The sequence below is a fragment of the Streptomyces sp. NBC_00328 genome, from assembly GCF_036139655.1.
GTDB lineage: Bacteria > Actinomycetota > Actinomycetes > Streptomycetales > Streptomycetaceae > Streptomyces.
Genome location: NZ_CP108013.1, coordinates 8264738 through 8495423, shown reverse-complemented (window position 1 = coordinate 8495423; position 230686 = coordinate 8264738). Strand labels below are relative to the sequence as shown.

The 230686-nt window shown below is 71.6% G+C and carries 185 protein-coding genes, 3 tRNA genes, 9 pseudogenes and 1 riboswitch (2 of these 198 cut by a window edge); of the genes and pseudogenes, 70 read left to right on the top strand and 127 right to left on the bottom strand.

All coding sequences use genetic code 11. The features are described from left to right. On the bottom strand, positions 1–2577 hold the 5' portion of the coding sequence (gene lysX, locus OG485_RS37150; protein ID WP_328672948.1) for a bifunctional lysylphosphatidylglycerol synthetase/lysine--tRNA ligase LysX. The gene continues 702 nt to the left of window position 1, outside the view; 2577 of the gene's 3279 nt are visible here — the first part of the coding sequence; the start codon lies at positions 2575–2577; the stop codon falls past the left edge of the window. 102 nt (positions 2578–2679) lie between these two features. On the opposite strand from lysX, the gene OG485_RS37145 reads away from it, so the two are divergent. Further along, on the top strand, positions 2680–3144 hold the full coding sequence (locus OG485_RS37145) for a universal stress protein (protein WP_328672946.1): 465 nt from the start codon (positions 2680–2682) through the stop codon (positions 3142–3144). 66 nt (positions 3145–3210) lie between these two features. On the opposite strand, the pseudogene OG485_RS37140 reads toward OG485_RS37145, so the two are convergent. Further along, a pseudogene (locus tag OG485_RS37140) lies at positions 3211–3564 on the bottom strand (CapA family protein); the annotation flags it as partial. Positions 3565–3617: 53 nt separating this feature from the next. Between OG485_RS37140 and OG485_RS37135 the strand changes: the two are divergent. From OG485_RS37135 to OG485_RS37115, 5 genes are all read left to right on the top strand, one after another. Then, a complete protein-coding gene (locus OG485_RS37135) occupies positions 3618–5264 on the top strand; it encodes a recombinase family protein (protein WP_328672945.1) in 1647 nt (548 codons plus the stop codon). A gap of 343 nt (positions 5265–5607) precedes the next feature. After that, positions 5608–5796 (top strand): hypothetical protein, encoded by a 189-nt coding sequence (locus tag OG485_RS37130; protein WP_328672942.1) that lies wholly within the window; start codon positions 5608–5610, stop codon positions 5794–5796. Positions 5797–7139: 1343 nt separating this feature from the next. After that, positions 7140–7421, top strand: coding sequence for a hypothetical protein (locus tag OG485_RS37125; protein ID WP_328672941.1), 282 nt, complete (start codon positions 7140–7142; stop codon positions 7419–7421). Positions 7422–7816: 395 nt separating this feature from the next. Next, positions 7817–8275 carry a phage terminase small subunit P27 family gene (locus OG485_RS37120; protein WP_328672939.1) on the top strand — a complete coding sequence of 153 codons (459 nt, stop codon included), beginning with the start codon at positions 7817–7819 and terminating at the stop codon, positions 8273–8275. Positions 8276–8536: 261 nt separating this feature from the next. After that, positions 8537–9706, top strand: a complete 1170-nt coding sequence (locus OG485_RS37115; RefSeq protein WP_328672938.1) for a phage major capsid protein — start codon at positions 8537–8539, stop codon at positions 9704–9706. A gap of 159 nt (positions 9707–9865) precedes the next feature. On the opposite strand, the gene OG485_RS37110 is transcribed toward OG485_RS37115, so the two are convergent. Continuing rightward, positions 9866–11080, bottom strand: a complete 1215-nt coding sequence (locus OG485_RS37110) for a helix-turn-helix transcriptional regulator (RefSeq protein ID WP_328672937.1) — start codon at positions 11078–11080, stop codon at positions 9866–9868. Positions 11081–11772: 692 nt separating this feature from the next. On the opposite strand from OG485_RS37110, the gene OG485_RS37105 reads away from it, so the two are divergent. Further along, on the top strand, positions 11773–11976 hold the full coding sequence (locus OG485_RS37105; RefSeq protein WP_328674866.1) for a hypothetical protein: 204 nt from the start codon (positions 11773–11775) through the stop codon (positions 11974–11976). 40 nt (positions 11977–12016) lie between these two features. Here OG485_RS37105 and OG485_RS37100 read toward each other — a convergent pair. Next, positions 12017–12832 (bottom strand): annotated as a pseudogene (locus OG485_RS37100) (CapA family protein); the annotation flags it as partial. 275 nt (positions 12833–13107) lie between these two features. Here OG485_RS37100 and OG485_RS37095 point away from each other — a divergent pair. From OG485_RS37095 to OG485_RS37085, 3 genes are all read left to right on the top strand, one after another. Beyond that, positions 13108–13656, top strand: coding sequence for a sigma-70 family RNA polymerase sigma factor (locus tag OG485_RS37095; protein WP_328672935.1), 549 nt, complete (start codon positions 13108–13110; stop codon positions 13654–13656). Between the two features lie 135 nt (positions 13657–13791). Then, positions 13792–14307, top strand: a complete 516-nt coding sequence (locus OG485_RS37090; protein WP_328672934.1) for a hypothetical protein — start codon at positions 13792–13794, stop codon at positions 14305–14307. 220 nt (positions 14308–14527) lie between these two features. Beyond that, positions 14528–15208 (top strand): anti-sigma factor family protein, encoded by a 681-nt coding sequence (locus OG485_RS37085; RefSeq protein ID WP_328672932.1) that lies wholly within the window; start codon positions 14528–14530, stop codon positions 15206–15208. 52 nt (positions 15209–15260) lie between these two features. On the opposite strand, the gene OG485_RS37080 is transcribed toward OG485_RS37085, so the two are convergent. The 3 genes from OG485_RS37080 to OG485_RS37070 all read right to left on the bottom strand — a co-directional run bounded on the left by OG485_RS37080 (position 15261) and on the right by OG485_RS37070 (position 19659). Then, positions 15261–16121 (bottom strand): Fpg/Nei family DNA glycosylase, encoded by an 861-nt coding sequence (locus OG485_RS37080; RefSeq protein WP_328672931.1) that lies wholly within the window; start codon positions 16119–16121, stop codon positions 15261–15263. A 55-nt stretch (positions 16122–16176) separates the two neighbouring features. Further along, positions 16177–18252 carry a SpoIIE family protein phosphatase gene (locus OG485_RS37075; RefSeq protein WP_328672929.1) on the bottom strand — a complete coding sequence of 692 codons (2076 nt, stop codon included), beginning with the start codon at positions 18250–18252 and terminating at the stop codon, positions 16177–16179. A 78-nt stretch (positions 18253–18330) separates the two neighbouring features. Continuing rightward, positions 18331–19659 carry a DUF6777 domain-containing protein gene (locus tag OG485_RS37070; protein ID WP_328672926.1) on the bottom strand — a complete coding sequence of 443 codons (1329 nt, stop codon included), beginning with the start codon at positions 19657–19659 and terminating at the stop codon, positions 18331–18333. A gap of 115 nt (positions 19660–19774) precedes the next feature. Here OG485_RS37070 and OG485_RS37065 point away from each other — a divergent pair, with 115 nt between their 5' ends. After that, positions 19775–21205 carry a lipase maturation factor family protein gene (locus OG485_RS37065; RefSeq protein ID WP_328672924.1) on the top strand — a complete coding sequence of 477 codons (1431 nt, stop codon included), beginning with the start codon at positions 19775–19777 and terminating at the stop codon, positions 21203–21205. A 103-nt stretch (positions 21206–21308) separates the two neighbouring features. Continuing rightward, positions 21309–21758: a hypothetical protein gene (locus OG485_RS37060; protein ID WP_328672922.1), complete on the top strand. Its 450-nt coding sequence runs from the start codon at positions 21309–21311 to the stop codon at positions 21756–21758. A gap of 19 nt (positions 21759–21777) precedes the next feature. Here the strand turns inward: OG485_RS37060 and OG485_RS37055 are convergent, their stop codons facing one another. Genes OG485_RS37055 through OG485_RS37045 form a run of 3 tightly spaced genes read right to left on the bottom strand, consistent with a single transcriptional unit; the run spans position 21778 to position 24892 of the window. Continuing rightward, positions 21778–22779, bottom strand: a complete 1002-nt coding sequence (locus tag OG485_RS37055; RefSeq protein WP_328672920.1) for an aldo/keto reductase — start codon at positions 22777–22779, stop codon at positions 21778–21780. Continuing rightward, the gene (locus OG485_RS37050; protein ID WP_328672919.1) at positions 22776–23540 is read right to left on the bottom strand and encodes an SDR family NAD(P)-dependent oxidoreductase; all 765 of its coding nucleotides are present in this window, start codon (positions 23538–23540) and stop codon (positions 22776–22778) included. The genes OG485_RS37055 and OG485_RS37050 overlap by 4 nt, the downstream gene beginning before the upstream one ends. Next, positions 23537–24892, bottom strand: coding sequence for an enolase C-terminal domain-like protein (locus tag OG485_RS37045; protein ID WP_328672916.1), 1356 nt, complete (start codon positions 24890–24892; stop codon positions 23537–23539). The genes OG485_RS37050 and OG485_RS37045 overlap by 4 nt, the downstream gene beginning before the upstream one ends. Positions 24893–25099: 207 nt before the next feature. Here OG485_RS37045 and OG485_RS37040 point away from each other — a divergent pair, with 207 nt between their 5' ends. Beyond that, on the top strand, positions 25100–26440 hold the full coding sequence (locus tag OG485_RS37040; protein ID WP_328672915.1) for an amidase: 1341 nt from the start codon (positions 25100–25102) through the stop codon (positions 26438–26440). Positions 26441–26645: 205 nt separating this feature from the next. Here OG485_RS37040 and OG485_RS37035 read toward each other — a convergent pair whose 3' ends face one another. Then, positions 26646–26822, bottom strand: a complete 177-nt coding sequence (locus tag OG485_RS37035) for a hypothetical protein (RefSeq protein WP_328672913.1) — start codon at positions 26820–26822, stop codon at positions 26646–26648. A gap of 526 nt (positions 26823–27348) precedes the next feature. Between OG485_RS37035 and OG485_RS37030 the strand changes: the two genes are divergently transcribed. Both OG485_RS37030 and OG485_RS37025 read left to right on the top strand, forming a co-directional pair. Further along, the gene (locus OG485_RS37030) at positions 27349–27861 is read left to right on the top strand and encodes an HD domain-containing protein (protein ID WP_328672912.1); all 513 of its coding nucleotides are present in this window, start codon (positions 27349–27351) and stop codon (positions 27859–27861) included. A 103-nt stretch (positions 27862–27964) separates the two neighbouring features. Beyond that, the gene (locus tag OG485_RS37025) at positions 27965–28786 is read left to right on the top strand and encodes an SDR family oxidoreductase (protein WP_328672911.1); all 822 of its coding nucleotides are present in this window, start codon (positions 27965–27967) and stop codon (positions 28784–28786) included. A 9-nt stretch (positions 28787–28795) separates the two neighbouring features. Here OG485_RS37025 and OG485_RS37020 read toward each other — a convergent pair whose 3' ends face one another. From OG485_RS37020 to OG485_RS36995, 6 genes are all read right to left on the bottom strand, one after another. Next, on the bottom strand, positions 28796–30310 hold the full coding sequence (locus OG485_RS37020) for an SDR family NAD(P)-dependent oxidoreductase (RefSeq protein ID WP_328672909.1): 1515 nt from the start codon (positions 30308–30310) through the stop codon (positions 28796–28798). 100 nt (positions 30311–30410) lie between these two features. After that, positions 30411–31739, bottom strand: coding sequence for a wax ester/triacylglycerol synthase family O-acyltransferase (locus OG485_RS37015; protein ID WP_328672907.1), 1329 nt, complete (start codon positions 31737–31739; stop codon positions 30411–30413). Positions 31740–31894: 155 nt separating this feature from the next. Then, the gene (locus tag OG485_RS37010) at positions 31895–34228 is read right to left on the bottom strand and encodes a GH92 family glycosyl hydrolase (protein WP_328672906.1); all 2334 of its coding nucleotides are present in this window, start codon (positions 34226–34228) and stop codon (positions 31895–31897) included. Positions 34229–34553: 325 nt separating this feature from the next. Further along, the gene (glgC, locus tag OG485_RS37005; protein WP_328672904.1) at positions 34554–35783 is read right to left on the bottom strand and encodes a glucose-1-phosphate adenylyltransferase; all 1230 of its coding nucleotides are present in this window, start codon (positions 35781–35783) and stop codon (positions 34554–34556) included. Positions 35784–35866: 83 nt separating this feature from the next. After that, complete coding sequence (gene glgA, locus OG485_RS37000; RefSeq protein ID WP_328674794.1) at positions 35867–37018, bottom strand: glycogen synthase; 1152 nt, start codon at positions 37016–37018, stop codon at positions 35867–35869. 154 nt (positions 37019–37172) lie between these two features. Further along, positions 37173–37904, bottom strand: coding sequence for a (2Fe-2S)-binding protein (locus tag OG485_RS36995; protein ID WP_328672902.1), 732 nt, complete (start codon positions 37902–37904; stop codon positions 37173–37175). Positions 37905–38132: 228 nt separating this feature from the next. Between OG485_RS36995 and OG485_RS44115 the strand changes: the two are divergent. Beyond that, positions 38133–39023: pseudogene (locus OG485_RS44115) on the top strand (DMT family transporter); the annotation flags it as partial. A gap of 601 nt (positions 39024–39624) precedes the next feature. Here OG485_RS44115 and OG485_RS36985 read toward each other — a convergent pair. Continuing rightward, a complete protein-coding gene (locus OG485_RS36985; protein ID WP_328672898.1) occupies positions 39625–40839 on the bottom strand; it encodes a transglycosylase family protein in 1215 nt (404 codons plus the stop codon). 499 nt (positions 40840–41338) lie between these two features. Between OG485_RS36985 and gndA the strand changes: the two genes are divergently transcribed. After that, positions 41339–42778 (top strand): NADP-dependent phosphogluconate dehydrogenase, encoded by a 1440-nt coding sequence (gene gndA / locus OG485_RS36980; protein WP_328672896.1) that lies wholly within the window; start codon positions 41339–41341, stop codon positions 42776–42778. A gap of 129 nt (positions 42779–42907) precedes the next feature. Here gndA and OG485_RS36975 read toward each other — a convergent pair whose 3' ends face one another. The 4 genes from OG485_RS36975 to panD all read right to left on the bottom strand — a co-directional run bounded on the left by OG485_RS36975 (position 42908) and on the right by panD (position 45327). Further along, a complete protein-coding gene (locus OG485_RS36975) occupies positions 42908–43132 on the bottom strand; it encodes a hypothetical protein (RefSeq protein ID WP_328672893.1) in 225 nt (74 codons plus the stop codon). 633 nt (positions 43133–43765) lie between these two features. Then, positions 43766–44509, bottom strand: coding sequence for an aspartate/glutamate racemase family protein (locus OG485_RS36970; protein WP_328672891.1), 744 nt, complete (start codon positions 44507–44509; stop codon positions 43766–43768). After that, the gene (locus OG485_RS36965) at positions 44509–44853 is read right to left on the bottom strand and encodes a GNAT family N-acetyltransferase (RefSeq protein WP_326784217.1); all 345 of its coding nucleotides are present in this window, start codon (positions 44851–44853) and stop codon (positions 44509–44511) included. The genes OG485_RS36970 and OG485_RS36965 overlap by 1 nt, the downstream gene beginning before the upstream one ends. Before the next feature lie 54 nt (positions 44854–44907). Next, complete coding sequence (panD, locus tag OG485_RS36960; protein ID WP_328672888.1) at positions 44908–45327, bottom strand: aspartate 1-decarboxylase; 420 nt, start codon at positions 45325–45327, stop codon at positions 44908–44910. Positions 45328–45851: 524 nt separating this feature from the next. Here panD and OG485_RS36955 point away from each other — a divergent pair. Beyond that, complete coding sequence (locus OG485_RS36955; protein ID WP_328672886.1) at positions 45852–46256, top strand: FKBP-type peptidyl-prolyl cis-trans isomerase; 405 nt, start codon at positions 45852–45854, stop codon at positions 46254–46256. 388 nt (positions 46257–46644) lie between these two features. Here the strand turns inward: OG485_RS36955 and OG485_RS36950 are convergent, their stop codons facing one another. The 4 genes from OG485_RS36950 to OG485_RS36935 form a co-directional block, all read right to left on the bottom strand. After that, positions 46645–47304: a nucleotidyl transferase AbiEii/AbiGii toxin family protein gene (locus tag OG485_RS36950; RefSeq protein ID WP_328672885.1), complete on the bottom strand. Its 660-nt coding sequence runs from the start codon at positions 47302–47304 to the stop codon at positions 46645–46647. Continuing rightward, positions 47301–47663: a hypothetical protein gene (locus OG485_RS36945; protein WP_328672883.1), complete on the bottom strand. Its 363-nt coding sequence runs from the start codon at positions 47661–47663 to the stop codon at positions 47301–47303. Before OG485_RS36945 ends, OG485_RS36950 begins: the two co-directional genes overlap by 4 nt. A gap of 1289 nt (positions 47664–48952) precedes the next feature. After that, the gene (locus OG485_RS36940) at positions 48953–49303 is read right to left on the bottom strand and encodes an ANTAR domain-containing protein (RefSeq protein ID WP_328672881.1); all 351 of its coding nucleotides are present in this window, start codon (positions 49301–49303) and stop codon (positions 48953–48955) included. A gap of 70 nt (positions 49304–49373) precedes the next feature. Continuing rightward, positions 49374–49736: a hypothetical protein gene (locus OG485_RS36935; protein WP_328672879.1), complete on the bottom strand. Its 363-nt coding sequence runs from the start codon at positions 49734–49736 to the stop codon at positions 49374–49376. A 401-nt stretch (positions 49737–50137) separates the two neighbouring features. On the opposite strand from OG485_RS36935, the pseudogene OG485_RS36930 reads away from it, so the two are divergent. Next, positions 50138–50452: pseudogene (locus OG485_RS36930) on the top strand (YhjD/YihY/BrkB family envelope integrity protein); the annotation flags it as partial. Between the two features lie 204 nt (positions 50453–50656). Further along, the gene (locus tag OG485_RS36925; RefSeq protein ID WP_328672878.1) at positions 50657–51535 is read left to right on the top strand and encodes an MOSC domain-containing protein; all 879 of its coding nucleotides are present in this window, start codon (positions 50657–50659) and stop codon (positions 51533–51535) included. A 6-nt stretch (positions 51536–51541) separates the two neighbouring features. Here OG485_RS36925 and OG485_RS36920 read toward each other — a convergent pair. The 3 genes and pseudogenes from OG485_RS36920 to OG485_RS36910 form a co-directional block, all read right to left on the bottom strand. Next, positions 51542–52354: pseudogene (locus tag OG485_RS36920) on the bottom strand (IS5 family transposase). 296 nt (positions 52355–52650) lie between these two features. Further along, complete coding sequence (locus tag OG485_RS36915; RefSeq protein ID WP_443048839.1) at positions 52651–54633, bottom strand: amino acid transporter; 1983 nt, start codon at positions 54631–54633, stop codon at positions 52651–52653. Between the two features lie 165 nt (positions 54634–54798). Beyond that, positions 54799–55011, bottom strand: a pseudogene (locus OG485_RS36910) (ISL3 family transposase); the annotation flags it as partial. Positions 55012–55191: 180 nt separating this feature from the next. Here OG485_RS36910 and OG485_RS36905 point away from each other — a divergent pair. Both OG485_RS36905 and OG485_RS36900 read left to right on the top strand, forming a co-directional pair. Continuing rightward, positions 55192–55563: a phage holin family protein gene (locus OG485_RS36905; protein WP_443048838.1), complete on the top strand. Its 372-nt coding sequence runs from the start codon at positions 55192–55194 to the stop codon at positions 55561–55563. Next, a pseudogene (locus OG485_RS36900) lies at positions 55560–55667 on the top strand (DUF3618 domain-containing protein); the annotation flags it as partial. The gene OG485_RS36905 and the pseudogene OG485_RS36900, both read left to right, overlap by 4 nt. A 229-nt stretch (positions 55668–55896) precedes the next feature. Here the strand turns inward: OG485_RS36900 and OG485_RS36895 are convergent. Together OG485_RS36895 and OG485_RS36890 are read right to left on the bottom strand one after the other, a co-directional pair. Continuing rightward, positions 55897–57414 carry a hypothetical protein gene (locus OG485_RS36895; protein ID WP_328672872.1) on the bottom strand — a complete coding sequence of 506 codons (1518 nt, stop codon included), beginning with the start codon at positions 57412–57414 and terminating at the stop codon, positions 55897–55899. A gap of 349 nt (positions 57415–57763) precedes the next feature. Next, the gene (locus tag OG485_RS36890; RefSeq protein WP_328672870.1) at positions 57764–57904 is read right to left on the bottom strand and encodes a hypothetical protein; all 141 of its coding nucleotides are present in this window, start codon (positions 57902–57904) and stop codon (positions 57764–57766) included. Between the two features lie 557 nt (positions 57905–58461). Here OG485_RS36890 and OG485_RS36885 point away from each other — a divergent pair. The 8 genes from OG485_RS36885 to OG485_RS36850 all read left to right on the top strand — a co-directional run bounded on the left by OG485_RS36885 (position 58462) and on the right by OG485_RS36850 (position 75141). After that, positions 58462–65697 carry an SDR family oxidoreductase gene (locus OG485_RS36885; RefSeq protein ID WP_328672869.1) on the top strand — a complete coding sequence of 2412 codons (7236 nt, stop codon included), beginning with the start codon at positions 58462–58464 and terminating at the stop codon, positions 65695–65697. A gap of 128 nt (positions 65698–65825) precedes the next feature. Further along, positions 65826–70520: a polyketide synthase gene (locus OG485_RS36880; protein ID WP_328672867.1), complete on the top strand. Its 4695-nt coding sequence runs from the start codon at positions 65826–65828 to the stop codon at positions 70518–70520. Next, positions 70517–70852 carry an acyl carrier protein gene (locus OG485_RS36875; RefSeq protein WP_328672865.1) on the top strand — a complete coding sequence of 112 codons (336 nt, stop codon included), beginning with the start codon at positions 70517–70519 and terminating at the stop codon, positions 70850–70852. Before OG485_RS36880 ends, OG485_RS36875 begins: the two co-directional genes overlap by 4 nt. A 3-nt stretch (positions 70853–70855) precedes the next feature. Next, a complete protein-coding gene (locus OG485_RS36870; protein WP_328672863.1) occupies positions 70856–71677 on the top strand; it encodes an alpha/beta fold hydrolase in 822 nt (273 codons plus the stop codon). Beyond that, positions 71674–72948: a glycosyltransferase gene (locus OG485_RS36865; protein ID WP_328672862.1), complete on the top strand. Its 1275-nt coding sequence runs from the start codon at positions 71674–71676 to the stop codon at positions 72946–72948. The genes OG485_RS36870 and OG485_RS36865 overlap by 4 nt, the downstream gene beginning before the upstream one ends. Beyond that, positions 72945–74177 (top strand): methyltransferase domain-containing protein, encoded by a 1233-nt coding sequence (locus OG485_RS36860; RefSeq protein ID WP_443048837.1) that lies wholly within the window; start codon positions 72945–72947, stop codon positions 74175–74177. The genes OG485_RS36865 and OG485_RS36860 overlap by 4 nt, the downstream gene beginning before the upstream one ends. Positions 74178–74320: 143 nt before the next feature. Next, the gene (locus OG485_RS36855) at positions 74321–74791 is read left to right on the top strand and encodes a hypothetical protein (RefSeq protein WP_328672861.1); all 471 of its coding nucleotides are present in this window, start codon (positions 74321–74323) and stop codon (positions 74789–74791) included. Then, complete coding sequence (locus tag OG485_RS36850; RefSeq protein ID WP_328672860.1) at positions 74788–75141, top strand: transcriptional regulator; 354 nt, start codon at positions 74788–74790, stop codon at positions 75139–75141. The genes OG485_RS36855 and OG485_RS36850 overlap by 4 nt, the downstream gene beginning before the upstream one ends. Before the next feature lie 100 nt (positions 75142–75241). Here OG485_RS36850 and OG485_RS36845 read toward each other — a convergent pair whose 3' ends face one another. From OG485_RS36845 to OG485_RS36830, 4 genes are all read right to left on the bottom strand, one after another. After that, complete coding sequence (locus OG485_RS36845; protein ID WP_328672859.1) at positions 75242–75628, bottom strand: GntR family transcriptional regulator; 387 nt, start codon at positions 75626–75628, stop codon at positions 75242–75244. Further along, the gene (locus OG485_RS36840) at positions 75621–76412 is read right to left on the bottom strand and encodes a hypothetical protein (RefSeq protein ID WP_328672858.1); all 792 of its coding nucleotides are present in this window, start codon (positions 76410–76412) and stop codon (positions 75621–75623) included. Before OG485_RS36840 ends, OG485_RS36845 begins: the two co-directional genes overlap by 8 nt. A 310-nt stretch (positions 76413–76722) precedes the next feature. Then, on the bottom strand, positions 76723–77592 hold the full coding sequence (locus tag OG485_RS36835; RefSeq protein ID WP_326784236.1) for a PRD domain-containing protein: 870 nt from the start codon (positions 77590–77592) through the stop codon (positions 76723–76725). Between the two features lie 111 nt (positions 77593–77703). Next, a complete protein-coding gene (locus tag OG485_RS36830; protein WP_328672857.1) occupies positions 77704–79800 on the bottom strand; it encodes a glucose PTS transporter subunit IIA in 2097 nt (698 codons plus the stop codon). Between the two features lie 632 nt (positions 79801–80432). On the opposite strand from OG485_RS36830, the gene OG485_RS36825 reads away from it, so the two are divergent. Then, complete coding sequence (locus OG485_RS36825) at positions 80433–83642, top strand: alpha-L-rhamnosidase (protein WP_328672856.1); 3210 nt, start codon at positions 80433–80435, stop codon at positions 83640–83642. 66 nt (positions 83643–83708) lie between these two features. On the opposite strand, the gene OG485_RS36820 is transcribed toward OG485_RS36825, so the two are convergent. After that, positions 83709–85610: an ABC transporter ATP-binding protein gene (locus tag OG485_RS36820; RefSeq protein WP_328674792.1), complete on the bottom strand. Its 1902-nt coding sequence runs from the start codon at positions 85608–85610 to the stop codon at positions 83709–83711. Between the two features lie 333 nt (positions 85611–85943). Here OG485_RS36820 and OG485_RS36815 point away from each other — a divergent pair, with 333 nt between their 5' ends. From OG485_RS36815 to OG485_RS36805, 3 genes are all read left to right on the top strand, one after another. Beyond that, positions 85944–86927, top strand: a complete 984-nt coding sequence (locus OG485_RS36815) for a lysylphosphatidylglycerol synthase transmembrane domain-containing protein (RefSeq protein WP_443048836.1) — start codon at positions 85944–85946, stop codon at positions 86925–86927. Positions 86928–87055: 128 nt separating this feature from the next. After that, positions 87056–87820, top strand: a complete 765-nt coding sequence (locus OG485_RS36810) for a crotonase/enoyl-CoA hydratase family protein (protein WP_328672855.1) — start codon at positions 87056–87058, stop codon at positions 87818–87820. Positions 87821–88239: 419 nt separating this feature from the next. After that, positions 88240–89328: a mechanosensitive ion channel family protein gene (locus tag OG485_RS36805; RefSeq protein WP_328672854.1), complete on the top strand. Its 1089-nt coding sequence runs from the start codon at positions 88240–88242 to the stop codon at positions 89326–89328. 60 nt (positions 89329–89388) lie between these two features. Here OG485_RS36805 and OG485_RS36800 read toward each other — a convergent pair whose 3' ends face one another. Next, the gene (locus OG485_RS36800) at positions 89389–90942 is read right to left on the bottom strand and encodes a M1 family metallopeptidase (RefSeq protein WP_328672853.1); all 1554 of its coding nucleotides are present in this window, start codon (positions 90940–90942) and stop codon (positions 89389–89391) included. Between the two features lie 318 nt (positions 90943–91260). Here OG485_RS36800 and OG485_RS36795 point away from each other — a divergent pair, with 318 nt between their 5' ends. The 3 genes from OG485_RS36795 (at position 91261) to OG485_RS36785 (ending at position 95773) form a co-directional block, all read left to right on the top strand. Beyond that, positions 91261–93480, top strand: coding sequence for an NADP-dependent isocitrate dehydrogenase (locus OG485_RS36795; protein WP_328672852.1), 2220 nt, complete (start codon positions 91261–91263; stop codon positions 93478–93480). A 173-nt stretch (positions 93481–93653) separates the two neighbouring features. Further along, complete coding sequence (locus OG485_RS36790; RefSeq protein ID WP_328672851.1) at positions 93654–94715, top strand: right-handed parallel beta-helix repeat-containing protein; 1062 nt, start codon at positions 93654–93656, stop codon at positions 94713–94715. 29 nt (positions 94716–94744) lie between these two features. Beyond that, on the top strand, positions 94745–95773 hold the full coding sequence (locus tag OG485_RS36785) for a methyltransferase (RefSeq protein WP_328672850.1): 1029 nt from the start codon (positions 94745–94747) through the stop codon (positions 95771–95773). A gap of 85 nt (positions 95774–95858) precedes the next feature. On the opposite strand, the gene OG485_RS36780 is transcribed toward OG485_RS36785, so the two are convergent. The 7 genes from OG485_RS36780 to OG485_RS36750 form a co-directional block, all read right to left on the bottom strand. Then, positions 95859–96191: a TcmI family type II polyketide cyclase gene (locus OG485_RS36780; protein ID WP_328445616.1), complete on the bottom strand. Its 333-nt coding sequence runs from the start codon at positions 96189–96191 to the stop codon at positions 95859–95861. Between the two features lie 30 nt (positions 96192–96221). Then, positions 96222–96701: an SRPBCC family protein gene (locus OG485_RS36775; RefSeq protein ID WP_326784245.1), complete on the bottom strand. Its 480-nt coding sequence runs from the start codon at positions 96699–96701 to the stop codon at positions 96222–96224. 1 nt (position 96702) lies between these two features. Continuing rightward, the gene (locus OG485_RS36770) at positions 96703–96963 is read right to left on the bottom strand and encodes an acyl carrier protein (protein ID WP_326784246.1); all 261 of its coding nucleotides are present in this window, start codon (positions 96961–96963) and stop codon (positions 96703–96705) included. A 29-nt stretch (positions 96964–96992) separates the two neighbouring features. Continuing rightward, positions 96993–98240 (bottom strand): ketosynthase chain-length factor, encoded by a 1248-nt coding sequence (locus OG485_RS36765; RefSeq protein WP_328672849.1) that lies wholly within the window; start codon positions 98238–98240, stop codon positions 96993–96995. Continuing rightward, a complete protein-coding gene (locus OG485_RS36760) occupies positions 98237–99505 on the bottom strand; it encodes a beta-ketoacyl-[acyl-carrier-protein] synthase family protein (RefSeq protein ID WP_328672848.1) in 1269 nt (422 codons plus the stop codon). Before OG485_RS36760 ends, OG485_RS36765 begins: the two co-directional genes overlap by 4 nt. Next, a complete protein-coding gene (locus OG485_RS36755) occupies positions 99502–99984 on the bottom strand; it encodes a cupin domain-containing protein (protein ID WP_328672847.1) in 483 nt (160 codons plus the stop codon). The genes OG485_RS36760 and OG485_RS36755 overlap by 4 nt, the downstream gene beginning before the upstream one ends. A gap of 67 nt (positions 99985–100051) precedes the next feature. Next, entirely contained in the window at positions 100052–101176 is a 1125-nt protein-coding gene (locus OG485_RS36750; RefSeq protein WP_328672846.1) for a SchA/CurD-like domain-containing protein, read from the bottom strand. Between the two features lie 234 nt (positions 101177–101410). Between OG485_RS36750 and OG485_RS36745 the strand changes: the two genes are divergently transcribed. Continuing rightward, positions 101411–103078, top strand: coding sequence for an FAD-dependent oxidoreductase (locus tag OG485_RS36745; protein ID WP_328672845.1), 1668 nt, complete (start codon positions 101411–101413; stop codon positions 103076–103078). Positions 103079–103311: 233 nt separating this feature from the next. Here the strand turns inward: OG485_RS36745 and OG485_RS36740 are convergent. Further along, positions 103312–103461, bottom strand: a pseudogene (locus OG485_RS36740) (LysR family transcriptional regulator); the annotation flags it as partial. Between the two features lie 13 nt (positions 103462–103474). Here OG485_RS36740 and OG485_RS36735 point away from each other — a divergent pair. Together OG485_RS36735 and OG485_RS36730 are read left to right on the top strand one after the other, a co-directional pair. Beyond that, a complete protein-coding gene (locus OG485_RS36735; RefSeq protein WP_328672844.1) occupies positions 103475–104446 on the top strand; it encodes an EamA family transporter in 972 nt (323 codons plus the stop codon). 41 nt (positions 104447–104487) lie between these two features. Further along, positions 104488–105171, top strand: a complete 684-nt coding sequence (locus OG485_RS36730; protein WP_328674790.1) for an NAD(P)-dependent oxidoreductase — start codon at positions 104488–104490, stop codon at positions 105169–105171. A gap of 131 nt (positions 105172–105302) precedes the next feature. Here OG485_RS36730 and OG485_RS36725 read toward each other — a convergent pair whose 3' ends face one another. Next, the gene (locus OG485_RS36725; RefSeq protein ID WP_328672843.1) at positions 105303–106121 is read right to left on the bottom strand and encodes a LuxR C-terminal-related transcriptional regulator; all 819 of its coding nucleotides are present in this window, start codon (positions 106119–106121) and stop codon (positions 105303–105305) included. A 450-nt stretch (positions 106122–106571) separates the two neighbouring features. Between OG485_RS36725 and OG485_RS36720 the strand changes: the two genes are divergently transcribed. Next, positions 106572–109544 carry an ATP-binding protein gene (locus tag OG485_RS36720; RefSeq protein WP_328672842.1) on the top strand — a complete coding sequence of 991 codons (2973 nt, stop codon included), beginning with the start codon at positions 106572–106574 and terminating at the stop codon, positions 109542–109544. 8 nt (positions 109545–109552) lie between these two features. Here OG485_RS36720 and OG485_RS36715 read toward each other — a convergent pair whose 3' ends face one another. From OG485_RS36715 to OG485_RS36680, 8 genes are read right to left on the bottom strand one after another with little or no spacing between them, the layout of a single operon-like run. Continuing rightward, a complete protein-coding gene (locus OG485_RS36715; protein ID WP_328672841.1) occupies positions 109553–111067 on the bottom strand; it encodes a hypothetical protein in 1515 nt (504 codons plus the stop codon). Beyond that, a complete protein-coding gene (locus OG485_RS36710; RefSeq protein ID WP_328672840.1) occupies positions 111064–112761 on the bottom strand; it encodes a hypothetical protein in 1698 nt (565 codons plus the stop codon). Before OG485_RS36710 ends, OG485_RS36715 begins: the two co-directional genes overlap by 4 nt. Next, positions 112758–115040, bottom strand: a complete 2283-nt coding sequence (locus tag OG485_RS36705; RefSeq protein WP_328672839.1) for a hypothetical protein — start codon at positions 115038–115040, stop codon at positions 112758–112760. The genes OG485_RS36710 and OG485_RS36705 overlap by 4 nt, the downstream gene beginning before the upstream one ends. Then, complete coding sequence (locus OG485_RS36700) at positions 115037–116116, bottom strand: LLM class flavin-dependent oxidoreductase (protein ID WP_328672838.1); 1080 nt, start codon at positions 116114–116116, stop codon at positions 115037–115039. The genes OG485_RS36705 and OG485_RS36700 overlap by 4 nt, the downstream gene beginning before the upstream one ends. A gap of 21 nt (positions 116117–116137) precedes the next feature. Further along, the gene (locus OG485_RS36695) at positions 116138–117451 is read right to left on the bottom strand and encodes a M16 family metallopeptidase (RefSeq protein ID WP_328672837.1); all 1314 of its coding nucleotides are present in this window, start codon (positions 117449–117451) and stop codon (positions 116138–116140) included. Next, complete coding sequence (locus OG485_RS36690; protein ID WP_328672836.1) at positions 117448–118749, bottom strand: M16 family metallopeptidase; 1302 nt, start codon at positions 118747–118749, stop codon at positions 117448–117450. The genes OG485_RS36695 and OG485_RS36690 overlap by 4 nt, the downstream gene beginning before the upstream one ends. Beyond that, complete coding sequence (locus OG485_RS36685) at positions 118746–119504, bottom strand: ABC transporter permease (RefSeq protein ID WP_328672835.1); 759 nt, start codon at positions 119502–119504, stop codon at positions 118746–118748. Before OG485_RS36685 ends, OG485_RS36690 begins: the two co-directional genes overlap by 4 nt. Then, the gene (locus tag OG485_RS36680; protein WP_328672834.1) at positions 119501–120544 is read right to left on the bottom strand and encodes an ATP-binding cassette domain-containing protein; all 1044 of its coding nucleotides are present in this window, start codon (positions 120542–120544) and stop codon (positions 119501–119503) included. Before OG485_RS36680 ends, OG485_RS36685 begins: the two co-directional genes overlap by 4 nt. Positions 120545–120928: 384 nt before the next feature. Between OG485_RS36680 and OG485_RS36675 the strand changes: the two genes are divergently transcribed. The 9 genes from OG485_RS36675 (at position 120929) to OG485_RS36635 (ending at position 132793) form a co-directional block, all read left to right on the top strand. Beyond that, complete coding sequence (locus OG485_RS36675; protein ID WP_328672833.1) at positions 120929–121132, top strand: hypothetical protein; 204 nt, start codon at positions 120929–120931, stop codon at positions 121130–121132. A 136-nt stretch (positions 121133–121268) separates the two neighbouring features. Continuing rightward, positions 121269–122321, top strand: coding sequence for a hypothetical protein (locus tag OG485_RS36670; protein WP_328672832.1), 1053 nt, complete (start codon positions 121269–121271; stop codon positions 122319–122321). After that, positions 122318–124897, top strand: coding sequence for a hypothetical protein (locus OG485_RS36665; RefSeq protein ID WP_328672831.1), 2580 nt, complete (start codon positions 122318–122320; stop codon positions 124895–124897). Before OG485_RS36670 ends, OG485_RS36665 begins: the two co-directional genes overlap by 4 nt. Further along, positions 124894–126627, top strand: a complete 1734-nt coding sequence (locus OG485_RS36660; protein ID WP_328672830.1) for a hypothetical protein — start codon at positions 124894–124896, stop codon at positions 126625–126627. The genes OG485_RS36665 and OG485_RS36660 overlap by 4 nt, the downstream gene beginning before the upstream one ends. Further along, positions 126624–128591 carry a YcaO-like family protein gene (locus OG485_RS36655; RefSeq protein ID WP_328672829.1) on the top strand — a complete coding sequence of 656 codons (1968 nt, stop codon included), beginning with the start codon at positions 126624–126626 and terminating at the stop codon, positions 128589–128591. Before OG485_RS36660 ends, OG485_RS36655 begins: the two co-directional genes overlap by 4 nt. After that, on the top strand, positions 128588–130126 hold the full coding sequence (locus tag OG485_RS36650; protein WP_328672828.1) for a hypothetical protein: 1539 nt from the start codon (positions 128588–128590) through the stop codon (positions 130124–130126). The genes OG485_RS36655 and OG485_RS36650 overlap by 4 nt, the downstream gene beginning before the upstream one ends. After that, positions 130123–131073 (top strand): thiopeptide-type bacteriocin biosynthesis protein, encoded by a 951-nt coding sequence (locus OG485_RS36645; RefSeq protein WP_328672827.1) that lies wholly within the window; start codon positions 130123–130125, stop codon positions 131071–131073. The genes OG485_RS36650 and OG485_RS36645 overlap by 4 nt, the downstream gene beginning before the upstream one ends. Further along, positions 131070–132020, top strand: coding sequence for an ABC transporter ATP-binding protein (locus OG485_RS36640; protein WP_328672826.1), 951 nt, complete (start codon positions 131070–131072; stop codon positions 132018–132020). Before OG485_RS36645 ends, OG485_RS36640 begins: the two co-directional genes overlap by 4 nt. Then, positions 132017–132793: an ABC transporter permease gene (locus OG485_RS36635; protein WP_328672825.1), complete on the top strand. Its 777-nt coding sequence runs from the start codon at positions 132017–132019 to the stop codon at positions 132791–132793. The genes OG485_RS36640 and OG485_RS36635 overlap by 4 nt, the downstream gene beginning before the upstream one ends. 134 nt (positions 132794–132927) lie before the next feature. On the opposite strand, the gene OG485_RS36630 is transcribed toward OG485_RS36635, so the two are convergent. Next, positions 132928–133329, bottom strand: a complete 402-nt coding sequence (locus tag OG485_RS36630; RefSeq protein WP_328672824.1) for a hypothetical protein — start codon at positions 133327–133329, stop codon at positions 132928–132930. A 36-nt stretch (positions 133330–133365) separates the two neighbouring features. Beyond that, a complete protein-coding gene (locus OG485_RS36625; RefSeq protein ID WP_328672823.1) occupies positions 133366–134013 on the bottom strand; it encodes a TetR/AcrR family transcriptional regulator in 648 nt (215 codons plus the stop codon). Between the two features lie 153 nt (positions 134014–134166). On the opposite strand from OG485_RS36625, the gene OG485_RS36620 reads away from it, so the two are divergent. Together OG485_RS36620 and OG485_RS36615 are read left to right on the top strand one after the other, a co-directional pair. After that, positions 134167–135633: an MDR family MFS transporter gene (locus OG485_RS36620; RefSeq protein WP_328672822.1), complete on the top strand. Its 1467-nt coding sequence runs from the start codon at positions 134167–134169 to the stop codon at positions 135631–135633. Positions 135634–135652: 19 nt separating this feature from the next. After that, positions 135653–136045 carry a helix-turn-helix domain-containing protein gene (locus OG485_RS36615; RefSeq protein WP_328672821.1) on the top strand — a complete coding sequence of 131 codons (393 nt, stop codon included), beginning with the start codon at positions 135653–135655 and terminating at the stop codon, positions 136043–136045. 60 nt (positions 136046–136105) lie between these two features. Here the strand turns inward: OG485_RS36615 and OG485_RS36610 are convergent, their stop codons facing one another. The 5 genes from OG485_RS36610 to OG485_RS36590 all read right to left on the bottom strand — a co-directional run bounded on the left by OG485_RS36610 (position 136106) and on the right by OG485_RS36590 (position 141073). Beyond that, positions 136106–137299, bottom strand: coding sequence for a cytochrome P450 (locus OG485_RS36610; protein ID WP_328672820.1), 1194 nt, complete (start codon positions 137297–137299; stop codon positions 136106–136108). Positions 137300–137309: 10 nt separating this feature from the next. Next, positions 137310–138497, bottom strand: a complete 1188-nt coding sequence (locus OG485_RS36605; RefSeq protein ID WP_328672819.1) for an NAD(P)/FAD-dependent oxidoreductase — start codon at positions 138495–138497, stop codon at positions 137310–137312. Positions 138498–138634: 137 nt separating this feature from the next. Continuing rightward, entirely contained in the window at positions 138635–138853 is a 219-nt protein-coding gene (locus OG485_RS36600) for a helix-turn-helix domain-containing protein (protein WP_328672818.1), read from the bottom strand. Continuing rightward, positions 138850–139917, bottom strand: a complete 1068-nt coding sequence (locus OG485_RS36595; protein WP_328672817.1) for a hypothetical protein — start codon at positions 139915–139917, stop codon at positions 138850–138852. The genes OG485_RS36600 and OG485_RS36595 overlap by 4 nt, the downstream gene beginning before the upstream one ends. A 670-nt stretch (positions 139918–140587) precedes the next feature. Continuing rightward, positions 140588–141073 (bottom strand): nuclear transport factor 2 family protein, encoded by a 486-nt coding sequence (locus OG485_RS36590; RefSeq protein WP_328672816.1) that lies wholly within the window; start codon positions 141071–141073, stop codon positions 140588–140590. 160 nt (positions 141074–141233) lie between these two features. Between OG485_RS36590 and OG485_RS36585 the strand changes: the two genes are divergently transcribed. The 5 genes from OG485_RS36585 to OG485_RS36565 all read left to right on the top strand — a co-directional run bounded on the left by OG485_RS36585 (position 141234) and on the right by OG485_RS36565 (position 146632). Next, positions 141234–141365, top strand: coding sequence for a putative leader peptide (locus tag OG485_RS36585; protein WP_328445677.1), 132 nt, complete (start codon positions 141234–141236; stop codon positions 141363–141365). 132 nt (positions 141366–141497) lie between these two features. Next, complete coding sequence (locus tag OG485_RS36580) at positions 141498–143123, top strand: ABC transporter substrate-binding protein (RefSeq protein ID WP_328672815.1); 1626 nt, start codon at positions 141498–141500, stop codon at positions 143121–143123. A gap of 31 nt (positions 143124–143154) precedes the next feature. After that, on the top strand, positions 143155–144108 hold the full coding sequence (locus OG485_RS36575; RefSeq protein WP_328457938.1) for an ABC transporter permease: 954 nt from the start codon (positions 143155–143157) through the stop codon (positions 144106–144108). After that, a complete protein-coding gene (locus OG485_RS36570; protein WP_443048835.1) occupies positions 144105–145019 on the top strand; it encodes an ABC transporter permease in 915 nt (304 codons plus the stop codon). Before OG485_RS36575 ends, OG485_RS36570 begins: the two co-directional genes overlap by 4 nt. Beyond that, on the top strand, positions 145016–146632 hold the full coding sequence (locus OG485_RS36565; RefSeq protein WP_328672814.1) for an ABC transporter ATP-binding protein: 1617 nt from the start codon (positions 145016–145018) through the stop codon (positions 146630–146632). The genes OG485_RS36570 and OG485_RS36565 overlap by 4 nt, the downstream gene beginning before the upstream one ends. A 147-nt stretch (positions 146633–146779) precedes the next feature. Here OG485_RS36565 and OG485_RS36560 read toward each other — a convergent pair. Beyond that, positions 146780–146853 (bottom strand) — tRNA-Pro (locus OG485_RS36560). 172 nt (positions 146854–147025) lie between these two features. Beyond that, a complete protein-coding gene (locus OG485_RS36555) occupies positions 147026–147949 on the bottom strand; it encodes a LysR family transcriptional regulator (protein WP_328672813.1) in 924 nt (307 codons plus the stop codon). A 71-nt stretch (positions 147950–148020) separates the two neighbouring features. On the opposite strand from OG485_RS36555, the gene OG485_RS36550 reads away from it, so the two are divergent. Continuing rightward, positions 148021–148926, top strand: a complete 906-nt coding sequence (locus OG485_RS36550; protein ID WP_328672812.1) for an SDR family NAD(P)-dependent oxidoreductase — start codon at positions 148021–148023, stop codon at positions 148924–148926. A gap of 67 nt (positions 148927–148993) precedes the next feature. Here OG485_RS36550 and OG485_RS36545 read toward each other — a convergent pair whose 3' ends face one another. The 4 genes and pseudogenes from OG485_RS36545 to OG485_RS36530 form a co-directional block, all read right to left on the bottom strand. Continuing rightward, positions 148994–149761 carry an NPP1 family protein gene (locus tag OG485_RS36545; protein ID WP_328672811.1) on the bottom strand — a complete coding sequence of 256 codons (768 nt, stop codon included), beginning with the start codon at positions 149759–149761 and terminating at the stop codon, positions 148994–148996. A 356-nt stretch (positions 149762–150117) separates the two neighbouring features. Next, positions 150118–151212, bottom strand: a complete 1095-nt coding sequence (locus OG485_RS36540) for a maleylacetate reductase (RefSeq protein ID WP_328672810.1) — start codon at positions 151210–151212, stop codon at positions 150118–150120. Beyond that, positions 151209–152696, bottom strand: coding sequence for an RNA-guided endonuclease InsQ/TnpB family protein (locus OG485_RS36535; protein WP_328672809.1), 1488 nt, complete (start codon positions 152694–152696; stop codon positions 151209–151211). Before OG485_RS36535 ends, OG485_RS36540 begins: the two co-directional genes overlap by 4 nt. A gap of 288 nt (positions 152697–152984) precedes the next feature. Continuing rightward, positions 152985–153302 (bottom strand): annotated as a pseudogene (locus OG485_RS36530) (dioxygenase); the annotation flags it as partial. Between the two features lie 261 nt (positions 153303–153563). Here OG485_RS36530 and OG485_RS36525 point away from each other — a divergent pair. After that, positions 153564–154100 carry an NUDIX hydrolase family protein gene (locus OG485_RS36525; protein ID WP_328445692.1) on the top strand — a complete coding sequence of 179 codons (537 nt, stop codon included), beginning with the start codon at positions 153564–153566 and terminating at the stop codon, positions 154098–154100. 149 nt (positions 154101–154249) lie between these two features. Here OG485_RS36525 and OG485_RS36520 read toward each other — a convergent pair whose 3' ends face one another. The 21 genes from OG485_RS36520 to OG485_RS36420 all read right to left on the bottom strand — a co-directional run bounded on the left by OG485_RS36520 (position 154250) and on the right by OG485_RS36420 (position 175963). Further along, positions 154250–155014, bottom strand: a complete 765-nt coding sequence (locus OG485_RS36520) for a crotonase/enoyl-CoA hydratase family protein (RefSeq protein ID WP_328672808.1) — start codon at positions 155012–155014, stop codon at positions 154250–154252. A 55-nt stretch (positions 155015–155069) separates the two neighbouring features. Beyond that, positions 155070–155663, bottom strand: coding sequence for a TetR/AcrR family transcriptional regulator (locus tag OG485_RS36515; RefSeq protein WP_328672807.1), 594 nt, complete (start codon positions 155661–155663; stop codon positions 155070–155072). An 89-nt stretch (positions 155664–155752) separates the two neighbouring features. Continuing rightward, positions 155753–157135, bottom strand: a complete 1383-nt coding sequence (locus tag OG485_RS36510) for a phosphotransferase family protein (protein ID WP_328672806.1) — start codon at positions 157133–157135, stop codon at positions 155753–155755. After that, the gene (locus tag OG485_RS36505) at positions 157128–158315 is read right to left on the bottom strand and encodes an acyl-CoA dehydrogenase family protein (RefSeq protein ID WP_328672805.1); all 1188 of its coding nucleotides are present in this window, start codon (positions 158313–158315) and stop codon (positions 157128–157130) included. Before OG485_RS36505 ends, OG485_RS36510 begins: the two co-directional genes overlap by 8 nt. 45 nt (positions 158316–158360) lie before the next feature. After that, a complete protein-coding gene (locus OG485_RS36500; RefSeq protein ID WP_328672804.1) occupies positions 158361–159137 on the bottom strand; it encodes an SDR family NAD(P)-dependent oxidoreductase in 777 nt (258 codons plus the stop codon). A 64-nt stretch (positions 159138–159201) separates the two neighbouring features. Beyond that, positions 159202–159948: an enoyl-CoA hydratase/isomerase family protein gene (locus OG485_RS36495; RefSeq protein WP_328672803.1), complete on the bottom strand. Its 747-nt coding sequence runs from the start codon at positions 159946–159948 to the stop codon at positions 159202–159204. Beyond that, positions 159945–161114 (bottom strand): acyl-CoA dehydrogenase family protein, encoded by a 1170-nt coding sequence (locus OG485_RS36490; protein WP_328674788.1) that lies wholly within the window; start codon positions 161112–161114, stop codon positions 159945–159947. The genes OG485_RS36495 and OG485_RS36490 overlap by 4 nt, the downstream gene beginning before the upstream one ends. Before the next feature lie 21 nt (positions 161115–161135). Next, a complete protein-coding gene (locus OG485_RS36485; RefSeq protein ID WP_328672802.1) occupies positions 161136–161897 on the bottom strand; it encodes an SDR family NAD(P)-dependent oxidoreductase in 762 nt (253 codons plus the stop codon). Further along, positions 161894–163102 (bottom strand): thiolase family protein, encoded by a 1209-nt coding sequence (locus OG485_RS36480; protein WP_328672801.1) that lies wholly within the window; start codon positions 163100–163102, stop codon positions 161894–161896. Before OG485_RS36480 ends, OG485_RS36485 begins: the two co-directional genes overlap by 4 nt. Before the next feature lie 103 nt (positions 163103–163205). Beyond that, on the bottom strand, positions 163206–164393 hold the full coding sequence (locus tag OG485_RS36475) for an alpha/beta hydrolase (protein WP_328672800.1): 1188 nt from the start codon (positions 164391–164393) through the stop codon (positions 163206–163208). After that, positions 164390–165508: a homogentisate 1,2-dioxygenase gene (locus OG485_RS36470; RefSeq protein ID WP_328672799.1), complete on the bottom strand. Its 1119-nt coding sequence runs from the start codon at positions 165506–165508 to the stop codon at positions 164390–164392. Before OG485_RS36470 ends, OG485_RS36475 begins: the two co-directional genes overlap by 4 nt. Positions 165509–165676: 168 nt before the next feature. After that, positions 165677–166060, bottom strand: coding sequence for a nuclear transport factor 2 family protein (locus OG485_RS36465; protein ID WP_328672798.1), 384 nt, complete (start codon positions 166058–166060; stop codon positions 165677–165679). Next, a complete protein-coding gene (locus OG485_RS36460) occupies positions 166057–167013 on the bottom strand; it encodes an SMP-30/gluconolactonase/LRE family protein (protein WP_328672797.1) in 957 nt (318 codons plus the stop codon). Before OG485_RS36460 ends, OG485_RS36465 begins: the two co-directional genes overlap by 4 nt. A gap of 62 nt (positions 167014–167075) precedes the next feature. Next, positions 167076–168176, bottom strand: a complete 1101-nt coding sequence (locus OG485_RS36455; RefSeq protein WP_328672796.1) for an SMP-30/gluconolactonase/LRE family protein — start codon at positions 168174–168176, stop codon at positions 167076–167078. Between the two features lie 152 nt (positions 168177–168328). Further along, complete coding sequence (locus OG485_RS36450; protein WP_328672795.1) at positions 168329–169867, bottom strand: class I adenylate-forming enzyme family protein; 1539 nt, start codon at positions 169865–169867, stop codon at positions 168329–168331. Next, the gene (locus OG485_RS36445) at positions 169861–171120 is read right to left on the bottom strand and encodes a CaiB/BaiF CoA transferase family protein (RefSeq protein WP_328672794.1); all 1260 of its coding nucleotides are present in this window, start codon (positions 171118–171120) and stop codon (positions 169861–169863) included. Before OG485_RS36445 ends, OG485_RS36450 begins: the two co-directional genes overlap by 7 nt. Positions 171121–171471: 351 nt before the next feature. Further along, positions 171472–172122 (bottom strand): GntR family transcriptional regulator, encoded by a 651-nt coding sequence (locus OG485_RS36440; protein ID WP_328672793.1) that lies wholly within the window; start codon positions 172120–172122, stop codon positions 171472–171474. 70 nt (positions 172123–172192) lie between these two features. Further along, entirely contained in the window at positions 172193–173086 is an 894-nt protein-coding gene (locus OG485_RS36435) for a hydroxymethylglutaryl-CoA lyase (protein WP_328672792.1), read from the bottom strand. Positions 173087–173127: 41 nt separating this feature from the next. Next, positions 173128–174360: a CaiB/BaiF CoA transferase family protein gene (locus OG485_RS36430; RefSeq protein WP_328672791.1), complete on the bottom strand. Its 1233-nt coding sequence runs from the start codon at positions 174358–174360 to the stop codon at positions 173128–173130. Positions 174361–174974: 614 nt separating this feature from the next. Next, positions 174975–175676, bottom strand: coding sequence for a 2-phosphosulfolactate phosphatase (locus OG485_RS36425; RefSeq protein ID WP_328672790.1), 702 nt, complete (start codon positions 175674–175676; stop codon positions 174975–174977). A gap of 213 nt (positions 175677–175889) precedes the next feature. After that, positions 175890–175963 (bottom strand) — tRNA-Pro (locus tag OG485_RS36420). 99 nt (positions 175964–176062) lie between these two features. Here OG485_RS36420 and OG485_RS36415 point away from each other — a divergent pair. From OG485_RS36415 to OG485_RS36405, 3 genes are all read left to right on the top strand, one after another. Further along, complete coding sequence (locus OG485_RS36415) at positions 176063–176587, top strand: DUF309 domain-containing protein (RefSeq protein WP_328672789.1); 525 nt, start codon at positions 176063–176065, stop codon at positions 176585–176587. A gap of 77 nt (positions 176588–176664) precedes the next feature. Beyond that, a complete protein-coding gene (gene cobF, locus OG485_RS36410) occupies positions 176665–177435 on the top strand; it encodes a precorrin-6A synthase (deacetylating) (protein WP_328672788.1) in 771 nt (256 codons plus the stop codon). Positions 177436–177510: 75 nt separating this feature from the next. Next, positions 177511–179595, top strand: coding sequence for an MDR family MFS transporter (locus OG485_RS36405; protein WP_328672787.1), 2085 nt, complete (start codon positions 177511–177513; stop codon positions 179593–179595). A 28-nt stretch (positions 179596–179623) separates the two neighbouring features. Here the strand turns inward: OG485_RS36405 and OG485_RS36400 are convergent, their stop codons facing one another. Further along, positions 179624–180397: a sulfite exporter TauE/SafE family protein gene (locus OG485_RS36400; protein ID WP_328672786.1), complete on the bottom strand. Its 774-nt coding sequence runs from the start codon at positions 180395–180397 to the stop codon at positions 179624–179626. Between the two features lie 195 nt (positions 180398–180592). After that, on the bottom strand, positions 180593–181780 hold the full coding sequence (locus tag OG485_RS36395) for a thiolase family protein (RefSeq protein ID WP_328672785.1): 1188 nt from the start codon (positions 181778–181780) through the stop codon (positions 180593–180595). Positions 181781–182092: 312 nt separating this feature from the next. Here OG485_RS36395 and OG485_RS36390 point away from each other — a divergent pair, with 312 nt between their 5' ends. From OG485_RS36390 to OG485_RS36380, 3 genes are all read left to right on the top strand, one after another. Continuing rightward, on the top strand, positions 182093–182905 hold the full coding sequence (locus OG485_RS36390; protein WP_328672784.1) for an SAM-dependent methyltransferase: 813 nt from the start codon (positions 182093–182095) through the stop codon (positions 182903–182905). 147 nt (positions 182906–183052) lie between these two features. Continuing rightward, complete coding sequence (locus tag OG485_RS36385; RefSeq protein WP_328672783.1) at positions 183053–183808, top strand: CBS domain-containing protein; 756 nt, start codon at positions 183053–183055, stop codon at positions 183806–183808. A 330-nt stretch (positions 183809–184138) separates the two neighbouring features. Beyond that, the gene (locus OG485_RS36380; RefSeq protein WP_328672782.1) at positions 184139–185875 is read left to right on the top strand and encodes a GAF domain-containing sensor histidine kinase; all 1737 of its coding nucleotides are present in this window, start codon (positions 184139–184141) and stop codon (positions 185873–185875) included. Between the two features lie 27 nt (positions 185876–185902). Here OG485_RS36380 and OG485_RS36375 read toward each other — a convergent pair whose 3' ends face one another. Beyond that, positions 185903–187720, bottom strand: a complete 1818-nt coding sequence (locus OG485_RS36375) for an ABC transporter ATP-binding protein (protein WP_328672781.1) — start codon at positions 187718–187720, stop codon at positions 185903–185905. Positions 187721–188275: 555 nt separating this feature from the next. Between OG485_RS36375 and OG485_RS36370 the strand changes: the two genes are divergently transcribed. After that, complete coding sequence (locus tag OG485_RS36370; RefSeq protein ID WP_328672780.1) at positions 188276–189292, top strand: DNA-directed RNA polymerase subunit alpha; 1017 nt, start codon at positions 188276–188278, stop codon at positions 189290–189292. Positions 189293–189699: 407 nt separating this feature from the next. Here OG485_RS36370 and OG485_RS36365 read toward each other — a convergent pair. The 14 genes from OG485_RS36365 to OG485_RS36300 all read right to left on the bottom strand — a co-directional run bounded on the left by OG485_RS36365 (position 189700) and on the right by OG485_RS36300 (position 202358). Then, a tRNA-Pro gene (locus tag OG485_RS36365) sits at positions 189700–189773 on the bottom strand. A gap of 57 nt (positions 189774–189830) precedes the next feature. Then, entirely contained in the window at positions 189831–191222 is a 1392-nt protein-coding gene (locus OG485_RS36360) for an MFS transporter (protein ID WP_328672779.1), read from the bottom strand. A gap of 145 nt (positions 191223–191367) precedes the next feature. Further along, on the bottom strand, positions 191368–191727 hold the full coding sequence (locus OG485_RS36355) for an MmcQ/YjbR family DNA-binding protein (RefSeq protein WP_328672778.1): 360 nt from the start codon (positions 191725–191727) through the stop codon (positions 191368–191370). Between the two features lie 139 nt (positions 191728–191866). Further along, positions 191867–192400 (bottom strand): GNAT family N-acetyltransferase, encoded by a 534-nt coding sequence (locus OG485_RS36350; protein ID WP_328674787.1) that lies wholly within the window; start codon positions 192398–192400, stop codon positions 191867–191869. Continuing rightward, a complete protein-coding gene (locus OG485_RS36345) occupies positions 192400–192972 on the bottom strand; it encodes a helix-turn-helix domain-containing protein (RefSeq protein WP_328672777.1) in 573 nt (190 codons plus the stop codon). The genes OG485_RS36350 and OG485_RS36345 overlap by 1 nt, the downstream gene beginning before the upstream one ends. A gap of 40 nt (positions 192973–193012) precedes the next feature. After that, positions 193013–193918, bottom strand: a complete 906-nt coding sequence (locus OG485_RS36340; RefSeq protein ID WP_328672776.1) for a LysR family transcriptional regulator — start codon at positions 193916–193918, stop codon at positions 193013–193015. Between the two features lie 80 nt (positions 193919–193998). Beyond that, positions 193999–195192: a glycine C-acetyltransferase gene (locus OG485_RS36335; RefSeq protein WP_328674786.1), complete on the bottom strand. Its 1194-nt coding sequence runs from the start codon at positions 195190–195192 to the stop codon at positions 193999–194001. Positions 195193–195211: 19 nt separating this feature from the next. Further along, positions 195212–196240 (bottom strand): L-threonine 3-dehydrogenase, encoded by a 1029-nt coding sequence (tdh, locus tag OG485_RS36330; protein WP_328672775.1) that lies wholly within the window; start codon positions 196238–196240, stop codon positions 195212–195214. Positions 196241–196635: 395 nt separating this feature from the next. Further along, positions 196636–197223: a GAF domain-containing protein gene (locus tag OG485_RS36325; RefSeq protein ID WP_328672774.1), complete on the bottom strand. Its 588-nt coding sequence runs from the start codon at positions 197221–197223 to the stop codon at positions 196636–196638. Then, positions 197220–197819 (bottom strand): GTP-binding protein, encoded by a 600-nt coding sequence (locus tag OG485_RS36320; RefSeq protein ID WP_328672773.1) that lies wholly within the window; start codon positions 197817–197819, stop codon positions 197220–197222. Before OG485_RS36320 ends, OG485_RS36325 begins: the two co-directional genes overlap by 4 nt. Next, entirely contained in the window at positions 197797–198168 is a 372-nt protein-coding gene (locus OG485_RS36315) for a DUF742 domain-containing protein (protein WP_328445765.1), read from the bottom strand. The genes OG485_RS36320 and OG485_RS36315 overlap by 23 nt, the downstream gene beginning before the upstream one ends. 2 nt (positions 198169–198170) lie before the next feature. After that, entirely contained in the window at positions 198171–198605 is a 435-nt protein-coding gene (locus OG485_RS36310; RefSeq protein ID WP_328445767.1) for a roadblock/LC7 domain-containing protein, read from the bottom strand. 71 nt (positions 198606–198676) lie between these two features. Beyond that, entirely contained in the window at positions 198677–200794 is a 2118-nt protein-coding gene (locus OG485_RS36305) for a sensor histidine kinase (protein ID WP_328672772.1), read from the bottom strand. A gap of 346 nt (positions 200795–201140) precedes the next feature. Then, positions 201141–202358 carry an MBL fold metallo-hydrolase gene (locus tag OG485_RS36300; RefSeq protein WP_328672771.1) on the bottom strand — a complete coding sequence of 406 codons (1218 nt, stop codon included), beginning with the start codon at positions 202356–202358 and terminating at the stop codon, positions 201141–201143. A 410-nt stretch (positions 202359–202768) separates the two neighbouring features. On the opposite strand from OG485_RS36300, the gene OG485_RS36295 reads away from it, so the two are divergent. From OG485_RS36295 to OG485_RS36285, 3 genes are all read left to right on the top strand, one after another. Then, the gene (locus OG485_RS36295) at positions 202769–204388 is read left to right on the top strand and encodes a thiamine pyrophosphate-binding protein (protein ID WP_328672770.1); all 1620 of its coding nucleotides are present in this window, start codon (positions 202769–202771) and stop codon (positions 204386–204388) included. Beyond that, complete coding sequence (locus OG485_RS36290; protein ID WP_328672769.1) at positions 204385–205566, top strand: glutamate dehydrogenase; 1182 nt, start codon at positions 204385–204387, stop codon at positions 205564–205566. Before OG485_RS36295 ends, OG485_RS36290 begins: the two co-directional genes overlap by 4 nt. Before the next feature lie 137 nt (positions 205567–205703). Further along, positions 205704–206324, top strand: a complete 621-nt coding sequence (locus tag OG485_RS36285) for a TetR/AcrR family transcriptional regulator (protein ID WP_328672768.1) — start codon at positions 205704–205706, stop codon at positions 206322–206324. 219 nt (positions 206325–206543) lie between these two features. Here the strand turns inward: OG485_RS36285 and OG485_RS36280 are convergent, their stop codons facing one another. Together OG485_RS36280 and OG485_RS36275 are read right to left on the bottom strand one after the other, a co-directional pair. Then, positions 206544–207329 carry an SGNH/GDSL hydrolase family protein gene (locus OG485_RS36280; RefSeq protein WP_328674785.1) on the bottom strand — a complete coding sequence of 262 codons (786 nt, stop codon included), beginning with the start codon at positions 207327–207329 and terminating at the stop codon, positions 206544–206546. Between the two features lie 271 nt (positions 207330–207600). Further along, positions 207601–208587, bottom strand: a complete 987-nt coding sequence (locus OG485_RS36275; protein ID WP_328672767.1) for a M23 family metallopeptidase — start codon at positions 208585–208587, stop codon at positions 207601–207603. Positions 208588–208591: 4 nt separating this feature from the next. After that, a riboswitch (cyclic di-AMP (ydaO/yuaA leader) is annotated at positions 208592–208754 on the bottom strand. A 641-nt stretch (positions 208755–209395) separates the two neighbouring features. On the opposite strand from OG485_RS36275, the gene OG485_RS36270 reads away from it, so the two are divergent. Beyond that, positions 209396–210193 carry a tyrosine-protein phosphatase gene (locus OG485_RS36270; protein ID WP_328672766.1) on the top strand — a complete coding sequence of 266 codons (798 nt, stop codon included), beginning with the start codon at positions 209396–209398 and terminating at the stop codon, positions 210191–210193. 22 nt (positions 210194–210215) lie between these two features. On the opposite strand, the gene OG485_RS36265 is transcribed toward OG485_RS36270, so the two are convergent. The 20 genes from OG485_RS36265 to OG485_RS36175 form a co-directional block, all read right to left on the bottom strand. After that, entirely contained in the window at positions 210216–210332 is a 117-nt protein-coding gene (locus OG485_RS36265; RefSeq protein ID WP_037618597.1) for a DUF6126 family protein, read from the bottom strand. 26 nt (positions 210333–210358) lie between these two features. Then, entirely contained in the window at positions 210359–210997 is a 639-nt protein-coding gene (locus OG485_RS36260) for a helix-turn-helix domain-containing protein (RefSeq protein WP_328672765.1), read from the bottom strand. Positions 210998–211141: 144 nt separating this feature from the next. After that, complete coding sequence (locus OG485_RS36255) at positions 211142–212542, bottom strand: aspartate aminotransferase family protein (RefSeq protein WP_328672764.1); 1401 nt, start codon at positions 212540–212542, stop codon at positions 211142–211144. Beyond that, positions 212539–214491, bottom strand: coding sequence for a 1-deoxy-D-xylulose-5-phosphate synthase (dxs, locus tag OG485_RS36250; RefSeq protein ID WP_328672763.1), 1953 nt, complete (start codon positions 214489–214491; stop codon positions 212539–212541). Before dxs ends, OG485_RS36255 begins: the two co-directional genes overlap by 4 nt. Positions 214492–214518: 27 nt before the next feature. Beyond that, entirely contained in the window at positions 214519–215676 is a 1158-nt protein-coding gene (gene ispG, locus OG485_RS36245; protein WP_328672762.1) for a flavodoxin-dependent (E)-4-hydroxy-3-methylbut-2-enyl-diphosphate synthase, read from the bottom strand. Between the two features lie 4 nt (positions 215677–215680). Further along, complete coding sequence (gene hpnH, locus OG485_RS36240) at positions 215681–216703, bottom strand: adenosyl-hopene transferase HpnH (protein ID WP_328552270.1); 1023 nt, start codon at positions 216701–216703, stop codon at positions 215681–215683. A gap of 5 nt (positions 216704–216708) precedes the next feature. Next, entirely contained in the window at positions 216709–217350 is a 642-nt protein-coding gene (locus OG485_RS36235; RefSeq protein WP_328672761.1) for a phosphorylase family protein, read from the bottom strand. 1 nt (position 217351) lies between these two features. After that, on the bottom strand, positions 217352–219355 hold the full coding sequence (gene shc / locus OG485_RS36230) for a squalene--hopene cyclase (protein WP_328672760.1): 2004 nt from the start codon (positions 219353–219355) through the stop codon (positions 217352–217354). 152 nt (positions 219356–219507) lie between these two features. After that, the gene (locus OG485_RS36225) at positions 219508–220620 is read right to left on the bottom strand and encodes a polyprenyl synthetase family protein (RefSeq protein WP_326790707.1); all 1113 of its coding nucleotides are present in this window, start codon (positions 220618–220620) and stop codon (positions 219508–219510) included. Between the two features lie 14 nt (positions 220621–220634). Next, on the bottom strand, positions 220635–222041 hold the full coding sequence (gene hpnE / locus OG485_RS36220; RefSeq protein ID WP_328672759.1) for a hydroxysqualene dehydroxylase HpnE: 1407 nt from the start codon (positions 222039–222041) through the stop codon (positions 220635–220637). Then, positions 222038–222169, bottom strand: coding sequence for a DUF6380 family protein (locus OG485_RS44110; protein ID WP_443048971.1), 132 nt, complete (start codon positions 222167–222169; stop codon positions 222038–222040). Before OG485_RS44110 ends, hpnE begins: the two co-directional genes overlap by 4 nt. An 8-nt stretch (positions 222170–222177) precedes the next feature. Next, positions 222178–223128 carry a presqualene diphosphate synthase HpnD gene (gene hpnD / locus OG485_RS36215; protein WP_328672758.1) on the bottom strand — a complete coding sequence of 317 codons (951 nt, stop codon included), beginning with the start codon at positions 223126–223128 and terminating at the stop codon, positions 222178–222180. After that, complete coding sequence (gene hpnC, locus OG485_RS36210) at positions 223125–224027, bottom strand: squalene synthase HpnC (protein ID WP_328672757.1); 903 nt, start codon at positions 224025–224027, stop codon at positions 223125–223127. The genes hpnD and hpnC overlap by 4 nt, the downstream gene beginning before the upstream one ends. A gap of 369 nt (positions 224028–224396) precedes the next feature. Continuing rightward, entirely contained in the window at positions 224397–225176 is a 780-nt protein-coding gene (locus OG485_RS36205) for an ABC transporter ATP-binding protein (protein WP_328672756.1), read from the bottom strand. After that, positions 225169–226098, bottom strand: a complete 930-nt coding sequence (locus OG485_RS36200) for an ABC transporter permease (protein ID WP_328672755.1) — start codon at positions 226096–226098, stop codon at positions 225169–225171. The genes OG485_RS36205 and OG485_RS36200 overlap by 8 nt, the downstream gene beginning before the upstream one ends. 97 nt (positions 226099–226195) lie before the next feature. Further along, entirely contained in the window at positions 226196–227041 is an 846-nt protein-coding gene (locus tag OG485_RS36195) for a glycosyltransferase family 2 protein (protein ID WP_443048970.1), read from the bottom strand. Positions 227042–227073: 32 nt separating this feature from the next. After that, positions 227074–227853: a CDP-alcohol phosphatidyltransferase family protein gene (locus tag OG485_RS36190; RefSeq protein ID WP_328672753.1), complete on the bottom strand. Its 780-nt coding sequence runs from the start codon at positions 227851–227853 to the stop codon at positions 227074–227076. Continuing rightward, entirely contained in the window at positions 227831–228892 is a 1062-nt protein-coding gene (locus tag OG485_RS36185; protein ID WP_328672752.1) for an iron-containing alcohol dehydrogenase family protein, read from the bottom strand. Before OG485_RS36185 ends, OG485_RS36190 begins: the two co-directional genes overlap by 23 nt. Then, positions 228880–229632: a phosphocholine cytidylyltransferase family protein gene (locus tag OG485_RS36180; protein WP_328672751.1), complete on the bottom strand. Its 753-nt coding sequence runs from the start codon at positions 229630–229632 to the stop codon at positions 228880–228882. Before OG485_RS36180 ends, OG485_RS36185 begins: the two co-directional genes overlap by 13 nt. Then, positions 229629–230686, bottom strand: the 3' portion of a protein-coding gene (locus OG485_RS36175; RefSeq protein ID WP_328674784.1) for a DUF5941 domain-containing protein. 739 nt of this gene lie beyond the right edge of the window; the window shows 1058 of its 1797 coding nt (coding positions 740–1797); its start codon lies beyond the right edge, outside the window; it ends in the stop codon at positions 229629–229631. Before OG485_RS36175 ends, OG485_RS36180 begins: the two co-directional genes overlap by 4 nt.

The window sequence follows — 230686 nt, the reverse complement described above, 5'->3', positions numbered from 1 at the left end:
GTAGGAGACACCCTCGTTGCGGAAGGTGCGGCCCATCTCGAACACCTTCTCCATGCCGCCGACGCACAGCCGTTTGAGGTAGAGCTCGGGCGCGATGCGCAGATAGAGGTTCAGGTCGTAGGCGTTGATGTGGGTGGTGAAGGGACGGGCGTTGGCTCCGCCGTGGATCTGCTGGAGCATCGGGGTCTCGACCTCCAGGTAGCCGCGGTCGAGCAGCCCCTGGCGCAGCGCCTGGACGGCGGTGGAGCGGGCGCGGACGACGTCGCGGGCCGCGGGGCTGGACACCAGGTCGAGATAGCGGCGGCGCACCTTCGCCTCGGGGTCGGCGAGGCCCTTGCGCTTGTCGGGCAGCGGGTGCAGGCATTTGGCGGTGAGCCGCCAGGAGGTGACGAAGACCGTCGGCTCGCCGGAGTCGCTGGCGCCCGCGAGACCGTCGGCGCTGATGTGGTCGCCGATGTCGATCACCTGCCGGAAGCGGTCGAGCGCCGAGCCGGACTCCTTGCGGGTGAGGGCGATCTGGAGGTCACCCGACCAGTCGCGCAGCACGGCGAACAGGAGGCCGCCGAAGTCGCGTACGAGCATCACGCGTCCGGCGACGGTCACGTCCTCGCCGCCGCGGACGTCGGCCAGGACATGGGTGCGCGGCGGGATGCCGACCGGGTAGGGGTCGGTGCCCTCGGCGCGCAGCCGGTCGAGTTTGCGGTACCGCACGCGGACCTGGTCGGGCAGCCCGGTGGTGAGGTCCTCGCTCCCGGCCCCGCCGTCCGCGTCGAGGCCGAGGGCCGCCAGCGACGGCAGTCCCGCGGTCGTGGCGGGTGCGGGTCCCCCCTTCGGATGCCCCTTGCCCCACAGACTGCGCAGCGAGGGCACGGAGACGAAGCCCTCGGCGATGGCGGAGGCCATGCCGATGCGGGCGAGGGCGCCGGTGTCGCCGTAGCAGATGAAGCGCGGGTACCACTCCGGGTGGTACTTGGCGTTGGAGCGGTACAGGGCCTCGAGCTGCCACCAGCGGGAGAAGAACAGCAGCAGTCTGCGCCAGAGTCTGAGCACCGGGCCGGCGCCGATGCGGGCGCCCTCCTCGAACACGGAGCGGAACACGGCGAAGTTGAGGGAGATGCGCCGGACCCCGAACTTGCCGGCGACCGCGCACACCTCCGCGACCATGAACTCCATGACGCCGTTGGGCGCGCTGCGGTCGCGGCGCATCAGGTCGAGGGAGATGCCGTCGCGGCCCCAGGGCACGAAGGACAGGAGCGCGAGGAGCTTGCCGTCGGACCCCATCGCCTCGACGAGCAGACAGTCGCCGTCCTCGGGGTCGCCGAGCCGGTCGAGGGCCATCGAGAAACCGCGCTCGGTCTCCGTGTCGCGCCAGGCGTCCGCCCGGCCGACGATCTCCTCCATCTCGCTGTCGGTCAGGGTGGAGTGCCGGCGGACCCGGCAGGTGGCGCCGGTGCGTTTGACGCGGTTGACGGCCTGCCGGGTGACGCGCATGTCGCGGCCGGACAGGTCGAAGCCGGCGACGTGCAGGATCGCCTCGTCGCCGAGCTGGAGGGCACCGAGCCCGGAGCGCGCGAACGCCTTGGCGCCCTCCTCGGACGCGCCCATCGCGGCGGGGGCCCAGGCGTAGCGGCGGGCGATGTCCAGCCAGGCGGCGATCGCGTGCGGCCAGGCCTCCCGGTCGCCGACGGGGTCACCGCTGGCGAGGCACACTCCGGCCTCGACCCGGTAGGTGACGGCCGCCTTGCCGCTGGGCGAGAAGACGACGGCCTTGTCCCGGCGGGTGGCGAAGTAGCCGAGGGAGTCGCCGCCTCCGTACACCTGGAGCAGGGCGCGGATACGGGACTCCTCGTCACCGTGCAGGGCCGCGACCAGACGCTGGGAGCGGAAGAGCGTGGCGGCCGCGTTGAGCAGGGCCAGAGCGCCGAACAGGCCGAGCACGAAGAACAGCCAGCGCGGCGGACGGCCGTCGAACGAGCGCCCGGAGACGAGTCCGCCGCAGACCCGGTTGGCGGCCCACAGCAGCCGCTGGCCCTCCGCCAGGGTGCCGGGGAACAGTTCGACCAGACCCCAGCCGAGCAGGATCGCCACGACGAGTCCGGTGACCAGGACGAGCAGGGCCCGTCGTACGGCGGCGCGCCGCGAGTCGGCGTAGAACTCCCGGCGGGCCACGATGAGCAGGGCGAACAGGAGTCCGCAGACGATCAGCGAGGGGATCGAGGCGGCGTACAGGCCGGCGGCGATCCCGAGGATGTCGGTCAGGACGAGCAGGCCGAGGTAGACGACCACGAGCCACCAGGCGATCTTCTTGCGGGCGGCCGTCGCGGCGGCGAGCAGGAAGAGGAAGACGGCGTACGCGAGGTTGGCGCTGACCGGGATGATCAGAAGGTCGAGGAAGCGCACGACCGGGCGCAGCAGCGCGCGCAGCGGGGGTATGAAGGCGAGCAGGGTGCAGAGCAGACCGATGGCGACGAAGAAGGCCGCGAATCCCTCGGGCACCTTGCTGAGGAAGCCGGTCCCGGGCGGCCGTGCCGGGCCGCTGGCGGTCTTCGGCGGGCGGGCCTCCACGGTGGCACTCATGGATCCGACTGTAGGAAGAGCGACGGCGCCCCGCCCGTCGAGCGGATCTCGGCGGCTCCCCCCGGGGCAGGCGGATCAGCGGGTTCCGATAGCCTCGCAGCCGTGACGGAAGAGCAGCACGCGCATCGGTTCGAGCGCGGGACGGACGGTCCCAAGGTCATCGTCGTCGGTGTGGACGGCTCCGACTCCTCGTTGCGCGCCGCGGCGTACGCCGGTGGTCTGGCGCGGCGGCAGCGGGCGCTGCTGGCGGTGGTCTACGTCAAGCCGGTGATGGCGGCGGGAGCGGCGCTCGGGGTGCCGGTCGCGGAGACGACGGACGAGATCGCCGAGGATCTGGTGCAGTACATCCGCGACGCCGCCGAGCGGGTGAAGGACATATTCGATGTGCGCTGGGAGTTCCACACGTTCCGCGGCGACCCCTTCAACGGCCTGGTCACCGCCGCGGACGAGCTGAAGGCGGACGCCGTGGTGGTCGGGGCCTCCGAGCAGTCCGGGCACCGGATCGTCGGTTCGGTGGCGGTCCGGCTGGTGAAGGCGGGCCGCTGGCCGGTCACGGTCGTGCCGTAGGCGGTGCGGCGGGAGTGCCGTGGAGGGTCGCCGTGCGGATGCCGTGCCGGTGGCCGCGCTCCCGCGTCATTCGGCCATGACGAGGCCGGACCGGCCCGCGCCCCTGCCGAGGACGACGTCGCGGATCCGGTCGCGGACGGCGCCGACGGTGGCGCCCCGCTCCAGCGCCGCGTCCAGGTCCACGACCCGGCCGGCGTCGAGGTCGAAGGCCAGCGGGACGAACTCGGCCTTCGTCACCTCCCACCGCTGTGAGCGCCGCGCGGGCGGGGAGAAGGTGAAGCGGCCGAGGGTGCTCTCGTTGCCGCGCGGGTCCTGGACGCCCCGGTCGTTGTACATCTCGCCGGCGATCTGATCGCCCGTGCCGTAGACGACCCAGGTGCCGTTGACCTTCTCGTACGCCTGCGGGACATGGGAGCGGGTGCTTGCAACAGGTGCAGGCGTAACGGGAAAGGCCGTCAGGCACAATGGAATACATGCACGAGGAGACCGTAGAACGCGAGCGGTGGGGCATATTGGCGCGCAAGTCCAAAGTCCTCGGCGAGGCAGACGCCCGCCGGGAACTCAGCACCGATGCGCAGATTGCGCAGGGCCGCCGGGCTGCGGAACGGGAAGGCGCTGACGTCCCGTCAGAGTTCATCTGGACAGAGCTTGGCTCCGCGTTTAAGGCGCGTCAACGAGATGAATTCGAAGCCGCTCTAGCGGCACTCGCGGCCGGAGAAATTAACACCCTCTGGTGTTATGACCTCTCCCGATTCTCTCGCAAGGGCGCCGACGACCTGATTGGCATTCTGCGCCCCGGCAAGGGTCGCGTGATTTTCGACTATGACGGACTCGACTCCTCTAACCCGCGCGACCGGCGATGGATCATCAATCGCGCAGAGGAAGCCCGCGAATACTCAGAGCGGCTGTCCGCCAACGTCAAAAACACCAAGCGGCTACAGCGCGATTCCGGCAAGTGGCTTAGCGCCTCCTCGTACGGCTACACAGTCCACCCCAAGACCCGGAAACTCCACCAAGACCGCAGCACCGAGGCTCACGAGACGTGCCCCGCTGCCGTTGTCTTCCGCATATTCACCGAGACAGCCGAAGGTGGAGTGGAAAACAGCCTGCGCAAAATCACTGCCCGGCTGAACAGCGACGGAATTCCCGGTCCTGCGGGCGGCACGTGGAATGTCACGGCCGTCTACCGCATCGCCCTGCACCCCGTCTACGAGGGTTGGCAGATTCTCAGTCAATGGCCTGCGGGTGCACACGCATACGTCTACCGCGACAAGAACGGCGAGCGAATCAGCGTCACCGACGAACCCATTGTGTCGGCCGAATTGGCGGCGCGCGCACGGGCTAGCGTCCGCAAAAGCAAGAATCCCGCGTTCACTGGAGCGCTCCCCCAACCCACAGCCGCCGCTCACACCCTTACCGGTCTTCCCCGGTGCGCCGGTTGTTACGGCTCATCACAGAAGACAGCGGGGGCATGGATGTGCGGCAAGCATCGTCGCTCGCCCGGTTCGTGCCCTGCTCCTGTCTCGCTCGATGGCGGGCACCTTGACCCGTGGGTAATCGAGACGTGGAAAAGTCGCCTTGCTTCGCTAGACACGGGCGATGAGGCAGACATGGAACTTGCCATGGCCATTACGGCCCGCTGGTCGGCCCTACAGGCGCCGGAAGAGACTGCCGATGCAACAGCGGCCCGGCGCGCCCTGGCAGAGGCTGAGGCAGCCCTACAGGATCTAGTGGATGGCCGGTATAAGCGCAAGGAATTCGAAGGACCCATGCGCAGGCTGTACCAACCGATGCTGGACGACGCGCTATCCGTAGTTTCGGCTGCCAAGGAAAACGCAGATCAGTACAGCGCGGGCCCTCTTGTCTGCCCGTTCATCGGGGACCGCGAATTGGTGGATGAGGCGTGGGAGACAACGACTCAGGACACCCGTCGCGCGTTGCTGGCGCTGGCGATTAACTGTGTGGTCATCCGTAGGCGGCCGGACGGCCCCATGCCGAATCGTTGGACACCGCTAGACGTTACGGAGCGTGCAGAAATCTACTGGCACGGCGACCCGCTACCGCCGAAACTTGCCGAAGCGCTTAAGCGTCGCCGGGGTGGACGGCGCAAGACGAAGTAGACCAAAGGCAACTTGAGAAGCCCCGTTCGATCTCCCAGGATCGGGCGGGGCTTTCTTGCGTCCCCAGGTATCCGCCCAGCGACCCCGTGAGCCTCTTCTAGCCCCGCTTGGCCCCCTCGGTCCGGCGGGGCTTGTTCGTGCCCTCAGATGGGCGCGTGCGCCTTTTCGGTGTCCTTCCGTGAACTCCATTCCCGGTCGTTTCTCATTACCTGACGGCCTGTCAGATAAGGCGCAGCCGGCCTGGGGTCCTGATAGGGCGTCAGATTCCGAATCTAGCGAACCATAGAGGCGCCCTCTCAAATGGTCTTAGGAAGAAGAATAGTAAGCGGAGAGAGGTACTGACGTGAGCGCAGACAAAGTATTTGAACGCATCCTGTCGTGGGTATCCGAGGACACTCACCGGGGGAGGCTGGCACGCGCGTTTCAGGGCAACCTGGGCGACAGTCCAGAGCTGCAAGCGAAGCGCATTGGGTTGCTGTCCATCTATCTGGAACGCGAAGCGCACAGCAAGCGGGGGCTCTCACTGGTCTAGGGCGAGCACCCCGAGACGTAAGCCGTCTGGTTACGTGACCAGACGGCTTTTTCTTGGCCTTATTTCGTCTCGTTTCGTCGCACCGCAACGGGAATTCCGACCCGTTTCGTCGCGCTACCCAATCATTCCGTCCCCGTTCTGTTCCCGGAAATCGAGGTTCCGTCTCATTACGTCTCCAGGAGAAACATTGACCACAGACTTGATTGTTGCGCTGCGTAACGCCGAATCTCTCGCATGGGAAGCCATCGCGAAGCCGTCTGAGGCCACGGCCGTACACCAGGCCATTACGGCAGTGCTGCGTATCGCTGAGAAGCAAGTCGCCGAACTCCGCTGCGAGGCGCCTACCTGTCAGAACGTCATTGAGTACGGCGGGGTAGGACGTCCTCGGCGCTTCTGTGCTGACCGTTGCCGGAAGGCAGCGCATAGGGCGAATCGGCGGCGCTGAGACAGCGGAGAAGGTTGGGCTGACGACTACTCTCTGTGGTTGTTTCTAATCCCGATCTGTTGTTATCGAATCTGAGTATCCAAGAAGAAACCCAAAGGGAAACCTAGAACCTGTAACACGTCATCGAGATAAGGAACAACCCGTGATTGGCTTCTACGACAGCCCGGTGTGTCAGGAGCAGGGGTGCGAGGAGTGGTTGACCGGCCGACAGACCCGGTTCTGTTCAGCGAAGTGCCGAATGCGTGCCCACCGTCGCGCACGCGCCACCCTGCCCGCTGAGAAGGTTTGTGTCCTATGCGGTGCCGCTTTCCGGCCGCTGAGAGGTAAGCAGACGTACTGCGATTTCGAGAACGATGCAGACGACACATGCGCCGTCATGCAGAGCGAGCGGCAATCCCAGCGGCTATCTCTGGACTCGGAGCGCTGGGAGAAGAAGTGTGACCATTGCGGCGAGTCAGCCGGATGGGATGGCGTAGGCCGACCGCGCCGCTTCTGTTCAAGTCGCTGCAAGACGGCGCACTATCGGGCGAGGGTATAACGCATTCGCAACGAAAAAGCGCGCTGTCATGCATTTGTGCAGGTCAGAATTTGGCGGACTAGACATGCCCTCTCTAATGGTTGTGAGAGCGGGATTCCCGCGCCAACACATAACCGGCGGACCGAGTGGCCCGCTCTCATGTCAACTCCCAAATTTGGGAGCTGCGAACACGCCCGGTCGGATGCCGATTTTCCCGGGTCGTACTCACTCCCCGAACATGCCGGGTAAAGCATGTGACTAAGAGCCCGGTTGCGCCGGACTTCCGCTGCGGACCGGCATCCGTGCAGCAGGAGTCAATGCAACCGGGCTCTTTCGTATTCCCAGGGATTCACGGGATTCACGCGAGGGCAGGCAGTAATCATGGACGCGTACGATCTCTTGGTCGCTCAGTGCACCCAATTCAACGAGGGTGCCCGCCTTTACCACGGTGCCCGGCTCGCCGGTCTGGAGCAACGATTGGCGCGGTTGGAAGAGACGACATTCCGAGCGGTCGAGATAGCGGCAGACCAAGGCAACTCAGCGCGCTGCACTGAACTGCTGGGCAACCTTGCAGAACTGCGGGATATGGCCAACGAAATGTGGGACGAGATCGAGCGTCCGTGTCCAGACTGGCGCCGCTTTTACGAGGAGGCACGCGCGTGACACCACCGCTTCGCATCTGCCGAACCTGTCGGCAGACACGTTCAATCTTTGACTTCAACAGTCCTAAGCGTGGCGTGCATTGCGACGGGTGCCAGAAAGATAAGGCGCTGGACGGGCTGTACAGAGTCTGGGCAGCAAGCTTCAGTCGTTGAGGCACCTCCCAAATTTGGGAGCAGCACAGCGGCTGTGAAGCGCTCTGAGGCACCCCGGCAGGTATGGGGGGCGACATGTCAGGGGGCAGGGGGAGGGCAAAACTTGACGGCTCCCCTCCCGGCACCCCCTCCCTTCGTGAAACTTGAATGCGCCTGGTAATCGCCGAAAAAGGCACAAGCGCTACGCAGCGCGCTGCATTGGCGCACATTTTCACGTAATCCCAAGCAAAGAGGTGCATCGATATGCGGGGAGCTATTCCCAATACCCCCACGCTGCGCCTCTTGCGCGGGCAAGCGGGCAAGGCTGAGGCTCAATCCCTCGTCCGGCCCGTCGAGGACGCTCCTGCGGCCCCTGAGGGGCTTTCTAGCGAGGCTTCGGCCGAATGGTCGCGGGTGGTTCCGGAGCTGTACGCGCGGGGCGTATTCGACCCCGTCCTAGACCATGCATTCATGGTCGTCTATTGCTCGGCATGGGCTACCTACATTGCAGCGATGAGTGAGCTAGCGGCAAGCGGCCTTACCGCTGATGGTTACCGAGGGCAGGTCAAGAAGTCTCCCGCCCATCAAATCGCGCGTGACTCTGCCGCGCTGATGGTGACATTCGGAGCGCGCTTCGGCCTTAACCCGCTGGACCGTCAGCGGCTCCACATTCCCTCTCAGGACACGCCCGATGATTCCGAGATTTCCGGGCTGCTGAGCTAGGCGCAGATAGAGCGCCGCTTTGAATCTTCCGGCGGCTGTGTGTCAGCGCCGCCGGGGGCACGGGATGGTCAAGCGCTTTGGGCGAGCGCATAGCGAAGTAGCACGGTCCGGACTCCTCTCCTGACCGGGCCGTGCTGCTCTGCGACCCGCTGAATTGACCAATTCCCAAAGCCCAAATTCCCGCCTAATTGCTCGGGCCGAGCCGGCCTGGGCAATTCGTCATGCCCATCCCGGGCCCATTCCTGATTCTAGGAGACAATTGTGAATTACCAGAAGTTCGCTGAAGGTGCGCTAGAGAAGCGTGCTGCGGTTATCGGCGAGATGCGCTCTGTTCGCGAAAACTCCAAGCTATCCGATGCCGAAAAGCGTAAGCGGATCGATGAGCTTGACCTAGAGGCGAACCGTTTCGAGGCTGAGGCCCGAGACTACGTCGAGCGCGCTGAGCGTGAGACCGAATCGCGTTCCACTATCGCCCGCTTCGGTTCTGCGCTGACCGGCCGTTCCGAGCGTGCCGAGATCCGCGACGAGGGCGACGAATGGCGGGGGCTACTGCCGTCCGGCAACGAATACCGCACGCTGATTGCGGGTGGTTCGCCGTCGGCGGGCGGCTATGCGGTTCCTGCAACCGTCGCTGATAAGTGGGTTGAACACCTACGAAACTCTTCGGTCTTCCTAAAGGCCCCGGGTGTCAACGTGCATCGGTTTGAGGGCGGCTCGTTTGTGCTGCCGTCGTTGACTAGCTCTAGCACTCCCGGTGTGACTGCGGAGGGTGCAAGCATTGCTGAGAGTGCGGCGACTTTCGCTGGGCTGACTTTCGCGCCGCAGAAGTACGCGGATTTCTACAAGGCGAGCAACGAGGTTATCAGCGATGCGAGCGTGGATATGCGCAACCTTATCGCTGGGGTCATGACGCGTAACCTCGCAGCTAAGGTCGACCTGGACTGCTTCCAGGGCACCGGCACTTCGCAGCTAACCGGTCTCACTAAGTCCGGTGTCGCTACTGCGGTGAACCTGGCGGTAGGCAACACGGTCGTTAAGTGGGACCACGTAATCAGCGCGTACAGCGATATCGAGGGTATCGGCGCGACGCCTGGGGTCATCTGGGCGTCTCCCGATATGGCTAAGGCGCTACGGACTGAGCGGGAAAACTCCACCAACGGCGGTTATCTGGCGGGCCAGGTTACCGACCCTGTGGCTAAGGCTGGTGTCGGTCTTCCGCTGCTTGTCTCGGCGAACCTTCCGGCTAAGACCGTCATTGTTGCTGACCCCACCCGGGTCCACATTGGCGTGCGCTCGGATGTGGCTGTCGCCATGTCTGAGGAATTCCTTTTCGATAAGGACGCTGTGGCGTTCCGTGCCACGTTCCGTGTGGCCGGTCTCGCGGTCGATAACCCTGCTGCGGTTGTCGTAATCAAGGCTTCCGCGACCTAAAAAGACTCCCCGGTTTGGCGGCCGGGGTAGCGCCTGACGGCGTAATCCATGGAGAGAGCCCCTGCTCTGTCACTGGGTGCAGTTCCCAAATTTGGGAGCTGCTATCCGGTGGCCGAGCAGGGGCTTTCTTGCTTTAGCTGACTACCCGTCAGTTCATATCTAGGCTGTCTCATGCTCGGCGAGCAAGGCGGCGACTTCCGGCACATCTGCGTAATCCCGCAAGCGACCGAGGATGACGCGCACCCGTTCCGCTGTTCTTTCTGACGGGATATCAGATGCCAGCGTGATGACTCGTCCGGCAACTGCCGCCGCTTCCTCTGGTTCGCCCCCGTCGGCGAGTGCCACGACTAGCCATGACATGTACAGCGCTAGTTCCCGAGCATGGGTTGCGTCATATCCGCTGAGCACTTCCCGGAGCAATGGAACGGCACGCAAGGGTCTGCGGATCTCGGTAAGGACCCGGCTTTCCATGATCCGCAGCTCGCCGTGATCGACCCAGTAAAGCCAGGGCACCGATTCCACGTCCTCGCTGTCCTCGCTGAGTGCTTCCTCGGCCTCGCCTAGGGCGCGCATGGCTTGCTGCCCGTTCTCGATTCCACCGGCTTTCGTATGGGCCCATGCGACCCGGTCCCAGTACAGCGCGCGAGCCTTTGGCGGAGCATCGGGCCCGGCATCATTCAGCGCCGCACGGGCCAGCGTCAGACCCTCGGACTCCCGCCCGGTGTTGCTCAATTGGTAGGCCAGGCTCCCGGCGAGATTTCCGGCAAGGGTGTGGTCCTCAGCCTGTGTGGCAGCGCTCAAACCGAGTCTGTAAATGCGCTCTGCCTCGCTGTGCTGTCCGGCGTCGCTGGCAATCCAACCGGCGATCTGCGCCAACTCGCCGATCTGGCGCAGCAATTGGCGCCCTACCTCGCTGCTGTGGCTGCCTTCCCGGTAGAGCTTCACTGCGGAGCGCAGTTCCCGGAGCGCGGGGCGGATGAGATCACCCCCGGCTAGCACGTCATCGGCGAGCCGTAGGCCGTGCACGCGTTGCTGCAAGTCGTCCACCTGGACCATGCCGACACGGCGCCCTGTACGGCCGTCTGCGGGGCTTAGCGGGTCCCCTTCGGGCAGGAAGTCGGCCAGCGTCGGCAGCGGCGACTCAGCGGGCTCTAGGGGTGCGCGGAGTACATCGACGGAGACGCCGAGAGCGGCAGCGATAAAGGGCAACCACTCCCGGGGAGTTCGCCGCCCGGTTTCCCACCTGCTGACTTCCTGACGGCCGACCGGCTCGCCGATCACACCGGCCGCCCGGCAAACCTCATGAGCCAAGCGAGCTTGACTCCAGCCGCGTTGCTCACGCAGACGTTTGATGTTGGCCCCGATGCTCCCCATGGCGTCGATTCTGGCCTACAGGGCGCGGTTCCTGGCCTACATCGGGGCAGACAGTGGGCCGCTAGTCGCTGATCGTTTCCGGGCGGAGCCTGGACGGCATGACAGAGCCCCAGCGATATCCCACAGCGCCGGTCGAGTTGCCGCTGATTCCGGCGCCGGACGCCGAACCTGTGGCCGGTTGCGATGTGTGTTTAGCGCTGGATTCACAGCGGACGGGAGCCCGAATGCGTGGGGATCTATCCAAGGCCAGTGACTTGAATGTGGAGATCCGCAGACACGCGCACGGGGGATGAGTGCGCCACCGGCCTATCACCCGAAGCCACGTGCCGGGCGAACGGGCGGAGAAGAGCCGTGGTCGCTGTGGAAGTACGGGAATCTGTGCGGCTGCTGCGCAGGGTCCGGCGAGATCTGGTGTGACGGCTGCTGCGGATTCGATGGCTGTCCGCGCTGTGGCTGGACCAAAAAGCGGCCATGCCCCGAATGCGTCGGCGGAAGTGCGGAGCCGATCCGGTGGTGAGCCGCCGCCCCGTAGCGGCCCGGAATCATCACGAGCGGCTACGGGGTGCGTCCAGTCCTCAGCGCTGACTCAGAGCGGCGCGAGGGGTGCGGGTTCCCGGCCTCGCTCGTGTGCTTCCCCGAGGCATTTTGCCGTTTGCCGGAATCTGACGAACTGCCGACCCTAGTATTCGATCATGAACGGATACCAGATGACGGAACGCCAGGCCGTCTATGTCGCCGCCCAGCTTCAAACCATGGGTACCGATTGCGTTGCCATGCCTGAGGAATCGCCCGGCGGAACCTGGCGGGTCTACAGCGACACGGCGCGTACGCGGGACCTGAGCGCCGAGGGTGTGGACGCTGTGGCGGCTAGGTACGCGTTCGGGCCTGCCGCATAAGTGCAGGTCAGCGGACTGCCGCACGTACGCCTGTACGTGTAACATGGCCCCGGGTGCCGAGGATCAGGTCGATGTCGGGCCGGCCGCCGGTGCGGGAGGCGGTGAGCTGTCTGCTCAGCCACAGTTGGCGCTCGTCCGGCCCGTCCTGCCATTCGGCTCCCCAGCCGAGGGAGACGACGACCACGTCGGCGCCGGCTCTCCGGGCGGCCCGGGCGTCCGCGACGATCCGGGCGGGGTCGGTCGGGCCGACCGCCCAGGGCTGTCCCTGCGGCAGCGGATGCCCGTCGGTGTCGTCGGTGTACGCGAGATGCGCGACGCGGGCGCCGCCCGCCCGCATCAGGGTGACGGCGGTCGCCTCCCGCTCGCCGCGGGCCGATCCCGGGTGCCGCACGCCCGCCCGGTCCAGCGCGTCCAGGGTGAGCCGGACTCCGTCGGCGCCGTCGTCCAGCGTGTGGCTGGAGGCGGTGGAACAGGAGTCGTAGCCCGTGGCGGCGAGCCCCTCGGCCACCTCGGGAGGGGACTTGGAGACGGACGGGCCGGTGGGGTCGCCTTCGGTGTCGTGCACGGTCCGCAGGTGACAGATCGCCAGGTCGGCCCGGGAGACGAGGGGCTGGACGCCGGCGAGCATGGGCCGGAAGTCGTATCCGGTGCCTCCCGCGTCGGAGCCGGCCCGTTCGAGGACCGAGCTGTCCGGCAGGACGCCGCCGCCGGCGACGAGGGTGAAGGCGCGGGCGGCTGGGGGTCCGGGCCTCCCGCCGGGGTGCCGCGCGGCCGTGTCGTGGGCCTGGCTGGTCACCGCGGCCGCGATGAGGGCGGCCGCGAGGGCCAGATGGATCTGTCGCGCGCGTGTGATCATGCCGGGCCCCATGCGGTCGCATTTACTTACTAATAGATACGCATCCACGTATACGGGCCGCCCGCGGTCAAGGAGACACCACCGAGGCTCACCCGTTCGGCGTTCACGGGCATGCCCGCCGGGGCGAACGGCGGTACGAACACGGCAGTCCCGGAATCCGCGGCTCCACCTCGGCCGACCGTTCGGCGCACCGTTCGCCGACCGCTTCGACCGCCCACCGCACAACCGTGTCCCCGGTCTGTCCGCGCGGGGCCCGGGGCGCTGGCATACACGCCATGACGGCCGGAACCACCACCATCACCCGCAGGACGACCGCCGAGCACGAGCTGGCCGCGCTGCAACGCGAGCACGGCCGCCCCCTCTTCGCCCTGCTGCTGCGCCTGTCCGACGGCGACCGCCAGCGCGCCGAGGACCTGGTGCAGGAGACGTTCGTCCGCGCCTGGCAGCATCCAGAGGCCCTGCGCGCCGACGACTTCGACTCCGTACGGCCCTGGCTGCTGACCGTCGGGCGGAGGCTGGCCATCGACGCGCGGCGGGCCCGGCAGGCACGGCCTCCGGAGGTCGGTGACGCGATCCTCGACAACGCGCGGGTCTGTGCCGATCACGCCGAACGCTCGGCGGCGGCACTCGATGTGCGAGAGGCTGTGAAGACACTCACTCCCGAACACCGTGAAGTCCTGGTGCTGGTGTACTTCCAGGGGGCCAGTGTGGCGGAGGCCGCCGCGGCGCTCGGGATTCCGCCCGGTACGGTGAAGTCCCGCGCGTACTACGCGCTGCGCGCCCTGCGCCGGGTTCTTCCGGGATACGCGGCCGACCTGCGGTGAAACCGAAGGCTTAGTCAAACCTCCGTAAAGCGCCTTGCCGAGGACCATGGTTGAGCAATCAGCTTGCCTCATCCGTTTTCCGGACTGGGGCCCGGGGTCGGGCGACGCGCACGCACCGGAGGAAGGCAGGAAGGGATGCTGCACAGAGGGCAAGAGAGCACGGACGGCACCGGTGGGGGCGAACTCACCGTACCCATGGCCTGGTTGTACGCCGAGTACATCGCCGACGAACTGCTGCGGACGGGCGACCTGATGCCGCCCACCTCCTTCGAGTTCCGCGCCGGGCGCGACGCCCTCGCGCTGACGATCTTCCTGTCCGACAGCAGCGGCGAACTCTCCGGGATCCGGGTCATCACCCAGCTGGAGACCTGGCTTTCGCTCACGGCGTACGACCAGCCCTGGCACACCTGGGTGCGCGAGCACCTGGCGCAGCGCGCGGCCGAGTCCACCGGATGCGCCGGGCCCGATCCCGATCTGGAGCTGGCGTCCGCGGCCTGGCGGTGGCTGGAGGAGACGGAACTGCTCGCTCCGGACCTGGACGCGGTGCCCGGCGGCGGCTCCGTGCCTGGTGAGGACGACGGCCCCCAGGTGTGGACGGCGGCCTGGCGGCTGGGGCTGCCGCTCGGGCATCTGGCCATCCACCTCTTCTGAGGGCGGCCGTGACCGCGCCGGAATCACTTCCGGCGGCGGCCGCGACCGCGCCGGGAACAATTCCCCGGTGCTCGCACCAATCCGCGAGCGCCCCCGCTCCGAACGTCTTGACCCCGATTCCTGACGAGTCTTGAGTGATTCGACGGTCTGATGCGTACCCGTGGGCAACAGCAACACCACTCACAGTCCGCACCAACGCCACGAGGATTCGGTATTCGGTATGAGGTCCCTGGAACGGCATCGCGACGTCGGCGCCTATGCGCTCGGCGTGCTCGGCGAGGCGGAAGCCTTCCGCTTCGAGGACCACCTCGTGGAGTGCGCTCAGTGCACGGCGTTCGTCAGCGAGTACCGCCCTGCCACACGGCAGTTGATGCTGTACCGGCGGTCGACGCCGCGCAGCGTCCACCCCTTCGCCGCCCCCGGGCCGCGGCTGCTCGACCGGCTGCTCGGCGAGGTGGCCACGCGCAACCGGGCCCGGCGCCGGCGCCTCCTGTTCGCCCTGGCCGCCTCCGTGGTCCTCGCGACGGGCGGACCCGCGCTCGCGCTCGTCGTCGGTCACGACTCCCCCAAGGGCACGGTCGCCGCGGCCGACCCCCCGTCGAGCCAGATGGCCAGGACCGACGCGGAGACCGGCGTCTGGGCCCAGGTGACGACCCGCGAGCGGCTCTGGGGCAGCGACATCGAGGTCGAGGTCAAGGACGCCAAGGGTCCCCGCTCCTGCGAGCTCGTCGCCATCGGCAAGGACGGCTCGGAGCAGTCGGTGACGAGCTGGATGGAGCCCGCGGACAACGAGGCCCCCCTCACGATGCAGGGCGGCTCGTCGATGCGGTCCGACGAGATCCGCCGGTTCGAGGTGCGCACGGCGGACGGCGAACACCTCGTGACGCTCAACTCCCCCTGAGCGAAACCCGTTTCACCGCCCGGGGCACCGAGGGACCGCCCGCACGGTCCGTCTACTTGAGCAGCCGGGACATCCGCCGGTCCGCCAGCGGCTTGCCGCCCGTCTGGCAGGTCGGGCAGTACTGCAACGAGGAATCGCTGAAGGAGACCTCGCGGATGGTGTCACCGCACACAGGACAGGACTCCCCCGTTCGCCCGTGCACGCGCAGACCGCTCTTCTTCTCCGACTTCAACCGCCCGGCGGCCAGCCCGTGGGAGCGCTCCACCGCCTCGGCGAGCGTGCCGCGCAGCGCCTCGTACAGCTGCCGGGTCTCTTCGGGGGTCAGCGAGGAGGCGATCTTGAAGGGGGACATCCGGGCGGCGTGCAGGATCTCGTCGCTGTAGGCGTTGCCCACACCCGCGATCAGGCTCTGGTCGCGGAGCGCGCCCTTGAGCCGGCGCCGCTCGCCCTGGAGCAGCCCGGCGAACCGCTTCTCGTCGAAGTCGTCGGCGAGCGGGTCCGGGCCGAGCCGCGCCACGCCGGGAATCCGCTCCGGGTCCTCGACGACGTACACGGCGAGCCGCTTCTGGGTGCCCGCCTCGGTGAGGTCGAAGCCCTCGCCGGTCTCCAGCGCGACACGCAGCGCGAGGGGGCCCTTGCCGGGCTTGGGCGGGCCGTCGGGGAGTATGTCCTTCCAGTGCAGCCAGCCCGCGCGGGCCAGATGCGTGACAAGGTGCGGGCCGTCCGTGCCGATGTCCAGGAACTTGCCGAACCGGCGGACGGCCGTGACCTCGCGCCCCTCCAGGGCGGAGACGGGAGGGTCGTACGTCTTCAGGACGCTGACGGCGACGGGCAGCACGCGCACGACGCGGCGGCCGACGAGACGTTCGGCCAGGAAATCCTTGAGCGCTTCGACCTCGGGCAGTTCCGGCACACGTCCAGAGTGCCATCCGGCGCCGACGACGCCCGGGACCGGACGGCGCCGGACGTCAGGTGCGCTCCCCGACCATGAACTCGCACCACACGACCTTGCCGCCGCCGCGCGCCTCGACACCCCACACGTCGGTGAGGCGGTCGACGAGCAGCAGTCCGCGGCCCGAGACACCGGACTCGCCCGCCTCGCGGCGGCGCGGCAGCGCGCTGGAGGAGTCCTCGACCTCGACGCGCAGTCTGCGGTCGGATCCGGACAGGACGCGCAGGGTGACGATGGCCGAACCCTCGGTGTGCATGAGGGTGTTGGTGATCAGTTCGTCGGCGACCAGCTCGATCTCGTCGGCCCGGTCCCGGGCTCCCCACGCGCGGACGGCGGCCCGGATCATGTGGCGGGCCTCGCTGAGCGCCTCCGGGTCGCCGGGCGCCACATGCTGCTGGAGGCGTCCGCCCGAGCGCTGGTCGATCAGCCCGTGGCGGCGCAAGAGCAGCAGGGCGACGTCGTCGTCGCCGCCGCGGTCCTCGGCCATGTCGATGAGCCGGTCGGCGAGGTCGCTGACGTCGTCCGGGCCGCCGCGGATGAGTTCGCCGAGGATGCGCATGCCGTCGTCGAGGTCGACGCCCGGCTCCTCGACGAGCCCGTCGGTGCACAGCAGCAGGGTGTGTCCGGGGTCGAGCTCGACGGTGGAGACCGGGTATTCGAGGCGTCCGAACTCGGCGGACAGGCCGAGCGGCAGGCCGCCTTCGAGGGGCAGCCGCCGGCAGGTCCGGTCGGTGGAGCGGACGAGCGGGTCGATGTGGCCGGCCCGGACGAGCTGGGTCACCCCGGTGGACAGGTCGATCTCGGCGTACAGGCAGGTCGCGAAGCGGTCGGTGTCGAGTTCGTGGAGGAAGACCGAGGCACGGGCCATCACGGTGGCCGGGGTGTGGCCCTCGGCGGCGTAGGCGCGCAGGACGATGCGCAGCTGGCCCATGACGGCGGCGGCGTGCGTGTCGTGGCCCTGGACGTCGCCGATGACGGCGCCGACGCGTCCGCCGGGCAGCGGGATCAGGTCGTACCAGTCGCCGCCGATGTCGCGGCCGAGCGAGGCGGAACGGTAGCGGACGGCGATGTCGGCGCCGCTCACGCTGGGGATGGAGCGCGGCAGCATGGCCTGCTGCAGGCCCTGGGCGAGGTCCTTCTCCTGCTCGAAGAACATGGCCCGCTGGAGGCTCTGGGCGATGCTGCTGCCGAGCGCGACGAGGACGTTGCGCTCGTCCTCCGAGAAACCGTGCCGGTCGTTGTAGAGCAGGCCGATCGCGCCGATGGGGCGCGCCTGCACGATGAGCGGCAGATAGGCGGCCGAGGTGATCTTCAGGCCGGTGATGTTCGGCCACAGGAGCGGATACGACTCGGCGAACTCCTCGGGCGACTCGATGAAGTGCGGTGCGAGGGTCCGTACGACCTCGTTCATCGGGTACTGCGCGTCCAGGCGGGTGACCCGGGTGCCGGGGACGTAGCTGTGCTCGGGGCCGGTGGCGACCATGCGGATACGGCCGGACTCCACCAGGCCCATGACCAGGCTGGCCGCCCCGAGGTGGGTGAGGCCGTGGGTGTCCTGGAGCACGTCGATGACGTCCTGCACGGTGACGGCGTGGGCCAGCGCGGCCGTGGTGAGCTGGACGACGCTGGTCTGCTGGCGCCGTACCTCGTTCTGGGCGGCCTGTTCACGGCGCGCCGCGCTCTCGTCGAGCTCCGCCGTGGCGTCACGGACGATGCCGATGATGCGGCGCGGCCGGCCGTTGTCGTCGCGGCGGATGTAGCCCTGGGTGTGGGTCCAGCGCACAGCTCCGTCGCGGCGGCGGATACGGAAGTAGGCGCCGTAGTTCTCGCTGCCGTCCTTCAGGGCGTGGGAGACCATCGTGTCGAGCCGCCGCGCCTCGGCCGGCGGGACACGTATGCCCAGGGTGGCGGGCTGCCCGTCGTATTCGTCCGGGCGCATGTCGAAGACCTCGTGGGCCTGGGCGTCCATCTGCATCAGACCGGTGTCCAGGTCCCAGTCGAAGCTGCCCATGCGGTTGAGCGCCAGGATCGGATCCGGGTGGGCGGGCCAGTCGTCCGGGAGTGACAGGGCGCTCGCTCCCCGATCAACCATGGGGCCACCATGCCAGTATTTGCCCGATTGTTCGACTTCTGGGGGGCCTCGTTCCGGGCCCCCCGGACGTGAGGGCGTTCACCTGCCGGGGGTGTCGGCCGAGACGTCGAAGACGCTGTCCGGACCGGTCGGCCCGTCGGGGATCAGCCCGCCGTCGGGTGCCTCGGGGCTGTCCGGGCCGGTGTCCTCGGTGGGGGTGCCCGGCCCGTCGGACGGTTCCCGCGGTGCCGGGGGCTCCGGTGAGCCGGAGCGGCCGGGGTCGGCCGGGCCAGTCGGCGGAGCCGTGGCGTCGCCCGAGGGGGCCGCGGTGGTCGCGGGCGCCGTCGTCGGCGCCGCCGTGACGGTGGCCGAGGGGCAGTGCGAGGGCTCGGCACTCGGGCGCGCGGAGCGGCCCGGCCCGGCCACGTCCATGGCGGCGCCGTCCGTCGGCACGGCGGTGGGCGCGGTGTCCGGCCCGGTGCTCTCGTCCGGGGTGCCCTCCCCTGTCCCCGGTGTCGGCGTCACCGTCGCGGTCGGCGTGGGGCAGTCGGACGCGGAGGCGTCGGGGGACGGGCTCCGGCCGCCCGGGGAGGTGCCGGCGGAGGGCTCGCGCGCGGTGGCGGAGTCGTGCGGCAGCGGGTCCGGGCTCTCGGGCGGCGGTACGGCGTGGTCGTGCCGGTGGCCCTCGTACCCGACCGGCCGCTCGATCCAGGTGTGGTCGGCGACGTCGACGATCGTGATGTCGGTGATGACGGCGGGCGCCGGCGTCACCGTCACGACCTGGGCGGGCCGGTACCAGCTCCAGGGCCTGCCCCGGGTGTCCGGGTTCCCGTCGGCCTTTGTCGGCCGGCCCAGCGGGTTGCCGCAGGCGCAGCGGACCCGGGGTACGCCCCGGTCGTCGACGAGGACGGCCGTGCCGGCCTGGAGGACGGCCTGGAAGCCGGTGGCCTGCCCCGCGGCGAACCCGTGGTCCGTGACGCCGGTGTCGGCGCGGAGCACGACCGGGGTGAGCCCGCGCAGATAGTCCGGGACGGACTCCGGGGAGATCCCGGAGAGTTCGGCGAAGACGCGGGCCCTGGCCCGGTCGGCGGCGAGGAACCTGATCTGCTGGGCGACATCGCAGCTGCCGGCGTTGCGGGTGCCGCCGTACAGGCCCGGGGTGGCACCCGAGACGGTGCGCGCCCCCCGGGTGCCGGTGGGCGACGGTTGCGGCGTTCGGGTGACGGACGGCGGGGGCGCGGGGGCGGTGTCGGTGGGCGCCGTGAAGGGGTCGGGCCCCTGGACCGCGAGGGGCTGGAGGAACACCTCGCCGCCGGTGGATCCGTTCGGCGCCGTGCCCCCGCCACCGGCGCCACAGCCCGCGACGACAAGGAGTGCCGCCGCGAACGCGCAGGTCGCGACAAAGGTCCTGGTGGGTATGTGCACCACGTCTCTCCCGTCCGTCCCGGGCAGTTGGTGCCTCATTGTCTGCGTCACTCTCTTGGCGCACGCAAGCGGAAATCGGTCACCCAGCGTCACAATGGAGGGGAGAGGAGCACCCGCCATGGAGTGGTTCGTCGCACCCGACTACTGGCTGAGCCGGCTGGTGTTCCAGCGGGGGCTGGCCGTGCTGTATCTGGTCGCGTTCCTGGGCGCGGCCCTGCAGTTCCGTGCGCTGACCGGGGAACGCGGGATGCTGCCGGTGCCCCGCTTCGTGCGGCACGTCGCGTTCCGGGACGCGCCGAGTGTCTTCCACTGGCGCTACTCGGACCGCTTCTTCGCCGCCTGGTGCTGGACGGGCTGCGCGGTGTCGGCGGCGCTGGCCGCCGGGCTCGACGGGTATCTGCCGCTCTGGGGGGCGATGCTGCTGTGGCTCGTCCCGTGGGCCCTGTACCTGTCGGTCGTCAACGTCGGCCAGACCTGGTACTCGTTCGGCTGGGAGTCGCTGCTGCTGGAGGTGGGCTTCCTCGCGGTGTTCCTCGGCAACGACGAGGTCGCGCCACCGGTCGTCGTGCTGTTCCTCATGCGCTGGGTGCTGTTCCGGGTGGAGTTCGGCGCGGGGCTGATCAAGATGCGGGGCGACGCCTGCTGGCGGAACCTGACCTGCCTCTACTACCACCACGAGACCCAGCCGATGCCGGGTCCGCTGAGCTGGTTCTTCCACCATCTGCCCAGGCCGTTCCACCGGATCGAGGTGGCCGCGAACCACTTCACTCAACTCGTGCTCCCCGTGCTGCTGTTCACTCCGCAGCCGGTCGCGACGGCGGCGGCCTCGCTGATGATCCTGACCCAGTTGTGGCTGGTCCTCTCCGGCAACTTCGCCTGGCTGAACTGGACGACGATCGTGCTCGCCCTGAGCGTGACCGAACTGCCCGCCACCGCGCCGCACGTCGCCGCCCCGCCGCTCTGGTACGAGGTGGTCGTCCTCGTGGTGGCCGCCGGCCTGCTGGCCCTCGGCTACCGTCCGGCACGCAACATGGTCTCCCCGCGCCAGGTCATGAACCGCTCCTTCGACCCGCTCCACCTGGTCAACACCTACGGGGCGTTCGGCAGCGTCAGCCGGGTGCGTCACGAGGTGATCGTCGAGGGCACGGCGGACGAGGTGCCGCGCGAGGACGCGGACTGGCGGGAGTACGAGTTCAGGGGCAAGCCCGGCGATCCGCGGTACTGGCCGCGCCAGTTCGCTCCGTACCATCTGCGGCTCGACTGGCTGATGTGGTTCGTGGCGCTGTCTCCCGGCTACGCCGGCACCTGGTTCTCGGCTCTCGTGGAACGGCTCCTGGAGAACGACCGTGACACCCTGCGACTCCTCCGCCGCTCCCCGTTCCCCGCCGACGCCCCGCCCCGCTACATTCGCGCCCGCCTCTTCCGCTACCGGTACACGACGTGGAACGAGCTCCGCGAGACGGGCGCGTGCTGGCACCGGACCTACGTGCGCGACTTCCTCCCGCCGACCCGGCTGGAGGGCGCCGCCGAGCGAAGGGTTCCGTACTAGCCGCCTGGTTTCGCGGCGATCGGTGATCATGGGCGGTGAGTGAGCCGGTGGCCGGCGCGCCGGAGGCCGCGATCCGAAGTGTGCGTGGGCGATGGGGTGGGTCATGGGAACGGCGGGAATCGTCGAAGGGCTCTGGAAGGCCGGGGAGATGCCGCTCCGCGACGGGCTGTACCGGCCGGACGACACGGGTCTGGAGCTCCATGTCGAGGGTCCGGGGGCTTACCACCCGGATGCCGGGCAGCCGATTCCCTTCCGTGTCGGAGGACCGGTCGATGTGGCCCGGGCTCTTCAGGAACACGGCGTCGACGGGGTGGACACGTGTTTCGAGAGCCCGCTGCCGGACGGATCGGGGTGGATGTCCGGCGGGGGTGGCGGGACGGGCAACATCGGTCATCTCGCCCGTCTGGACACCGACCGCTCGTTGCGGTGGATCGCCGTGATGTTCCGCTCCAACCCGTTCGTCGAAGTGCGCTACGAGGGCATGAGCGCCGCCTTCACCAACGACTGGGGGAACCGGCTGGTGCTCGACCTCGGCGGCGCTGCCCTTGGCTGACGCCGCCGACGGACCGGGATCAGGCGCGGTGGACGCGGGTCGTCTCCCGTCCGGGGAGGGGTGCGGCGGCGGGCAGCAGGCCTTCCGTGTGCAGTTCGCGCCAGAAGTCCGGGGGCACGGGCGTCGCGAACTGCTCGGCGCAGTCGCGGACTTCGGCCGCCGAACGGGCGCCTGCCAGGACGCTCGCCACGGCGGGGTGGGCGGCCGGGAAGGCCAGGGCCGCGGCGCGCAGGGTCGTACCGTGCCGCTCGGCGATCACCTTCAGGCGCAGGGCACGGTCCAGCAACTCGCCTGGGGCGCCGGTGTAGTTGTACGTCGCTCCGGGGCGCGGGTCCGCCAGCAGGCCGGAGTTGAAGGCGCCGCCGATGACGACGGAGGTGCCGCGGTCCTGGGCGGCGGGCAGCAGTTCGGTGAGCGCGCCGTGGTCCAGGAGGGTGTAGCGGCCCGCGCACAGCACCACGTCGACGTCCGTCTCGCGGACGAAGCGGGTGAGCATCTCCGTCTGGTTCATGCCCGCGCCGATCGCGCCGACCACACCCTGCGAGCGCAGTTCCTCCAGCGCGGGGTAGCCCTCGCGGAAGGCCTGCTCGGCGTGGTCGTCGGGGTCGTGGAGGTAGACGACGTCCACACGGTCCAGGCCGAGCCGGCCGAGGCTGGCGTCCAGGCTCCGTCGTACGCCGTCGGCGCTGAAGTCCCATACGCGGCGGTGCGTGGCGGGCACCGCGAAGCCGTCGGCCAGGTCGTCGCCGCCGGTGTCCACGGGCTCCAGGAGGCGGCCCACCTTCGTCGAGACGGTGTACTCGGCGCGGGGCCGGTCGCGCAAGGCCGTGCCCAGGCGCCGTTCGGAGAGGCCGAGACCGTAGTGCGGGGCGGTGTCGAAGTAACGGATGCCGCTCGTCCAGGCGGCGTCGACCGCGTCGTACGCCTGCTCGTCGGTGACCTCGGTGTACAGGTTGCCGATACCGGCGGCGCCGAAGGACAGCGCGCTGACGGGGACGCCGTCGGCGCCGAGGGAGTTCACCGGACCGCCTGGCGCGGCCGCAGGCCCTGCATCCCGCCGTCCACCGCGAGCGCGGTGCCGGTGGTGGATCCGGACAGCGGGCTCGCCAAGTAGGCGATGGCGCCCGCGGCTTCCGGTGCCGACACCAGACGGCCGGTGGGCTGGCGGGCCTCCAGCGCGGCGCGCTCGGCGGCCGGGTCGGCAGCGGCGTCCAGGAGCCGGCCGACCCACGGGGTGTCCACCGTGCCGGGGTTGACGCAGTTGACGCGGATGCCTTCGCCGACGTGGTCGGCCGCCATGGCCAGGGTCAGAGCGAGGACGGCGCCCTTGGACGCCGAGTACAGCGCCCGCTGGGGCAGCCCCGCCGTGGCCGCGACCGAGCAGGTGTTCACGATGGCCGCGTGCGCGGACTCCCGCAGGTGGGGAAGGGCGGCGCGGGTCGTCCGCACGATGCCGAGGAGATTGACGTCCAGGACCCGGTGCCATTCCACGTCGTCGTTGTCCTCGACGGTGCCGCGGGCGCCGATGCCCGCGTTGTTGACCAGGATGTCGAGCCCGCCCAGGTCGGCGACCGCAGCGGCCACGGCCGCGCGCACGGAGGCGTCGTCGGTGACGTCGGCCCGGTAGCCGGTCAGGGGCTTTTCGACGGCCGATGGATCGAGGTCCAGGACGGCGACCCGGGCGCCGCGGGCCGCGAGGAGACCGGCGGCGGCCCGGCCGATCCCCGAAGCGCCCCCGGTCACCAGCGCCTTGAGTCCGTCGAAGTCCTGAGAGTCCGTCATACGGCGTTTCCCTTCGGGTCGTCGGCGGTCCGCCGGGCGAGGTCGGCGGCCCAGAACGTGCCGCCGGGATAGCTGAACTCCGCGACGGACTCGGGCCGCATCGCGGCGGAGAAGCCCGGCGCGGTGGGCGCGGCGTAGTGGCCGTCGCGGATCACCACCGGTTCGGTGAAGTGCTCGTGCAGATGGCCGACGTACTCGATGACGCGGTCCTCGGTGGTGCCGGACAGGGCGACGAAGTCGAACATCGCGAGGTGCTGGACGAGTTCGCACAGGCCCACACCTCCGGCGTGCGGGCAGACCGGGACGCCGAACTTGGCGGCGAGGAGCAGGATGGCGAGGTTCTCGTTGACTCCGCCGACCCGGGCGGCGTCGATCTGGAGGATGTCGAGGGAACCCGCCTGGAGCAGCTGCTTGAAGACGACGCGATTGTGGGCGTGTTCGCCGGTGGCGACCTTGACGGGGGCCACCGCCGCGCGCACGGCGGCATGGCCGAGGATGTCGTCGGGGCTGGTCGGCTCCTCTATCCAGTAGGGCCGGCACTCTGCGAGCGCCTTGGTCCAGGTGATCGCCTCGTCCACGTTCCAGCGCTGGTTGGCGTCGACGGCGATACGGATGTCCGGGCCCACCGCGGCACGGGCGGCGCGGCAGCGGCGCAGGTCGTCCTCCAGGTCCGCGCCCACCTTCAGCTTGATCTGCCGGAAGCCCCCGGCGACGGCCTCGACGGCCAGGCGGGTCAGCTTCTCGTCGCTGTAGCCGAGCCAGCCGGGTGAGGTGGTGTAGGCGGGGAAGCCGTGTGCGCGCAGGGCCGCGGCGCGCTCCTCGGCGCCTTCCCTGCCCCGGCGCAGCAGTTCCAGCGCTTCCTCGGGCGTCAGCGCGTCCGTGATGTAGCGGAAGTCGACCTGGCCGACGAGCCATTCGGGATCGGCCTCCGCGAGCAGTTGCCACAGCGGTCGGTGCGCGCGTCGTGCGGCCAGATCCCACACGGCGTTGACGACGGCGCCGATCGCCATGTGCATCACGCCCTTCTCGGGTCCGAGCCAGCGCAGTTGGCTGTCGCCGACCAGGTCCCGGGAGAGGGAGCCGGGGTCGGCGCACAGCTCGTCGAGGGACCGTCCGAGGACGTGTCCTCGCAGCGCGTCGATCGCGGCGACCTGGACGTCGTTGCCCCGCCCGATGGTGAAGGCGAAGCCGTGGCCCTCGGCTCCGTCGGGTGCGTCGGTGCGCAGCACGACGTACGCGGCCGAGTAGTCGGGGTCCGGGTTCATCGCGTCCGAGCCGTCGAACGCGCGCGAGGTGGGGAAGCGGATGTCGTGGGTGTCGACCGCGACGACGCGGGCGGAGGTCGGGGGCACGGCGTGCCTTTCCGTCGGCGACAGGGGTCCAAGGCCGGGCGCGGAGGAATGCTCGGTCCCGAGGATCTCCCCCGGTACCCCTCCGCGTACAGCGTCGGACGCGTTTCGGCCCGAAGGCCGGGGGCCCGGAGCCTCGACGCGGCGCCCGGACTGCGGGCAGAGTGCTCCCGTAACTACTCACCAGTACGAAACGAGTGAGGAGCGCCCGTGACCACCTGGCCCGGCCGGACGGCCACCGAGATCGCCGCAGCCGTACGCGAGAAGAGGGTCACCCCCCGCGAGGTGGTGGCCGAACACCTCGCGCGGATCGAACGCCTCGACGGGCGCGTCGGCGCCTTCCGTACGGTCCGCGCCGGGGCCGCCCTCGCGGAGGCCGACGAGCTGGCCGGCAGGGACCTGGGCCGGCTCCCCCTGGCGGGTGTGCCGGTGGCGGTGAAGGACAACCTCGCGGTGCGCGGCGAGCAGACCCGCAACGGCTCCGCCGCGACCCCGGACACGCCCGCCGACGAGGATCACGTCACCGTGGCCCGGCTGCGGGCGGCGGGCGCCGTCGTGGTGGGCCTGACGAACGTGCCCGAACTCTGCGTCTTCGGCACCACGGAGGGCGTGTACGGCAACGCCCGCAACCCCTGGGACCTGTCCCGCACGGCGGGCGGCTCCTCGGGTGGCAGCGCCGCGGCGGTCGCCTCCGCGATGGTGCCGATCGCGCTCGGCAACGACGGCATGGGCTCGCTGCGCATCCCCGCCGCCAACTGCGGTCTGGTCACCCTGAAGCCGGGCCACGGGGTGATCCCCGCCGGGATCGGTCACGGCGACTGGTTCGGCATGTCGGAGAACGGCCCGCTGGCCACGACGGTCGAGGACGCGCGGCTGATGTTCGCCCTCCTCGCGGACATCGAGCCGGCCCCGCCCGCGGAGCCCGCCACCCGCAGGATCGCCGTCTCGGTGCGCAGCCCGCTGGCCGGAATCCACGTCACGCGGCCGTATACGAACGCGGCCCGGGAGGCCGCCGCCCTGCTGGCCGAGGCGGGTCACCGGGTGCGGACCGCGAACCCGCCGTACCCGCTCTGGCTGAGCACGACCTCGCTCGCGCACTGGACGGCGGGCACCGCCGTGGACGCCGAGGACCTCGACCCGCGCAGGCTGGCCCGGCGCACCCGCGTGCACGCCGCGGTCGGCCGCCGCTTCGTGACGGGTGTCCGCAAGGGGGAGCGCCGCGAGCAGTTGCGCGGACGTCTGGCGACGTTCTTCGCGGAGTACGACGTGCTGCTCACCCCGGCGCTCGCCCGGCGCGCTCCCGCCTCCGCCGACTGGCACAAGCGGGGCTGGCTGCGCAATGTCCTGGCCAACACCAACTACTCGCCGATGACCCCGCCGTGGAACCTCACCGGCTGGCCCGCGATGTCGGTTCCGTTCGGAAGGCTTCCGGGCGGCGCCCCCTGTGCCGTCCAGCTCGTCGGCCTGCCCGGCTCCGAGGCGGCTCTGCTCGATGTGGCCGGCCAGCTCGAGGTACTGCACCCGTGGCGGCGTACGGCTCCGCTCGGCTAGGAGCGGGGTGTCCGGACGGAGGGCGTTGTCGCCGGATTGGAAGGTGGCGTCGCCCGGCCGGGAGGCGTTGTCGGCCCGACGGGAGGTGGCGTCACACGTCGAAGCCGCGGCCGGTCGTCGGCCGCGGCTTCGCTTCTCGTGTTCGGCATGAGCGCGGTTCCGGCACTCCCGTGCCGGAACCGGTCGCGCCGGCTCCTGGCGTCGGTCAGTCGACGCTGGGCAGGATGTGGGGCTCGGCGAGGTCGTCCTCGTAGCCCGCGAGGCGGATCGGGGCGGACCTGGCCCACACGTCCAGGCTTCCGAGCTTGGTGTCGGACCCACCGCCGAGGTGCTCCCTGTGTTCCTTGGGGCCCTGATCGAGATTCGTCTTCTCTGGTGTCACCGCGCACTCCTTATGTGTCGGGTCACCCTCGGGACGTTAGGGCCCGGTGCTCTCGGGTCGCCTGACGGCGCTCGGGTATGAGTCGAAGCAGTTAGGGACGCGGTGGCGCCGGTAACTCGTGTGAGAGCAGGCCGTGGTGACCGGCTTGTCCCGGGACGGACCGTGGGTGTGGGTGGACCCCAGTAAGTCTGTCCGTCGGCTACAGCCTAACCAAATGAGCAGCCCCCCGCTCTATGGGGCTGAAAACGTGAGGTTACTGTCACACGTCTTCCAGAGCCCATCAGGCCACGATCTGCGGCGATTTGAAACATGATGCCCTCTTCGCGACCACCCATTCGGCTCAATATCGCCCCTGGACAGGGGCGTCGGGGCATGTCACGGGCACGCGTGGGTCACCATCGGCCGACGGCCGTCGCGCGCATCCGGCTCGAAGGCGTCACGCAGTTCAGTTCCCGTTGGCCGGTTCGCAAGGAGGCCATGCTGTGCTGTCGCACGGCAACGGCCTTTCTCGCGGGAGGACTGACGCATGGAGCTGCGCAGCGTCGAGGAGCTGATGAACCTGCTGCACGCCTGCCGGGGCGTCCACGACATTCCCGAGCTCACCCACTCCCGGCCTCACCCGGGCGGGGGAACGCCCATGTGCGACCCCGTCGATCTGCACGACCACGCCCTGCAGACCGCCGCACTGCTGCGCCGGGGCCACCCCAGCGACAAGGAACTCCAGGTCGCGGGCCTGGTGCACGACATCGGGCATCTGCTCAGGCCGGGTGACGACGCCGGGCACGCCGACCTGGCCGCCGACGCGGTACGGCCGCTCCTCGGCGAGCGCGTCTCCGGTCTCGTCCGGCTGCACGTCGAGGCGGGGCGCTATCTGGCGGCCGCGTTCGAGCACGACCCGCTGGCCGAGGACGCGGTGACCCTGCGGCAGGCGGACGACGCCGGCAAGGTCCCCGGCCTGTACGCCGGGGAACTGGAGGACTGGCGCACCCTGCTGGAGCTGGTGGCGGAACGTTCCGCGCGACTGGGAGCCGCGGACTGACAGGCGCCGGCGCGCGACCCGCGCCCGGCCGCCGGGAGCGGTCGCCGGAAGCGTCCGCCGCCAGGGCCTGTCGGCTGACGGCCCGTCATGAGACGGTACGCGGATGACGTCGCCGTACGGTCTGGAGGGCAGGGCCGCCATCGTCACCGGCGCCTCCCGCGGCATCGGTCTCGCCGTCGCCGAGGCGCTCGCCGCGTCGGGGGTGCGCGTGTGCGTGAGCGCGCGGGACCCGGACGCGGTGCGGCACGCGGCCGGACAGGTCGGCGGCATCGGCCTCGCCGGTTCCGTCACCGACGGAGCGCATCTGACGGAACTGACCGCGGTGACCCTGCGAGCCTTCGGACGCCTGGACATCGTGGTCAACAACGCGGCGACCAACCAGCCCTACGGCCCGCTCATGGACGCCGACCCCGATCGCTGGCGCGACGCGTTCGCCGTGAACGTCGAGGCACCGCTGCGACTGGTGCAGTGCGCCTGGCGGGCCTGGATGGGCGAGCACGGCGGGGCCGTGGTCAATGTCTGCACGGAGGGCGCCGGACACGTCGGCCCCCAGGTCGGCGCGTACGGCACCAGCAAGGCCGCCCTGCTCCATCTGACCGGGCAGCTGGCCGGCGAGCTGGCCCCGAAGGTGCGGGTCAACTCGGTCTCCCCCGGCCTCGTCCGTACCGAGATGGCCCGCTTCGTCTGGGAGGACTCCGAGGACGAACTGGGCGCCGGGCTCCCGCTCGGCCGCATCGGACAGCCCGAGGACGTCGCCCGCGCCGTGACCTGGCTGGCCTCCGACGCGGCCGGGTGGATCACCGGTGCCGATCTGCTGGTCGACGGGGGAACGCGGGTGAGAGCGGCCTACCCGGGCTCCCCCGCCCACGCCGTCCACGAACGGCTGCGCGCGCGGACCCCCGACGGGCGAGGGTCCGCGCCGTGACCGGCGCTCCTACCACTTGCCGGGCGCGTAGTCCTTCAGGAAGACGCCGTACAGGTCCTCGCCCAGCTCGCCGCGGACGATCGGGTCGTACACGCGGGCCGCGCCGTCGACGAGGTCGAGCGGGGCGTGGAAGCCCTCGTCGGCCAGGCGCAGCTTGTCGTAGTGCGGGCGCTCGTCGGTGATCCAGCCGGTGTCGACCGAGGTCATCAGGATGCCGTCGGTCTGGAACATCTCCTGGGCGCTGGTGCGGGTCACCATGTTCATGGCGGCCTTCGCTGCGTTCGTGTTCGGGTGTCCCGCGCCCTTGTAGCCGCGGCCGAACACGCCCTCCATCGCGGAGACGTTGACGACGTAGGCGCGCCCCGCGGCGGCCGCGCGGGCGGCTTCGGCCATCTGCGGCCGCAGATGGCTGATCAGGATGAACGGCGCCGTGTAGTTGCAGAGCTGGGTCTCGAGCAGCTCGACCGGGGAGATCTGCTCGATGGTCTGCACCCAGGTGTTGCTGTCGACGACGTCGGGGAGCAGACCGCCCGCGTCGATGGCGGTGCCGTCGCGGTGGCGGACCACACTGGCGTTGCCGGCGACCAGGGCGAGGTCGGCCACCTTCTGCGCGTCGAGACCGGAGACGCCGACGGGCAGCGCGGTCAGTCCGTCGACCGCTCCGGAGTTGAAGGCGCCGATGATCTCGCGGGCGGGCAGTTCACCGGCCGGCAGCGGCGCGCTCTCGCCCTCGACGAGCGCGGCGTAGGCGGACGGCAGCCGGCGCACGGTCTGCGTGGCGTTGTTGATCAGGATGTCGAGCGGGCCCTGCCCGGCGACGCGTTCGGCCAGGGCCACGGCCTGGGCCGGGTCGCGCAGGTCGATGCCGACGACCTCCAGGCGGTGGATCCAGTCCGCCGAGTCGTCCATGGCCTTGAAGCGGCGGATCGCGTCGTTCGGGAAGCGCGTGGTGATCGTGGTGTGCGCGCCGTCACGCAGCAGGCGCAGCGCGATGTACATGCCGATCTTGGCACGGCCGCCGGTGAGCAGCGCCCGCTTGCCGGTGAGGTCGGTGCGGGCGTCGCGGCGGGAGCGGTTCAGGGCGGCGCAGTCCTGGCAGAGCTGGTGGTAGAAGTAGTCGACCTCGACGTACCGCGTCTTGCAGGTGTAGCAGGAGCGCGGGCGCTGGAGTATCCCCGCGATCCTGCCCTCCTCCGTCACCGACGACGGCAGGATGCCCTCGGTCTCGTCGTCGATGCGCTGGGCGGAGCCGGTCGCGGTGGACTCGGTGACCTGCTTGTCGTGGGCCGTCTTGGCGGCGCGGCGCTCCTGGCGGCGGCGCTGCTTCACGGTCCGGTAGACGCCGGCGGTGGCGCGGCGCACGGCGATGGCGTCGGGGTGGTCGACGTCGATCTTCTCGAGTTCGTCGAGCACGCTGAGACAGACGGCCAGCCGCTCGGGGTCGATGCCGGGACCGAACGCGATGTCCGCCACATCTGTCGTGTCCACGGCGGGGGTCGCCCGGCCGTCCTCTGTCACCGTCATCGCTGCCGTTCCTCGGGTTGTGCGCCGCGTTCGAAACCGCGCTCGCTTTCGAAGGCGGAATTTTACGGACCAATCGCGCGCGGCACCAAACCCGTTGTGATCATGGCGTGCAAGCGGTGATCAGTACGCGCACCTCCTCGGCCAGGGAACGGGCCAGCAGATCGAGGTCGGGAACGGCCTCGGCGTCGGCCAGCAGCCCGTAGTGGACCTTGCCCCGGTAGGTCGAGACGGCCACCGCGAGGGCCTGGCCGCGGGCCAGCGGGGCGAAGGGATAGACCTCGGTGAGCGGGCAGCCGCCGAGCTTCAGCCCGAGGCTGGGCAGCGGCACGCTGGTGACGAGGATGTCGAACAGCAGCCGTGCGGCCTGGCCCACGACCGGGCCGCCGAGCCGGTGCCCGAGCGGGGGCACGTGGTCGGCGAGCAGCGCGACGGCTCCCGCGCCCCTGTTGGGTCCGGCGTCCTTGTTCCGGTCCATCGCCGTCCGTACGGCACGCAGCCGGCCGAGCGGGTCCGGGTCGTCGACGGGAAGCCGTATCAGATAGCCCGAGAGCCGGTTGCCCTGCGGCTGCGCGGTGCGCGGCCGGCGCCGGGAGACGGGGATCAGGGCGCGCGGGGAGACTCCCTCGCTGCCGTCGCCGCGCTCGTCGAGCCAGCGGCGCAGGGCGCCCGCGACGACGGCGATCAGGACGTCGTTGACGGTGCCGCCGACGGTCTTGCGGACGATGTGCACGTCGTCGAGGTCGATGACCACCCCGGCGGTGCGCCGGGTGCCGGTGGGCGACGAGGTGAGGGCGGGCGAGGACTGCGCGCCGAGTGTGGCGCGGGCCACCGACGTGCCGATGTCGAGGGCGCGGCCCACGTCGGACAGGGTGCCGCGGAGCAGACCCGGCAGCTTGCGGACGTCCGGGAAGAGCCCTCGGGGCGGTTCGGCGGGGCGCGGGCGGGGTTCCGGCAGGTCCATCGGGTCCATGATGGCGGCGGCCAGCATCAGCGCCCTGAGCCCGTCGGCGAGCGCGTGATGGAATTTGAAGAGCACCGCGAAGGACGTGCCGTCCTCGCCGGGCAGCACGTGCGCCTCCCAGGGGGGACGGCCGCGCTCCAGCGGGCGTTCCATGAGCCGGCCGGCCTCGGCGTGGAAGTCGGCGGTCGGCTTGTGGAGCAGGACGTGGTCCAGCGGCTCGAAGTCGGGCGCGGGCTCGCGGGCCGCGCCGCCGAAGGCGAGGGGTGCGGTGGGCTGCCACACGTCGCGGATGCGCATGCGCAACCCGGGGACGGCGGCGGCTCGGGCCGCGAGCAGGTCCGCCGCGTGGGCGCCGGCGGTGGGCGAGTGCGCGGCGAAGACACCGAGGGCTCCGAGGTGCATCGGGTGCCGGTCGGACTCGATGTTCCAGAACGCCAGGTCGAGTGGTGCGAGGAGGTCGGAGATCAAAGGCTTGCTCTCGCGTCGACGACGGGTGGACTTGCAGTCAAACCCGGACTGGTGATTACGGTCAAGTACGATCAAGTTACGCACAGTTAACAGCGGATTAAGTCCCGCCCCTCGGACGAGGGACGGGACCGGCCCGCCTCAGGACGGGTGGGACGTCATTTCAGGACCGGAGGTGCCGCCGAGGCGGCCGTTCCCCACTCGGACGGCTCCGGACCGACCGTGAAGCCGAGGGACCGGATGCCCTTCAGCGTGCCGGTCGTCAGATACGTACGACCGTACGACGAGCCGTCGAGGCGGGCCGACCGGATGTACCGGTCGGTGTCCGAGGTGCCCGGCGCCGTGACCGTCAGGGCACCGCGCGGGTAGTAGCGCCGGTCGAGGGTGAGGTCGACCCGCTCGAAGACGGGCGTGGACAGACCCCAGGTGTCGTAGCCGGGCTGCACCGGGAAGATCCCGATGGACGACAGGACGTTCCAGGCGGACATCGTGCCGAGATCGTCGTTGCCGGTCATGCCGGTCGGCGCGTCGGTGAACAGGGTCAGCGCCGCGTGCACGACGTCGGTCGTCTTCCAGGGCTGCCCGGTGGACAGGTAGGTGTACGGGGCGATCAGGTCGGGCTCGTTCTGCGGGTTGTACTTGTCGGCGTTGTAGTAGGCGTACGGGCCGTTGACCCAGACCTCGCGGGCTGTCTTCGCGGGGTCCTTCAGCAACTGCCCGTAGGCGAAGAACGCGTCGAGCCGGTCGTTGGCGGCCTGTTTGCCGCCGATCAGGTCGACCATGCCCGGCAGGTCCTGCGGCACGAGCCACTGGTACTGCCAGGACGTGCCCTCGTGGAATCCGACGCTCTGGGCCGGGTCGGCGGGTCCGGTGAAGGCCCCGTCGGCGTCCCGGGCGCGGAAGAAGCCGGTCGAAGGGTCGTGGATCGTGCGGTAGTTCTGGGAGCGCGCCAGGTAGCGCGCCGCGTCCTCGTCGTGGCCGAGGTCCCGTGCCATCGCGCCGAGCACGGCGTCCGACAGGGCGTACTCCAGGGTCGTGGAGGCGCCGTGGTCGTAGTCCGAGTCGCCGGGTTTGGCGTGCGGGCGGCCCTTGACGTAGGGGGCGAAGCCGTTCGCGATGTACTCCCTGTTGGCCTCGCGGCCCACGGCCGGCGAGTCGGCGGGCGGCACACCGTCGGCGTTCTTCCTCAGCGCGCGGTACGCCCGCTCCTCGTACCCCTCGAGCAGGCCCTGCTGGTAGGCGTTGGTGAGGAACGGGGTGACCGGGTCGCCGGTCATGATGTTCGTCTCGACGGTGCCGTAGCCCCACTTGGGCAGCCAGCCGCTCTCCTCGTCGATCCTGAGGACGGAGATCGCCATGTCCCGCGCCTCGCGCGGCGCCAGCAGGGCGAGCAGCTGCGACTGGGTGCGGTAGGTGTCCCACAGCGACCAGTTCTGGTAGTACGTGAAACCCTTGGCCCGGTGGATCCGCTGGTCCCAGCCGGTGTAGCGGCCGTCGGCGTCACTGCCGATGTTGGGCGCGAGGAACGAACGGTAGAGGGACGAGTAGAAGGTGCGGCGCAGGGTGTCGGCGCCGCCCTCGGCCCGGACGTCGTCGAGCCGGTCCTCCCAGGCGCGGCGGGCGGCCGCGCGGACCGCGTCGAAGGAACGGCCGCCCTCGGAACGGAGGTTGACGGCCGCACCGCGGGCGTCCACGTACGACAGCGCGGTGGTCGCCTCGACCGTGCGGTCCCCGGTGGTGTCGAAGCGCACGAAGGCCCCAGTGCGCCCGGTCGTGCCGGCCGTCTCCTTGGAGCCCTCGGTGACGGTGTCGCCGTTCCAGGTGCCCGAGGTGGTGAACGGCCGGTCGAAGCGGGTGATCGTGTACACCGTGTACGGCCCGGTCCCCTGGCAGAAGCCGCTGCCGGTGATCGCCGTGCGGACGGTCCGGTCGTCCAGGATCTCGACCTTGGTCGCGACCGTCCGGTGCAGCGACTGGCCCGCGTTCAGCAGCACGTTGGCCTTGTCGGTGGCCGGGAAGGTGTAGCGCTGCACTCCGGTGCGCGCGGTGGCCGTCAGCTCGGCCCCGATCCCGGACTTCAGGTCCGCCCGGTAGAAGCCGGGGTGCGCCTCCTCGGTGTCGTGGCCGAACTCCGCCGCGTACTGCGCGTCGTCCGTCCGGGTGATGTCCCCCGTCGTGGGCAGGACGGGCAGGTCGCCGCCGAGGCCGCAGCCGACACCCGAGAGGTGGACGAGGGAGAAGCCGCGGATGTGGTTCTGGGAATGGTCGTAGCCGGTGTTGTGGCCGGTGTCCGGGGAGAACTGCACCATGCCGAAGGGCACGGCGGCGCCGGGATAGGTGTTGCCCTCGTTCTGGGTGCCGATGAACGGATTGACCAGGTCGGTGAGTTGGCCGTCGCGCGGCTCGGCGGCCTGTGCGGTGGGCAGGGCGAACAGCGCGGAGGCTGTCACCAGTCCCGCCGTGCACAGGCGCAGGCGCCGGGTCCATCTCATGCGGGAGACCTCCGGTGGGTGATCGACATCGTTGTCCTCATGCATGGTCGGGGCGGGGGACCCGCTTTCCGGGCAACCGGAGGGATCCGGCGTGACGCGTCGCGTCGGGACGCGGCGCGTCCTGGACCGCCCCACGCGATGACATCGTTGTCAGGGTTGTACAACGTTGTCATCGACGGCAGTTGGCATGACAGCACGGGATTCCGAACCCAGTCCAGGGACATGACAAGCGAGGGCTGACAACGGCCGGAAGTCGCCGTGCCCGAGGGCACGGCGGCGGAGGCCGGCCTTCCTGGGCGGCCCGTGGCGCACCGCGCGGGCCCGGTCAGGGCACGCGCTGGCCCTTGCCCAGGGCGATCACGCCGGCCTTGGAGACCGTGTAGAGGTCGGAGTCGCGCTCCGGGTTGACGCCGATCGTCGCGCCCGGCGGTACCTCGACGTTCTTGTCGAGCACCGCGCCGCGCACCACGGCGCCCCGCCCCACCTTGACGTTGTCGTGCAGGACCGATCCCTGCACCACCGCTCCGGGATCGACGACCACGCCCGGCGACAGCACCGACCGCGTCACCTGCCCGCGGATCAGGCACCCCGCGCTGATGATGGACTCGCTGGCGATGCCGCCGGCGTTGAAACGCGCCGGCGAGAGCTGCCCCGAGCTGGTGTAGAGGGGCCAGCTCCGGTTGAACAGATTGAACGCGGGACGCTCGGCGATCAGGTCCATGTGGGCGTCGTAGTAGGCGTCGAGGGTGCCCACGTCGCGCCAGTAGCCCTGGTCGCGGGTGGTCTCGCCGGGTACGTGGTTGTCGCTGAAGTCGTAGAGCTGCGCCTCGCCCCGGCCGGTGAGCGCGGGCAGGATCGAACCGCCCATGTCGTGCACGGAGCTGTCGTCCTCGGCGTCCCGCTGGAGCGCCTCGACCAAGGCCTTGGTGGTGAAGATGTAGTTGCCCATCGAGGCGAAGACGCACCCCGGGTCGTCCGCGAGGCCCGGCGGGTCGGCGGGCTTCTCCAGGAAGCCCCGCACGCTCTGGCCGTCGGAACCGGGGGTGATGACGCCGAAGGACGACGACTCCGAGCGCGGCACCCGTATTCCGGCCACCGTCACCCCCGCACCGCTCTCGATGTGCTGGGCGAGCATCTGCCGGGGATCCATGCGGTAGACGTGATCGGCGCCGAACACCGCGACGTACTCGGGCTGTTCGTCGTGGATCAGGTTGAGCGACTGGAGGATCGCGTCCGCGCTGCCGAGATACCAGCGGGGCCCGAGCCGCTGCTGGGCCGGGACCGGGGTCACATAGTTGCCGAGCAGGCTCGACATCCGCCACGTGGTGGTGATGTGCCGGTCCAGCGAGTGCGACTTGTACTGCGTCAGCACGCAGATGCGCAGGATGTCGGCGTTCACGAGATTGGAGAGGACGAAGTCCACGAGGCGGTACGTGCCGCCGAAGGTCACCGCCGGTTTCGCCCGGTCCGCGGTGAGCGGCATCAGCCGCTTTCCCTCACCGCCCGCCAGTACGATTCCCAGCACCGAAGGTCCACCGCGCCCACCGCGCCGCATGCCGCCGCCCCTCTACGCCCGATCGGGCCGCGCCCGGCCGTCCGGACCCGCCCCGCGTTCCTGAAGTTCGCCTGTCCGAACGGTTACCCCGCTTTGAGGACTTCCTCGTACAACCGGACGGTCCTGCGGGCCACCGCGTCCCAGCCGAACTCGCCCACCGCGCGCCGCCGTCCGGCCTCGCCCATCCGCCGGGCCGTGCCGGGGTCGGCGAGCACGGAGTCCAGGGCCGCCGCGAGTCCCGCCTCGAAGTCGCCTTGGAGCGGCACGAGAAGGCCTGTCTCGCCGTGCTCGACCACCTCGGGAATGCCGCCGACCCGCGAGGCCACCACCGCCGTCCCGCAGGCCATCGCCTCCAGGTTGACGATGCCGAGCGGCTCGTACACCGAAGGACACACGAACACGGCCGCGCGGGTGAGGAGTTGGATGACATCGGGCCGCGGCAGCATCTGCGGGATCCAGTGCACGCCGTCCCGCACGGCGCTCAACTCCCGGTACAGGTCGCGGAACTCGCGGTCGATCTCCGGGGTGTCGGGGGCGCCCGCGCACAGCACCACCTGGGCGGCCGGGTCGATGTCCCGTACCGCGCGCAGCAGATGGGGCACGCCCTTCTGCCGGGTGATACGGCCGACGAACAGGACGTACGGGCGAGCGGTGTCCAGGCCGATCCGCTCCAGGACGTCGGTGCCGTGGTCGGGCCGGTACAGGGCGGTGTCGATGCCGTTGTGCACGACGCGCACTCTGGACGGGTCGAGGCCCGGGTAGCAGCCGAGGATGTCGTCGCGCATGGCGCCGGAGACGGCGATCACGGCGTCGGCTGCCTCGATGGCGGTGCGCTCGGCCCAGCTGGAGAGGGCGTAGCCCCCGCCGAGCTGCTCGGCCTTCCAGGGGCGCAGCGGTTCGAGGGAGTGGGCGGTCATCACGTGCGGAATGCCGTGCAGGAGCTTTCCGAAGTGTCCCGCGAGGTTGGCGTACCAGGTGTGGGAGTGGACGAGATCGCGGCCTTCGAGCGCGGCGGCGATGGAGAGGTCCACGGAGAAGGTGCGCAGGGCGTCGTTGGCGCCGTCGAGCGCGGACCAGGGACGGTGCCGGACGACTCCGCCGGTGCCGCCCTCGCCCCAGCAGTGCACGTCGAGTTCGGTGAGGGCGCGTAACTCCCTTGCGAGGAACTCGACATGGACGCCCGCACCGCCGTAGACGTCCGGAGGAAACTCCCGGGTCAGCAGTCCCACGCGCACACAGAACTCCCGTCCTAGCCGGCTGGTGCCCCTCATGGTCACTCAGTTGAAGCCGATACGGAAGACCGCGAGACGCAGGCCCGTGTCAGGTCCGGCCTGGCCGCCGCGCCGGGGCCGGCCGGGCATCCGTGCCGGGTCCGGCCGGGCGTCCTCGTCAGGTCCGGCCGGGCGCGGGGCGCGGTGGGCGCTCGAAGCAGCAGTCCCCGCAGACTCCGCCACCGGGCACCCGGTAGTACAGACAGCAGCTGCGGCGGCGCAGCGTCTCCGGGTCGAGGGTGCCGGAGAGGTCGGGGTGCGCGAAGAGCCCGCCGGCCAGCGTCCTCGCCCGCTCGCCCACGTCCGGGCGTCCGTGGGCGCGTGCCCAGCGCTCCAGCTGGCGGACGGTCCCGGCCAGGGCCGAGCCCGCGTTGCCCCACAGCAGGGCCGGTGAGACGCGATGGCGCGAGCGCAGGGCCGCGCTCAGCGGTACGAGGAGCCCGGCGCGCACGACCGCGTCGAGATCGGCCACGGGCCGGAAGCGGACCTCGCGCAGCCAGAGGTCGTCGGGAGCACTGGCGTCCGGGTCCCAGCTCAGGAGTTCCGGATCGAGGTCGGGCACCCGGCCGCCGAGCGCGGCCGCGCCGAGGGCGATGGACCAGAAGCGGGCCGCGAGACCCTGCTGAGCCACCGAGACCGCGACCCGCGGTTCGGGCGCCCGGATACTCTGTGCGACTTTGCGGACACGAAAAGTTACCGGATCTCCGTAAACCTCCCCCGCCGTTCCGGATCGCGGGTTCGTCCAGGCGTTCGCGAGGGTGGGCAGGGTGCCGTGCGGCGGTACGCCGGTGCGTAGTACGAAGAATCCGCCGAGCGCGTCGAGCGCCTTGAGTCCGGGGTCGAGGTCCACGAAGAGCAGTAGTACCAAGCCCCCTAGGGGTAACCACCAGTGGATCGGGCCGGGGTGTCGCCCACCCTGGGGAGGACACCGGGCGATTCGTACTCCATCGGCAGTAGGACCCAATGACTGCTCAGGGACGACGACGAGAACTAATTCGCACGGCATCGTTGTTTGCATGGAAGCCGACCGTTCGTCGCGCCGGGCCGCAGCTCCGCGCCGTTCGCAGAGGAGGGACTCATGAGTGCCCTCGCTTTGTCCGTGGTGCTCTCGTTCGTCTCAGCCGTCGCGTACGCGGGCGGCGCGATCATTCAGGAGCGGGTCGCGGTGACCTCTCCCGGCCAGACCTACGCTCCGTTGCGCAGGCCGGGCTGGTGGGCGGCCGTCGCGCTGACCGGCCTGGGCGGGCTGCTGCACGTGGTCGCCCTCGCCTTCGGCCCGCTGAGCCTCGTACAGCCGCTCGGCGCGCTGACCATCGTCTTCGCGCTTCCCATGGCGGCCCTGTTCGTCGGCCGCAGGGCCGGAGCCGCGGCCTGGCGCGGCGCGATCATGGCCACCGTGGGTCTCGCGGGCCTGCTGTCCCTGGTCGGCGCGTCCGACGCGCAGTCCCTGAGCAACGCCCAGCGCGTGGCACTGGGCGTGGTGTCGGGCGGCGCGGTCGCGGCCCTGATGGTGGCGGGGCGCGCGGCGCACCGGCACCCCGCGGTACGCAGTGTGCTGCTGGCGGTCGCGGCGGGCATCGCCTTCAGCATGTCCTCCGTGTTCACCAAGACCGTCGCGGTCGACTGGTCGCGGCACGTGTCGCTCGCCGACCTGTCGAGCCTCGCGGCCATCGGTGCCTTCGCGACGGCCGGCATGCTGATCTCGCAGGCCTCCTACCGCGGTGCGGGCCTGGAGGCGCCGCTGGCCACGCTGACGGTGGTGAACCCCGTCGTGGCTGCCGCGGTCGGCATCACGATGTTCGGCGAGACCTTCCGGTACGGCACCGTCGGCACCGTGCTCGCCCTGGGCTGCGGCGTCGTCGCGGCGGGCGGTCTGGTCCTGCTCACCATCGAGCGGATCGGCAGCGGCGAGCGAACCGCGCCCTCCGTCGCGGAGCCCGCGGAGCCCACGGTTGCCCCGGAACCCGCGGCCGTCATGGAGCCCGTAACCGTTCCGCAGCCCGTAGCCGTCGCGCAGCCCGTGGCTACGGCCGTGCCGGAGTCGGACGCCGGGCAGCGGACCGACGCGCCGCACGCTCCCACCGCCGTCCCTGTTCCGGTGGCCCTCACGGCCGCGTCCGGGCCACGGCTCCCCGGGCCGGCCGTATCGCGGCCGCGCCTCACGGAGCCCGCCGTCCCGGCCGTCGGCGGCCTCGGCGCTCTCACGGCCGCCGAGGCGGCCGTGGCGGAACTGCTGGCCGGCCTGCCCGAGCCCACCGATCCCCCCGAGGGCGCGGACGGGTTCGTACCGGCTGCGCAGCCGGGGGCCGGGAGCGTGGCACACACCGCGCGGGCGGGTGCCGGAAGCGTGCCGCAGGCCGCGCGGGCAGGCGGTGACGGTGTGGCCCCTCCTGCTCTGCGGCCCGTGGGGGCGGGTGCGTTCGTACCGGCTCCGGTCAAGGCCGCCGTGCCGACGATGGAGGTCGTCGCGGCGGGTCACCTGGAGGCCCGGGACGAGTTGCCCTACCTGACCGTCATGCTCGGTGTGCCGTACGTGCCGATCCCGTTCGTCAGCCACCACCGCACCCGAGTCAAATCCTGACACCTCCGGCCCGGAGATACGCCAACGGGTCGATGTCCGAACCGAAGCCGGGCCCGGTCCGCACCTCGAAGTGCAGATGCGGGCCCGTGCTGTTGCCCGTGGACCCCGAGCGGCCGATGCGCTGCCCGGCCACCACGCTCTGCCCGCTCTTCACGGAGATCGCCGAGAGGTGGCCGTACTGGGTGTAGCGGCCGTCGGCGTGCCGGATCACCACCTGGTAGCCGAACGAACCGCCCCAGCCCGAGCTGACCACATGGCCGGCGGCGACCGCCGCGACGGAGGTGCCGGTCGGCACGGGGAAGTCGACGCCCGTGTGGTAGCCCTTCGACCAGTGCGAGCCGGTGGCGTGGTAGGCCGTGCCGGTCGCCGCGTGCACCGGGGCGACGAGCCCGTGCGTCCCGGACCTGACGGGCGTCGTGGTGTGCGGCGACGTCCTGTCCGCCGAGGTCTTCTTCGCAGGCGCCTTCTTGCTCGGCGCCTTCTTCGCGGGCGTCCCGGTGTGCGTCTTCGACGGGCTCTTGGCCGGAGCGGGCCGGGTGTGCGCGGGGGCCTGGGTCCTGCCGCTCAGGGTGAGCCGCTGGCCCGGCAGGATCAGGTCGGGGTCGGAGCCGACGGTCGTGCGGTTCGCGGCGTACAGCCCCTCCCAGCCGCCCTGGACATGCCGGGAGCCGGCGATGCCCGAGAGCGTGTCGCCGTGCACGACGGTGTACATCTCGGCGGTCCCCGCCTGCGACTGCGGCGTGGTCTGCGGCTTCACGTCCCGCACCGACCGCTGCTTCTCCGTCCGCGGCGCGGTCCCCGCCGGGCTGATGTCGGGAGCCGCACTTCCTCGGGTCAGCCCCGCGCGGACCGAGCACACCGGCCACGCGCCGGGCCCCTGGCCCTTCAGCACCTTCTCGGCCACGGCTATCTGCTGGTCCTTCGTGGCCTGGTCCGCGCGCCCGGCGTAGGCCTTGCCGCCGTACGCCTCCCAGGTGGACCGGGTGAACTGAAGTCCGCCGTAGTAGCCGTTGCCGGTGTTGATGCTCCAGTTGCCGCTGGACTCGCAGGCGGCGACCTTGTTCCAGGTCCCGACGTCCGCCGCCTGGGCGACTCCGGCCCCCACCAGAGGGAGCGCGATCCCGGCGCCGCCCGCCGTGACGGTGAGTGAGGCGCGGTTGATCCTGTTCGGCTGATACCGGCGGTGCCGGCCGCGTACGGCCATGAGGGAGCCCCCCTAGACATGCGTCAGGAGCGGCAAAAGTAAGCGCTGGGAACAGGCCGGGACAAGGCGGCAACCGGTCGCTCCGGGAAGGCGGTCGACCGGATCCCGGGCGGTCGTCGGACCGGGCGCCCTGCGCACGGTGGGCGACCGGGCCGACGCGGCACGGGGATGCGTCGCGCACCGCGCACCGGCCCGCCGACGTCGGGTTCCCGTGTCCGGCGACAGGCGTCCGGCCCGTTCACCGGACCCGGCCGCGCGGGAACGGGGGCCGCGTCCGGGCCGCCGGACACGCCCGCGGACGGCGGCCCGCGCCGCGCGGACTGTCCGAAATCCGCCCTCGCCGTGCCGGGACGTTCCCCTGCGTGGACACCCGCGACACGTCAGGATGGCCTGGGGCAATACTGGCGAGCGGCACGGACGAGCACGACCGGCGGCATCGGTGCCGGGATGTTTCCCGTAGCGGCCAACGGACTTACCGCACTTCTTAGGAGCCAACCGAATGAGCACTTCAGCCCAGATCGGCGTCACGGGTCTCGCGGTCATGGGGCGCAACCTCGCCCGCAACTTCGCGCGCAACGGGTACGCGGTCGCCGTGCACAACCGCACCGTGGCGAAGACGAACGCGCTGGTGGAGGAGTTCGGCCACGAGGGCACGTTCGTGGCGGCCGAGACAGCGAAGGAGTTCGTGGCGGCGCTGGAGCGGCCCCGACGCCTGGTGATCATGGTCAAGGCGGGCGAACCGACGGACGCGGTGATCCAGGAGTTCGCCCCGCTCCTGGAGCCCGGCGACATGATCATCGACGGTGGCAACGCGCATTTCGCGGACACCCGGCGCCGTGAGCGCGCGCTGCGCGAGCAGGGCATCCACTTCGTCGGCACGGGCGTGTCCGGCGGCGAGGAGGGCGCGCTGAACGGGCCGAGCATCATGCCGGGCGGCTCGGTCGAGTCGTACGCCTCGCTCGGCCCGATGCTGGAGAAGATCTCCGCGAAGGCCGCGGACGGGGCGCCGTGCGTCACGCATGTGGGTCCGGACGGCGCCGGGCACTTCGTGAAGATGGTCCACAACGGCATCGAGTACGCCGACATGCAGCTCATCGGCGAGGCCTACCAACTGCTCCGCGACGTGGCCGGGTACTCCCCCGCGCAGATCGCGGACATCTTCCGCACGTGGAACACCGGCAGGCTCGACTCGTATCTGATCGAGATCACCGCCGAGGTGCTGTCGCACGTGGACGCGGCGACGGGCAAGCCGTTCGTGGACGTGGTCCAGGACCGGGCCGAGCAGAAGGGCACGGGCCGCTGGACCGTACAGATCGCGCTGGACCTGGGCGTGCCGGTGTCGGGTATCGCCGAGGCGGTCTTCGCCCGCTCGCTCTCCGGGCACGCCGGCCTGCGCGAGGCCTCGCGGGGACTCGCCGGTCCGACGGCTCAGCGGCTCGACGAGTCCGAGGCGGGGGCCTTCGCGGACCGGGTCGAGCAGGCCCTGTACGCGTCGAAGATCGTCTCGTACACGCAGGGGTTCCACGAGATCACCGCGGGCAGCGACGAGTACGACTGGAACATCGACCTCGGTTCCGTCGCCTCGATCTGGCGCGGCGGCTGCATCATCCGGGCGGCCTTCCTCGACCGTATCCGCGCCGCGTACGACACCCGGCCCGACCTGCCGAGCCTGCTGTCGGACGCGACGTTCGCCCAGGAGATCGCGGCGGCCCAGGACGACTGGCGTGAGGTCCTCGTCGCCGCGACCCGCCAGGGCGTGCCCACGCCCGGCTTCTCGGCGGCCCTCGCGTACTACGACGCCCTGCGCGCCGAGCGCCTGCCGGCCGCTCTCACCCAGGGGCAGCGGGACTTCTTCGGAGCGCACACCTACCGCCGGACGGACCGCGAGGGATCGTTCCACACGCTGTGGGGCGGCGACCGGTCGGAGGTCGAGGCGTAGCGGTCGCCCCGCGGGGCTGTCACCAGGCGGCCCGTACACGCCACCGCGCCGAAGCCGTCACGTTCCCGGAAACGGGCTCGTGACGGCTTCGGCGCGCACAAGGTGCGTGCCTGCGTGCCTGCCGGGGCACTAGCTGCGCTGGCCGGCGAAGAGTTCCAGGTGTGCGCAGTTGGGACAGCGGAACGCGTCTATCTGCCAGCGCGGCCGGCCCATCAGTCTGGCGCCGCCCAGCGGCCCTCGCTGAAGCGCGCCCTCGACCCACCGCGCGAACCCGCGAGAGCCCTGTCCGGAGTCCTCGACGAAGCCAGGCTCCAGCCCCACAACACCGCACTGCGTGCACCGTATGTCGTTCACGCGCGGGAGTGTATTGACATCACTTGAGACCCCGACGACCGGGCCCGGTCCGCCCGCTGGGGGCGTCAGGTCAGCGGCCCCGGCCGGGGCTGGGGTTCCGGCACCGGATCGGGGCCAGGCGGCTTCGGGATCGGGGACGGTGACGGTACGGGTTCAGGCCCGGGTGCGGGATCGGGCCCGCCCGGGTTCGGCACAGGCGGGGGGCCGGGTTTCGGCCTCGGCGCGGGGTCGGGGCCGCCCGGGTTCGGCACAGGGTCGGGGAAGGGTGACGGCCCCGGGGGTTCGGGGGCCGGGCCGGGGGTGGGTCCCGGCGGCACGGGGTCGGGATACGGGTGCGTCATGGCGGTCCTCCAGCCAGTCGGTACGTCGGCCCTCTGGACTTGTCTCCCGCGTACCCAGCGCCCGAGCCCCCACTCACCCCGTCGCGCGGGGAACGGCCCCTGGACGGCCCAAGCCGGGGCGCGCCGACGGGACGGAGCGGGGGACGAGCGAGGCCGCCCGTCGACGACGGGCCGGACGTTCAGGGGACGACCGAGGCCGCGCCGCCCGCTGGACGACGGCTGAGGGCGACTTCCCGGCGGGGAGCGCGGGCAACCGGCAGGCCGGGCCCCTCGCTCCCCGCCGGCCCCTTCCCTACCCGGCTACGTGCACCCGGCGGACGGCGTCCGCCGCGGCCGCGAGCCCGGGGCGGGGGCTCGACAGCACCGGCACCGTGGTCGAGGCGAGTCCCGCGGCCGCGGTCATGGATGCCTGGGCGAGGACGATCACGTCGGCCTCGGCGTCGCCGACCGCGTCGACGGCTGCGGCCACCGCGCGGGCGCAGCCGTCCGTGTCACCCGCCTCGAACAGCGCCCACGCGTCCTCGACCAGGGCCGTACGGGCCTCGACGGGACGGCCGGCCCGGCGGGCCTCCTCCTCGACCAGGGCGACGGTCGGTTCGAGGGTGCTGGCCACGGTCGCGAGGACGACGACCCGGGATCCCGTGGCCACCGCGGCGGCGGCCATCGGACGGTCCACGCGGAGCACGGGCACCCCGGCGTCGGTCCGTTCGGCGACCGCGCCGATGGTCGAGCAGGTGCACAGGACGACCAGGGCTCCGTCGGCGACGGCGTCGGCCAGCCGCGCCCGAACCTCGTCGGCCACCGCTTCGGGCCCCTCGCGACGGGCCCTCGCGAGCAGTTCCTCGTCGACGAGGTGCCGCAGTTCCAGGCCCGGGTGGTCCGCGTCACGCAGGGCGTCGAAGACGGGGATGTGCGTCGCTGAGGTGTGCAGCAGGGCGAGCGGCCCGTACCCGGGCGGGAACGGTGCCGGCACGGGGGTTCCGGCCGGGCCGGGGGCCTGGGCCTGGGCCTGGGGCAGAGTCTGGGCCTGGGCCATCAGAAGCGTCCCGGATGCGCCCCGAGCCACTCCATCGCGGCCGTCAGCAGTTCCGGGTCGGCCGCCGGAGCCTCCTCGGGGTGCCGCGCGGCCCACTTCACGACGTACGGGCAGAGCGGCGCCACGACGACGCCCTCACGGGCGGCGATGCCGTACAGCTCGCGGGCGAGGGAGCCGGCGATGCCCTGGCCCTCGTGCTCCGGTTCCACGATGGTGTGCACCGGAACGAGGGCCCGCGCGGGCTCCTCCAGGACGAAGTACTCGATGTGGCCGACCACTTGGCCGTCGGCGAACGCCTCAAGGCGGCCGGCCGGCCGGTCGTCGCGGATCTCGATGTCGCTCACGGGCACTCCTCGGGTCCTGGGTCCTCGGGTCCTGCGATACCGCCGCGCCGTCGCTCAGACGGTGACGGCCTGCGGGCTGCGCTGCTGGTCCGAGCCCGGTACCGGCTCGGACGGGTCGGCGCCGAGGGACACGATCCGGTTGTCGCGGTCCACGTGCACGACGCTCGGCCGCAGCGTCCGCGCCTCGGCGTCGGTGACCTGAGCGTAACTGATGATGATCACCAGGTCACCGGGGTGCACGAGATGGGCCGCCGCTCCGTTGATCCCGACGACACCGGAGCCGCGCTCCCCCTCGATGACGTACGTCTCCAGGCGGGAACCGTTCGTGATGTCGACGATGTGAACGAGCTCGCCGGGCAGCAGATCGGCGGCGTCGAGCAGATCGGCGTCGATGGTGACGGATCCGACGTAGTGCAGGTCGGCCTGGGTGACCGTGGCACGGTGGATCTTGGACTTGAACATGGTGCGCAGCATGTTGGACTCCTGAAAGACGGCTCCCTGCCCACTTTTTGCAGGTCAAGGGCGGCCCACACTGTACATCGACACGCCTTCGACTCGAAGACTTCCAGGAACATCGTGTGCTGCTGCGACCAGGCACCCCGCCTGCGCATTTCTGCGCCGCCCAGGCTGCCGCGGGACCACCGACTCGGCCATATACGAAGAACCGTGCGGGACTAATGCTGAGCGGACGCTGACTTACCTGACATCTCGTCAGGCGAGTTGGGATCAGCAGCACACGGTCCGCCCGGAGTCGGTTCGCCCCCTGCCCGTAGACGAGTGCGAGCTTGGAGCGGGACCGAGAGGTGGACTCACTCGGTGTCGCCGCGGTGAGCAGGCGTGCTGGGGCCATCCCAAGCGTCGGTATCACCTGGGCTCAGGGCCATGGTCGAGAAGAGAAGGCGCGGACCGGCACTCTCGGTAGCGTGACCATCTGCTGCATGCAGTGTCCATGTACCTGGCCGGTCCGACGGCTTCCGACGGAAAGTGATGAGGCTGCAATGAGTGAACTGACGAAGCCCGAGGTCGACGTTCCAGAGGGTGACGCTCCTATCGAGCTGACCATCCGGGACCTGGCCGTCGGGGACGGAGCCGAGGTCAAGCCGGGCATGGTGGTCAGGGTCCACCATGTCGGAGTGACTTTCGAGTCCGGGAAGGAGTTCGATGCCTCCTGGGACCGGGACCAGCCGTTCAAGTTCACCCTGGGCAGCGGCAAGGTCATCAAGGGCTGGGACCGGGGAGTGAGGGGGATGAAGGTCGGCGGCCGACGCGAGATCATCGTGCCCCCACGCCTCGGATACGGCAATCAGTCGCCCTCACCGTTGATCCCGCCGGGCTCGACCCTGGTCTTCGTGGTGGACCTGCTGGACTCGTATTCCAGCACAACCGGGTGGAGCAAGGCCTAGTGCCCCTGGCCGCTCCTCCCCTACGACGTGCTGCGTCGTCCTCCCAGGGGGTCGGCGCCGCCGTGCTTCTCGCTGCCCGTTCTACTTCCGCCTCCGCAGCGCCCAAGGGTTCCGCTGTGACTCAGTGCAGCCGACTCGTTCGGATAGTCACCACGGACTTCGGTGACCATACGGACCGCTCGTTTGCACAGCTCAGCGGGATAGGAGGAGGGACGTGCCATGACTCGATCCTTTCATGGAATCGAGTCATCTCCACCGAACCCGGAACGGTTCAGGTAGTCAATGGATCCAGCCACCCACCGTGGACGGCTCCGAGTTGGAACCTGCTGGCTACACCGCATCCTCTCGTTGCAACCGCGGTAGAGGGGATGGACGCGATGACCGCCTCTCAGGCGTTCTCGTCATGGATCCGCGCCCCCAGATCCTCCGCCCACTCCAGCGCCCACGCCTTGAGTTCTTCGATCTGCCGGGAGGTGAGCCCGTACGCGGTGTAGTCCTCATCCTCGTACCAGTCCGCGCCGATCAGCCGGTCCCGGAGGTCTTCGAGGCTGAACTCGTCGTGGGCGCGACGGCGGCCCAGGGATTCGAGGTCGGCGGTGGAGCGGTGGCGGGAGGCAGCCTGGACGTCGATGAGATCGCGAACGGTGCCGCGGTCGGCGAGGGCACGGACCTTGGTGCCGATCACGTCGTCGAGGGAAAGAACGGGGCCGTAGGGGGTCTGGGCGGGCGGGGCCCAGAACGCCTCCTTGAGGACGTCGACCTCGCACTCCTCGCCGGTGTCCGGATCGGTGACGAGGAACCGGCCGCTGAGCGGATCGGTCTGGACGTGCGTGGTCCGCCATCCGCGCGCGCCGAGGCCTGCTGTGAGTGAGGCGACGATCTCCTGCATCGGAGCGGGGTTCTCGGTGGCGACGTCGAGGTCACGGCTGAAGCGTTCGACCAGGCCGTGGGCCTGCACGGCGTATCCGCCGGTGAGGACCAGAGGGTAGGGGGAGCCGAGGTCGAGGATGTCGGTGAGGAGACGCTCGTGGAGCGGAGTGAGCTTCACGCGGCGGTCGTGCCGGCCGGAGCGGTGCGGAGCAGCTCGGGGAAGGCGTCCTCCCAGACCTCGCGGATGTAGGGACTGATCAAGCGCTGCAGCACGGGCCACTGCTCGGTGAGCAGCCGGTGGTGCAGAAAGGTCACCAGGTCCTCACTCAGTCCTTCGGCGAGGACGGTCCGGTAGAGCGTCATGCGGGACTTCGGACGGTCCAGGCTGTAGCTCGTCCGCCCGGACCAGACGATGTGGAGCGGCAGGTCCACGTTGCCCTCGACGGGGCCGGCCAGCTCCTGCAAGCGCTCGGGCAGTCGGCTGCGGTAGCGGTCCCGCAGCACCTCGGCGCGGGGGGCAGTGATCGTCGTGTCCATGCATCCAGTATTGCTGCTGGGAGGCGGCGGCATGGCGGATACAGGGGTCCCTGCCGTACGTACGGGTCGGGCGCCGCCCGCCCTTCCCTCGAACATCTCACCCAGTGGGCGCGCTCAGCACGTCATCGCCCACCCGCGCAGGCTCCCGGGTGGCAGGGCAGCCGCTGCCCTGCAGACCCGGGACCAGCCCCGCTCGAGGGCGCGGGTGACCATGACGCAGCAGGTCACGCGGAGGGCCGACGCAGTGGAGTCGGCTGCGGCTTCGGTCTCGGTGTCGGAAATGACGACGGTGCCGAAGCCGAGGCCCATGACGCCAGCACAGTGGACGAGAAGGACACCAGGGCGGGCGAGGTCGCAGTAGCGACCGGAGGGGGCAGGCGGCATCCACAAGGCACGCCGCTTCGGCCCCGAACGCAGCCCACTCACTCAGGACCCGTGCCGCGGACGAGCTGTCGAGTAACGCGGCGAACGTCCCAAGCGGAAGCCAGGCACCTGTGTCCAGGCTCCCGCCACGGCAGCCACCAGGTCAGCAAGCCGGAACACCCTCAAGCCCGATGCTGACCATTTGCTGACCTGAGCCACCCCACAAGGCCCCTGACCTGCACAAACGCCCAGATTCTAGATCTTGGACTTGAACATGGTGCGCAGCATCGGAACTCTCCGGAAAATAGGCTCCCTGCCCACGTTTTTGCAGGTCAAGGGCTGTTTGTTCAGCTTGCAACCAGTCGCATTTCCGGGCAGCATTCCCCAGGTTTTTCAGTACTCACGCTGACCAGACGCCGACTTTCCTGACGGAACGTCAGCTCTCGCTCGGTGAATCCGGATCGCGGTCCACCATCCGGGCCACCTCTCGCGAACGACCTGGATCAGCGTACGCAACAGACCCCGAAGATCCTTGGGATGGCCGCCACAGCGGGGGCGACCGCTCGATCGGCGCGTTGAACGGAATCCCCGATCCGGCGGCGCGCAACATAGCCGCCATTCACCGGTTGGCCAAACCGGCGATTCCTCTGATCATTATTTCGCCCTCGTGGTGACGCTTGGCGGTGGCACGGGTCCCGCTTGCATTCGGGGCCGTGGGTCCTGGTTCACCCCTGCGACGACGATTCCGGCTACTCGCGGGCCATTCCCGGACCCAGTCGCCGCCCGCCGCCGACAACGGTTCCGTTTCCTCAGGTCAGCGCAGGCACGGCACGTGTACCACCAGCAGACGAGCAACCTGCTGTCCGCCAAGGCCGGATCAAACCGCTTCCCACAGGCCCGCATCCAGAGGGGCGTTCATCGCGTCGTTACGGCGAGTCGTCCAAGGCGTCAGTCGGTGGACCGGCCGCCCGATGGATGTGGTGCTGTCGCCGGATGGCTTCCTCCAGGGCGATACGGATGCCGAGGTTGAGTTCGCCGGTGTGTACCCATGCGGTGACGAGTTCGGCGATGCGGCACAGAGTGACGTTGGTGCGCCGGGAGACTTCTCTCAGGACGGTCCCGGCTTGGTCCGCTCGCAGGCGCCCGAGCGCCATGACGACACCCGTAGCCTGATCGATGACCGCGTGGACGGCCCGCGCGTGCCGCCGCCGGCTCGCTTGCTTCTGCAGCGCCGCCCCCTCGTCGGCAGCGACGGGATCCTCGGCGCCCCAAGTCACGGTAGCCGCCGGCGAGCGATCGGTGTCACCACCGTGAGGCCACTGTCGGTCCCGGCCAGGGGCCGCCTGCTCACTCACCAGCAGTCGCCCCCGTTCCGGTCTGGGCCGCCGGGTCAATGTTCCAGCGCCTCTTCGCGTGCACGAGCGCACCTGCGCGTGACGAGCCGGGACACCTGCTGTCGGAGATGCCGGATCGGCCAGTTGTACGGCCCTGCTGCGCCATGTCCTCGAAGAGGCGCAGGCAGAGGGTGGCCCGCTCCCGGTCGGGCAGTTGCCGCGGCTCTTTCATGGCCTGCTCGCGGTCGACGACGACATCGAAGGAGGAGGCGGGTGTGCCCAGGGTGTCGCCGATGCGGTACCCCTCGTCGCCTACGGTCAGTTCGATGTTCAACGAGCGCACCGCCTCCCGCTCGAGTCCCTCGCCCAGGTCCATAGCCGCGCGAAGAGCGCGGCAGCACCGACCGGGCCGGTTTGGAGATGACGCCTCGAAACGATCAGGGCCCCGCCAGAGGCGGGGGTGGGGGCTTTGTCGGCGATATCGGCGGGTCATCATGTCGAAAACCATGCTAAATCTCTCCTGAACGGTTTGCTCAGGCTCGTACCGGTACCACTTCGGAATCGGCCCGACCAAATGGCCGGAGGTTCGCCGCGTGGTCATGCCTGGCCCACCGAGGAAAGTCGCAGCGTGCGCCTCCGATCCGACGCACGAGCTCCCGTGTACCCCCGGGCTCTCACATGCAAGCACCGCAGACGTGGCCTTGTGGCCTCTGCGTTCGACGCTCCGGATTCCTCTCGTGGTCGTTCAACGCCATGAGCGGGGGTACTCGGCGAGCCAGGTCGACCACGGACAAGGTGCTGAACAATCTCAGACGGCTCACTCCCGGCCCGGCCCGCGACATCATCACCCGCGCCGTGGAGCAGCCGCAGGGCAGCGCAGGCACCGGCTCCATCGTGGCGATCGTCGGTCCGGTGGTGGCGTTGTGGTCGGCATCCGGCTATGCCGCGGCGTTCATCCGCGCCGCGAACGTCGTCTATGACATGGCCGAGGGCCGCCCGGTGTGGAAGATCCTGCCGGTGCGCGTCGGTGTGACGGTCGTACTGATGGTGCTGGCGGTGGTCAGTGCGCTGCGGAGGCGGTACGCCGGCGGGCGATCGCCGGGGGCATGCCGCCGGAGACCGAGCCCTGCACCGAGCCGCGCGACAACCGGAATCGGGACGAGGAAGACGTACGCCGCCTGCACTAAGAACTCCTAACGAAATGATCTACGAGGTGGTTGGATCACTCCGGGACCGATGACGTCACCTCAGCAAGACTGACGTTCTAATGTGGCCGTCGACCGAAGGAGGCGGCACATGGCTGACGTCATGGATCTGATCTGCTACCCCATCAAGGGATGCGCAGGCACTTCGATGAGCGATGCGCTCCTCACGCCGGCGGGCCTCGCGCACGACCGCAGCTTCATGGTCATCAGCGAGGACGGGGTCTACCGAACCCAGCGCCGCCACCCGCGCCTCGCCCTGATCCGGCCCGCCGTCAGCGCCGACGGCACTCGACTCACGCTCGACTCGGCCGACAGCACAGGCCGTTACGGCACGGTGCGCCTCGACGTGACCACGTCCGCGCCGCGCCGCGACATCGATCTGTTCGGCGCCGCCTTCCAGGGGATTGACCAGGGTGACGACGTCGCTGCCTGGCTCTCGGAGGTCCTCGGCACCTCCAGTCGTCTGGTCCGCGTGCCGCCGGAGCACGACCGGGTCGCCGACGGCCTGACACCCGGCCCCTCCGGTTATGCCGACAGCAGCGCCGTGCACCTGCTGTCCCGCGCCTCCCTCACTCTCCTCAACCGGCGGATGGCCGAGCGTGGCGCCCCGCCCCTGTCGATGAACCGCTTTCGCCCGAACATCGTCGTCGACAGCCGCGACGGTCACGGTCATGACAGTGACGGCGGCGACTGGGCAGCCGTACCGCACGCCGAGGACCTCGCACGCCGCATCACCATCGGCGGGGCCGAGTTGGGCTATGCCAAACTCGCGGTGCGCTGTGCGGTCACTCTGGTTGAGCAGGAGGTCGGAGCGCGGCGGGGGCGGGAGCCCCTGCGCACGCTCGCGGGCTACCGGCGAGCGGCGAGCGGGGGCGTAGTGTTCGGCGCGAAGTTCTCCGTGATACGGCCGGGGAAGCTGTCGGTCGGCGACGAGGTGGTCGTCCAGGAGTGGGGCGACGCCGAACTGTAAGAACACCTAGTGCGATGACTTCAGGCGCCGCCAGCAGATCAGTGCGCACCCAAGGGTGAGGAAGGCTTCGTGGATGTCGTCGCGGATCTCCCAGCGGATCCGCAGGCGGCGGAACCAGTGCAGGTGGGCGAACACGCGTTCCACGAACCAGCGTTGGGTGCCCAGGCCGGAGCCGTGCTCGGTGCCGCGGCGGGCGATCAGCGGCTTCACGCCGAGGTCCCGGACCAGTCGGCGGTACTTGTCGTGGTCGTAGCCGCGGTCGCCCAGCACAACGTCCGGGCGGCGGCGGGGCCGCCCGCGCTTGCCCCGCACGGGCGGCACGGCCTGGAGCAGCGGGATCAACTGCGTGACGTCGTTGCGGTTGCCGCCGGTCAGGGTAGCGGCGAGCGGGATGCCGGTGGCATCGGTGATCAAATGGTGCTTGCTGCCCGCCCTGCCCCGGTCGACAGGGTTTCGTCCCGTCTTGGGCCCCCTTTAACGCCCGGATGTGGGAGCCGTCGACCGCCGCCCTGGAGAAGTCCAGGGCGTTCGCACCGCGCAGCTCGGCCAGAAGAACCTCGTGCAGCCGGGGCCACACCCCGGCCTTGGTCCACTCGGCCAGGCGGCGCCAGCAGGTCATCCCCGAGCCGAAGCCGAGTTCCTGCGGCAGGTGCTCCCAGGCGATCCCGGTGTGCAGCACGAACAGGATGCCCTGAACACCAGCCGGTCCGGATGCCGCTTGCGTCCCGGATGCCGGCTCCGCCGCTCGACCCTGGGCAGCAGCGGCTCGATCACCGCCCAAAACTCGTCGTCAACTTCCCACGGCTTCGGCCGAGCCACCCCACACCCCGAATCATCGGTCCCGGAGTGATCCAACCACCTCGTAGATCATTTCGTTAGGAGTTCTAAGGCGAAGCACGACCGCTGGGTGCTCGGTGCTCGGTGCGCACCGGCGGCGTTCCCCACCCTCGCAGGTTGGCGAACGCCGCCGGTTGTACAGCATCGAGGCGGTGGCCGTCGGCCGGCTCTGCCTGACGGCGGGTGGGACAGCGGCGGCAGCCCACGTCGGAGGCGCAGTCGGCAGGCGAGGCGAGCCTGGCCTCCATCCGGTTGGAGTTGGCCATACGGCCGAGAACTCAGCCGCCGACGTGGATGCCGGGCCGGCGCTCGGGGTCGGGTTCGTTGCTGCGGATGATTTCGCGGGTGACGGGAGCGGTGTCGCCGCGGCCCAGGAGGAAGTAACGGAACATGTGCAGCAAGGGACTTCCTTCGGCCCACGCGAAGTAGCAGTGCGGCTGAACCCCGGTGGCGTTGCGCAGGGCGAGCAGGATCGCCGCAATGGCGTTCGGAGCGGCCGGGGCCTCGGCCCGCAGGATTCGGTGACCGTCCACCTCGACGCCCCGGACGCTGAGGGTCTCGCTGAAGTCGGACGGATCGACCACGTCGATCTCCAGGAACAGCACGTCGGCAAGGCCGGGCACGGGGTTGGTGCCGCGCTGCTCCCGCTCTTTATGGGCGTACTCGGCGCTGTCGCCGGTCTGCCGTCGGTTGGCGATGATGTTGATGGCGTTGTCGTGCGCGAGGGTGTCGGTGATGAACCTGCGGGCTTCGTCGTCGAACACGAGCCGGTCGGCGCGCAGTTCGGTGGTGCGTGAGACCCGGGAGATCAGCGACACGGCGATGATGCCGGCGATGAACATGCCCGAGATGGTGATGCCGTCGGGCTTGTCGACGATGTTGGCCATCAGCGCGTAGGACAGGACGGCGGTGAGGAGCGCGAATCCTGTACCGGCCACGCGCCGACGGCTGCGGACGACCGAGACCGTGACGGCGAACGCTCCGGAGACCATCATGGCCAGGATGCCGGTGGCGTAGGCGCCGGCCTGTGCGTCGACATCGGCGTCGAACGCGATGGTGATGATGATGCACAGAGCGGTGTAGACGATGACGACGGGGCGTACCGCGCGTCCCCATTCCGGGGCCATGCCGTAGTCGGGCAGATATCTGGGCACGATGTTGATCAGCCCTGCCATCGCGGACGCGCCCGCGAACCAGAGGATCAGTATGGTGCTGATGTCGTAGGCGGTGCCGAACACTTCGCCGACCTTCTCGTGCGCCAGCCAGGCCAGCGCCCGGCCGTTCGCCTGGCCACCGGACTCGAACTCCTTGTGTGGGATGAGGACAGTGGTCACGAAACTCGCGGCCAGCAGGTAGACGCTCATGACGAGCGCGGCGGTGGTCAACAGCCGCCTGGTGTTGCGGATCCGTGACTGCTTCTGCTGCTCGGGATCGCTGCCTTCCGCGGAGATGAGAGGCATCATGCTCACGCCCGTCTCGAAACCGGAAAGGCCCAGCACCAGCAGGGGAAACGCCAGGAGTGCGGGCCCTGCCAGATCTCCGAGACCGCCTCCGCCGTCGCCGAGGGCGTCCGTCCACGCCGAGAACGCGCCCGGCGTGGTGAAGACGTCCACCAGGCCGACGCCGATGACAGCCGCGTTGAGCGCCAGGAAGGCCACGACCAGGGGGATGGCCACCTTGACCGCTTCGCTGAACCCGAGCAGGAACACTCCACCGAGCACCACCAGCAGCGCCACGGTGAGAGCGACCTCGTGGCCGTGCAGCGCATGCGGGAAGTAGGGGTTCTCCACCACATGCACGGAAGCGTCCGCCGTTGACAAGGTGATCGTGATGATCCACGAAGTGGCGACGAAACCGAGCAGGACCAGGACGAACAGCTTGCCCCGCCAGAACGGCAGCAGATCCTCCAGCATCGCCACCGACCCTGCTCCGTGGGGGCTCTCACGCGTCACCCGCCGGTACATCGGCAGCATCCCCACCAGGGTCAGCGCCACGATCAACAGCGTCGCCAAGGGCGAGACCGCTCCTGCCGCGAGGGCGGCGATCGCCGGGACGTAGGCCAGGCTGGAGAAGTAGTCGACCCCGGTCAGGCACATCACCTTCCACCAGGCGTGGTGCTCGGTGTGTCCCTCGCCTGCCGCTGGTCCGATCGGTTGCACCCGGTGATGCAGCAGCCATTGCGCAAAGCGTCCGGTCGGCTGGGCCCGTAGAGCGGGACTTTCCACCTCTGCCGGTATGACCGGTTCGTTCGCGACCTTCATGTCCCCCATCAGTCCTTCCAGTTCGTGCCCTCGGTGCCCCCGTCCCGGTTCACGGCACGGACGGGCGAGCAACGAGTATGCGGCCCCACCGGAGGTGTCACGACCACCGGGGCAACATTGCCGACCGTGGTGATGGCGCCCTTGTTCCCCGCAGCCGGCTCACTACCCGCCCGGTCGTGAAAGCATGAGCGCGGCGATCACGGCATCGCGGTCTCTGTCCGGACCTCGAGTGAAGGCGTGCACGTGAGGCAGATCGGCTGCGCGGACCTGGACGATCCAGCGGAGCCTGCCGGCATTTTCTGCACGAGGCGTCAGGAGTCCGGCGAAGTCCCTTACGCCGGCTGCCAGTTGGGTCATCTCGGAGCAGGCGCTGGTGAGAGCCCGGCCACGTCACCTTGTGAAATGCCAGGTGCGCTGCGGCGAAGCCGTCCGCGGTGGAGATGAGCTGGCGGTTCTCCGGCTTCTCGGGGTCCTTCTTCGCCGCGTCGACCTGCGGCCCGGTCGTAGGTGATGACGGTGGCGCCGGGCCGAGATACGCACGACGTGGGGCACCAGCCGGTGGGCGAGCTGGTACAGCAGGCCTCACAGCAGCTGACCGAGCTGGTGCGCGGCGAGATGAAGCCGGCACAGGCGGAGATGGCGGAGAAGGGCAAGCGCTACGGCAAGAGCGGTGGGCTCTTCGGCGGTGCCTCATTGGCCGGCTTCCTGACACTGCAGGCGCTGGTGGCCACCGTGATCGCAGTCGTGGCCCTGGTGATGCCGGTGTGGGCCGCGGCCCTGATCGTCACCGCCGTTCCCGGCGTCATCGCCGCGGCCCTGGCACTCAGCGGCGAGAAGCAGCTCGGCAAGGCCGCCCCACCGACACCCCGGAGCACGATCGAGAACGTCAAGGCCGACGTGGCCGAGGTCAAGAGGAGCACACCCCGATGACCCGCACGCCCGCCGACCCGCGGAGCGCCGCCAGCCCCGAACAGCTCCGCGGGCAGGTCGAGCAGACCCGTCACGAACTCGGGCAGACCGCCCAGGCACTCGCGGACAAGACCGACCTTGGAATCAGGAACTTTCACGCACTGCAGGCCGGGGAGCTCATGCCTCGCTGGGCTCAGGACGTTCGACGAGCCGGCCGCGTTCGAAGCGAGCTCCGGCCCGGACCAGGGCGACGAGGTGGGGCGCGTCGGCCACGCGCCGGCTCGAAGACGCCAGCCATGCCGGGACAGGACCGGAAGGTGTCGCGGAGCCTCGGAGCGCCGTGCCTTCCGGCGTTCAGGACGGTACGGCCGCGGGCCAGGGTGTGCCCGTCTCCGCGTCCCAGCGGCGCACGGTCGCGCCGTCCGCCGAGTACAGCACCGCACGGCCGTCCACCGATGCGGACGCGACATCGCGCACGATGCGGCGGTGACCGAAGAGAGGGGGACCGACCGGTTCGCCGGTCTCCGCGTCGAGGCGGTGCACCTGGCGGTAGCCGGCGACCGCCAGGCGGGGCCGGCCGCCCAGATCGTAGACGCAGAAGCCGTTCAGGTCGCCGATTCCGATCGGGGAGCCGATCTCCACGCCTGTCTCGGCGTCGAAGCGATACAGCCCCCGGTCCGAGCCGGAACGGTCGATGCATGCCAACCGCGGACGGCCCTCGGCCACATAGCGGACCGGAGGCTTCCGGGACGGCCTGAAGAGCGGGTCCACGGGCCGACCGGTGGCGAGCGCGATGCGGATCAGGTTTCGCTCGCCCTCGGGCGTCCGACGCTCCACCATCAGGTGGTCGTCGTCGACACCCAGCATTGCCGAGTTGTCGGTCAGCGCTATCGGTTGCCCGGACGGTACGCCGGTCCGAGCGTCGAACCTCAGGACCACGCCGTCGGCGTGTCCGACGAAGCATTCGCCGCCGTGCGCGGCCACCGTCAATGCCCGCCGTGCCGACGGCCGCAGGCGCAGACCGGGCCGGACCAGCCGGGTCGCACGCCAGTCGCCGCCGACCGGACGCCACAGCCGGGGGTGACGGCCGTCGGCATCCACGGTGACCACGCCGGGGCCATCGCGATCCACGAAGGGATGCACCCGCATCTCGTTCTTCGGGAACGGGAGGACATTCGTGTCCCAGGTGGAGCCGGCAAACGGCCAGGCACCTTCCGGCCCTGGATAGCTGAAGGTGTGGATCGGCTCGCCGTCGTGCGGTGAACGGAAGACCAGGCCCGATTTCTCTCGCGTGATCAGCATGCCGCCGACCACGGTGAGCCGGCCGGTCGGGCTGTCCAGCAAGGGCCGGGCCACGCCGCGCCATCGTGGCCCGTAGGCGCCGCCGAGCAGCACCCCCGCATCCACACCGGCCAGCAGGTTTCGCACGGGGGTATCGCCCGCGCGGCCCAGCCGGCTCGCCTCGGCCAGCGCGGGCCGCGCCGCGTCCAGTTCCGCACGCAGTGCGTCGACCATCGCGTCCAGCTCGACACCGGTCATGGTCGGCCGGTCCAGCGCCGCGTCCATGATGATCTCGATCAGCTCCAGTGCCGCGTGGCTCCCGAAGCCGGACGGCTGCGCCGCGATCCGGGCCAGGAAGCGCAGCGCGGGCGCGGCGGCCGGCCGGAAACCTTCAGGTTCGGCACTTACGGTCGCGTACCAGTAGTCGTAGTCCTTGTCCTCCAGGACGTCATGGATCCGGTCTTCGTTCCCGTCCTCCGCGGCCAGCGACCGTAGCGCCGAGACCAGCTCCGCCGCGTCGTTCGGACCCAGGAGCTCGTCCCACGGGACTTCGCCGAGACCGTCGAGCGGGCGATCCCAGCGCGGCTCCATGTGCGATGACCGATCCTTCCAGCGGACGCACGACTGGTGGCGGAACCGCGGCCCCGCCACCAGTCGTGACTCGGCAGCGATTATCAGAACAGATCGGCGATGAAGCCACGGGTTTAGGGGCCGCCCAGTTGCCGACCGCCCCGAGAACTACCGCCCCGACCGGACCGGCGACCGCTGCACCGACCGCGCCGAGGGCGGCGCCGCTGACCAGGCCGCCGACTGCCTCCGCCGCCACGTGGACCGGTGACGCGCCGTCAACTCCGAAGTCCGGCACGGGTAAGGGGGCAAGAAGCCGGGGCAGCGGGAGGTCCACCGCCCGGAGCGGCGACGAGCCGAAGCAGGGCAACGCCTATCGCAGCAAGCCCGACAAGAAGCCGAAGGTGTCGTCCAGTCCCGGCCAGTCTTCCTCGTCGCGGTCCAGGTCCGGCAGGTCCACGGGCTGCGCTTCGACCGCGAAGATTTCCAGGCAGTCGAGGAAGGCGGGCGGCACAGCGTGTGAGCGGCGAGGCCCGCGGAAACACCCGGCAGCCGGTGCGCGCTGCCCGGCCGGGACCCCGCCGTACGCCCGACCTCCGCACGTACGGCGTCCGCAAGAGGCCGTACGACACCCGTACGGCGCCCGCGAAACCCTGCACGCACCCTTCCCGGTCACTTCAAGATCGACACATGGAATTTTCCTGTGTCCGCCGCCCGAAGGGAAAGCGCGCCTCTATTCGGACATGCCGCACCGGAGAAAGTTTCTGATTCACCTATTGGCGTTTCGATGATGTGTGAGAGGAGTGAACGGGACGCCACCATCAAGGAATTGATCCGAATCGCGGCACCTCTTCCAGCGTCCACGGTTGACCGAATCAATGCGCCCGCACACCGTCCCACTGGTTCAACATTGACCAGCCAGTAACAACAGGGCTACCTTTCAACGCGTTTCGAGCAGGCTCAATAGATCGATGTTCCCGGGTTTCCGCAGGTCCCGCTGGAATCCGACGCGCCGCCATCGTTGTCGTACCGCATCCCCCACCATGCAGTCTCAGCTTGATTCGGAGAATCATGACGTCTGCTGTGCGTTCCGAGGACATGATCATCGGCATCACCCCGTTCGGCGAACCCGACGCCCGACTCGCCGCGGCGGTGTGCCGGGCTGGCGGGCTCGGCGTTCTCGACCTGGGCGACGGGGACCGAAGATCCCGTGACGCGCTGGAACGCCTGCACCGCCTGGCACCGGGCCCGTTCGGGGTGCGGATCGGCGCCCGCTGCCGGCTGGTCCCCGCCGACCTCGCGCCGGGGACCGGTGACGCCGGTCGGCCGGACACGGTGGTCCTCGCGGGCGACGCGCCGTGGCAGGCCGGCGACCTGACCGCCGACCACCGTGTGCTGGTCGAGGTCACGGACCTCGACGAGGCGCGGGCCGCGATGCTCGCCGGGGCGTACGGGCTGATCGCCCGCGGCAGTGAATGCGGCGGCCGGATCGGGGAGTTGAGCACCTTCGTCCTGCTCCAGCGGCTGCTCGCCGCACCCGACATGCCGCTCCCGGTCTGGGCCTGTGGCGGAATCGGCCCCCGGACGGCGGCGGCAGCGATGGCCGGCGGGGCGGCCGGGGTGGTGCTGGACAGCCAGCTCGCGCTGCTGGCCGAGTCCTCCCTGCCGGAGGCGGCCGCGGCGCAACTGCGGCCCCTGGACGGTTCGGAGACGACGGTGCTGGCGGGTCACCGGGTGTTGCTCCGGCGGGGCCCGGACGCGCCGCGCATCGACGGGACCGGCCCGGAGACGGTGGCGGCGGCACTGGGCGCACAGGATCCGCGCACCCAGTTGCTGCCGGTGGGTCAGGACGGCTTCCTCGCCGCCCGGTTCGCGCGGCGCTGGGGGGATGTGCGTCGGACGGTGCGCGCGCTGACGGACGCGGTGCACGACGTCGCATGCGACGACACGGCCGCCGGAGCACTGGGCACGGGCCCGATGACCCGGGCGCTCGGCACCCGGCTGCCCGTCGCGCAGGGACCGATGACCCGGGTCAGCGACGGCGCCGAGTTCGCGGCGGCGGTCGCCGAGGACGGCGCGCTGCCGTTTCTCGCGCTGGCGCTGGCGGACGGCGCGCGCACCCGGGCGATGCTGACCGAGACCCGGGCCGCCGTGGCCGGGCGGCCCTGGGGCGTCGGCGTGCTCGGCTTCGCGCCGGAGGAGGTGCGCGCCGCCCAGTTGGAGGCGGTACGGGAGCTGCGGCCGACGCACGCCGTCCTCGCGGGCGGGCGGCCTTCCCAGGCGCAGGCGCTGGAGCGGGACGGGATCCGCACCTTCCTGCACGTGCCCTCGCCGGGGCTGCTGCGGCAGTTCCTGGAAGCCGGGGCCCGCCGGTTCGTGTTCGAGGGTTCCGAGTGCGGCGGGCACGTCGGTCCGCGCGGCAGTTTCCCGCTCTGGGAGGCGCAACTCGCGGTCCTGGAGGACTTCCTGGACGACGCGGCCGACAAGAGCGGCAGGAACGACACGGGCGGCAAGAGCGGCAAGAGCGGCAGCGAGGACGCGGGCGACGGATACGGCGGGAACACGGCGGAGGCGCTGGAGGTGTTCTTCGCGGGCGGTGTCCACGACGAGCGCTCGGCGGCGATGGTCGCCGCTCTCGCGGCCCCGCTGACCTCGCGCGGGGCTGCCGTCGGGGTCCTCATGGGCACCGCGTACCTGTTCACCGAGGAGGCGGTCGCGCGTGGCGCGATCCAGCCGCTCTTCCAGCGCCAGGTGCGGGCCGCCGAGCGGACCACGCTCCTGGAGACCGCCCCCGGCCACGCCACCCGCTGCGTGCCGAGCTCGTTCACCGAGGGGTACCGCGAGCACGAGGGCCGGCTGCGGTCCGCGGGCGTGGCCGACCGGCGGATCTGGGAGGAGCTGGAGCAGCTCAACATCGGGCGGCTGCGCCTCGCGAGCAAGGGCGTGGAACGGGACGGCGGCGGGGCGCTCAGGCCGGTCGGCGAGGCACGCCAGCTCACCGACGGCATGTTCATGGCCGGGGAGGTGGCCGTGCTGCGCTCGGCCACCACCACCGTCGCGGCACTGCACGAGTCGGTGACCTCCGGGGCCGCCGGCTTCCTCACGCGGCGGGCGGAGGCGCTGCGCGACCGGCTGGGCGAGCGGCCGGGCGGAGCCGGGACCCGGGAGCCGGTGGTGCCCCCTCCCTTGGACATCGCGGTCGTCGGGATGGCCTGTATGTTCCCGCAGGCGCCCGACCTCCCCACCTTCTGGGCGAACGTCGTCGGCGGCCTGGACGCGGTCGGTGAGGTCCCGCCCGAGCGCTGGGACCCGGCCGTGCACTACGGGAAGGGCGACGACGGGGCCGCCCCCTCCAGCGGGACCGTCCCCTCCAAGTGGGGCGGTTTCCTGCCCCGTATCCCCTTCGACCCGCTGCGCTACGGCATCCCGCCGGCGTCGCTCGGCAGCATCGAGCCGGTCCAGCTGCTGTCCCTGGAGGCCGCCCGGCGCGCCCTGGAGGACGCCGGATACGGCGACGGGGGAAGGGAGTTCGACCGTTCCCGCACCTCGGTGGTGTTCGGCGCGGAGGCGGGCAGCGACCTGTCCAACGCGGCCACGCTGCGCGCCGTGCTCCCGTCGTACCACGGGCGCGTCCCCGAGGGCCTCGACGGCCAGTTGCCCCGGCTGACCGAGGACTCCTTCCCCGGCATGCTCGCCAATGTGATCTCCGGCCGGATCGCCAACCGGCTGGACCTCGGCGGCGCCAACTTCACCGTCGACGCCGCCTGCGCCTCCTCGTTGGCCGCGGTGGACGTCGCGTGCAAGGAACTCGTCGGCGGCACCAGCGATGTGGTGCTGTGCGGCGGCGCCGACCTGCACAACGGCATCAACGACTACGTCCTGTTCTCCTCGGTGCACGCCCTCTCCCCCACCGGGCGCTCCCGCTCCTTCGACGGCTCGGCGGACGGCATCGCGCTCGGCGAGGGCGTCGCCTGCGTCGTCCTGAAGCGGCTCGCGGACGCCGAGCGGGACGGCGACCGGATCTACGGGGTGGTCAAGGGCCTCGGCAGTTCCAGCGACGGCCGCTCACTGGGCCTGACCGCGCCCCGCCCCGAGGGGCAGCGCTCGGCTCTGGAGCGGGCCTACCGCAACGCGGGGGTGTCACCGGCGGACATCGGCCTCGTCGAGGCGCACGGCACCGGGACCGTGGTCGGCGACCGGACCGAACTGACGGTCCTGGGCGAGGTGTTCGGCGAGGCCGGGGCCAAGCCGGGGAGCTGTGTGCTCGGTTCGGTCAAGTCGCAGATCGGGCACACCAAATGTGCCGCCGGGCTGGCCGGGTTGATCAAGGCGACCTTGGCGCTGTACACCGGCGTCCGTCCGCCCACCTTGCATCTGGAGCACCCCAACGCCGCCTGGGACGAGGAGAGCAGCCCGTTCGCCTTCCACACCCGGGCCCGGCCATGGGCGGCTCCGGCCCCACAACGGCTCGCCGGTGTCAGTGCGTTCGGCTTCGGCGGCACCAACTTCCATGTGGTGCTGGGCGCGTACGCGGACGGCGCGGCACCGGCGCAGGCGCTGGACGAATGGCCCGCCGAACTGTTCGTGTTCCGGGGCCGGGACACGGCGGCGGCACTCCGGGCCGTCGAGGAACTGCTCGGGGCCGCCGAGGCCGACGGCCGGCCGTGGCGGCTGCGCGACCTGGCCCTGAGCGCGGCCCGCCGGGCCGATGTCTGTCCGGATCCGGCGCGGGTGGCGGTCGTGGCCGCGCATGTGGACGAGCTGACCGGGCGGCTGCGGCAGGCGCTGGCCGGGGAGCACGATCCCGCGCACGGCGTCCATCTCGCCCAGGACCCGGCCGAGGGCAAGGTCGCCTTCCTCTTTCCCGGTCAGGGCAGCCAGCGCCCCGGAATGCTCACCGACCTGTTCGTCACCTTCCCCGAGCTGCGCCACTACCTCGAACTCGGCGCCGACCACGCCGGCCGGCTGTACCCGCCCGCCGCCTTCGATGACATTGCACGCGACCGGCAGCGGGCGGCGCTCACCGACACCCGGGCCGCACAGCCCGCGCTCGGCATCACCGGACTCGCCGCCCACGCCCTGCTCACCACGGCCGGGGTGCGGCCCGACATGGCCGCCGGGCACAGTTACGGAGAACTGGTCGCCCTGAGCGCGGCGGGCGCCCTGAGCCCCGAGACGCTGCTCGCGCTCAGCTCCGAACGGGCGGCGGCCATCCTCGCGGCCGCCGGGGCGGACCGCGGAGCGGACCCGGGGACCATGGCCGCGGTCACGGCCGGCGCCGCGGAGGTCGCTTCGGCCCTTCGGGCTGTGGAGGCTCCGGACGCCGTGGTCGTCGCCAACCGCAACGGGCCCCGTCAGACGGTGATATCCGGCCCGTCCGGCGACGTCACGGACGCCGTGCGTCTGCTGCGCGAGGCCGGGTACGACGCCCGGCGCATCCCCGTGGCCTGCGCCTTCCACAGCCCTCTGGTGGCCGGTGCGGGCGCCCGGTTCGCCGAGGCGCTCGCGGCCCGTCCGGTGCGCGCGCCGGAGTTCCCGGTGTGGGCCAACCGCACCGCGACGCCGTACGCCGCCGACCCCGACGCGGTACGGGCCGGACTCGCCGCGCAGATCGGCGCCCCGGTCGGGTTCGTCGAGCAGATCGAGGCGATGTACGAGGCGGGCGCGCGGATCTTCGTCGAAGCCGGTCCCGGATCCGTGCTGACCGGGCTGGTCGGACAGATCCTCGGCGACCGGCCGCACCGGACGGCCGCCTGTGAGCCGCGCCCGGACAGCGGCCTGCGCGGCTGGCTGGACGCCCTGGCCCGACTGGCCGTCGCCGGGCTGCCGGTGCGCACCGGCTGGCTGCTGCGGGGCCGCGACGCCGTCGACGCGGTGCGCACGCCGGTGCCGAAGCGGCCCGGCTGGACGGTCGACGGACAGTTGGTGCGCACCGCCGCCGGAGACCTCCTTCCCGGTGCGCTCGCACCGGCCCGACGAGTCGTGGAGACGACTGTGCCGACGAACCCCCCGCACGCGGTCCCGTCCGACCGGGACGGCCGCCACGGCACCCACGGCAGCAACGGCAGCAACGGCATGCACGACCAGAGCCGCCAGGACGCCCAGGACGCGGTGATCACCGAATTCCTGCGCACCAGCCGCGAGATGGTCGCCGCTCAGCGTGACGTGCTGATGACCTACCTCGGAGCGGTGGCCGGGGAACGGGCGGCCGCGCCACCCGCGCCCGTCGCCCCGTCGGCACCGCGGGACACGACGGCCGCCGCGCCCCAGGCGGAGCCGCCGATGTCACCACCACTCCGGGGCACGGGGTCGTCGGCCGACCAGGCACCCGCCACCGGGTCGGCACCGGTTCAGGACGTCGACGTCCAGCAGGTGGTCCTGGAGATCATCAGCGAGCGGACCGGCTATCCCCTGGACATGATCGAGCCCGATCTCGACCTGGAGGCCGACCTCAGCATCGACTCCATCAAACGGGCCGAGATAGCCGGTGAACTGGCCCGGCGCCTCGGCGCCGGGGACGGCGCCGACCTCACCGGTCTCGACGACGCCGAGTTGGAGGATCTCGCGAAGGCACGGACGGCCGCCGCGGTGACCGACTGGCTGACCGCGCGGCTCTCCGGCCCCGCCGAGACGACCACACTTCCCGCCGAGGACGCCGAGGACGCCGAGACCATCCCGGCGGCCGACACGGCCGAGGCCTCTGCGACTACCGAGCCGGCTGAGGCGTCCGGGACGGTCGAGACCGTGCGCGCGGCGACCAGCGAAGCGGTGAACGGCCAAGCGGTGAACGGCGACCCGGCGGACGCCGCGACGGTGCGCGGCGAGGCGCCCAAGCGGTACCTGCTGCGGTCGGTGCCCCTCGGGCAGGAGGGTGGCGCCTCGGATCCGGCGGCCGTACTGTCCGGGACGCGGTGGGCCGTCCTCGGCGACGCCCCCGGGATCGGCGCCCGGCTCGCCTCGTACGGCGCCGAGGTCGTCGTACGCGACCGGGAGCATCTGCTCACCCCGGAAGACGGCCGGGTGGACGGGGTCCTGTACCTCGTCACGGGTGGCGCGCCGGTGCTGCCGGACGCGTTCCCCGTCCTGAAGGCCGCCCTCGCCCTGGAACCGCGCCGGCTGCTGGCCCTGCGGGCCGTGGGCGGGGACACGCCGGACACGGCGGCCGCGGGGCTGCGCGGCTTCTTCCGCACCGTGGCGCGCGAGTACCCGTCGACGGTCGCGCGGACGGTGGAGGTGGTGACCACGCCGGCCGTCGCGGACACGGTGACCGCCGCGGACGCGCTGCTGCTCGCGGACGCGCTGGTCGACGAGCTGTGCGCGTCCGACCTCACCCCGGTCGTCCTGCGCCGGCCAGAGGGCCGGTTCGGCCTGGAGCTCGTCGAGTCACCGCTGGGGATCCTCGGCGGCACCGGCGCGGGCCCGGCCGGTGCCGGTGCGGCCGAAGCCGCCGCGCTCGGCCTGGACCGGGACGCGGTGGTCCTGCTGGCCGGCGGGGCACGCGGCATCACCGCGCAGTGCGCCGCGGCCATCGCCGCCGCCGGCCGGTGCCGGCTCGAACTGCTCGGCAGGACACCCGCGCCGGACGGCCCGGAGGACCCGGACACGGCCGCCGCCCGTACCCCGGCCGAACTGCGCGCGGCGCTCGCCGCCCGCGGCGGGACGAGACCGGCGGCGATCAACCAGGCCGCCGAACTCCTCCTCGCCCAGCGGGAGATCACCACGACGCTGACGGAGCTCAGGGCGCTCGGAAGCGAAGTCCGCTACCGCTGCGTCGACTTCCGGGAGCCGGAGGCGGTGCTCCAGGCGGTGAAGGACATCCACGCCGAACACGGCCGTCTCGACGGTGTCGTCTACGCGGCCGGGGTGATCGAGGACCGGATCATCGCCGAGAAGACCCCCGAGTCCTTCCAGCGGGTCTACGGCACCAAGGCGACCGGCGCCGACGCCCTGCTCACCGCGCTGGAGGAACTGCCCGACGGACCGGCGTTCAGTGTGCTGTTCGGCAGCATCTCCGGCGTCCTCGGCAACCGGGGCCAGGCGGACTACGCGGCGGCCAACGACGCGCTCCAGACCCTCGGCTCGGCCTGGGCCGCCCGCACCGGGCACCGGGCACTGACCGTGCACTGGGGACCCTGGGCGCCCGCCGCCCGGCACGGCGGCATGGTCGGACCGGAGCTGGCCCGCGCCTACGGCCGCCGGGGCATCGGCCTGATCGACCCCGAGGAAGGCACCGCGGCCCTGCTGCGTGAACTCGCCTGGGGCGACCCGTCGGCCACCGCCGTCGTCTACACCGCCTCGGGCTGGTGAGGGGTTCGATGACGGATCCCGCGGCGGGTCCGGGGTCGGATTCCGCGGCGGGTCCGGTGACACACCGGGCGAAGGATTCCGTGACGGGCCAGGAGCGGGATCGGACGGCCGGTGCGGCGGGAGAGCCGGTGGCTCGGCGGCAGGTTCCGGTCGCCATCGTCGGCATGGCGGTGCTGATGCCGGGGGCCCGGGATCTGGAGGCGTACTGGCAGAACCTGCGGGACGGCGTGGACGCGATCGGAGAGGTGCCGCAGGGGCGTTGGGACGCCGGGTACTACCGCCCCGGCACCGCGTCCGCACCGGCCGTCGCCGACCAGGTGTACTGCCGCAGGGGCGGGTTCGTGGACGCACTGGCCGAGGTGGAGGTGACCCGGTTCGGGATCATGCCGAACTCGGTGGCCGGTACCGAGCCCGACCAGCTCATCGCGCTGCACGTGGCCGCCGCGGCCCTCGCGGACGCGGGCGGCCCGGACCGGCTTCCCGACCGGCGGCGCGTCGGTGTCGTTCTCGGCCGGGGCGGCTACCTCACCCCGGGCCTGGTCCGGCTCGACCAGCGGGTGCGCACGGCCGGTCAACTGGTGCGCACCCTGGGCGAGTTGTTACCGGAGTTGACGGCCAGTCAACTGCACCGTGTACGAACGGCGTTCACCGACCGGCTCGGCCCCGACAGCCCCGAGTCGGCGATCGGCCTGGTGCCCAACCTGGCCGCCTCCCGGGTGGCCAACCGGCTCGACCTGCGCGGCCCCGCCTACACCGTGGACGCCGCCTGCGCCTCGTCGCTGGTCGCGGTCGATCAGGCGGTGGGCGAACTCTCCTCGGAGCGCTGCGACCTGATGCTCGCCGGAGGCGTCCACCACTGCCACGACATCACCCTGTGGAGCGTCTTCTCCCAACTGCGCGCCCTCTCCCCCAGCGAGCGCATCCGCCCGTTCCACCGGGACGCCGACGGCCTCCTCGTCGGCGAGGGCACCGGGGTCGTCGTACTGAAGCGGCTGGCCGACGCCCGGCGCGACGGCGACCGGATCTACGCGGTGATCCGGGGCACCGGGGTGGCGAGCGACGGCCGGGCCGCAGGCCTGGTCAGCCCCGATCCCGGCGGTCAGGCGAGTGCCGTGCGGCAGGCATGGCTCGCCGCCGGACTCGACCCGGCCGCGCCCGGCTCGGTCGGCCTGCTGGAGGCACACGGCACCGCGACCCCGGCCGGCGACGCGGCCGAACTGGCCACGCTCGGCGCGGTGTTCGGCCCGGCCGAAGGACCCGACGGAGACCGCGCGGTGATCGGCTCGGTGAAGTCGATGATCGGGCACACCATGCCCGCCGCCGGGGTGGCCGGACTGGTCAAGGCCGCCCTCGCGGTGCACCACGCGACGCTGCTGCCGACCCTGCACTGCGACGACCCGCATCCGGCGCTGGCCGCGACCCGCTTCCGTACGCTGGAGAAGGCCGCCCCTTGGGAGGTCCCGCCCGGTCACCCGGTGCGCCGGGCCGCCGTGAACGCCTTCGGTTTCGGCGGGATCAACGCGCACGTGGTGCTGGAGGAGGCACCGGCGCCCGTCACGACGGCGCCCGCTCCGGCAACCGGGCGCCCGGCCGTGCGGGTCGCCGAGCCCGAGCGGGTCCTGCTGCTCGCCGCTGACGGCCCGGGACCGCTCGCGGCCCTGCTGGACACCGACGACGCCGCGGTACGCGCCGCCGGACTCGACCCCGCGCTTCCCCATCCGGCCGCGGGCCGGGCCCGGCTCGGCATCGTCGACCCGACCGCGAAACGGCTGGCCCTGGCCCGCCGGGCGGTCGGCCGGGGCCGCGCCTGGCACGGCCGGGGCGACGTCTGGTTCCGGCCGGGCCCCCTGCTCGGTCCCGGGCACGGCAAGCTCGTCTTCGTCTTCCCCGGTCTGGAGAGCGAGTTCTCCGCGCGCGTCGACGACGTGGCCGCGCACTTCGGACTGCCCCGGGCGGCGCCCGAGGGCGACCCCGTCGGCGACGTGGGCCGGCACGGCCTCGGCGTGGTGGCCGTCGGACGCCTGCTCGACGCGGCGCTGCGCCGCCTGGGTGTCGTGCCGGACGCGGTCGCCGGGCACAGCGTCGGCGAGTGGACCGCGATGACGGTGGCCGGGCTGTACTCCGGGGACGAGGTCGACGCCTTCATGGCGGGCTTCGATCCGGACACGGTGACGGTGCCGGGTCTCGCGTTCGGTGCCGTCGGCGCGCCCGCGGAGCGTGTACTGGCCGCCCTGGAACAGGAGTTCACGGGCGCCGGCCTGGTGCTCTCCCACGACAACGCGCCGGGCCAGTCGATGGTGTGCGGGCCGGACGGCGCGGTCGAGGACTTCGTCCGGTCGTTCCGGGCCCGCGGTGTGCTCGGCCAGGTGCTGCCGTTCCGGTCCGGCTTCCACACGCCGATGCTGGCGCCCTACCTCGGGCCGATCAGACAGGCGGCGCAGCGGTTCCGGCTGCATCCGGCCACCGTCCCGGTGTGGTCGGGGACGACCGCGGCGCCGTTCCCCGAGCGGGAGGCGGAGGTACGTGATCTGTTCGTCCGGCACCTGCTGGAACCCGTGCGCTTCCGGCAGTTGACCGAGGCCCTGTACGCGGCGGGGCACCGGGCCTTCGTCCAGGTGGGCTCCGGGCAGCTCGGGTCGCTCGTGGGCGACACCCTCGGCGACCGCGACCATCTGACCGTGGCCGCCAACTCCCCCCGCCGCACCGGCCTCGCCCAGTTGCGCCGGGTGGCGGCCGCGCTGTGGACGGCGGGGGCGGCCGTCGCCCCCGCCCTGCCCACCGGGCCCCGTACGGGCACCACTTCAGGAGCCGGATCCGGATCCGCCGACGGCGGCGCCCTGTCGGCGCGGCCCCCCGTGCGACTCGACCTGGACGGCGCGCTCATCTCGCTCGACGGTCCGGAACTGGCTGACCTGCGCGCCGAGTTGGGAGCGGCCGTCTGCGCTCCGGGCGCCCCGACCCCCGCGCCGGGTGCGCTGCGCGGGCTCACCGACCGGTTCCCCGGCGCCGCCGAACTGGACGCCCTGCTGCGGGACACCGCGGACACGGCGGCAGCGCTGATCACGGCGCGGCCCGCCCGCCGGCCGGCCGCCACGCCCCCTCCCCCCGACCCCGCCTCTGTCCCCGTGCCCGCCCCTGTTCCCCTCCCCGTCTCTGCCCCCGTCTCCGTCCCGGCTTCCAGACCCGTCGCCGAGACGCGAACGGCGGCCGGCGACGCGGCGGCGGGCACCCTCGTACGAGCCTCCGTCGTCCGCGTCTCTCCGGAGACCATGCCGTACCTGCTCGACCACTGCTTCTTCCCCCAGCGGGCCGGCTGGCCGGACGTGGCCGACCGCTGGCCGGTCGTCCCGGCGACCACGATCGTGCACCACCTGATGGACGCGGCCCGGCGGGCGGCGCCGGGCAAGGTACCGGTCGCGGTGCACGGCGCCCGGTTCGAGGAGTGGCTGACGGCCACCCCCGCCGTCGACGTACAGGTCGCGGCGAAGTCCGTGGCACCGGACCGCCTGGCCGTGTCCTTCGGCCCCCGGGCCCGCGCCACCGTCGAACTCGCCACCGGCTACCCGGCCCCGCCGCCCGCCCGCTGGCGGACCGACCCCGCGAGCGAACGCGCGCCCCTGCACACCGCGGCGCAACTGTACGGCGAGCGCTGGATGTTCCACGGCCCGGCGTTCCAGGGAGTCACCGAACTCACCGCGCTCGGCGAGCGGCACATCCGCGGGATCATCACCACCCCGGCGGCGCCGGGCGCCCTGCTGGACAACGTCGGCCAGATCCTCGGCTACTGGATCATGGCGACCCGCGCCGAGCGGACGGTCGTGTTCCCGGTCGGGATGCGGGAGATGCGCTTCCACGGCCCGCACCCTGCCCCGGGAACGAAGGTGGCGTGTCTGGTGCGGATCACCTCGCTCACCGACACCGTGCTGGAGGCCGACGTACAGCTCTCGGTGGCGGGCACGGTGTGGGCGGAGCTGCGCGGCTGGCAGGACCGCCGGTTCGACAACGATCCGCACACCCGGCCGGTGGAGCGCTTCCCCGAGCGCAACACCCTGTCCGAGGCACGTCCGGGCGGCTGGTCGCTGGTGCACGAACGGTGGCCGGATCTGGCGTCGCGCGACCTGATCATGCGCAACTCGCTGGGCGGACAGGAGCGTTCGGAGTACGCCGGGCACGCGCCGCGCGGCCGGCGGCAGTGGCTGCTGGGCCGGATCGCGGTCAAGGACGCCGTACGGCAATGGCTGTGGGACCACGGCGAGGGCCCGGTGTTTCCCGCGGAGCTGCGGGTACGCAACGACAGCGTGGGCCGTCCGTACGTCACCGGGGTGCACGGCCGGGAACTGCCCCCGCTGGACATCTCCCTCGCCCACCGCGCCGAGGCGGGCGTGGCGATCGTACGGCCGCACACGCCCGCTCCCGGTCCTGGCATCGACATCGAGGAGGTCACGGCCCGCGACCCGCAGGCGATGGCGACGGCGCTCGGCGCGGACGAACGGCGGCTGCTGCGCGCGCTGTGCGCCACCGGCGGCGGTACCGGCACCGGCACCGAGGCGCTGTGGTTCACCCGGTTCTGGGCCGCCAAGGAGGCGGTCGCCAAGGCGGAGGGCACCGGCTTCGGCGGCCGGCCGCGCGACTTCGCCGTGCTGGAGGCGGCACCGGCCGGGGACGAGCTGATCGTCTCGGGGCGCCTGGAACGCGCCTACGCGGTGCGGTGCGCGCCCGCCGCGAACCCGCCCGGACTGACCGAACGGGCCTATGTCGTGGCCTGGACCACAGGACCGATCGGACCGACGGGACACCCCCACGAGGAGGAGTACGCCCGATGAAAGCCACCCCCCACCCCGCGGACGCCATCCCCCGCCCTGCCGACGCGGACCTGGTCCTCGCCGACATCGCCGGACTGCTCACCCGGCTCCTGGAGGACGAGTACGGCCTCGACGACGTCGAGATCGGCATGGCGACCACGTTCAACCGCGATCTGGAGCTGGAGAGCATCGACCTGGTGACGCTGTCGGGGCTGCTGGAGGAGCGGTACGGCGGGCGGGTCAACTTCGCCGAGTTCCTGGCCGGGATGGAGTTCGACGAGATCATCGGGCTCACCGTGGGGCAGCTCGTCGCCTACGTCGTGACCAGCCTGAAGGCGGCGGAGGCGAGCTGACGCATGGCGATGGTCGACGCCGGTGGACTCCGGTTGCACGTACAGCGGATCGGCCCCCGGGACGGCCGGGCGGCCACCGCGACCGCGGTACTGGTCCACGGTCTGCTCACCGACAGCCTGGCCAGCTACTACTTCACTGTGGCGCCCGCCTTCGCGGCGGCCGGCCTCGACGTCGTCATGTACGACCTGCGGGGCCACGGCCGCAGCGAACGCCCGCCCGACGGCTACACCCTGGACCACAACATCGACGACCTGCGGGCGCTGCTGGACCGGCTGTCGGTGACCGGACCGGTGCACCTGGTCGGCAACTCCTACGGCGGGACGATCGCGTTCGGCTTCGCGGCCCGCCACCCGGAGCGTGTGGCCAGCGTGTCCCTGATCGAGTCCGAACCGGCCACCGCCGCCTGGGCGTCGAAGCTCGGCGGCATCCTCGACCGGGTGGTGGCCCAACTGGCGCACAACGAGCCCGAAGCCCTCGCGTGGATCACGGCGAACCGTGGCCACAACACGGCCCGGCTGGCCCGGGGCGCGGCCCGGCTCGCCCGGGACACCACCCTCGGACAGGACATCCCGGCCAGCAGCGTCCTGACGGACGATCAGATCGCCGCGATGCGCCGTCCCGTGCTCGGCGTGTACGGGGGTGATTCCGACCTCGCCGAACTCGCGCCCTGGTTGGGGTCGTTGCTGCCGGACTGCCGGACGGTGGTGATCCCGGGGCACGAGCACTCGGTTCTGGTGGAGGCGGCCGGGACCGTGGGCGGTCACATCCTGGCCCTGATCCAGGGGACTTCGGCGGCCCGGAGCGTGGGGGCCGAGGCCCGGTGAGCGGATTCCTGTTCGTGGTACCGCCGTTGGTCGGGCACATCAACCCGGCCGTCGGGGTCGCCGACCTGCTGCTCGCACGCGGACACCGGGTGGCGTGGGCCTGCGCCGACCCCGGTCTCGTGGGACGCCTCGCGGGTGACCGCGCCCCGGTGTTCCCGTGCGCCGGGCCGGTACCGGGGGTGGGCGAGGCGCGGCGGCCTCCCGACCTGCGGGGACCGGAGGCGCTGAAGTTCCTGTGGGAGTGGTATCTGCTGCCGCTGGCCGAGGCCATGGCGCCGGGGGTGCGGGCGGCGGTCGAGACGTTCCGTCCGGACGTGGTCGTCGCCGACCAGCAGGCGTTCTCGGGCGGACTGGTCGCCGAGCGGGCGGGGCTGCCGTGGGCCACCTCGGCGACCACCTCGGCCGAGTTCGCCGACCCGCTGGCCGGGCTGCCGAAGGTCACGGAGTGGCTGGCGGAGCGCCTGGCGGGCCTGCGCGGGTCCGTCGGGGATCCGGCGGGCGACACCGATCCGCGGTTCTCGCCGCATCTGGTGCTGGCGTTCAGCACGGTGGAGCTGGCCGGCCCGGCGGCCGCCGCGCGGGGCGGCCCGATCCGCTGGGTCGGCCCCTCGGTCACGGCCAGACCGGCCGCGGCCGGCTTCCCCTGGGACTGGCTCGACCCCGGCCGGGCCACGGTGCTGGTGACCCTCGGCACCGCGAACGCGGACGCCGGCGGGCGCTTCCTCGCCGTCTGCCGGGAGGCCCTGCGCGCACGGGCCGACCGGGTACAGGGGGTTGTCGTCGACCCGGGGAACACCCTGGGCGCGGACGCCGCCTCGTCACGGGGCGGCGTCCCGTCCCCGGACGGCACCGGTGCTCCGTACGGCACCAGGGCTCCGTACGGCGCTCAGCCCTCGCCCGGCCACGACAAGGACCTGCTGGTCCTGCCCTCCGTACCCCAACTCGCCCTCCTCGAAAGGGTCGACGCCGTGGTCTGCCATGCCGGTCACAACACCGTGTGCGAGGCGCTGTGGCACGGGGTTCCGCTCGTGGTGGCGCCCATCCGCGACGACCAGCCGGTGGTGGCCGGGCAGGTGGTGGACGCGGGGGCGGGCGTCCGGGTCAGGTTCGGCCGGGTGACCGCCGCCAAGCTGGGCGCCGCGCTCGACGCCGTACTGCACGAACCCGGGCACCGCGCGGCCGCCGAGCGGATCGGTACGGCGTTCCGCGCCGCCGGCGGTGCGACGGCGGCGGCTGACAGCCTCGAACAACTCGCCTGGGAGTACCGATGAGTGAGCAGACGGATCGACCGACCGGACAAGCCGCCGAGCAGCCGCCCGGGCAGAACGCCGGCGAACCGGCAGGACAGGACGCCGAACAGCCGCCCCGGCACGACACCGGGGAACCGGCCGGACAGGCCCCCGAGCAGCCGGCCGGGCAGGACGTCAGGGAACCGGTCAGGGAGCCCGGCCGTGCCGAGCGGGTGGCCGGGCTGCGCCCCGGCTACCTGGCCGATCTGGCCGAGGGCACGGGCCGCTTCTTCGAGCCGCCGCGCACCACCTGCCCCTGGTGCGGATCCGGTCGGCTCACCACCCGTCTGCGCACCACCGACCTGCTCCAGCACAAGCCGGGCCGGTTCGTCCTCGACCGGTGCGACGCCTGCGGGCACGTCTTCCAGAACCCCCGGCTGAACGAGGCCGGGCTGGAGTTCTACTACCGCGACTTCTACGACGGGCTCGGCGAGAAGAGACTCGGCGACACCTTCGGCGGCCGCGCCGGGATGTACCGCGACCGCGCCGAGTCGATACTGCCGTACGACTCCGTCCCGAAGACCTGGCTCGACGTCGGCACCGGGCACGGCCACTTCTGCGCGACCGCCCGCGAAGTGCTGCCCGGCACGGCCTTCGACGGTCTCGACTTCACGGACGGCGTCGAACTCGCCGCCCGCGAGGGCCGGGTGGAGCACGGCTACCGCGGCGCCTTCCCCGACCTGGCACCGGAACTCGCCGCCCGCTACGACGTGGTGAGCATGTTCCACTACCTGGAGCACAGCACCGACCCCGACCGTGAACTGAGGGCCGCGTGGCAGGCGGTGCGGCCCGGCGGACATCTGCTCATCGAGGTCCCGGACCCCCAGAGCCGCTACGCCCGGCTGCTGGGCCGCTGGTGGCTGCCCTGGCTCCAGCCGCAGCACCTGCACTTCGTGCCGGTCGCCAATCTGCGCCACCGACTGGCGGAGCTGGGGTTCACGGTGGTGGCGCAGCAGCATGCCGAGCCGCACGATCCGGTGGACCTGCTCGCCGCCGTCTGGCTGGCGCTGGACCACGCCGCTCCGCGCGAGGACGCGCCCTGGCTGCCGAGGCCGCCGGGCGCGCTGCGCCGGGCCGGGCGTACGGCCCTGCTCGTCGCGGGGATCCCGGCCCTGGTCCTGGCCACGCTGCTGGACCGGTTCGCGGTCCGCCCGCTCGCGCGCCGGCTCGGCGTGTCCAACGCCTACCGCCTGGTGGCCCGCCGGGACTGACCGTGTACGACTCCGAAGGCCGTGGGCGGACAGGCGGGGGTCGACCCTTGGGGCGCCGAGACGGAAACTACTTGCCATGTTGGAAAGTAAATGCCAGTCTGGCATGAGTAAGCGCACCCCGTCGTACGGAAGCCGGAGACCCCATGAACACCTCAGGAGCGATGCGGCCCGGCCCCGAGTCCGCCGCCGAGGCGCTGCGCACCGCGCGGGCCGCCGAGAACTCGGCACGGCAGTCGGCGCGGTCGGTGCCGGCCTGGTATCCCGCCGCCCACGGCCTGTTGCTCGCCGCGGCCATGAGCGGCTTCGGCCTGGCGCCGGTGTGGCCCCGGTGGCAGGGCTGGATCCTCGCGGCCGCACTGCTCTGCGCGGGCACCTTCCTCGTGGTGACCTGGAGGGTTCAGCGCGTCTCCGGAGTCGCACCGTGGTTCGCCCGGCGCGAGCGCGGGACCGCGTGGCACGCGTGGATCCTGCCCTTGATCCCCTTCGCCGCGGGCCTGGTGGGGGCCCTCCTCTTCGGTGGCGCCGGAGCGTTCACCGGATTCGGCGTGGTGGCCGGCGCGGTGTCCTGGATGCAGGCCGGTCGCGCGCGTGCCGGTGCCCGGGAGTCGTCGTGACCGACGCGGGCCCGCCCGGCCTGGAAAAGGAGATCCACCACCCCACCCGGCTGACGGTGGCCGCGTTCCTCTCCGGTTGCGCCGAGGCCGAGTTCAGCACGGTGCGTGACTACTGCGGGGTCAGCGATTCCGTACTGAGCAAGACGGTCGCCGCGTTGGAGAAGGCCGGCTACGTGAGCGTCCGCAAGGGCTACTTCGGCAAGCGGCCCCGCACCTGGCTCGCCCTCACCCTGACCGGCCGCAAGGCGCTCACCGCGCACCTGGCCGCCCTGGAGGCGCTGGCCGGAGCCGCCCGCCGGGCCGGAGCCGAGGTGCAGGACACCGGTGGTGCCGACGGGGAGCCGACATAGAAATACCGCTGGGAGCTTGACGGGGCACACAGGCACCCGGCGCCCACGCCTCGACGTACCCACACCCCGGCGTGCCCACAGCCGACCGCGCACAAGGCCGTCAGGGACGGTCCGGGCCCAAGGCGTCGCGGACTGCGGCCAGGATGGCCTCGGTGTCGGCTCCCAGCGCGCGGGCGGAGGAGATGAAGTCGCGGGCGAGGGTCGCGAGTTGGGAGGCGTCGGGGCGGGCCGGGCCGGCCGGGGGTGCCGCGACCCGGGAGCCCGCCCCGCGGCGGGTGCGGATCAGCTCGGCGGCCTCCAGCTCGCGGTAGGCGCGGGCCACGGTGCCCGGTGCGAGGCCGAGGTCCGTGGCCAGCTGGCGCACGGTCGGCAGCCGGTCGCCCTCGGCCAGCCGTCCGGTGAGGATCAGCGCGCCGAGCTGGGCGCGGATCTGCGCGTACGGCGGCACCTGGCTGGTGGTGTCGACGCGGACGACGGGCTCATGCATGGTCGGGTGACTCCTCCGCCGCGTGGTCGTTGACGGCCCGGGGTGCCACCAAGGTGACCAGGGACCAGACGACGGTGAACAGGTTCAGCAGGGCCAGCGGGTAGAACACCCAGAAGGTGAGCGCGCCCATCGCACCGGGGCAGCCCGTCTCCGTCAGCGAGACGGAGAGCATCAGCACGGCGTACAGTTGCTGGCTCGACACCAGCAGGCCCCAGGCCCCGGTCACCGCCCACGCGCGGTCGCGACGCTGCTGCTCCATGCCCGGTCCGTGGGCGATGCGGCGCAGGGCCCACACGCAGGTGGGAGTGGCTATGGCTAGTGCGCCGAAGATCGGAAGGCTGTAGTACAGGCCGGGCCAGGGGCCCAGGGACGTCCGCATCCCGTTGCAGGTGACGGCGACGACCTTCCCCGTGGTGAAGAGCCGGTCGGAATCCACGGAGGCCGTGACGGCCGCGATCGCCAGCAGCACGGTGAGCGAGAGCCCCTGAAGGGCGACCAGGGGGCCCATGCGCGGTGGCACATGGTCTCTGACCAGGCGCGGGGCGAGACTCGCGGTGCGTACCGCGTCCTGGGGGACCAGGGTCAGCGCGTCGGCGAGAAGGACGCCCGCCACCGCGCACAGGCCGAAGGCCGTGATGCAGAACACGACGCGCTGCTCGAACTCGATGTCCCCCAGTGTGGACACCGCCTGTGCGGCGATGATGCCGATGGCCAGGCCGGACCAGCGGGCGTAGTGGTCCGCGTGATCGAGGAAACGGCTCTGGAGCGGGGCGTCGTCGAGCATGGAGAGATCTCCTCAGATCATCTTGTACCAAGCGGCGAGTACAAGATGCCGTAGAAGAAATCTTGTGTCAAACATGCGATACAAGATGGGGCGGAGAGCGACGGGCCGAGGGAAGGACTCGCGCGCGGGAATCCCGACACGGGCGTGCGCCGCTCGGTCGAGCGCGCACGCCGCGCCACGGAGCAGCGCTCCTCGACCGGCTGAGGCAACGGATCGACGACGGGACCGCGCGGGCGGCGCTGCGGGCGTCGGGCTCCCCGCTGAGCGGCGGAGGTGCGCGGGACCGTACCGTCCCCTCCGCGTCGTGGTCTCACGCGGCGGTGGCGTCGGCCTCCATCGTCATGCGGGCCACGTGGAGCGCCAGGTAGGAGACCTCGTCCTCGCTCAGACGCCGTCCCAGACGCAGCTCGACGATCGTCGCCAGCTGCTGCGCGGTGCGGGTCGCCTCGGGGTAGTACTGGCGGATGCCCTTCCCGATCGTGGACTCGTGGCCCGTGAGCTGCCGGTGCTGCTGGATCCGTACGAAGAGGTAGCGCACGTGGGTGATGAACCGCGCCACGCTCATGGCCTCGTGGGAGACGTCGATCCCGTACCGCTCCCGTATGACGGCGAGCATCTGCTGGATGACCCCGGTCATCGTGTACGTGAAGGACAGGTCGCCCGAGACGAAGCCCGCGTTGACCAGGTGCAGCGCGAGCGGGGTCGCCTCGGATGCCTCCAGCCGCGGGCTCACGTGCTCGTTGACGGCCTGGAGCAGAAGCTGCGCCTGGGCGTACTCGGTGGCGTACAGGGTCTGCACCTCGGCACGCAGCGGGTACTCGATGACGATGCCCTGCGCGGCCCGGTCCAGCGCGCCGGCGATGTGGTCGGCGACGGCGATGGCGAGAGTGGGGCGAGTGGACTCGCGCCCCTCGATGCCGACATCGCCGAGGGCGGTCACGACGGCCTCCAGGACCTCCTCGCTGATGAGGGCGAGGGCCTCGGCCAGATGGTGGGGATCGGCGGCGGGGCCGGAGTCGCGGTCGTCGGCCGGGACGAAGACACGCTCGATCAGCGCGGGGTCGACGGGCTTGCCCTGGTGGGAGCTGAAGCCGATGCCGCGCCCGGTGAGGATGACCGGCTGGTCCTTCTCGTCGCTCGCGAGGACCACGTTGTTGTTCAGGACACGCAGAGCCTTCACCGTCGGCCCTCCTTTCCGTCCGTTTTCCATCCTCTCCCGAACCGACGCGGCGCGTGCACGCGTCCCCTCTCGGGGAGCGTGCACGCGCCGGACCGGATCAGTGGCGGATGGTCACCGCCGTACGGTCACCACAGGGGTACCCGCGGTGACGTCCTGCCCTGTGTGCGGCTCGACCGAGGCCATGTCCGCGGTGTTCAGGACGGTCATCAGAGTGACGGTCGAATACCCCGCGGCGCGCACGGCGCCGAGGTCGACCTCGGCGAGGAGGTCGCCGGTGGAGACCTTCCGGCCCGCCTCGACGCGCACGTCGAAGCCCTTCCCGTTCATCTTCACCGTGTCGATCCCGATGTGGACGAGGACCTCGGTGCCGTCGGTGGTGCGGATGCCGAAGGCGTGGCCTGTTTCGGCGACGGTGACCAGTTCGCCGTCGACCGGGGCGACGACGTGGCCGTCGGCCGGTTCGATGCCCACGCCCTCGCCGAGCGCGCGGGAGGCGAAGACCGGGTCCTCGACCTCGCCGAGGCCGATCACACGGCCCGCGACGGGCGCCGCGAGTTCGAGGCCCTTGCGGGCGGCGGGAACCTCGGCCTCGACGGAGCCCGCGGAAGCCGGACCACCGGTGGCGGCGGGCGCGGCGCCGACGGCGACGAGCTCGCGGTCCTCGGCCGGCACGGTCCGGGCGGGGACGGCGACCTCGCCCTTGGCGGCGGCCTCGGCCGCGTCGCGCTCCTCGTTGACCTGGGCGCGCTCCTCCTTGGTGCGGTAGTCGGAGAAGTACACGAGCGCCATCGAGGTGAAGAAGGCCGCCGAGATCGCGATGATGTACTTGATCATCGGGTCGAAGACCGGGATGGTCAGCAGGGAGGTGAAGGCGAAGGCCTTGGTGTCCACGCCGCCCAGGATGCCCACGATCAGGCCGCCCACGAGGCACCCGGCGAGCATGCGCGGGTAGATCCTCTTGAAGCGCAGGTGGATGCCGTACAGCGACGGCTCGGAGATACCGCCGAGCAGACCCGCGGCCAGGGCGCCGGTGGCGGTCTGGCGCATGTCGCTCTCACGGTGACGGATCGAGAGCAGCAGGACACCGGCGGTCGCGCCGAAGCAGGCGAAGTTCCACGCGCCCATGGGGCCCTGGATGAAGTCGTACCCGAGGGTGTTGATGTTCACGAGCATGAGCGCGTTCAGCGGCCAGTGCAGACCCAGCGGCACCAGGAAGGGGTACAGCAGCGGGATGACGATCGCGAAGACGATCGGGGCGTTGCCGTTCAGCCAGGACAGACCCGTGCCGAGGCCGTTGCCGGCCCAGATCCCCATGGGACCGATGAGGAAGGCGGTCATCGGGATCATGATCAGCATGCTGAAGAACGGTACGAAGACCATCTGCACGTTCTCGGGGAAGACGCGCTTCAGGCCCTTGTAGACCAGGGCGAGCAGGGCGACCATCAGCAGCGGCACGAACACCTGGCCGCCGTAGTCGTTGAGCTGCATCGGCAGCCCGAAGACATGCGCGACGGACTCCGAGGTGCCCAGGGTCGCGTTGGTCGTGGTGGTGACGCCGGGGGTCTTGGACCCGATCATGCCCGTGAAGTTCGGGGTCATCACCGCGGCCATCACGGTGGCGCCCACCCACGGGTCGATCTTCAGCTTCTTGGCCGCGTTGTAGGCGACCATGATCGGCAGGAAGTACAGCACCGAGCGCCACATCGAGTCGACGAAGACCCAGGTCGCGGACTTGTCCGCGGACCGGAAGTCGACCACTCCGAAGGCGTCGAGCATGGAGGCGATCGCGATGATCAGCGAGGCGCCGAGCAGCACGCCCAGGAGCGGGCGGAACGAGTCCGAGAGGTACTCGAAGAAGTTGTCGAGCCAGGCGAAGCGGCCGCGGCCCTTGGCGCGGAGCTCGGCCTTGACCTCGGCGTCGGACTGCGGACGGGGCGTGCCGCCGCCGGTCATCGACGGCAGGTTCATGATGTCCGAGTAGACGCCCGCGACGGCTCCGCCGATCACGATCTGGAAGCGGTCGCCGGACTGCGGCACGGTGCCCATGACGCCGTCGAGGGCGTCGAGCGCGGCCTGGTCGGCCTTGCTGCCGTCATGGAGCTGGAAGCGCAGCCGCGTCGCGCAGTGCGTGAGGCTCTCGATGTTCTCGGGTCCGCCGACGCCGCGGAGGATCTTCTCCGCCAGCTTTTCGGATGTTGGTGTGTTCATGCTGCGTCACTGCATCCCTGGTTGTCGCGATCCTGCATCGGTCCGCGATCTCTCACGCCCGGACCGTGGCAACAAAAAAGGCCCGGGTAGCGCACGGGGCGCCACCCAGGCCTTGCCTCCCGTTCGGGACGCCGCCGCGACATCGCCTGGGGCGACGCCGGTGGTGTCCGTAGGGAGTAACAATCCTGCGATCGAGATCGATCGGAAATGACTATAGCAGCGCGGCGAGGGGCTCCGACGGTGTTCGTGACCATCACCACGCGACCACGCGGATGGGCACGCAACGCCGGGCAGCACCGGAGCATTCTGCGACCTTCCGGAGCGGCGCCCGGCCCGGGGGCAGCACCTGCGCGTACGCGGGCGAGCAGCAGAGCGCCAGCCGCCGGCCGCCGGCCGCCGGCCGCCGCAGGGACATGCCCCCCTCCAGCCGGCCGCACGCCGATGGCAACCACCTCCTCCGATCAATTGAAACCGTTCAATGTTCGAGGACGCGAACCAGCCGAATCGCGTGATGACACGGATCAGCAGGGCCGAATTCCGGAAAATACCGCCGCACTTGTTGACCTCCACCTCCCCCACCCCTACCTTCACCGCGATGAATCGATTCACAACTCCTAGGTGAGGGGCCGCAGTTGATCAGCAGGAGGAACATCCTGGCGAGCGCGGCGGGTGCGGCGGGAGTCGTCGCCGCGACGGCCGCCGGAGCGGGACCGGCCGCGGCGGCACCCGCGCCGGCCGGCTCGCGCGCACGGCGCGGGGCTCCGCGTATCACCGCACCGACCGTCGAGTACGTCCAGCACCCCTTGGGGCTCGACACACAGCACCCCCGGCTGAGCTGGCCGATGGTCTCGGACGAGCCGGGGACGCGGCAGAGCGCGTACCGGATCCGGGTCGCCTCCAGCGCGTCGGGCCTGTCCTCTCCCGATGTCTGGGACAGCGGGAAGGTGGCGTCCGAACAGTCCGTCCTCGTCCCGTACGCCGGTCCTCGGCTCGCCCCGCGCACGCGCTACTTCTGGTCCGTGCGGGTCTGGGACACCGACGGCGCGGCCTCCGGCTGGAGCGCGCCGTCCTGGTGGGAGACCGGTCTCATGGACACGCCCTGGTCGGCGGAGTGGGTCTCGGCTCCCCCCGCCCTCACGGACGCGCCCTCCCTCGAGGGCAGCGCCTGGATCTGGTTCCCCGAGGGGGATCCGGCGAGCAGCGCTCCGGCGGCCACCCGGTGGTTCCGGCGGGTCGTCGAACTCCCCGACGACGTCACGGCGGCGCGGATCGCCATCAGCGCTGACAACGTTTTCTCGCTCTCGGTCAACGGCACCGAGGTGGCCCGCACCGACCTGGCGACCGAGCACGAGGACTGGCGCCGCCCGGCCGTCGTCGACGTCCTCGGACGGCTGCGTCCAGGACGGAACGTCCTCGCGGTCGAGGCGGCCAACGCGACGGTGGGGCCCGCCGGTCTGGTCGCCGTTCTCACCGTGAGCACCGCCTCCGGCGAACGGCGGACCGTCACCGACGCGTCCTGGAGGACCACGGACGCGAAGCCCTCCGACGACTGGCGCGGCGACGGCTTCGACGACAGCGGCTGGTCCGCGGCCCGGGTGGCCGCCGCGTGGGGCGCGGGCCCCTGGGGCAGGGTCGTTCCGGCGCGCTTCGCCGCGAACCAGCTGCGCCACGAGTTCACGCTGCCCGGCAGGCGGGTGGCCCGCGCGCGCCTGTACGCCACGGCTCTCGGCCTGTACGAGGCCCACCTCAACGGCCGCCGGGTGGGCCGCGACCAGCTCGCTCCCGGCTGGACCGACTACCGCGAACGCGTCCAGTACCAGACCTACGACGTCACCTCCCTGCTGCGGCCCGGGGCCAATGCCCTCGGCGCCTTCGTGGCACCGGGCTGGTACGCCGGGAACGTCGGCATGTTCGGACCCCACCAGTACGGTGAACGCCCCGCGCTGCTGGCCCAGTTGGAGATCGAGTACGCGGACGGGACGAGTGAGCGTGTCACGTCGGGCACCGACTGGCGGGCCGCGGCCGGACCGATCGTCGCGGCCGACCTGCTGAACGGTGAGACGTACGACGCGCGCGAGGAGACCGACGGCTGGACCTCACCCGGTTTCGACGACCGGACCTGGCTCGCCGTCCGTGCCGCGGGCGACGGCGCGCCCCGCCGGATCGTCGCGCAGCTCGACGGCCCCGTGCGCGTGGCCGGCGAACGGCCGGCCGAGAAGGTCACCGAACCGGCCCCGGGCGTGTACGTCTTCGACCTGGGCCAGAACATGGTCGGCTCGGTCCGGCTGCGCGTCTCGGGCGACGCCGGGACGACCGTGCGGATGCGTCACGCCGAGGTCCTGAACCCGGACGGCACCCTCTACACCGCGAATCTGCGCTGGGCGGCGGCGACCGACACGTACACCCTCAAGGGTGGCGGCGAGGAGACGTACGAACCGCGCTTCACCTTCCACGGGTTCCGCTATGTCGAGGTCACCGGGTTCCCCGGCACTCCCTCCGCCGCGGCCGTGACCGGCCGCGTCATGCATACGTCGGCGCCCTTCACGCTCGACTTCGAGACCGACGTCCCGATGCTCAACCAGCTGCACAGCAACATCACTTGGGGCCAGCGGAGCAACTTCCTCTCCGTCCCGACGGACACGCCCGCCCGTGACGAGCGGCTGGGCTGGACCGGTGACATCAACGTCTTCGCCCCCACGGCCGCCTACACGATGGAGTCGGCGCGTTTCCTGGCCAAGTGGCTCGTGGACCTGCGCGACGGCCAGACCGCCGAGGGCGCGTTCACGGACGTGGCGCCCATGGTCGGAACCGTCGGCAACGGGGTCGCGGGCTGGGGCGACGCGGGGGTCACCGTCCCCTGGTCGCTGTACGAGGCCTACGGGGACCGGCAGGTCCTGGCCGATGCCTGGCCGTCCGTCCAGGCGTGGCTGGCGTACCTGGAGCGCCACAGCACCGGCCTGCTGCGGCCCGCGGACGGATACGGCGACTGGCTGAACGTCTCGGACGAGACGCCCAAGGACGTCGTCGCCACCGCGTACTTCGCGCACAGCGCCGACCTCGCGGCCCGGATGGCCACGGCGCTCGGCGAGGACGCCGCGCCCTGGGCCGCTCTCTTCGAGCGCGTCCGCGAGGCGTTCCGGCACGCCTATGTCGGCGCCGACGGGAAGGTGAAGGGCGACACACAGACGGCGTACGTGCTCGCCCTGTCGATGAACCTGCTGCCGGACGCCCTGCGCACGGCGGCTGCCGGGCGCCTCGTCGACCTGATCCGCGCGAAGGACTGGCATCTGTCGACCGGCTTCCTCGGAACGCCCCGGCTGCTCCCGGTCCTCACGGACACCGGTCACACCGACGTCGCCTACCGGCTGCTCCAGCAGCGCTCCTTCCCGAGCTGGGGCTACCAGATCGACAAGGGCTCCACCACGATGTGGGAACGCTGGGACTCCATCCGCCCCGACGGCAGCTTCCAGACCCCGGACATGAACTCCTTCAACCACTACGCCTACGGCTCGGTGGGTGAGTGGATGTACGCCAACATCGCCGGTATCTCGCCGGGCCGGCCCGGCTACCGGGAGACCGTCGTGCGCCCCCGGCCGGGCGGCGGCGTCACCTCCGCGCGGGCCACGTTCACCTCCCTGTACGGCCCGGTCTCCACCCGGTGGCGGCAGCGCTCCGGCGGCTTCGACCTCACCTGCGCCGTGCCCGCCAACACCACGGCCGAGGTGTGGATCCCCGCGAGCGGCCCGGACGCGGTCTCGCACACCGGCGCGGCCTTCCTGCGTACGGAGGACGGCTGCGCGGTGTACCGCGTCGGCTCCGGCAGCCACCGGTTCACCACCTGACCGGTGCCCCCAGGGGGCCGAAGGGATCAGGTGGCCACGGCGTTCGCGTCGCCCGTTCGCGTCTAACTAGGGCGTCGCGTCCGCCGTGACCGGGATCCGGGGCTCGTCGTGCCTGCCCGTCCTGAACTGCGTCCGGTACAGCTCCGCGTAGCGTCCGTCCGCCGCGAGCAGGGCCTCATGGGTGCCCCGCTCGACGATCCGGCCCGCCTCGACGACCAGGATCAGGTCGGCTGCCCGTACCGTCGACAGCCGGTGCGCGATCACGACGGCGGTGCGGCCCTCCAGTGCCTCGGTGAGCGCCTCCTGGACGGCCGCCTCCGAGGTGTTGTCGAGATGGGCGGTGGCCTCGTCCAGGATGACGACGCGCTGGCGGGCGAGCAGCAGCCTGGCGATGGTCATGCGCTGGCGCTCGCCGCCGGAGAGCCGGTAACCGCGCTCGCCGACCACCGTGTCGAGGCCGTCGGGCAGCGACCGTACGAGCTCCTCGAGACGGGCCCGGCGCAGTACGTCCCACAGCTCGTCCTCGGTCGCGGCCGGCCGGGCGAGGAGCAGGTTCTCGCGGACCGAGTCGTGGAAGAGGTGCCCGTCCTGAGTGACCATGCCGAGGGTGGCGCGCATCGACGCGGCGCTGAGCTCACGGACGTCGACCCCGCCGATGCGTACGGTGCCGGCGTCGGTGTCGTACAGGCGCGGCAGCAGTTGCGCGATGGTCGACTTGCCGGCGCCCGAGGAGCCGACGAGCGCGACGGTCTGGCCGGGTTCGGCGCGGAAGGAGATGCCGTGCAGGACCTCGTCGCCGCCCCGGGTGTCGAGGGCCGCGACCTCCTCCAGGGAGGCGAGGGAGACCTTGTCGGCGGACGGGTAGGCGAACCGGACGTCCTCGAACTCGACGGCGGCTGGCTCGTCCGGGAGCGTGCGGGGCTCCGGCTTCTCCTCGATGAGCGGCTTCAGGTCGAGCACCTCGAAGACGCGCTCGAAGCTGACCAGGGCGCTCATGACCTCGACGCGCGCCCCGGCCAGCGAGGTGAGCGGCGCGTACAGCCGGGTGAGCAGCAGTGCCAGTGAGACGACGGCGCCCGGCTCCAGGGTGCCCCGCAGGGCGAACCAGCCGCCGAGTCCGTAGACGAGGGCGAGCGCCAGGGCCGAGACCAGGGTCAGGGCGGTGATGAAGGCGGACTGGGCCATCGCCGTACGCACCCCGATGTCCCGCACCCGCCGGGCCCGCGCCGCGAACTCGGCGGACTCCTCCCCGGGCCGCCCGAAGAGCTTGACGAGGGTGGCGCCGGGCGCGGAGAAGCGCTCGGTCATCCGGGTGCCCATGGAGGCGTTGAGGTCGGCCGCCTCCCGCTGCAGCTTGGCCATGCGGCTGCCCATCCGGCGGGCGGGGAGCACGAACACCGGCAGCAGCACCAGCGCGAGCAGGGTGATCTGCCAGGACAGGGTGAGCATCACGACCAGGGTGAGCAGCAGGGTCACCAGATTGCCGACGACGCCGGACAAGGTGTTGCTGAAGGCGCGCTGGGCGCCGATCACGTCGTTGTTGAGTCGACTGACGAGCGCGCCCGTACGTGTACGTGTGAAGAACGCGACCGGCATGCGCTGCACATGATCGAAGACAGCCGTCCGCAGATCGAGGATGAGTCCCTCGCCGAGCCGGGACGAGAGCCAGCGGCCCAGAATCCCGAAGGCCGCCTCGGCCAGCGCGATGACGGCGATGAGCACGGAAAGACGGACGACGGTGCTCTCGTCCCCGTGGGCCACGATGGTGTCCACGACGTGCCCCGCGAGCACCGGCGTCGCGACGGCCAGCAGCGCGGTCACCACACTGAGGAGGACGAACTGCGCGATACGACGGCGGTGCGGGCGGGCGAAGGCGGCGATGCGGCGCAGGGTCGCGCGGTCGAAGGGACGACGCTCTTGTTGGGCGTTCATGACACTGTGCAACTGTGTCCAGGCTGTGGTCTCCATGCTCATAAGAGAGACAGTAGGACCTCAAGCTTTGTTGAGGTCAACGGATCCGGGCGGGCCCACTCGCTCGGGTGGGCCCCCGCGGACGCCGAGGGTGGCTCCGCGGACGCCGAGTTCGGCTCCGCGCCCGGGAACAGGGCGGACACCGCGGTGGACACCGTGCGGGGCGCCGTGCGGGGTACCGGAATCGGTGCCGCGGTGGGCGTCGAGGTGAACACCGGGGTCGGCACCGGGCACCCGGGGGCCACCCCTCCCGCGGCTTGCCCGGCGCGTCAGCCGCCGTCCCCGCGCCCGCAACCTCACGTTGGTGCGGCGGGGAAAACCTCTCCGAATGTGACAGCCGTACGACTTCCCCGGGCTCTGCCCCGGCTCCCCCGCCGCCTCACCCTGCGGCCTGCCGTCCGGCCGGTCCTGTGCCTGCTCCCGCTCGCGCTGGTCCTCGCGGTGGCCGTGCGCCACCGGTCCGTGCTCGTCGAGGGGTTCGGCCATCTGCGGTCGGCCGAGTGGCCCTGGCTCTTCGCCGCGGCCGCCGCGACCTGTCTGACCTGGGTGGCCGCGGCCGTGACCCGGCAGGGCGCGGTCATGGAACGGCTGCCCGCCCGCCGGCTGCTCGCCACGCAGTTCGCCGCGGGCGCCGCGAACCATCTGCTGCCGACGGGGCTGGGCGCCGGGGCGGTCAATCTGCGGTTCATGACGGTGTGCGGGGTGCCGCTCGCCCGCTCCTCGGCCGCGCTCGCGCTGTATCTGCTGGCGGAGGCGGTCGCCCGGCTGGCCCTGCTGCTCGGCCTGCTGATCGCGTTCCCCGGTGCGCTCCGGGTCGACGGTCTGATACCGGCGGGTGCGATCGGACCGCTGCTGCTCGGCGTCGTCGTGGTCCTGTGCGCCGCGCTGGCGGTGCTCGCTCTCGTACGACGGCTGCGCAGGGCCGTCCTCTCCTTCCTGCGCACCGCTTTCGGAGAGGCCCGCTCGGTGCACACCCGGCCCTCGCGCGCCTTCGCCCTGTGGGGCGGCTCGCTCGCGTTCCCGCTGCTCCAGGCCGCCGGACTGGCCTCGGTGGGACGGGCGCTGGGCCTCCCGGTGTCACCCACGCACATGATGATCGCCTACCTGGCGGCGACGATCGCGGTCGCGATGGTGCCGACGCCCGGGGGACTCGGCTCGGTGGAGGCCGCGCTGATCGTGGCCCTGGTCGCGGCGGGCGGCCCGGTGGCCGTGGCGACCGCGGTGGTGCTGGCGTACCGGATCATCACGGTGTGGGTGCCGCTGCTGCCGGGGGCGCTCACGCTCGGGGCGCTGGTCCGCTGGAAGGTGATCTGAGGCGAGGGGAACGCGAGGGGACGAGAGCCTTTCCGCCCCCGGACCGTGCGGTGCGCCGCGTGCCGTGATACCGAGGAGTAACCACGGCGTGCGATGTGGCGCGCCGGCCGCCGAAAGGGGACGGCGCGATGCCGGTCCGTAGCGAACGTCAGGGTCACGTCACCACCGTCGTCCTCTCCCGGCCCGCGGCCCGCAACGCGGTGGACGGGCCGACTGCCGCCGAACTCGCGGACGCCTTCCGCAAGTTCGAGGCCGACGAGACGGCGCGCGTCGCCGTGCTCTGGGGCGAGGGCGGCACGTTCTGCGCGGGCGCCGACCTCAAGGCCATCGGCACCGAGCGGGGGAACGAGGTCGCCGAGGACGGTGACGGGCCGATGGGTCCCACCCGGCTGCGCCTGACCAAGCCGGTGATCGCGGCGGTCGCGGGGCACGCCGTGGCCGGAGGTCTGGAGCTGGCGCTCTGGTGCGATCTGCGGGTGGCCGAGGAGGACGCCGTCTTCGGGGTGTTCTGCCGCCGCTGGGGCGTGCCGCTGATCGACGGGGGCACGGTACGGCTGCCCCGGCTCATCGGCATGAGCCGTGCGATGGACATGATCCTCACCGGCCGTCCGGTCGGCGCCCGGGAGGCGTACGAGATGGGGCTCGCCAACCGTCTCGTCCCGGCCGGCCGGGCCCGCGCCGAGGCCGAGCGGCTGGCCGCCGAGATCGCCGGCTTCCCGCAGTCCTGTCTGCGCAGCGACCGGGCCTCGGTCCTCGACCAGGAGGGCCTGATCGAGAAGGAGGCCATGCGGACCGAACTCCGTCACGGCATGGGCGTACTGGAGGAGAGCATGGAGGGCGCGGCCCGCTTCGCCTCCGGCGCGGGACGCCACGGCGCCTTCAGCGAGGTGTGACACCGGCGGGCGCGTGTGCGGCGGAGGCCGCGGTCCCGCGGTTCCGGTCCGGTGGGTGGGTCGGGGCCGTGCCGGTACATCCGCCCGTCGCCGTTGGACGAGAGGTGACCGTCGGTGGCGACGGGCATGTGATGTACCGGCACGGCCCCTCCCGCCGGATCCCGGCCGCGGGTGCGCGGTGGCCGGATCGGGGCCGCGGGTGCGGGGGCGGCCGGATCGGGGTGTCAAGGGCTGTCCCCCGTAGGGCTGGTGACGGAGGGGCAGCCGGATGCGGCAGGATGAGCGGTCTCCCCGGACGAAGACGAACAGACGTCCGGGCATGATCGCGCGTTCCCGGATTCGAGCAGGTGGCAAGTGACTACACAGCACATTCGGCCCGCGGGCCCTCACCCCGGTCGCGGTCCCCGAGGAGGTCACCGATGAAGCGCTCCGTCACCCTGGACGACCTGATGATCGCCGGAATAGCCGTGGCGGCCGGGCTGCTGGCGGCGTTCCTGCTGCGGATGCTGCTGCGCTGGCTGGGCAAGCACGCCGAGCGCACCCGCTGGAGCGGCGACGACGTCATGGTCGACGCCCTGCGCACCGTCGTACCGTGGTCGGCGGTGGCCGGAGGCATCGCCGCCGCGGCCGCGGTGCTTCCGCTGACCGCGCCGGTGGGCCGCACCGTCAACCGGTCGCTGACCGTGCTGCTCATCCTCGTCACGACGGTCACCGCGGCCCGGCTGATCACCGGCCTGGTCCGGTCGGTGACGCAGTCCCGCTCGGGCGTCGCCGGTTCGGCCACCATCTTCGTCAACATCACCCGGGTCGTGGTGCTGGCGATCGGCTTCCTGATCGTCCTGCAGACCCTGGGGATCTCGATCGCTCCCCTGCTGACGGCCCTGGGTGTGGGCGGTCTGGCGGTCGCCCTCGCGCTTCAGGACACCCTCGCCAACCTCTTCGCGGGCGTGCACATCCTCGCCTCGAAGACGATCCAGCCGGGCGACTACATCCGGCTGAGCAGCGGGGAGGAGGGGTACGTCGTCGACATCAACTGGCGCAACACCACGGTCCGTCAGCTCTCCAACAACCTGGTGATCATCCCCAACGCCCAGCTCTCGGGCACCAATATGACCAACTTCACCCGGCCCGAGCAGCAGATGACACTCCTGGTGCAGGTCGGTGTCGGCTACGACAGCGACCTCGACCACGTCGAGCGGGTCACGAACGAGGTCGTCGCCGAGGTGATGACCGGGATCGACGGCGCCGTCCCGGAGCACGAACCCGCCGTGCGTTTCCACACCTTCGGCGACTCGCGCATCGGTCTCACCGTGATCCTGGCCGTGGGCGAGTTCAGTGACCAGTACCGGATCAAGCACGAGTTCATCAAGGCCCTGCACAAGCGCTACCGGGACGAGGGCATCCGGATTCCGTCGCCCGCCCGCACGGTCGCGCTCCAGTCCGGCGGGACGGGCTTCCTGGAGACCGCCATACCGCATCAGCGCGAGGCCGCCTCGAAGCGGCCTTGAGACGGGGCCGGGGGCCGGGCGGAGACTTCCCGCCCGGCCCCCGGCCGTTCGCCCGCCCGGTCAGAGCGTGGCGGTCGAGTCCGGGTAGTGGCCGGGCGCGCGGTTGCGCGGCGCGACCAGGCTCGACACGACCGGGGTGACCGTCCAGTCCGGGTGGTTCGGCATGCGCGGTGTCTTCGTCCCGTACAGCCAGTCGTTCAGGAAGCCCGACAGGTCCTGTCCGGAGATCTCGGTGGCGACCGCGACGTAGTCGGCGGTGGTCGCCGAACCGTTGCGGTACCGCTCCAGGAAGGTGCGCTCGATGCGGTTGAAGACGTCCTCGCCGACCAGCTCGCGCAGCGCGTACAGGACCAGGACTCCGCCCAGGTAGCGCTGGTTGTCGAAGAGGTTGACGGCGTTCGGCGCGGCGACGGGGCCGGAGGACTGACGCCACTGGTCGCCCTTGGCGTACGTGTCCTTCATCCGGGCTTCCATGGTGGTCAGACCGAGCGAGTCGGCCCAGCCGCGCTCGTAGCGGTAGAGCAGCCCGTAGAAGTCCGCGTGCCCCTCGTTCAGCCACAGGTCGGCCCAGTTGGCGGGGCTGACGCTGTTGCCGAAGTACGAGTGCACCAGCTCGTGCATCATGTGCGAGCCGATGCTCTTCTCCGCCTGGAGCAGGAAGTTCGGCTTGTAGAGCGTCAGGGTCTGGGTCTCCAGGCCCGTGAAGTCGAAGGCGTTCGCCGCGTCGGAGTTGCAGGGCAGCAGCCCGTACGTCTCGAACGGGTAGGCGCCGAGGCGCTGTTCCAGCCATTCCACGAGGCCCGGGGTGAGCGCGAGCGCCGGCTCCAGCGCGGCGGCGCGCGCCGCCGGGACGACGTCCCGCAGCCCCAGCCCGTGCGGACCCTGCCGCTCCTTGACCACGTAGTCGCCGACGGTGATCTGCACCAGCTCGGTGGCTATCGGGTCGGCCGAACGGTACGTGTACGCGGTCCGGCCGCCGTCGAGCTGCTCCGTGCCGGTCAGCGAGCCGTTCGCGACACCGCGCAGGGTGTTCGGCACGGTGATGCGGAAGCTGAAGTCCGCCTTGTCCGTCGGGTGGTCATTGCACGGGAAGACCGTGTGCGCCGCGTTGGGCTGCGGGCAGATGGCGAAGCCGTCGGGCGTGGGAACCCAGGCCGTGTACGCCAGCGTCCTGGCCGGGTCGGCGCCGTACTCGACACAGACCGCGACGGCGCAGGACTTCGGCAGGGTCCGCACCGGAGTGATCCGCAGCTTCTCGTCCACCTGCTCGAAGGCGGCGGCCACGCCGCCGACCTTCACCGCGCGCACGTCCAGGCCGAGCGCGTCGAGCGAGAAGCGCGAGAGGTCCTGGGTCGCCTTGATCCTCAGGGTCGCCTTGGCGTCGACCAGGCGGGTCGTGGCGTCGTACGAGAAGTCGAGGTGGTACGCCTCGACGCGGTAGCCGTCGTTGCCGAGGGCCGGGTAGACGGAGTCACCGAGGGTCTCCGCACCCGGGGTGCCCTGGTCCGGCCTTAAGGCCAGGGGCCGCGCCGAGGCGGTGGGGGCGGCGGCGAGTGCGGCCGCCGTACCGAGCAGCGCGGCCGCGGGGGCCGTCACTCTGGTGCGATATCTCATGGTTCGCTTTCGTTCGGGCGGCAGAAGGCCCAAAGGTCCGCCGCAAGATCAAGTACCCGATCACACACCAGTACGCACGGGCGGGCCGTTCGGTTGCCTTCGAACGCCGATTCCCGTGTTCACTTCGCACCGGGCGTTCACAGCCGCGGTACCGGTAGGGGTGGATGCCCGTGGTCGTCGCGCCGGCGGACCCGGCTTGGTGCGGACGGCGGATTTCCACCGCACCGGTCCGACGCGGGACGGACCGCTGTCGAGCCGGGGGCGCTCACGAGATATCTTGATGTCGAGCAATGTTGCAGACGTGGAGCGGAGCACCCGGTGACTGACTCGACCATCATTTACACGCACACTGACGAGGCCCCGGCCCTGGCGACGTATTCGTTCCTGCCGGTGGTCCAGGCGTACGCCTCTCAGGCGGGTGTCACTGTGGAGACCCGTGACATCTCGCTGGCCGGGCGCATCATCGCCCTCTTCCCGGAGTTCCTCCAGGAGGACCAGCGCATCGCGGACGCCCTGTCCGAGCTCGGTGAGCTGGCCAAGACGCCCGGCGCGAACATCATCAAGCTGCCGAACATCTCGGCGTCGATCCCCCAGCTCAAGGCCGCCGTCGCCGAGCTTCAGGCGCAGGGCTACGCGCTTCCGGACTACCCGGACGACCCGAAGTCGGACGAGGAGCGCGACATCCGCGCCCGGTACGACAAGGTCAAGGGCAGCGCCGTGAACCCGGTGCTGCGCGAGGGCAACTCCGACCGCCGCGCCCCCGCGTCGGTCAAGAACTACGCCAAGGCCCACCCGCACCGCATGGGCGCGTGGTCGCCCGAGTCGAAGACGAACGTCGCCACGATGGGCGTCGACGACTTCCGCTCCACCGAGAAGTCCGCGGTGATCGCCGAGGCCGGCACGCTGCGCATCGAGCTCGTCGGCGACGACGGCTCCACCACCGTGCTGCGCGAGTCGGTACCCGTGCAGGCCGGCGAGGTCGTGGACGCGTCCGTCATGCACGTCGCGCCGCTGCGTGAGTTCCTCACCGAGCAGATCGCCCGCGCGAAGGCCGAGGGCGTCCTGTTCTCGGTGCACCTCAAGGCCACGATGATGAAGGTCTCCGACCCGATCGTCTTCGGTCACGTGGTGCGCGCCTTCTTCCCGAAGACGTTCGCGGCGCACGGCGAGACGCTCGCCGCCGCCGGCCTGACCCCGAACGACGGTCTCGGCGGCATCTACAAGGGCCTGGAGGCCCTCCCCGAGGGTGCCGAGATCAAGGCGTCCTTCGACGCCGAGCTCGCCGAGGGCCCGACCCTCGCGATGGTCGACTCCGACAAGGGCATCACCAACCTGCACGTGCCGTCCGACGTCATCGTCGACGCCTCGATGCCGGCCATGATCCGCACCTCCGGCCACATGTGGGGCCCGGACGGCCAGGAGGCCGACACCCTCGCGGTCCTGCCCGACTCCTCCTACTCCGGCGTCTACCAGGCCGTGATCGAGGACTGCCGCGCCAACGGCGCCTACGACCCGTCGACCATGGGCTCCGTCCCGAACGTCGGCCTCATGGCGCAGAAGGCCGAGGAGTACGGCAGCCACGACAAGACCTTCGAGATCCCGGTCACCGGCACGGTTCGCCTCGTCGACGCGGCCGGCGACGCGGTGCTGGAGCAGACGGTCTCCGCCGGCGACATCTTCCGCGCCTGCCAGACCAAGGACGCGCCGATCAGGGACTGGGTGAAGCTCGCCGTCACCCGCGCCCGCGCCACCGGCGACCCGGCCGTGTTCTGGCTGGACGAGACCCGCGCCCACGACGCCAACCTGATCGCCAAGGTCGGCGAGTACCTGACGGAGCACGACACCGAGGGTCTGGACATCCGCGTCCTGGCCCCGGTCGAGGCCACCAAGCTGTCGGTGGAGCGCATCCGCCGCGGCGAGGACACCATCTCGGTGACCGGCAACGTGCTGCGCGACTACCTGACCGACCTGTTCCCGATCCTGGAGCTGGGCACCAGCGCCAAGATGCTGTCGGTCGTCCCGCTGATGGCGGGCGGCGGCCTGTTCGAGACGGGCGCCGGCGGCTCCGCGCCGAAGCACGTCCAGCAGCTCGTCAAGGAGGACTACCTGCGCTGGGACTCCCTCGGCGAGTTCTTCGCCCTCGTACCGTCCCTCGAGCAGTTCGCGAAGACCACCGGCAACGCCCGCGCCCAGGTCCTCGCCGACACCCTCGACCGCGCCACGGCGACCTTCCTCGAAGAGGACAAGTCCCCGACCCGTCGCGTCGGCGGCATCGACAACCGCGGCAGCCACTTCTTCCTGTCCCTGTACTGGGCGCAGGAGCTGGCGCGCCAGAGCGACGACGCGGACCTCGCCAAGGCGTTCGCCCAGCTCGCCGAGACACTGGCCGCGCAGGAGCAGACGATCGTCGGCGAGCTGAACGCGGTCCAGGGCAACCCGGCCGACATCGGCGGCTACTACCAGCCCGACCCCGCCAAGGCCGCGAAGATCATGCGCCCGTCCGCCACCTGGAACGAGACGCTGGCGAACCTCGCCTGATCCACCGCGTCACCCACGCACCACCTCGCGGGCTCGGCTCCGCACCCGCCGCCCCGGCCGGATCCTCCGGCCGGGGCGGCGGCGTGAGGTCTCCCGGCGCGTCACGGTGACGGAGAAGGCCACCTGGGCGATCACCGGTGGCGGGCCGGAACGCCCGTTCATAGCTTCGGCCCATGACCAGACAACAGATGGCCTACCTCGCGTGCACGGCTGTGGTCGTGGCATCGGGAGTGGGCGCAGCCCTGCCCGCCGACCACCCCTCAGTGCACCTGGTACGCCAGGGTGAATCCATCCAGAAGGCCGTGAACTCGGCGCGAGCGGGCGACACCGTCGTCGTCGCCCCCGGCACCTATCACGAGAGCGTCACCATCACGGTGCGGGACGTGACCCTGCGCGGCGCGAGCGCCAGGTCCACCGTCATCGTGCCGGACACCGCCGCCACCGACGCCTGCGCCAAGGCGGGCAACGGCATCTGTGTGACCGGGAGCGACAGCAAGCGTCTCCGTGGCGTCACCGTCGCCTCATTGACCGTCAGGGGCTTCTCCAAGCAGGGTCTGTGGGCCTCCGGGACCGACGGGCTGACGGTGCGCGGGGTGACCGCCGAGAAGAACGGCCAGTGGGGTATCGCCGAGGAGCGGTCCGTGCGGACCAGGTTCGTCCGCAACATCGCCAGGGACAACGGCGACGCCGGTCTCTTCGTCTCCAACACGGTCAGCACCGAGGAGGGCGCCCGCGACACCAAGGGAACGGTGGTCGCCCACAACCTGATGAGCGGCAACCGGATCGGCATCACGGTCCGGCGGGTGCGGAACCTGACCGTCGCCCGCAACGAGGCCACCGGAAACTGCGCCGCGGTGTTCGTCGTCGGCGACGAGAACAAGCCGCGCGTCGGCGACCTGAGCGTCACCGGGAACTACATCCACGCCAACAACAAATCCTGCCCCAAGACCCCGCGGCTGCCCGCCCTCCAGGGCTCGGGGATCGTCCTCACCGGCGCCGAGGACATCCGGGTGACGCACAACCGGGTCGAGGACAACGTGGGCACCTCCCCGCTGTCGGGCGGCATCGTCCTGTTCAAGAGCTTCGTGGGCGCGCTCAGCGAGCGCAACGAGGTGCGCGACAACGTGGTCCTGCGCAACGGTCCCTCCGACCTCGCCAACCGCGACACCACCGGCAAGGGCAACACGTTCCGGAGCAACACCTGCAAGGTCTCCGAGCCCGCCGGAATGTGCTGAGTGGGGCACGACACAGAAACGAGGCACGAATGACAACTGTGGATCAGAGTCCCCCGCCGTCCATGCAGCTGCGGGAACTCGTCTTCGGAGCGGCCCGCGCCGCCGCCGTACGCGCCGCGGCGCGGCTGGGTGTGGCGGACGCCCTGGACGACACGCCCATGAGCGCGGAGGATCTGGCCGCCGCGGTGAAGACCCAGCCGGGGACCCTGCGCCGGCTGCTGCGCGCCCTGTCCTGCCAGGGCGTCTTCGCGGAGCGCCCGGACGGCACGTTCGAGCACACGCGGATGTCCCGGCTGCTGCGCGAGGACGACCCGGACAGCCTGCGCTACATCGCCCTGTGGTGCACCGAGCCGTGGACGTGGAACGTCTGGCCGAAGCTCGACGAGGCGGTCCGCTCCGGCCGCAACGTCTTCGAGGAGGTGTACGACAAGGAGTTCTTCGAGTACCTCAACGAAGACGCCCCCGAGTCCGCGCACGTGTTCAACCGGGCCATGACGACGTCCAGTTCACAGTCCGCCCAGGACGTCGCGAAGCTGCTCGACCTGCGGGGCGTGAAGTCGGTCGCCGACATCGGAGGCGGCCAGGGTCACGTCGTGGCCAGTCTGCTGGAGAAGCACCCCGGGATGCACGGCACCCTGCTCGACCTGCCGGGCGTGGTGGAGAACGCCGACCCACGTCTGCGGAGCGGCGGGGCGCTGTCCGGCCGGGTGCGGATCGTGGCCGGGGACTGCCGCGAGGGCATCCCGGTCCAGGCGGACGTGTACATCATCAAGAACATCCTGGAGTGGGACGACGAGAGCACCCGCAGGGCGCTCGCGAACGTCCGCGCGGCCGCCCGGCCCGGCGCCCGCGTCGTCGTCATCGAGAACCTCGTGGACGACACCCCGTCGATGCGGTTCACGACGGCCATGGACCTGCTGCTGCTCCTCAACGTCGGCGGTGCCAAGCACACCCGGCAGAGCATGGTCGACCGGCTCACGGCCGCGGGCCTGGTCATCGGCGAGATCCGCCCGGTGAACCCCTATCTGCACGCCTTCGAGTGCACCGTCCCGGGCTGACCGGGCGACGCACGGAGGAAAACCCGAGGCCGCCGGTTCCGCTTCGTCGCGGAGCCGGCGGCCTCGGGTTGTGTCACGGTGCCGGTCAGGAGGCGGTGTCGCGCTCCCAGCGGTAGAAGCAGCGCGCCATGGCGTCCTTGGGGCTGCGCCAGGTCTGCGGGTCGTACGCGCTGACGTACGCCGACAGTTCCTCGCTGACGCTCCGGAACTCGGGGTGCCCGGCCACCTTGGCGATGGCGGGGCCCGGGTCCCGCTCGGATTCGATGAGGTGCAGGTACACGTCACCGAACTGGAAGAGGCTGCGCCGGTTGACCCCGATGAGGTGCGGGAGCTCACCCCGGTCGGAGGCGGCGAACACGTCGGAGATCGCCGGAGCCGAGTCGGGCGCCATACGGGCGACGATCAGGGCGTGGTGCATCGGGTGTCCTTCCTGTGCCGGATCCGGCGGTCAGCGGGGCATGGCCGCGGGGCTGCGGCGCTCACGGGCGACCTGCTCGATCCGGTCCCGGATCAGGGCCATCTGCGTGACGGAGTTGCGGTTGATGTTGTCCGTCATCCAGGCGTCGTCGACCGGGGCGTCGGGCTTCATCGCGAAGTCCTGCACCCAGCGCATGTGCGTACCGGCCGGGGTCTCCTCGTACTCCCACCGGATGTTCATGTGCGCGAACGGTCCCGTCTCGACGCGGCGCGCCCGGACGGTCCGCCCGGCACGGTCGACGGTTCTCTGCGAGACCCAGCTCCACACCTTGCCGTTGTCGTCCGGGTGCATGGTGAGGCGGAAGGTGGTCGTGTCGCCGTCCCGGGTCAGGATCTCGAGGGACGCGTACTCGCTGAAGAGCCGCGGCCAGTTCTCGATGTCGTTCGTGATGTCCCACACGAGGTCGAGGGGGGCGTCGATGACGACGCTGTTGTCGGTGTGTCCAGCCACTTCAGGCTCCAGCCTTGAGGGTGTCGTTGATGAGGGCGAGGAACGCCCGCGGGGTCTTGCAGCGCTCCGCGTCGGGGGGCAGGGGCCGGCTGTACCGGTTCTCCAGTTCGCCGACGATGCCGAGCAGGGCGAGCGAGTCGAGTCCGAGGGTGCCGAACGGCGCGTCGAGGGACTGCGCGAGTTCGTGGGGGTCGACGGTGATCCCGGCGGCCTTCTTCATGAGAGCGGCCAGTTCGTCGACGGTCACTTCGGTGGTGATCATGCGGTTGTTCTCCTCATGTGCGGCCCGGGCTACCGGGCGTGGTCGCCGCCGCGCCGTACGACCAGGGCCGAGTTGGACCCCATGAGTCCCCTGCTGAGGACCAGGGCCGTGCGCAGTTCGGCGGGTCGGGCGTTCGACGTCACCAGGTCGAGGTCGTGGCAGATGTCGAACACGTTGGGGGTGGGAGGGATCTGACCGTGCTCCATCGCGAGGACCGCGGCCGCCGTGTCCAGCAGGGGCGCCCCGCAGTAGGCCCGTCCGATTCCCGTCTTGGGCGCCGTCACGGGTACCCGGGTGCCGTGCGCCCCCAGGGCGTCGGCGATGGCCAGGGCTTCGGCGCGGTCGGCCGCCGGGACGCCGAGAGCGTCGGCGAAGACGACGTCGATCTCCTCCGGGGCGATGCCGGCCTCGGTGAGGGCGCCCCGGATCGCGTGGGCGAGCCCTTCGCGGGACCTCTCCCACTGGGAGGCCCCGGTGAACGTGGCCGCGTGTCCGGCCACCAGGGCCCGGACCTCCGCTCCCCGCTCGCGCGCACGCCGCTCGTCCTCCACGACGAGCATGGCGCCGCCTTCCGCGGGCACGAAACCGCAGGCTCCCTCGGTGAAGGGGCGGTAGGCGCGAGCGGGGTCCTCGACGGTACTGAGCTCGGGGTAGCCGAGCTGGCAGACCATCGAGTACGGGGCGAGCGGCGCCTCCGCGGCGCCGACGACCATCGCGCCCGTGCCGCGCCGTACACCGCGGGCGGCGTGCGCGATGGCGTCCAGTCCCCCGGCCTCGTCGCTCGCGACGACTCCGCACGGCCCCTTGAAGCCGCCGCGGATGGAGATCTGGCCGGTGCTGGCCGCGTAGAACCAGGCGATGGACTGGTAGGGGCCGACGAACTTGGAGCCCTGGCCCCACAGTTTCTGCAGTTCGCGCTGGCCGAACTCGCCGCCGCCCGATCCGGCGGCGGTGACCACGCCGACGTCGTACGCGTCCTCGGGGCCGACCGCTCCGAGGCCCGCGTCGTCGAGGGCGAGGACGGTCGCGGCCATCGCGAAGTGGCTGAAGCGGTCGGTCTGGACGAGGAAGCGTTCCTCGATGAGGTCCGCGGCGTCGAAGGCCCGGACCTCACCCGCGACGCGCAGCGGCAGGTGTCCGCATCCCTCGCGGGTGATCCGGTCCAGGAAGCCGAGGCCTTCCCTGACGGACTTCCAGTAGGCGTCGGTGCGCAGTCCGTTGGGCGCGATGACACCGATGCCGGTGACGGCGGCGTGCCGGGGGCGCTGAGTGCTCATCGTGTCCTCCCAGCCGGCCCGGTCAGGAGCACCGCGGACTGGAATCCGCCGAACCCGCTGCCGACGGAGAGCACATTCCTGAGCTTCCGCGGGCGTGCGGTGCGCGGCACGTAGTCCAGGTCGCACTCGGGGTCGGGGGTTTCGTAGTTCGCCGTGGGCGGCACCACCTGGTGCTTCAGGGCGAGGACGCAGGCGACGACCTCGATCGCGCCGATCGCGCCCAGCGAGTGGCCCACCATGGATTTGATGGAGCTCATCGGTGTCCGGTGGGCGTGTTCGCCCAGGGACCGTTTGACCGCGGCGGTCTCGTGCCGGTCGTTCTGCCGGGTGCCGGAGCCGTGCGCGTTGACGTAGTCGATGAGGGTGGGGTCGAGACGGGCCTGGTCGAGCGTGCTGTCGATGGCCCGGGACATCTCCAGGCCCTCGCTGGTCAGACCGGTCATGTGGTAGGCGTTGCCGTAGGTGGCGTAGCCGCCGATCTCGCAGTAGATGTGCGCGCCGCGCGCCCTGGCGTGCTCGTACTCCTCCAGGACCAGTACGGCCGCGCCCTCGCCCATGACGAAGCCGTTGCGGTTGGCGTCGAAGGGCCGGGAGGCGTGCGCGGCGTCGTCGTTGTCGGGCGACGTGGCCTTGATGGCGTCGAAGCAGGCCATCGTGATCGGGGATATCGGCGAGTCGGACGCCCCGGCTATCAGGACGTCGGCCCGGCCTTCCTCGATGGTGTGGAAGGCGTATCCGACGGCGTCGAGTCCGGAGGTGCAGCCGGTGGAGACGGTCTGCACCGGTCCCTGTGCCCCGAACCGTTCGGCGACGACCGAGGCGAGGGTGCTGGGCGCGAACGCCAGGTGCAGTTTCGGGTCGGCCGCCCGGTGGTCCACGTCCCACCGCCGGCCCCGCTCGCTGACCTGGACGTAGTCGTGTTCCAGACGGGTGGTGCCGCCGACGGCGCTGCCCAGGGAGACTCCGACGCGCCAGGGGTCCTCCCGGTCCGTGTCGAGGCCGGAGTCGCGGACGGCTTCTCCGGCCGCGACCACGGCGAACTGGATGTACCGGTCGGTGTGTTCGACCAGATCGGGGTCCAGGCCGTGCGCGAGCGGGTCGAAGTCGCATTCGGCGGCTATGCGCGAGCGCAGGCCCACCGGGTCGAAGAGCGTTATGCCACGGGTCGCGGTGCGGCCGCCTTCGAGGAGGTCCCAGAACGCCTTTGTCCCGGTGCCTCCCGGAGCGACCACACCGATGCCGGTGACGGCCACCCGGCGGGTCACTTTATGGCCCCGCTTCGTTCGGACGGCTGTCCGTGGTCCGGCGCGGACAGGTCGGGCACGGCGGTCATGAACTCGGGGCTCGGCACGGTGTCGTCGGTGGCCTCCGTGTCGACATGGCCGAGGCTCGGTCGCGGGGCGAGCGGGCCGAGGTGGAAGACCATGCGGGCCTCCTCGTCGCCGACGTTGCGGAAGCGGTGCCGCATGTCGATCGGGATCAGCAGGCCCTGGTCGGGCCTGAGCGCGAACGCCTCACCGTCCAGGTCCACCTCGAGAGCGCCGCTGACCACGTACACGAACTCCTCGGAGTACGGGTGGTAGTGCTCGCCGATGCGCTCGCCGGGCTGGATGATCGCCAGGCCCATGAAGCCGCTGGTGGACCCCGCCGTGGCGGGCGTGAGCAGGGCCCGGATGTCTCCTCCGCGCCTGCGGTTGGGTTCCGTCTCGCTCAGGTCCACGATGCGTGGATGGTGCTTGATCATGCTTGAACCTCCGGGTGTGGCGAGGACGTCGGATGGGACGTCCGGGAACGCGGGTGGCGGCGATCCGTCAGGAGCCCGCCGAGCTCCGGTCGGTGACGGGCAGCATGTCGGCGTGCGACAGGAGGCGGTTGATGTTGCGTTCCGTCTCCAGGGAGCCTTCGACGCCGATCGCGGGGCCGTCGAGGAGGCGCTCCAGTTCGGCTGCCTTCTTGGCGCCCTTGAGGCCCAGGGAGGCGACGGGGTCGAGGTCGAGGTCGCCGGTGATGTCGATGAGCCGTACGACGATGTCGTCGCGCTGGAAGACGGTGCTGCTGTACACCGGGCTGTTCTTGTCGTCGGCCGCGGCCTCGTCCTGGTGGGCGAGGAGCCGGGCCAGTTCCATTCCGCAGCCCGTCCGGGCCGGGTAGTACAGAGCGTGCCGGCGCAGCTTCGCGGGTTCCTTGCGGCCGGAGACCACGTGGTGCACGGCCGGGAGCGCCGCCCGGGTGAAGAAGACCCGCGCCGATTCGGGGTCGCTCAGGTCCCGGTCCTGCTCCAGGTAGGGGTTGATGGCCTCCTCGACCGCCCGTACCTCGGGCTGGCGCGCCACGTGGCGCAGGGCCGCGAGGAGGTCGCCCTCCACCTCCACGGCCCGCACGACGCGGTTTCCGTGCATGAAGAGCGAGGTGCGGCGCAGCCGGGTGTTGTCGTCGACCTGGGCCTGGGGCGACTGGTACCCGGCGAGGATCTCGGCGACCTTCGACTCGGATCCGGGCCTGACGGTGAAGGTGAGGGCGTGGCGCGCGACTCCGCTGCCCTCGCGGGCCTCGACCTGCAGGGCCGACCTGGCCGACTCCGGGGTGAGCGGCTCGGCGGGGCTGGTCTCGCGGAGGATGCTGTAGCGCATCGACCGCGTGTCGCGGACGCAGCTGTGCATGGGCCGGACGGTCTCGACGTGCTCCTCGCTGTTCACCCAGGCGAGGAAGGGCGGGGCGCTCTCCCACTCGCTGGTGATGAGCCACTGCGAGGGGTTCTCGATCGACTGGCAGAGCTGGTCACTGATGTGACCGGGGACCGAGGCGACCTGGTTGCGCATGAGTTCGTACGCGTCGAGGAACTGCTGCTGGGCGCCTTCGTACAGGTCGAGCAGCAGGATCACCCGCAGCTTCGAGCCGTCGAAGGCCGACTGCGCGATACGTCCCGAGTTGGACATTGCGGCACACCTCTCCTTTTCGTCACGGAAGTCACGAACGACCGCGGTAGCCGAAACGCCGGGGCCGCCATGAGCTGATCGTTGCCGCGTGCCCGGTACTCCGCGAGCCCCGCGGGTCAGGCGAGTGAACCGCGCGCCATCCGGGTGCCCCTGCCGTGCGAACCGGCCCGCACCGGGCATGGAATCTGCATCCCCATCCCTGACTCGCGTCCCAGGCGGCGCTGGAGGCAATCGATGAACCGATTCGAAGAGGCCGGCGAGAACGGTCTCCATACGCCCGTCCTCATCGTGGGCGGCTCGCTGGTGGGCCTCTCGACCTCGCTGTTCCTGGGGCGCCTCGGGGTGCCGCACATCCTGGTCGAGCGTCACGCGGGTACGTCGATGCACCCGCGGGGGCGCGGCAACAACGTGCGCACCATGGAGATCTTCCGGGTGGCCGGGGTGCAGCGGCGCATCGAGGAGGCGGCGTCGGTCCTCGCGGACAACCACGGCATCCTCCAGACGCCGACCCTGGTGGGCGACGCCGGGGAGTGGCTGTTCAAGGAGATCGACCCCGGCGGCGGGCTGGCCCGCTTCAGCCCGGGAGCGTGGTGCCTGTGCAGCCAGAACGATCTCGAACCGGTGCTGCTGAACAGTGCCCGGGAGCTGGGCGGCGACGTGCGGTTCTCGACGGAGCTGATGTCGTTCGAGCAGGACTCCGAAGGAGTGACGGCGAAGGTCAAGAGCCGGGAGACCGGCGAGCACACGACGATCCGCGCGGACTATCTCGTCGCGGCGGACGGGCCGCGCAGCCCCATCCGCGACACGCTGCGCATCGGCCGGACCGGGCCGGGCGACCTGTTCCACAACGTGAGCCTCACGTTCACCTCGCGCGGCCTCGCGGAGGTGGTCGGCGACCGCCGGTTCATCGTCTGCTATCTGACCGATCCGGCGGCCGACGGTGCTCTGCTGCCGGTCGACAACAAGGAGCACTGGGTCTTCCACGCTCCCTGGCACCCCGAACACGGGGAAACGCTGGAGGAGTTCACCGACGAGCGCTGTGTGGAGCACATCCGGCGGGCCGTCGGCGTGCCGGATCTCGACGTGGAGGTCACCGGCCGTGCGGCCTGGCACGCGGCCGAGCGGGTCGCCGAACAGTACGCGCAGGGACGGGTGTTCCTCGCCGGTGACTCGGCCCACGAGATGTCCCCGACCGGGGCGTTCGGCTCCAACACCGGTATCCAGGACGCCCACAACCTCGCCTGGAAGCTGTCCGCCGTGCTGGCCGGGTGGGCCGGCCCGGGGCTGCTGAAGTCCTACGACGCCGAGCGCCGGCCGGTCGCGGAGGCGACGAGCGCGCGCGCCTCGTCGCGTTCGGTGGAGCACAGCCACCCCGGGTACACCCCCGAGCCCGGAGCGGGCGGGCAGGGCGGCCCCGGCGGCAGGAAGGGCGGGATCCTCAATGTGGCGCTCGCCTACCGCTACCCGAGGGGCGCGGTCCTGGGTGCCGATCCGGCCGCTCCCGTCGTGCCCGAGGGCGTACGGCTGACCGGCGAGCCGGGGAGCAGGGCGCCGCACATGTGGCTGACCCGCGCGGGCGCCCGGATCTCCACGCTCGATCTGTACGAGCGTTCCATGGTGCTGCTGAGCTCGGCGGAGGGCGCCGGCGGCTGGCACGCGGCGGCGAAGGACACGGCCCGGCAGCTCTCCGTCCCCCTCGACTCGTACCGGATCGGCGGCGGGCCCGAGGCGGACCTGGTCCCCGCCGGCGACACCACCTGGGCGGAGGCCCACGGTGTCGGGGCGGACGGCGCGGTGCTGGTCCGCCCCGACGGCTTCGTCGCCTGGCGGTCCGAGGGGCCGTCCAAGGACCCCCGGACGACCCTGCGGAAGGCTCTGGTGGCACTGCTGGACCAGGCCTGACCTGCCCTTTCCCCATGCGACCGAGTCGTGGATCAGAGGCCGTATCGCAGCGACGCCGATACGGCCTCCTGATCATCCTCGACGCTTCACCGGCGGTGCCGCATGGCCTTCAGGACCTGGGTCGGCACGGCTGTGCGCGTGTTCGGGCGCGCGGCGTCGACGGCGATGAAGTACGTCATGGCAGCGCACCCCGGCCGGCAGGCCGACCGGATGTCACCACCGAGCTGTTGCGGTCAGGGCGCCGGTGACGGCGGTCGGACCCCGAGGACGTCGAGCATCGCCCTGGCGGCCGGGCTCGGGTTGAAGCGGCTCCATGCCAGGTACTCGATGCGGTGCGGTCCGTCGACCACCGGGACCAGCGCCAGTTCGGGGTCGGCGGCGGCGGCGAGAGATCACATGCGTTCCTTGACCGGGCGATCACCGGGCCCGCCACAGACCTCGTACGCGCAGCAGGTGGCAGTCGTCGCGCTGACCGCACTCGCTCCCGCGTCCTGGGGCACCACGTACGTCGTGACCACGGAGCTGTTGCCGCCCGGGCATCCGCTGTTCGCCGGCCTGATGCGCGCCCTGCCCGCCGGGCTGCTCGCGCTGGCGATCACCCGGGTGCTCCCGCGCGGGGCATGGTGGTGGAAGGCCGTCGTCCTCGGCGCGCTCAACATCGGCGGGATGCCCCTGTTGTTCCTGGCGGCCGAACGACTCCCCGGCGGTGTCGCCGCCACCATGGGCGCCGCCCAACCGCTGCTGGTCGCCGGCTTGGCCGTCGCGGTGCTCCGCGACCGGCCGACGGCCTGGCGACTGACGTGGGGCGTGACCGGCGTGATCGGCGTCGGACTCGTCGTGCTCGGTCCGCAGGCCCGGCTGGACGCCGTCGGGGTACTCGCCGGCCTCGGCCATACGGCCACCATGGCCGGCGGCGTCGTCCTCACCAAGCGCTGGGGCCGTCCGGAGGGTGTCGGTCCCCTGACCCTGGCCGGCTGGCAACTGACGGTCGGTGGCCTGCTGTTGCTCCCGCTCACCCTCGCGTTCGACGGGGTACCGCAGCGGATCGGCCTCGGAGCTGTCGGCGGCTACCTGTGGCTCGGCAGCATGGGCGGGCTGATCGCGTACACACTGTGGTTCCGCGGGATCGGAAAACTGCCGGTCGGCGCGTCCGCACCGCTGGTGCTGCTGTCCCCGCTGGTCGCGACCGTCATCGGCATCGCGTTGGGCGAGTCGCTGAGCCTGCTGCAGACCCTTGGGCTTGTCCTCGCCCTGGCCGCCTTGCTTGCCGCGCAGCTCAAGGCCCCGAGCCTGTTCGGCGGCATCGCCCGCGGCGGGCGGGCCGGAGATCACATTCGAGAAGACCGACTTCGGGAAGGACGGATTTGATGCAGCCAGGTTCGGTGAAGACCGGTTCGACGAGGACGGGAATGAGGATCGCCGTGGTCGGCGCCACCGGGATGGTCGGCAGCCGGGTGGCCACCGAGGCCGGGGCACGCGGACACCAGGTGCTTGCCCTGTCCCGGAGGCCCGGGCGTGAGGGTCCGAACGTGACGCCGATCGCGGTCGGTGTGACCGACTCGCCCGCCGTACGCGAGGCGCTTGCAGGCTCTGCCGCGAACGGCGCCGCGAACGGCGCCGCGGACGCCGCCGTGCTGACCGTGCGGACCGTTCCGGTCGACCAGGAGTTCCTGGTCGGTGCTACCCGTGCGGTGCTGGACATCGCCGCACAGCTCGGAATTCGCGTCCTGGTCGTCGGTGGCGCCGGTGCGTTGCGCAGCCTCGACGGCAGCGGTCTGCCGGTCGCCGACAACCCCGCGTACGTGCCCGCCGAATGGAACGCCGTCGCCGCTGCCGGGGTGGCCCAGTTGCGGACCTGCCAGGCTCATGCCGGTGCCGATTGGGTCTACCTGAGCCCGCCGGCCCTGCTCGAACCCGGTGAACGAACCGGCCACTACCGGCGCGGCACCGACACCTTGCTCACCGGCGCCGACGGGCGATCGTGGATCAGTGCCGAGGACCTGGCCGTCGCCGTCGTGGACGAACTCGAGACGGCCGGCCCCGAACGCCTCATCACGGTCGTTCACCGGGACCGGCGCCCGGCGGCGGCCTGAGCCGGTCGACGTGATCCCCGCGAACGGCCGAGGGCCGGTTTCGGCTTCCTCCGAAACCGGCCCTCGCCGGCGACTCTCTCAAGTCGGAAAGCTGCGCACGCCTTTGACGAAGCCCCTCACGCCGGGGCCGGTCAGTGCTGCGGAGACGGGCCGAGCAGGTCGAGGCGGAACGCGTTGACCCCGGCCTGGAACCGGCTTTCGGCGTTGAGCGCGAGGAGGATCGCGGCGATGTGCCGTCGGCAGGTGCGCAGTGAGACGCCGGTACGGCGGGCGATCGACTCGTCCTTGGCGCCGGTCGCCAGCAGTTGCAGGATCCGCAGCTTCAGCGGATCGTCGGCCAGGTTGTCCGGGTCCGTCGAAAAGACGTCGACGGACCCCTCGGCACCGACGGCCTGCACGGGCGGCATGGACCGCTCAGCGGGCACCGCGGTGGACCAGGCGGCCTCGAAGAGGAGCCGGGCGAGCCGGACGGCGGCCGGTTCGCGGAGGATCGCGACTGCCGGTTCGCCTCCCGGCACGGCCTGCGGCACCAAGGCGATCCGATCGTCGACCAGCAGGATCTCCTGCGGGAGACCGGGGCTGCTCCGCACCTCGGACTCCCCGGTTCTCGGGTGGGCCGCCAGCAGCTGCCCGGCGCGGGCCGCGTCGGGCACCGAGTCCAGCAGGGCCCGCACCCGCACCCCGCCGGACAACCCGTCCAGCCCTCGGCCGAGCAGCGGCGCGAGCACGGACTGCCGTCGGCCTCCGGACCGCAGCCAGCCCACCTCGGACCGGCAGTCGGTGGCCAGTGAGTGGAGCAGCGCCGAGAGCGCTTCGGTGCCCACGGCGCGCTCGGCGACCGGTCCGTCGAAGGCGGCGGAGACCTGCTTCTGCATCGTGAGCAGGGAATCCAGCCGGCCACCCGCCAGGTCGAGCACCGACCGCCAGTAGCTGCTCTCGCTGGCGAGCATGGCGTGAAGTCCCGACGCTGCCGCTTCGGCCGCGGCCGGCCACCGGGCGGCCGCCCGAACGGCTGCGGGGGTGGCGGCGGGCGCGGATCCGAGCGGGGCGCATCCGAGAGGTGCGTGGCCAAGAGGCGGGGGGCCGTGGGGCGTGGGGCATTGGCAGGTGCTGGGAGCGACTGCAGTTGCTGCCATGTCCGCTGCTGCCGCGCGGAGATGCGTCAAGAATGCTCCTGGAGGAGGGATGAACGAGGTCCGCAGTCCCCGCTCTTGTCGTGGTGGGGGGCGACGTCGCCGAATCTATGGGCGAGGAGATTCGCCGGGCATCCGCAGAACTACCTAACTCATATACGTACTGATGATCAGTCACCTAAGGTGAGCCCTGATCGGGCACGGTCCCGACGGCCGGGGGGATTCTGCTGGACCGGCGCTGGTGCAAGGTGGGGCGGGGCGGGGCCTGTGGACGTACCGGACGTTCGCTCGGGACGGTCGGCAGGGCTGGTCGGCCGGGATGTCGAACTCGGACGGCTGGAACACGCGGTCGGGCAACTGCTGAGCGGCCTCGGGGGAATCCTGGAGATCACCGGTGAGCCGGGTGTCGGCAAGACCCGCCTGCTCCGGGAACTGTCCGCCGACGCCCGTTCGCGTGGCGTCCAGGTCCTGGAGGGCCGGGCGACCGAAGCCGAGACCGGGCTCGGGTTCGGGATCTACCAGGACGCGCTGGGCGACCGGTTCCGTGCCGAGGCAGCCGGACTGCTGCTGCCACCCGGTTTGGCCGACTCGCTCCAGCCGCTGCTCGGCGACGGCCCCGCGAACGAGCTCTGGTCGGATCAGCCCGCACCCGTCGGCGCCGAGCGGGTGCGGACGCACCAGCGGGTGCGCTCGCTGCTCGGCCGGTGGGCCGAGCAGGCACCGACCCTGCTGATCCTGGACGACGCCCACTGGGCCGACCCGGCATCGATCGAGCTCACCGACCATCTGATCCGCCATCGGGTGCGGGAGCCACTGCTGCTGGTGATCACCCACCGTCCCCGGCAGACGGCGCTGCGGCTGCTCGACGTCCTCGGCCGGGCCGACCAGAGCGGCCCGGCCGAGCGGGTCGAGGTCGGACCGCTGTCCGCCGCCGAGTCCGCCGCCCTCGCCCGCCTGGCGGGCGGCACCGGGCAGGCCGACGGCCGGTCGCACCGCTGGGACGAGATTCACCGGGAGAGTGGTGGCAACCCGCTCCTCCTGCTCGCCCTCGCCGACCTGGCGGGGGACGGCGGAGCGGGCGGCGCCCGCCCGCCGGGCACCGGCGGCCGGACACTCGGCCAGCCGGCGGCGGTGCTGCTCGGCGAGCTCGCCCTGGTGTCCGACGACGGCCGGCTGCTCACCGCCGCTGCCGCCGTGCTCGGCGAACGCTTCCTGGTCGAGGCACTGGCGGAGGTCGCCGAACTCGGCACGGAGCGGGCCCACCACGCGGCCACCACGCTGACCCGGCGCGACATCCTGCGCCCGGTCCCGGGCACGCCCCAGCTGACGTTCCGCCACCCGGTCCTGCGCAGGCTGGTCTACCAGCACGCCGACCCGGTCTGGCGGGTCGGCGCACACCGCCGCGCCCTCGCCCGGCTGACCCGGGGCAGCGCCCCCGCGGTGGAGCGGGCCCGGCACGCCGAACGGTGCCTCGTCGACGCCGACCCGCAGGTCGTCCAGATCCTGGAGGAGGCCGCCGAGGCCGCGCTGCGGACCGCCCCGGGCGACGCCGCACGCTGGCTCGGCGTCGCTCTGCAGGCCATCCCCGACGCCCCCGCCGAACGCGACCGCCGGCTCCGGCTGGAGCTCGCGCGCACCCTCGCCCTGGCCACCTCGGGGCAGCTGTCGGAGAGCCGCGACCTGCTGCACGAGGTGCTGGCCCGGGTCCCGACCGACCCGCTGGACCGGCGGATCGAGACCGCGATGCTGTGCGCCCGCGCGGAACGCATGCTCGGCCACTACTCCGAGGCCGAGGCCCTGCTGCGCGACGAGCTGCCCAGGATCGAGGGCTGGTCCTCGCACCAAGCGGTCGCGCTGATGACCGAGTACGGCACGGTGACCCTGCTCACCGGAGGCTTCGCGGACGCCGACCCGTTCCTCGAACGGGCGGTGCGGATGGCCCGCGACCTCGGCGACCCGCCGGCCGAGGCGGCGGCCCTCGCCGTACGCGGACTCGGCAGCATCTGCCTCGGCCGGGTCGACCAGGCCCGCCGGGAGCTGGCCGCGGGCGCCGCGCTGGCCGACCGGCTCTCCGACGCCGACCTCGCCCGGCAGCCGGAGGCACTCGGCCAGCTGGGCTGGGGCGAGCTGTTCGCCGAGCAGTACGCCGACGCGGCCCGCCACCACGACCGGGGTCTGCGCCTGACCCGCCGGTACGGCCAGGACCACGTGGTGCCGCATCTGCTGCTCGGCATCGGCTTCCGGCAGCTCTGGACGGGCGAGCTGCGGCAGGCCGAGCGGACCGCCGAGGGGGCCGAGGAGGTCGCCCGGCAACTCGGCAGCCGTGAGCTCAGGGCCCTGGCGATGGCCCTCCGCGCGTCGGCGACGGGCTCGAATGCCCGACCCGCCGCCGACGGAGCGGCCCTGGCACTCACCGAGCAGGCCGTCCGGTCCGCCCCGGGCAAGGGCTTATGGAGCCGGAGCACGGTGGCCGTCCACGCGCAGGCCCTGCTGGCGGCCGGTCAGGCCGCCCGCTGCGCCCGAGTCCTGCTGGACGCCGGGGGCGGCCCCGAGCTGCCGCTCACCCAGGTGATCTTCCGTCCGCTCTGGTACGCCCTGCTGTCGGCCGCCGCGCTGGCCACCGGCGACATCGCAGAGGCCGACACCTGGGCGGTGCTCGCGGACACCGTGGCCAACCACCTCGGGCTCCGCGGCCAGCAGGGCTTCGCCCGGCGGGCCGGAGGTCTGGTGGCCGCCGCCCGAGGCGAGCCCACCCGGGCCGTGGAGGGCCTCGCGGCGGCGGCCGAGTGGTTCCAGGAAGCCGGGTTCGCCGTCCAGCGTGCGCTGACCCTGGCCATCGGCGCCCCGATCGCGGCCGCCGTCGGGGACCGCCACCGAGCCGACGCCTGGCTGGACGAGGCCGACCGGCTGGCCGCCGAGACCGGCGCCGGCTCGATCGCCGGGCAGGCCGCCGCCGTCCGCCGGGGCCTGGCCGCGCGGTCCGGGACGGCCGGGCAGGCCCCGCCGGACACCGCTCCCCGCCTGGCCCTGCTCACCACACGGGAACGGCAGATCACCGCGCTCGCGGTCGAGGGCACCCGGACCCGGGAGATCGCCGACCGCCTGTTCCTCAGCCCGCGCACCGTCGACGCCCACCTCGCGAAGATCTACCGCAAACTCGGCGTGACCTCCCGAACGGCGCTTGGCGCGCTGCTGGCCGCCGAGGGCGGTCGGCAGGCGCTCGGCCCGGACAGCCCCTAGCACCTGGGTCACGGGCGCAGGTCGAGCATGGGCTCGGCGTACCGGGTCGCGCCGCAGGCCGTCAGGAACACCGGGGACTCCGCCTCGGGCAGGCGCAGCAGGTCCGCGAGCCGGTGTTCGTCGAAGGACCGCGCCGGACGGGCGAACAGGCCGTGCGCCGCCGCGCCCAGGGTCAGCCCGTGCGAGACCCAGCCGCACCAGACCTGGAGCAGACCCCAGGCGGCCGGCCCGAGATCCTCGACCAGCGTCCGCAGGTCGGCCGAGAAGATCCACAGTGCGGTGGCGTGCCGGACGCCGCAGTCGTTGGCTGGCGTGAGCGGGTAGCCGAAGAGCGCCTCCATCCGGCGCGGCAGCTCCGGGTCGGCCTCCGCCAGCCGCAGCCCTCCGTCCGTGAACCCGTACCGGCCGGTGGGCAGAGCGGCCAGCCGCTGCGGCACCACGGTGAGCCTGACCCGGGCAGCCACCTCGCGCAGCGCGACGGGCGCCGGGGCCGCCGCCCAGGCCAGCAGGTCCCGCAGGCAGTCCTCGCCGCGAGTGACCGGCCGGGCGGAGAACCCGCTCAGCGGTCGTGGCACCCGGCCCGCCGACCTGTTCCACCACACCCGGGCCCAGTCCTGGTCCGCCTTCTCCGATCCGGGCCGGGGCAGCTCCGGCAGCGCTCGACCGGCGCCGGAGGGGGTCGCGGGCCCGGCCAGCCGGGGGGCCACGGCGGCGGCGGTCTCGGCGAGGCTGGGATGGCCGGTCTCCACCTCGAGCAGGGCGTCCAGCTCGGCGTCGAGTGCCCCGCCGCCGACCGGCTCCAGCGGTCCGGCCGACGGCAGTTCGCCCACCTCGTGCAGCGTGACCACCACCGGTGCCGACCAGCTCCCCGGGCCGGTCGCGGCCACCAGCCGGGCGGCCCGGACCACCTCGGGTCCCGACACCCGGACCGAGGCCCGCAGGCCGAACAGCTCGGCCGCCGCCAGCAGGCTGCGCAGGTTGATACCGACCTCCAGGTCCGCGAGGGCGCAGCGCAGCACACCGTAGGGCGTCGGCAGATCGGTGTGGCGGCCGGCCAGCACGATGTTCAGGTCGTTCCGGGCGGGACGCGGAGCCGGGGCGCCGGCCGGGTCGAGGTCGACCACGGCGTGCCGGTACGGGTCGAGATACCCGGCCGGGCCCTCGGCCGGCACCGTGAAGACGTGCACCGGAAATTTGCTGCGGACGGAGGCCGTCACGCGGTGGTCGTTGGCGGGATTCGACGGCTCCCGGCGCAGCGGCCCGAATGCCGCTGCCAGCACGGCACCCACCCGTTGGCCGCCGCCCGCCTCGGCGGCACCGACCCGGCCGGCCGGGTAGGGGGTGGCGGCCAGCAGGTCGTGCGCACCGAGGGGCAGCGGACGACCCCGGTCGGCGCGGGCCGACCGCGGCGGCAGGCAGGCGGTGGTCGGCACCCGCTCGTCCACGTTGATCGGATCGTGCAGCAGACCGCGCAGCGGCCCCTGACGCAGCGCGAAGCGGAGCACGTCGGCCGTGCCGGTCACGATTCCTCCGGGGCTCGGGTGTGGGCGGCGGGTGGGTCGGCCAGCCAGATCAGGCCGCAGGGAAGCGGCACGGGGCCGAGCACCGGGTCGGTGGTGAGCCTGCGGGCGTGGACCACGCGGCCGCGCAGCACCTCCGGGGAGCGGAGGGCGGCATCGAGGGCGGTGAGCTCCGTCGGGGCGGCCCACTCCAGGGCCCTGGTGCCGACGGTGGCGGCCGCGAACGCGGCCCTGTCCTGCTGGAGTCCGGCCAGGGCGCGGGCCAGTGCAGCCTGTGCGGCGGCCTGGGCGGACGGTCCCCACTGGCGGGCGAGGCGTTCACCGGTGTCCGCGTGGGTGACGGTGGCCAGGGTCCAGTCGGTGCCTGGGAGGGTGCGGCGGCTGAGCCGGGCGGGATGGTCGAAGTAGTGGGTGAGGGCCCGGACGAGTGATCGGGCCAGCGGCGTGGCCAGTTCGGACGCCGGCAACGGCGGGCCGTCGTCGCTCTCCTCCGCGGACAGGACCCGGAGCAGGCCGTCGAGCAGCCAACGCCGGGACGTCGTACCGGCGGCGGCCGTGCCCGGGTGTGCGGGATCCGGCCTCGCGTCCTCGGCCGTCGCCCGGAGCAGCCGGAGCAGCGCGTCCCGCCGGGCATCCTCGGGTTCCGTCCCCCAGCCGACCAGCACCGGCTGCCCCGGCAGCACGATCGCTTCCAACGCAGCCAAGCGGAAAGGAAGTTGGGGCAGCTCGAGGTCGTCCCGCCACTGCCCGAGCCCGGACCACCGTGTGGTGAGCAGCTCGTCCGGAGTGCTGTCCGCCGGGGAGAGCGTGTCGTCGGCTTCCGCCGGTGCCTGGTGGGTGACCGGTGACCAACGGGGGCCGGCCGGGCGGACGGTGAACGGGTGGAGGGTGGTCCGGAGGGTGCGGCCGTGGACGAGGTGGAGGTCAGGGGTGTCGAGGGCGGTCGCGCCGAGGTGGTCGAGGATGCCGCGGGCGGCGAGCGAGCCTGCGAGGGTGGCGGCGTGCAGCGTGGGGGCGCGCCCGGCGGGGTGGCTGCGGGACCAGGCGGCGGCGCGTTCGGCTGCGGCTCGGAAGGCGCGGGCCTGCGGCACGCCACGCAGCACCGGGCCGACGATCTGGTGGCCGTCCCCGGCCGGGACCGGGATGTACGGGGTGCCGGCCGGGAGGAGGGCGGCGAGCTCGGACAGCTCCACGGGTGCGGCGACGGCGAGGACGGCGGCCGCGGTGCGGGGGCCCGGCCGGTCGGTGACCGTGCCGACGCCCAGGTTCAGCAGCCCGCGGGTGGCGCTTCGGGCGGCGGGACCTTCGCCCAGGACGGCCACCTCGGCCGCGCGCAGGACGGCGAAGGCGGCGTACGGCTCGGCGCAGTGTTCCTCGTAATGTGCCAAGGCGTCCCCGTACCGTTCGGCGGTCTCGGGGTCGGGAACGGGCCCGCCGGCCCGGTCGAGGTCGAACAGCAGGCCCTGGTCGAGCAGCGCCACCAGGACCTGCCGCAGGGCGACCCGCTCGGTCGGCTCGACGACCGAGCCGAGCAGGTCCGCCGCGTCGGCGCCGTCGGTGAGTTCGCCGAGCCGGTCGTCGAGGAGCCGCTGGAGGGGTGGCGGGGAGGCCAGCACGAAATTGCGGTCGCCCCGCGCGCAGTAGAGGCCGCGCGCCACCGGTACGAAGTGCGCGCCGGGGCGCAGCTTCACCCTCATGGCCTGGCCCCGTCGTGGAAGCGCCCGCCGGGCGCGCGGTCGTACTCGAGGACCCACTCCAGGGCGTACGCGCCGTCCTGCACGCCGACGGGAACCTCCTCCAGGCAGCCGTCCCCGGGGAGTTCGCGGACGGTCTCGGCCAGCAGCGCGCTGCCGAGGTCGACGTAGCGGGTGCGGTCGGGTGCCGTCGGCAGCAGGCCGAGGAGGCCGTCGAGGTCGCAGTCGGCCGGGCGGGGTTCGACCATCAGCAGTTCCTCGGGGACGTCGTGGGCGGCCCGCCAGTCGGCGAGCGCGCAGAGCAGTCCGGGCCCGGTGGCGGTGGGCAGGTCCTCGCCCGGGTACCAGCGGCGGCCCTGGAGGACCACCCGGCCCGCTGTCAGCCTGGGCACCGAGATCGTGCCGGTGGTGCGGTGCGGATCGGCAGCGGTCTCCCCGACGAGGTCGAGCCGGAGGCGGCCGGTGCCGTGCAGCCAGAGGGCGATCCGCATCGGCGGCGCGAGCCGGTCGGGCGTGGCCAGGGCCGGGGAGTGCACGGCGACCGGCGCACCGTCCGGGTCGAGCAGCTCCAGGGTGTCGGTGCCGGGGTCGTGGGCCAGGGTGAGGCCGAGCCAGCCGACCGGGCCGATCCGGTCGGGGAGGAGCGGTGGGCGGTGGTTGACGTCGAGGCCGTGCAGCCCGCGGTCCTCCAGCAGGACCGCGGGGCCCGCGGCGCGGTTCAGCCGCTCGGCGAACCTGGTGTGGGCCTCGCCGCCGAGCGTGCGATCGGTGCCGGTGTACCGCAGTGCGGAACTCCCGCCGCCGGGGTGGTACCCCCGGACCGCGAGTCGGTCACCGATCGGCCGCACCAGCACTCCGTACGAGGCGTGGGGCCGGCGGAAGCGCTCGGGAAGTCCGTCGGCGAGGGCGACCAGCTCCGCCGGGTCGATGCTGACCTCGGTGGGCCCGGTCGCGATCCGCTCGCCGAGCAGTGCCCGGGCAGCGGCGCGCAGCCGCAGCAGTTCGGTGAGGGAGCCGTCGGCGGGGCCGAAGTCCGTACTGGTGACGGGGGTCAGCAACCGGGCCCGGCGGGCGACCACGGTGACCAGGTCGGCGGCGCAGTCTGCCAGCCTGACCCGGGCTCCGGGGCCGAACCGCTCGGTGAAGGCCGCGGCCAGCAGCGCCCGGGCGTCGTGCACCCGGTCGGACAGGGCGGCGAACTCCAGCACCCGGGCCAGGTCGTCCAGGGCCACCCGGTGGGGCGACGCGGCGATCCCGACCGGCGGCAGCACGTACTCCTCGGTGACCCGTAGTCCGATCGGGTGCGAGAGCAGGGCGTTGAGAGCCTGCTGGTCCTCGGCCAGCCCGGCCAGGGCGTCGGCCGGTGGCCGCCTGCGACCTGCCGCGGCGTCCAGTCGCTCCTGGACATCGGCAAGCAGCTTGGCCGCTCCGGGGTGACGGTCGGCCAGGAGTTTGGCGGCGGCTGCCGCAGGGCGTTCGTCCTGACCGTCGAACTCTGCTGCGCCGACCAGGAGTTGGAGCTCGACCGCCTCGGCCGCGAGGGCAGCTGCGGCCTCCGGTCCCAGCGCGAGCCCGGCGGCCAGCTCCCGGACCAGCACCTCGGCGGGCAGCGGACCGAGCTCGACCAGGCCGAGCAGGGCCCGGACCTTCCCGGTCATCGCGGTGCCGACCAGCCGGAGCTGTTCGCCGTCGCGGCGGTAGAACCGGACCTGGGAGTGCCGGTGCCGCAGGGTCCAGTTGGCGCGCAGCAGCGGCGGGAGCGAGCCGGCCGCCGGATCCGGGCCGGCCAGCAGGGCGTCGACCGCCATCACCAGCTGCGGCCGGTCCAGCGCGAGGACGCAGCGGCCGCGGGCCGGGTCGAGGCCGGGTCGGTCCAGCGAGGCGCCGTGCTCGTCCCAGCGGCCCAGGGCGACTGCCGTGTGCGCCGTCGGCGGCCCGAGCCGGACCATCGCCCGGGAGAGCTGCTCCAGGACGGCGGGCTCCGAAGCCGTGCCGTCCTGCGCGGCGGCGAGGTAGCTGCTCACCGGGCCGCCGGGCCGTCCGGCGGCGAGCGCCGATCGGAAACCGTCCCCGAGCAGCGCCGAGCGCAGCACGGCGCGCTCCTGCCGTAGCGCCTCGCCGTGGGCGGTCGCCACCTCGCGTTCGGCCGCCGTCCGGTCCGGGGCGGTGGCCAGCGCGCTCAGGGCGGCTCGCAGACCGGGCGAGGTGAGGCGGCGGCCGGGGACGCGGCCGAGCAGGAGCACCGGGGTGTCCGCCGGGCCACCGCCGGCCGGGGCGGTCATACGGTGGCTCCGGCAGGTGCCGCGCTCTCGGTGGCGAGCCGGGGACGGACCTTGTCGGCGAAGAGTTCCACCGAGCGCATGGCGTCGGTGCCGCCGAAGCCGCCGAAGTCCGCCTGCCAGAGGATCCCGTCCACGGAGACCCGCTCCTGGAAGCGGCCGATCTGGTCGGCGACGTGCTCGGGCGAGCCGACGAACGCCGTCCCGGTGGCCCGCAGGTCCTTCGCGGTCAGCGTACGGACCACGTTGCCCAGACCGGTGTACCGCACGTAGTCGGTGGAGACGGTCTCGTCCCAGGTGTCCAGGGCGGAGGCCCAGACCTTCAGGTACTCGTTCAGGTGCGGGTCGGCCAGCTCGCGGGCCTTCTGGTCGGTCTCGGCGACCAGCAGCGGCAGGCTGGCCATGACTCTCGGGGTGCCGTCCGGGTGGTGCGCGGCGAACGCCTCGCGGTAGCGGGCCGTGAGCGAGGTGTCGAACTCGCGGCCGGTCGGGGTGATCAGCAGACCGTGGCCGAACCGGCCGATCCGGTCGAAGCTCTCCGGGGTCTGCACGGCGGCGGCCCAGAACGGCGGCCGCGGGTTCTGGGTCGGCCGGGGAAGCACGGTGGCGTTCTGGAACGAGAAGTACGGGGTGTCCTCGGTGACCTGCTCCTCGGTCAGCAGCCGGTGCACCGCGTCGATCGTCGCTTCGAAACGCTGCCGGCTGCCGTCCATCGGCACCTGGAAGGTCTCGAACTCGTGCGGCAGGTAGGCACGGGCGAAGCCGACCTCCAGGCGCCCGTTGCTGATCGCGTCGACCATGGCGATGTAGGAGGCGAGCTTCACCGGGTGGTGGAAGACCGGCAGGGTGCAGCCGGTGATCAGCCGGATCTGCCGGGTCTGCGCGGCCACCGCGGCCAGGAAGGTCAGCGGGCTCGGGCAGTAGCCACCGTAGGCGTGCAGGTAGTGCTCGGTCATCTTGACGTAGTCCATCCCGGACTCGTCCGCCAGTCGGCAGAGGTCGAAGACCTCCCGGTAGTAGTCGACCGGAGACTTGGTCTCCGGTGAGGAGTCGGGGAGGAAGGAGACGCCGAATCGCATGGTGTTGCTCCTAACTGGACGTCAGTCGGTGTCGGCCTGGGCGGGCGGGCCGAGCAGCACCGCGGTGTACGCCTCGGGGCGCAGGTGGGCGGCGGCGGCCGCGCCGACCTCGTCGTCGGGGACCGCGCGCAGCCGGTCCGCGATCCCGTCGGCCCAGTCGGCGGGCAGGCCGGCCAGGACCGGCCCGTACAGGCTGTCGGCCAGGCCCTTCTGGGTGGAGCGGACGAGCGCCTGGATTCCGAGTGCGTAACCCCGGGCGGCGGCGATCTCCTCGGCGGTCGGCGGTCGGTCGCCGGAGATCGCGGCCAGTTCTGCCAGGGTGCCGTCGACGGCCGCAGTCGCGTGCTGCGGCGCGCTGGCGAACCGGACGGTGCCGAGCGCCGAACCGGTCCGCTGCTCGATCACGGACTGCCCGGTGTAGATCCGGCCCTCCCGTTCGCGCAGCCGTTGGACCAGGCGCGACGAGAAGTAGCCGCCGAAGACCTGGTCCGCGAGCACCAGCGCGGGGTAGCCCGGATCTGTCCGGACCAGGGAGGGCGCGGCCAGCCGGGCCTCGCACTGCCGGGACCCGGCGGCCGGGACGGCCTGGGCCGGCTCCCCCCGGTGGGCCGGGGCGGGCAGCGGGGTCATTCCCACCGCCCGGAGCCGGGCCGACCAGCCACCCAGCGTGATCGCCGACTCCTCGACGACCCGGGTGGGGTGGACGTCTCCGACCAGGATCAGCGCCGAGCCGCGCGGCACCAGTCGGGTCCGGTGCAGCTCGGCCACCTCGTCCCGGTCGACGGCTGCGGCCTGGTCCGTGGTGGGGGTCTCCCGGGTGGCCGGGTGATCGCCGAAGCAGCGGCGGAGCAGCGCTGCCCGCGCGGTCCGGGCCGGCATCGACTCGGTGAGCCGGATCCGGTGCAGCAGCCGCTCGCGCTCGGCCTCCAGCGTGGCCGGCTCGTACCCGGCGCCGGTGAGGCAGTCCGCGAGCACGGTCAGCAGCCGGGGCAGGCCCTCGGTCAGTACCTGACCGGTGATCCGGAGTTCCTCGGGCCCGACCACGGCCTTCAGACTGCCGCCCACGGCGGCGAGTTCGTCGTCGACGGCGGTCCGGCCGGCCCCCGCGCGGCCGGTCAGCAGGGTGCAGGCGAGCAGTTCGGCGGCGGCCGTGTGCCGAGCGGTGGAGCCGCCGAAGGGCACGCCCAGGCGGAGTTGGACCACCGGGGCGGTGGCCCGGCGAGCCGCCACCACGCGCAGTCCGGTGGGCAGGACGGTGTCCACCACCTCCAGCGGTGGCGCGGGCCGCGGTGGGGCGAGCGGGGGCAGCGTGGCCCCGGTGGTGCCGGAGTTCATCGGTCGGCCTTCCGCTCGGGTACCAGCTGGAGCACGGCCGGGTGGCGGCCGGCCAGGTCGGCCGTCACCCGGCGCACGTCCTCGGTGGTGACGGTGGCGAAGCGCCGCGGTGCGTCGAGGACCAGTTCGCCGTCGCCGTGCAGCAGTTCGTAGCCGGCCAGCCGTCGGGCGCGGACCCCGACCGGGTCGGTGTCGGAGTACCAGGCGGTCTGCAACCTTCGTACCGCGCGCAGGAGTTCGTCCTCGGCGGGGCCTTCGGCGGCCAGTTCGGCGAGTACCTCGTCGATGGCCTCCGCCGTGTGCCGGGCGGAGATGCCGGGCGGGCAGACGGCGTTCACCAGGAAGGCGTCCGGGTCCCGGGAGTCGAAGGGGCCGGAGAGGCCGGCCATCGCCATCACCTGGGTGGCCAGCCGGCGTTCGCGGATCAGTGAGCGGCGCAGCCGGCTCGACTCGCCGTCGCCGAGGACGGCGGCGGCGGCCACGGTCGCCAGGTAGTCGGGCGAGTCCGGCGGCGGCATCCGCCGGCCGACGGCGATCGCGGGGAGGGGAGCGAGGCGGTCGGTGCGTTCGACCGTGCGAGGCCCGGCGAGCGGCGGTTCGGCGAGCTCGGGCGGCGGAGCGGCCGCACGGGGCGGGATCGTCCCGAAGTGCCGCTCGGCCAGCTTGACCACCTCGTCGGGGTCGATGCCGCCGCAGACGGCGAGCACGGCGTTCGCCGGGGCGTAGTGGTGGTCGAAGAAGTCCACGCACTCCTCGACCGTCGCCGCGCCGAGCGACGCGTGATCGCCGTACCCGTCATGGGTGTTGGCGAACGAGTCGAAGAGCACCTGCGGCAGCTGGAAGGTGGGGAAGCCGCCGTACGGCCGGTTGGTGACCGTGCGGCGGATCTCCTCGGCGATCACCGAGGCCTGGGTGGTGATCGCCTCCGGGGTGATCCGGGGTGCCCGCATCCGGTCGGCCTCCAGGAAGAGGCCGAGCTCCAGGGCCTCGGCCGGCATCGCCTGGAAGTAACTGGTGTGGTCGCGGTGGGTGGTGCCGTTGAAGACGCCGCCGTTGGCCTGGACGTGCCGGGCGTGCTCCTGGGCCGTGAGGTTGGCGCTGCCCTGGAACATCAGGTGCTCGAAGAGGTGTGCGAAGCCGGACCGGGACTCGGAGCGATAGCCGACCCCGTAGGCGACGGCCAGGCCGACGGCCGGACTGCCCGGGTCCGGGATCACCACCAGCCGCAGACCGTTGGCCAACCGGTGCCGGTGCACCTCGGCGACGGCGGGTGCGGCCGCCGCGGTGGGCACCGTCATGAGCCGCTGCGGATCGCGCGGGCGGCGAACCAGGTGGCGAATGCCGCCAGACCGGCCGCGACAGCCACTCCGACCAGGGTGTCGCTACCGCTGAACTCGCCTGCGAACAAGGCACGTTCGGCTGTCACGATGTGCGAGATCGGGTTGGCTTCGGCCAGTCCGGCGAGCCAGCCGGGCGCCAGCGCCAGCGGCAGCAGCACCCCGGAGAGCAGCATGGCGGGCAGCATCAGGGTGTTGAGCAGCCGGCCGTACGCCTCTTCGTTCTTCACCAGCAGCGCGAGCCCGTACGCGAGGCCCGACATCGCCAGGCCGACCACGGTGACCAGGGCGAACGCCGCCAGCACCCCGCCGACCGGCGCCCGCAGTCCGGCGACCAGCGCACCCAGGGTGAGCAGCCCGGCCTGGACGGTGAGTACCACGGCGTCCCGGAGCATCCGGCCCAGCAGCAGGCCGAGTTCGCCGGCCGAGGAGATCCTCATCCGGTCCAGCGCACCGGACCGGGCTTCCGAGATGATGCCGAAGCCGACGAACACGGCGGAGAAGACGCCCTGCTGGACGAGCAGACCAGGGACGAAGACCCGCCAGGTGTTGCCCCCCTCGAAGCCCGGTGCCTGGCCGATCCGGTTCAGCAGCGGGCCGAACAGGGCCAGGTAGAGCAGCGGCTGCATCAGGCCGAAGATCACCCAGGAGGGATTGCGGAGGGTGTAGCGCATCGAGCGCTGGAAGATGATCCAGCTGGTCGCGGCGGTGGTCACGTGGTCACCTCGGTGTTCGGCGTCTCGGTGGCCGACAGGATCTGGTCTCCGTCGGAGGGCACGGGCAGGGCCGGGCGGCCCTCCTCGCGCAGGGAACGGCCGGTCAGACGCAGGAAGACGTCGTCCAGGGTGGGGCGCTTGACGGAGACCGACTCCAGGGCGACGTCGGCGAGGTCGAGGGCCCGCAGCAGCTCAGGGAGCAGTCGCTGGGCGTGCGCCACGTGGAACTGCACGCCGTCCGGCGTGGTGTCCAGGTCGCAGCCGGGGACCAGCCGCGCGACCACGGTCGCGGCGTCGCTGATCCGGCTGGTCTCCAGGGTGACCACGTCACCGCCGATCCGGCCCTTCAGCGCCTCGGCGGTGTCGGAGGCGATCACCTGGCCGCCGTCGATCACGATGATCCGGTCGCAGAGCAGGTCGGCCTCTTCCAGGTAGTGCGTGGTGAGGAAGACGGTGGTGCCGTGCTCGGTGCGAAGTCTGCGCAGGTGGTCCCAGAGGTTGGCCCGGCTCTGCGGATCCAGGCCGGCGCTCGGCTCGTCCAGGAAGAGTACGGCGGGGTGGTGCACCAGCCCGAGCGCGACGTCCACCCGGCGGCGCTGGCCGCCGGAGAGCTTGGCGACCGGCCGTCCGCTGAAGCCGTCGAGCTCGAACTGGTCGATCAACTCGGCTGTGCGGGCGGCTGACTGACCGGTCGTCATTCCCTGGAGCCGGGCCTGGGTGCGCAGTTCGTCAGCGACCAGGTGCTCGGAGCCGCCGGACGACTGGCCGACGTAGCCGATCGCCCGCCGCACCGCGGCCCGCTCGCGGACCACGTCGTGGCCGGCCACCGAGGCGGTGCCGCCGGTGGGCGTCTGGAGGGTGGTGAGCATGCGTACCGTGGTGGTCTTTCCGGCGCCGTTGGGGCCGAGGAAGCCCACCATCTCCCCCTCGGCCACCTCCAGGTCGATGCCCCGGACGGCGTCCACGGTCCCGTTCCGAACGGCTTCGACCGTGCCGAAGCGGGTCCGGTACGAGTAGCTGAGGCCTTGCGCGCTGATCACAGAGTTCCTCCGGTCCTGAACTGAAACAGGACGCCGCGGGATGAGATCGACGGACAACGGTCAAGCCCTGGGCGGTCCGTCGGCGTCGCCGCACCGGCAGCGGCCGGGCACTGCGCCACTCTTGCCAATTCCGCGTTGCGGAGTCCAGCTCCCGGCCGGGCCGGAGATGCCGTCTGACAGCAACGTGCCAAAGGCGGCGACGTGGATCCGCCGGATTGTCCGGACTTGGCGACGGGGTGGCCCAGCCGGCATTCGCGTCCACGAAAAGAAATCTCGGCGGCGGCATTTTGCTGCCGTTCGATTTCCTTGCCGGGATCTCTCGGCAGGCAGTTAGCTCATGCCCAGCCGCCGGCAGACCGCCGGTCGATCCGAAAGGAACCCGCCATGAGCACCGCTGTGGACTTCGCCGCGTTCGACGTCAACGAGCTGGCCGTCCTGGACGCCAACGACGCCGTCGCGCTGCCCGACATGGGCGCCTCGGTCATCATCATCATCAGCTACACCGAGGACGGCGAGGAGATCCTCACCGAGGACTCACTCAGCATCGACGGAAGTGGCTCGCTCAGCACCTCCTCCTCCTGCTGCTGATCTCCCGCAGCTGACCATCCCCGGCTTCTCGTAGCCGGGTGCCGGCAGAGCCGGTGACACCGTACCGAACGGCCGTCAGCGATCGTGCCGCCGGTTTCACGCCGACCGACCGATTCGTGCATTTCCTGGAGTCGTCATGCGAACTATCGATCCGGGCCTGGCCATACGGGTTTTCGATTATTCGGACAATCCGCGGGAGCTGCTGCGAGAAATCAGCGAGCCCCTGTTGCACCTGAAAGGCTCGCAGCAGCTCCCCGTGGTCCATGTGCGCCGAGGCTGGCTGCACGGCTCACACCTCCTCCTGATCCTCCGCCCTTACGGCGAACGGGCCGTCGACGCGAGCGAGTTCGTCGCCACCGCGACCGCACTGGCCGCCGCCCGCGGCGCGAGCGCCCCGGACCAGGAGACCTACCTGCGCCGCGCGCAGGAACTCGCCCGCTGGGAGAACGTCCGGGACGAGCTGCTTCCCTGTCATCCGCAGGGCACCGTGATCGCCGGACCGCACCGGCCGCGCGCCGATTCCCCGGCGCTCTCCCAGGCCGTCGACCAGATCATGGGACGCTTCCTCGAACCGGCGCTCGGCTCGCTGGCCGTCCCCGAGGCCGACCTGCTGCCGCACCTCGCGCAGGTCCTCGCGCTGCTCGCCCGCACCCACCCGCGCGGCATCAGCGCCGGCGCGCTGCCGTACCGCTCGCACGCCGAGGGTGCCGCCTCGGTCACCGGGAAGCACACCGACCTCAGATCCGCCTTCGCCGCACGCTACCTGAGTGATCGTCAGGTCTTCCTCGATGCCCTCCAGGCACCCGTGCAGAGCGACACCCTGCGGTCCTGGGAACGGGCCATGCAGTACGCCTGGGGAGTGGCCGAGGCCCACACCGCCGGCCAGGCCGTCGACGACCGTGTCCTGCAGGGCGCGGCCGGCGGCGGGGACTGGGAGCACCCGCTCGGCACCCCGGTCCGCAGCGACTTCATCGGCGAGATCCTGGACGGCGGCATGCTGCGCAAGCCCTCCTACCGCCACATCGCGCACCGGATCGTGCTGAACGTCCTCTACGCCGGTCTGACCTGCTTCGGCATCACCCCGATGCAGCGGTACTACCTCTGCTACGGACTGAGCGAGGGGACCGACGAGTTGACCGGTGTGTCGTCCATCGAGCGGGTGCGAGCCTTCAGCAGGGAGCTGGCGTGACCAAGTCCTGGAACCTGGCCGACACACCCATGTACCGGGTGAATCCCACCCCGGGTCTGCGCCTGGGCGGCGACCGGCTCGGTACCGTCCTGCGGGCCCTGTTCACCGCACACCGGGACTGCCGGTCGCTGGCCGACGAGGTCTGCGAGGAGCTCTACCAGCTCGCCGGGGTCGCCGTCGGCCGCGAACGCCACCGCCTGCTGCGGCTCAAGCGCGCCGTCTTCAACGACCGCGCCCCGGACGCCGCCGACCTGCGGGACAGCTGGCAGACGCCGCTCCCGCCGGCCGTCACCGCCTGGCTGGCCGCCAGCGAACGCGGCCAACTCGCCCGTACCGCACTGGAGGCGGGTCTGCCGGGCTTCCTCGCCGAGGAGCGTGAACGGCTCGCCCAGGCGGTCGGCTCCGAGCCCTTCCAGCTTTCGCTGGCCCTCAACTCCCCCCAGGTGCTCGACGCGGCCCAACGCTACCGCGCCTCGCCGGGAGCGCTGACCGCCCGTCAGCGCAAGTCCGAGCGCGGACTGCTCCAGCACCTCGCACGCGCCCTGCTGCGGGTCAGTCCGCTGTCCCGGCTCACCGCCGTCGGCTTCGCCGATTGGTCCGAGGACGGCCGCCGCCTCGACGAGGCCGCCTTCGACCGCCGACGCGCCCACTCCGTACTCACTCCCGACCGGGCGCTCCTCTCCAGCCTGGTCAACGGCATCGCGGCCCCGCCCCGCCCGGGTGAACTCCCCGCCGTCGTCCAGCGCAACGCGATGCTCCGGCGGGAGGGCACCCGCATCCGCTTCCAGCACGTCGCGGGCGGCCGACGGCGCACCCTGGCGGCCGAGCTCAACGAGCAGCTGACCACCGTACTGAAGCTCACCGTCCTCGGCCCGCTGCCGGTCGACCTGCTGACCGCCGAACTCGCCCGCCGGTTCGCGGTTCCCGAGCCGGATGCCGCCCGACTGGTCACCGCCGCCGTCGACGCGCAGATCCTGGTGGCCGCCCCGGTCCTCGACGAGCAGGCCGCCGACCCGCTGCCGCCCGCCGAGAAGCTGCTCGCCGAGCACCACCCGGAGGCAGCCGCGACGGTCGCCGCGGTCGCCGCCGACCTCGACCTGATGGCCCGGGACTCGGTCGGCGGACGCCGGGCCGCCCTCAACAGGATCCGCACCGCCGAGACCGCGCTCAACGAGCTCAGCACCTGCCCCGCCAAGCTCCAGGTCAACGAGGACTACCTGCTGGAACCCGGCGCCGTCTCGCCCGAGGGCTACCGCGCCGCCCTGGTCGACCTCGGCCGGGTGACCGCCTTCCAGAGCCTCTTCGACCGGCATCACGAGATCCGCGCCCTGCTCACCCGGGCCTTCACCGACCGCTTCGGCGCCGGCGCCCGGGTCGACCTGCTCGACCACGCCGACGAACTGGTCACCCTGGTCCGCAGCCGGGAACTCTCGCTCACCCGGGCCGACGCCGAGGAGTGGGGCCCCGCCGACGGTTCGCTGTCCGAGCTGCGCCGCCGGCGCGCCGCCGCCCTCGGCGTCGTCGCCGACCGGCTCCGCGAGGCCGGCGACGACGCCGAGGTCTCGGTGGACCCCGGCCTGCTCGCCTCGCTCGCGGACGGCCTGCCCGAACGCTTCCGGCTCCCCGCCGCGTCGTACGGCCTGCTGGTCCAGCCCGCCGACGGCCGGCTGGTGCTGAACGCCTGCTACACCGGGCACGGCCAGCTGGCCACCCGCTTCCTCGGCGCTCAGGCCGAGCTCGGCAGTGACGTCGCGTCCCGGATCGCCCGCCGGATCCAGCACCGGTTCGGCTCCGACGGCGTCCGGCTGGTCGAGGACCACGGACTGCACCGGGCCAACATCAACCACCGGATGCGGCTGCTGGACGAGACCTTCACTCCGGGGGACTGGCTCGGAGTCACGCTGGCCCACGACCCGGGCGCCGACCGGCTCGGTCTGCTCGACCGGGACGGGCAGCCGATCCGGGTGATGTCGCTGGGCATGAAGTGGGTCGAACTCCAGCCCCCGCCGCTCACCCTGGCCGTCTGGCTGTACGACACGGGCCGGGTCGCCTTCGATCCGATCGGGCAACTGCACACCCAGCGACGCGACCTCGACGGCAGCACCGTCCGCTACCCCCGGCTGGTCGCCGGGGACGTGGTGCTGCAGCGCCGCCGCTGGTACCCGGGGGACGACCTGCCGTCCGTGACGGCCGGCGAGCCGGAGGACGAGGCCGCCCACCTGATCGCCATGACGCGCTGGCGGGCCACTCACGACGTACCCGAGGAGATCGTCATGAAGACCCCGCTCGGCATGCCGGCCGGCCAGAGGCTGTCCGGCGACGCCGCCGCCGCGGCGCTCACCCGCTACCTCAAGACACGCAGCCGGGAGAAGCCCCAGTACCTGGACCTGGGCAGCGCGCTGATGGTGCGGGTGCTGCCGAAGTTCCTGGAACGCCGGAGCGCCGGGTTCTTCGAGGAGGCCCTGCCCGGGGTACGCGGCGGGTTCACGGCCGGCGAGTGGCTGCTGGAGTACGACCTGGTGCACGGCCCGGGGTCCGAGCAGCCGCAGGCCGCGTCCGCCGGGGAGCGCGAGTGAGGGTCAAACTGCGCCCCGGTACGCACTTCGCACCCGTCCGGCAGGGCGTGCACGTCGCCCGGGACGGCGAGTCCTTCGTCCTCTCGGGGCCGCCGACGCTGTACACCGTCCTGGACAGTCGGCTGGCGGAACTCAGCGACGGCACGGACGTCGACGCCCTCGTCGCGGCCTTCGGGAGCGAGTCCGCCCGCCCGGTCCTCGACCGGATCCTGCGCACCCTGGTGGACCGGGACGTCCTGCTCGACCTGGACGCGCTGACCACCCCGGCACCCGACGGGGCCACCGCGGCCCGCTACGCCGAGACGCTCGCCTACCTGGAAGCCCACAGCCCGGACCCCTACGGGGACTTCGCGCGGCTCCGGGGCGCGCGGGTGCGCGTGCTGGGGAGCGGACCCGCCGCCGAGACGGCGGCGCGGTCGCTGCGGCGCCACGGGGTGGCGGACACGGCCGCCTTCTCCGACGGCTCCGAACCGGTGGATCCGGGCTGGGCGGTGCTGATCGCGGATCACGAGCACCCGTCCGGCCCACCCGCGACACTGCCGCCCGGCACCCGGGTGGTCGCCGTGCACGCCGGGGAGCACGTGGCCCTGGTGGCCGAGCTGGACAACGCCACCGGGACGACCGCCTTCGAAGCGGCCGTCCACCGCGCGGCGGCCTGGGTGGCCGGGGACCCCGAGGCCGGTGCGCCGCGCCCGCTCAGCGCGGTCCTGGCCGGAGCGCTGGCGGCCCGCGCCGTCCTGGCCGGCCTCACCGATCTCGACCGGTCCCCCCAGAGGGCCACGGTGATCCACGGCCGTCAGCTCCGGGCCACCCGCATTCCCCTCCCGGACGACCCTGCTGCGCAGGACGGGCCGACCGGTGACGGTGTCCCGGCTGCGGCCGGGCTCCCGTCGGCACCCGCAGGGTCACCCGGGACGTCCGGGGACGGCGAAGGACTCGGCGTCCCCGTGCTGCCGACGGAGGACGTCGATCCGCCGGGGACCGAGGAACTACTGGCGGCCTGGACTCCGCTGACGACCCGTTGGACCGGGCTGGTGCGGCGCGGGCGTGACCTGGACCTGGACCAGCTGCCGTTCTCCCTGGAGACCGTAGAACTGCTCACCGGTCCGGCCCCCGCCCGGGCCGCCGGGTGGGGGCCGGACCGTGCGGCCGCCGGCGTCGGCGCGCTGTTGGCCGCGGCGCGCCGGCTGGCCGGGCCCGATGGCGCCGCCGGGGCGACCGAGGGCCGCTGGCTGCTCGACGGCGTGCTGCGTCAGCTCGGCGCCGAACTGCTGCTCGGCGGTCCGGGCGACCGGCTCGGATGGGACGGACTCGGCAGCGCCGAAGGCCGGACGCTGCTCGGCCTCCTGGAGTCCTGGTTCGGCCGCACGGTGGAACTGACGCATCGCCGGTGTCCGGTGCTCGACTGGTCGTTGGTGACGGTCACGGAGCAGGACGGGACGGTGACCGCGACCGAATGGGGCGAGACCCCGGCCACCGCGACCCGGTCGGCCCTCGCCGCCGCCGTCGCCCGTGCCCAGGCCGACCCCGAGGTACGCGGGCTGCTCGCCGAACAGCCGGTCGGCACCAGCGTGTTGGAGACCTGCTCGGTGACCGCGGTGCGGCTGGCCCTGAGCCGCCTCGGCACCGAACCGGCCGTCCGGGGCCGTACCGTCCGCGCCCGGCGACTGACCCACGACCCGGTCACCGGACAACTCCCGCTCCACTGCGGGCCGGTGCGGCTCTCATGACCGAGGACACCACGGTGGCAAAAACCCCCGGACAGCCGTCGGCGACCGGGCCCCGGATCGGCCCCGGTGCGCCGGGCTCCTGGGACTGGCGGACCTGGGCCGAGCAACTGGACGGCTGCGTGCTGACCGCCCATGGCGAGCTTGATCTGGACTGGGAACACCGGGCGATGGCCGCCGCCCGTGCCACCGGCAAGGATCTGCTGTCCGTCCGGATCGGCGCCGCCGAGATCCAGATCGGACCACGCTGGACCCCGGACGGTGCCCTGGCCTGCCCGGGCTGCGCCGCCGCCGCCGACACCTACCGCCGCTGGGACCCCGAGAAGCGCCCCGAGAGCGACCGGCGCGAACGCGAGCAGGCGGCCGCCCACCGGAGCGAACCCGACGCGCGCACCCCCGCCCCCGGTCGGACGGTCCCCGTGCCGCCGTGGCTGGAGGCGGTGGTCGGTGCGGTGCTCACGGCGGAGGCCGCGCCCGGGCCGGGTGAGCTGGTGGTCGTCTCGCGGACCGGCGTGGTCGCCCGGCACCGGGTGATGCGGACCTTCCGATGCCGCCTGTGCGGGGGCGGCCCGCCGCTGCTGGCCTCGGCCGCCGACGGGCCGCCGGCCCTGCCACGGCCGGTGCCGCGTCCGACCACGGCCGAGGTACCGACCCGGCAGAGTTCGGCGCCCTTCGGGATGGACCCGGACCGGATGCGGGCCGCGTTCGCGGATCCCCGCTTCGGCCCGGTGGTGCGGATCACCCGCTACTCGTCGGGCAGCTTCCCGGTGAGCGAGGTCGACGTACTGGCGGGGACACCGTCCGGTCTCGGCAGGGGGATGCGGTTCCGCGAGGCCGAGGCCGTCGGCATGTACGAGGCGATGGAGCGTCAGGCCGGCTACCCGCACGCGGCGACCGTCGTCCCCGACGTGCCCCACCGGGAGCTCGGTGCTCTCGCGCTCGACCCGGCGACCCTCGGCGGCTACACCGACCGCCAACTCGCCTCCCCGCTGAGCAAGGTGCGGCGGTACACCGAGGACACCCCGCTGGACTGGGTGTGGGCCCGGCCACTGACCGGCGGCGAACCCCGCCTGGTCCCGGCCGAGATCGGCTTCTACCGGTACGGCTACCGCATCAGGGCGGCGGAGGGGGAGAGCCGGCGCGGCGCCTTCCTGGAATCCTCCAGCGGCTGCGCCCTCGGCGGCGGCTTCGAGGAGGCGGCCTTGCACTCGCTGCTCGAACTCGCCGAGCGGGACGCCTTCCTGCAGGCCTGGCACCTCGCCCGCCCGCTGCCCGCCGTCGATCCGGCCACCGTCCGCGACCGCCAGTCGCGGCTGCTGCTCAGGACGGCCGAGAAGCACGGCTACGACGTCCACCTGCTGGTCGCCACCGCCGACATCCCGGTGCCCGCGGTCTGGGCGCTGGCGGTGCGGCGCGACGGGGGTCTGCCGGCCAGCTTCAGCACGGCCGGCTGCCACCCGGATCCCGAGCAGGCGGTGCGCTCGGCGCTGTGGGAGCTGGCCCAGTTGGTGACGGGCGGGCTGAACTGGGATCCGAAGCCGCTGGAGCCGCTGATCGACGACCCCTGGCAGGTGGAGGAGTTGGCGCAGCACTGGCGCCGCTACACGTTCCCCGAACTGCTGCCCCGGGTCGAACGGGTGCTCGGCGGCCCGGTGCTGCCGCTGGCGGACGCCTTCGGCGGCTGGCCGCGGCCGTTGATCCGCGCGGCGGGCGGTGACGTGACCGGCGCGCTGGAGTACGTGCTCGACCTCTACCGGGCGGCCGGGCTCGGCACCGTGCTGGCTGTCGAGCAGTCCACCCCCGATCACTCCGCGCTCGGCATGTCGGTGGTCAAGTGCGTGGTGCCCGGCATCCTGCCGATGTGCTTCGGGCAGGCACACCAACGCCTGTCCGGCCTCGACCGGTTGCTCTCGCGGCTCGACGCGGATCCGGCCGACCTGCCCCTCGACCCCCACCCCTTCCCATGACCGCATCCGCATCCGCATCCGCAGCCACCCGACCCGGTGCGCCGGCCCTGGCCGATGTCCGCCGCTTCGCCTTCCGGCAGGGCCCCGGCAAGGGGCACCTCGGCGAACAGCACCTGGTGGACGACGGGGTCCCCACCACCAGCGCCCTGCCGCCCCGGTGGGCCCGCTCGTCCACCGGCGTGCCGCTGCCGCTCGGCACCCACGAGCTGCTGGCCGCCACCTCGTACCCCGGGCCCTGCGAGCCCGGGACCGTCGCGGCGCCGGCCCCGCGCGACCGGCTCGGGCACCTGCTGACCACCGCCTTCGGCCTGCAGCGCCGCGAGCCCTCGCACCGCTACGCCGACCACCGTTCGGTCGCCTCCGGGCGGGCGAAGTACCCGGTGCACGCCTTCCTCGCCCAGGGGTCGGCGGTCCGCTATCTCGACGTGTACCGGCACGCGCTGGTGGACGTGACGCCGCCCGAGGAAGCGGCCGCGATGACGGGGGACGGGACATCGGTGCTGCTGGCCGCCCGCTACAGCGACCTGCCCGCCGCCTACGGCCGGATGCGGTACGCCGTCACCGAGGTCGAACTCGGGCTCGGCCTGCGGTCGTTGTGCGTGGCGGCGGACCTGCTCGGGGTGGAGGCCCGGCTCGCGCTGGACGGCGGGAGCACCGCCGAGGCCGAGGCCGTGGTCCGCTCGGCCGGTCCCGGCACCTGGTCCGCCCCGCTGGCCGTCCGGCTCGGCGGCCTCGGCCCGGTCGGGCCGAGCACGGTGCTGCCCAGCCCGGCCGGCAGCGAGTCGGACCACCGCGACTCCCTGCTGGAGCCGGACGATCCGTCGGTCCGGGACATGGCCGCCGTCAGTGCCCTGCGTCACGGCCTGCCGTCAGGGCCGCCGCCACCGGCCCGTGGGCTGCCCGAGGACGGCCCGGCCGGCGGCACCGACTGGGCGGAGGTCCTGTGGAACCGCACCTCCGGCCGGATGCCGGACCGGTTGTACGGCTTCGCGCTGCGGCCCGCCGAGGTCTCCGCCGACAGCCTCGCCGATCTGCTGGCGTGGGCCGACCGGCCCCCGCCGGACCGTCTGCTGGCCGAGGTCGCCGACCGGGTCCGACTGAGCGTGGCGCTGCAACGGGTCGGCGGTCTGCCGACCGGCGTCCACCGAGTCGAGGGCAGGGAACTGACGCCCGGTCCGGTCCGGCCCAGGATCATGGCCGCGCTCCAGCCCGGATTCGCCCAGCAGCCCTCGCCGAACACCGACTCCGGGATGCGCCACGCGGCGATGGTCTGGGTCCACTCCGTCGACGTCGACGCGCTGCTCGACGACTTCGGTCCATCGGCCCTCGGCCTGCTCCAGCTGTGCCTGGGCTGGAGCGTGCACGGCCTCTGCCTGGCGGCGGCCGCGCACGGACTGGTCGCCCGCCCGGCGCGCTCCTTCGTCGAGTACCACGTGCAGCCCCTGCTCGGCCTACGCCGCGAGGAGACCCCGGTGTTCATGACCGTCTGCGGGACGTCCCGCTTCACCGAACCGATGCTGGACCTGCGCACATGAGGACACCCGACGCCCAGGGCCGATGGCGCAGCTGGCACCTGCACGCGGACTCGCTGCGACCCGCCGCGCTGGAGAATCTGCTGCTCCGAGCCGTGGTTCCGGTGGTCGAGGAGCACGCGGCCGGTCAGGGGCCGGGCGACCCGCCGCGGCCCTGGTTCTTCATCCGCTACTGGCAGGGCGGTCCGCATCTGCGACTGCGGATCGCCGGCCTGGGCGGTCCGGCGGCCACCCGGATCACCGCAGAGCTGGCCGCCCGGACGGACGCCGTCAACGCCGAGCTGCCGCCCGAGGACCGGATCACCGCCGCCTCGTACCGGCAGGCCGCACGGCCGCTCGCCGACCTCGGCGAGGGCGGTCACGCACTCGACCTCGGCGAGTTGCTGCCGCCGGGTGTCCACCCGGCGGTGTACGAGCCGGAGATCCGGCGCTACGGCGGCCCCGGACAGATGGCGCTCAGCGAGGAGTTGTTCCACGCCTCCAGCGTGGTGGCACTGCGCGCCTGCCGGGCCCGCCCGGGACACGGCCGCAACGTCGCGGACGGGCTGGAGGCGATGGCCGCGACCCTGTCGGCCTGGCCCGGCGACCGGCCGGCACTGCTGCGCGCGGTGCGGGACGGCTGGGCGGAGTGGTCCGGCCGGCCGGGCCGGGGAGAAGCCGCCGAACGCATCGCCCGCGGCGTCGCCGAGCAGGCCGACCGGCTGCGAGCGAGCGCGGGGGCACTGGCCGCCCTGGCCGACGGCGCCCCGTCCCGCTGGAGCGCCTGGACGACCAGGCTCCGGCCGGCCGCCGAACTGTGGACCGAGTCCCACGGCACCCCCGGCGCCGGCCGGATCCTCGGCTCCCAACTCCACATGACCCAGAACCGGCTGGGCGTCGGCGTGGGCCGCGAGGGAATGATGGCCGCGATCCTGCTGGACCTCCTCCAGCAGCACGGCGGTGCGTCGTGACGCAACGTCGCCCGAGTGGGCGTACGGTGATCGAACTCGTCGACGTACACAAGTACTTCGGCGAGGTCACGGCGGTCAACGGCCTGAACCTGCGGGTCGAGGCCGGCGAGGTGGTCGCCTTCCTCGGGCCGAACGGCGCGGGCAAGTCCACCACCATCGACCTGCTGCTGGGCCTGGCCAGGCCCGACTCGGGCACCGTCCGGGTCTGCGGCCGCCTCCCCGTGGACGCGGTCCGGCACGGCCTGGTGGCCGCCGCGCTGCAGAGCGGCGGCCTGCTGCGCGACTTCACGGTCGCCGAGACCGTCCGGTACGTCTCCTCCGTGTACCCGACGGCCAGACCGGTCGACCAGGTGCTGGAAGTGGCCGGGCTGACGTCGATCGCCGGACGACGGGTCGGCAAGTGTTCCGGCGGCGAGCAGCAACGGCTCCGCTTCGCGCTGGCCCTGCTGCCGGAACCGCAGTTGCTGGTTCTCGACGAGCCGACCACCGGTATGGACGTCGAGGCCCGGCAGGACTTCTGGAAGGCGGTCCGCCGCGACGCGGAACGCGGCCGGGCCGTGCTGTTCGCCACCCACTACCTCGACGAGGCCGATGCACACGCCGACCGGATCGTGGTCGTACGGGAAGGCGCCGTGGTGGCCGACGGCCCGGCGGCGAAGATCAAGAACCTGGCGACCGGCCGCCAGATCCGGGTGCTCTGGCCCGGAGCCGAGCCGGCGACCGTCCGAGCCCTGTCCGGCGTGGACTCCGCGGAGGTGCACGGCGATTCGGTCATGCTGCGCACCCGCGACTCCGACCGGGTCGCCCGCCATCTGCTGAACCACACCGCCGCCCGAGACCTGGAGATCACCGCCACCCTGGAGTCGGCCTTCGTGGCACTGACCGGCCGCGGCTCCTCCCGGTCGCCCGCCGGCGCCACCGAGCCCGGCCCCGAGGAGCGCGGATGACCCCCGCCACGGCCGACCCCGAGGCCCCCGCCCGCCCGCCGTACGGCGGATTCAACACCGTGGCCCTGCGACTGGAGGCGCGACGGGTGCTGCGCAACCGGCGCACCCTGGTCTTCGCCCTGGGAATGCCCGCACTGTTCTTCCTCTCCTTCGGCCTGCCGCAGGCCGGACAGGCCGCAGGAGAGACGGGGGTGCGCCAGCTCACCATGATCAACATGGCGGTCTACGGCTCGATGCTCGCCGCCACCTCCTGCGGCGCCGCCGTCGCGATCGAGCGAAGCCTCGGCTGGACCAGGCAACTGCGCATCACGCCGCTGCTCCCGCTCGCCCACCTCGCGATCAAGGTGCTGACCGCGATGCTGCTCGGACTGCTGTCGGTGGCCGTGGAGTTCGCCCTCGGCGCGGCCTCCGGAGTGCGGGCCCCGCTGCGGGTCTGGCTGCTCTCCGGCCTGATCGCCTGGCTCGGCTCCTCGGTCTTCGCCGCCCTCGGCCTCTTCGCGGGATTCGTGCTGCCCTCCGAGAACGTCATGCAGTTCGTCGGCCCCGCACTGGCACTGCTCGCCCTGTGCGGCGGCCTGTTCGTCCCGCTGCCCTTCCTGCCGGAGTCGGTCCGCTCCTTTGCCGAGTTCACCCCCGGCTACGGAGTCGGCCAACTCGCCCGCTTCCCCCTCACCGGCGGCCCGGTCGGCGGGGCACTGGCCAACCTCACGGTCTGGGCGACGGTCTTCCTCGCGGGAGCCGCCTGGCTGTACCGCCGCGACCCGGCCCGGTAGCCGGCCGGCGGCACGGTCGGACGCGGCCGGGCCGGCCCGCCCACTGCCATCGGCCGCACGGTCGCCGGCTTGTCCGGGCTTGACCCGGTCGGGACCTGCGGTCATCGGCCGGCAGAGGGCGGAGAGTGCGCGCATCAATAAACCGCACGGCGCAACTCGACCGGGTCAAGGTGCGCTTCACCCCGGTCAAGTGCGCCGGTCCCCAACTGGTCCCCAGAGCACAGACACCAAGGCGGCACGTGGACGTCCCGGGTGATGGGTGCCGCTTCGGCGATTCCGAACGCGTGGAAGAGTTCATCCGCCAGCACCGACGCTGTCTGTACGATTCCGGTGCCGCCGTCGGCGAGGTCGTCCAGCAGTGCTGCCGCCCGACTATCGGCGTAGGCGCAGAACTGTGTGCTGAGTGCCACTCGCCAGCCGCCGGCGGGACTGACGTCGTCGATACGGAACGGCATCAGCGGGCGCATGTTCGGCGTGGGCGGGATCCGGACGTGCGTGCCGCGGACTTCGATGCATCGGCCGCGCGCCGGCTGCACGCGCTCACCGAGGAGTTCCTGGCCCGGCGCCGAGGGTCAGTCGGCGGCGTAGGCCCGCAGGAAGGTGTCGACGGCAGCCTCGGCCAGCGCGCGCATCTCGGCCATGGTCACTTTGCGGGTGCCCAGCCGGGAGCGGGTCTCGAGCGGGCCGGTGATGAGGGCGAGCAGTTGCTCGGCCGCCAGGGCGGGGTCACAGGGGCGCAGGTGCCCGGAGAGGGTGAGCCGGGCGAGCCGGTCGGCCATCGCCTCGGCGATGCGCACGGACGTACAGCCCTGGACCACCGTGATGAGGTCGGGGAAGCGGGCCACCTGGGCGTAGGTCAGCCAGCGCAAGGAGCGGGAGCGGCGGTCGCAACAGGAGCGGACGAGTTGGTAGGCGACGCCGTCGAGCGTCACCCGCAGGTCGTCCCCGGGTGTGCGCATGCGGTCCAGGACGGCGATGTTGCCGTCCATGACGGCGTGCGCGGCGGCCGTGAGGGTGGCCCTGAAGAGGGTCTCCTTGTCGGTGAAGTGGTTGTAGACCGTCGGCTTGGCCACACCCGCCCGCTCGGCGATCTCCTGCACCAGCGCCTGGACATAGCCGTGCTCGGCGAAGACGTCGAAGGCCGCGTCGAGGATGGCCTGCCGCTTGTCGATGCGCCCGCGCGGGGCCGTCCGTGCTGCCGTTTCCGCTGCTGATGCCATGCGCCCAGCGTATCCGGCGAGGGCCGGAACTGTACCAACTGTTTCAGTCTCCTGAACCAGCATGTTTCTATCCCGATGAGATTGGTAAATTGAACTCGCTGGTTCACTATTGAACCCGCAGGTTCAGTTGCAGCGACTCCGTCGGGAGACGAGATGACCACCCCTCAGGAAGACAAACTCGACCCGGCCTTACGGCGGTTGATCGGCGTGATCCTCATCGGCGGGATCATGGGCATCCTCGACGGCTCCATGACCGCCGTGGCCGTAGACACTCTCTCCACCCGCTTCGACGCCTCACTGAGCACCACCGGCTGGGTCTCGACCGGCTATCTGCTGGCGCTCACCGTCACCATCCCCGTCACCGCGTGGGCCGTGGAGCGGGTCGGCGGCAGGCGGCTGTGGCTGTCCGGCCTGGTGCTCTTCATGGCCGGCTCGATCGCCTCGGGGCTCGCCTGGGACATCGACAGCCTGATCCTCTTCCGCGTCGCGCAGGGCGTCGGCGCCGGGATCCTCGATCCGCTGATGCTCACGCTGCTCGCCCGTGCGGCCGGCCCCACGCAGGTCGGACGGGTGATGGGCGTGATGGGCATCGTCGGCTCCACCGGGCCCGTGCTCGGGCCGATCGTCGGCGGGGTCATCCTGCAAGGCCTCGACTGGCGCTGGATGTTCTTCGTCAACGTGCCGATCGTGGTCGTCGCCTTCGTCCTGGCCCGGCGTACCCTGCCGGCCGAATCGCCGGAGGCTCGCGGTGCCGTCGACCGGCTCGACATCCTGGGCGTCGCGCTGATCGGCCCCGGCGTCGCCTCCGGCGTGCTCGCGCTGTCGGAGGTGGCCCAGCGCGGCTCCTTCGCCACCTGGCAGGTGCTGCTGCCGCTGGCCCTCGCCGTCGCCCTGCTCGCAGGGTACGCCGCTCACGCGCTGCGCGCCCGCCGGACGCCGCCGCTGATCGACCTGCGGCTGTTCACCCGGCGCAGCTTCACCGCGAGCGTCGTCGCGGCGGCCGTGCTGGGGCTCGCCACCTTCGCGAGCATCTTCGTGATCCCGCTCTACTACCAACAGGTGCGCGGCTACGGCGTGTTCGAGTCCGGGCTGCGGCTGGCGCCCTTCGGCGTGGGCTCCGCGCTGGTGATGCCGCTCGCCGGGCGGCTGTCCGACCGGTGGGGCTCGCGCAACCTGGCCCTCACCGGCGCGGCCGTCGCCCTGCTCAGCTCGCTGGCGTTCAGCCGTTTCGACGCGCAGACCGGCGGACTCTGGCCGCTGCTGGCCGCGTTCACCCTGGGCATCGGCACCGGTTCGGCCGGGGCACCGGTGATCGGATCGGTCTACCGGACGCTGCCCGGACATCTCGTCCCGCAGGGCAGCTCCGTGCTCTACATGCTGAACCAGCTGGGCGCGTCGATCGGCATCGCGGTGGTCGCGCTGCTGATGCAGAACGCCGGTGACGATCCCCGGTCCGGTTTCCACCTCGCCTACCTCGCCGTGGCGGTGGGACTGCTCGTCATGCTCGTCGCCAGTCTGTTCATCCCCGGACGCGTCGTCGCGACCGCGGAGCAGCCGGCCGTGGAGCCGGAGGCGGAACGGCCCGCCGTGCGCGCCGGGTCCCAGGAGAACGTCAACTGATAGTGGAGGAAAGGAAGTCGTGAAAGAGGTGATGGCCTTGTCCGAGCAGTGGATGTCCGAGCAGTGGATCGACATCCTGCTGGCTCCGGAGCGCGACCGGCTGACCGTGGCGGAGGTCTGTCGCCGCCACGGCATCTCCCGCAAGACGTTCTACGTCTACCTCGCCCGTTTCCGCACCGAGGGAGCCGACGGGCTCGCACCGCGCTCACGGCGGCCCAAGAACTCCCCGGCCCGTACGGCGGGTGAGATCGAGTCGCTCGTCGTGCAGATCCGCGACGCGCAGCCGCGGTGGGGAGCCCGCCGCATCCACAACGAACTGGTGCGGCGCGCCGTGGTCGGTGTACCGGCCGTGTCCACCGTGCACGCCATCCTGCGCCGGCGCGGGCGGCTGCCCGAGAAGGTGACCGGCTGAGGAACACACGGGGGCGGGGCATCCCCAGGGACGCCCCGCCCCCCGTCGTACGGTCGTCCGCTACCAGGTCACCGGCAGCCGGGCCACCCCGAAGACCAGCGCGTCGTCGCGGTACTCGACGGCGTCGAAGTCCACGGCGAGACGCAGTCCGGGCAGGCGGCGCAGCAGGGCCGGCAGCGCGATCTGCAGTTCCAGCCGGGCGAGTTGCTGCCCGATGCGCTGATGGGCGCCGAACCCGAACGCCAGATGGGCCACCGTCTTGCGCCGCACGTCGAGCCGGCCGGGCTCGTCGGCCACCAAGCCGGTGTCGTGGTGGGCGGCGAGTGTCGAGAGCAGGACCCGCTCCCCCGCCTTGACCGGCCGCCCCCCGAGTTCGAGGTCGCTGTCGGCCTGGCGGACCAGGGGCGGGGCCACCGCCAGCAGCCGCAGCAGTTCCTCGACGGCGCCGGTCGCGGCGCTCTCGTCGTCGCGGACGACGGCGAGCTGATCGGGGTCCCGCAGCAGCGCCAGCGTGCTCAGCCCGATCATGCTGGACACGGTCTCGTGGCCGGCGACCAGGATGCTGTTGCCCATGCCGATCAGCTCGTCGTCGCTGAGCTCGCCGCCGTGCCTGCGGATCAGGTCACCGAGGATGTCGTCACCGGGCTCGGCGCGCTGACGGCGTACCAGGTCCCCCATGTAGGCGGCCATCGCGGCGAAGTTCTCCAACTGGGTCTGGAGCGAGTTGGCGACGTCGGTACCGATGGCGCTGCGACGCTGGATGCCGTCACGGTCCTCGACGGGGACACCGAGCAGTTCGCAGATGACGAGCAGCGGCACCGGCCCCGCGAACCTCTCGATCAGGTCGGCGCCGGGACCGGCCTGTTCGAGGGCGTCGAGGCGGTCGTCGACGACACGCCGGATCGCAGGTGCCAGGGAGCGCACCCGTTTGACGGTGAACGCCCCGGAGAGCATGCGCCGGTAGTGGGTGTGCTCGTCGCCGTCGTAGTTGAGCAGGATGCCGGGCTGGTTCATCACGGTGCGCGGGCCGGTGCGGTCGAAGGCGAAACCGGCCTCGTAGCGCGGGTCGGCGAGCACCTGACGCACCTCGTCGGGCCGGGTCACCAGCACGGCGTCGAACTCCCCCAGTTGCGGGTTGGACGTGCGTACCCGCGGCAGTTCGGGGTCGTCGCGCAATCGTTCGAGCACCGGGTGGGGACGGAACGGGCAGCGGTCGGGACGCCGGTTGTGGGGCATGGGCGCGGCGGCGGTCATGACTCTCCTGTCAACGAGGGGAAGGCACGGTTTCGGAGGCGGTGAGCAGGGCTCGCGCGGTGCGGACGCGGCCGGGGCTGTTCCATCCCACGACGCCGACGAGCCGGCCCTCGGCCTCGACATGGGCGACGAACGCGCGGTCCGGGACGGAGCCCTCGACGACCCGCACCACAGCCCCGACAGGCACCGACCCGTGGACCTGGATCCGTGTCCCGAACTGATCGGACCAGACGTACGGCACGGGCCGGTAGGCGTCGCCGACGGCACCGAGGATCCGGGCTGCCACGAACAGACCCTGTTCGGTGGCGTTCGTACGGTTCTCCAGACGCACCCCGCGCGCGCCGCCCGCACCGCCGGAGCCGAAGCGGGCGACATCGCCGACCGCGTACACGTCGGTGGCCGCGCGGCAGCGGGCGTCGCAGACCACGCCGTCGTCGAGGGCGAGCGCGCTGTCGGCCAGCCAGTCCGTGGCGGGCCGTTGGCCGACCGCGACCACGACGACGTCGGCGCTCAGCACCGTGCCGGGCCCGGTGCGCACGCCGACGACCCGGCCTGCATCTCCGACCAGGCCGGTCACCACGGTCGAGGTGAGCAGACGCACGCCGTGCTCGACGTGCAACCGGGCGATTTCCGCGCCGAGTTGCGGGCCGAGCAGGCGCAGCATGGGCCCGGCGGCCGGCTCCACCACGGTCACCTCGCACCCCAGGCCGCGGGCGGTGGCCGCGATCTCGCAGCCCAGCACCCCAGCGCCGACGACCACGACCTGGCGGGCCGTCAGCAGGTCGGCGCGCAGCCGTTCGCTGTCACCGAGGGTCCGCAGGGTGTGCACCCCGGCAAGGTCCGAACCGCCCGGCAGACGCTTGGCCTGCAGGCCGGTGGCCACCACGAGGGTGCGGTAGCCGAGCACCTGGCCGTCGCGCAGCGTGACGCGGTGTCCCGGTACGTCGAGGGCGACTGCGGCAGTGCCCAGACGCGCGTCGACGTCCAGCGCGTCGAGCTCGGCCGGGGTGCGCAGCCGGGCGCGCTCGGCCGGCCAGCGGCCGTCGAGGATGTGCTTGGACAACGGCGGGCGGTCGTAGGGGAGTTCCGGCTCGGCGTCGACGAGGGCGAGCGAACCGGTGAACCCGCGCCGGCGCAGGCCCTCCGCCACCGTGAGCCCGCCCGCCGACGCGCCGACGATCGCCACGTCCGTGGTCACGACGGTGTCCGCACCACGCGGATGACCGCGGCGGGGCACAGCAGTGCCGCCTCGTGGGCGTGGTATTGCGGTCCCGCGGGAATGCGAACGCGCCGCCCTCCGGCAGGAGGACGGCGCGTCATGGTGCGGTTCGACGGTTACGAGGGTGGGGCCCCGAGCGCGGAATGCAGTTCCCGCCGGCCGGAGACACCGAGTTTCCGGTAGACGCTCGACAGGTGGAACTCCACCGTGCGCACAGCGAGGAAGAGGGTTTCCGCGATCTGGCGGTTGCTGTATCCGGCGCGGGCCAGTTCGCTGATGCGCAGTTCCTGACCGGTCAGGTCGGGCAGGTCGCGGCGTTCCAGGGCGGCCCTCAACCGGTCGCGCCACAGGCCGTTGCGGCTGTCCCGGGCGACCGCGCACGCCGCTTCCAGCCGTGCGCGGGCCCCGGTGGGATCGCCGCGTTCGGCCTGTAGGACGGCGAGGTCGTGGAGGGCGTGGACGAGCTCACCGCGCGCATGCGCCAGGTCCAGGAGTTCCACCGCCTCCTCCAGCAGGGCCACCGAGGAGTCGTCCCGGCCGACGACGGCCACGGCGTGCAGGGCGAGACCGATGCCGCGGGGGGGGCGCCCCAGGTGCGTGCCGCGGTCAGCTCGTCGGTGGCCAGCGCGAGCGCCAGGTCGTGGCGCCGGGTGGCGAGCGCGGCGAAGGCGGCCCGTGAACGCCAGGGGACGACGGCCGGGTTGGACACGCTCTGTGCGATCAGGACGCGTCCGCAGTAGACGAAGTCGTCGAGCGCCGGCTGGAACCGGCCGGTCGCCATGTGCAGCGCTCCGCGGGCGTTCAGGACGTACGCCACGTCGGGCAGGTTCGGGTCGAGCCGGCCTGCCAGTTCGTGCGCGAGGAGCACCTTGTGGGCAGCGCCCGTGTCACCTTCGAGGACGTGGGCCTCGACCAGCCAGGCGGCGGCGAGCCGGGTCAGGGCCTTCGGCAGACCCCGGGCCAGGGCCTCGCGTAGCAGGGCCGCGGACTTGACGCCGTCGCCCGCCAGCAGGCTGACGCGCGCCCGCATCAGTGTCAGCAGTTGCTCGTGCCGCGGGGAGCCCAGCCAACGGGCGTCCATGGCCAGCTGGCGGCACTCGGAGTGGGCGGAGACCAGGTCTCCGGTGTACAGCAGGGTCAGGATCGCCAGCCACATGCAGTACGGGTGGCCGCGTTTTTCCCGGGTGCCCAGGATCATCTCGACCTGCTCGTGGACGAGGGCGCGGCGTACCCCCAGGTTGGCCAGTTCGAGGCTGTGCAGCGACAGGCAGACCTCGTCGGGCGGTATCCGCTCGTCGTCTTCCGCGTCCAGGCGTCCGGGGATGTGGACGGCGGAACCCTCCCGGAAGGGCCCCGTACCGCTCCCCGGCCGGCCGGTCGCATGTGCCGTCTCGGTCATCGTCTTCCCCTCGGCTCGGCATGGTGGAGGTCCGCCGGGGCCGTGCCAGTCCGTATCGGAATGCTGATGGAGCGCTGATGCGACGGGGCCGGGACGCCCGGGCCTCGCCGGGGTGCGGGCGGGGCCGGGGTCGCGATGGACAGTGGCGCGCGGGGCGATCACCGGCTCGTGGGGGGGGTCCCGCCGGGCTCACGTCCGGACGGCGTTGTCCGGGGCACCTGGTCGGGCTCGGGGTGGGCTCGGGTAGGGCACAGCATCGGAGAGGACAGGCTCTCGGCAAGACCGATTCGACCGTACACGGCGAACATTGCTGCTATGTCAAATGAATGTTCGACCGTCATCCTGAGCACCGGAATGCCCGGCCCTTGGCCCGGACGCCTGCTGTTGAAACGTGAAGGTCGCCACAGGGGGGCCGGAAACGGACGCCCTAATTCCGCACCTCGAGGAGAAAGGGCGAACCGCTCCGGAAAAGCGTCACCGATGTCGCCGTACAGCCGTTGTCGACGTACCCGCACGCATGTCACCGATGTGCCCGAATAAGCGTCACCGGTGTGCGCGAATAACTGTCACCGATGTATCTGAATACACGTCACTCACGTCTCCGAACAATGTCACCGATGTACCGGAACAAACGTCACCGATGTTCCCGAACAAATCCGCCGGTATTCCGTCACGCCGGCCCGGTGCCGGCCGCGACGAGTCCCGCGACCGGCGCCACATGGCGGCGGCTGATCAGCCAGCGGCCGTCCTCCAGCTCGAAGTCGTCCTCCACCAGCCCGACCACGGTCCAGTCCGCCGGACGGTGCCGCCCGTCAGCCGTGCGGGTGGCGCTCCAGTGCCACACCGTGGCGTAAGCCTGCAGGTGAGGCATGCCGTCGGTCCACTCGATCAGCGTCTGCCCCAGGACATGCGCGACCGTGGGCTCACGCCGGAAGGCCCGGCCGGCGGACATGAAGGTCGCGAACTCGTCCCGCCCGTGGAAGCGCTGGATCGGGCCGGGCATCACGTCGTACTCGATCAGCGCGTCCTTGGTGAAAACGTCCACGAGCTGCTCGTACCGGCCCGTGTCCACCAGCCGGAAGAAATTGTAAAAGGTCCGGTAGATCTCCCGCTCCGCCTCGATGGTGGCCAGGATATCGTCGTTCGGGGAGGCCATGGCTTTCCTTTCCGGCCGCTGGTCGGTTTTCCGTTCATGATGCCACGGACTTTCCCACCCACCGAAACAGGCCATTGACGGCCCTTGCCGCACCTGGTTACGGTACGCCCGTTATCGGGTTTCACCACGGCCCGGTCCGCACAGGGGGAGGAAAGCAGCCATGCACGTCGCGCTTTCCTCCGTTCGTGCCACCGCGTTCGACGCTGTGCCCACCCCGGCCGAGACCTTGCTGTCGTCGCGCCGCCACATCGATCTGCAGCGTGTGAACAGCGCGGTGTGTCCCACCGCCTGAATTCCGTAACTGTCCGGCGCCGGCGCGACAACGCCCCCGGCGGGCCGCTCCCCCACACGGCTCCCAGGACCCTCGCCCGCCGCGCGCCTTCCCCGCCCTTCCCCGGCTCGATTTCCGCAGGAGACACCACCCGTGAACAAGGATCGCCCGAGTCCGTCCCGCTCGGCCTCGTCGCTCGCCCTGATGCTCACCCTCGTCGCGACCTCGAGCGCCTGTGGGGGCGCCGCCTCGGGCAGTTCGGACGCGGACAACGGCTCACCCGTGTCCGGCGGCACGCTGTCCTTCGCCGTCGCCACCGACGCCGGATGCCTCGACCCGCAGCAGGTCGGCAGCAGCGACACCCTCTACGCGCTGCGCCAGACCGTCGACTCCCTCACCGACCAGGATCCCTCCTCGGGCCGCATCGTGCCGTGGCTGGCCCGTAGTTGGGAGGTGGGAGACGGCGCCAGGTCCTTCACCTTCCATCTGCGCTCCGGGGCGACGTTCAGCGACGGCAAACCCGTCGACGCCGAGGCGGTCAAGAAGAACTTCGACGCGATCGGAAAGCTGGGCGGCCTCGCGATCCTGGCGCAGGGCTACCTCAACGGCTACCGCGGTACGCAGGTCGTCGACGAACTGACCGCCAAGGTCACCTTCGACCAGCCCAACGCCCAGTTCCTCCAGGCCACGTCCACTCCGGGGCTAGGCCTGGTCTCCCCCGCCGACATCGCACGCACCCCCGCAGAGCGCTGCGCCGACGGCGTGCACGGCTCCGGTCCCTTCACCGTCGCCGCGTACCGGCAGAACGAGTCCCTCACGCTGAAGAAGCGCAAGGGGTACAGGTGGGGCTCAACCGCCTGGAAGAAGAAGGGCGAGGCCTACCTCGACGCCGTGAAGTTCACCGTGGTCGCCGAGTCCGGAGTACGGGCCGGCAGCCTCGGCTCCGGACAGGTCGACGCGATCGGCGGGGTGCGCCGCCAGGACGAGGGCGTGCTGCGCCGCGGCGACGCTCGCGTCGTGCGGCGGGCCAACCCCGGCGTGGTGTTCAACCTCGGCTTCAACAACGCGCGTCCGCTCACCCGCGACGCCCGCGTACGGCAGGCGGCGCAGGCCGCGATCAACCGCGCGGAGATCGCCTCGGCCGTCTTCCCCGGCGGCACCCGGCCCGCCGCCAGCGTCCTGTCCCGCACCACCCCCGGCTACACCGACCTGTCCGAGGAACTCGCCTTCGACCGGAAGAAGGCCACATCCCTGTTGGCCGAGGCCGGTTGGACCAAGGGCAAGGACGGGATCCACCGCAAGGGCGGGACGAAACTGAGCCTGACCGTGGTGACCTTCAGCAACGCCGGCGCCTACCAGTCCGCGCTCGAGCTCGTCCAGCAGCAGCTCAAGGACGTCGGCATCGAGCTGGTGATCAAGCAGCTCCAGGTCACCCAGTTCCCCCAGACCCTGAAGACCGGAGACTACGACGCCCTCTGGGGCGGCGACCTCACCCGGGCCGACCCCGACGCGCTGCGGACCCTCTACTCGACACACCAGGTCAACTCCTACCGCCTGCCCGCGGGCGAACTCGACACCCTCCTCGACCGGCAGGCGGCCACCACCGACACCGCCGGGCGAGACGAACTGGTCGCCCGCGCCCAGCAGTTGGTCGTGCAGAACGCATACGTCCTGCCCATCGTGGATCAGGAGGCACTGTTCGGCGTCTCCGAACGCGTCCACGACCTGACTCCCGGGGCATCGGGCGGCGTACGGCTGCACGACACCTGGAAGAGCTGACGGCCGACTGCGGCGAGTGCGAGGGACGATGATGCGACGGTATGTGCTGTGGCGGCTCGTGCAGGCCGCCGGTGTGCTGTGGGCGGCCTACACGCTGGCCTTCCTGCTGCTCGATCTCCTGCCGGGCGACCCGGTCGCCGCGATGGCCGGCGCCGGGCTGAACTCCACCCAGGTCACCCCCGAGCGGCTGGCCGAGCTGCGCGCGGAGTACGGCTTCGACCGGCCGCTCCTCGTGCGGTACGCGGCCTCTCTCGGGCAGGCCCTGCACGGAGAGTTGGGCGATTCCGTCGCCACCGGGCGTCCGGTGGCCGACACCATCGCCGACGCGCTGCCCGCGACACTGCAACTGACCGCCGTCGCCCTGCCGCTGGCCGTTCTGCTCGGCGGCACACTGGCGCTGGCGGCGACCGCCACCCGGCGGCGCTGGCTGCGGCAACTGCTGCTGTCGCTCCCGGCGGTCGGCATCTCCCTGCCCGCCTTCTGGGTCGGTCTGATGCTCGTCCAGCTGTTCTCCTTCCGCCTGCGGCTCTTCCCGGCGTTCGGCGACGACACGGCCGCCGGGCTGGTGTTGCCCGCGGTGACGCTGGCGCTGCCGGCCTCGGTGCTGGTGGCACAGGTGCTGTCCAAGAGCCTGCTCGCCGTGCTCGACGAGCCGTACGTGCAGACCGCGCGGGCCAAGGGAGCGGGCCGTGCCCGGGTGCAGCTGCGGCACGCCCTGCGCAACGCCTCGCTGCCCGCCCTCACCGTGGTCGGCCTTCTCGCCGGGCAGCTGACGGCCAACGCCGTCGTCGTGGAGAACGTCTTCTCCCGCAACGGCCTCGGGCGGATCACCACGCAGGCGGTGACCGTGCAGGACATTCCGGTGGTGCAGGGCGTGGTGGTGTTCGGCGCGCTGGTCTTCGTCCTCATCAACTTCCTGGTCGACCTGGCGTATCCGCTGCTCGACCACCGCATCGTGACCTCCGGCCGAAGGAGCCCCGCGTGACCGAGGCGCTGACCACCGACCCGCAGGCCGGAGCGGATCTCCCGGGCCCCGCGATCCCGGCATCGCCCGCGGTCCCCCGCCGCACCCGTGGCCGTCTGCTGCGCTTCCTGCTGCGCCGCCCCGGTCTCGTCCTCTCGCTGCTGCTCGTGGCCGCCGTCCTGCTCGCCGCGTTCTGGCCCGGCCTGTTCACCGACCGCGACCCGCTGCGGGGCACCGCCACCGAGATCCTCCGACCACCGGGCGCGCGACACTGGTTCGGCACCGACCAGCTGGGCCGCGACATGTACGCGCGGGTGGTGCACGGCGCGGCGCTGTCGCTCAAGGCCACCCTGATCGCCGTGGCCGTGGCCTTCCTGGTGGGCGGCGGCCTCGGACTCGTGGCGGGTTTCGCGGGCGGCTGGATCGAGGCCGCCTTGATGCGGCTCGTGGACGTCCTCCTCGCCGTCCCCGGCCTGTTCCTGTCGCTGGCGGTGCTGACCGCGCTCGGCCGGGGCACGGTCCACGTGGCACTCGCCGTCGGTCTCGCCGGCATCGCGGGCTTCGCTCGGGTCATGCGGGCCGAAGTGCTGAGGGTGCGGCACACCGCGTACGTGGAGGCGGCCCGCCTGTCCGGCTCCCGCTGGTACGCCGTCCTGGGCCGGCACGTCCTGCCCAACGCGGTGGGACCCGTGCTGGTCCTGGCGACCCTCGACCTGGGCACAGCCGTGCTGTCGGTGTCGGCCCTGAGCTTCCTCGGCTTCGGTGCACCGCCCCCTGTCCCCGAGTGGGGCACGCTGATCGCCGACGGCCGCGACTACCTGGCCGACGCCTGGTGGGTGGCGACGCTCGCGGGCCTGACCGTCGCGGCCCTCGTCCTCGCGGTCAACCGCATCTCCCGCGCGCTGGACGGCGAATGGGCGGCCCAGCGATGACACCGACCCCGCTGCTGTCCCTGCGCGGCCTGCACGTCTCCTACTCCCCCCGGAGCGGCCCCGTGCACGCCGTACGCGGCGTCGACCTCGACATCGCGCCGGGCGAGATCGTCGCCCTCGTCGGGGAGTCCGGATCCGGCAAGAGCACCACCGCGCACGCGGTCACCGGTCTGCTGCCTCCCGGCGGCAGGATCGACGCCGGCCAGATCCTGTTCTCGGGACAGGATCTCGCCACCCTGTCCGAGAAGAAACTGCGGGCCGTCCGCGGGACCCGCATCGGACTGGTCCCGCAGGACCCGGCCGTCTCCCTCAACCCGGTCCAGCGCATCGGCACCCAGGTCGCCGAGGTCCTGCGCATCCACCGCCTGGCCACCCGGCGCGCCGCGCGCGAGCGGACCCTGGAACTGCTCGCCCGAGCCGGGCTGCCCGACCCGCACACCCAGGCCGACCGCTACCCGCACGAGCTGTCCGGCGGGATGCGGCAGCGCGCGCTGATCGCCGTCGCCCTGGCGGGTGAACCACGGCTGATCATCGCCGACGAGCCCACCAGCGCCCTGGACGTCACCGTGCAGAAAGGCATCCTCGACCACCTCCAGACGCTCGCCCGCACGTCCGGCACCGCCGTCCTGCTCGTCACCCACGATCTGGGCGTCGCCGCCGACCGGGCGGCCCGGATCGCCGTCATGTCCGAGGGCGTGATCGTCGAATGCGCACCGGCCGCCCGCCTGTTCGACGCCCCGAACGCGCCCTACACGCGCCATCTCCTGCACAGCGCACCGCGGTTGGACGCCCCGCCGATCGCCCCGCCGCCAGCCCGCGACCGACCCCCGATCCTGGAGGCCGAGCACCTCACCAAGGACTTCCCGCTCCCCCGCTCAGCGGGCGGCGAGCGCACCCTGCGCGCGGTCGACGACGTCGGCATCACCGTGCATCGCGGCGAGACGGTCGCCCTGGTCGGCGAGTCAGGCTCCGGCAAGTCCACGACGGCCCGGCTGATCCTGCGTCTGACGCCCCCGACCGCGGGCCGGATCCTCCTGGACGGCGAGGATCTCACCGACGCCCGGGGCGCCCGGCTGCGTACGCTGCGCCGCCGAGTCCAGTTCGTGTACCAGAACCCCTACGGCTCCCTGGACCCGCGTCTGACGGTCGGTGACATCGTCGGTGAACCCCTGCGCGCCTTCCGGGTGGGCGACAGGGCCGGTCGGGCGGCCCGCGTGGCCGGGCTGTTGGACCGGGTGGCGCTGCCCGCGTCGGCGCTGCGGCGCAGGCCCGCCGAACTGTCCGGCGGCCAGCGTCAGCGGGTGGCGATCGCCCGCGCGCTGGCGCTCTCGCCGGACCTGGTGGTGTGCGACGAGCCGGTCTCGGCCCTCGACGTCTCGGTCCAGGCACAGATCCTGCGGCTGCTCGCGCAACTGCAGGCCGACACCGGCGTGGCGTACCTGTTCGTCTCGCACGACCTGGCCGTCGTACGGCAGATCGCGCACCATGTGGTGGTCATGCGGGCCGGACGGGTGGTGGAGAGCGCCCCGGCCGACGACCTGTTCCGCGCGCCCGCCCACCCCTACACACGCGGCCTGCTGGCCGCGGTACCGGGCCGGGAGCGGGCCGGGTGACGCACATCCTGGTCGCGGAGCAGCGCGGCCGTCCGACTTCACCCGCTCCCTGCAGACGGGCGGCCGGTTCCCAACTGGTCCCCAAAAATGGTCAAGGGCCGGTTTCGGATACCTCCGAAACCGGCCCTGACCTGCGACTGTCTCCAGTCGGGACGACAGGATTTGAACCTGCGACCCCTTGACCCCCAGTCAAGTGCGCTACCAAGCTGCGCCACGTCCCGATGCGTCTCACACGCGGTTTCCCGCGTGTTCGTGCATCCGAACCCTACCGCACCTCGGTGGATGGCCGCGCACGCATTGTCATCGTCGCAGCGCAGGCGGGGTCTCCGTAGACGGGCGGGGTCGCCGCAGAGGGCGGGACGGGGCCGCCCTGCGAGGCGGGAGGTACCGGGGTCAGGCCGGCTCGTCCAAGTCGGCCGCGGCCGCGCGGAGTGCGTCGGCCAGCCGGGCGGCGGGCTCCGGCAGGGGGTGCGGAAGGCGGGCGAGGACCAGGCGGCGCCGCTCCTCGGGGCCGCCCCGCACCGACAGGATCCGTACACCGGCCGGCGCCGCGGGGGCCAGCGAGGCGGGAACGGTGGTCAGACCGCAGCCCGCGGCCACCAGGTGCAGTTTGGCCAGCCAGTCACGGGCGGTGTGGGCGATCACAGGACGCTCGTCCAGTCCCGGCCAGACACCCATCAACCGCTCGTCGCCGACGGACGAACCGGCGATCCAGCGCTGCCCCCGCAGGTCGGCGATGTCGACGGAGTCGGCGGCGGCGAGCGGATGGGCGGCCGGCACCGCGAGCCGCAGACTGCGTTCGCCGAGCGTCCGCACGGTCAGCGCGGGCGACTCGCCGTCCAGGGGGCGGAAGGGCGGCGCCGAGGCGAGCAGGGCCAGGTCCAGGGTGCCGGCCCGCAGCGCACGGACCAGCGCGGGGGTGCTGCCCTCCCGGGTGGTCACGGTGATCGCCGGGTGGCTGCGGCGCAGTGCGGCGACGGCACGGGGCAGCAGGACGGCGCCCGCGCTCGCGAACCAGCCGAGACGGACGGTCCCGGCCTCGGCGGGCAGCCCGGCGAGTTCCCGTGCCGTCGCGTCGATCTGGTCGAGAACCGTCACGGCCCGCCGCAGTACGACGTGTCCGGCCACGGTCAGCCGCACTCCGTCCCTGCGCCGCTCCAACAGCGGTGCCCGTGCGGCCCGTTCGAGCGAGGCGATCTGCCGGGACACCGCGGACTGGGTGTAGCCGAGAGCGCCGGCCGCCGCGGTGAGCGTGCCCCGCTCGGCCACCTCGCGGAAGACACGCAGGGCGACCAGCGATACGTCGGTGAAGTCCATGACGATGACGCATACCAGACCTGAGCAGGTTTCGTTGGACGCATGCCCGAGGCGTTCCTAGCGTGGTGGGCATGACCGACGCACGCATCGCCACCAACGCACGCATCGCTCTTGTCACCGGAGCCAATCAGGGGCTCGGCTTCGCGCTCGCCGAAGGGCTCGCCGCCCGGATGGCCGGCGACGACCTGGTCCTGCTCACCGGGCGCGACGCCCACCGGGTCGCCGACGCCGTCGCGCGGGTCGACGCGTCCGCGGCCACCGTGAGCCGGGTCGAGGGCCGCGTCCTCGACGTCACCGACGCGCGGGCCGTTCGGGAACTGGCTGCCGAACTCGGCGCGCGCCACGACGGGGTGGACATCGTGGTGTCCAACGCGAGCGCCATGCTGACGCCGGACCGGTCGCAGTCCGAGCAGGCCGACGCCTTCATCGATGTCGCCAACGGGGGCGCGCACGCGGTGCTGCGCTCCTTCGGCCCCGTACTGCGCCCCGGCGGGCGGCTGGTCGTCGTGGCCAGTTCGCTGGGCACGCTGGGTCATCTCGACGCCCGGCTGCATGCGCTGTTCGACGGCTCCTCGCTCGACGAGGTGGAGGCGGCGGTCGAGTCCTGGCGGGCCGCCGTGCACGCGGGCACCGAGCGGCAACTCGGCTGGCCCCAGTGGATCAACGTGCCGTCCAAGGTGGCCCAGGTCGCCGCCGTGCGGGCGGTCGCGGCCGAGCGCCGGGACGCCGACCTGGCGCGCGGCACCCTGGTCGCGGCCGTCTGCCCGGGGCTCGTGGACACCCCGCTGTCACGCCCGTGGTTCTCCGACTTCAGCCAGGCGCAGACCCCGGCGCAGGCCGCCGTCGCGATCCTCGATCTGCTGCTGCGCGAGAAGGCCGATCCGGCGCAGTACGGCGAACTGGTGCGGTTCGGGGAGGTGCTGCCGTGGCACACGGGCCGGCCGCCACGTCACCAGGAGAGGCTTCTCAACTCGTAGGAACCGTGCGGGAACCGGCCGGTGGTGGGTGACACCGGGAGCGCGTCACCCACCGCCGGGCCACCGGTCAGGCGTTGGGGTCGAACGCGATGCCGGCCGGCTTGGCCTTGGACAGGTGGGAGTTGAAGTTGCCGTCCTTGAGGCCGAACGAGGCGCTGCCGAAGTCGTAGGCGCTCAGCTTGTCCCGGAGGCCGGCGGGGTAGCCGTTCCAGCCGACCAGGGTCGGGAACTGCCAGGTGTGGTAGTGGTTCTCCGGCGGCTCGTCGTTGGCGTTCGCGGGCCGGAAGCAGTGCGTGCCGATGCCGTCCTTGTGGTAGACGACCTTGGGGTGTGTTCCGTCCCAGCGGATCTGGTCACGGGTGTAGATGTTGAAGTTGCCGTGGGCCGACGTGGAGACGTACTTGGCCTCGTTGTCCTGGACCCACACCACGACGTGCTCCCAGTCGTTGCGGTGCCCGCCGAGGCCGCTGCCGACGACGGCCTGGTCCTTCTCCATGAAGAGGCCGTAGATGATGGCGCACCAGCCGTTGTTGCACTTCTCGCGGGAGTACCCGTTGGTGTTGTCCAGGTCCCAGGAGTCGCGGCAGTGGCCGTTCAGGGCCCCGGAGGGATTGAGGCCGGGGTTGATCGTGCCGTCGGGGCCGATGGCGGGCGTGGGGTAGCAGCCGTCGGTGTCGTAGTCGAAGGCCGGCTGGAACGTCGACTCCAGCGCGTCCGCGTTCCCGGGCAAGGCCGTGGGCGGGTCGGCGAGGGCGCTGCCCGCGAAGGCGACGACCAGCGCGACGGCGCTGCCGAGGACGAACGAGACCCTGCGGGTCCGCGAGCTTCTTGTCACTGCTTCCTCCAGATCGACCGCGGCGTGGGGGCAGGGCAGACCAGGCGGTCGTCTTGGCATGCCCAGATCAGCCTTCCGGGCAGGCGCGAAAAACACCAGAGGTCGCGGGTGTCAGAGCGATGAAGGATCTACCAATGGGGAGGGTGGGGCGGCCTGTTGGAGGTCACCCGACCCCTTTTGGCCTCAACTTCCTTTATCCGCTGCCTGATTGCCACCGGGGAACAGGAGCATCGTCTGCCCGGTGGTCCATTGGCGAGCTTCCGCGTCCAGCGCGACGGACCAAGAGGCGGGCAGGCGTGCCGCTTCGCGAACGGCGCCCGGACGGGGCCGAGTCGGCGGACCCGGCCCCGTCGCCCTCAGGAGTCCTCGCTCCGCGGCTCCCACCCCTCGTACGCGGCCGTCAGCAGTCCCAGAACTCCGCTCGCGGTGACCTCACGGGGGTTGGGGTAGGACTCCGCGGCGGCCTGGGTCGCCGCGCGAGCCAAGTCGGCTTCCTTCAGGCCGAGTTCGGCGAGGGTACGGGGAGCGCCGAGGCCTCCCGCGAGCTCCCGCAGGGCGCGGGGGACGTCGTCGGTGTCCATGGCCCGCGACAGGACGGCGATCGCCTGCGGCACGGCGACCGCGTTGTAGGCGAGGGCGTACGGGAGGACCACGGTGTGGGTCTCGGCGTGCGGCAGTCCGAAGGTGCCGCCGAGGACATGGCACAGCTTGTGGTGCAGGCCCATCGTCGTCGCGCCGAGGCAGGCACCGCAGAGCCAGGCGCCGTAGAGGGCCCGGCCGCGCGCCTCCGGATCGCCGGGGGCCGCCGCCACCTCGGGAAGGGCGCCGGTCATCGCCCGTACGCCCTCCTCGGCCATCAAGGAGACGAGCGGGGAGGCGTCGGGGGCGTACAGCGCCTCGACCGCGTGCGCGAGGGCGTTGACGCCGCTGGTCACCGAGAGCGGGACCGGGAGGCCGAGGGTGAGTTCGGGGTCGTAGACGACGCAGCGGGGCTGTACGCGGGGGTCGCGTCCGGTGCGTTTGACCCCCTGCTCGGTCAGACCCCACACGGAGGTCATCTCGGAGCCCGAGTAGGTGGAGGGCACGGCGATCAGGGGCAGGCCAGTGCGCAGTGCGATCGCCTTGCCGAGGCCGATCGCGGAGCCGCCGCCGACGGCGACACACCCGTCGGCGCCCGCCGCGCGCGCCACCTCGACCGCCTCTTCGGCGACCTCCACGGGTACGTGCATCCGGGCGCCGGTGTGCACCCCCACGCAGTTGTCGCCGAGCGCGTCCGCCACCGACCGTGCGGCCTCCGCGCCCCGGCCACCGCACACCACGAGCACCCGGTGCAGTCCGAGACGCGCGGCCTCCCCCGGTGTCGCGGTCACCGAGGCGCCGGGCCGGAAGACGACCCGGGCGGGCCGGGTCTCGTAGGAGAAGTCGAGCGGTGCGCCCGGCTGGGTGGTCATTCCGGCTCCAGGACGAGGTCGAAGCGGGCGTGGCGGAAGGGGTTCGCGACACCGAACTCCCCTGCCAGCGCGGGGTCGTCGGTCTCGGCGAAGTCCTGGACGAGACTCTTCTTCACGGCGAAGACGGCGTCCGAGCCCAGATAAGGGCTACCCGCCACGAAGATGTGTTTGACATCCTCCCCCTCTTGAAAGAGGGGGATTCCAGCCCGTGCGGGTTGGGGTTCACGGGTGTTCGAACGGCTGGTGGCCGTTGTCACCCCTCCGGCACCGGCTGTTCGCCGGGGGCGGGGGATCCCGCCCTGTCCTGCCGCGACATTGACTGCTGCGTTGGTGTCCGCGTTGCAGGTGAAGCCGCAGAAGGAGCAGACGAACTCGGCTTGGCTCTTGCGCGAGTTCTTGTCGATCCAACCGCAGGCGCTGCAGCGCAGACTGGTGTAGGGGGCGGGGACGTCCTCGACCCGGCCCGGGGCCTTGTGCCCGGTGCGCCGGCGGAGCAGGCCCCAGCCCTGGGCCAGGATCGCCCGGTTCAGCCCGGCCTTCTGCCTGACCTGCCTGCCGGGCTGCTCGGTGGTCCCCCTGGCCGAGCGGGTCATGTTCTTGATGTCCAGCTTCTCGAACCGCACCAGACCGTAGGTGCGGGCCAGCATCGTCGAGGTCTTCTCGCACCAGTCCTTGCGCCGGTCGGCTTCACGCGCTTTGATCCTGGCCACCTTGGCGTACTCGGCACTCTTTTGCTCGCTTGCCTTCGGGGCGCGAGCGGCACGTCGCTGGTGTTTACGGACCTGCGCGCGTTCCTTCACGGTGAGCTGCGGGCAGTTCAGCATCCGCCCATCCGAGAGGGCGGCCGTAATTCTCACACCCCGGTCGATACCGATGACCCCGCCCGTGCCGGGCGCCTCGATGGGGGCGGGGACGACCGCGAACGCGATGTGCCACTGGCCGTTACGGAAGGTGACACGGAACGTCTTCGCCTTCGGCAGCTCAGAGCCCTTGCCGTTGCGGCTGAGCCGGAAGCGGACCCAGCCGCAGCCGGGCACCTTCACCCGCGCCCACCTGCGGTTGAGCTTGCGCACCACCACCGAGCGGCCCATGACCTGCCTGCCCCTGGCGTTCAGCTTCGGTGAACCGTCCGCCTCGAACTCCCCGATGCGGCCGGTGCCGATCACGCGGAAACCCTCGTGCACGTGCTTCCTGCGCCAGGTCGGCTCACCAAACCCGGAGGCGAACATGGCGTTCTTGGCTTTGGCGAAGTCCTTCAGTGCCTGCTGCTGCACGTCCGCATTGCCTGCGCCCAGCCACTCGTTGTCGCGCCGGGCCTCGGTGAGCTGACGGCACTGCTCGGCAAAACCGGGCGCCGCCCTGCGGCCCCTGTACCAGTGCGTGTGCTGCTCGACGGCCAGGTTGTAGACGTACCGGGCGTGCGCACAGTGGCCGAGCATGATGCCCGCCTGCCCGCTCGTCGGGTACATCCGAAACCGTGACATGCCGTGAACCTAGCCAACACGTTCCCCGACCGCCCACACCATCGACCGGCATCACCCGTGCGAGTGACCGCTCCCGGCCACCGACCCGCCCGACCACCAGCTGGCCAGCTGGCCGCCGTCAAACGACCACCGTCGACTCCGAGTTGCCGCACCCGCCCGAGGCCGGCCTCACCACCGCCTCGCCCGAGGCGCCGAACCGCCCTGTCGGCGGTTCGGCTTCCCCCGCCCCGCTCCGCGGGAGCGGGCATTCACCCCGGCCCTGAAGGACCGGGCACCCTGCCCGAAAGCAAGGTGGAAGGATCCGAGCACCGTCGGCTCCGTCGCGCCCGGGTCGCCGTGGCCGTTCAGGGTCTCCACCAGCATGGAGACGCCGAGAACGTCCGACAGGAGGACGAACTCCTGCCGGGTGTCCGTGCACATGTGTCCGGTCGCCGCGAGGAAGGCCATGGCGCTCTCCCATTCCGCGGTCGTCGGCCGGCTCTCGCGGACGAAGGCGTGCAGATGGCGGGTGAGCGCGCCGAGCAGCTCACGCAGCCTCGGATCGGCCGTGCCCGCGAAACTGTCGACGACAGCGTCGGTGATCCAAGTGGTGCGTTCCCTGGCCATGCCGCTCCCGTGGTCCAGCCGGTCGTCGTCCTGCCGAGCGCGCCCAGGCTACGAGACCACCGCCCCGGGCGGACGAACCTCGGCGCCGTGTCCGCGGCCACCGGGCCACCGGGCCACCGGGCCACCGGGCCACCGGGCCACCGGGCCACCGGGCCGAAACACCGTTGCCGACGCCGATGATGCGCGATGACCCTTTCCGTGGGGCATCGTTGACCTGGAGGATCACGCCCGCACCGGACGCACGGAAAGTATGATCAAGCAATGTCTGACTTGACCGAAACCACGCCCGGCTGGCTGTCCCGTGACGAACTGGAATCGGCCCGCGCCCGCATGCCGATCCTGTACGTCGAGGCCGTACCGGTGCGCGTCGACGACAACGGCGAAGTCACCCACATCGGGCTCCTGCTCGGCATCGGTCCGGACGGAACGGTCACCCGCTCCCTCGTCTCCGGCCGGGTGCTGCACCACGAGCGGGTCCGGGACGCCCTGCTGCGCAATCTGGAGAAGGACCTCGGCCCGGTGGCCCTGCCCCGGATCCCGGCCTCCCTGCAGCCCTTCACCGTCGCGGAGTACTTCCCGACCCTGGGCGTCACACCGTTCCACGACCCGCGCCAGCACGCCGTGTCCCTGGCGTACATCGTGCCGGTCACCGGCGACTGCCGCCCCCGGCAGGACGCGCTGGACCTGGTCTGGTTCAGTCCGGAGGAGGCCGCGTCCCCCGTGGTCACGGACGACATGCCGGGCGGTCACGGCGTTCTGCTGCGGCAGGCGCTGGCGTACGTCGGACGTATCGCCTGACGCGGGCGCCGGCGCCCCGCGGGCATCGGGGACGGGCGTGATCCCGTCCGGAGCGGCGGCCTGGCCGTCGACCTGCCCGCCGCCGGACGGCCCGCGACCGGCCACGACACGCCGGGGCAGGTCCGGGCGGGCGACAGGTCACCGCCCCTTCAGCGGCCGCTCCACACCGGGCTGCGCTTCTCCGCGAACGCGGTGGCGCCCTCGCGCGCGTCCTCGGAGACGAACACCGGCGCGATGATCCGCTCCTGCTCCTCCCAGCCCTCGGCGAGCGTCCAGTCGGCGCTGGAGCGGGCGATCCGCTTCGTGGCCGCGACGGCCAGGGGTCCGGCCGCCGCCACCCGCGCGGCCAGCTCCAGCGCGCCCTCCAGCGCCTTGCCCTCGGGCACCAGGCGGTTGACGAGGCCGATTTCCGCGCCACGCCGAGCGGTGATCGGATCGCCGGTCAGGAGCATCTCCATGGCGATCGCGTACGGGATGCGGCGCGGCAGCAGCAGTGCGCCGCCGGCGGCCGCCACCAGGGAGCGGGTCACCTCCGGGACGCCGAACCTGGCCGTGTCGCCGGCGACCACCAGGTCGCAGGCCAGCATGAGCTCGAACCCTCCGGCCAGCGCCCAGCCCTCGACGGCGCCGATCAGCGGCTTCTTCGGCGGGGTGATGGTGATGCCGGCCAGCCCCCGGCCCTCGATCGCCGGGCTCTCGCCCCTGAGGAAGGCCTTGAGGTCCATCCCGGCCGAGAACGTCCCGCCGGCTCCGGTCAGGACGCCGACCCGGAGGTCGGCGGAGGCGTCCAGCTCGTCGACGGCCTCCGCGACGGCACGGGCGACGGCCAGGTTCAGGGCGTTCTTCGCCTGCGGCCGGTTGATGGTGATGATCTGTACGCCGTCACGGCGTTCGACCAGGACTTCGTCCGACATGTCGTTCTCCTTGTGGTGCGGTCGTACCGGCTCGATCGCTCGGACGACGTGGTGTTCAGCCGGCCGGCGGCGCGGAGCGCAGGATGCCGGACAGGAATGTGTCGCAGAAGAGGTCCGCGATCTCGCGCGGCGGGAGTCCGGCGTCCTTCTTCACCCACACGTACGAGTAGTTGAACATTCCGAGGATTCCCTTGAGCGCCACGGACTCGGGCATCGCCTTGAAGTCCCCCGCGTCGATGCCCGCGTTGAGCGTGCGCTGCCACACCTGCTCGTACTGCTTGCGCAGATCGAGCACCGACTCCATGAGCGGGCCCGTGAGCGCGGTGAAGTCCCGGTAGTGCACGGTCCATTCGAGGACGTGGTCGGCGATGTTCTCCATCAGCGTCCGGGCCAGTTCCCTGAAGCGCTCCTCGGGGTCCTCGACGCGCTTCTCGATGTCGAGCGCGATCTCGACCATGACACGCAGCTGGGAGGCGCTGATCTCGAAGAGCAGGGCTTCCTTGTTCCCGATGTGGTGGTAGAGCGCACCTCTCTGGAGCCCGACCGCCGCCTCGAGTTGGGCCATCCCGGTGCCGTGGTAGCCGTGTTCGGCGAACAGCTCCGCCGCGGCATGCAGGATCCGAGCTTTCTGAGGTGACTTGGGGGCCATTGACCTGCCATTCTCGAGAAGGTTGCCGGGGGAGATAGAGACTACCGAGGGTCGTCGCACGCACTCGCGCGCGCCGGTACCGCTCGCTGTCAGCCCTCTTCCGGGGCATCGGGCCGGCCGAGATACGCCGGGTTGGCCACGAGCAGTTTGTCCCTCACCGTGCCGACGACGGCTTCCACGACGCGGGGGTTCACAGGTGTCACGGCGCCGGAGCGCAGGGCTTCGGCGAGGTCCCGCTCCGTCGCGAACCCGAGGCCGTCCAGCCGCCCGCGGTGCCGCTCGCTGACCTCGGCCGAGAGCAGGAGCTCCCGCCGTACGATCCGCAGGGCGTTGGCCGCGACCCTGGCGAGGTAGCTGCCGCCGCCCTGCGAACCGAGCTCACCGCGCGCGAGGGTGCGCTCGACCACGGCGAGCAGGTGGTCGGCGTCCGGGGCGTCGTGGGGCGCGGCGCCCGTGCCGACCGTTTCGGACTCCGCCGCGTCCACGGCGGTCAGTACGTCCTCGGTCTTCTCGGTCCGCGTCAGCCCGAGCGCGAGCAGCAGGTCGAACTCCGCTTCGCACACCCTGCGGCCGATCACGGCGTGTTCGAGCGAGTCCTGTTCGCCTTCGAGGTGTACGGCGGCCTGCTGACGGCAGATCAGCACCCAGCGCAGTGTGCTGTAGACCTCCCACCAGTGCAGCTGTGCGTCGGTCGGACGCCAGCCCGCCACCTCCTCGTACCCGTCGAGGAGCTGTGCGCGGGTGCCGAACCCGCCGACCGGCAGCGCCGCACCGAAGCGCCAGGCCTTCACGCACAGCCAGCCGAGATCCTCGACCGGGTCCCCGCGGTGGACGAGTTCCCAGTCCAGGACGGCCCGGATGCCCTCGGGGCCGACGATGGCGTTGCCGTTGCGCAGGTCTCCGTGGACGACGGTGTCGGCGACGGAGGGTACGGGGTGGTCCTCCAGCCAGCGGATGCCGAGTTCGACCGACGGCCGGGGCGTGTCCCAGCGTTCTGCCAGGGCGCGCAGCGCGGCGATCGGATCCTGCCGGGCGAGCCCGCCGAGGGTGTCGGGGGCCATCGTGTGGATGCGCGCGGCGACGGCGCCGAACTGTGCCGCGAGTGTCTCCCTCGCCCCGGCGTACGCGTCGTCGCGCAGCAGGCGGCGGGGGATCACCTCGCCCTCGACATGGCTCATCACGATGTAGGGGTTGCCGCCGAGCGAGTCCCCGCTGTCCACGAGCTCCGGGACCGGTACTCCGGCCGCGGCGGCCGCGGCCATGACCTCGGCCTCCAGGTCCATCGTCTCGGCGCCGGCCTGGCCCGACAGGTCGCGCCGCAGGACCAGGTCGCGGGAGCTGCCCGCGACCTCGGCGGTGAAGCGCATGGTCTGCCGGCTGGCGCCGCCGGGCAGGGCGCTGGGGACGGTGGCCGTCACGGGCGCGCCCCAGACGGCGCTCAGGCGTGCCTCGATCTCTTCCTGGTCAGTCATCGAGATCTCCCTGGAGCCAGGGGGCGCGGGAGGGGTCGGCCAGCAGCCGTCGCGCGACGACCATCCGGTGGACCTCGTCCGGACCGTCGTAGATGCGGGCGAAACGCGCCTCGCGGTACATGCCCTCGAGGGGCGTGTCGTCGGTGACGCCGAGTGCCCCGTGGACCTGGATCGCCCGGTCGATGACGTTGTGGAGCATCTGGGCGGCCCAGAACTTGACGATGCTGATCTGGATGCGGGCCTGTCCGTCGAGGTCGAACTGCTTAGCCGCGTCCAGGACCATCAGCCGCGCCGCGTGGATCTCGGCCGCGGACTCCGCGACGTAACGCTGGATCTCGCCCTTCTGCGAGAGCAGCGAGCCGTGGGCGTAGCGCGTGTTGGCGCGTTCGACCATGAGCTCGAAGGCGCGCTGCGCCTGGCCGAGCCAGCGCATGGCGTGGAAGATCCGGCCGGGGCCGAGGCGGATCTGGCCGACGGCGAATCCGCCGCCGCGCTCGCCGAGCAGGTTCTCGTAGGGGACGCGGACCCCGGTGAGTCGGATCTCGCAGTGGTCTCCGCCGGTGGAGCCCATGGTCTTGAGGACGCGGACGACCTCGAAGCCGGGTGTGCCGGCGGGCACGACGATCGCGGACAGGGCCTGGTGGGCCTTGACGTCGTCCGGCTCGGTGCGGGCGTAGACCGTGGTGAACGCGGCGTTGGAGCCGCCGGTGGTGAACCACTTGTGGGCGTCGATGACCCATTCGTCGCCGTCGAGCCGGGCGGTGGCCTGGATGAGCGTCGGGTCCGATCCGGCGACCTCCGGCTCGGTCATTCCGGTGCTCGGGGTGATGTCGCCGGCCACCAGCGGGAGCAGCCAGCGCTGCTTCTGCTCCTCGCTCGCGAACCGGTGCAGCATGATCGCGTCCTGCATCGACAGGGTGCCCGCCGCGAGCTGTCCGTACTTGGAACGGCCGATGATCTCGTTGACGAGGGCGAACTCGTAGAACGGGAGACCGCCGCCGCCGATCTCGGCGGGGTGGCCCAGCGCCCACAGGCCTTTTTCCTTGGCGCTCGCCTGCAGGCGCTTCAGCGCGACGGCGGCACTGTCGCCGCCCGCGTCCAGGGCCCGTTCGGCGGGGATGACCTCACCGTCGACGAACTCCCGCATGGCGGCGCGAAGTTGTGATCCTGACATACTCATGGGCTTCATTCCTGACAGCAGCGGACGGGCAGGGCGGTGCGTCGTTTACTTGGGGGGAAGGCGGACACCTCCGTCGATCCGGATCACTTCACCGTTCATGTAGCTGTTGGAGAGCAACTCCCAAGCGAGGCTGGCGAATTCGTCGGCCTGGCCGAGCCGGCGCGGGAAGACGACGTCCTTGGCGAGCTTGGCCTTGAACTCGGCGGGGTTCGGGACCGTGTCGTAGATCGGCGTCTCGATCAGTCCGGGGGCGATGGTGTTGACCCGGACGCCGACGACGCCGAGGTCACGGGCCAGCGGCAGGGTGAGTCCGACGACTCCGCCCTTGGAGGCGCTGTAGGCGACCTGGCCGATCTGTCCGTCGAACGCGGCCACCGACGTCGTGTTGACGATCGCGCCGCGCGCGCCGTCGGCGTCGGGCTCGTTGCGGGACATCGCGGTCGCGGCGAGGCGGACGACGTTGAAGGTGCCGATCAGGTTGACCTCGACGACCTTGCGGAACGCGTCGAGGTCGTGGGCCGAGCCGTAGGAGCCGTCCTTGCCGACGGTGCGGGCGAGGCTGGGGATGCCCGCGCAGTTGACGACGACGCGCAGCGGGGCGTCGGACACGGCGGCGTCGACGGCGGCGATGACCTGGTCGGGGTCGGTGACGTTCGCGGCGATGAAGCGGCCGCCGATGTCCTTGGCGACCCGCTTGCCGCCGACCTCGTCGAGGTCGAGGACGGTCACCTTGAGGCCCTTGGCTGCGAGGAGGCGGCTGGTGGCCTCTCCGAGTCCGGAGCCTCCGCCGGTGACGATCGCCGAGCTGCCTGCCAGTTCCATCGTTGACTCCTTGGTTCGTGTGCGGTGCGGGGTGCGGCCGGGCTCGTGCCGGGCCGGTGTCCGGTCAGGGTTTGCGGACGAACGCGGCGATCGCCGCCTGTGCCTCGGGGGAGGCGATCACCGCGACCTGGTTGGCGATCTCGGCTTCGAGCGCCTCGGCGAGAGGGGTCCCCCAGGCGTTGTTGAGCAGCGACTTCGTGCCGGCCAGCGCCGAGGGCGACAGTTTGCGAAGACGGCCGGTGACGGCGTCCACCTCTGCGGCCAGTTCCTCCGGCGGCGCCACGGAGGTGATCATGCCCCAGTCCAGCGCGGTCGCCGCGTCCAACGAGTCGCCGAGGAAGGCCAGTTGGCGCGCCCGGCGCTCCCCCACCAGACGGGGAAGCAGCCAGCTGCCGCCGCTGTCCAGGGACAGTCCGCGCCGGATGAACAGCTGGAGGAAGCGGGACCGGTCACTGGCGATCACGAAGTCGCAGGCCAGGGCGAGGTTGACGCCCGCGCCCGCGGCGATCCCGTCGACCATGGCGATCGTGGGGAACGGGGCTTCGTGGAGGGCGAGGACGCAGCGGTTGGAGACCCTGATCCGGTCGGGCAGCGCGTCGAGGTCGTCGAGCAGTCCCTCGACGTCGGAGCCGCCGCAGAACGCCCCGTCGGCTCCGGTGACCACCACCGCGCGGGTGGCGGGATCGGCCGTCAGCTCGGCGAGCAGCGCTTCGAGCGCGCTCCACATCGTGTCGGTCATGGCGTTGAGCTTGCCGGGCCGGTTCAGGGTGATCGTGGCGACGCCGTCCCGCGTCTCGCAGTCGACGCTCATCGGCGGGCCCGCTTGTCGGGTGCGTCGATGGACCGGCCGATGATCTCCTTCATGATCTCGTTGGTCCCGGCGTAGATGGTCTGCACCCGCGCGTCCAGGAAGGCCCTGGCGACCGGGTACTCCTCCATGAAGCCGTAGCCGCCGTGCAGTTGGAGACAGCGGTTGACCACGTCCTGCTGGAGTTCGGTGGTCCACCACTTGGCCTTGGCGGCGTCCTCGGCGTCCAGCACCCCGTCCAGGTGACGGCGGACGAGGTAGTCCACGTAGACCTGGGCGACCTCGGTGGCGGTGAGCATCTCGGCCAGTTCGAACTTGGTGTTCTGGAAGGAGGACAGCCGCTGTCCGAAGGCCTCCCGCTCCCGGCAGTAGTCCATCGTCCAGTCCAGGACGGCGCGGGCGCCGGTGATCGCGGAGACCGACAGCGCCAGTCGCTCCTGGGCCAGGTTCGCCATCAGGGTGGGAAAGCCCGTCCCCGGCTCGCCGAGCAGGTTCGCGGCCGGCACCCGGGCGTCGTCGAAGAACAGCTCCGCGGTGTCCTGGCTGCGCAGTCCGATCTTCTTCAGATGGCGTCCGCGGGCGAAGCCGGGGGTGCCGTTCTCCACGACGATCAGGCTGAGGCCGCGGTGGCGCTCCTCGGGGTCGGTCTTGGCGGCCAGGACGACCAGATCGCAGTTGAGGCCGTTGGTGACGAACGTCTTGGAGCCGTTGACGACGTAAGTGTCACCGTCGCGGATCGCGGTCGTACGGACGGACGCCAGGTCGGATCCGGCGCCGGGCTCGGTCATCGAGATCGCGCCCATGATCTCGCCCGTGACGAACCCGGGCAGCCAGCGGGCCCGCTGCTCCTCGTTGGTCGCGCCGAGCAGGTAGGGCAGCACGATGTCGTTGTGGAGCGTGATGCACATGCCCGAGCCGATGACGTTGGCCCGTTGCAGCTCCTCGGAGATGATCACGTTGTAGCGGAAGTCGTCGACACGCAGGCCGCCGTACTCCTCCGGTACGGCCATGCCCAGGAAGCCCTGGGCTCCGGCGGCCAGGAACATGGACTTGTCGACCCGGCCGGCCTCCTCCCACTTCTCGTGGTTCGGGACGATCTCGGCCTTGACGAAGGCCCGGAAACTGCTGCGGAAGTCGTCGTGGGTGTCGTCGAACAGATCACGGTGCACAGCCATCGCGTGCCTCCTCTCTCATCGTGCGGTCCATCCGCCGTCGACCGCGAGGGTCTGTCCGGTGATGAAGCTTCCGCCGGGGCCGGCGAGAAGCAGCAGTGCTCCGTCGAGCTCTTCGGACCGCCCGGGGCGGCCCATGGGGGTGTTGCGCCTGATCCAGCGGCTCGCCGACTCGTCGGCCAGCATCTCGGCGGTCAGTTCGCTGGGGAACCAGCCCGGCGCGATGGCGTTGACGCGTACCCCGGAAGGGGCCCATTCGGCGGCCAGATGCCGGGTGAGGCTGATGACGGCCCCCTTGGCGGCGCCGTAGGCCGACTGGGGGACGGGGGCCGAGGCGACGAGCCCGAGGACGGAGGCGATGTTGACGATCGCCCCGCCGTCGCGCTGCGTCATGGACTTCGCGGCGAGCACGCTGAGCTGGAACAGCGCGGTCACGTCGATGTCGAGGGTCTTGCGGAACGAGGCGATCGGCTGCTCCGATGCGGGCAGCGCGTCGGCCCAGCCGGCGTTGTTGACCAGGATGTCCACGCCGCCGAGCTGCTCGGCGCGGGCGATCAGGGCCGTGCAGTCGTCCTCGTCGGTGATGTCGCACCGGTGGGCCACGATCCGGTCGTCCTCGGCGGCCAGCGACTCCAGGAGGTCGGTGCGGCGGGCCGCCGCGACCACGGTCGCCCCGGCCGCCGCCAGGGTCAGGGCGAACCGGCGTCCGAGTCCGCTGGAGGCCCCGGTCACCACGGCGACCTTGCCGCTCAGGTCGATGACGTGGGCCCCGGGGGTCACGACAGCCTCTCGATGACGGTGGCGTTGGCCATGCCGCCGCCCTCGCACATGGTCTGGAGGCCGAACCGGCCGCCGGTGCGCTCCAGTTCGTGCAGCATGGTGACCATCAGCTTGGCGCCCGAGGCACCGAGGGGGTGGCCCAGCGAGATGCCGCCGCCGTTGACGTTGACCTTGGCCGGGTCGGCGCCGAGTTCGCGCTGCCAGGCGAGGACGACGGAGGCGAAGGCCTCGTTGACCTCGAAGAGGTCGATGTCGTCGAGGCTCATGCCGGACCGTGCGAGGACCCGCTGGGTCGCCGGGATCGGGCCGGTCAGCATCTCCACCGGGTCCGAGCCGGTCACGGCCATGTGGCGGATGACCGCACGCGGGCGCAGGCCCAGCTCGCGGGCTTTCTCCGCGCTCATGATCAGGACGGCGGCGGCGCCGTCGACGATCTGCGAGGAGTTCCCGGCGGTCACGCGCCCCTCGGGGACGAAGGAGGGCTTGAGGCCGGCCAGTGCCTCGGCGGAGGTGTCGCGAATGCACTCGTCGGCGAGCAGGGTGTCGCCGGGCTCGGTGATCTCGCCGGTCTCGCGGTCGCGCACCTTGCGGGGCACGGGGACGATCTCGCGGTCGAAGCGCCCCTCGTCGCGGGCGGTGGCGGCGCGCCGGTGGCTCTGCAGCCCGTAGGCGTCCAGTTCCTCGCGGGTCAGCTTCCAGCGGTCGACGACGAGCTCGGCGGAGATGCCCTGCGGGACGAGACCGCTGGCCCCGTACGCCTCGCGGTCGGCGTAGCGCTGGTGCGCGGCCTCGCCGTAGACGGCGCGGATGTCGCCGCCGGGGGCGTTGGAGAACATCGGGACCGTGGACATGCACTCCAGGCCGGCCGCGACCACGACGTCGCAGGTCCCGGCCATGATCGCCTGTGCGGCGAAGTGGACGGCCTGCTGGGAGGAGCCGCACTGCCGGTCGATGGTCGTGGCGGGCACGGTCTCGGGCCAGCCCGCGGCCAGGACGGCGGTCCGGCCGACGTTGGTGCTCTGGGGACCGTTCTGGGTGACGCAGCCCATGATCACGTCATCGATGATGGCGGGGTCGATGCCGCTGCGCTCCTGGAGCGCGATCAGGGTCTGCGCGGCGAGCTCCGCGGGGTGCCAGCCGGACAGGGAGCCGTGGCGCTTGCCCGAGGCGGTGCGGACCGCCTCGACGATTACTGCTTCGGGCATGGGAAAACCTTTTCGGGGACGACCGGGACACGCGGGGTGTGCGGTCGGTGGGGTACGGGGCTGACGGCGCCGGAGGTCACGGGTGACGGGGCTGACGGCGGGGTCAGGAGGACGGGGCGAAGCCGCGCTCGGCCATCCAGCCGGTGATGACGCCGATGGCTTCGGCCAGCTGGGGACGCTGGTCCGCTCCGGCGTAGTAGTGCGTGGCGCCCTTGACGATGTGCAGGGTCTTGTCCGGGTGGCCGACCGCGTCGAAGAGACGCTGGGTGTGGCTCGGGGTGCACGCGTCGTCGGCGCTGTTGCCGATCACCAGGGCCGGGATCCGAAGGTCGGCGGCGCACTTCACGCCGTCGCCGTTGGCGTCGTCGTAGCTCCACTGGGAGAGCCAGCCGCGCAGGGTGTTGAACCGGGCCAGGCCGACCGGGCCGTTGTTGACGACCTTGGGGTCGCCCAGGTAGCAGCCCGGGGCGCGGTCGCTGGGGTCGACGGCGGGGTCGAGCCAGCGCGGGTCGGCCATCGTGCCGTGCACCACGAAGCCGCGCTCTTCCAACTCGCGTCCGGATTCACGCAGTTCGGCGAGCTGCGTCTTCACCCAGGCGGTGATCCTGCGGTTGCGGGCGATCTGCGCGGCCCGGTAGCGCTCGACGAACTCCGCGGTGTACGGCGGCTGGTTCGGGTTCTTGGGGTCGTACAGGTCGAGTTCGGGGTCGCGGACGTCGGGGTCGGTCTCGTCCAGGATCGAGGCGTCCAGCCACTCGGTCATGGTGCCGTGCCTGCTGACGTGCGCGGCGAGCAGCATGATGCCGTCGGCGGGGGTCAGGTCGCAGCGGGTGAGGTCCGGCGCGTCGCCGGCCGGGGTGGCGGTGACCGTCGGGTTCTGCGCCTGCTGCTGGTAGTACAGCGACAGCGAGCCGCCACCGCTCCAGCCGGCCAGCACGACCTTGGCGTAGCCGAGCCGCTCGCGGGCGTCGCGCACGCACGCCCCGAGGTCCTGGACCACCTTCTCCATGATCAGGGCGTTGTCGACGCCCCGGTAGCGGCTGCCGCAGTAGATGACGTGGTGGCCGGCGCGGGCCAGGCCGTTCATCATCGGGAGGTAGGCGCCGCCGCCGATCGGGTGCATGAACACGATGACGGTGTCGGACTCGACCTCCTTCGGCTTCAGGAGGTAGCTCTCCAGGGCGACCATCTCGCTCGGTCCGCCGTAGGTGTCGCGGTAGGCCGAGGTGTCCTCGAACATCACCAGGTAGGGGATGCGGTCGTAGGCGTGCTTCTTGGCTTCCGTGCTCATATCTGGATCTCCGGGTCTGCGGGGCCCGCTTCGGCCGCCGCGGTGAGGACCGCCTCGCTGGGCACCAGCCGCCGCCGGGTGTCGACGGCGATGATCTTCCATTCGACCCGGGTTTCCCTGTCGAAGCGGCGCCGGGAGCGTTCGCGGGCCTTTTCCGGGGCGCCGTGGTGCGTGCCCTGGGGAGCGTGCGAGATGAGGCCGGGCGGCAGGTCGATACCGAAGACGCTGCCGCCGTGGAAGAAGGCGATCTCGTCGAAGTCGACGTTGCGGTGGTACCACGGGTAGCGCTCGGTCCCCGGCACGCTCTCGGCGGCCCTGGGCAGGAAGTTCATCACGTACACGCCGGTGGCCTGCATGAACAGGTGCACGGTGGGCGGCAGGTGCACGCTCTCGGAGGTGATCACGTTGTAGTCGTCGATGTTGAAGGTGAAGGGGAAGTTGTCGCCCCGCCAGCCTTCGGCGTCGCACGGGTCGTGCGGGTAGAAGATCGAGGTCTGCTGACCGGAGTGGTACAGCCGTACCTCGTACTCGTCGCGCCCGTCGTCCTCGACCACGGCGGCCTCGGGAATCACTACGAGCGCGCTGTCGAAGGGGAAGTGCCGGCCGAGCACGCCCGCCGGCGGGACGCGGAACTCGTCCACCGCCTCGACGACCAGCACGCAGCTGCCGCCCTCGTCGGGGACCTGGCGGTACGTGGTCGCCTTGGGGAGGTACACGTAGTCGCCGGGCCGGTAGGCGAGCGAGCCGAACTCGGTGACGAAGGTTCCGGTGCCCTGGTGGACGAAGTGCAGCTCGTCGCCGTCGACGTTGCGTACGTAGAACGGCATGGGCTCGGCGCGCATGCTCAGCGAGATCCGGCAGTCGGCGTTGCTGAACATCAGCAGCGGCGCGCCGCTCGGGTCGTCCTTGTCGGTGGGGGTCAGCGCGTTCGCGGCGATGTCGACGCCGGTGAGCGGTCCCACGCTGCGGTACCGGGTGGGGTCGTGACGTCGGTAGAGGTGCGCCGTGCGGCCCTCGAACCCGCCACGGCCGAGCTCGTCGTCCTTGAGACCTTCGAGGTCCGCGTGGATCCTGCGGGGCGTCGTGCCTTTCCGCAGGTGGGTGAATGACTCCACTTACCGCTCCCGTCTTGGTCCGGGGCGCCGGATGTTCTGGCATCCGGCGCCCCGGTACCGATCCGCCGTACCGACTGATCGGTACAGTAATCTGGTCAGGTGTTCCCGTCAATGGTGTGCTGGGTCACCGCCGGCCGCGCCTCGGGCGGATACGGACCGGCTTTCCCGTCAATGGCCGGAGGCCGCCAGGCGCGCGTTCAGCGGGCCCGGGTCGACGTATTCCTCGATCCGGCGAATGTGCCGGTCGTCGCAGAAGACCCGGAGCATGGCGGGCATGCGTATTCCCTCGCACCGGCCGCCGAGTTCGACGACATGCTGCTGTACGAATCCGTCGTCCAGAACCGTCCGCCGCACGTCCACGTAACGCAGCGGGCCGGCCTTGGCGGCGAGCCAGGAGAGCAGCCGCAGGCTTTCCGCGCGCGTCTGTTCCACGTCGTCGTAGTTGTGCCAGACGGCCACGTCCGGGCTGTACAGCGCGTCCAGTTCCGTGAGATCCCCACGGGAGACCGCGGCGAAGAACCGGTCGGCGAGGGCGGAGACGCCCGCGCTCATGCCTGCTCGCCCTCCGGCTCGCCGGTGGGGCCGTAGTTGAGGGCCAGACCGGGGCGCGGCCAGTCCACCTTGACGAGCTGTCCGGTGCTGGCCATGGTGATGTAGGCGGTCCGCAGGCCCTCGCCGCCCCAGCAGATGTTGGTCAGGCCCGGGTCGTTGTCGACGTCGATGTCGACGAACTCCACCAGTTCGCCCTCCGGGCTGACCACGGAGATGCCGGTGTGAACCATCGACGCCACGCAGAGGTTGCCGTCGGCCTCGATGCCGAGCCCGTCGAAGTTCGTGTGGTCGGGCGCGGTGTACAGGAAGTTGCCGCCGCCGGAGCCGCCCATGGACAGGCCGCCCTTGATCTCGCCCGGCGCGGTGATCTCCCACCACCACACACGCGCGGTGAAGGTCTCGTTGACGTACAGCCGCGTGCCGTCGGGCGAGAGGCCGATGCCGTTGGGGCCGTCCATCCCGCCGGTGAGGAGCTTGATCGAGGTCCCGTCGGCGGTCGCGTAGAACAGCCGCCCCTTGTCGCCCGTGACCCCGTCGCTCTTGCCGTAGTCGGTGAAGTAGAAGCCGCCGTGGGCGTCGAAGACCAGGTCACTTGCGCTGCGCAGCTGCTGCCCGTCGCACTCGGTGTAGAGCGTCTCCACGGAACCGTCCGTGAGGTCGACCGCCTGGACGCTGCCGGTGACGTAGTCCGGGGCTATGCCGACGGCCCAGGTGAAGCCGGCGACCTCGAAGCCCATCATGCCGCCGTTGTTGGTGACGTAGACCCGGCCGTCGGGGCCGAGGGCCGCGCCGTTGGGGCCGCCGCCCAGCTCGGCCACCACCGACGTGGTGCCGTCCGGGGTGACCCGGGTCAGCTTTCCGCCGAGGACCTCGACGACGAGCACGTCACCGTTCGGGAGCGCGACCGGCCCCTCGGGGAACTTCAGTCCGGTGGCGAGAGTGGTGACATTCATTTGCTTTCCCTTTCGCGGGATGTTCTGTCCAGCAGATGTCGTCTCTTGTTTCCGTCGGGCCTTCAGCGCAGTGCCAGGCCCGGCCGCGGCCATTCCGCCTTCAGCAGTTTTCCGGTGCTGGATGCGGTGATGAACGCGGTGCTCAGATGCTTTCCTCCCCAGCAGATATTGGTGATTCCGGGGTCGTCGCCGACATTGATGTCGACGAATTCCACGAGGTGGCCCTTCGGGCTCACCACGGAGATGCCCGCGTGGATCATCGACGCCACGCAGACGTTCCCCCCGGCCTCGACGCCGAGCGAGTCGAAGTTCGTGTAGTCCGGCGCCGTGTACAGGAAGTTGCCGCCGCCGGAACCGGCCAGCGACAGCCCGCCCTTGATGACTCCGGGGGCCGTGACCTCCCACCACCAGACCCGCGCGGTGTACGTCTCGGAGACGTAGAGCCGCTTGCCGTCCGGCGAGAGCCCGATGCCGTTCGGGCCGTCCATCCCGTCGGCCACCTTGCGGATCGACGTGCCGTCGGCGGTGGCGTAGAAGAGCCGCCCCCGGTCGACGGTGGTCGTGCCGGTCTTGCCGTAGTCGGTGAAGTAGAAGCCGCCGTGGGCGTCGAAGACGAGGTCGTTCGGGCCGCGCAGCCGCTGTCCGTCGGCCTCGGTGTAGAGCGTCCGCACCGAGCCGTCGGTGAGGTCGACCGCCTGGATGCTGCCGGTGACGTAAGCGGCGGGTGTGCCTCCGGCGAAGGTGAAGCCGCCGACCTCGAAGCCGTTCAGGCCACCGTTGTTGGTGACGTAGACCCGGCCGTCGGGGCCCAGGGCCGCGCCGTTGGGGCCGCCGCCCAGCTCGGCCACCACCGACGTGGTGCCGTCCGGGGTGACCCGGGTCAGCTTTCCGCCGAGGACCTCGACGACGAGCACGTCACCGTTCGGGAGCGCGACCGGCCCCTCGGGGAACCTCAGCCCGGTCGCGAGGACGGTCACCTTCGGCTTCCGGCGCCGGACCGGCCGGCCGGAGGCCGCCGCCGCGGCCGCCGGGCCGAGCACCGCCGCGCCCGAGGCGCCCGCGGTCACCGCTGTCATCCGTCCGATCAGCGACCGGCGCGAGAGGGCTCTACGCGCCGGCGGTATGTCCTGACCGGACTCCGCGGGCTCTCCGGTTCGTTCCATGCCTGCCGTCCTTTCGGTGAATCTCCTGGTGAACGTGTCACTGGTTCCGCCGTCCGGCCCGGGGGCACTCCCCCGGGCCGCTCCCGGACCAGTGGTCACTCGCGGCGGAGACGACTCCCCCGGCACGAGGTACGGGGTACGAGGTACGAAGGTCACTCCCCGGTGGCGAACCGGTCCCGCAGGTCGTTCTTGCGGATCTTGCCGCTGACCGTCTTCGGCAGGTTGTCCGCGAAGAACACCGCGCGCGGCTGCTTGTACGAGGCGAGCCGGCTCCGGCACTGCGCCACGATGTCGTCCTCCGAGACCTCCTGGCCCTCCCTCCGGACCACCACGGCGGCCACCTTCTCGCCCCAGACCGGGTCCGGAAGGCCGATGACCGCCGCCTCCGCGACGCCCGGGTGCTCGTAGAGGGCGTTCTCGACCTCGCTGGAGTACACGTTCTCGCCGCCGGAGATGATCATGTCCTTGGCCCGGTCGACGATGTAGAGGAAGCCCTCCTCGTCCTTGCGGGCGAGGTCACCGGTGTGGAACCAGCCGCCGGCCCAGGCCTCTTCGGTCGCCCGCGGATTCCCGTGGTACCCGACGGTGACCTGGTCGCCCTGGACGACGATCTCGCCGATCTCGCCGATCTCGCAGTCCTCGCCGTCGGGCCGCACCACACGCACGTCCACCAGCGCCATCGGCTTGCCGACCGCGTCGAGCAGGTGCACCTCGCCGTTGGCGGCCCGGATGTGGGCCTCCTTGTCGAGGGTCAGCATGTTCCCGCCCAGCTCGGTCATGCCCATACCCGCGTACACGATCGGGCCGAACCGCTCGATCGTCCGCCGCAGCACGTCGACGGGGATCTTGGAGGCGCCGTAGCCCATCCACTCCAGACTGCTGAGGTCGTACTCGTCGATCTTGGGGTGGGCGAGCAGCATCGACATCATCGTCGGGGCGAAGCCGCCACTGGTGACCCGGTGCTCCTGGACGAGCCGCATCCACTGCTCCGGGTCCCATCCGGACATCATCAGCACGGAGCCGCCGTTGAACTGGTGCATCGGCGTGAGGTAGCCGGCGACGTGGCACAGCGGCATCGCGTTCAGATAGCTGGTGTCCGGCGTGGGCTCGTAGGCGAGCACCGACTGGATCAGCGCGGTGTTGATGTTGCGGTGGGTGAGCTGGGCGCCCTTGGGGAATCCGGTGGTGCCGCTGGTGTAGAGCAGCCAGGCGACCTCGTCGTCGCCGACGCGCACCTCGGGCTCGGTCGGCCGCCCCTCGGCGACGAGGTCCTCGTAACTGCGCGCGTCCGGCCGGGACTCGCCGATCACGATGAAGTGCTCGACCGTCTCCAGTTCACCGCGGTGCTCTTCGAGCGCCTCCAGGTAGCGCTGCTCGACCAGGACGACCCGGGCACCGGAGTTGTTGAGGATCCACACCCATTCCTTCGGGTGCAGACGGTAGTTGAGCATGGTCAGCGTCATGCCCACGGCGGGGACGCCGTAGTAGGCCTCGACGTACTCGGGGTTGTTCTCGGACAGGATCGCGATCCGGTCGCCCCGCGCGGCGATGCCGAGGAGCGCGTTCGCGAGGCGCATCGCCCGCTCGTACAGCTCGGCATAGGTGCGGGAGCCCGAACCGTCCGCCATGACGAGCGCGTTCTTGTCCGGTGTCCGCATCGCGTTGCGACGCAGCACGTCACTGATCAGCATGGCGTTCTTCCTCCTGTGCGGTCGATGACCGAGCCGGCGGTGCGGTCCTGGCACACGACCACGCGCCTCTCGACGAATCCGGTGATCTGCTGGTGGGTGTAGCCCGCCGCGCGCAGCACGTCGGCGGAGTCCCGGCCCGGTGCGGCGGGGGGACGCGGTGCCGCGGTCCGGGTGCGGCTGAAGCGGGGGGCGGCGGCGGGATGCACCACCCCCTCGATGTCCAGGAACGTGCCGCGCGCACGGTTGTGCGGGTGGCCGGCGACCTCGTCGAGCGAGAGGACCGGGGTGACGCAGGCGTCGACATCCTCGAACACCGCCATCCATTCGGCACGTGACCTGGCGGCGAACGCCTCGGCGATGCACTCCTTCATCGCATCCCAGCGCCCGGGGTCCAGCCGGCTTCCGGCCGCCCTCGGGTCGTCGGCGACGCCGAGCGTCTCCAGGAGGCGGTCGAAGAAGTGCCGCTCGGCGGCTCCGACGGCCACGTACTCCCCGTCGGCACAGCGGTAGGTGCCGTAGAAGGGCGCACCCGAGTCGAGCGTGTTGGTGCCGCGTTCCGTGTTCCAGGTACCGGCGGCCCGCATCCCGAGCATCGTCGACAGCGGCACGGCCGCTCCGTCGACGATGCCCGCGTCCACGACCTGCCCGGCGCCCGACAGGCGGGCCTCCAGCAGCGCGCAGACGATCCCGTAGGCCAGCAGCATCCCGCCGCTGCCCTCGCCGACCAGGTTCACCGGCGGTACGGGCGGCTGCCCGGCGAGGCCGACGGGGTGCAGCGCTCCGGCGACCGAGATGAAGTTGATGTCGTGCCCGGCACGGCCCGAGAGCGGGCCCTGCTGCCCCCATCCGGTCATCCGCCCGTACACCAGGCGCGGGTTGCGGGCCCGGCACTCGTCCGGCCCGATGCCGAGCCGTTCGGCGACGCCCGGACGGAAGCCTTCGACCAACGCGTCGGCGGTCCCGGCGAGACGGAGCACGATCTCCGCGCCCTCGGGGGACTTCAGGTCCACGGCCACCGAGAGGCGGCTGCGCTCGGGGATCCGGAACCGGGGGTCGTCCATCCCGGGCGACTGCTCAATGGCGTCCACCCGGTCGACCCGGATCACCTCGGCGCCCATGTCCGCCAGCAGCATCGCGGCGAACGGAGCGGGGCCGACCCCGGCGATCTCCACCACCCGAACCCCGTCGAGAGGCCCGCTCATGACCACCTCCAGTCGTCGTACCTCGTTGTACCGTCCGGTCGGTACAGGCATGAAAGCACAGCGTCCTCCGGTTCGTACAGACCTGAATCACTACTGCCGCGGAAGGCGCCTCACGGCTTCGTCCCGAGTGGGCCATGGCGGATGAATCCGCTGGTCAACGGCTCGTACGGGCCATCGGCACGGCTGCGGACAGCGCGTGGGACCGGGCCCTCGGCTCCCCCTCCGGACGGCATGCCGGAGCAGGCCCCGGCACCCCTGGGGCCGTACGCCGGAGCAGGCCCGGCACCATCCCGAGGCGCGCCGGGCCCGTCGCTCACCGTCGGGCGGTCGCGCCCGGCGGGTGCCGCTCCCGCGCGCCCCGCCGGCCCGGGGAACGACACGCGTTCCCGGTCGCTCCTCCTGCTACTGGCTGTCCTTGTGCCGGCTCAGGGACGCCCGCGCGGACAGCACGTGCGCCGTCATGACCGACTGCGCCCACATCCCGTCCCGGGCGGTGAGCGCGTCGACCAGCTCACGGTGCTGGCGCAGGCTGCGCTCCATCTCCTCCGGGGAGTAGTTGTGGAACGTGTGCCGCACGAGGGAGATCTCGATGACCCCGGACAGGATCCCGGGGAGCAGCGCGTTGCCGGCCGCCCGGTGCAGCGTGCGGTGGAAGCGCATGTTGAGTTCGGTGATGCGGTCGTCGGCGTCGTCGCCCCCGCCGCGCGCCGCCTCGTCCATGGCGTCGCACAGCGCGCGCAGTTCCTCGCGCTCGGCCTCCGAGGCGTCGCGCTCCGCCGCACGTCGCGCGGCGTAACCCTCCAGCAGCGCCCGCAGGCTGAAGACGTCGTCGAGATCGGCGGCGTCGAATCCGGTGACCTGCGCGCCGCGGTTGGGGTGCAGGGTGATGAGCCCGTCGGCCTCCAGCCGGCGCAGCGCCTCGCGTACGGGAGTGCGGCTCACCTCGTAGGCGGTCGCGATGTTCTCCTCACGCAGCCACGCGCCGGACGGGTGGGATCCGGTCAGGATGCTTCTGCGCAGGTCCTCGTAGACCCTCACCGACGGCTTCGTCATCGTTTCCGCTCCCGGTACGGCGCCATGACCAGGGCGCGACCGGATACCGGTGCGCGACCGTCCTGTCGGGTCATCGCGCGGGCGCGGGGAACCGTCCGGCACGCAGCAGCTGTCCCGGCAGCGGCCTGCCGAGGACCTCCGTGATCCACGCTGCGGTGGACAACAGCGCGTCGAGATCGATGCCGGTGTCCACGCCCTGCCCTTCGAGCAGGTAGACGAGGTCCTCGGTGGCGATATTACCGGTCGCCTTCGGCGCGAAGGGGCAGCCGCCGATGCCCGCGACGGAACTGTCCAGGACCGACACGCCGGCTTCCACGCCCGCGTAGGCGTTGGCGTATCCGGTGTTGCGCGTGTTGTGCAGATGCAGGCCGAGCGGGATGCCGAGCCCCGCCGCGCCGGTGAGCAGCCGGGTCACCTGCCGGGGAACCCCGACGCCGATGGTGTCGGCGAAGACGAGTTCGTCGGCGCCGGTGGCGGCGACCCGTTCGGCGATGGCCAGCACCCGGCCGGGATCGACGGCTCCCTCGAACGGGCAGCCGAACGACGCGGCCAGCGTCACGCTGGCCCGGCGGCCGTCCGCGTGGGCCGCCGCGACGATGTCGGCCGCTTCCGCGATCGACTGTTCGACGGTGCGGCCCTGGTTGCGCTCGTTGAAGGTCTCGGTGACGCAGAAGGCCATACGGGCCTCGGTGCACCGGGTCTCCGCGAGCCGGGTGTAGCCGCGCCGGTTGAGGACCAGCGCCGCGAGACCGACGCCGTCTGCGGGTTCCACCGCGGCGCAGACCTCTTCCGCCCCCGCCATCTGCGGCACGCGGGCGGGATTGACGAAGCTGGCGATCTCGATGCGGCCGACGCCGGTGGCGGACAGCCGGTCGACGAAGTCCGCGCGCTGTCGCGGGCTCAGGTGTTCGGGTTCGTTCTGAAGTCCGTCACGCGGACCCACTTCACAGATTCTGACGCTCACGGGGGTGTCTCCTCTCCTTGCCCGGGACTGCGGCCGACGTGCTAGATGACGCCCTGCTCGTGCAGGAGGGCGCGGGCCGCGGCGTCGAGGCCGAGGATTCCGCCGTACACCTCGTCGTTGTGCTGCCCCAGTTCCGGGCCGAGCGTCTGCACCGCGCCGGGCGTCCCGGACAGCCTGGGGGCGACGTTCTGCATCGGGAACGAGCCCAGCTTGTCGTGCATCAGCCGGACGATCGTCTTCCTGGCCTCGAAGTGCGGGTCGGCGAACATGTCCTGCGCGGTGTAGGTCAGTCCGGCCGGCACCCCGCTCTCGTGCAGCAGGTCGAGCAGCGCTTCGGAGTCCTGCTCCCGGGTCCACTCGGACACCAGCTTGTCGAGCTCGGCCTGGTGCTCACCGCGGGCGGCGTGCGTCCCGAACCGCTCGTCGGTCCCCCACTCCGGCTTGCCCATCAGTTCGGCCAGCCGGTTGAACACCGTGTCCCGGTTGGCGGCGATGAGGACGGCCGAGCCGTCGCGGGTCGGATACACGTTGCTGGGCGAGACGCCCGGCAGCACCGACCCGGTGCGCTCGCGCCGCGATCCGCCGATCTCCCATTCCGGAAGGATCGACTCCATCATCGCCAGTACGGCCTCGTAGATCGCGGAGTCGACGACCTGACCCCTCCCGGTGTGCTCACGGGAGAACAGGGCCATCACGGTGCCGAGCGCGGCGAACGTGCCGGCGAGCGAGTCGCCGATCGAGATGCCCGTGCGGCTGGGTGCCCGGTCGGGCTCGCCGGTGATGTGGCGCAGGCCGCCCATCGCCTCGCCGATGGAGCCGAATCCGGCGCGCCGGGAGTAGGGACCGTCCTGGCCGTAGCCGGTGACCCGGGTGACCACGAGCCGCGGGTTGAGCTCGGCGAGTTCCGCGGGTCCGAGTCCCCATCGCTCCAGGGTGCCCGGCCGGAAGTTCTCGATGAACACGTCGGCCGTCGCGAGCAGGTCCCGCAGCAACTGCTGTCCTTCGGGCCTGCGGAGGTCGCAGGTGATCGACTTCTTGTTGCGGGCGATGATCGGCCAGGTCAGGGAGAGGCCCTGCGGGAGGTTGCTCCCCCACTGGCGCATCGGGTCGCCGTGGCCGGGATCCTCCGCCTTGATCACTTCGGCCCCGAAGTCGCCGAGCAGCTGTCCGCAGAACGGCCCCGCGATGAGCGAGCCCGTCTCGACGACCCGCACCCCCGCCAATGGCCCTTGGGCAGCCGCCTGCCGGCGGTCGCTCTGCTGGTCGTCAGCCATGGGATGTCCACCTCTCGCCCACATCACGCACATCGAGCAACCGTCGCCGACTTGTACACAACTTCGGTTGCCGATCGAGGCCTCGTTGCCTCTATGCAGGCACCATAGCCGCACCTCGCCCGAATGGACACGACCGATTGTGTGCAATCTCGCGAGTTGGACACCGGCTCTAGGCACCAGGGACCACCGGCGGGCCGAAGGCCGGGGGCACCGGCACCCGCGCGGAGGAGATCCACCCCGGGGGCAAGATGAGGCCAGGCGGGGGGGGGCGGGGGCATGCGGCGGCGGCCCCGGACTGGGGGGTCCCGCGCACCGGGGCAGCCGAGGCGTCACACCGTCAGAAGTGAGTCCGGGCGGCGCCCGGTGCGGTCCGGCCACCCTGCGCCTGACGTCCGGCCCCTGGGGTACGGGCTTCCGGCGCCCGGCATCGGGCGTCCGGCATCGGGCGTCCGGCGTCCAGCTGCGGCACTGATCCGCCCGTGGTCGTCCGCTCGCCTCAAGGGCGGTGGCGGCGCGCCGCGCCCCGCGTCGGCCGGGTACGGCTGCTCAACGGGAGCCGGACGCACCCTCCACCGGCCTGGTACGGCTCAACGGGAGCCGGACCTCGTCGGCACTCAGATCCGCGCGTCCTCGACCGGGAAGGGCACCGCGCACGGACGCAGGACCATGAGCGGATCCTCCGAGGTCGCCACCATGGCGAACGGGAACCGGTCGAGCTCCAGGCAGAGTGCGACGTCATCGGGATGGACGCCCTGGCGCACCCCCGTCGCCAGCTCGTCGGCGGCGCGGGACTCGCCGGCACGGCGGAGGAACCCGGCCGCGTCGGTACCGGCCCCGGCGGCCCTCCCGGCGATGTACTGAGCGCACGCCAGATCCTCATCGGCGCGGCCGTCCTCGCCGGTGACCACGAACGTGACGCCGTCGCACCGGCGGGCCCGCAGGATCCGCGCGGTCGCCTCGGCCACCACGAAGCCGGCGCACAGCACCAGCGACGCGTCCTTGACCGCGAGGGCGCCGACCGTCCCCGCCGTGGTCTTCTGGACGACGGTCCGTCCGCCGAGGTCGACGGACCGCAGCAGACCCGGCGAGTTGACGAGGTCGAAGCCGGGGGCGGGCGGACCGTCCTTGAGCGCCACCCAGTCCGGGTGGCGGGCCTTGAGCGCCAGGGCCTCGGCGAGCGACTCCGCGAGAACGATCTTTTCCGCCCCGCGGCCGAATGCCCAGGCGGCCACCGTGCAGGCACGCATGACGTCGACCACGACCGCCACGGACGGGGTTTCGGCCAGTTCGGCGATGCCGAGGAAGCGGGCGTCCATCGCGTCATGATCGCGCAGACCCGGCCCGGAGCGCCGGGAGAGTGACCCGCATCACATCGATGGCCCTGGGGCCGAATCCCGGGCTCGATGGGCGGCAGTCGGCTGCATCCGGCGACAGCCACGCCCCCGGAACAGGCGACGGCCGGACCCCGGAACAACGGAAAGGCCGTTCCCGCGTCGGCGGAAACGGCCTGCGACCTGCGTTTCAGCAAGTCGGGACGACAGGATTTGAACCTGCGACCCCTTGACCCCCAGTCAAGTGCGCTACCAAGCTGCGCCACGTCCCGGTGCCTTCACCCGCGGTGACCCGCGTGATCGTGCGAACAGAACTTTACCCCACGCCGGGGGCTGCTCCGCAGGGGGAGCGGGCGCGCGACAATCGGCGTATGACCGGGACATCTGAGACGCGGCGGGCCGGCGGACGCGACCGGGACGCCGAGGGACGGGCGCGGAACGCCCGGCCCCGTGACGGACTGGGGCGCCCGCTGCCGTACGGCGCGGCCGGTGTCGAGCGGGCGCCGGAGGGCGTCGTGCGCCGACCCGAGGACACGGTCGCCGAGGCGCAGACGCTGCTGGACGCGGGCAGGCCGTTCCACGCGCACGAGGTCTTCGAGGACGCCTGGAAGTCCGGGCCCACGGACGAGCGCGGGCTCTGGCGGGGGCTGGCCCAGCTCGCCGTGGGGCTCACCCACGCGGCCCGGGGCAACGTGACGGGCGGCGCACGGCTGCTGCGGCGCGGGGCCGGAGCGGTCGAGGAGTGGACGTCGGCGACCGGACGGCCGCGGCCCCACGGCCTGGACCTCGCGGACATCACCGGCTGGGCACGGGAGTTGGCGGCCGTCGTGGAACGCGACGGCCGGCCGGTCGACCCGGCACGGGTGTCACCACGGCTGCGCGGCCGGGCCGCCTGACGAAGGCGCGCCCCGCCCATGGGTGCCGGGGTCCGGCCGGTGCGTCCACTGTCAGTGGCGTGGGGCAGACTCTCGGTGTGCGAAAGATTCATGTCATCGGCATCGGAGCGGGCGACCCCGATCAACTCACGCTTCAGGCGGTCAAGGCGCTGAGGAGCACGGACGTGTTCTTCATCCTGGACAAGGGCGAGGTGAAGTCGGACCTCGTCCAGTTGCGCCGCGACATCCTCGACGCGCACATACCCGAGGGGGCGTACCGCCTGGTCGAGGCCCGTGACCCGGACCGGGACCGGACGGCGGGCGGCTCGGCGTACTCGCCGGCCGTCGGGGACTGGCGCAGCGCCCGCGCCGCGATCTACGAACAGCTCATCACCGAGGAGCTGGGCGAGGACGAGAGCGGCGCTTTCCTGGTGTGGGGCGATCCCGCTCTGTACGACAGCACGCTCGGCATCCTGGAGGAGATCCTGGACCGGGGCGCGGTGGCGTTCTCGTACGACGTCGTGCCCGGGATCAGCAGTGTCTCGGCGCTCGTCGCCCGGCACCGCACGGGACTGAACCGGGTCGCCCGGCCGGTGCAGATCACCACCGGGCGGCGCCTCGCCGAGGGCTTCCCGGAGGGGGTGGACGACGTGGTCGTGATGCTCGACGCCCATCAGACGTTCCGGCAGTACACGGACGAGGACATCGACATCTACTGGGGCGCCTACATCGGCACGCCCGACGAGATCCTCGCCTCCGGGCCGCTCGCCGAGACGGCTCCCCGTATCGAGCGGTTGCGCGCCGAGGCCCGGGAGCGCAAGGGATGGATCATGGACACCTATCTGCTGCGCAGGAACCCGGGAGGGTAGAGCGTCCGGCCGGCCCGTACGCCGGGCGGGTCGCCCCGCATGCACGGGGAGCCCACCGGTGTGAGGGTGACGATTGTGACGATCACGGAGGACACCGTTCCGGCCCCGGCGGCGGCACCCGGACCACCGGTGCTGGACAACCGCCGCCGCAACATCGTCTTCGCGACGATCGTGCTGGGCATGCTGCTCGCCGCGCTCGACCAGACGATCGTGGGCACCGCGCTGCCGACGATCGTGTCGGACCTGGGCGGCGCCGCGCACATGTCGTGGGTGGTGACCGCGTATCTGCTGGCCGAGACCGTGGCGACCGTGCTGGTCGGCAAGTTCGGCGACCTGTTCGGCCGCAAGGTGGTCTTCCAGGTGTCGGCGATCATCTTCATCACGGGTTCCTTCCTGTGCGGGCTCGCCACGAACATGACGCTGCTGATCGCCTGGCGGGCGTTGCAGGGCATCGGCGCGGGCGGTCTGATGGTGACGTCCATGGCGCTGATCGCGGACGTCATCCCGCTGCGCGAGCGGGGCAAGTACCAGGGCGCGATCGGTGCCGTGTTCGGTGTGGCCACCGTCATCGGGCCGCTGCTCGGGGGACTGTTCACGGACCATCTGTCGTGGCGGTGGGCGTTCTACATCAACGTGCCCCTCGCGATCGTCGTGGTGATCGCGGCGGCCCGCACCATCCCCGTGGTGAAGTCGGTGACCCGGCCGGTCATCGACTACCTGGGCATCGCGCTCGTCGCGGTCGGGGCCAGCGCCCTGATCCTGGCGACGAGCTGGGGCGGCAACGAGTACGCCTGGGGATCGCCAGCCATCATCGGCCTCTTCGTGGGCGGCCTGATCGCGCTCGGCCTGTTCTGCGTGGTGGAGACGCGTGCGGCCGAACCGATGCTGCCCATGCGGCTGTTCTCCAACCCGGTCTTCACGGTCTGCTCGATCCTCAGCTTCATCGTGGGGTTCGCGATGCTCGGCGCGATGACGTTCCTGCCGACGTATCTGCAGTACGTCGACGGGGACTCGGCCACGATCTCCGGCGTGCGCACCCTGCCGATGGTCCTGGGGCTGCTCATCGCGTCCGTCTTCAGCGGCAACGTGGTCAGCAAGACCGGGCAGTACCGGATCTTCCCCATCGTCGGCTCCCTGGTGATGGCCGTCGGGCTGTATCTGATGTCGCGGATGGGACCGGAGACGGGGGCGTGGCTGGAGTCCCTGTACATGTTCGTGCTCGGCACCGGCATCGGGCTGTGCATGCAGGTGCTGACGATCGCCGTGCAGAACACCGTCGAGTACACCGACCTCGGCACCGCGACGTCCGGGGTCACCTTCTTCCGTACGCTGGGGAGTTCGTTCGGTACGGCCGTCTTCGGCACGATCTACACCAACGCGCTCAAGCCCAACCTGGCCGACGGGGTCAGGGCGGCCGCCGAGACGGGCGCGGCCGGACCGGCCGTCATCGCCAGGGCGGCGCAGAGCCCGGAGGGACTGCACAGACTGCCGCCCGAGGCGGCCGCGCCCATCATCGACGCGTACGCCGACACCATCCACACGGTGTTCCTGTGGACGGTCCCGGTCGCGCTCCTCGGCTTCGTCGTGGCGCTCTTCCTCAAGCAGGTGGAGCTGCGCGACAGCGCGCGCATGGGGTCGACGGACATGGGTGAAGGTTTCGCGTCACCGTCCACCGCGGACTCCCAGCGGCTGCTGGAGTTCTCCGTCGCGAAGATCATCGGCACTACGGAGATGGACACCGCGCGCCGGATCGTCTCCGGGTCCGACACCCGGCTGGACGTGGCGGGTGCCTGGGCCGTGATGCAGGTGGAGCTGTTCACCCGGATGGTGGGCCACGCCAACCTCGCGCTGATCGCCGCCCGGCGCCATCTGCCTCCCGAGGTGCTCGTCCCGGTCTTCCAGCGCATGGTCGACGAGGGCTATCTGACCCGGCACGGCTCGCTGTTCTCGCACACCGCGGCGGGTGAGCGCGAGGCGCGGGTGATCAGCGAGGCCTGGGGCCGCTGGCTCGCCGGGCGCGTGGAGCAGGACATCGGCCGCCCGTCCGGCACGGAACTGCGCGCCGCCGTCGACACCATCGCCAAGCGTCTGCTGGTCGAGGACCTGACGCAGGGTCTGCCGGACCGCACGCCGGAACTGACCTCGGCCAGCAGGAGCTGACCGGACCGACCGGACCCGCTCGGCGGGCTCAGCGGAGCAGCAGCTGCACTCCGCCCACCACCGTCGCCCCGATCACCAGGCGTTCGAAGAGCAGTTGGTCGATGCGCTTCACCGCCCACTTCCCGACGAACGCCCCCGGCACCACGAACACGGCCAGGGCCGCGTCCAGCAGCAGCGAACGGCCGTTGATCAGACCGAGGCCCGCGCTGAACGGCAGCTTGGAGACGTTGACGATCAGGAAGAAGAAGGCGGAGGTGCCGAGGAAGCCGAGCTTGCGGAAGCCCGCCGAGAGGAGATACATCGACATGACCGGGCCGCCCGCGTTCGCGACCATGGTGGTGAAGCCGCCGAGGACTCCGTAGGAACGCGCCCTGACGCGGCCCGCGCGGGTCACGACCGCGCCGGGTTCCTCGTCCTGGACGGCGGCCCGGCGGCGCCACAGCGTGATCCCGGCCATCAGCAGCAGGGTCGCGCCGATCGAGGCCCGTACGACCCCGTCGTCGGCCCACACCAGGAACAGCGTGCCGAGCACGACACCGGCGGCGACCGCCGGGAAGAGCCGCCACAGCGTCGGCCAGTGGGCGTGGCGCCGGTAGGCGGCGACGGCCAGCACATCGCCGACGATCAGGAGGGGCAGCAGGACGCCCGTCGAGGCGCGGGCGGGCAGTACGGCGGCGAAGAGGGCCAGGCTGACCGTGTTGGCGCCGCTGACGGCGGTCTTGGAGAAGCCGACGAGCAGCGCCGCGACGGCGAGAGCGGCGAACTCCCCCATGGATATGTGCCAGAGCGTCATCGTGTTCATGCGGTGATCGATGCTATGCCCACGGTGCCCGCCCAGGTGCCCCGGGCTCGCCGCGCCCTTTCGGGTCAACGGTGTGCCGGGGCCGCCGACCGGTGCACCGGCGACCCGTAACCAGCCGGCGGCCGCGAGCGCGCGAGGACGTACGGCGACCCGTGACGCCCCTCGCGCACGAGACCTACGGCCGGGTGCGGGGCGTCAGGGGCGCTCCACCAGGACCGCGGTGCCCTGCCCGACGCCGACGCACATCGTGGCCAGGCCGCGCTCGGCGCCCGTGCGGCGCATGCGGTGCAGCAGGGTGGTGAGGATGCGGGCTCCCGAAGCGCCGAGCGGGTGGCCGAGGGCGATGGCGCCGCCGGTCGGGTTGACGAGGTCCGGGTCGATGCCGAGGGCGTCCACGCAGGCCAGGGCCTGGGCGGCGAACGCCTCGTTGAACTCGGCCTCCTGGATGTCGGCGACGCTCCAGCCGACGCGTCCGAGCGCCTTGCGGGTCGCGGGCACCGGGCCGATGCCCATGACGTCGGGAGCGACGCCGGCCGAGGCCCCCGCGACATACCGTCCGAGCGATTCGAGTCCCAGCTCGTTCAGGACCTCCTCGCTGACGAGCAGCACACCCGCGGCGCCGTCGTTCATCGGCGAGGCGTTGCCCGCGGTGACCGTGCCGCCGGCGCGGAACACCGGCTTGAGGCGGGCCAGTTTGTCGAGCGAGGTGTCCTCCCGCACGCATTCGTCGCTGTCGACGACCACACCGTCGCCACGCTCCACCGGGAGCAGTTCGGCGTCGAAGTACCCGTTCTTGCGGGCGTCCGCCGCCCGCTGGTGGCTGCGGAGCGCGAACGCGTCCTGCCGCTCGCGCGAGACGCCGTACCGCGCGGCGACCTCCTCCGCGGTCTCCCCCATGGACAGGACGCCGTGCAGGTCCTTCATCGCCGGATTGACCAGCCGCCAGCCGAGCCGGGTGTCGACGGTCTCGATGCGGTGCGGCAGCGCCTCGTCCGGGCGGGGCAGCACGAAGGGGGCCCGGCTCATCGACTCGGAGCCCCCGGCGAGCACGATGTCGGCCTCGCCGGAGGCGATGGCGCGGGCCGCCGTCGTGACGGCTTCGAGGCCGGAGGCGCAGAGCCGGTTGACGGTGGCGCCGGGCACACTGTCGGGCAGTCCGGCGAGCAGCGCGGCCATCCGGGCGACGTTGCGGTTGTCCTCGCCGGCCTGGTTGGCGGCGCCCCAGTAGACGTCGTCGACGCGGGCCGGATCCAGTGCGGGCACCTCGGCGACCAGAGCGCGGACGACGCCCGCGGCGAGGTCGTCGGGCCGTACGGAGGACAGGGCACCGCGCAGCTTGCCGATGGGCGTGCGGCGAGCGGCCGCGAAGTGGACGGGACGCACGACAGGACTCCTGACGGACACCGGCGGACGGGCACCGGACGTTGATGAGCACAACCATTAATTAGCACTGCTAGTTTTGGACTATATCCCCGCGACGGATCCTTGGGAAGGTCCGCCCTGCCGCCGGTATCCACCCGTCCGTCCCGAACGCCCGACCCGTACGGAATCACTCCGCGGTCGCGGCGGCCGGCGCGGTGGCCGGGGATCGACGGCCGCCCGCTCCGCCCCTCGGCTGGGTGGCAGACTGCTCGCGCACCCCGCCGAACCCAGGCCGCAGGGGTGAACAGACCCAGGAGAGCGGGGAGTTGTCGTATGACGGGGACGGAGTCCACCGCGGACGGGATCGACACCAGCAGGCCGCATCCGGCCCGGGTGTACGACTGGTATCTGGGCGGCAAGGACAACTATCCGGTCGACGAGCGGCTCGGACAGCAGATCACGGCGCGTGATCCCGGAGCCAAGCGGGCCGCCCGCAGCAACCGCTGGTTCATGCAACGGGCCACCCGGCACCTCGTCCGCACGACGGGAATCCGCCAGTTCCTGGACATCGGCACCGGCATACCCACCGAGCCCAACCTCCACCAGATCGCGCAGGGTTCCGCTCCGGACGCACGGGTGGTGTACGTCGACAACGACCCGATCGTCCTCGCCCACGCCGAGGCGCTGCTGCGCGGCACTCCGGAGGGCATGACGGAGTACGTCCAGGCGGACGTGCGCGAGCCGCTGAAGATCCTCGACGAGGCCGCACGCGTGCTCGACCTCGACCGGCCAGTGGCCCTGTCGCTGATCGCGCTGATGCACTTCATCGCCGACGACGACGGCGCGTACGAGCTGGTCGGGACCCTGGTCGACGCGCTGGCGCCGGGAAGCTGCCTGTCGCTGTCCGCGATGACCGCCGACTTCGAGCCGGAGGAGGTCCGGCAGGGCATCGAGGCGTACGCCCGCGGCGGTGTCACTCTTGTGGGCCGCTCGCACGCCGAGGTGAGCCGCTTCTTCGAGGGACTGGACCTGGTCGAGCCCGGTGTCGTCTCGGTGAAGGACTGGCGTCCCGGGCTCGCGGAGGGCGAGACCCCGATCGGCGACGAGCCGGTGTCCCTGTACGGCGGGGTCGGTCTGAAGCGCTAGGGACCGGGGGCGAAGAGTCCGGGGCCGGGTCCTTGGACCTGCCGGCCGGGGCGGTCCGGCCCCCGGCCGGGGACGGTCGGCCCCTGCCCCCGTGCGCACCGGGAGGGCAGGCTGGGAAGCCGTCCGAGCAGGAAGCGAGATGGCGAGATGACCCTCATCGTCGGGCAGGTGATGACCAGCGAGGTCGTCGGCGCGCATCGGAAGATGTCCTTCAAGGACGTGGCCCGGCTGCTGGACCGGTACCGGATCAGCGGGCTGCCGGTCGTGGACGACGACGACAAGGTGGTGGGCGTGATCTCGGAGACGGATCTGCTGCGCCTGCAGGCTGCCCGGTCCGGCCGGGAACGGCGCCGGCGTCTGCCGTCGCTGCGCCGCGCGCTGCCGTGGTCGCCCCGTCCGGAGCGGACCGCGCGCCGCGTGCCGACCGCAGGCGCCGGGCCCGTCCGCGCCACGACCGTGGAACAGCTGATGTCGACGCCCGCGATCACCGTGCATCCCGAGCAGCGCGTGGCCGATGCCGCCCGGGTCATGGAGCGTCATCACGTCGAGCGGCTTCCGGTGGTGGACGAGGAGGACCGGCTGATCGGGATCGCGACCCGGCGCGACCTGCTGCGGATCTTCCTGCGCACGGACGAGGAGATCCGCCGGGAGGTCGCCGACGAGGTGCTGGGGCGCGCGCTGTCGCTGCCGCCGCACTCCGTGGCCGTCTCGGTCGGCGACGGAGTGGTGACGCTGGAGGGGCGGCTGGAGCACCGCGACGAGATCTTCGAGGCCGTCCGGCTGACGTGGCGGGTCGACGGTGTCGTCGGGGTCATGAACCGTCTGGCCTTCCGCTCCGACGACACCCGCCCGGCCGTGCGGCACCCCGCGCAGCGGATCGACCACGAGCTGCCCGGGCACTGAGGGACGCACGGGCGGTCGGCGGACGGACTCCCGGGAACCCGCTCGTCACCGGCGGCGCCCGCCCGGTCGGCGTTGCCGGTGAACCCCTTGCGGACAACAGGTGTCGAGTCCGGGGCAACAGGGCCGGGGACCACGAGCCCGCGCCCGTCCGGATCCGGCGACCGTCCTCCTGATCACCGCCGCGGGCCGCCCACGCCGCCTTGCGAACCCTTCGCGGGTATTCCTCCCTTTCGCCCCGAACCCGTCGCCGAGATCCGCACAGGTGCCCGACCGCGGGCACGGGCGGTCGGGCATCATGGCTTCGACGGGTGGTAAGTGAGGGGATCTCATATGGACCAGAGCGCACACCTTCCGGAGGAGCCGTCGGCCCCGCAGTTCCGGTTGGACGCCCTGCTGGAGGACCTCCAGGAGCAGGTGCAGCGTGTGCGCGGCACCCAGAACCGGGTGCACACGCTCCTGGAGGCGGTGCTCGCGATCGGCAGCGATCTGGACCTCGACGTGGTCCTGCGGCAGATCGTGGAATCCGCGGTGCAGCTGGTCGACTGCCGCTACGGGGCACTCGGCGTCCTCGGTGACGAGGGCGGCATCAAACAGTTCATCACCGTGGGCATCGACGAGGAGACCATCGCCCGCATCGGTCACTACCCCCGGGGAGAAGGCATCCTCGGCCTGCTGATCCGCGAGCCGCACGCGCTGCGCCTGCCCGTGCTGAGCGACCACCCGGACTCCGTCGGCTTCCCGCCCGGCCACCCCCCGATGACCACGTTCCTCGGCACCCCCGTGCAGGTCCGCGGCAAGATCTTCGGCAACCTGTACCTCACCGAGAAGCACGGCGGGGCCGAGTTCGACGCCGAGGACGAGGCGGTGCTGCGCACACTCGGCGCGGCGGCCGGTGTGGCCATCGACAACGCCCGGCTGTACGACGACGCCCGGCGCCGTGAGCGCTGGCTGGCCGCGAGCAGCGACCTGACCCGCACCCTGTTGTCGGGCGCCGATCCGGTCGAGGTCCTGCACACGTTCACCGCGACGGTCCGGGAGCTGTCCGACGCGGATCTGGTGACCCTGGCGGTGCCGGTGACCGGCACCACGGACCTGGTCATCGAGTCCGCCGAGGGACACGACGCCGAACTGGTACGGGGGTTGGCCCTGCCGGACGGGACGAGTCTGGCAGCCAAGGTGTTCGCCTCCGGCGAGCGAATCGTCAGTGCGTCGCTCAGCGAGGACCCGCGCACCGGGACGGGCAGCGCGTCGGTTCTCGAACTCGGCCCGGCGTTCGTGATTCCGCTGGGCACGCAGGAGCGGGTGCGCGGCGTTCTCCAGGTCGCGAACCGGCTGGGCGGCACCGTGTTCCCGGACGCCACCGTCGACATGATCGCCGGGTTCGCCGGTCACGCCGCACTCGCCCTGGAGATCGCCGAACACCGCCGCGACGCGGAACAGCTCCTCATCCTCAACGACCGTGACCGCATCGCGCGCGACCTGCACGACCTGGCCATCCAGCGGCTCTTCGCCGGCGGGCTCAGCCTGCAGTCGGTGCTCAACCGGCTGTCCGACCGGCCCGAGGTGGCCGAACGCGTCCAGCGGGTGGTGGACGATCTCGACGACACGATCAAGGTCGTACGCTCCACCATCTACGCCCTGCGCGAGAGCGACCGGTCCGGCGCCACCTCCAATCTGCGCACCCGGCTCGTCACCGAGGTGGGCCGCGCGGCCGAGACACTGGGCTTCGCCCCCGCCCTGCGCATGAGCGGCCTGCTCGACACCGACGTGCCCGACGAGCAGCGGGAGCACGTGGTCGCGGTCCTGCGCGAGGCCCTGTCCAACGTGGCCCGGCACGCCGGGGCCACCGCCGTGGAGGTCACCGCCGAGGCCACCGCCACGACACTGCGGCTGCGGGTGGCGGACGACGGCCGCGGCATCGGCGCGGGCGACACCCGCCGCAGCGGTCTCGGCAACATCGGCACCCGCGCCGAGCAGCTGGGCGGCCGTTGCACCCTGACGGCCAACGAGCCGAGCGGCACCGTCCTGGAGTGGACGGTACCGCTGCACCACGACGACCCCGCCTGACCCGCGTCGCCCCGGTCCGGCACGCGTTCAGCGCTGATCGGCCGAAGCCGGGCTGTCGTCGATGAAGCCGCCGGATTGATGGCGCCACAGCTTCGCGTAGGCGCCTTCCGACGCGAGCAGTTCCCGGTGGGTGCCCTGTTCGACGATCTTCCCCCGGTCGAGGACGACGAGCCGGTCCATGGTGGCGACCGTGCTCAGCCGGTGCGCCACCACCAGCGCCGTCCGCCTCTCCATGAGCCGCCACAGCGCCGACTGGACGAGGATCTCGCTCTCGGAGTCCAGGGCGCTGGTCGCCTCGTCTAGCAGCAGGATCGGCGCGTCACGCAGGATCGCGCGGGCGAGGGCGACCCGCTGGCGCTGGCCGCCCGACAGCTTGATGCCACGCTCTCCGACCATGGTCGCGAAACCGTCCGGCAGCGTGTCGGCGAACTCCGTGACGTGTGCCGCCTCGGCCGCGCGGCGGATCTCCTCCTCGGTCGCGTCCGGACGGGCGAAGGCGATGTTGTCCCGCAGCGAGCGGTGGAACATCGCCGGGTCCTGCGGCACGTACGCGATCAGGCTGCGCAGGTCAGTCTGACGCAGCTTGCTGATGTCCTGGCCTCCGATCAGGATGCGGCCGCCCTCGATGTCCGTCATCCGCAGCAGCAGCCGGGTGAGCGTGGTCTTGCCGCCGCCCGACCGGCCGACCAGACCGATCTTCGCTCCGCTGGGTACGGCCAGTTCGAGGCCGGTGAACAGCGGCTCGGCGCCGCCGTGGGTGAAGGTCACCTGTTCGAAGCGGACGTCGGCGTCGCCGGACCGCAGAGGCTCCGGGGCGACCGGGTCGAGCACGGTAGGCGGTGACATCAGCAGTTCGGTGAACTGGGCGGCCTCCGTCATCGAGCTCTCCAGGCGCCGGTAGATCTGGTTGAACTCGAACATGATCCGGGTCGCGTTCGCGTAGTACGTGAAGGCGACGACCACCGCCTCCACGCCGTGTCCTCCCCCGCCGAGCGTGATCGCGAGCAGCAGGCCGAGCGCGTTGGTCAGGACGGACATCGGCGCGACGAACGTGTCGATGCGCAGGTTGCCGTAGTCCCACGACCGCAGGGTGAGCCGCCGCGACACCGCGACCCGGGAGCGGTGCTCCGCCGCCTCGCGCTCCTCGGCGGCGAAGGCCCGCACGGTGTCCATGTTCATCAGACTGTCGGCGACATGGCCCGAGACCCGGGCGATCGCCTCCTCGCGCTCGGCGACGAGTGCCTGGCGGCGGCGGATGAGCGGCACCACGCACAGCCCCGTCACGGCGATCATCACCAGGAGCCCGACGACGAGCAGCGGTTCGTAGCGCCACAGGACCACCGACCCGAACACCAGCGGCACGAGGCTGCCGATGACCTGGAACGTCATCGTGTCGACGAACTCCTCGAAGCGGGAGGCGAAGCTCAGCACCCGCTTGGTCAGCGAGCCGGCGAAGTTGTCGTGGAAGAACGAGGCGTCCTTGGCGAACAGTTCGTCCATGCCGATCACGTACAGCCGCTCGATGCCGAGAGCGTCCAGGCGGTTCAGGCAGTGCAGACCGAGGCGCCAGAACGCCTCCGCGAGGAGCAGGACGCCGCCGAAGGCGAGGACGTACGGCAGGGCGTCACCGGCGGAGACGCCGCTGTCGCCCTCGGCGATACGGCCGACCAGTTTCGCGACGATGAGCGGCGCCACGTAGCTGATACCGATGTTGCCCAGCGCCGGCAGCAGCATGCCCGGCACGGTCAGCCGCCGGAGCCTGCGAAGCTCCCTTCCGTAGTAGCGAAGTGCGAGGAGGACCGGACCCTTGCCCGGCAATGCCTTGCGCGATTCAGGAGATGCCATCACAGCCCTGTGTCGTCGTACGGCTGCCCGCCGCGCCGTCCGTGGTTCACTCCGCCCCGGTTCCCCAAGGTGTCGATGTCCGGATATGGGCAGGCAAGAAGTTGCATGATCCCGTGACGACGGCCACCCGGTCCACGGGTTTTCCCGGCCACCGGCCCGTCTCGGACAGCCGTACGCCCTCGGCCGGAGGAGCCTGCGCACGCGGGCAACCGGGCACGGCCTCGTGCGGCCTTGTCCGACCTCGTACTCCTTCGTACGGCGGTGACGGGTGCGACAGAGGCCGCTTCCTCCGTGATGAGGAAACGGCCTCTGAACCACGACTCAAAAGGTCGGGACGACAGGATCGAACATGTGATCCCTTGACCCCCAGGAGTGATGCGGTGAAGCAGAAACGGCCGTGGGGGCGGCGGGCCGAAGGGGGTCCGAAGCCTTCCCGCCGGGTCGGGGGACGGGCGGTTCGGCCTCTGCGGAGGCCGAACCGCCCGTATGGCACGTAGGCTTCGTGGTGTCTACGGCGTCACATAGCGGGCGCCAAGCCACTGGAGGCAACACCTCGTGCTGATCGCTCAGCGTCCGTCCCTGACCGAAGAGGTCGTCGACGAGTTCCGCTCCCGGTTCGTGATCGAGCCGCTGGAGCCGGGCTTCGGCTACACCCTCGGCAACTCCCTGCGCCGCACACTCCTCTCGTCGATCCCCGGCGCTGCTGTCACCAGCATCCGCATCGACGGTGTCCTGCACGAGTTCACCACCGTGCCGGGCGTCAAGGAGGACGTCACCGACCTGATCCTCAACATCAAGCAGCTGGTCGTCTCCTCGGAGCACGACGAGCCGGTCGTGATGTACCTGCGCAAGCAGGGCCCGGGTCTGGTCACCGCCGCCGACATCGCGCCCCCGGCCGGTGTCGAGGTCCACAACCCCGACCTCGTCCTCGCCACGCTCAACGCCAAGGGCAAGCTGGAGATGGAGCTGACCGTCGAGCGCGGTCGCGGCTACGTCTCCGCCGTCCAGAACAAGCAGGCCGGTCAGGAGATCGGGCGCATCCCGGTCGACTCGATCTACTCGCCGGTGCTGAAGGTCACGTACAAGGTCGAGGCGACCCGTGTCGAGCAGCGCACCGACTTCGACAAGCTGATCGTCGACGTCGAGACCAAGCAGGCCATGCGTCCCCGTGACGCCATGGCGTCGGCCGGCAAGACCCTGGTCGAGCTGTTCGGTCTGGCCCGCGAGCTCAACATCGACGCCGAGGGCATCGACATGGGCCCGTCCCCGGTGGACGCCGCCCTCGCCGCCGATCTGGTCATGCCGATCGAGGAGCTGGAGCTCACGGTCCGCTCGTACAACTGCCTCAAGCGTGAGGGCGTCCACTCCGTGGGTGAGCTCGTCGCCCGCTCCGAGGCCGACCTCCTGGACATCCGCAACTTCGGCGCGAAGTCCATCGACGAGGTCAAGGCGAAGCTGGCCGGCATGGGCCTGGGCCTGAAGGACAGCCCGCCCGGATTCGACCCGACCGCCGCCGCCATCGGTGTGGACGACGACGCGGACGCGGGTTTCGTGGAGACCGAGCAATACTGACCGCCGCGCCGCGCCGGTCATAGAAACACTTCGCTACGGGGCAGGAGAACCTCGACGCCTTCACCTGCCGCCGGGCGGCCTCGGCCGGGTCCGTGCCCACGCACGGCCCGGTAGGTCGTCACTCCTTCCGCCGAGACGCCGGCCCGTGCTCGGTCCTTCCGGGGATCGGGCCACGGGGCGGACCACGAACGGGGTGCTGTTCCGGTCGATCCGCAACGGGCGCCCGAGGGGGTGCGCCAAAAGCAGCGGAGCCATGCCGCTGCGCGCACCGCGCTCGCCGCCGAGCCCGAATCGTCGTCACCCGCCGACGCCGGTCAAGGACGCCGGTCCCCAACCGGTCCCCGGGAACGACCGAGGGCCGGTTTCGGATTCCTCCGAAACCGGCCCTCGCCGACGACTTTCACAAGTCGGGACGACAGGATTTGAACCTGCGACCCCTTGACCCCCAGTCAAGTGCGCTACCAAGCTGCGCCACGTCCCGATACCCGTCTGACCTGGGATTTCCCCTGGCTGGACGCGCACGGAAACAATACCGCACTCACACCGGTGGTCGCGCACCCGTTTTGTGCGGGCCGGGCGGCCGGAGAGCCCCTTCGCTCGGTGCCGCGGTGGTGTCCGGTGACCGGGGCGCGGGACCGTCGGCCCGTACCAGGTCGCGCACCGCGGGCACGGAGAGCAGGGCCGCGCAGACGGCGAGGGACATGACGCCCGCCACGAGCAGGACGTTGTCGGCGCCGAGGGCCGCGGCGGCGGGCCCCGCGAGTGCCTGGCCGACGGGCATCATCGCCAGGGAGCCCGCGACGTCGTAGGCGTGGATGCGGTTGAGGACGTCGGGGGCGACCTGTGTCTGCACACTGGTCGCCCACATCACGCCCCAGAACGAGGTGCCCGCTCCGGCGATCATCGCGCACGCCGAGACGGCCGCCACGCCGAACCCCGCCCCTACGGACGCGGGGAAGCAGGCGAAGGCCAGGAGGGCCAGGGAACCGGCGCGCAGCATGCGGCGCGGACGCAGGCGCAGGGCCACGAGCCCGCCGACGACCGTGCCCGCGCCGAGGGCGGAGTTGATCAGGCCGTAGGCGCGCGGGCCGTGCGCGCGCACCACCTCGGTGGCCACCAGGGGGACGGTCGGACCCCAGACGGAGATCATGTAGACGCACCAGATGACGATGACGGCCCACATCCACCTACGGGACCTGAACTCCCGCCATCCTTCGGCGAGGTCGGCCCCGAAGCCGCCGCCGTGGGTCCTGCTCGCGGGAGCGGCCGCGGGCAGGCGGAGCAGCAGCAGGCACAGGGCGCTCAGCGCGAAGGTGCCGGCGTGGGCCACGAAGACCCCTCCGGCGGAGGCGAACGCGACCAGCAGACCCGCCAGGGCGGGGCCGGCGAGCTGGGCGGCGGACTCGGCGATCCGGATGGCGCCGTTGGCTGCCTGGATGTCGGAGGCCAGACGCGGAACGGTGCTGGCGACGCCGGGCTGGAAGACGGCGCCGGCCACGCCGTTGACCGCGCCGATCACACAGACCTGCCAGAGGACCACATGGCCGGCGAAGAAGAGGACGGCGGCGATCGACTGGGCCACGAGCCGCACGAGGTCGGCGCCGATCATCAGTGCCCGGGTGCTGAACCGGTCGGCGATCACTCCGCCGAAGATCACCAGTCCGGCGAAGGGGGCGGCCGAGGCGGCCATGGCGAGGCCGACGGCGCCGACCCCGTATCCGTACCGCAGCAGTCCCGCGGCGAGCGCGACCGGCAGCATGGTGTCGCCGAGCCGGGCTAGGGCCCGCGCGACGAAGAACAGGGCGAAGTCCCGCGACCAGACGGGCCGGGGCCGCCGGTCGTCAAGGAGGCCGGCCCGGGACCGGACCGAGCCCGTCGCTCCGGACCGCTCCCCGTCCCGTGACTCCCCGCCCGATGACGTCATGGCCATCCCGCTCGTGCCCCTCCCCCTGGCCCGACGGCTCCCCCACGAAGCCGCCCGTCCCGCACCTCGTTGCCGCTTGCGCATCGCGTCCGCCGGCGGATCACTCCCGATGCGGATCATGCCACTGGGCACCGCCGGCGCAGAGGCCGTTTCAGTCGGCGGACGGCAGGCCCAACTCGGGGTGGGCGTCGATGAGTCGGGGCGGGGCCGCCTGGCGCCAGGAGTCGGCGAGGATGGCGTGGAGTTCGTCGTCGTCCTCCAGGGCGGCGAGCCGGGCCCGGACCCAGGCGAAGCCGGCCTCGTGGTCGGCGATCCAGAACTTCCCCGGCTCGGCCAGGACCAGTTCGTCGCGCTCCTCCTTCGGACAGCGCACGGCGATGGAGGTCTCCGCCTCGGGCAGGGTGGCGAACATCTTTCCCGCGACCCGGAACGTGGGCATGCTCCAGGCGGTCTTCTCCGTCGTGTCCGGCAGGGAAAGGGCGATACGGCGTACGTCGTCTGCATCCGGCATGAGACGCACGGTAGTCAATGCCACTGACATCGATGCGGTGAAGCACGACGTCAGCGGTGGAACGGGCGGCGCCACCGGGAACCGGCGGTCCCGCTCCACCAGGTGACGGGTCGGCTCCCCCGACGGGTCTCAGAACCCGTCAGGCGCCGCCGGTGAGCGCTACCGGCCGCTTGTAGAAGATGGTCGTCGGGTGGAGTTCGCCCGACGGCGTCGCCGCGTAGTCCGGTATCGCCCCGATCCGGGTCCAGCCCGCCGACAGGTACAGCGACTCGGCGGGGCTTCCGGTCTCGGTGTCGAGATGGAGCAGCGTGATGCCCTCGGCCACCGCCGCCGTCTCCGCGGTCGCCAGGAGCGTCCGGCCCACACCCTGTCCGCGGCCGTCCCGGTGGACCATCAGTTTGACGAGTTCGGCGCGATGGCGGCTGTTGGGCTTGCCCGGGAAGGCGAGGGCGACGGTGCCGAGCAGCCGGCCGCCGACGTGGGCCACCCAGACCGCGTGGTGCCCGGCCGAGACCGCGTCCGCGCGCTCGCGCCACCAGGCGACGGCCTCCGCGCGGCCGAGCGGCGCGAGGAATCCGACCGAGGCGCCGCCGTCCACGGTGTCGGTGAGCAGGCCCGCCAACTCATCGGCATCGTCGAGGAGTTCGGCCGCGGTAAGGCGTGCGACGGTGATCACGGCAGCACCACCGCCAGCGCGTACCGCGCGTCCTCGGGGCCGGGGCAGCGAAAGCGTGTCGGCCCCCAGACGCGCAGCCGGAGACAGTCACCGGCGCCGAGGCGGTGTTCGGTGTCCTGCTCGGTCACGTCGAGCCGTCCGTCGAGGACCCAGATGTGCTGTTCCAGGCCGGGCACGGGAGGCCTGTCGTACGCGATGTCCGCGCCGGCCGTGAGCCGTCCCTCGACCAGTTCGCCCCGCAGTCCCGGGTGCGGTGGCGACACCGAGCGCCGGACGAATCCGGAGGCCTGGTCCGTCCAGACCGTCTGGTCGGCGGCGCGGACCAGGAGCGCCGATTCCCGTTCGACCTCGCTGAGCAGGTGCGACATGGTCCGCCCGTACACATGGCAGAGGCGGTTCAGGAGGGAGGCCGTGGGGCTGGTCTCGGCGCGCTCCGCACGGGAGAGGGTCGACCTGCTGATCCCGCTGCGCTCCGCCAGCTCGCCCAGGGTCCAGCCCCGTTCGGCCCTCAGCTCGGCCAGTCGCGCCCCGAGCCGGACGTCGACGGCGGCACCGTCCTCGTTTCCCACATCCGGGATGCTATCTCACATACGGGAAGCGGTCGACGGGTCAGTCGACCGTCGCCGCTCGCGTCAGCGCCTCCAGGACGGGGCGGATCAGCGGATGGCCCTCGGCGCCACGGCGTACGGCTGCGAAGACGCGGCGGGTGGGGGCGACCCCGTCCACGGGGCGTACGACGACGCCCGTGAGCTCCATGCCGCGCAGGGCGGAGCGGGGGACGAGGGCCACGCCCGCGTCGGCCGAGGCCAGGGCGACCACGGCGCGGAAGTCGTCGGAGGAGTGTTCGAGCCGCGGCTGGAACCCGGCGTTCTCGCAGGCCAGGACGACCACGTCGTGGCAGGGGTTGCCGGGGTACGGGCCGATCCAGGGGTCCTTGGCCAGCTCGGCGAGGGGCACTTCCTCGGCGTCGGCGAGCCGGTGCGTGACGGGGACGACCGCGTCGAAGGGTTCGGCGTAGAGCGGGACGTGCGTCAGGCGCGGGTCGTCGGCGTCCGGGGCACCGCGGTACTCGACGGCCACCGCGATGTCGACCTGCCGGTCCAGCACCATCGGCAGGCTGGCGTCGCCCTCGGCGTCCTGGACACGGACGAGGATGCCGGGCGAGGTGACGGCGAGGCGGGCCAGGGCCGGGGCCACGACCAGGCCGATGCCGGTCGCGAAGGAGGCCACGGTGACCGTACCGGCGGAACCCGAGCTGTATGCCGCCAACTCGGCCTCGGCACGCTCCAGTTGAGCCAGCACGGCGTTGGTGTGGCCGAGCAGGATCTCACCGGCGGGGGTCAGCCGTACGCCCTTGGCGCCGCGCTCGACGAGCCGGTGACCCGTCTCCTGCTCCAGGGCGGTCAGCTGCTGCGAGACCGCCGAGGGCGTGAGATACAGCGCGGCGGCCGCCGCCGTCACCGTGCGGTGGTCGGCCACCGCACGGAGGATGTGGAGCCGCCGCGCTTCGATCATGCGACCGATTCTCTCAGGTCACACGCCTGTTCCGGCCATCGGACCGGTGTGCGCCCCGGACACGAGGGGCGCGGACGCCGTCAGGCGTCGAGTTCGGCCCGCGCCGCCACGAAGGCGTCCACGGCCCGGTTCACGTCCTCGGTGGAGTGCCCCGCGGACAGCTGGACACGGATACGGGCCTGCCCCTGGGGGACGACCGGGTACGAGAAGCCGATCACGTACACGCCACGCTCCAGGAGCAGCTCCGCCATCCGGCCGGCGACGGAGGCGTCACCGATCATGACGGGGGCGATCGCGTGGTCGCCGGGGAGGATGTCGAAGCCCTCCTCGGTCATCCGGGAGCGGAACAGCGCGGTGTTCTCCGCGAGCCGGACGCGCAGGTCGTCGGCGGACTCCAGCAGGTCGAGGACCTTCAGGGAGGCCGCGGCGATCACCGGGGCGAGCGTGTTCGAGAAGAGGTACGGGCGGGACCGCTGGCGCAGCAGGGCGACGATCTCGGCGCGGGCGGCGACATAACCGCCGGAGGCGCCGCCGAGGGCCTTGCCCAGGGTGCCGGTGATGATGTCGACGCGGTCCATGACCCCGTGCAGCTCGGGGGTGCCGCGGCCGCCGGGGCCGACGAAGCCCACGGCGTGCGAGTCGTCGACCATGACCATCGCGTCGTAGCGGTCGGCGAGGTCGCAGATCTCCTGGAGCGGGGCGAGATAGCCGTCCATCGAGAAGACGCCGTCGGTGACGATCAGCCTCCGGCGCGCGCCGGAGGCCTCCTTGAGCTGGGCCTCCAGGTCGGCCATGTCGCGGTTGGCGTACCGGAAGCGGCGCGCCTTGGACAGCCGGATGCCGTCGATGATCGAGGCGTGGTTGAGGGCGTCGGAGATGACCGCGTCCTCGGCGCCGAGGAGGGTCTCGAAGACACCGCCGTTGGCGTCGAAGCAGGAGGAGTAGAGGATCGTGTCCTCCTGGCCGAGGAACGCGGACAGCCGCGCCTCCAGCTCCTTGTGCACCTCCTGCGTACCGCAGATGAAGCGCACGGAGGCCATGCCGTACCCCCAGCGGTCGAGCGCCGCGTGGGCGGCGGCGACGACCTCGGGGTGGTCGGCCAGGCCGAGGTAGTTGTTCGCGCAGAAGTTGAGGACCTCACCGGGGCGGCCGCCCGAAGTGACGCTGACGGTCGCGGACTGCGGGGTGCCGATGACCCGCTCGGGCTTGTGCAGCCCGGCGGCGCGGATCTCGTCGAGGGTGGTGCGGAGGTCGTCGCGCACGGAGTCGAACATCATCAGTTCCTTAGAGTCCTCAGAGGGTCCAGTCGAGAATGACCTTGCCGCCACGGCCGCCGGCCGCGTCGTCGAACGCTTCCTCGTAGTCCCGGAATCCGTAACGGCCGGTGATCACGGGCGAGAGGTCGAGGCCGCTCTCCAGGAGGACCGACATCGAGTACCACGTCTCGAACATCTCGCGGCCGTAGATGCCCTTGATCGTGATCATGGAGGTGACGATCCGGGACCAGTCGACCGGGAACTCCCCGGACGGCAGACCCAGCATCGCGATCCGACCGCCGTGGGTCATGTTGGCGATCATCTCGCGCATGGCCTCGGGGCGGCCGGACATCTCCAGGCCGATGTCGAAGCCCTCGCGCAGACCGAGCGTGCGCTGTCCGTCGGCGATGGTCGAGCCCGCGACGTTGAGGGCGAGGCTGACGCCGATCTTGCGGGCCAGTTCCAGGCGTTCCTCGCTGACGTCGGTGATGACGACGTTGCGGGCGCCCGCGTGGCGGGCCACGGCGGCGGCCATCAGGCCGATCGGCCCGGCGCCGGTGATCAGGACGTCCTCGCCGACCAGCGGGAAGGACAGCGCGGTGTGGACGGCGTTGCCGAACGGGTCGAAGATCGCGGCGACGTCGAGGTCGACCGGGACACGGTGGACCCACACGTTGGTGGCGGGCAGCACGACGTACTCGGCGAACGCGCCGTCGCGGCCGACGCCCAGGCCGACGGTGGCACGGCAGAGGTGACGGCGTCCGGCGAGACAGTTGCGGCACTTGCCGCAGACCAGGTGGCCCTCACCGCTGACGCGGTCGCCGACGTTGATGTCGCTGACGTCGCGGCCGGTCTCGACGACCTCGCCGACGAACTCGTGGCCGAGCACGAGGGGCGTCGTGATGGTCTGCTGCGCCCAGCCGTCCCAGTTGCGGATGTGCAGGTCGGTGCCGCAGATCCCGGTCCTGAGAACCTTGATCAGTACGTCACCGGGGCCGGCCTGCGGCTCCGGGACGTCCTTGAGCCAGAGTCCGGGCTCCGCCTTCTCCTTGACCAGCGCCTTCACTCGTGCGGCTCCTGTGCGTGAGGTCCCGGGAAAGGGCACGCCGAAGCGGACCCGCACCGGGGAGAGGGGTGAATTCACCCAGGAATCTGCCGTACGGCAACGCCCTGGGTCCATCGAGGATTTCTTAAGCGCGGCCCCAGCTTTCCTTCACGCCCGCGTTCTCCCGGCCCGTCCCGGGGCCGGTCGCCCGGCCTCCGGAGCGGACCGGTGCGGCGAGGAGGCGTCGTGGGGGACGGTGATATCAGCCATGACGGTGACATCAGGCATGACTACGTGGACATGCGTCACCCCCGTTCCATGGGGGCTCATCACATACATCAGGGATGGGGCCCGGCATACGTCACAGGATGGGTCCCGGGCGGCCGACAAGGCCGGACCCGCGCCCCGGCGCGTCGTCAGATCCCGTGAACCTCGTCCCTCCGTTCGAGCTGCCCGGTCAGCTCGGCCGCCATCGCCTTGATCGTCTCCAGGCCCGCCCTTCCCCAGGGACGCGGCTCGATGTCCACGACACAGATGGTGCCGAGGGCGATGCCGCTGCGGTCGAGCAGCGGGGCACCGAGGTAGGAGCGGACACCGAACTCGTCGACGACCGGGTTTCCGGCGAAGCGCGGGTAGTCGCAGACGTCCTCCAGGACGAGCGCCTTGCGGCGCACCACGACATGAGGGCAGAAGCCGTGGTCCCGGGCCATGTAGCGGCCCGGTTCGAGCTCGTTCCCGTCCACGCCGGCCATGAGCCGGGCGCCCCTGGCGCCGCCGTCCGGGGTGTGCAGACCCGCGAAGAACTGCTGTGTCTCGTCGATGAAGTTGACCATCGAGTACGGCGCCGCGGCGACCCGCGCGAGATGGTCCGCGAAGGCGTCGAAGGCGGGCTCGGAGCGCTCCCCGAGGCCCAGCCCGCGCAGCCGCCGCACCCGGGCCGGGGCGTCCTTGTCCTGCGGTGTCAGCAGCAGACGACCGGCCGGCCGGGGCGGGTCGTAACTCATGTACGGGCTCCATGGCTCGGGGTGTGGGCGGGCGCGTGGGCCAGGAGGTGCCGGACCAGGGTGAGCAGGGTCTGCACACCGGAGCTGGAGATCCGGGCGTCGCAGCAGACGACGGGGATCTCGGGGTCGAGGTCGATGGCCGCGCGCACCTCGGCCGGGTCGTAGCGGTACGAGCCGTCGAACTCGTTGACGGCGACGATGAACGCGAGGCCGCGCTGTTCGAAGAAGTCGACGGCCGCGAAGCAGTCCTCCAGGCGCCGGGTGTCGGCGAGGATCACCGCCCCGAGCGCGCCGTCGGAGAGCTCGTCCCACATGAACCAGAACCGCTCCTGCCCGGGCGTACCGAACAGATAGAGCACGTGTTCGGGATCCAGGGTTATGCGGCCGAAGTCCATCGCGACGGTCGTCTCGACCTTGTTCTCGATCCCGTCGAGCCGGTCGGTCGAGGCGCTGACCGTGGTCAGCAGCTCCTCCGTACTGAGCGGCGCGATCTCGCTCACCGCGCCGACGAACGTCGTCTTGCCGACCCCGAACCCTCCCGCCACCAAGATCTTCAGCGCGGTGGGGAACAGGTCAGAGCTGTCGTCGTAGTCCATCGAGCACTGCCTCCAGAAGGGACCGGTCAGTGGGGTTGTGGTGGAACTGAGGGGGCTTGGTGGTCAGCGCCCCGCAGTCGACGAGGTCCGACAGCAGCACCTTGGTGACCGCCGCCGGCAGCTTCAGATGGGCGGCGACCTCCGCGACCGAGACGGGTGCCCGGCAGCGTTCGAGCGCCTGGCAGTGCTCGGGGCCGAGGTAGCCGAGGGGTGTGGCTCCGGTGGCCATGACCTGGGAGAGGAGGTCGAGCGCGGTGCTCGGCCGGGTCCGGCCGTCGCTGACGGTGTAGGGGCGCACCAGGCGTCCCGCCGCGTCATCGAGCCAGGGCCCGTCGCCGGCCGCGGCCACGCTCAAGACCTCATCGCGGAGGGTTCGACGGCGTGCTGGCGGGGCGCGGTGACCAGATAGGGGCGGACGCTCTTGACGAGCATCGCCATCTCGTAGCCGAGAACGGCCGCGTCGGCCTCGCGGCCCGCGAGCACGGCGAGACAGGTGCCGGAGCCGGCCGTGGAGACGAACAGCAGGGTCGAATCGAGTTCGACCACGACCTGGCGCACCTCGCCTCCGTCCCCGAACCGCACACCCGCGCTGCGTCCGAGGGCGTAGAGGCCGCAGGCGAGCGCCGCCATGTGGTCGGCGCTGTCCGGGTCGAGGCCGTGGACCGACTTCACGAGCCCGTCGCTGGAGAGCAGTACCGCGCTCGTGGTGTGGGGTACGCGCTGGACAAGGCCGCTCATCAGCCAGTCGAGATCGGATACGTGACCGGTCGGCGCATCGCTCGCCATGGGGGATCGACTCCTTGAGGTACGAAGGTCTGAGGGAGCGGTGGGAGTGGGTGCTGTGGCGGTGGGGGTGGTCATCCGGCCGGTGCGCTCCCGTCGTGCCGGGTGGTGCGGTCGCGGGTGGTGCGGTCGTGTCCGGACGCGAGGTCGTGGGCTCCTTGCGGTGCCGGTGCGTGCGTCGCGCGCGCCCTGCCCGGGTGAGCCGCCGGTGTGCCGTCCTCCAGGGGTACGTCCAGGGGGTCGCGGCCGTCGGCGGTGGCGCCCGGGGGCAGGTCCCCGGGGGCCCGGACCGCGCTGTCCCCGGCCTGTTCCTCCAGGCACGCCCGGTCCGGGAAGGCGGCCGGGGCGGCCGGCCACGTCGGTGACGGGACCTGGGACGGTTCCGGCCGTTCCCGGTCCGCCGGCTCCACGTGGGCGGCCTCCGCGAGCCCGATCCCGCGCTGGAACGCCGCCAGGAGACCCGGGTCGTGCCCGACGAGGTGGTCCGTGTCCGGGCGGGGCGCCTGTCCTTCGCGCAGCTGCGGAGCGAGGTGCTCCTGGGCGCGCCGCTTGGGCAGGCCGGGCTTGCCCATGGTGCCGCGGACGACGCCGGTGCGCGGGGTGGGCGGCACGGCCGCGTTCTCCGCGGCGGTGAGCCGGTCCTCGGGGCGGATGCCGGGTACGGCCTCGGCCGGGTTGGGCCGCTCCGCACGGGCGCCGCGCACCGGAAGCGGCTTGGCACCGCGCCCCCCGGCCGGCGCGTCCACGCCACGCGGAGGTCTCCGTTCCCCTCGTACGGGCTCGGGCAAGGACCCGCGTGACGGCTCACGTGACGGCTCGCGTGACGGCAGCCGTGGCACCACGGGGGCCGCCGGGCGGGCGGCGGGAAGCACCGGGACCTGTGCCGGCGGCGTGTGCGCGGACCCCGGGCCGAGGGCCGGCCGGTGCCCCCCGTTCGTCCCGTTCGGCGGCGCCTGTACCGCGCCCGCGTCCTCGACGGCGTCCGGCACCGAGCCCAACAAGCCCTGCGGGACCACGAGTACGGCCTGGACACCGCCGTAGATGTTGTTCCGGAGCCGTACGTGGATGCCGTGCCGACGCGCGAGCTGCGAGACCACGAACAGGCCGATGCGCCCGTCCTGGAGCAGGCCGGCGACATTGACCTGGTCGGGGTCGGCGAGCAGGGCGTTCATCCGGTCCTGTTCGGCCGCCTGCATGCCGAGTCCGCGGTCCTCCACCTCGATGGCCAGCCCCGAGGTGACGAGGTCGACGCGCAGCAGCACCTGGGTGTGCGGGGCGGAGAACAGGGTGGCGTTCTCGACGAGTTCGGCGAGCAGGTGGATGACGTCGGCGACCGCGTGGCCGCGCAGGGTGCCGTCGATCGGGGGCACCAGCTTGACGCGCGAGTACTGCTCGACCTCGGCGATCGCGGAGCGCAGCACCTCGGTCATGGAGACGGGGTTGCTCCACTGCCGGCGCGAGACGGCGCCGCCGAGCACGGCCAGGTTCTCGGCGTGACGCCGGATGCGGGTGGCCAGGTGGTCGACGTGGAAGAGCCCTTTGAGGAGGTCCGGGTCCTCGATCTCGTTCTCCAGCTCGTCGAGAATGGAGATCTCGCGGTGCACGAGGGACTGGAGGCGCCGGGCCAGATTGACGAACACCTCGACCTTCTGGTCGTCGCCCGTCCGGCTGGAGAGCTGCGCGGCCTGCACGACGGCGGCGACGGCTCCCTCATGGGCACGGGAGAGGTCGGCGGCGAGCAGCTCGAAGTCGTCGGCGTCCGCGGGCGGGCGGCGGCGCTTCCTGCGCGCGGGCGGGTCCTCGCCGCGGCGCAGTCCCTCGACGACGTCGCGCAGTTCGGTCTCGGTGCGGGCGCTCGTGCGGCGCAGGGCTCCTACGCGTTCCCGTACGGACGCGGCGGCGCGGTCGGCGGCCACGGCGGCGATCAGGATGCCGGCCAGGGCCACGCCGACCGCTCCGGCGAGGACGGCCCACAGGACGGGGCCGGGGCGGGCGCCGGTGGAGCGGACGGTGAACAGGACGGCGGCGCACCCGCTCAGTGCCACGGCGGTCGGCGGCAGGACCGCGAGGCGCAGCAGCTGGGGCCGCAGGTGCGTCTCGGGCGGCGCGAGGGTGGCGCGGGCGGCCGGTCGGCCGTGCCGGCCGCCCTCACGGCGGTCTGCGCGTGCGGCCGGTGCGCGAAGGTGAGACATCGGCGTCCTCGTACTGGATGCGTCGGGGGCGTGGAGCTCCCGCGGTTCCGCGACTCGGGCGTGCCCCATCGCGGTGCCGGTCGAGAGAGCCGCAAAAAACGGCCCTGCGTCGCCCGTCGGCAACTGACAGTAGTCGCCAACGCATCAGGTGCGGTGGGCTGTTGACAAAGTCCCCTGGGCAGCGTCCCGCTCTGGTATGAGGCGTCGCACGGCTGACCGATAACCCTGCCGGACACACGTTCGCACCGGGCTCCAGATTCGATCAGAGCTGGTCAGAAGCGGTCGCAAGCAAACGGCGAGGGCCGGGGAGCATGGTGCTCCCCGGCCCTCGCCGCAGATCGGTGGATCAGCCCGCGGACACCGTTTCGGGCTCTCCGGTGCCCTCCACCGAGCCATCGGCGATGTCACCCGGTGTATCGGCGACGGCCTCCTCGACGACCGGCCAGCCACCCTTCGGCGCACGCGCCACACCGCGCCACCACGGCTCGGAGGGGACGGTCTCGGCGGTCGGCTCGAAGGGCTCTCCGGGGCGGGGCAGCGCGACGCTCGCCCCGGCCGCGCGCGCGGCCGCCAGCGTGCCCTCGCCCGGGTCGCTCCAGGCGTGGGTGGAGAGGTTGAACGTCCCCCAGTGGATCGGCAGCATCACTCCGGAGGGCCGCCCGCCCTGGAGGTCCAGGTGCGAGCGCATCCCCTCCTGGGGCGTCATATGGATGTCGGGCCAGAAGTCACTGTATGCACCGATTTGGATCATCGTGGCGTCGAACGGCCCGTGGGCGGCGCCGATCTCCTTGAAGCCCTGGAAGTAGCCGGTGTCGCCGCTGTGGTAGATCCGGTGCTCGTCGCCCTCGGCGACCCAGGAGGCCCAGAGGGTGTGCTGGGTGTTGCGCAGGCCCCGCCCGCAGAAGTGGCGCGCCGGCGTCGCCGTCAGGGTGATCCCGCCGACCCTGGTCGACTCGTGCCAGTCCAGCTCGCGGATCCGGTCGGCCGGGATACCCCAGTGCTCCAGATGGGCACCGACGCCGAGCGGCACGGCGAACACCGTGTCCGTGCCGCCCAGTGCCTTGATCGTGGGCATGTCCAGGTGGTCGTAGTGGTCGTGCGAGATCACCACGACGTCGACCGGGCCGAGCGCGGCGAGCGGCAGGGGAACCGGGTGCAGCCGCTTGGGGCCGGCGAAGGCGAACGGGGAACAGCGCTCTCCCCAGACCGGGTCGAACAGCACGCGGTGGCCGTCGATCTCGGCGAGGACGCTGGAGTGCCCCATCCAGGTGAGCCGCAGCCCGGTCGCGGCGGGCCTGGCCAGGTCGGCGAGCGTCGTCGCGTGCACCGGCACGGTCCCGACCGGGGAGCGGTGGGCGCGCTCCTCGCTGCGGAAGTAGACCTTCGCGAACTCCACCATCGAGCCGTCGGGGCGGGTTCGGGCGGTCTCCGGGTTCTGGAAGACCCCATCCGCGAAGTTCGGCGAATTGCGGATGCGGCGCATGCGCGCACCAGCCGGATCCGCGCCGAAGGCGGCGGGCCGCAGCGCGCGGAGCCCGGAGCTCAAGGTACGGAAACCGGTCACGGATACCTCCAGATGGAGTCGGTCAGGCTTTCATTATGGTCGTCGCCTCTGACAGCGCCGGGTCACCCCGGTCACAACGCGTCGTCCGTGGCCCCGGGTCCGTATGTGCTCAACCCCGCCGCACCCCCGCTTCTTCCGCTCGGCGGGGCCTTTTCCGGCGCCGCCGTGCCACCGGCGCCGGCGTTTGGCCCCTCGCACGCGGTCGTCGCGGTGTCTCCCGGCGCCGTCGGTCCCGTGCGTTGACATGACCCGACACTCGTTTCGATACTGACTCACGATTCAGTAGACCGGTCCTCGTACCCATGGCGCGAGGACCGCGCCGGCCCGTCCACGTCTGGAGACAACGTGTCCGACCTCCCCGCCGAAGCGGCCACGGCCGAGGGTGCCCCGTACATCGTGCGGAGCCTGTGATGGGTGAGACGCTCACCGGCGGCGAAGCCCTCGTCCGGGCCCTGTCCGCACACGGCGTGACCCGGGCCTTCGGCATTCCCGGCACGCACAACCTGGAGATCTACCGCCACCTGTCCGCGTACGGCGTCCGGCACGTCCTGACGCGCCACGAACAGGGCGCCGGATACGCCGCCGACGGCTACGCGCGCGCGACCGGGCGCCCCGGTGTCGTGATCACCACGAGCGGACCCGCCCTGCTGAACGCGGCGGCGGCCGTCGGCCAGGCCTACTCGGACAGCGTGCCGCTGCTCGTCGTCTCCCCCGGGATGCCCCTGCGCCACCCCCTGCTCGCGACCGGCCTGCTGCACGAGACGCGCAGTCAGACGGAGGCCCTGCGGGGTGTGGCCGCGTTCAGCCACCGCGTGTCCTCGGTCGCCGAGATCGACGCGGCGGTGGCCCGCGCCTTCACCCTGTTCCGTACCGGGCGGCCGCGCCCCGCGCACATCGAGATCCCCCTCGATCTGCTGGAGACCGCCGAAGCGACCGGCCCCGTACGCGTCACCCCTCCCGTCCTTCCCCTCGCCCCGGCGCCCCTCGCCGTGGAGCGGGCCGCCGAGGCCCTGCGCGAGGCCCGCCGTCCGGCGCTCGTGCTCGGCGGCGGAGCGCGCGGCGCGGCCGTCCCGGGCCTGGCCCTCGCCGAGCGACTCGGCGCTCCCGTCCTGACCACGGCCAACGGCAAGGGGATCGTCCCGGAGACCCATCCGCTGGCCGTCGGCGTGTCGCTGCACAGCCCCGCGGTCCGGAACTGGCTCGCGGAACGCGACGCCGTGCTCGCCGTGGGCACCGAACTCGCCGAGTCCGACTTCTGGTCCGCGCCGCCCGCCCTGAACGGCGCGCTGATCCGCGTGGACCTGGACCCGGACCAGATGTACGCGGGGCTCGCCGCGGACTTCGCCGTCGTCGGCGACGCGCGGCTCTCCCTGACGGCCCTGCTCGCCGCCGTCGGGCGACCCGGCGGCACCGACGGGCACGCGCGCGTGCCCGTCGAGGACCCCGTCCGGCGGGCGGCGGCCCTGCGGGCCGCGCGGAACGCCGAGACCGCCGGACGCGACGCCCGCTGGATCCCCTACCTGCGGGCCCTCCGTTCCGTCCTCGCCGACGACGCCCTGATCACCTCGGACAGCGCCCGGTGCTGCTACTACGGAGCGCTCCCCCACCTCCCGCTCGGCCCCGCGGGCCGCTATCTTCACCCGACCGGCTACGGCACGCTCGGCTACGCTCTGCCCGCGGCGATCGGAGCCAAGGCGGCGTGCCCCGGCCGCGAGGTCGTGGCGCTCAGCGGGGACGGCGGCCTCCAGTTCACCGTGCAGGAACTGGCGACCGCGGTTCAGCTGCGCCTCCCGCTGCCCGTCGTGGTGTTCGACAACGGCGGCTACGGGGAGATCCGCGACGAGATGGCCGCCCGGGGCGACACGCCCACGGCCGTCGACCTCGCTCCGGTCGACCTGCCCGCCCTGGCCCGCGCCTACGGAGGGCAGGGCACGCACGCGTACGGCCCGGACGAGCTGAGCAGCGCGCTCGCCGAGGCGCTGCGCACCCCCGGCCCCACCCTGATCGCCGTCCCCGAGGAGAACCCATGACCGCCGCCCCCCTGATGACGCTCACCTGGACGGACCATGTCACCGGCCGTCAGGCATTCCTCGTCGTCGACCGGCTCGTGCGGGGCGTCTCCAGCGGCGGTCTGCGGATGCGGCCGGGCTGCACGCTGGAGGAGGTCACCGGACTCGCCCGCGGCATGACCATGAAAGAGGCCCTGCACTACAACCCCGAGGGCCGGTACATCCCGCTGGGCGGCGCCAAGGGCGGGATCGACTGCGATCCCCAGGACCCGGCGGCGTACGGCCTGCTGGTGCGCTACCTGCGCGCCATGCGTCCCTACATCGAGGCCTTCTGGACCACCGGTGAGGATCTCGGGCTCACCCAGGACCTGGTCGACCGGGCCGCCGCGGAGGCCGGCCTCGTCTCGTCCATCCAGGCCGTGTACCCGCTGCTCGACGACGAGGCGGCGGCCCGGAAGCGGCTCGCGGACGCCTTCGCGGTCGAGGTCGACGGTATCGGCCTCGACGAACTGGTCGGCGGCTGCGGTGTCGCCGAGTCGGTGCTCGCCGCGCTGGACCGGACCGGGACACCGTACGCGGGCACACGGGTCGCCGTGCAGGGGCTCGGCACCATGGGCGGGGCCACCGCGCGCTTCCTCGCGCGCGCGGGACTCAGGATCGTGGCCGTCGCCGACATCAAGGGAACCATCGCGAACCCGGACGGCCTCGACGTCGAGGCACTGCTCACGGCACGGGACGCGTACGGAACGGTCGACCGCGCGGTACTGCGCCCGGCCGACCGCGAACTCCCCGGTGACGCCTGGCTGTCCGCCGATGTCGAGGTCCTGGTGCCCGCCGCGGTCTCGTACGCGATCGACATGACGAACCAGCTGAGGATCAAGGCCCGCTGGATCGTCGAGGCGGCCAACATGCCCGTCCTGGAGGACGCGGAGCGCTCGCTCGCCGCGCGCGGAATCACCGTCCTGCCCGACGTCGTGGTCAACTCCGGTACGAACGCCTGGTGGTGGTGGACCCTGTTCGGCGACATCGGCGCCGACGCGGACGAGGCGTTCGCCCACACCAGGCGCTCCATGCGCGCCCTGATCGACCGGACGCTCGCGCGCGCGGAGGCCGACGGCACGACCCCGCGGGCGGCCGCCCACGCCATCGTCACCGACCGGCTGCCGGTCATCGCGGAGCGGTTCGGCTGGTACCGCTGAGGAACGCGGCGCCGGGCCGGGGGCGGCGACTCCCTGCCGGGAGGAGAGTTCCCCGACCGACGGCGGGCGGGGCAGGCCGCCGGGCCGCCCCCGCTCCTGTCGGGGCTTCCGCCGAACGGGCTGTGTAGGGTTGCCGCGTGGCGAGAGTCCGGTTGAGCGTGGCGGAGCGGCGTGAGGAGTTGCTGCGGGCCGCCGTCGAACAGATCGAGGCGCGAGGCGTCGCGGCGGTACGGATCGCCGACGTGGCCTCGGCCCTCGGCGTGAGCAACGCGCTGGTGCTGTACCACTTCTCGACGAAGGAGAAGCTGGTCGCCGCCGCGTTCACCTACGCCGCCGAGGACGACCTCGCCCATCTGCGCAAGCTGCTCGGCCGCCGTACGACGGCGCTGCGGCGCCTTCGGGCCGCCGTGCGCTGGTACGCCCCGACGGGACAGGCCAAGGGCTGGCGCCTGTGGATCGAGGGCTGGGCGGTCGCCCTGCGGGAGCCCGCGCTGCGCGAGGTCACCCGTGATCTCGACCGGCAGTGGAAGGCCGCGATGACCGCGGTGATCGCGGAGGGCGTGGCCGCCGGCGAGTTCCGCTGCCCGGACCCCACGAGCGCGGCCCTCAGGCTCACGGCGCTGCTGGACGGACTGGCGGTCCAGATGACGGCGTACTCCGGAGCGGTGTCACGGGCGCGGACCCAGGAATGGGCGGACGAGGCACTCGCCCGCGAACTGGGCCTGGAGCGCGAGGCGTTGATGGCGGCGGTGCGCTAGCGGGCACGGCGCCCGGCCCCGTACCGACCCCGTACCGCGCTTCGCCCGCTCCCCGGCGTGGACCGCCGTGCGGGCGGCCGTCCCGGATTCCGCCGGGAGCGACCGGAACTCCTGATCCGCACCCGGCCCGGGGCACCGCGGCCACCGGGACCGGGCCGGGCCGGTCGGGCGCCCGGGTACCGGACCCGGCCGGCCCCGCCGACCGGGCCGGTGCAGGTCTCAGGCGACCGACTCGATGCGCATCTTGATGTCGTCCGGGGACAGGGCGCCCTTGGCCGCGACGTGATCGCCCGAGGACTCCCCGCGCAGCCGCCGTCCGATCCACGGGACGAGGTACTCGCGCGCCCACTGGATGTTGTCGCGGCGCACCTCCAGCGTGCCGCGCGGCGGGAGGGGCGGCCAGGGCTGGTCCGGGTCGGCCGGGACCTCCAGGCCGAGTACCTGTCCGGCACGGAGCGCCACCCGGGTGTGCCCCTCGGGAGAGAGGTGCAGCCGGTCGCCGTCCCAGGCCCGGCGGTCCTGGACCGTCTTCAGGGACCAGAGGTCGAGGACGGGACAGCCGTAGCGGTCCGCGATGGCACGCACATGTCCGTTGTAGGTGGCGATCTTGCCGCGCAGGTGCTTGAGCACGGGAACGTCACGGGTGTCGAAGCCGGTGGTCACCATGACGGTGCCGACGGCGGAGGTGAGGTCGACGATCGCGCGCTCGAAGCGTTCGGCGACCTCGTCGGGGTCGGTGCCGGGGCGGATGATGTCGTTGCCGCCGGCGCAGAACGAGACCAGGTCCGGGCCGAGTTCCTTGGCCCTCTGGAGCTGGGACTCGACGATCTGGTCGAGCAGTTTGCCGCGCACGGCAAGGTTGGTGTAGTCGAAATCGCCTTCGGGCCTGCGGTCCGCGAGAAGTACCGCGAACCGGTCCGCCCAGCCGACGAACGCTCCGTCGGGCCCAGGGTCGCCGACGCCCTCGGTGAAGCTGTCCCCCACCGCCACGTACGACCCGATCACTGATCTGTTGTCACTCTTCGAATCGTCTGCCACATGGAGCATGATTCACCTTTTGATGTGAGCTACGCGACCGTAGGGAAGGGTTGACGGCCGGTGAGATAAGCCACTCGCCAAGCATTGGTCAACTCTGGAATAGGGCTCGCGTCAAGGATGTTGAGGCAGCGATCGCCCAGAGGCCGTTGCCGCGGGCACACCGAAGGCCGGACCCGGGGGATCGTGGGGTCCGGCCTTCGGAGGTCTTCCTGCCGTCAGGAGCAGGAGGCGGGGGGTGTCAGCCCACGGCGACACCGTGCGAGCGCAGGTACGCGACCGGGTCGATGTCGGAGCCGTAGTCCGGCGTGGTGCGGATCTCGAAGTGCAGGTGCGGTCCGGTCACGTTGCCCGTGGCGCCGGAGAGACCTATCTGCTGCCCCTCGGTGACGGTCTGCCCCGCCGAGACGGACAGCGACGACATGTGGGCGTACTGGGAGTACTTGCCGTCGGCGTGCTGGATGACGACCTGGTTTCCGTAGGCGCCGCCCCAGCCCGCGGAGACGACCGTGCCCGCGGCGATGGACTTGAGCGTGGTGCCGGTCGGGATCACGAAGTCCACGCCCGTGTGGTAGCCGCTGGACCACATGCTGCCCGCCACCTTGTAACCGGTGCCGACGGAGCTGCTCGCGACCGGCAGGGTGTAGCCGGAAGAGGTACCCGTGGAAGGGGCTTCGGTGGAAGCGGCGCCGGTGGAAGCGTTGCCGGAGGGGGCCGGGTCGGCGGCCGGGGTCGCCTGGCCGGACTTCGCCGAGGTGGTCGTCCGGGTGGCCGAGTGCGTGGCCGAGTGCGTGGCCGAGTGCGTGGCCGAGTGCGTGGCCGAGTGCGTGGCCGAGTGCGTGGCCGAGTGGGCGGCGGCCTTCTTGCCGAGCGACAGCTTCAGACCGGGGTGGATCAGCGACGGGTCGCCGCCGATGGAGGAGCGGTTGTCGGCGTAGATCTTCTTCCAGCCGCCGCTGACGTTCTGCTCGTCGGCGATCTTCGAGAGGTAGTCCCCGGACCTCACCGCGTACGTCTTCGTCCCGGCGGCCTTGGCGGCCTTCTTCGCGGGAACGGCGCTCGCGGCCTTCTCGACGTGGTGCGCGACGGCGGTGGCCGGGGTCGCGGCGTGGGCGCCGGTGGCTCCCATCAGGGGCAGCGCGAGTGCGGCGCCACCGGTTCCGGCCACGGCGATCGAGCGGGTGAAACGCAAGGACTTGGGACGGCGGTGCTTACCCTTCGCGGGCATGACGAATTCCTCTCCGGCGCCTGCGGGGTGAGCTGTCGGGTGCGGGCTGGAGATGCCCGGCCACGCTGCTGCGCGGCTGTACCCCTAGCCTGTTCCGGAAAAAGAACCGGACCAGGCGCGGAACCTGTGGGTCCCCCGCTCCTGCCGTGTACGGGTGAGTGTGCGGATTCCGGGCGGCGGCAGGATTGGGCGTCCGTCCGGATTGAGGCAGAACGTAAGCGACATGAGAGCGCGTCGACAACTATGTGCGGTTTCTGTGCGCTCGCCTTTCTTGATCCATGCGGAAACCACCGTCACCCTCCGTGGAGTGACGATCTTCCCGGCCTCTCAACCCACCTGAAAATCCGGGCAGGTTGAGAAATGAGGACGGCAACGCATCGTCACGAATATGACGCTCCTCACGCGACTCACCCCAGGGCGCCCTATTCCAGGGCCAGTTGCCACGAAGGCACCTATTCGGACAGAACAGACAGATGCTGCACGCGCGGATATCCGGCACATTCGGACCCCTGCTCGGAATGGCGCACAAAACGGCACTCCCGAATGCCGCGTTTCGCCTCAATTGCCCCACGGGGCCGATACGGCCGGAGGCGTGCGACCGATCCATCGCAGAATTCGAACACGCACTCGACGTCAGATGTCGCAATGCGCCGCTTCCAGGGCGTTCCGTCCGGAAGTCGTCGGCCGTGGACAACTCATTGCCCGAGGAACCCATGTCGTATCGTCGGGAGCGCGAGCCGGTACAACTGCCGACGAGCGGCGCCGAGTCCAGCACGGCGACGCCGGCGGCCGAATGGGAGGAGCCCCCGTGACGCAGCAGGTCCCGTCGACCGAGCCCGATCTCGGCGGAGTGCGCAACTTCCGCGACGTGGGCGGACTGCCCACCGCGGACGGCCGGCGAGTGCGTTATGGGCACCTGTTCCGCAGCGGCCACCTCGCCCACGCCACGGAGGAGGACGCCGCGTTCCTCGCCTCTCTGGGTCTCCACACGATCTTCGACTTCCGCAATGCCGCGGACCAGAAGCTGGAGGGCCCGGACGTCGAACTGCCGGGCGTGCGGAACGTGAACCTCCCGCTGAGCGACCCGGCGGACGGCAGCGAGTTCTGGAAGATGGTCCGCGACGGCGATCTCGACCAGCTGCGCGCGATCCTCGGCGACGGCAAGGCCGAGAACCGGATGATCAACTCCTACCGCACGATCATCAAGGAACGCACGGCCGAGCACTCCCAGGTGCTGCACGCCCTGGCCGACGACAGCGTGCCCGCGCTGATGCACTGCGCGGCGGGGAAGGACCGCGCCGGGCTGTCCATCGCGGTCACCCTGCTCGCCCTCGGCGTCGAGCGTGAGGCGATCGTGGCCGACTACCTGGAGTCGAACGCCGCGCACCGCCGTTACAAGGTGCACCGCAACGGCTCCTCGGCCGGCGCCTACTCCCCCGAGGTGATGGAACTGCTCAGCCCGCTGTTCGACGCGCGCGCCGCGTACCTGACAGCCGCCTTCGAGACGATCGAGGAGACCTGGGGCAGCGTCGAGGTCTATCTGGAGCAGGGCCTGGGACTGACGCCGGAGCTGCGGGAGCGCCTGCGCGGGCGGCTCCTGGACTGAGCCGCCCGCCGGACCGGGTTCCCTACTGGTTCTGCGCGCCCAGCGTGAAGAGCAGGTAGATGAAGGCCGCGAACAGGTGGCCGACGGCGACGTAGATGATCAGCCGCACCCACAGGGCGCGCGGGAACCTGTCCTCCATGGAGCGGCGGCGTTCTGTGGGTTCGGTCATGACGTCTCTCCCGAGGTGGGGTGGCCCGTCGCCGGGCCGAGGCACAGCGCGGCGACGGGGCTCTGCAGCAGGGTGTGTACGAAGAGGAGCTCGGCTCCGTCGCGCTCGGCGGCGGCGATGCGGTGCGGGGTCAGCGAGTCGAAGTGGGCGCTGTCTCCCGGAGCGAGGACGTGCGCGGTGTCCCCGAGGCGCAGACTGAGCCGCCCCCGGAGGACGTACAGCCACTCCTCGCCCGGGTGGACGCGCACGATGTCGCCCTGCGAACCGTAGGGGACGTGCACGCGCAGCGCCTGCATGCCGCGGCCCGCGGAGCCCGCCTGCCAGTAGGTCCAGCCCCCGGCCGGGGCCGGTTCCATGGCGGCGGCCCGTACGATCGCGTCACGGTCGGGGACCGCCTCGCCGAGCAGTTCCGAGACCGTCGTACCGTAGACACGGGCCAGCGTGAGCAGCATCGGCAGCGAGGGCTGGCGCTGTCCGGTCTCCAGCCGGGAGAGATGGGCGGGCGAGAGTCCGGCCGCGCGGGCGGCTGCCTCCAGCGTGAGGGAGGCGCTGCGGCGCAGGGCGCGGAGCCGGGGCGCCACGGCGTGCAGCTCGGCGGACGGCTCGTCGGCCGCCCCTGTGTCGGCAGGGCTCATAGGACCATTGAGCCAAACAATTACCTCTGGGGCAATTTTCTTGCCCCAGAGGCAAAGAACCTCGCCGGACACGGTCCACCGCACCCGGGCCGCCTCGCCGGTCGCGCCCGCGAGCCTCGCGGCGACCGCCGGTGCGGCCGGGTCTCAGCGGTTCGCCACCGCCTGCTTCACCAGCGTCTTCCCGAAGTCCCACATCAGCCCGCCGCCGTTGTGCGCGTCCTCCATCACCGCGGTGAAGGCCTCCACGAACCGGTCGACATCCCGCTCGTCGATGACCAGCGGCGGGATCAGCTTGATCACCTCCAGGTGGTCGCCGGAGACCTGGGTGAGGATGTGGTGCCGCTGGAGCAGCGGCACGACGACCATCTGCGCGAACAGACCCTTGCGCGCGGCCTGCAGCATGCTCCAGCGGCCGCGCAGCTTGAGCGACGCGGGCCGGCCGAACTCGATGCCGATCATCAGACCCCGCCCGCGCACCTCGCTGAGCAGCTCGTAGCGGTCGACCAGGGCCGCCAGCCGGGACTTCAGCAGTTCCCCGGTGATCCGTGCGTGGGCGACGGTCTGCTCGTTCTCCATCACGGAGAGCACCGCGAGCCCCGCCGCCATGGCCTGTGCGTTGGAGCCGAAGCTCGCCGAGTGCACGAGGACCCGGTCCATGGAGGAGTAGACCTTCTTGAAGATCCAGTCCTTTCCGAGGGTCGCGCCGACCGGCACGTATCCGCCGGAGAGCGCCTTGGCGACACACACCAGGTCCGGTTCGACCCCCTCCTCGTGCTGGTAGGCGTAGAAGTCCCCGGTCCGGCCGAGGCCGGTCTGCACCTCGTCCGCGATGAGCAGTGCCTTGTGCCGGTGCAGCAACTCCTGGGCGGCACGCAGATATCCGGGCGGGGACTCGTGGACGCCTTTCCCCTGGATCGGCTCCACGATGAGCGCGGCGACGTCGCCCTTCTTCAACTCCCTTGCCAGGGCGTCCAGATCACCGAGCGGGACGGCCGTGTCGGGCAGCAGCGGTGCGAAGCCGTCGCGGAAGCCGTCCTCGCCGTTCACGGACAGGGAGCCGGTGGTCAGGCCGTGGAAGGCGTGCGCGCAGTACAGGATCCGCGGTCGGCCGGTGGCGTACCGGGCGAACTTCAGCGCGGTCTCGACCGCCTCCGTACCGCTGTTGCCGAAGAACACCCGGTCCAGGTGCGGGCTGTGGGTGAGCAGCCGTTCCGCGAGCAGGCCCGGCAGCGGCTGGCAGTCGAAGCGGGTGAGGTCGGCGAGCGAGGCGTCCAGGACGTCGTGCAACGCCCGCCGGACGACGGGGTGATGGCGGCCGAGGCCCATCACCCCGAAGCCGGCGAGCATGTCCAGGTAGTCGTTGCCGTCGGCGTCCCAGAAGTGCGCGCCCTCGGCCCGCTCGTAGACCTTGTCGAAGCCGATGGTGTGCAGCATGCGCGGGAGCTGGTGGTTCAGGTACTTCGTGTGCAGTTCGTAGCGCTCGGCTCCGCGCTCGGCGAGGAGCGCGCCGAGGTCGAACTCCCCCTTCTGGGCAGGGTCGGTCATTCCTGTTTCTCCTTGGACGACACTTTCTCGGCCGGCCGGTCGGCGGCCTCGATCGGCTCGTAGGCGGCCTTGGCCCGCTCGTCCCTGATGGCCAGCCCGGCGCTGATCCGTCCGGCGATCTCCACGGGCGTGAGCCCGATGTCGGCCAGTACCTCGGACCGCTTGGCGTGCGCGAGGAACTGCTCGGGGATGCCGAACCGTCTTACGGGCACGTCGACTTCGGCGTCCCCGAGGGCCAGCGAGACGGCGGCGCCGACGCCCGAGGCCCTGCTGTTGTCCTCGACGACGGCGACGAGCCGGTGTTCGGCGGCGAGGTGGGGCAGCGCCGGGTCGACGGGCTTGACCCAGCGCGGGTCGACGACGGTGCAGCCGATGCCGCGGGCCTGAAGCAGGTCGGCGGTCTGGAGGCAGACCTGGGCCATGACGCCGACCGCGACGAGCAGGACCTCCGGGCGCTCGCCCCGGTGCAGGACGTCGAGCCCGCCCACATGGTCCACCGCGGGGATCACCGGACCGACGGACTCCTTCGGGAAGCGGATCAGGGTCGGCGCGTCGTCCACGGCGACCGCCTCCCGGAGCTGGGCCTTCAACTGGTCGGCGTCGCGCGGAGCGGCGATCCTGAGGCCGGGCACGACCTGGAGGATCGACATGTCCCACATGCCGTTGTGCGAGGCGCCGTCGACGCCGGTGACCCCGGCCCGGTCGAGGACGAAGGTCACACCGCAGCGGTGCAGCGCGACGTCCATGAGGAGCTGGTCGAAGGCCCGGTTGAGGAAGGTCGCGTACACGGCGACGACGGGATGCAGACCGCCGGTCGCGAGTCCGGCGGCGGACACCGTGGCGTGCTGCTCGGCGATGCCGACGTCCCACACCCGGTCGGGGAACCGCTCGGCGAACTTCCCGAGCCCGACCGGATGCAGCATGGCCGCCGTGATGGCCACGACGTCCGCCCGCTCCTCGCCGATCCTGACGATCTCGTCGCCGAACACGGAGGTCCAGGAAGGGCCGTTGGACGGTGCGAGGGGCTCGCAGGTGAGCGGGTCCATCACGCCGACCGTGTGGAAGTGGTCCTCCTCGTGCGCGAGCGCGGGTTCGTAGCCGCGCCCCTTCTCCGTCAGGCAGTGGACGAGCACGGGACCGTGGAAGCGTTTCGCCCGGCGCAGCGCGGACTCCACGGCTCCCACGTCGTGACCGTCGATGGGACCGACGTACTTGAGCCCGAGGTCCTCGAACATGCCCTGCGGCGCGAACGCGTCCTTGAAGCCCTTCTTCGCGCCGTGCAGCGACTCGTAGATCGTGTTGCCGACGAGAGGGGTGCGCAGCAGGACGTCCTTGCCCCAGGCGAGGACCTGCTCGTAGCTGTCGGTGGTCCGCAGGGTCGCGAGGTGGTTGGCGAGGCCGCCGATGGTGGGGGCGTAGGAGCGTTCGTTGTCGTTGACGACGATGATCAGGGGCCGGTCCTTGGCCGCGGCGATGTTGTTGAGCGCCTCCCAGGCCATGCCGCCGGTCAGCGCGCCGTCGCCGATGACCGCGACGACGTGGCCCTTCTCGCCCTGCACCTGCCGGGCCTTGGCGAGCCCGTCCGCCCAGCCGAGCGCCGTGGAGGCGTGGCTGTTCTCGATGACGTCGTGCTCGGACTCCTCGCGGGAGGGATAGCCGGAGAGGCCGCCCTTGCCGCGCAGCTTGGAGAAGTCCTGACGCCCTGTCAGCAGTTTGTGTACGTAGCTCTGATGGCCGGTGTCCCACAGGATGCGGTCCAAGGGCGACTCGAAGACCCGGTGGAGGGCGATGGACAGTTCCACCACTCCCAGATTGGGTCCGAGGTGACCTCCGGTCCTGGCGACCGCGTGCACCAGGAACTCCCTCACCTCTTCGGCCAGTTCACCGATTTCCGCCTCGGACAGCGCCTTCAGGTCGCGTGGTCCCCGGATGTTCTCCAGAATCGTCACGTCGGGCCCCCTCTCGGTCCGTGCTGATCAGCTCACGGTGACGGCCGGTTCTCCGGACGCGACGCCGTCGTTCTCCATCTGCGCGGCGATCTTCATCGCCTCGTCGATGAGGGTCTCGACGATCTTCGACTCGGGGACGGTCTTGATGACCTCGCCCTTGACGAAGATCTGCCCCTTGCCGTTGCCGGAGGCGACTCCCAGGTCCGCCTCCCGTGCCTCGCCGGGACCGTTGACGACGCAGCCCATGACCGCGACGCGCAACGGGACCTCCATCCCCTCCAGACCGGCCGTGACCTCGTCGGCCAGTTTGTACACGTCGACCTGGGCCCGCCCGCAGGACGGGCAGGAGACGATCTCCAGCCGTCGCTGCCGCAGTCCGAGCGACTCCAGGATCTGGATGCCGACCTTGCACTCCTCGGCGGGCGGCGCGCTCAGCGAGACCCTGATGGTGTCGCCGATGCCCTCACTGAGCAGCGCCCCGAACGCCACGGCGGACTTGATGGTCCCCTGGAACGCGGGACCCGCCTCGGTCACGCCGAGGTGCAGCGGGTAGTCGCACTGGGCGGCCAGCTGCCGGTAGGCGTTGACCATGACGACCGGGTCGTTGTGCTTGACCGAGATCTTGATGTCCCGGAAGCCGTGCTCCTCGAAGAGGGAGGCCTCCCACAGCGCCGACTCCACGAGCGCCTCGGGCGTCGCCCTGCCGTACTTCTCCAGCAGACGCCGGTCGAGCGAGCCGGCGTTCACGCCGATCCGGATCGGAATTCCGGCGCCCTGGGCGGCCCGCGCGATCTCCTTCACCTTGTCGTCGAACTGCTTGATGTTGCCGGGGTTCACCCGCACCGCCGCGCAGCCGGCGTCGATGGCCGCGAACACGTACTTCGGCTGGAAGTGGATGTCCGCGATCACCGGGATCTGCGACTTCTCGGCGATGGTCGCGAGCGCGTCCGCGTCGTCCTGCGTGGGGCAGGCGACACGGACGATCTGGCAGCCGGACGCGGTCAGTTCGGCGATCTGCTGGAGTGTGGCGCCGATGTCCGACGTACGGGTCGTGGTCATCGACTGGACGGACACGGGCGCCCCGCCGCCGACCGCCACCGGTCCGACCTGGATCCGCCGCGTCACACGGCGCTCCGCGATCGGCCGGAGCGGTACCTCTGGGAGGCCCAGGGAAACGGCGGTCATGACGTCACCCCCGGCTTTCCGTGAAGGTCTCGCGGGCGGCCCGGATGGATTCCTTGAGGGAGCCCATGGTGGCGAGGACCGCGGTCGGCTCGTAGCCGCAGTGCGCCATGCAGTTCGCGCACCGGTCGTCCTTGCCGCGGCCGTAGGAGTCCCAGTCGGTCTCCTCCAGGAGCTGCTTGTACGTCTGCACGTACCCGTCGCTCATCAGGTAGCAGGGCTTCTGCCAGCCGAAGAGCGAGTAGCTCGGGATCGCCCACGCGGTGCACGGGAAATCGACCTTGCCCTCCAGGAAGTCCAGGAAGAGCGGGCTCTGGTTGAGCCTCCAGCGGCGCCGGTTGCCGCCCGCGAAGGCCTTCTTGAACAGTTCCCGGGTCTGCTGGACGCCGAGGAAGTGCTCCTGGTCGGGGGCCTTCTCGTAGGCGTAGGCGGGCGAGAGCATCATCTCGTCGACCTTCAGGTCGTCGTTGAGGTAGTTGAGCACCTCGATGATGGTCTGCGGGGTGTCGGTGTTGAAGAAGGTCGAGTTGGTGGTGACCCGGAAGCCGCGGCGCTTGGCCTCCTTGATCGCCTCGACGGCCTCGTCGAAGACACCTTCCTTCGCGACGGACTCGTCGTGCCGCTCGCGCAGCCCGTCGATGTGGACGGCCCAGGCGAAGTACGGCGAGGGCTTGAACTTGTCCATCTTCTTGCGCATCAGCATCGCGTTGGTGCAGAGGAAGACGAACTTCTTCTTCGCCACCAACTGCCGCACGATCTCGTCGATCTGAGGGTGCATCAGCGGCTCACCGCCGGCGATGGACACCATCGGCGCACCGGATTCGAGGACCGCGCCCACCGCCTGGGCGACCGGCATGCGCTGCTTGAGCACACCGGCGGGGTGCTGGATCTTGCCGCAGCCCTCGCACGCGAGGTTGCACGCGAAGAGCGGTTCCAGCTCGACGAGCAGGGCGAACTTGTCCCGCTTCCTTAGCTTCTGTTCAAACAGGTATGCAGCGACCTTCATGGACTGCCGAAGCGGCATGGCCATACGGCTCACCTCCGAGGGAGCGACAAAGAACGGTGCCATTCGAAAAAAGCGGGAAGAACGGAACGAAGAACGCGGAAGGCTGATATTCCACCGCGAAACGTGCCGATTCGGACGAGTTCATGTTCTGGAGCATCCACGACCACCCGGACGGCCGCAACGGGACGGGTTCCCGAGCGGACCGCGCCGAGCAGCGTGGCCGCCGACTCCATGTCGACGGCGATGGCTCCGGTCGCGAGCAGACCGGAGCGCTCGTGACCGCGGACGACGTGATCGGAGCCGGTGAGCGGCCCCGTGTGGACGGTGCGGCCCGGCACGGCGCGGGCGAGTTCCTTGACCAGCAGATCGGTGCCCACACACGGCGTGGTGCCGCCCGGGTCGCGGGTCTCCTCGGCGACGACCAGGTCACCGGGGTGCATGCCCGGGGCGAGCCCCGCGCAGAAACCGGTGGCGAGCACGGCCGCCGTGGCCAGCACCGGGTCGGCCAGCACCCGGGTGACCGACCGGTCGGCGGCCCTGGGTCCCATGCCGGTACGCAGCACGGTGACCGGCCCGCCGGCGCCGCTCCGGTCGCCACTGCGCAGGGCGAGGTGCTCGATGCCGAGCGCGCAGGCGATCAGAAGCGGGGCCGGGGCGGCCGTCCTGTCCATATCAGCCCCCCTCGGCCGCGGAGAAGGGCTCTCCGTGGACGTAGCGGCCGAGCGCGGTGAGCGGGAAGACGTGGCGGTAGAGGTGGTAGTTGATCGAGAAGTCCCACGGGAAGCCGGTCCCCGTGAAGTACGGCTCGTCCCAGGTGCCGTCGGGCAGCTGCGTCTCCGCGAGCCAGACCACCCCGCGCTCGGCGGCCTTGGAGTCGTGCTCCCCCGCGGCGAGCAGGGCGAGCAGGGCCCAGCCGGTCTGGGAGGCGGTCGAGGCGCCGCGTCCGCTCCATCCGTCGATGTCGTCGTAGGAGCGCAGGTCCTCGCCCCAGCCTCCGTCCTCGTTCTGCACGGACTCCAGCCAGGCCACCGCCCGGCGGATCGCCGGGTGCGAGCCGGGCAGTCCCGCCGCCGCGAGCGCCGGGACCACGGACCCTGTCCCGTAGACGTAGTTGACGCCCCAGCGCCCGAACCAGGAGCCGTTCGGCTCCTGATGGGAGAGCAGCCACTCGATACCCCGGCGGGTACGCGGGTCATGGGTGAGCCCCTCGACCGCCAGCATCTCCACCACGTGCGCCGTCACGTCCGCGGAGGGCGGGTCGATCACCTCCCCGAAGTCGCAGAACGGCAGCCGGTTGGGGAAGGCACTGGTGTTGTCGACGTCGAACGCGCCCCAGCCGCCGTCCTTGGACTGCATGCCGAGATTCCAGCGGACCCCGCGTCCGATGGCGTTCTCGACGCGGTCCGGGTCGTGATGCCGGACGCGGCGCAGTGCGAGGACGACCTCCGCGGTGTCGTCGATGTCGGGGTAGTTGTCGTTGTGGAACTCGAACGCCCAGCCGCCCGGCGGCAGTTGGGGCCGTTTGACCGACCAGTCGCCGGGCCGGACGATCTCCTCCCCGAGCATCCAGTCCACGGCCTTGACGAGCTGCGGGTGGTCGGCGGGCACTCCCGCGTCGGCCAGCGCGATGGTGGCCAGGCAGGTGTCCCACACCGGCGACTGACACGCCTCGATCATCCGCGCGCCGTCGTCGCGCCACACGGCGAAACGGTTTAGCGAGGCCAGCCCCTCACGCATCACCGGGTGTTCGAGGTCGTAGCCGAGCAGATGCAGCGCGATGACCGAGTAGACGGCGGGCGGCTGGATGCCTCCCCAGCAGCCGTCGTTCTCCTGGCGCTCGATGATCCAGCGGCCCGCCGTGTTCATCGCCGCTCTGCGCAGGGCGCGCGGCGCGACCCTGCGGTACTGGTGCAGCGCCTTGTCCAGACGCTGGAAGGCGCCGTCCCAACTGGTCACGGGGGCGAGCGGTCCGACCGGGTTGGGGTTGCGCGCGTCGGTGTGCAGTTCGTCCAGCGGGAACGGCGCGGGGCGCACCGGACGCGTCGCCGAGACGATGGTGAGCGGCACGATGGTCTGCCGCGCCCAGCATCCGAAGTCGTAGATGTTCAGCGGCATCCACTTCGGGAAGTAGATGAGCTCCGGCGGGAGTTCGGGGAGGTCGTCCCACTTCCACCAGCCGAAGAGGGCGAGCCAGATCCGGGTGAAGACACGGGCCGCGGCGATGCCGCCGCGCTCGCGGATCCACGCGGACGCCTTCGCCATGTGCGCCTCGTCCGGGGCGTCCCCGGCCAGCCGCAGGGCGACGTACGCCTCGATGGTGGTGGAGATCTCGCCCGGACCGCCGTAGAAGGAGGCCCAGGTGCCGTCCTCGCGCTGCTCGCCGCGGATGAACAGCGCCGCGCCGCGGGTGGTCGGCTCGTCGCGGATTCCCAGGAACTGACGGAGCAGCAGGTCCTCGGCGTCCATGGTGACGTTCGTCTCGAGGTCGCCCTTCCACCAGCCCTGGGCGTCCTGCCGCGCGAGCAGGAAGTCCGTGGCACGCTCCATGGCGCGCGTGGCGGCGTCTCGGGTCTCGACTGTCCCGGCCGCCTCGGGAGTGGTCCGATACGGGGTTTCGCTGGCCGAGGCAGCGCGGGGCGGCAGGGCCCCGGTGCTTCCGTCGGTCGTCGCTGTCATGGCTTCCCCTTCGTGCAGTGGTGTGTCTCTGCTGTGGGTCCGCCGTCGGCCGGTGCGTTCGTTCGGATGGATATCCCCCCGCTCGAACGAGGTTCGAAGCTTGGGAAAGGCACCGGCCGGCGACTACGCGAGGTTTATTCGACCGATAACGATCATCTCTTCCGCACGACGACGAAGTCGGCCAGCGCCACGAGCTGGGCGCGTACCTGCTCGGGCATCGGCACGGCGTCCAGCGCCTCGATGGCGATCGCGTGCTGGCGGCGCGCCTCCTGGGCGGTCCACTCGCGGCCGCCCGCCTCCTCGATGAGCGCGGCGCGCACGGCGAACTCCTCCTCGGAGAAGTTCTCGAAGTCGCTGGCCTTGGCGTCCTCGGCGAGCAGCTCGCCGAGGCGCTCGGAGGCGGGGCCGCTCGCCGCGAGCGCGGCCACGACCGGCAGGGACTTCTTGCGCTGGCGCAGATCGCTCCAGGTCTGCTTTCCGGTGGCCTCCGGGTCGCCCCAGATGCCGAGGAGGTCGTCGACGGCCTGGAAGGCCAGGCCGAGGTGGTAGCCGTAGCGCTCCAGCGTGTCGGCGGTGAGGTCGTCGGCGCCGCCGAGGACCGCGCCGATGGAACAGGCGCAGGCGAGCAGGGCGCCGGTCTTGTTGCCCTCCATCTCCAGGCACTCCTCGACGCTGACGCGGTCGCGGTGCTCGTAGGAGATGTCCTGGGCCTGGCCGTCGATCAGGGCCCGGGTGGCGGTGGTCAGGCGCCGGGTGGCCCGGCCGGCCTCGACGGTGCCGAGCTCCAGCAGGACCTCGTTGGCCAGCGCGAACAGGGCGTCGCCGACCAGGATCGCCTGGGCGGGGCCGTGCACCTTCCAGACCGTGTCGCGGTGGCGGCGCTGTTCGTCGCCGTCCATCAGGTCGTCGTGCAGCAGCGAGAAGTTGTGCACCAGCTCGACGGCGACCGCGCCGGGGACGCCCACCTCGGGGGCCGCGCCGGCGGCCTGCGCGGAGAGCACGGCGAGCGCGGGGCGCACCGCCTTGCCGCCGTCGCCGTCCGCGGGGTTGCCCTCGGCGTCGATCCAGCCGAAGTGGTAGGCGGCGACGGTGTCCATGGGCGGCGCCAGCCGGTCGACAGCCGCCTTGAGCACCGGTGTGGCCAGGGTCCGGCCGCGCTCCAGGAGCGCGGTCACGTCCACCGCGTCGGCAGCCGTTTCGGCCGGGGGCACAGTGGGCACAATCTCTCCTCTTGTTACGGAACCGGGGGTGCGGGGGCCTGCCATGCTCCGGTCGAGCGTCATGCCGCCTCCTCGAAGAGTCCGAGGAGGTGGTCGCGGGGCCGGCCCAGGGCGCCCAGCGCGGCCTTTGCCGCACCGACTCCACTGCGAACCGCACTCTCCATGGTCGCGGGCCACCCTGTGGCGGTCCACGCTCCGGCCAGGTACAGGCCGGGGGCCTTGGTACGGGCACCGGGCCGCAGCCGCCCGACGCCCGGGGCGGGAGCGAACGTCGCGGTGCGCTCCCGGGTCACGAAGAAGTCCTTCACCCCGGCGCCGCGCGCACCGGGCAGCAGCCGCTCCAGCTCCGGCAGATACCGCTCCCGGAGTACGGCGACGGGCTCGTCGATCTCGTCCTGGGCGGCCGACTGCGACAGCGCCAGGTACTGCCCCTCCCGGAGTCCGGACGCCTCGGTGCGGTCGAAGACCCACTGCACCGGGGAGCCCAGGGCCGCGAAGAACGGCGCGGTGAGGACCTTGCGGTCGTAGACGACGTGGACGTTGAGGATCGGCGCGGTGCCGATGTCCAGAAGCCGCTCGGGGGCGTCGAGCGCCCCCTCGGGCAGGAGCTCGTGGGCCTCGCGCTGGGGCACGGCGAGGACGACGGTGTCGGCCTCGATGCGCTCGCCGGGAACCTGAACGCTCCAACGGCCGTTCTCGTAAGGGGAGACGGAGGTGACGCGTGTACGGGTCTCGGTACGTACGCCCGCGGAGTCGAGCGCCTTGCGGGCCAGGGTGTCATGCAGTTCGCCCAGCGGGACGCGCGCCCAGCCGATGTCGGCCGCGCCCGGGTCGGACAGCAGACCCGTCTTGAACACCATCGCGGCGAGCCCGAGCGAGGAGTCCTGGGCCACCGCGTTGAGGGTGGCGACCCCCACGAGGTCCCACAGTGCTTCGACGGCACGTCGCGACTGACCGTGCCCGGCGAGCCAGTCGCCGAAGTTCTGCGCGTCGAGCGCCGGATCGTTGAGGTCCAGGCCCTTGAGCGCGAGCGCGGCACGGCCGACCTTGGCACGCTCGGCGAGCGAGAGGTGCTGATAGGTCGCGAGGCTGCGCGCGAGGTGCAGCGGAACGGGCAGCGCGCCGCGGCCGATTCTGCCGAGCCGTCGTCCCGCCGGTGCCTCCGCGTCGAGAACGGGCACGTCGAGACGATCCTGCAGAGGCGCGAGCGCGGTCCCGTCGACGCGGTCGAGGAACCAGCGGTAGGCGGTGCAGCAGCGCAGGAACACATGCTGTCCGTTGTCAACGGTGAGCTCGCCGCGCTGGAAGGAGAACGCGAGACCGCCGAGGCGCGGCCGCCCTTCGAGCAGGGTCACCCGGAGCCCGGCGTCGGCCAGCGCGAGCGCGGCGGTGATCCCGGCGAGTCCACCGCCGATCACCACGGCGGCGGTCCGGCCGGAGTCGTCCGTGGACTCGGCCTCGCTCATGACGCACCCTCCCCCGCGGCCGCGCCGGGGTCGTCGAACGCTCCACGGCAGGCCGTTGCAGTCAGGGACGCCACCCGGCTCCGGAGGGTTGCCTGCCACTTTTCGCCGGCCGCGTCACCGCGGCCCATGGTGTCCATCAGACACGCCTCCGGACCGTACGGCGGGAGACGTGCCGGGCGTCGAGGCCGGAGAGGCCGCGCACGGCGACGTACGCCTTCTCGCGTCCCGGCAGGGACACCCGGCCGCGCAGCACGGCCTCCGGCTCGCGCTCGATGCGGTCGAGAAGGCGCCGGTAGATGCCCGCCATGGCCGCGACGCAGGCACCGCTGCGCCGGTCCAGCATGGGCAGCAGCCGGTAACCCTCCGCGAAGAGGGCACGCGCCCGCCGTACCTCGAAGTGCACGAGACCCGCGAAGTCCGAGCCCGGCGGTGGAGTCGGCCCGGCGAACCCGGCCGAGCAGCCGAACTTGGCCAGGTCGTCGGCGGGCAGATACGTGCGCCCGCCCTCGGCGTCCTCGCGGACGTCCCGCAGGATGTTCGTGAGCTGGAGCGCGAGCCCGAGCGTGTCGGCGTACTCCGGCGCGCGCTCCGCGCCGCGCGCCCCCGGTTCGGTGCCGAAGACCCCGAGCGAGAGCCGCCCGATCGCTCCGGCCACGCACCGGCAGTAGACCTTCAGGTCGTCCCAGGTCTCGTACGTCTCACCGCGCACGTCCATCAGCACGCCGTCGATGAGCTCGTCCAGGCCCCCGAGGGGAACCGGGAAGTACCCGGCGGTGTGGCTGAGGGCGACCGCGACCGGGTCGGTGTCGTCCTCGGCGACGTCACCCGCCCGGACGCGGGCGAGCAGCGCCCGGGTCTCCTCCAGGCGCGCCGCCTTCACGTCCGGCGCCAGCGTGCCGTCGCCGATGTCGTCGACGCGCCGGGAGAACGCGTAGAGCGCCGACATCGCCCGGCGCTTGGGCGTCGGCAGAAGCCTGATGCCGTACGCGAAATTACGAGCCTGCTGACCGGTCACCGCCTCGCAGTAGCTGTACGCGGCGAGTACCGGTGCGGACACGTGCTGTTCCGACTCCACGGTCCGGATCACCCCTCTCCTCGCAGAGTCACTCCCACCTCGCGCAGCAGCTGGAGCTTGCCGGGCTTGGGCGGGCCGGGAAGTACGTCGTATTCGGCGGCGGCGATCGCGCCGATCGCCGCCTTCCCCCCCGCGACAAATCCCGCGAGCAGCAGTTTCAGCCTGCCGTGGACGCTACCCACGAGGGGGGTGCCTTCATTCAGGAGGTTCAAGGCGCGTTCTGCTTCGTATGCAACCAGTGCTCGCACCGATGCGCCTGCTGTGGGGACGGCGAGATCCGCTTCGACGACGTGAAAGCGCTTCATGTCCTCGGCGGGCAGGTAGACGCGGTCGCGGCCGAGGTCCTCGGCCACGTCCTGGAGGTGCTCGACGATCTGGAGCGCCGTGCACACCGCGTCGGAGCGGCGGATCCGCTCGGGCGTGGACGTTCCGGTGACGGAGAGGACCAGACGGCCGACGGGGTTCGCGGAGAGTTCACAGTAGGCGAGCAGATCGTCGTAGGTCTCGTACCTCTTGACGAGCTGGTCCTGGCGGTTGGCCGCGATCAGGCCGAGGAAGGGCTCGGGGGTGAGGCCCGCGCGGCGGACCGTGGGCTGGAGCCGGCGCAGCAGGGGGTGGCTCGGGGTCGAGTCGAACACGCGGTGAAGATCGGCTTCGAGTGCGTCGAGCAGGACCAGACGGTCGTCGGCGTCCGCGGCCGGCACACCGAGGAGACGGGCGTCGGCGCCGCCGGGGGCGAGGTCGCCGTCACCGATGTCGTCCACGAGGCGGGCGAAGCCGTAGACGGCCATCAGGTCGTCGCGCCAGGCCCTGGGCAGGAAGAACGGGGCCACGGGGAAGTTCTCGTCCGCGGCTTTGTCGAGGGTGCCGCGCTCCGGATCGCCGGTGCGGGCCGTCCCGGCTTGGGTCACCGCTCGCCGCCCGGCGCGAGGACGGCACACGCATCGCGGAGCTGGAGAGTCACCGTAGCCATTGCCGTCACATCTCCCGTTCTACACTGCCGACCCAACACTGCCCATTTCGGACACGCCGCCCGAAGATCCGCTCGGCGTGACGGTGCCAGGTGTCGCGTATTATCGCCCTACTTGACGCGTTTCAGCACCGGTACAGCTTACGTTGTACAACGCGGCACGCTCCGCCGGGGTGTCCTGCACATCACAACAACACACCGATTGGCGTCAAGATTCCTCGCGCCGACGGGAGTTGACGTTTCCTTTGCAGACGCAGGGCCCCGCCGGAGAGTTCCGGCGGGGCCCGGGTCCTGTCATGGGCGAATCGGGCTACTTGCCCGTGAACTTCTCGTACTCCTTGAGGACGTCCTCGGTCGGGCCGTCCATGCGCAGCTCGCCGCGCTCCAGCCACAGCACGCGGTCGCAGGTGTCGCGGATCGACTTGTTGTTGTGGCTGACCAGGAACACCGTGCCCGCGCTCTTGCGCAGCTCACGGATGCGCGCCTCGGACCGCTTCTGGAAGGAGCGGTCACCGGTCGCGAGGGCCTCGTCGATCATCAGCACGTCGTGGTCCTTGGCCGCCGCGATCGAGAAGCGCAGCCGGGCCGCCATGCCGGAGGAGTACGTCCGCATCGGCAGGGTGATGAAGTCGCCCTTCTCGTTGATGCCCGAGAAGTCGACGATCTCCTGGTAGCGCTCCCTGACCTGATCACGGGACATGCCCATGGCGAGGCCGCCCAGGATGACGTTCCGCTCGCCGGTGAGGTCGTTCATCAGGGCCGCGTTCACGCCGAGCAGAGAGGGCTGGCCGTCGGTGAAGACCTTGCCCTTCTCCGCGGGGAGCAGACCGGCGATGGCCCGCAGGAGCGTGGACTTGCCGGAGCCGTTCGAGCCGATCAGACCGATGGCCTCGCCCCGGTACGCGGTGAAGGAGACACCCTTGACGGCGTGCACCTTGCGGACACCGCGCTCCTCGCCGCGCTTGACGATGCGGCTGAGGGCGGACGTGGCGCTGCCCTTGCCGGTCTTGGCGCCGTTCACGCGGTAGACGATGTGCAGTTCGTCCGCGATGACGGTCGGGATGTGCGACCTCTTCTCGAGCTCAGCCACGGCCGTACCTCTCTTCAGCCTTCCAGAAGTAGACGAACCCGCCGACGGCGGTGACCACGGCCCAGAAGACGGCGATGGCCCACACGTGCGGAGGCAGGTTGGAGGAGCCGTAGCCGTCGATGAGCGCGAAGCGCATCAGGTCCATGTAGACGGCGGCCGGGTTCGCCTGGAGCGCGCGGGCGATCCATTCGGGGCGGCCGGCCAGCATGGTGCTGATGGAGAACATGACACCGGAGGCGTACATCCAGGTGCGCAGGATGAACGGCATGAGCTGGGCGAGGTCGGGCGTCTTCGCGCCCATCCGCGCCACGATCAGGGCGAGGCCGGTGTTGAACAGGAATTGGAGGAACAGCACCGGGACGATCAGCAGCCAGGACAGGCCGGGGTAGCTGCCGAAGCCGATCGCCACGATGAACAGCACGATCATCGAGAAGAGCAGCTGCTGGAGCTGCTGGAGGGCGAACGAGATCGGCAGCGAGGCACGCGGGAAGTGCAGTGCGCGCACCAGGCCCAGGTTGCCCGAGATCGCTCGCACGCCCGCCATGATCGAGCTCTGCGTGAAGGTGAACACGAAGACGCCGGTCACCAGGAACGGGATGTACACGTCGTGCGACATGCCGCGGTTGGCCTTCAGGATCAGCCCGAAGATCAGGTAGTAGACGAACGCGTTGAGCAGCGGCGTCACCACCTGCCAGAGCTGGCCCAGCTTGGCCTGGCTGTACTGGGCGGTGAGCTTCGCCTGCGAGAAGGCGAGGATGAAGTGCCGCCGGCCCCACAGCTGATGAACGTACTGGCCCAGCCCGGGCCGGGCGCCGCTGACCGCGAGGCCGTACTTGGCGGCCAGTTCGGCCGCGGAAAGCCCGTCATCGGGCGACGGCCGGTCGCTCACCGCGACTCCGCCGTCATGCGTGGTCTCACTCACAAGGGGAACTTTCGTCTTCAAGATGCGCACAGCCGGTTGGGACGTGGGCATGAGCCGGGAACCGGGTAGGGCCCGGGTGCTCTCAGGGTCGAGCTTGTCAGATGACCGGAGGCCGGCCCAGTCGGGTCAGCCGCCACACCGTGCGCCACCTCATGGGACGCCTCGGTCCGCAGGGACTCCTCCAGCCTTCCCTGAATCCGCCGAACCAGGCTCGCAGAGCGGCCCGCGAGGGGCGGCGCAGCAGGGTCAGGAGCATCCAGACGCCGAGGTAGACCGGGACGAGTGGCGCGGGAAGGTTCCGGCGCGCGAGCCAGACGCGGTTGCGGGCCACCATCCGGTGGTACACCGCGTGCCGCGAGGGGGCGGTCGCCGGGTGGTACAGCACCATGTCGGAGCGGTAGTCGATCATCCAGCCGGCGTCGAGGGCCCGCCAGGCCAGGTCGGTCTCCTCATGGGCGTAGAAGAACGCGTCCGGGAGTCCGCCGACCTCGGCGAGGACCTTCGTACGGACCGCGTTGGCGCCGCCGAGGAACGTGGTGACGCGCGAGGAGCGCATCGGGTCGGCGGCGCGCAGCCGCGGCACGTGGCGCCGCTGGGTCTCGCCGGACTCGGGGTCGGCGATCCGGAAGCTGATGATGCCGAGCTCCGGGTCGTCGGCGAAGGCCCGGCGGCACAGTTCGGCCGTGTCGTGGTGGGCCAGCAGGCCGTCGTCGTCCAGGAAGAGCAGGACGTCCACGTCGGTGCCACCGGGGCCGAAGGCCTCGATGCCGACGTTGCGGCCGCCGGGGATGCCGAGGTTCTCGGGCAGCTCGACGGTCCGGACCCCCGCGGGGACGTCCGGGACGGGTGAGCCGTTGCCGACCACGACCACCTCGACGCGGTCGCCGTCCTGCTTGGCGACGGAGTCGAGCAGGGCCCTGAGCTCGTCGGGGCGGTTGCCCATGGTGATGATCACCGCGCCGACCTTCGTCGTACTCACTTGAGCCTGCTCGAAGCGAGGATGGACACCAGGTGCAGCACGGTCTGCAGGAGCGCGATGCCGGCGAGCACGGCGGTGCCCAGCCGGGTGAAGAACAGGTCGCCCCTGATCTGGTCCGCGACGGCGAGGAGCAGGATCAGCAGGGACGCCTCGATGCCGAGGATCAGCCGGTGGAACTTGAGCGCCGCGGCGGCCCTGCGGGCCAGCGCCACGCCCGAGGAGCGGGGCTCGGCGGCGGACTCCTGGACCGGCGGCAGCCCGCCCTGGTGGCGGGCGACACCGACGAGGTCGGTCTCCGCCTTGATCAGGATCGCGCCGAGGGCGGCCAGCGTGCCGAGGAAGGCCCACAGCCAGTCGATCCGTCCGTCTCCCCACAGGTCCGCGGCGCGCAGGCCGAGACCGACGAGGACGGCCGCGTCGGTGAGATAGGCGCCGACGCGGTCGAGATAGACCCCGCCGAGCGAGTACTGCTTCTTCCAGCGCGCGACCTCGCCGTCGACGCAGTCGAGCAGCAGATAGAGCTGGACCATCACCACGCCCAGCACCGCGCCCGCGATCCCCGGCACCAGCAGGGCGGGGGCCGCGAGCACGCCGCAGAGGGTCATCAGGTACGTGAGCTGGTTGGGCGTGATCCTGGTGGTCACCAGGTAGCGGTCGCAGCGCAGCGAGATCTCTCGCATGTACAGGCGTCCCGCCCAGTGCTCACCGCTGCGCCGGTCCTTCACCCCCGGGGGGTGAACGACGGGGCGGAGTTCAGCTACCGATGGCCTTGGCATAGTCGGAGTAGATGTCCTTGATCTGGTGGGTGTTCAGGTCGAGATGTTCGAGGATCGTGTAGCGGCCGGGCCGGGTCTGCGGAGCGAACTCCACGACCTGGACGAACTCGTCCACGGTGAAGCCGATCTCCTCGGGCAGCACCGGCAGTCCGTGCCGGCGCAGCACCTCGGCCATGTACGCCGACTCCTCGTGAGCGCCGCGCAGATACATCGCGAAGGCCGCGCCCAGGCCGCACTGCTCGCCGTGGCTCGCGGCGCGCTTGGGGAAGAGGAGGTCGAAGGCGTGGTTGATCTCGTGGCAGGAGCCGGAGGCGGGCCGGGAGTCACCCGAGATCGACATCGCGATGCCGGTGAGGACGAGCGCCTCGGCGAGGACCTGGAGGAAGCCGTTGTCGCCGACACCCCCGGGGTGCCTGAGCACGGCCTCGCCCGCCTGGCGTGCCATGGCGGCGGCCAGTCCGTCGATCTTCTCGCCCTTGACGCGGTTGGACAGTTCCCAGTCCGCGATGGCGTTGATGTTGGAGACCGCGTCCCCGATGCCCGCCCGGACGAACCGGACCGGCGCGTCACGGATGACGTCGAGGTCGATGACCACGGCGATCGGGTTCGGCACGCCGTAGGAGCCGCGGCCCGCGTCGTTGTCGAGGGTGGCGACCGGCGAGCACAGGCCGTCGTGCGCGAGGTTGGTGGGCACCGCGACCAGCGGCAGCCCCACCCGCGCGGCGGCGAACTTGGCACAGTCGATGATCTTGCCGCCGCCCAGGCCCACGACGGCGTCGTAGTGCCCGGCCCTGATGGCGCCGGCCAGCTTGATCGCGTCGTCGAGCGTGCCGCCGCCTACCTCGTACCAGGTGGCACCGGGCAGGGCCGGGGCGATCCGGTCGCGCAGCCGGGCGCCCGAGCCGTTGCTGACCGCGATGGCCAGCTTGCCCGAGTGCGAGATGCGCTCGTCGCTGAGCACGCTCGCCAGGTCGTCCAGGGCACCGGGACGGATGTCGACGACGACCGGCGAGGGGATGAGCCTCGTCAGTACTGGCACGCGATCTCACGTCCCTTGGCGAGGTCGTCGTGGTTGTCGATCTCGACCCACTTGACCTCCCCGATCGGCGCGACGTCGATCCGGAAGCCGCGGTTGACGAGCTCCTGGTAGCCGTGCTCGTAGAACTGCTGCGGGTCGGTCTCCCACACCGTCTTCAGGGCGTCGGTCAGCTCGGCGGCGGCGGCGCCCTCGATGAGGGTCACACCGATGTACTCGCCGGTGGCCTCGGACGGCTCCATGAGCTTGGTGATCTTCTGGACGCCCTTGTCGGGGTCCACGACGACCTTCATCTCCTCGTCGGCGAGCTTCTTCACCGTGTCGAGGGCGAGGATGATCCTCTTGCCGTCGCCGCGGGCGGCGAGCAGCGTCCGCTCGACGGAGACCGGGTGCACGGTGTCGCCGTTGGCGAGGATCACGCCGTCCTTGAGGGCGTCACGTCCGCACCACAGGGAGTAGGCGTTGTTCCACTCCTCGGCCTTGTCGTTGTCGATGAGGGTGATCTTGAGGCCGTACTTCTCCTCGAGAGCGGCCTTGCGGTCGTAGACGGCTTCCTTGCGGTAGCCGACGATGATGCCGACCTCGGTCAGGCCGATCTCGGCGAAGTTGCCGAGGGTCAGGTCCAGGACCGTGATGGAGTCCTCTATGCCCGCGGGGCCAACCGGCACGAGAGCCTTGGGGAGGCTGTCGGTGTAGGGGCGCAGACGCCTTCCGGCGCCGGCCGCCAGCACGAGGCCGATCATGCGGGTTCTCCTTCATCGTGTACGGCGGGCGCCCCGGAGGACACCCAGAAGCGGATGCTCTCGACGAGCACCAGCAGTGCCACGGCCACGGCGAGTGCCGTGAGCGCGACCTTGAACTGTGCGGCGGTGAGCAGCGCGGCCAGGACGGTGACCAGCAGCGTCCTGCCTTCGTGCCCGCCGATCGCCCGCACCAGCCAGTGCGGGGGGGCTCCGGCGTCCCCGCGAATGCGGTACACCGTGTCGTAGTGATGGTAGGCGACCGCGGCCACCAGGCCGAAAGCCGCCGGAAGCGCTCCGTTCACGTCGGCGTTGACCGCCAGTGCCAGAACGGTGAGGTACTCGGCCGCGCGGAAGAACGGCGGGACCAGCCAGTCCAGGGCGCCCTTGAGGGGCCTGAGCAGGGCGGCCGGCGACAGCAGGACGTACACGACGGCGCCCAGGACGGGGAGCCAGCTCCCGTACGGGGCGAGTGCGGCGGATGTCACGACGACCGCCCCGGCGACGAAGGCGACCACGGCCGGGGCGACGCGCGGGAGGCGGCCCGCGAAGCGGGTCAGGTACTCGGCGAGCGCGCCGGAGTCGGTGAGGTCCGCCAGCGCCCGGGCGGCGCGGTCCGTGCGGCGCGCCTTGCGGGTGAGCGAGCGCAGGACCCGGCCCGCCGTGGTGTAGGTGGCCGCGAAGGCGCAGCCGACGAGCAGCGCGTAGAAGGTGATACGGGGGGTCGTCAGCGCCGTGAGGACGGCGATCATCGCCCATCGTTCGCCGATGGGCAGGACTATCATCCGGCGCACCCAGACCGTCCAGCCGACGCTGTCGAGCTTGTCCGAGAGGGCCGCGGTGGGGCTGGTGTTGGCCGTCGCGTCGTGGTTCGCCTCGTTGAAGGAGAAGTCCACGACGTGCCGGCAGGTCTGGAGGATCATCGCGCCGAGGGCGAGTGCCCACACGTCGTCGCCGCCGCGGGCCGCGCCGAGCGCGAGTCCCGCGTAGTAGGCGTACTCCTTGGCGCGGTCGAAGGTCGCGTCCAGCCAGGCGCCGAGCGTGGAGTACTGCAGGG

What these genes read in the sequence shown, in the direction of transcription:
- OG485_RS36820 (WP_328674792.1), bottom strand. Translation starts at nt 85,610, where the DNA reads ATGGAGACCACAGCCTGGACACAGTTGCACAGTGTCATGAACGCCCAA.
- OG485_RS36625 (WP_328672823.1), bottom strand. Translation starts at nt 134,013, where the DNA reads ATGGCATCAGCAGCGGAAACGGCAGCACGGACGGCCCCGCGCGGGCGC.
- ispG (WP_328672762.1), bottom strand. Translation starts at nt 215,676, where the DNA reads ATGACCGCCGTTTCCCTGGGCCTCCCAGAGGTACCGCTCCGGCCGATC.
- OG485_RS36810 (WP_328672855.1), top strand. Translation starts at nt 87,056, where the DNA reads ATGCCGGTCCGTAGCGAACGTCAGGGTCACGTCACCACCGTCGTCCTC.
- OG485_RS37085 (WP_328672932.1), top strand. Translation starts at nt 14,528, where the DNA reads ATGAGGTCCCTGGAACGGCATCGCGACGTCGGCGCCTATGCGCTCGGC.
- OG485_RS36265 (WP_037618597.1), bottom strand. Translation starts at nt 210,332, where the DNA reads ATGGAGGACAGGTTCCCGCGCGCCCTGTGGGTGCGGCTGATCATCTAC.
- OG485_RS36260 (WP_328672765.1), bottom strand. Translation starts at nt 210,997, where the DNA reads ATGAGCCCTGCCGACACAGGGGCGGCCGACGAGCCGTCCGCCGAGCTG.
- OG485_RS36915 (WP_443048839.1), bottom strand. Translation starts at nt 54,633, where the DNA reads ATGAAGGTCGCGAACGAACCGGTCATACCGGCAGAGGTGGAAAGTCCC.
- OG485_RS36925 (WP_328672878.1), top strand. Translation starts at nt 50,657, where the DNA reads ATGGCTGACGTCATGGATCTGATCTGCTACCCCATCAAGGGATGCGCA.
- hpnE (WP_328672759.1), bottom strand. Translation starts at nt 222,041, where the DNA reads ATGAGCGAGGCCGAGTCCACGGACGACTCCGGCCGGACCGCCGCCGTG.
- OG485_RS36805 (WP_328672854.1), top strand. Translation starts at nt 88,240, where the DNA reads ATGAAGCGCTCCGTCACCCTGGACGACCTGATGATCGCCGGAATAGCC.
- OG485_RS36475 (WP_328672800.1), bottom strand. Translation starts at nt 164,393, where the DNA reads ATGAGCACGGAAGCCAAGAAGCACGCCTACGACCGCATCCCCTACCTG.
- OG485_RS37030 (WP_328672912.1), top strand. Translation starts at nt 27,349, where the DNA reads ATGGAGCTGCGCAGCGTCGAGGAGCTGATGAACCTGCTGCACGCCTGC.
- OG485_RS36785 (WP_328672850.1), top strand. Translation starts at nt 94,745, where the DNA reads ATGACAACTGTGGATCAGAGTCCCCCGCCGTCCATGCAGCTGCGGGAA.
- OG485_RS36255 (WP_328672764.1), bottom strand. Translation starts at nt 212,542, where the DNA reads ATGACCGACCCTGCCCAGAAGGGGGAGTTCGACCTCGGCGCGCTCCTC.
- OG485_RS36555 (WP_328672813.1), bottom strand. Translation starts at nt 147,949, where the DNA reads ATGGACTTCACCGACGTATCGCTGGTCGCCCTGCGTGTCTTCCGCGAG.
- OG485_RS37135 (WP_328672945.1), top strand. Translation starts at nt 3,618, where the DNA reads ATGCACGAGGAGACCGTAGAACGCGAGCGGTGGGGCATATTGGCGCGC.
- OG485_RS36500 (WP_328672804.1), bottom strand. Translation starts at nt 159,137, where the DNA reads ATGGAACTGGCAGGCAGCTCGGCGATCGTCACCGGCGGAGGCTCCGGA.
- OG485_RS36235 (WP_328672761.1), bottom strand. Translation starts at nt 217,350, where the DNA reads ATGGACAGGACGGCCGCCCCGGCCCCGCTTCTGATCGCCTGCGCGCTC.
- OG485_RS36595 (WP_328672817.1), bottom strand. Translation starts at nt 139,917, where the DNA reads ATGACCGAGACGGCACATGCGACCGGCCGGCCGGGGAGCGGTACGGGG.
- OG485_RS36945 (WP_328672883.1), bottom strand. Translation starts at nt 47,663, where the DNA reads ATGGACACGACGATCACTGCCCCCCGCGCCGAGGTGCTGCGGGACCGC.
- OG485_RS37060 (WP_328672922.1), top strand. Translation starts at nt 21,309, where the DNA reads ATGGGAACGGCGGGAATCGTCGAAGGGCTCTGGAAGGCCGGGGAGATG.
- OG485_RS36540 (WP_328672810.1), bottom strand. Translation starts at nt 151,212, where the DNA reads ATGACCACCCAGCCGGGCGCACCGCTCGACTTCTCCTACGAGACCCGG.
- OG485_RS36790 (WP_328672851.1), top strand. Translation starts at nt 93,654, where the DNA reads ATGACCAGACAACAGATGGCCTACCTCGCGTGCACGGCTGTGGTCGTG.
- OG485_RS37010 (WP_328672906.1), bottom strand. Translation starts at nt 34,228, where the DNA reads ATGAGATGGACCCGGCGCCTGCGCCTGTGCACGGCGGGACTGGTGACA.
- OG485_RS37110 (WP_328672937.1), bottom strand. Translation starts at nt 11,080, where the DNA reads ATGGGGAGCATCGGGGCCAACATCAAACGTCTGCGTGAGCAACGCGGC.
- OG485_RS36225 (WP_326790707.1), bottom strand. Translation starts at nt 220,620, where the DNA reads ATGGCAGGCCCCCGCACCCCCGGTTCCGTAACAAGAGGAGAGATTGTG.
- OG485_RS36295 (WP_328672770.1), top strand. Translation starts at nt 202,769, where the DNA reads ATGGGTGAGACGCTCACCGGCGGCGAAGCCCTCGTCCGGGCCCTGTCC.
- OG485_RS36675 (WP_328672833.1), top strand. Translation starts at nt 120,929, where the DNA reads ATGAGCACCGCTGTGGACTTCGCCGCGTTCGACGTCAACGAGCTGGCC.
- OG485_RS36770 (WP_326784246.1), bottom strand. Translation starts at nt 96,963, where the DNA reads ATGATCACCACCGAAGTGACCGTCGACGAACTGGCCGCTCTCATGAAG.
- OG485_RS36650 (WP_328672828.1), top strand. Translation starts at nt 128,588, where the DNA reads ATGACCGCATCCGCATCCGCATCCGCAGCCACCCGACCCGGTGCGCCG.
- OG485_RS36445 (WP_328672794.1), bottom strand. Translation starts at nt 171,120, where the DNA reads ATGCCTGTACCGACCGGACGGTACAACGAGGTACGACGACTGGAGGTG.
- OG485_RS36190 (WP_328672753.1), bottom strand. Translation starts at nt 227,853, where the DNA reads ATGCCAAGGCCATCGGTAGCTGAACTCCGCCCCGTCGTTCACCCCCCG.
- OG485_RS37075 (WP_328672929.1), bottom strand. Translation starts at nt 18,252, where the DNA reads ATGGTTGATCGGGGAGCGAGCGCCCTGTCACTCCCGGACGACTGGCCC.
- OG485_RS36585 (WP_328445677.1), top strand. Translation starts at nt 141,234, where the DNA reads ATGCACGTCGCGCTTTCCTCCGTTCGTGCCACCGCGTTCGACGCTGTG.
- OG485_RS36645 (WP_328672827.1), top strand. Translation starts at nt 130,123, where the DNA reads ATGAGGACACCCGACGCCCAGGGCCGATGGCGCAGCTGGCACCTGCAC.
- OG485_RS37095 (WP_328672935.1), top strand. Translation starts at nt 13,108, where the DNA reads ATGACGGCCGGAACCACCACCATCACCCGCAGGACGACCGCCGAGCAC.
- OG485_RS36195 (WP_443048970.1), bottom strand. Translation starts at nt 227,041, where the DNA reads ATGGGCAACCGCCCCGACGAGCTCAGGGCCCTGCTCGACTCCGTCGCC.
- OG485_RS36655 (WP_328672829.1), top strand. Translation starts at nt 126,624, where the DNA reads ATGACCGAGGACACCACGGTGGCAAAAACCCCCGGACAGCCGTCGGCG.
- OG485_RS36415 (WP_328672789.1), top strand. Translation starts at nt 176,063, where the DNA reads ATGACCGGGACATCTGAGACGCGGCGGGCCGGCGGACGCGACCGGGAC.
- OG485_RS36390 (WP_328672784.1), top strand. Translation starts at nt 182,093, where the DNA reads ATGACGGGGACGGAGTCCACCGCGGACGGGATCGACACCAGCAGGCCG.
- OG485_RS36700 (WP_328672838.1), bottom strand. Translation starts at nt 116,116, where the DNA reads ATGCGATTCGGCGTCTCCTTCCTCCCCGACTCCTCACCGGAGACCAAG.
- OG485_RS36705 (WP_328672839.1), bottom strand. Translation starts at nt 115,040, where the DNA reads ATGACCGCCCCGGCCGGCGGTGGCCCGGCGGACACCCCGGTGCTCCTG.
- OG485_RS36735 (WP_328672844.1), top strand. Translation starts at nt 103,475, where the DNA reads ATGCGTTCCTTGACCGGGCGATCACCGGGCCCGCCACAGACCTCGTAC.
- OG485_RS36180 (WP_328672751.1), bottom strand. Translation starts at nt 229,632, where the DNA reads ATGATCGGCCTCGTGCTGGCGGCCGGCGCCGGAAGGCGTCTGCGCCCC.
- OG485_RS36425 (WP_328672790.1), bottom strand. Translation starts at nt 175,676, where the DNA reads ATGGACGCCCGCTTCCTCGGCATCGCCGAACTGGCCGAAACCCCGTCC.
- OG485_RS37025 (WP_328672911.1), top strand. Translation starts at nt 27,965, where the DNA reads ATGACGTCGCCGTACGGTCTGGAGGGCAGGGCCGCCATCGTCACCGGC.
- OG485_RS36465 (WP_328672798.1), bottom strand. Translation starts at nt 166,060, where the DNA reads ATGAGCGCGGGCGTCTCCGCCCTCGCCGACCGGTTCTTCGCCGCGGTC.
- OG485_RS36385 (WP_328672783.1), top strand. Translation starts at nt 183,053, where the DNA reads ATGACCCTCATCGTCGGGCAGGTGATGACCAGCGAGGTCGTCGGCGCG.
- OG485_RS36455 (WP_328672796.1), bottom strand. Translation starts at nt 168,176, where the DNA reads ATGGAACGAACCGGAGAGCCCGCGGAGTCCGGTCAGGACATACCGCCG.
- shc (WP_328672760.1), bottom strand. Translation starts at nt 219,355, where the DNA reads ATGACAGCGACGACCGACGGAAGCACCGGGGCCCTGCCGCCCCGCGCT.
- gndA (WP_328672896.1), top strand. Translation starts at nt 41,339, where the DNA reads ATGAGCACTTCAGCCCAGATCGGCGTCACGGGTCTCGCGGTCATGGGG.
- OG485_RS36590 (WP_328672816.1), bottom strand. Translation starts at nt 141,073, where the DNA reads ATGGCCTCCCCGAACGACGATATCCTGGCCACCATCGAGGCGGAGCGG.
- OG485_RS36690 (WP_328672836.1), bottom strand. Translation starts at nt 118,749, where the DNA reads ATGACGGTGCCCACCGCGGCGGCCGCACCCGCCGTCGCCGAGGTGCAC.
- OG485_RS36935 (WP_328672879.1), bottom strand. Translation starts at nt 49,736, where the DNA reads ATGGACCTGGGCGAGGGACTCGAGCGGGAGGCGGTGCGCTCGTTGAAC.
- OG485_RS36780 (WP_328445616.1), bottom strand. Translation starts at nt 96,191, where the DNA reads ATGCACCACGCCCTGATCGTCGCCCGTATGGCGCCCGACTCGGCTCCG.
- OG485_RS36750 (WP_328672846.1), bottom strand. Translation starts at nt 101,176, where the DNA reads ATGTCCAACTCGGGACGTATCGCGCAGTCGGCCTTCGACGGCTCGAAG.
- OG485_RS36845 (WP_328672859.1), bottom strand. Translation starts at nt 75,628, where the DNA reads ATGCATGAGCCCGTCGTCCGCGTCGACACCACCAGCCAGGTGCCGCCG.
- OG485_RS36525 (WP_328445692.1), top strand. Translation starts at nt 153,564, where the DNA reads ATGTCTGACTTGACCGAAACCACGCCCGGCTGGCTGTCCCGTGACGAA.
- OG485_RS36310 (WP_328445767.1), bottom strand. Translation starts at nt 198,605, where the DNA reads ATGGCGAGCGATGCGCCGACCGGTCACGTATCCGATCTCGACTGGCTG.
- panD (WP_328672888.1), bottom strand. Translation starts at nt 45,327, where the DNA reads ATGCTGCGCACCATGTTCAAGTCCAAGATCCACCGTGCCACGGTCACC.
- OG485_RS36275 (WP_328672767.1), bottom strand. Translation starts at nt 208,587, where the DNA reads ATGCCCGCGAAGGGTAAGCACCGCCGTCCCAAGTCCTTGCGTTTCACC.
- OG485_RS36355 (WP_328672778.1), bottom strand. Translation starts at nt 191,727, where the DNA reads ATGCCGGATGCAGACGACGTACGCCGTATCGCCCTTTCCCTGCCGGAC.
- OG485_RS36855 (WP_328672861.1), top strand. Translation starts at nt 74,321, where the DNA reads ATGAACACCTCAGGAGCGATGCGGCCCGGCCCCGAGTCCGCCGCCGAG.
- OG485_RS36535 (WP_328672809.1), bottom strand. Translation starts at nt 152,696, where the DNA reads ATGTCACGGTTTCGGATGTACCCGACGAGCGGGCAGGCGGGCATCATG.
- OG485_RS36550 (WP_328672812.1), top strand. Translation starts at nt 148,021, where the DNA reads ATGACCGACGCACGCATCGCCACCAACGCACGCATCGCTCTTGTCACC.
- OG485_RS36430 (WP_328672791.1), bottom strand. Translation starts at nt 174,360, where the DNA reads ATGGCTGACGACCAGCAGAGCGACCGCCGGCAGGCGGCTGCCCAAGGG.
- OG485_RS36800 (WP_328672853.1), bottom strand. Translation starts at nt 90,942, where the DNA reads ATGAGATATCGCACCAGAGTGACGGCCCCCGCGGCCGCGCTGCTCGGT.
- OG485_RS36830 (WP_328672857.1), bottom strand. Translation starts at nt 79,800, where the DNA reads ATGAACACACCAACATCCGAAAAGCTGGCGGAGAAGATCCTCCGCGGC.
- OG485_RS37120 (WP_328672939.1), top strand. Translation starts at nt 7,817, where the DNA reads ATGCGGGGAGCTATTCCCAATACCCCCACGCTGCGCCTCTTGCGCGGG.
- OG485_RS36480 (WP_328672801.1), bottom strand. Translation starts at nt 163,102, where the DNA reads ATGCCCGAAGCAGTAATCGTCGAGGCGGTCCGCACCGCCTCGGGCAAG.
- OG485_RS36955 (WP_328672886.1), top strand. Translation starts at nt 45,852, where the DNA reads ATGAGTGAACTGACGAAGCCCGAGGTCGACGTTCCAGAGGGTGACGCT.
- OG485_RS36610 (WP_328672820.1), bottom strand. Translation starts at nt 137,299, where the DNA reads ATGACCGCCGCCGCGCCCATGCCCCACAACCGGCGTCCCGACCGCTGC.
- OG485_RS36730 (WP_328674790.1), top strand. Translation starts at nt 104,488, where the DNA reads ATGAGGATCGCCGTGGTCGGCGCCACCGGGATGGTCGGCAGCCGGGTG.
- OG485_RS36460 (WP_328672797.1), bottom strand. Translation starts at nt 167,013, where the DNA reads ATGAATGTCACCACTCTCGCCACCGGACTGAAGTTCCCCGAGGGGCCG.
- OG485_RS36755 (WP_328672847.1), bottom strand. Translation starts at nt 99,984, where the DNA reads ATGATCAAGCACCATCCACGCATCGTGGACCTGAGCGAGACGGAACCC.
- OG485_RS36670 (WP_328672832.1), top strand. Translation starts at nt 121,269, where the DNA reads ATGCGAACTATCGATCCGGGCCTGGCCATACGGGTTTTCGATTATTCG.
- OG485_RS36970 (WP_328672891.1), bottom strand. Translation starts at nt 44,509, where the DNA reads ATGGCCCAGGCCCAGACTCTGCCCCAGGCCCAGGCCCAGGCCCCCGGC.
- OG485_RS36575 (WP_328457938.1), top strand. Translation starts at nt 143,155, where the DNA reads ATGCGACGGTATGTGCTGTGGCGGCTCGTGCAGGCCGCCGGTGTGCTG.
- OG485_RS36375 (WP_328672781.1), bottom strand. Translation starts at nt 187,720, where the DNA reads ATGGCATCTCCTGAATCGCGCAAGGCATTGCCGGGCAAGGGTCCGGTC.
- OG485_RS36635 (WP_328672825.1), top strand. Translation starts at nt 132,017, where the DNA reads ATGACCCCCGCCACGGCCGACCCCGAGGCCCCCGCCCGCCCGCCGTAC.
- OG485_RS36870 (WP_328672863.1), top strand. Translation starts at nt 70,856, where the DNA reads ATGGCGATGGTCGACGCCGGTGGACTCCGGTTGCACGTACAGCGGATC.
- OG485_RS36885 (WP_328672869.1), top strand. Translation starts at nt 58,462, where the DNA reads ATGACGTCTGCTGTGCGTTCCGAGGACATGATCATCGGCATCACCCCG.
- OG485_RS36895 (WP_328672872.1), bottom strand. Translation starts at nt 57,414, where the DNA reads ATGGAGCCGCGCTGGGATCGCCCGCTCGACGGTCTCGGCGAAGTCCCG.
- OG485_RS36320 (WP_328672773.1), bottom strand. Translation starts at nt 197,819, where the DNA reads ATGGACTACGACGACAGCTCTGACCTGTTCCCCACCGCGCTGAAGATC.
- OG485_RS36875 (WP_328672865.1), top strand. Translation starts at nt 70,517, where the DNA reads ATGAAAGCCACCCCCCACCCCGCGGACGCCATCCCCCGCCCTGCCGAC.
- hpnH (WP_328552270.1), bottom strand. Translation starts at nt 216,703, where the DNA reads ATGGCCATGCCGCTTCGGCAGTCCATGAAGGTCGCTGCATACCTGTTT.
- OG485_RS36515 (WP_328672807.1), bottom strand. Translation starts at nt 155,663, where the DNA reads ATGGCCCCCAAGTCACCTCAGAAAGCTCGGATCCTGCATGCCGCGGCG.
- OG485_RS36985 (WP_328672898.1), bottom strand. Translation starts at nt 40,839, where the DNA reads ATGGCCGTACGCGGCCGGCACCGCCGGTATCAGCCGAACAGGATCAAC.
- OG485_RS36340 (WP_328672776.1), bottom strand. Translation starts at nt 193,918, where the DNA reads ATGATCGAAGCGCGGCGGCTCCACATCCTCCGTGCGGTGGCCGACCAC.
- OG485_RS36710 (WP_328672840.1), bottom strand. Translation starts at nt 112,761, where the DNA reads ATGAGGGTGAAGCTGCGCCCCGGCGCGCACTTCGTACCGGTGGCGCGC.
- OG485_RS44110 (WP_443048971.1), bottom strand. Translation starts at nt 222,169, where the DNA reads ATGGGCCGCGGTGACGCGGCCGGCGAAAAGTGGCAGGCAACCCTCCGG.
- OG485_RS36495 (WP_328672803.1), bottom strand. Translation starts at nt 159,948, where the DNA reads ATGAGCGTCGACTGCGAGACGCGGGACGGCGTCGCCACGATCACCCTG.
- OG485_RS36450 (WP_328672795.1), bottom strand. Translation starts at nt 169,867, where the DNA reads ATGCTGATCAGTGACGTGCTGCGTCGCAACGCGATGCGGACACCGGAC.
- OG485_RS36695 (WP_328672837.1), bottom strand. Translation starts at nt 117,451, where the DNA reads ATGAACTCCGGCACCACCGGGGCCACGCTGCCCCCGCTCGCCCCACCG.
- OG485_RS36360 (WP_328672779.1), bottom strand. Translation starts at nt 191,222, where the DNA reads ATGGCCATGACGTCATCGGGCGGGGAGTCACGGGACGGGGAGCGGTCC.
- glgC (WP_328672904.1), bottom strand. Translation starts at nt 35,783, where the DNA reads ATGCGGCGCGGTGGGCGCGGTGGACCTTCGGTGCTGGGAATCGTACTG.
- OG485_RS36620 (WP_328672822.1), top strand. Translation starts at nt 134,167, where the DNA reads ATGACCACCCCTCAGGAAGACAAACTCGACCCGGCCTTACGGCGGTTG.
- OG485_RS37125 (WP_328672941.1), top strand. Translation starts at nt 7,140, where the DNA reads ATGGACGCGTACGATCTCTTGGTCGCTCAGTGCACCCAATTCAACGAG.
- OG485_RS36290 (WP_328672769.1), top strand. Translation starts at nt 204,385, where the DNA reads ATGACCGCCGCCCCCCTGATGACGCTCACCTGGACGGACCATGTCACC.
- OG485_RS36325 (WP_328672774.1), bottom strand. Translation starts at nt 197,223, where the DNA reads ATGAGTTACGACCCGCCCCGGCCGGCCGGTCGTCTGCTGCTGACACCG.
- OG485_RS37065 (WP_328672924.1), top strand. Translation starts at nt 19,775, where the DNA reads ATGGAGTGGTTCGTCGCACCCGACTACTGGCTGAGCCGGCTGGTGTTC.
- OG485_RS36510 (WP_328672806.1), bottom strand. Translation starts at nt 157,135, where the DNA reads ATGACTGACCAGGAAGAGATCGAGGCACGCCTGAGCGCCGTCTGGGGC.
- OG485_RS36840 (WP_328672858.1), bottom strand. Translation starts at nt 76,412, where the DNA reads ATGCTCGACGACGCCCCGCTCCAGAGCCGTTTCCTCGATCACGCGGAC.
- OG485_RS37105 (WP_328674866.1), top strand. Translation starts at nt 11,773, where the DNA reads ATGAACGGATACCAGATGACGGAACGCCAGGCCGTCTATGTCGCCGCC.
- OG485_RS37090 (WP_328672934.1), top strand. Translation starts at nt 13,792, where the DNA reads ATGCTGCACAGAGGGCAAGAGAGCACGGACGGCACCGGTGGGGGCGAA.
- OG485_RS36400 (WP_328672786.1), bottom strand. Translation starts at nt 180,397, where the DNA reads ATGAACACGATGACGCTCTGGCACATATCCATGGGGGAGTTCGCCGCT.
- OG485_RS36505 (WP_328672805.1), bottom strand. Translation starts at nt 158,315, where the DNA reads ATGAGTATGTCAGGATCACAACTTCGCGCCGCCATGCGGGAGTTCGTC.
- OG485_RS36380 (WP_328672782.1), top strand. Translation starts at nt 184,139, where the DNA reads ATGGACCAGAGCGCACACCTTCCGGAGGAGCCGTCGGCCCCGCAGTTC.
- OG485_RS37050 (WP_328672919.1), bottom strand. Translation starts at nt 23,540, where the DNA reads ATGACGGACTCTCAGGACTTCGACGGACTCAAGGCGCTGGTGACCGGG.
- OG485_RS36335 (WP_328674786.1), bottom strand. Translation starts at nt 195,192, where the DNA reads ATGTTCGACTCCGTGCGCGACGACCTCCGCACCACCCTCGACGAGATC.
- OG485_RS36565 (WP_328672814.1), top strand. Translation starts at nt 145,016, where the DNA reads ATGACACCGACCCCGCTGCTGTCCCTGCGCGGCCTGCACGTCTCCTAC.
- OG485_RS36765 (WP_328672849.1), bottom strand. Translation starts at nt 98,240, where the DNA reads ATGAGCACTCAGCGCCCCCGGCACGCCGCCGTCACCGGCATCGGTGTC.
- OG485_RS36440 (WP_328672793.1), bottom strand. Translation starts at nt 172,122, where the DNA reads ATGACGAAGCCGTCGGTGAGGGTCTACGAGGACCTGCGCAGAAGCATC.
- OG485_RS36725 (WP_328672843.1), bottom strand. Translation starts at nt 106,121, where the DNA reads ATGCTCGCCAGCGAGAGCAGCTACTGGCGGTCGGTGCTCGACCTGGCG.
- OG485_RS36860 (WP_443048837.1), top strand. Translation starts at nt 72,945, where the DNA reads ATGAGTGAGCAGACGGATCGACCGACCGGACAAGCCGCCGAGCAGCCG.
- OG485_RS36520 (WP_328672808.1), bottom strand. Translation starts at nt 155,014, where the DNA reads ATGTCGGACGAAGTCCTGGTCGAACGCCGTGACGGCGTACAGATCATC.
- OG485_RS36305 (WP_328672772.1), bottom strand. Translation starts at nt 200,794, where the DNA reads ATGTCTCACCTTCGCGCACCGGCCGCACGCGCAGACCGCCGTGAGGGC.
- OG485_RS37020 (WP_328672909.1), bottom strand. Translation starts at nt 30,310, where the DNA reads ATGACGGTGACAGAGGACGGCCGGGCGACCCCCGCCGTGGACACGACA.
- OG485_RS36745 (WP_328672845.1), top strand. Translation starts at nt 101,411, where the DNA reads ATGAACCGATTCGAAGAGGCCGGCGAGAACGGTCTCCATACGCCCGTC.